210 protein-coding genes and 1 tRNA gene (1 of these 211 cut by a window edge) are annotated in these 230,686 nt (G+C 33.1%); 99 read left to right on the top strand and 112 right to left on the bottom strand.

Going from position 1 to position 230,686, the window contains the following annotated elements; translation table 11 throughout:
- The 10 genes in view from Q0876_RS07170 to Q0876_RS07125 are tightly spaced (at most 44 nt apart) and all read right to left on the bottom strand, a layout consistent with a single transcriptional unit that may run on beyond the window.
- Nucleotides 1-1,442: the 5' portion of a DUF885 family protein gene (locus Q0876_RS07170; protein ID WP_299225588.1), read on the bottom strand. 295 nt of this gene lie to the left of the window's left edge; only the first 1,442 of its 1,737 coding nucleotides appear in the window; it begins with the start codon at nt 1,440-1,442; its stop codon lies off the left edge, out of view.
- A gap of 3 nt (nt 1,443-1,445) precedes the next feature.
- Nucleotides 1,446-1,712 carry a DUF1272 domain-containing protein gene (locus Q0876_RS07165; protein WP_299225586.1) on the bottom strand — a complete coding sequence of 89 codons (267 nt, stop codon included), beginning with the start codon at nt 1,710-1,712 and terminating at the stop codon, nt 1,446-1,448.
- Between the two features lie 5 nt (nt 1,713-1,717).
- Nucleotides 1,718-2,296 carry an alkylphosphonate utilization protein gene (locus Q0876_RS07160; RefSeq protein ID WP_299225584.1) on the bottom strand — a complete coding sequence of 193 codons (579 nt, stop codon included), beginning with the start codon at nt 2,294-2,296 and terminating at the stop codon, nt 1,718-1,720.
- 44 nt (nt 2,297-2,340) lie between these two features.
- Complete coding sequence (locus Q0876_RS07155) at nt 2,341-2,703, bottom strand: MmcQ/YjbR family DNA-binding protein (protein WP_299225582.1); 363 nt, start codon at nt 2,701-2,703, stop codon at nt 2,341-2,343.
- Nucleotide 2,704: 1 nt separating this feature from the next.
- Nucleotides 2,705-3,406: a hypothetical protein gene (locus Q0876_RS07150; protein ID WP_299225580.1), complete on the bottom strand. Its 702-nt coding sequence runs from the start codon at nt 3,404-3,406 to the stop codon at nt 2,705-2,707.
- Between the two features lie 2 nt (nt 3,407-3,408).
- On the bottom strand, nt 3,409-4,017 hold the full coding sequence (locus tag Q0876_RS07145) for a DUF4230 domain-containing protein (protein ID WP_299225578.1): 609 nt from the start codon (nt 4,015-4,017) through the stop codon (nt 3,409-3,411).
- Nucleotides 4,018-4,043: 26 nt separating this feature from the next.
- On the bottom strand, nt 4,044-4,793 hold the full coding sequence (locus Q0876_RS07140; RefSeq protein WP_299225576.1) for a cyclase family protein: 750 nt from the start codon (nt 4,791-4,793) through the stop codon (nt 4,044-4,046).
- A complete protein-coding gene (hemW, locus tag Q0876_RS07135) occupies nt 4,793-5,923 on the bottom strand; it encodes a radical SAM family heme chaperone HemW (protein ID WP_299225574.1) in 1,131 nt (376 codons plus the stop codon). The genes Q0876_RS07140 and hemW overlap by 1 nt, the downstream gene beginning before the upstream one ends.
- Nucleotides 5,924-5,944: 21 nt before the next feature.
- The gene (gene ruvC / locus Q0876_RS07130) at nt 5,945-6,499 is read right to left on the bottom strand and encodes a crossover junction endodeoxyribonuclease RuvC (protein ID WP_299225572.1); all 555 of its coding nucleotides are present in this window, start codon (nt 6,497-6,499) and stop codon (nt 5,945-5,947) included.
- 3 nt (nt 6,500-6,502) lie between these two features.
- Nucleotides 6,503-7,135 (bottom strand): cell envelope biogenesis protein OmpA, encoded by a 633-nt coding sequence (locus Q0876_RS07125; protein ID WP_299225570.1) that lies wholly within the window; start codon nt 7,133-7,135, stop codon nt 6,503-6,505.
- Between Q0876_RS07125 and Q0876_RS07120 the strand changes: the two genes are divergently transcribed.
- Genes Q0876_RS07120 through Q0876_RS07105 form a run of 4 tightly spaced genes read left to right on the top strand, consistent with a single transcriptional unit; the run spans nt 7,126 to nt 10,926 of the window.
- Nucleotides 7,126-8,136: a lysylphosphatidylglycerol synthase domain-containing protein gene (locus Q0876_RS07120; protein WP_299225568.1), complete on the top strand. Its 1,011-nt coding sequence runs from the start codon at nt 7,126-7,128 to the stop codon at nt 8,134-8,136. The two genes, Q0876_RS07125 and Q0876_RS07120, sit on opposite strands and share 10 nt — an antisense overlap.
- On the top strand, nt 8,136-9,263 hold the full coding sequence (locus Q0876_RS07115) for a glycosyltransferase (protein WP_299225566.1): 1,128 nt from the start codon (nt 8,136-8,138) through the stop codon (nt 9,261-9,263). The genes Q0876_RS07120 and Q0876_RS07115 overlap by 1 nt, the downstream gene beginning before the upstream one ends.
- A 53-nt stretch (nt 9,264-9,316) precedes the next feature.
- Nucleotides 9,317-10,189 (top strand): hypothetical protein, encoded by an 873-nt coding sequence (locus tag Q0876_RS07110; protein ID WP_299225564.1) that lies wholly within the window; start codon nt 9,317-9,319, stop codon nt 10,187-10,189.
- Nucleotides 10,189-10,926, top strand: a complete 738-nt coding sequence (locus tag Q0876_RS07105) for a Bax inhibitor-1/YccA family protein (protein ID WP_299225562.1) — start codon at nt 10,189-10,191, stop codon at nt 10,924-10,926. The genes Q0876_RS07110 and Q0876_RS07105 overlap by 1 nt, the downstream gene beginning before the upstream one ends.
- A gap of 2 nt (nt 10,927-10,928) precedes the next feature.
- Here Q0876_RS07105 and Q0876_RS07100 read toward each other — a convergent pair whose 3' ends face one another.
- From Q0876_RS07100 to Q0876_RS07085, 4 genes are read right to left on the bottom strand one after another with little or no spacing between them, the layout of a single operon-like run.
- Nucleotides 10,929-11,408, bottom strand: coding sequence for a hypothetical protein (locus Q0876_RS07100; protein WP_299225560.1), 480 nt, complete (start codon nt 11,406-11,408; stop codon nt 10,929-10,931).
- A 50-nt stretch (nt 11,409-11,458) separates the two neighbouring features.
- On the bottom strand, nt 11,459-12,595 hold the full coding sequence (locus tag Q0876_RS07095; RefSeq protein WP_299225558.1) for a tetratricopeptide repeat protein: 1,137 nt from the start codon (nt 12,593-12,595) through the stop codon (nt 11,459-11,461).
- The gene (locus Q0876_RS07090) at nt 12,595-14,190 is read right to left on the bottom strand and encodes a M56 family metallopeptidase (protein ID WP_299225556.1); all 1,596 of its coding nucleotides are present in this window, start codon (nt 14,188-14,190) and stop codon (nt 12,595-12,597) included. Before Q0876_RS07090 ends, Q0876_RS07095 begins: the two co-directional genes overlap by 1 nt.
- Before the next feature lie 3 nt (nt 14,191-14,193).
- The gene (locus Q0876_RS07085) at nt 14,194-14,553 is read right to left on the bottom strand and encodes a BlaI/MecI/CopY family transcriptional regulator (RefSeq protein ID WP_299225554.1); all 360 of its coding nucleotides are present in this window, start codon (nt 14,551-14,553) and stop codon (nt 14,194-14,196) included.
- A gap of 118 nt (nt 14,554-14,671) precedes the next feature.
- On the opposite strand from Q0876_RS07085, the gene Q0876_RS07080 reads away from it, so the two are divergent.
- On the top strand, nt 14,672-15,169 hold the full coding sequence (locus tag Q0876_RS07080; protein WP_299225552.1) for a DUF456 domain-containing protein: 498 nt from the start codon (nt 14,672-14,674) through the stop codon (nt 15,167-15,169).
- A gap of 251 nt (nt 15,170-15,420) precedes the next feature.
- On the opposite strand, the gene Q0876_RS07075 is transcribed toward Q0876_RS07080, so the two are convergent.
- From Q0876_RS07075 to trxA, 7 genes are all read right to left on the bottom strand, one after another.
- Nucleotides 15,421-16,089: a response regulator gene (locus Q0876_RS07075; RefSeq protein ID WP_299225550.1), complete on the bottom strand. Its 669-nt coding sequence runs from the start codon at nt 16,087-16,089 to the stop codon at nt 15,421-15,423.
- Between the two features lie 2 nt (nt 16,090-16,091).
- On the bottom strand, nt 16,092-18,122 hold the full coding sequence (locus tag Q0876_RS07070) for a tetratricopeptide repeat-containing sensor histidine kinase (RefSeq protein WP_299225548.1): 2,031 nt from the start codon (nt 18,120-18,122) through the stop codon (nt 16,092-16,094).
- Between the two features lie 146 nt (nt 18,123-18,268).
- Entirely contained in the window at nt 18,269-18,448 is a 180-nt protein-coding gene (locus Q0876_RS07065; protein ID WP_299225546.1) for a hypothetical protein, read from the bottom strand.
- Between the two features lie 491 nt (nt 18,449-18,939).
- Nucleotides 18,940-19,013, bottom strand: a tRNA-Asp gene (locus Q0876_RS07060).
- Between the two features lie 76 nt (nt 19,014-19,089).
- Entirely contained in the window at nt 19,090-20,019 is a 930-nt protein-coding gene (locus Q0876_RS07055) for a DUF58 domain-containing protein (RefSeq protein WP_299225544.1), read from the bottom strand.
- 4 nt (nt 20,020-20,023) lie between these two features.
- On the bottom strand, nt 20,024-20,569 hold the full coding sequence (locus Q0876_RS07050; RefSeq protein WP_299225542.1) for a ClpP family protease: 546 nt from the start codon (nt 20,567-20,569) through the stop codon (nt 20,024-20,026).
- A gap of 77 nt (nt 20,570-20,646) precedes the next feature.
- Entirely contained in the window at nt 20,647-20,979 is a 333-nt protein-coding gene (gene trxA, locus Q0876_RS07045; protein WP_367276638.1) for a thioredoxin, read from the bottom strand.
- Nucleotides 20,980-21,204: 225 nt separating this feature from the next.
- Here trxA and Q0876_RS07040 point away from each other — a divergent pair, with 225 nt between their 5' ends.
- Genes Q0876_RS07040 through Q0876_RS07030 form a run of 3 tightly spaced genes read left to right on the top strand, consistent with a single transcriptional unit; the run spans nt 21,205 to nt 22,387 of the window.
- Nucleotides 21,205-21,636: an SRPBCC domain-containing protein gene (locus Q0876_RS07040; RefSeq protein WP_299225540.1), complete on the top strand. Its 432-nt coding sequence runs from the start codon at nt 21,205-21,207 to the stop codon at nt 21,634-21,636.
- A complete protein-coding gene (locus Q0876_RS07035) occupies nt 21,626-21,955 on the top strand; it encodes a helix-turn-helix transcriptional regulator (RefSeq protein WP_299225538.1) in 330 nt (109 codons plus the stop codon). The genes Q0876_RS07040 and Q0876_RS07035 overlap by 11 nt, the downstream gene beginning before the upstream one ends.
- Complete coding sequence (locus Q0876_RS07030; protein WP_299225536.1) at nt 21,956-22,387, top strand: SRPBCC domain-containing protein; 432 nt, start codon at nt 21,956-21,958, stop codon at nt 22,385-22,387. It abuts the gene before it with no gap.
- 11 nt (nt 22,388-22,398) lie between these two features.
- On the opposite strand, the gene Q0876_RS07025 is transcribed toward Q0876_RS07030, so the two are convergent.
- The 4 genes from Q0876_RS07025 to Q0876_RS07010 form a co-directional block, all read right to left on the bottom strand.
- Nucleotides 22,399-22,575, bottom strand: a complete 177-nt coding sequence (locus tag Q0876_RS07025) for a hypothetical protein (protein ID WP_299225534.1) — start codon at nt 22,573-22,575, stop codon at nt 22,399-22,401.
- Nucleotides 22,576-22,628: 53 nt separating this feature from the next.
- A complete protein-coding gene (gene dnaE, locus Q0876_RS07020) occupies nt 22,629-27,014 on the bottom strand; it encodes a DNA polymerase III subunit alpha (RefSeq protein WP_299225532.1) in 4,386 nt (1,461 codons plus the stop codon).
- A 157-nt stretch (nt 27,015-27,171) separates the two neighbouring features.
- Nucleotides 27,172-27,621, bottom strand: coding sequence for a PA2169 family four-helix-bundle protein (locus tag Q0876_RS07015; protein WP_299225530.1), 450 nt, complete (start codon nt 27,619-27,621; stop codon nt 27,172-27,174).
- A 140-nt stretch (nt 27,622-27,761) separates the two neighbouring features.
- Entirely contained in the window at nt 27,762-29,153 is a 1,392-nt protein-coding gene (locus Q0876_RS07010; protein ID WP_299225528.1) for a DUF6252 family protein, read from the bottom strand.
- 193 nt (nt 29,154-29,346) lie between these two features.
- On the opposite strand from Q0876_RS07010, the gene Q0876_RS07005 reads away from it, so the two are divergent.
- From Q0876_RS07005 to Q0876_RS06985, 5 genes are all read left to right on the top strand, one after another.
- Complete coding sequence (locus Q0876_RS07005) at nt 29,347-29,868, top strand: 30S ribosomal protein S16 (RefSeq protein ID WP_299225526.1); 522 nt, start codon at nt 29,347-29,349, stop codon at nt 29,866-29,868.
- 65 nt (nt 29,869-29,933) lie between these two features.
- Nucleotides 29,934-30,464 (top strand): ribosome maturation factor RimM, encoded by a 531-nt coding sequence (gene rimM, locus Q0876_RS07000; protein ID WP_299225524.1) that lies wholly within the window; start codon nt 29,934-29,936, stop codon nt 30,462-30,464.
- The gene (locus Q0876_RS06995; protein ID WP_299225522.1) at nt 30,457-31,170 is read left to right on the top strand and encodes a methyltransferase; all 714 of its coding nucleotides are present in this window, start codon (nt 30,457-30,459) and stop codon (nt 31,168-31,170) included. The genes rimM and Q0876_RS06995 overlap by 8 nt, the downstream gene beginning before the upstream one ends.
- 120 nt (nt 31,171-31,290) lie before the next feature.
- Nucleotides 31,291-32,469 carry an acyl-CoA dehydrogenase family protein gene (locus Q0876_RS06990; protein WP_299225520.1) on the top strand — a complete coding sequence of 393 codons (1,179 nt, stop codon included), beginning with the start codon at nt 31,291-31,293 and terminating at the stop codon, nt 32,467-32,469.
- A gap of 204 nt (nt 32,470-32,673) precedes the next feature.
- On the top strand, nt 32,674-33,570 hold the full coding sequence (locus Q0876_RS06985) for a metallophosphoesterase family protein (RefSeq protein ID WP_299225518.1): 897 nt from the start codon (nt 32,674-32,676) through the stop codon (nt 33,568-33,570).
- Here the strand turns inward: Q0876_RS06985 and Q0876_RS06980 are convergent.
- The 4 genes from Q0876_RS06980 to Q0876_RS06965 form a co-directional block, all read right to left on the bottom strand.
- Entirely contained in the window at nt 33,567-33,899 is a 333-nt protein-coding gene (locus tag Q0876_RS06980; protein WP_299225516.1) for a 2Fe-2S iron-sulfur cluster-binding protein, read from the bottom strand. The two genes, Q0876_RS06985 and Q0876_RS06980, sit on opposite strands and share 4 nt — an antisense overlap.
- The gene (locus Q0876_RS06975; protein ID WP_299225514.1) at nt 33,899-34,960 is read right to left on the bottom strand and encodes an NAD(P)/FAD-dependent oxidoreductase; all 1,062 of its coding nucleotides are present in this window, start codon (nt 34,958-34,960) and stop codon (nt 33,899-33,901) included. Before Q0876_RS06975 ends, Q0876_RS06980 begins: the two co-directional genes overlap by 1 nt.
- Nucleotides 34,961-35,026: 66 nt before the next feature.
- Nucleotides 35,027-35,269: a NifU family protein gene (locus Q0876_RS06970; protein ID WP_299225512.1), complete on the bottom strand. Its 243-nt coding sequence runs from the start codon at nt 35,267-35,269 to the stop codon at nt 35,027-35,029.
- 1 nt (nt 35,270) lies between these two features.
- Complete coding sequence (locus Q0876_RS06965) at nt 35,271-36,410, bottom strand: Mrp/NBP35 family ATP-binding protein (protein WP_299225510.1); 1,140 nt, start codon at nt 36,408-36,410, stop codon at nt 35,271-35,273.
- Nucleotides 36,411-36,735: 325 nt separating this feature from the next.
- Between Q0876_RS06965 and Q0876_RS06960 the strand changes: the two genes are divergently transcribed.
- Nucleotides 36,736-37,134: a hypothetical protein gene (locus tag Q0876_RS06960; protein ID WP_299225509.1), complete on the top strand. Its 399-nt coding sequence runs from the start codon at nt 36,736-36,738 to the stop codon at nt 37,132-37,134.
- A gap of 16 nt (nt 37,135-37,150) precedes the next feature.
- On the opposite strand, the gene Q0876_RS06955 is transcribed toward Q0876_RS06960, so the two are convergent.
- The 3 genes from Q0876_RS06955 to trmB are packed head-to-tail and all read right to left on the bottom strand — an operon-like array spanning nt 37,151 to nt 38,789.
- Nucleotides 37,151-37,480 (bottom strand): MGMT family protein, encoded by a 330-nt coding sequence (locus tag Q0876_RS06955; RefSeq protein WP_299225507.1) that lies wholly within the window; start codon nt 37,478-37,480, stop codon nt 37,151-37,153.
- Nucleotide 37,481: 1 nt separating this feature from the next.
- Entirely contained in the window at nt 37,482-38,111 is a 630-nt protein-coding gene (locus tag Q0876_RS06950) for a LysE family transporter (protein ID WP_299225505.1), read from the bottom strand.
- A gap of 3 nt (nt 38,112-38,114) precedes the next feature.
- On the bottom strand, nt 38,115-38,789 hold the full coding sequence (trmB, locus tag Q0876_RS06945; protein WP_299225503.1) for a tRNA (guanosine(46)-N7)-methyltransferase TrmB: 675 nt from the start codon (nt 38,787-38,789) through the stop codon (nt 38,115-38,117).
- Nucleotides 38,790-38,847: 58 nt separating this feature from the next.
- On the opposite strand from trmB, the gene Q0876_RS06940 reads away from it, so the two are divergent.
- Nucleotides 38,848-39,909: a glycosyltransferase gene (locus tag Q0876_RS06940; protein WP_299225501.1), complete on the top strand. Its 1,062-nt coding sequence runs from the start codon at nt 38,848-38,850 to the stop codon at nt 39,907-39,909.
- Here Q0876_RS06940 and Q0876_RS06935 read toward each other — a convergent pair.
- Both Q0876_RS06935 and Q0876_RS06930 read right to left on the bottom strand, forming a co-directional pair.
- Nucleotides 39,883-40,926, bottom strand: coding sequence for an ATP-binding protein (locus tag Q0876_RS06935; RefSeq protein ID WP_299225500.1), 1,044 nt, complete (start codon nt 40,924-40,926; stop codon nt 39,883-39,885). The genes Q0876_RS06940 and Q0876_RS06935 overlap by 27 nt on opposite strands.
- Nucleotides 40,926-41,609 carry a response regulator transcription factor gene (locus Q0876_RS06930; RefSeq protein ID WP_299225498.1) on the bottom strand — a complete coding sequence of 228 codons (684 nt, stop codon included), beginning with the start codon at nt 41,607-41,609 and terminating at the stop codon, nt 40,926-40,928. The genes Q0876_RS06935 and Q0876_RS06930 overlap by 1 nt, the downstream gene beginning before the upstream one ends.
- Nucleotides 41,610-41,835: 226 nt before the next feature.
- Here Q0876_RS06930 and Q0876_RS06925 point away from each other — a divergent pair, with 226 nt between their 5' ends.
- The 4 genes from Q0876_RS06925 (at nt 41,836) to Q0876_RS06910 (ending at nt 45,910) form a co-directional block, all read left to right on the top strand.
- Nucleotides 41,836-42,171 (top strand): T9SS type A sorting domain-containing protein, encoded by a 336-nt coding sequence (locus Q0876_RS06925; protein ID WP_299225497.1) that lies wholly within the window; start codon nt 41,836-41,838, stop codon nt 42,169-42,171.
- 121 nt (nt 42,172-42,292) lie between these two features.
- Nucleotides 42,293-44,374: a T9SS type A sorting domain-containing protein gene (locus tag Q0876_RS06920; protein ID WP_299225494.1), complete on the top strand. Its 2,082-nt coding sequence runs from the start codon at nt 42,293-42,295 to the stop codon at nt 44,372-44,374.
- Between the two features lie 75 nt (nt 44,375-44,449).
- A complete protein-coding gene (locus Q0876_RS06915; RefSeq protein WP_299225492.1) occupies nt 44,450-45,430 on the top strand; it encodes an acyl transferase in 981 nt (326 codons plus the stop codon).
- Nucleotides 45,431-45,460: 30 nt separating this feature from the next.
- Nucleotides 45,461-45,910, top strand: a complete 450-nt coding sequence (locus Q0876_RS06910) for a YHS domain-containing (seleno)protein (RefSeq protein ID WP_299225490.1) — start codon at nt 45,461-45,463, stop codon at nt 45,908-45,910.
- Nucleotides 45,911-46,001: 91 nt separating this feature from the next.
- Here the strand turns inward: Q0876_RS06910 and tyrS are convergent, their stop codons facing one another.
- Nucleotides 46,002-47,294, bottom strand: a complete 1,293-nt coding sequence (gene tyrS / locus Q0876_RS06905) for a tyrosine--tRNA ligase (protein ID WP_299225488.1) — start codon at nt 47,292-47,294, stop codon at nt 46,002-46,004.
- An 86-nt stretch (nt 47,295-47,380) separates the two neighbouring features.
- Here tyrS and Q0876_RS06900 point away from each other — a divergent pair, with 86 nt between their 5' ends.
- Complete coding sequence (locus Q0876_RS06900) at nt 47,381-48,400, top strand: NAD-dependent epimerase/dehydratase family protein (protein WP_299225486.1); 1,020 nt, start codon at nt 47,381-47,383, stop codon at nt 48,398-48,400.
- Between the two features lies 1 nt (nt 48,401).
- Here Q0876_RS06900 and Q0876_RS06895 read toward each other — a convergent pair whose 3' ends face one another.
- Genes Q0876_RS06895 through Q0876_RS06885 form a run of 3 tightly spaced genes read right to left on the bottom strand, consistent with a single transcriptional unit; the run spans nt 48,402 to nt 50,919 of the window.
- Nucleotides 48,402-48,857 carry a DUF4296 domain-containing protein gene (locus Q0876_RS06895; protein WP_299225484.1) on the bottom strand — a complete coding sequence of 152 codons (456 nt, stop codon included), beginning with the start codon at nt 48,855-48,857 and terminating at the stop codon, nt 48,402-48,404.
- Nucleotides 48,854-50,194 (bottom strand): dihydroorotase, encoded by a 1,341-nt coding sequence (locus Q0876_RS06890; protein WP_299225483.1) that lies wholly within the window; start codon nt 50,192-50,194, stop codon nt 48,854-48,856. Before Q0876_RS06890 ends, Q0876_RS06895 begins: the two co-directional genes overlap by 4 nt.
- A 2-nt stretch (nt 50,195-50,196) precedes the next feature.
- On the bottom strand, nt 50,197-50,919 hold the full coding sequence (locus Q0876_RS06885) for a polyprenol monophosphomannose synthase (RefSeq protein WP_299225481.1): 723 nt from the start codon (nt 50,917-50,919) through the stop codon (nt 50,197-50,199).
- 160 nt (nt 50,920-51,079) lie between these two features.
- On the opposite strand from Q0876_RS06885, the gene Q0876_RS06880 reads away from it, so the two are divergent.
- The gene (locus Q0876_RS06880; protein WP_299225479.1) at nt 51,080-51,733 is read left to right on the top strand and encodes a DUF4271 domain-containing protein; all 654 of its coding nucleotides are present in this window, start codon (nt 51,080-51,082) and stop codon (nt 51,731-51,733) included.
- A 9-nt stretch (nt 51,734-51,742) separates the two neighbouring features.
- Nucleotides 51,743-52,501, top strand: a complete 759-nt coding sequence (locus tag Q0876_RS06875; RefSeq protein ID WP_299225477.1) for a uroporphyrinogen-III synthase — start codon at nt 51,743-51,745, stop codon at nt 52,499-52,501.
- A gap of 76 nt (nt 52,502-52,577) precedes the next feature.
- On the opposite strand, the gene pckA is transcribed toward Q0876_RS06875, so the two are convergent.
- Both pckA and Q0876_RS06865 read right to left on the bottom strand, forming a co-directional pair.
- A complete protein-coding gene (gene pckA, locus Q0876_RS06870) occupies nt 52,578-54,194 on the bottom strand; it encodes a phosphoenolpyruvate carboxykinase (ATP) (RefSeq protein WP_299225475.1) in 1,617 nt (538 codons plus the stop codon).
- Nucleotides 54,195-54,255: 61 nt separating this feature from the next.
- Entirely contained in the window at nt 54,256-54,651 is a 396-nt protein-coding gene (locus tag Q0876_RS06865) for a DUF423 domain-containing protein (RefSeq protein WP_299225473.1), read from the bottom strand.
- A gap of 77 nt (nt 54,652-54,728) precedes the next feature.
- Here Q0876_RS06865 and Q0876_RS06860 point away from each other — a divergent pair, with 77 nt between their 5' ends.
- Both Q0876_RS06860 and Q0876_RS06855 read left to right on the top strand, forming a co-directional pair.
- Complete coding sequence (locus tag Q0876_RS06860; protein WP_299225471.1) at nt 54,729-56,093, top strand: saccharopine dehydrogenase C-terminal domain-containing protein; 1,365 nt, start codon at nt 54,729-54,731, stop codon at nt 56,091-56,093.
- Between the two features lie 4 nt (nt 56,094-56,097).
- On the top strand, nt 56,098-56,568 hold the full coding sequence (locus Q0876_RS06855; RefSeq protein ID WP_299225469.1) for an Lrp/AsnC ligand binding domain-containing protein: 471 nt from the start codon (nt 56,098-56,100) through the stop codon (nt 56,566-56,568).
- Nucleotides 56,569-56,616: 48 nt separating this feature from the next.
- Here Q0876_RS06855 and Q0876_RS06850 read toward each other — a convergent pair whose 3' ends face one another.
- The 4 genes from Q0876_RS06850 to Q0876_RS06835 form a co-directional block, all read right to left on the bottom strand.
- Complete coding sequence (locus Q0876_RS06850; protein WP_299225826.1) at nt 56,617-57,312, bottom strand: zinc metallopeptidase; 696 nt, start codon at nt 57,310-57,312, stop codon at nt 56,617-56,619.
- An 85-nt stretch (nt 57,313-57,397) separates the two neighbouring features.
- Entirely contained in the window at nt 57,398-57,739 is a 342-nt protein-coding gene (locus Q0876_RS06845; protein ID WP_299225467.1) for a hypothetical protein, read from the bottom strand.
- A gap of 8 nt (nt 57,740-57,747) precedes the next feature.
- Entirely contained in the window at nt 57,748-58,026 is a 279-nt protein-coding gene (locus tag Q0876_RS06840) for a SemiSWEET family sugar transporter (protein WP_299225466.1), read from the bottom strand.
- A 17-nt stretch (nt 58,027-58,043) separates the two neighbouring features.
- A complete protein-coding gene (locus Q0876_RS06835) occupies nt 58,044-61,004 on the bottom strand; it encodes a leucine--tRNA ligase (RefSeq protein ID WP_299225464.1) in 2,961 nt (986 codons plus the stop codon).
- Nucleotides 61,005-61,126: 122 nt separating this feature from the next.
- Between Q0876_RS06835 and Q0876_RS06830 the strand changes: the two genes are divergently transcribed.
- From Q0876_RS06830 to Q0876_RS06810, 5 genes are all read left to right on the top strand, one after another.
- A complete protein-coding gene (locus Q0876_RS06830) occupies nt 61,127-62,005 on the top strand; it encodes an ABC transporter permease (protein WP_299225462.1) in 879 nt (292 codons plus the stop codon).
- A 58-nt stretch (nt 62,006-62,063) separates the two neighbouring features.
- A complete protein-coding gene (locus tag Q0876_RS06825) occupies nt 62,064-62,333 on the top strand; it encodes a DUF3098 domain-containing protein (protein WP_299225460.1) in 270 nt (89 codons plus the stop codon).
- 53 nt (nt 62,334-62,386) lie between these two features.
- The gene (locus Q0876_RS06820; protein WP_299225458.1) at nt 62,387-63,184 is read left to right on the top strand and encodes an undecaprenyl-diphosphate phosphatase; all 798 of its coding nucleotides are present in this window, start codon (nt 62,387-62,389) and stop codon (nt 63,182-63,184) included.
- A gap of 1 nt (nt 63,185) precedes the next feature.
- Nucleotides 63,186-63,875, top strand: coding sequence for a tRNA pseudouridine(55) synthase TruB (gene truB, locus Q0876_RS06815; RefSeq protein WP_299225457.1), 690 nt, complete (start codon nt 63,186-63,188; stop codon nt 63,873-63,875).
- Between the two features lie 99 nt (nt 63,876-63,974).
- The gene (locus Q0876_RS06810) at nt 63,975-64,727 is read left to right on the top strand and encodes a hypothetical protein (RefSeq protein WP_299225455.1); all 753 of its coding nucleotides are present in this window, start codon (nt 63,975-63,977) and stop codon (nt 64,725-64,727) included.
- Here Q0876_RS06810 and Q0876_RS06805 read toward each other — a convergent pair.
- On the bottom strand, nt 64,724-65,296 hold the full coding sequence (locus tag Q0876_RS06805) for a thioredoxin family protein (RefSeq protein WP_299225453.1): 573 nt from the start codon (nt 65,294-65,296) through the stop codon (nt 64,724-64,726). The two genes, Q0876_RS06810 and Q0876_RS06805, sit on opposite strands and share 4 nt — an antisense overlap.
- A gap of 193 nt (nt 65,297-65,489) precedes the next feature.
- On the opposite strand from Q0876_RS06805, the gene Q0876_RS06800 reads away from it, so the two are divergent.
- The 3 genes from Q0876_RS06800 to Q0876_RS06790 are packed head-to-tail and all read left to right on the top strand — an operon-like array spanning nt 65,490 to nt 67,291.
- Complete coding sequence (locus Q0876_RS06800; protein ID WP_299225451.1) at nt 65,490-66,053, top strand: DNA-3-methyladenine glycosylase I; 564 nt, start codon at nt 65,490-65,492, stop codon at nt 66,051-66,053.
- On the top strand, nt 66,040-66,627 hold the full coding sequence (locus tag Q0876_RS06795) for a hypothetical protein (protein WP_299225449.1): 588 nt from the start codon (nt 66,040-66,042) through the stop codon (nt 66,625-66,627). The genes Q0876_RS06800 and Q0876_RS06795 overlap by 14 nt, the downstream gene beginning before the upstream one ends.
- Nucleotides 66,608-67,291 (top strand): DUF2490 domain-containing protein, encoded by a 684-nt coding sequence (locus tag Q0876_RS06790; protein WP_299225447.1) that lies wholly within the window; start codon nt 66,608-66,610, stop codon nt 67,289-67,291. The genes Q0876_RS06795 and Q0876_RS06790 overlap by 20 nt, the downstream gene beginning before the upstream one ends.
- Here Q0876_RS06790 and aat read toward each other — a convergent pair.
- The 3 genes from aat to Q0876_RS06775 form a co-directional block, all read right to left on the bottom strand.
- On the bottom strand, nt 67,288-67,914 hold the full coding sequence (gene aat / locus Q0876_RS06785; protein WP_299225445.1) for a leucyl/phenylalanyl-tRNA--protein transferase: 627 nt from the start codon (nt 67,912-67,914) through the stop codon (nt 67,288-67,290). The genes Q0876_RS06790 and aat overlap by 4 nt on opposite strands.
- A gap of 101 nt (nt 67,915-68,015) precedes the next feature.
- Nucleotides 68,016-68,387 (bottom strand): DUF3127 domain-containing protein, encoded by a 372-nt coding sequence (locus tag Q0876_RS06780; protein WP_299225443.1) that lies wholly within the window; start codon nt 68,385-68,387, stop codon nt 68,016-68,018.
- Nucleotides 68,388-68,429: 42 nt separating this feature from the next.
- Nucleotides 68,430-69,299: a flavin reductase family protein gene (locus Q0876_RS06775; protein ID WP_299225442.1), complete on the bottom strand. Its 870-nt coding sequence runs from the start codon at nt 69,297-69,299 to the stop codon at nt 68,430-68,432.
- Between the two features lie 154 nt (nt 69,300-69,453).
- Here Q0876_RS06775 and Q0876_RS06770 point away from each other — a divergent pair, with 154 nt between their 5' ends.
- Both Q0876_RS06770 and Q0876_RS06765 read left to right on the top strand, forming a co-directional pair.
- Nucleotides 69,454-70,617 (top strand): HAMP domain-containing sensor histidine kinase, encoded by a 1,164-nt coding sequence (locus Q0876_RS06770; protein ID WP_299225440.1) that lies wholly within the window; start codon nt 69,454-69,456, stop codon nt 70,615-70,617.
- A 10-nt stretch (nt 70,618-70,627) separates the two neighbouring features.
- The gene (locus tag Q0876_RS06765) at nt 70,628-70,984 is read left to right on the top strand and encodes a hypothetical protein (protein WP_299225438.1); all 357 of its coding nucleotides are present in this window, start codon (nt 70,628-70,630) and stop codon (nt 70,982-70,984) included.
- On the opposite strand, the gene Q0876_RS06760 is transcribed toward Q0876_RS06765, so the two are convergent.
- Together Q0876_RS06760 and greA are read right to left on the bottom strand one after the other, a co-directional pair.
- Nucleotides 70,985-71,374, bottom strand: a complete 390-nt coding sequence (locus Q0876_RS06760) for an HIT family protein (protein WP_299225436.1) — start codon at nt 71,372-71,374, stop codon at nt 70,985-70,987. It lies immediately after the preceding gene.
- A gap of 117 nt (nt 71,375-71,491) precedes the next feature.
- Nucleotides 71,492-71,965: a transcription elongation factor GreA gene (greA, locus tag Q0876_RS06755; protein WP_299225434.1), complete on the bottom strand. Its 474-nt coding sequence runs from the start codon at nt 71,963-71,965 to the stop codon at nt 71,492-71,494.
- 148 nt (nt 71,966-72,113) lie between these two features.
- Here greA and Q0876_RS06750 point away from each other — a divergent pair, with 148 nt between their 5' ends.
- Nucleotides 72,114-72,542: a hypothetical protein gene (locus Q0876_RS06750; RefSeq protein ID WP_299225432.1), complete on the top strand. Its 429-nt coding sequence runs from the start codon at nt 72,114-72,116 to the stop codon at nt 72,540-72,542.
- 74 nt (nt 72,543-72,616) lie between these two features.
- Here Q0876_RS06750 and Q0876_RS06745 read toward each other — a convergent pair whose 3' ends face one another.
- The 8 genes from Q0876_RS06745 to Q0876_RS06710 form a co-directional block, all read right to left on the bottom strand.
- The gene (locus tag Q0876_RS06745; protein WP_299225430.1) at nt 72,617-74,800 is read right to left on the bottom strand and encodes a TonB-dependent receptor; all 2,184 of its coding nucleotides are present in this window, start codon (nt 74,798-74,800) and stop codon (nt 72,617-72,619) included.
- Between the two features lie 260 nt (nt 74,801-75,060).
- Nucleotides 75,061-75,468, bottom strand: a complete 408-nt coding sequence (arfB, locus tag Q0876_RS06740; RefSeq protein WP_299225428.1) for an alternative ribosome rescue aminoacyl-tRNA hydrolase ArfB — start codon at nt 75,466-75,468, stop codon at nt 75,061-75,063.
- Nucleotides 75,465-77,021: a DUF4301 family protein gene (locus Q0876_RS06735; protein ID WP_299225426.1), complete on the bottom strand. Its 1,557-nt coding sequence runs from the start codon at nt 77,019-77,021 to the stop codon at nt 75,465-75,467. The genes arfB and Q0876_RS06735 overlap by 4 nt, the downstream gene beginning before the upstream one ends.
- A complete protein-coding gene (locus Q0876_RS06730) occupies nt 77,018-77,587 on the bottom strand; it encodes an ATP-binding protein (protein ID WP_299225424.1) in 570 nt (189 codons plus the stop codon). Before Q0876_RS06730 ends, Q0876_RS06735 begins: the two co-directional genes overlap by 4 nt.
- Nucleotides 77,539-78,180 carry a nicotinamide riboside transporter PnuC gene (gene pnuC / locus Q0876_RS06725; protein ID WP_299225421.1) on the bottom strand — a complete coding sequence of 214 codons (642 nt, stop codon included), beginning with the start codon at nt 78,178-78,180 and terminating at the stop codon, nt 77,539-77,541. The genes Q0876_RS06730 and pnuC overlap by 49 nt, the downstream gene beginning before the upstream one ends.
- Complete coding sequence (locus Q0876_RS06720; RefSeq protein ID WP_299225419.1) at nt 78,164-78,424, bottom strand: thiamine-binding protein; 261 nt, start codon at nt 78,422-78,424, stop codon at nt 78,164-78,166. The genes pnuC and Q0876_RS06720 overlap by 17 nt, the downstream gene beginning before the upstream one ends.
- Nucleotides 78,425-78,430: 6 nt before the next feature.
- The gene (locus Q0876_RS06715) at nt 78,431-79,156 is read right to left on the bottom strand and encodes a geranylgeranylglyceryl/heptaprenylglyceryl phosphate synthase (RefSeq protein WP_299225417.1); all 726 of its coding nucleotides are present in this window, start codon (nt 79,154-79,156) and stop codon (nt 78,431-78,433) included.
- Entirely contained in the window at nt 79,157-79,783 is a 627-nt protein-coding gene (locus Q0876_RS06710) for a 4'-phosphopantetheinyl transferase superfamily protein (RefSeq protein ID WP_299225415.1), read from the bottom strand.
- A 69-nt stretch (nt 79,784-79,852) separates the two neighbouring features.
- Here Q0876_RS06710 and ahcY point away from each other — a divergent pair, with 69 nt between their 5' ends.
- Nucleotides 79,853-81,169 carry an adenosylhomocysteinase gene (gene ahcY / locus Q0876_RS06705; RefSeq protein ID WP_299225413.1) on the top strand — a complete coding sequence of 439 codons (1,317 nt, stop codon included), beginning with the start codon at nt 79,853-79,855 and terminating at the stop codon, nt 81,167-81,169.
- 119 nt (nt 81,170-81,288) lie between these two features.
- Here the strand turns inward: ahcY and Q0876_RS06700 are convergent, their stop codons facing one another.
- Together Q0876_RS06700 and Q0876_RS06695 are read right to left on the bottom strand one after the other, a co-directional pair.
- Nucleotides 81,289-82,053, bottom strand: coding sequence for a hypothetical protein (locus Q0876_RS06700; protein WP_299225411.1), 765 nt, complete (start codon nt 82,051-82,053; stop codon nt 81,289-81,291).
- Between the two features lie 6 nt (nt 82,054-82,059).
- Nucleotides 82,060-82,800, bottom strand: coding sequence for a hypothetical protein (locus tag Q0876_RS06695; protein WP_299225409.1), 741 nt, complete (start codon nt 82,798-82,800; stop codon nt 82,060-82,062).
- 127 nt (nt 82,801-82,927) lie between these two features.
- Between Q0876_RS06695 and Q0876_RS06690 the strand changes: the two genes are divergently transcribed.
- The 3 genes from Q0876_RS06690 (at nt 82,928) to Q0876_RS06680 (ending at nt 85,413) form a co-directional block, all read left to right on the top strand.
- Entirely contained in the window at nt 82,928-84,070 is a 1,143-nt protein-coding gene (locus tag Q0876_RS06690) for a methionine aminotransferase (protein ID WP_299225407.1), read from the top strand.
- Nucleotides 84,071-84,136: 66 nt separating this feature from the next.
- Nucleotides 84,137-84,625 (top strand): hypothetical protein, encoded by a 489-nt coding sequence (locus Q0876_RS06685; protein ID WP_299225405.1) that lies wholly within the window; start codon nt 84,137-84,139, stop codon nt 84,623-84,625.
- An 8-nt stretch (nt 84,626-84,633) separates the two neighbouring features.
- On the top strand, nt 84,634-85,413 hold the full coding sequence (locus Q0876_RS06680) for an amidohydrolase (protein ID WP_299225403.1): 780 nt from the start codon (nt 84,634-84,636) through the stop codon (nt 85,411-85,413).
- Here the strand turns inward: Q0876_RS06680 and Q0876_RS06675 are convergent.
- Nucleotides 85,400-87,007, bottom strand: a complete 1,608-nt coding sequence (locus tag Q0876_RS06675) for an Ig-like domain-containing protein (RefSeq protein ID WP_299225401.1) — start codon at nt 87,005-87,007, stop codon at nt 85,400-85,402. The two genes, Q0876_RS06680 and Q0876_RS06675, sit on opposite strands and share 14 nt — an antisense overlap.
- Before the next feature lie 89 nt (nt 87,008-87,096).
- On the bottom strand, nt 87,097-87,777 hold the full coding sequence (locus Q0876_RS06670; protein ID WP_299225398.1) for a ComF family protein: 681 nt from the start codon (nt 87,775-87,777) through the stop codon (nt 87,097-87,099).
- 69 nt (nt 87,778-87,846) lie between these two features.
- Between Q0876_RS06670 and Q0876_RS06665 the strand changes: the two genes are divergently transcribed.
- Entirely contained in the window at nt 87,847-88,731 is an 885-nt protein-coding gene (locus Q0876_RS06665) for a hypothetical protein (RefSeq protein WP_299225396.1), read from the top strand.
- A 63-nt stretch (nt 88,732-88,794) separates the two neighbouring features.
- Complete coding sequence (locus Q0876_RS06660) at nt 88,795-90,336, top strand: glycine--tRNA ligase (protein WP_299225394.1); 1,542 nt, start codon at nt 88,795-88,797, stop codon at nt 90,334-90,336.
- 75 nt (nt 90,337-90,411) lie between these two features.
- On the opposite strand, the gene Q0876_RS06655 is transcribed toward Q0876_RS06660, so the two are convergent.
- Complete coding sequence (locus tag Q0876_RS06655; protein ID WP_299225392.1) at nt 90,412-93,822, bottom strand: hypothetical protein; 3,411 nt, start codon at nt 93,820-93,822, stop codon at nt 90,412-90,414.
- A gap of 111 nt (nt 93,823-93,933) precedes the next feature.
- On the opposite strand from Q0876_RS06655, the gene Q0876_RS06650 reads away from it, so the two are divergent.
- From Q0876_RS06650 to Q0876_RS06640, 3 genes are all read left to right on the top strand, one after another.
- A complete protein-coding gene (locus Q0876_RS06650; RefSeq protein ID WP_299225390.1) occupies nt 93,934-94,695 on the top strand; it encodes an exodeoxyribonuclease III in 762 nt (253 codons plus the stop codon).
- A gap of 20 nt (nt 94,696-94,715) precedes the next feature.
- Nucleotides 94,716-95,675, top strand: coding sequence for an OmpA family protein (locus Q0876_RS06645; protein WP_299225388.1), 960 nt, complete (start codon nt 94,716-94,718; stop codon nt 95,673-95,675).
- 98 nt (nt 95,676-95,773) lie between these two features.
- Entirely contained in the window at nt 95,774-96,811 is a 1,038-nt protein-coding gene (locus Q0876_RS06640) for an aldo/keto reductase (RefSeq protein ID WP_299225386.1), read from the top strand.
- Nucleotides 96,812-96,876: 65 nt separating this feature from the next.
- Here Q0876_RS06640 and Q0876_RS06635 read toward each other — a convergent pair whose 3' ends face one another.
- Nucleotides 96,877-98,421, bottom strand: a complete 1,545-nt coding sequence (locus tag Q0876_RS06635) for a ribonuclease E/G (protein WP_299225384.1) — start codon at nt 98,419-98,421, stop codon at nt 96,877-96,879.
- A gap of 314 nt (nt 98,422-98,735) precedes the next feature.
- Nucleotides 98,736-99,026 (bottom strand): HU family DNA-binding protein, encoded by a 291-nt coding sequence (locus Q0876_RS06630; protein ID WP_028870804.1) that lies wholly within the window; start codon nt 99,024-99,026, stop codon nt 98,736-98,738.
- A 133-nt stretch (nt 99,027-99,159) separates the two neighbouring features.
- On the opposite strand from Q0876_RS06630, the gene mutY reads away from it, so the two are divergent.
- From mutY to gldD, 4 genes are all read left to right on the top strand, one after another.
- A complete protein-coding gene (gene mutY / locus Q0876_RS06625) occupies nt 99,160-100,200 on the top strand; it encodes an A/G-specific adenine glycosylase (RefSeq protein ID WP_299225382.1) in 1,041 nt (346 codons plus the stop codon).
- 77 nt (nt 100,201-100,277) lie between these two features.
- Entirely contained in the window at nt 100,278-100,733 is a 456-nt protein-coding gene (locus tag Q0876_RS06620; RefSeq protein ID WP_299225380.1) for a single-stranded DNA-binding protein, read from the top strand.
- Between the two features lie 21 nt (nt 100,734-100,754).
- On the top strand, nt 100,755-102,062 hold the full coding sequence (locus Q0876_RS06615) for a gliding motility-associated protein GldE (RefSeq protein ID WP_299225378.1): 1,308 nt from the start codon (nt 100,755-100,757) through the stop codon (nt 102,060-102,062).
- 49 nt (nt 102,063-102,111) lie between these two features.
- A complete protein-coding gene (gene gldD, locus Q0876_RS06610; protein WP_299225376.1) occupies nt 102,112-102,684 on the top strand; it encodes a gliding motility lipoprotein GldD in 573 nt (190 codons plus the stop codon).
- Between the two features lie 47 nt (nt 102,685-102,731).
- Here gldD and Q0876_RS06605 read toward each other — a convergent pair whose 3' ends face one another.
- From Q0876_RS06605 to uvrC, 10 genes are all read right to left on the bottom strand, one after another.
- A complete protein-coding gene (locus Q0876_RS06605) occupies nt 102,732-105,338 on the bottom strand; it encodes a TonB-dependent receptor (RefSeq protein ID WP_299225374.1) in 2,607 nt (868 codons plus the stop codon).
- A 159-nt stretch (nt 105,339-105,497) separates the two neighbouring features.
- Nucleotides 105,498-107,147 (bottom strand): glucose-6-phosphate isomerase, encoded by a 1,650-nt coding sequence (pgi, locus tag Q0876_RS06600; RefSeq protein WP_299225372.1) that lies wholly within the window; start codon nt 107,145-107,147, stop codon nt 105,498-105,500.
- Nucleotides 107,147-108,433 (bottom strand): peptidoglycan DD-metalloendopeptidase family protein, encoded by a 1,287-nt coding sequence (locus Q0876_RS06595; protein WP_299225370.1) that lies wholly within the window; start codon nt 108,431-108,433, stop codon nt 107,147-107,149. Before Q0876_RS06595 ends, pgi begins: the two co-directional genes overlap by 1 nt.
- An 18-nt stretch (nt 108,434-108,451) precedes the next feature.
- Nucleotides 108,452-109,384, bottom strand: coding sequence for a tryptophan 2,3-dioxygenase family protein (locus Q0876_RS06590; protein WP_299225369.1), 933 nt, complete (start codon nt 109,382-109,384; stop codon nt 108,452-108,454).
- Between the two features lie 5 nt (nt 109,385-109,389).
- The gene (locus tag Q0876_RS06585) at nt 109,390-110,169 is read right to left on the bottom strand and encodes a DUF3108 domain-containing protein (protein WP_299225367.1); all 780 of its coding nucleotides are present in this window, start codon (nt 110,167-110,169) and stop codon (nt 109,390-109,392) included.
- Nucleotides 110,170-110,382: 213 nt separating this feature from the next.
- Nucleotides 110,383-111,543, bottom strand: coding sequence for a 4-hydroxyphenylpyruvate dioxygenase (gene hppD / locus Q0876_RS06580; protein WP_299225366.1), 1,161 nt, complete (start codon nt 111,541-111,543; stop codon nt 110,383-110,385).
- 46 nt (nt 111,544-111,589) lie between these two features.
- A complete protein-coding gene (locus Q0876_RS06575; RefSeq protein ID WP_299225364.1) occupies nt 111,590-112,057 on the bottom strand; it encodes a CCC motif membrane protein in 468 nt (155 codons plus the stop codon).
- A gap of 12 nt (nt 112,058-112,069) precedes the next feature.
- Nucleotides 112,070-113,230, bottom strand: coding sequence for a homogentisate 1,2-dioxygenase (locus Q0876_RS06570; RefSeq protein ID WP_299225362.1), 1,161 nt, complete (start codon nt 113,228-113,230; stop codon nt 112,070-112,072).
- A gap of 185 nt (nt 113,231-113,415) precedes the next feature.
- Nucleotides 113,416-115,653 carry a patatin-like phospholipase family protein gene (locus Q0876_RS06565; RefSeq protein WP_299225360.1) on the bottom strand — a complete coding sequence of 746 codons (2,238 nt, stop codon included), beginning with the start codon at nt 115,651-115,653 and terminating at the stop codon, nt 113,416-113,418.
- Nucleotides 115,650-117,443 (bottom strand): excinuclease ABC subunit UvrC, encoded by a 1,794-nt coding sequence (gene uvrC, locus Q0876_RS06560; protein WP_299225358.1) that lies wholly within the window; start codon nt 117,441-117,443, stop codon nt 115,650-115,652. The genes Q0876_RS06565 and uvrC overlap by 4 nt, the downstream gene beginning before the upstream one ends.
- A gap of 114 nt (nt 117,444-117,557) precedes the next feature.
- On the opposite strand from uvrC, the gene rimK reads away from it, so the two are divergent.
- The 3 genes from rimK to Q0876_RS06545 are packed head-to-tail and all read left to right on the top strand — an operon-like array spanning nt 117,558 to nt 119,967.
- A complete protein-coding gene (gene rimK, locus Q0876_RS06555) occupies nt 117,558-118,433 on the top strand; it encodes a 30S ribosomal protein S6--L-glutamate ligase (RefSeq protein WP_299225356.1) in 876 nt (291 codons plus the stop codon).
- A complete protein-coding gene (locus Q0876_RS06550; RefSeq protein WP_299225354.1) occupies nt 118,434-119,411 on the top strand; it encodes a succinylglutamate desuccinylase/aspartoacylase family protein in 978 nt (325 codons plus the stop codon).
- Nucleotides 119,398-119,967, top strand: a complete 570-nt coding sequence (locus Q0876_RS06545) for a 5-formyltetrahydrofolate cyclo-ligase (RefSeq protein WP_299225352.1) — start codon at nt 119,398-119,400, stop codon at nt 119,965-119,967. The genes Q0876_RS06550 and Q0876_RS06545 overlap by 14 nt, the downstream gene beginning before the upstream one ends.
- Before the next feature lie 133 nt (nt 119,968-120,100).
- On the opposite strand, the gene Q0876_RS06540 is transcribed toward Q0876_RS06545, so the two are convergent.
- The 9 genes from Q0876_RS06540 to panC form a co-directional block, all read right to left on the bottom strand.
- Nucleotides 120,101-120,721 carry a lipoprotein signal peptidase gene (locus Q0876_RS06540; RefSeq protein WP_299225350.1) on the bottom strand — a complete coding sequence of 207 codons (621 nt, stop codon included), beginning with the start codon at nt 120,719-120,721 and terminating at the stop codon, nt 120,101-120,103.
- Between the two features lie 118 nt (nt 120,722-120,839).
- Nucleotides 120,840-121,223, bottom strand: coding sequence for a TraR/DksA C4-type zinc finger protein (locus Q0876_RS06535; protein ID WP_299225347.1), 384 nt, complete (start codon nt 121,221-121,223; stop codon nt 120,840-120,842).
- A gap of 4 nt (nt 121,224-121,227) precedes the next feature.
- Nucleotides 121,228-124,626: an isoleucine--tRNA ligase gene (ileS, locus tag Q0876_RS06530; RefSeq protein WP_299225345.1), complete on the bottom strand. Its 3,399-nt coding sequence runs from the start codon at nt 124,624-124,626 to the stop codon at nt 121,228-121,230.
- Nucleotides 124,627-124,850: 224 nt separating this feature from the next.
- Complete coding sequence (gene radA / locus Q0876_RS06525; protein ID WP_299225343.1) at nt 124,851-126,209, bottom strand: DNA repair protein RadA; 1,359 nt, start codon at nt 126,207-126,209, stop codon at nt 124,851-124,853.
- 173 nt (nt 126,210-126,382) lie between these two features.
- A complete protein-coding gene (locus Q0876_RS06520) occupies nt 126,383-127,558 on the bottom strand; it encodes an alpha/beta hydrolase-fold protein (RefSeq protein WP_299225341.1) in 1,176 nt (391 codons plus the stop codon).
- Nucleotides 127,559-127,643: 85 nt separating this feature from the next.
- The gene (locus Q0876_RS06515; protein WP_299225339.1) at nt 127,644-128,780 is read right to left on the bottom strand and encodes an alpha/beta hydrolase-fold protein; all 1,137 of its coding nucleotides are present in this window, start codon (nt 128,778-128,780) and stop codon (nt 127,644-127,646) included.
- A 35-nt stretch (nt 128,781-128,815) separates the two neighbouring features.
- Nucleotides 128,816-129,769: a lysylphosphatidylglycerol synthase transmembrane domain-containing protein gene (locus Q0876_RS06510; RefSeq protein WP_299225337.1), complete on the bottom strand. Its 954-nt coding sequence runs from the start codon at nt 129,767-129,769 to the stop codon at nt 128,816-128,818.
- Nucleotides 129,770-129,773: 4 nt separating this feature from the next.
- Nucleotides 129,774-130,124: an aspartate 1-decarboxylase gene (gene panD, locus Q0876_RS06505; protein ID WP_008270229.1), complete on the bottom strand. Its 351-nt coding sequence runs from the start codon at nt 130,122-130,124 to the stop codon at nt 129,774-129,776.
- 13 nt (nt 130,125-130,137) lie between these two features.
- On the bottom strand, nt 130,138-130,989 hold the full coding sequence (panC, locus tag Q0876_RS06500) for a pantoate--beta-alanine ligase (protein WP_299225334.1): 852 nt from the start codon (nt 130,987-130,989) through the stop codon (nt 130,138-130,140).
- Between the two features lie 110 nt (nt 130,990-131,099).
- Here panC and Q0876_RS06495 point away from each other — a divergent pair, with 110 nt between their 5' ends.
- The 7 genes from Q0876_RS06495 to Q0876_RS06465 all read left to right on the top strand — a co-directional run bounded on the left by Q0876_RS06495 (nt 131,100) and on the right by Q0876_RS06465 (nt 142,123).
- Nucleotides 131,100-131,909, top strand: a complete 810-nt coding sequence (locus Q0876_RS06495) for a glycogen/starch synthase (protein WP_299225332.1) — start codon at nt 131,100-131,102, stop codon at nt 131,907-131,909.
- Between the two features lie 16 nt (nt 131,910-131,925).
- The gene (locus tag Q0876_RS06490) at nt 131,926-133,563 is read left to right on the top strand and encodes a DUF4270 domain-containing protein (RefSeq protein WP_299225330.1); all 1,638 of its coding nucleotides are present in this window, start codon (nt 131,926-131,928) and stop codon (nt 133,561-133,563) included.
- A gap of 6 nt (nt 133,564-133,569) precedes the next feature.
- A complete protein-coding gene (glmS, locus tag Q0876_RS06485; RefSeq protein ID WP_299225328.1) occupies nt 133,570-135,417 on the top strand; it encodes a glutamine--fructose-6-phosphate transaminase (isomerizing) in 1,848 nt (615 codons plus the stop codon).
- Between the two features lie 177 nt (nt 135,418-135,594).
- The gene (locus tag Q0876_RS06480; RefSeq protein WP_299225326.1) at nt 135,595-138,459 is read left to right on the top strand and encodes a TonB-dependent receptor; all 2,865 of its coding nucleotides are present in this window, start codon (nt 135,595-135,597) and stop codon (nt 138,457-138,459) included.
- Nucleotides 138,460-138,482: 23 nt separating this feature from the next.
- Nucleotides 138,483-140,129 carry a G-D-S-L family lipolytic protein gene (locus Q0876_RS06475; protein ID WP_299225324.1) on the top strand — a complete coding sequence of 549 codons (1,647 nt, stop codon included), beginning with the start codon at nt 138,483-138,485 and terminating at the stop codon, nt 140,127-140,129.
- 191 nt (nt 140,130-140,320) lie between these two features.
- Nucleotides 140,321-141,829, top strand: a complete 1,509-nt coding sequence (gene atpD, locus Q0876_RS06470) for a F0F1 ATP synthase subunit beta (RefSeq protein WP_299225322.1) — start codon at nt 140,321-140,323, stop codon at nt 141,827-141,829.
- Nucleotides 141,830-141,847: 18 nt separating this feature from the next.
- A complete protein-coding gene (locus tag Q0876_RS06465; RefSeq protein ID WP_299225320.1) occupies nt 141,848-142,123 on the top strand; it encodes a hypothetical protein in 276 nt (91 codons plus the stop codon).
- A 72-nt stretch (nt 142,124-142,195) separates the two neighbouring features.
- On the opposite strand, the gene Q0876_RS06460 is transcribed toward Q0876_RS06465, so the two are convergent.
- Both Q0876_RS06460 and Q0876_RS06455 read right to left on the bottom strand, forming a co-directional pair.
- Entirely contained in the window at nt 142,196-142,399 is a 204-nt protein-coding gene (locus Q0876_RS06460; RefSeq protein ID WP_299225318.1) for a helix-turn-helix transcriptional regulator, read from the bottom strand.
- A 2-nt stretch (nt 142,400-142,401) separates the two neighbouring features.
- The gene (locus tag Q0876_RS06455; protein ID WP_299225316.1) at nt 142,402-142,923 is read right to left on the bottom strand and encodes a DUF2975 domain-containing protein; all 522 of its coding nucleotides are present in this window, start codon (nt 142,921-142,923) and stop codon (nt 142,402-142,404) included.
- A 174-nt stretch (nt 142,924-143,097) separates the two neighbouring features.
- Here Q0876_RS06455 and Q0876_RS06450 point away from each other — a divergent pair, with 174 nt between their 5' ends.
- The 10 genes from Q0876_RS06450 (at nt 143,098) to Q0876_RS06405 (ending at nt 152,657) form a co-directional block, all read left to right on the top strand.
- The gene (locus tag Q0876_RS06450; protein ID WP_299225314.1) at nt 143,098-144,234 is read left to right on the top strand and encodes an aminotransferase class I/II-fold pyridoxal phosphate-dependent enzyme; all 1,137 of its coding nucleotides are present in this window, start codon (nt 143,098-143,100) and stop codon (nt 144,232-144,234) included.
- Nucleotides 144,235-144,252: 18 nt separating this feature from the next.
- A complete protein-coding gene (locus Q0876_RS06445; protein ID WP_299225312.1) occupies nt 144,253-144,666 on the top strand; it encodes a DUF2007 domain-containing protein in 414 nt (137 codons plus the stop codon).
- Nucleotides 144,663-145,271, top strand: coding sequence for a dethiobiotin synthase (gene bioD, locus Q0876_RS06440; RefSeq protein WP_299225311.1), 609 nt, complete (start codon nt 144,663-144,665; stop codon nt 145,269-145,271). The genes Q0876_RS06445 and bioD overlap by 4 nt, the downstream gene beginning before the upstream one ends.
- A complete protein-coding gene (gene bioA / locus Q0876_RS06435) occupies nt 145,268-146,533 on the top strand; it encodes an adenosylmethionine--8-amino-7-oxononanoate transaminase (protein ID WP_299225309.1) in 1,266 nt (421 codons plus the stop codon). The genes bioD and bioA overlap by 4 nt, the downstream gene beginning before the upstream one ends.
- A gap of 24 nt (nt 146,534-146,557) precedes the next feature.
- On the top strand, nt 146,558-147,706 hold the full coding sequence (locus Q0876_RS06430) for a beta-ketoacyl synthase N-terminal-like domain-containing protein (protein ID WP_299225307.1): 1,149 nt from the start codon (nt 146,558-146,560) through the stop codon (nt 147,704-147,706).
- Nucleotides 147,707-147,765: 59 nt separating this feature from the next.
- Nucleotides 147,766-148,398, top strand: coding sequence for a hypothetical protein (locus tag Q0876_RS06425; RefSeq protein ID WP_299225304.1), 633 nt, complete (start codon nt 147,766-147,768; stop codon nt 148,396-148,398).
- Nucleotides 148,367-149,797: a flotillin family protein gene (locus tag Q0876_RS06420; protein WP_299225302.1), complete on the top strand. Its 1,431-nt coding sequence runs from the start codon at nt 148,367-148,369 to the stop codon at nt 149,795-149,797. The genes Q0876_RS06425 and Q0876_RS06420 overlap by 32 nt, the downstream gene beginning before the upstream one ends.
- A gap of 125 nt (nt 149,798-149,922) precedes the next feature.
- Nucleotides 149,923-151,017, top strand: coding sequence for a biotin synthase BioB (gene bioB / locus Q0876_RS06415; protein WP_299225300.1), 1,095 nt, complete (start codon nt 149,923-149,925; stop codon nt 151,015-151,017).
- 219 nt (nt 151,018-151,236) lie between these two features.
- Complete coding sequence (locus Q0876_RS06410) at nt 151,237-152,103, top strand: cupin-like domain-containing protein (protein ID WP_299225298.1); 867 nt, start codon at nt 151,237-151,239, stop codon at nt 152,101-152,103.
- Between the two features lie 62 nt (nt 152,104-152,165).
- Nucleotides 152,166-152,657 carry a DUF6646 family protein gene (locus Q0876_RS06405; RefSeq protein WP_299225296.1) on the top strand — a complete coding sequence of 164 codons (492 nt, stop codon included), beginning with the start codon at nt 152,166-152,168 and terminating at the stop codon, nt 152,655-152,657.
- A 54-nt stretch (nt 152,658-152,711) separates the two neighbouring features.
- Here the strand turns inward: Q0876_RS06405 and Q0876_RS06400 are convergent, their stop codons facing one another.
- Complete coding sequence (locus Q0876_RS06400; RefSeq protein WP_299225295.1) at nt 152,712-153,185, bottom strand: regulatory protein RecX; 474 nt, start codon at nt 153,183-153,185, stop codon at nt 152,712-152,714.
- Nucleotides 153,186-153,298: 113 nt separating this feature from the next.
- On the opposite strand from Q0876_RS06400, the gene Q0876_RS06395 reads away from it, so the two are divergent.
- Nucleotides 153,299-158,155 (top strand): choice-of-anchor D domain-containing protein, encoded by a 4,857-nt coding sequence (locus tag Q0876_RS06395; protein ID WP_299225293.1) that lies wholly within the window; start codon nt 153,299-153,301, stop codon nt 158,153-158,155.
- 58 nt (nt 158,156-158,213) lie between these two features.
- On the opposite strand, the gene Q0876_RS06390 is transcribed toward Q0876_RS06395, so the two are convergent.
- From Q0876_RS06390 to gdhA, 4 genes are all read right to left on the bottom strand, one after another.
- On the bottom strand, nt 158,214-160,628 hold the full coding sequence (locus Q0876_RS06390; RefSeq protein WP_299225291.1) for a TonB-dependent receptor: 2,415 nt from the start codon (nt 160,626-160,628) through the stop codon (nt 158,214-158,216).
- An 18-nt stretch (nt 160,629-160,646) separates the two neighbouring features.
- Nucleotides 160,647-161,366, bottom strand: a complete 720-nt coding sequence (recO, locus tag Q0876_RS06385) for a DNA repair protein RecO (RefSeq protein ID WP_299225289.1) — start codon at nt 161,364-161,366, stop codon at nt 160,647-160,649.
- Between the two features lie 16 nt (nt 161,367-161,382).
- Nucleotides 161,383-163,773, bottom strand: coding sequence for a two-component regulator propeller domain-containing protein (locus tag Q0876_RS06380; protein WP_299225287.1), 2,391 nt, complete (start codon nt 163,771-163,773; stop codon nt 161,383-161,385).
- Between the two features lie 108 nt (nt 163,774-163,881).
- Nucleotides 163,882-165,225: an NADP-specific glutamate dehydrogenase gene (gdhA, locus tag Q0876_RS06375; RefSeq protein WP_299225285.1), complete on the bottom strand. Its 1,344-nt coding sequence runs from the start codon at nt 165,223-165,225 to the stop codon at nt 163,882-163,884.
- A gap of 214 nt (nt 165,226-165,439) precedes the next feature.
- Here gdhA and Q0876_RS06370 point away from each other — a divergent pair, with 214 nt between their 5' ends.
- Nucleotides 165,440-166,228 (top strand): glutamate dehydrogenase, encoded by a 789-nt coding sequence (locus tag Q0876_RS06370; RefSeq protein WP_299225283.1) that lies wholly within the window; start codon nt 165,440-165,442, stop codon nt 166,226-166,228.
- Between the two features lie 80 nt (nt 166,229-166,308).
- Here the strand turns inward: Q0876_RS06370 and Q0876_RS06365 are convergent, their stop codons facing one another.
- The gene (locus Q0876_RS06365; RefSeq protein WP_299225281.1) at nt 166,309-167,448 is read right to left on the bottom strand and encodes a cystathionine gamma-synthase; all 1,140 of its coding nucleotides are present in this window, start codon (nt 167,446-167,448) and stop codon (nt 166,309-166,311) included.
- Nucleotides 167,449-167,594: 146 nt separating this feature from the next.
- Between Q0876_RS06365 and Q0876_RS06360 the strand changes: the two genes are divergently transcribed.
- Entirely contained in the window at nt 167,595-168,317 is a 723-nt protein-coding gene (locus Q0876_RS06360) for a DUF3298 and DUF4163 domain-containing protein (RefSeq protein WP_299225279.1), read from the top strand.
- Here Q0876_RS06360 and Q0876_RS06355 read toward each other — a convergent pair.
- On the bottom strand, nt 168,314-169,561 hold the full coding sequence (locus tag Q0876_RS06355; RefSeq protein ID WP_299225277.1) for a sodium:proton antiporter: 1,248 nt from the start codon (nt 169,559-169,561) through the stop codon (nt 168,314-168,316). The two genes, Q0876_RS06360 and Q0876_RS06355, sit on opposite strands and share 4 nt — an antisense overlap.
- 74 nt (nt 169,562-169,635) lie before the next feature.
- Between Q0876_RS06355 and Q0876_RS06350 the strand changes: the two genes are divergently transcribed.
- Both Q0876_RS06350 and Q0876_RS06345 read left to right on the top strand, forming a co-directional pair.
- Nucleotides 169,636-169,995 (top strand): arsenate reductase family protein, encoded by a 360-nt coding sequence (locus Q0876_RS06350; protein ID WP_299225275.1) that lies wholly within the window; start codon nt 169,636-169,638, stop codon nt 169,993-169,995.
- Nucleotides 169,988-170,875: a DMT family transporter gene (locus Q0876_RS06345; RefSeq protein WP_299225273.1), complete on the top strand. Its 888-nt coding sequence runs from the start codon at nt 169,988-169,990 to the stop codon at nt 170,873-170,875. The genes Q0876_RS06350 and Q0876_RS06345 overlap by 8 nt, the downstream gene beginning before the upstream one ends.
- Here Q0876_RS06345 and Q0876_RS06340 read toward each other — a convergent pair.
- Complete coding sequence (locus Q0876_RS06340) at nt 170,872-171,348, bottom strand: thioesterase family protein (protein WP_299225271.1); 477 nt, start codon at nt 171,346-171,348, stop codon at nt 170,872-170,874. The two genes, Q0876_RS06345 and Q0876_RS06340, sit on opposite strands and share 4 nt — an antisense overlap.
- Before the next feature lie 98 nt (nt 171,349-171,446).
- Between Q0876_RS06340 and Q0876_RS06335 the strand changes: the two genes are divergently transcribed.
- Genes Q0876_RS06335 through nadD form a run of 3 tightly spaced genes read left to right on the top strand, consistent with a single transcriptional unit; the run spans nt 171,447 to nt 173,497 of the window.
- On the top strand, nt 171,447-172,304 hold the full coding sequence (locus Q0876_RS06335) for a YicC/YloC family endoribonuclease (RefSeq protein WP_299225269.1): 858 nt from the start codon (nt 171,447-171,449) through the stop codon (nt 172,302-172,304).
- A 21-nt stretch (nt 172,305-172,325) separates the two neighbouring features.
- A complete protein-coding gene (gene gmk / locus Q0876_RS06330) occupies nt 172,326-172,922 on the top strand; it encodes a guanylate kinase (RefSeq protein WP_299225267.1) in 597 nt (198 codons plus the stop codon).
- Entirely contained in the window at nt 172,919-173,497 is a 579-nt protein-coding gene (gene nadD, locus Q0876_RS06325; RefSeq protein ID WP_299225265.1) for a nicotinate (nicotinamide) nucleotide adenylyltransferase, read from the top strand. The genes gmk and nadD overlap by 4 nt, the downstream gene beginning before the upstream one ends.
- On the opposite strand, the gene Q0876_RS06320 is transcribed toward nadD, so the two are convergent.
- Nucleotides 173,498-173,857, bottom strand: a complete 360-nt coding sequence (locus Q0876_RS06320; protein ID WP_299225263.1) for a YraN family protein — start codon at nt 173,855-173,857, stop codon at nt 173,498-173,500.
- A gap of 40 nt (nt 173,858-173,897) precedes the next feature.
- Between Q0876_RS06320 and Q0876_RS06315 the strand changes: the two genes are divergently transcribed.
- Complete coding sequence (locus tag Q0876_RS06315) at nt 173,898-175,100, top strand: AraC family transcriptional regulator (protein WP_299225261.1); 1,203 nt, start codon at nt 173,898-173,900, stop codon at nt 175,098-175,100.
- Between the two features lie 74 nt (nt 175,101-175,174).
- Entirely contained in the window at nt 175,175-177,313 is a 2,139-nt protein-coding gene (locus Q0876_RS06310) for a serine hydrolase (protein ID WP_299225259.1), read from the top strand.
- On the opposite strand, the gene Q0876_RS06305 is transcribed toward Q0876_RS06310, so the two are convergent.
- Together Q0876_RS06305 and Q0876_RS06300 are read right to left on the bottom strand one after the other, a co-directional pair.
- Nucleotides 177,294-178,058, bottom strand: coding sequence for a HEAT repeat domain-containing protein (locus Q0876_RS06305; protein WP_299225257.1), 765 nt, complete (start codon nt 178,056-178,058; stop codon nt 177,294-177,296). The genes Q0876_RS06310 and Q0876_RS06305 overlap by 20 nt on opposite strands.
- Nucleotides 178,059-178,072: 14 nt before the next feature.
- Nucleotides 178,073-178,942, bottom strand: coding sequence for a winged helix-turn-helix domain-containing protein (locus Q0876_RS06300; RefSeq protein ID WP_299225255.1), 870 nt, complete (start codon nt 178,940-178,942; stop codon nt 178,073-178,075).
- A gap of 128 nt (nt 178,943-179,070) precedes the next feature.
- Between Q0876_RS06300 and Q0876_RS06295 the strand changes: the two genes are divergently transcribed.
- Nucleotides 179,071-179,667, top strand: a complete 597-nt coding sequence (locus tag Q0876_RS06295) for a YceI family protein (RefSeq protein ID WP_299225254.1) — start codon at nt 179,071-179,073, stop codon at nt 179,665-179,667.
- 73 nt (nt 179,668-179,740) lie between these two features.
- Here Q0876_RS06295 and Q0876_RS06290 read toward each other — a convergent pair whose 3' ends face one another.
- Nucleotides 179,741-180,751, bottom strand: a complete 1,011-nt coding sequence (locus tag Q0876_RS06290) for an LD-carboxypeptidase (RefSeq protein WP_299225251.1) — start codon at nt 180,749-180,751, stop codon at nt 179,741-179,743.
- A gap of 7 nt (nt 180,752-180,758) precedes the next feature.
- On the opposite strand from Q0876_RS06290, the gene metG reads away from it, so the two are divergent.
- Both metG and Q0876_RS06280 read left to right on the top strand, forming a co-directional pair.
- A complete protein-coding gene (gene metG, locus Q0876_RS06285) occupies nt 180,759-182,873 on the top strand; it encodes a methionine--tRNA ligase (protein WP_299225249.1) in 2,115 nt (704 codons plus the stop codon).
- Between the two features lie 65 nt (nt 182,874-182,938).
- Nucleotides 182,939-183,520 (top strand): hypothetical protein, encoded by a 582-nt coding sequence (locus Q0876_RS06280; RefSeq protein WP_299225247.1) that lies wholly within the window; start codon nt 182,939-182,941, stop codon nt 183,518-183,520.
- 7 nt (nt 183,521-183,527) lie between these two features.
- Here Q0876_RS06280 and Q0876_RS06275 read toward each other — a convergent pair whose 3' ends face one another.
- Nucleotides 183,528-185,594: a hypothetical protein gene (locus Q0876_RS06275; protein WP_299225246.1), complete on the bottom strand. Its 2,067-nt coding sequence runs from the start codon at nt 185,592-185,594 to the stop codon at nt 183,528-183,530.
- A gap of 245 nt (nt 185,595-185,839) precedes the next feature.
- Here Q0876_RS06275 and Q0876_RS06270 point away from each other — a divergent pair, with 245 nt between their 5' ends.
- The 3 genes from Q0876_RS06270 to Q0876_RS06260 all read left to right on the top strand — a co-directional run bounded on the left by Q0876_RS06270 (nt 185,840) and on the right by Q0876_RS06260 (nt 187,997).
- Nucleotides 185,840-186,313 carry a lipocalin family protein gene (locus Q0876_RS06270; RefSeq protein ID WP_299225244.1) on the top strand — a complete coding sequence of 158 codons (474 nt, stop codon included), beginning with the start codon at nt 185,840-185,842 and terminating at the stop codon, nt 186,311-186,313.
- A 2-nt stretch (nt 186,314-186,315) separates the two neighbouring features.
- Entirely contained in the window at nt 186,316-187,023 is a 708-nt protein-coding gene (locus tag Q0876_RS06265; RefSeq protein ID WP_299225242.1) for an OmpA family protein, read from the top strand.
- Nucleotides 187,024-187,094: 71 nt separating this feature from the next.
- Nucleotides 187,095-187,997: a histone deacetylase gene (locus Q0876_RS06260; protein ID WP_299225240.1), complete on the top strand. Its 903-nt coding sequence runs from the start codon at nt 187,095-187,097 to the stop codon at nt 187,995-187,997.
- Nucleotides 187,998-187,999: 2 nt separating this feature from the next.
- Here Q0876_RS06260 and Q0876_RS06255 read toward each other — a convergent pair whose 3' ends face one another.
- From Q0876_RS06255 to Q0876_RS06245, 3 genes are read right to left on the bottom strand one after another with little or no spacing between them, the layout of a single operon-like run.
- Nucleotides 188,000-190,276, bottom strand: a complete 2,277-nt coding sequence (locus Q0876_RS06255) for a TonB-dependent siderophore receptor (RefSeq protein ID WP_299225238.1) — start codon at nt 190,274-190,276, stop codon at nt 188,000-188,002.
- A complete protein-coding gene (locus Q0876_RS06250; protein ID WP_299225236.1) occupies nt 190,260-191,171 on the bottom strand; it encodes a FecR family protein in 912 nt (303 codons plus the stop codon). The genes Q0876_RS06255 and Q0876_RS06250 overlap by 17 nt, the downstream gene beginning before the upstream one ends.
- A 47-nt stretch (nt 191,172-191,218) precedes the next feature.
- Nucleotides 191,219-191,743 (bottom strand): sigma-70 family RNA polymerase sigma factor, encoded by a 525-nt coding sequence (locus Q0876_RS06245; RefSeq protein ID WP_299225234.1) that lies wholly within the window; start codon nt 191,741-191,743, stop codon nt 191,219-191,221.
- 109 nt (nt 191,744-191,852) lie between these two features.
- Between Q0876_RS06245 and Q0876_RS06240 the strand changes: the two genes are divergently transcribed.
- Genes Q0876_RS06240 through Q0876_RS06215 form a run of 6 tightly spaced genes read left to right on the top strand, consistent with a single transcriptional unit; the run spans nt 191,853 to nt 195,958 of the window.
- Complete coding sequence (locus Q0876_RS06240) at nt 191,853-192,923, top strand: hypothetical protein (protein ID WP_299225232.1); 1,071 nt, start codon at nt 191,853-191,855, stop codon at nt 192,921-192,923.
- Nucleotides 192,924-192,948: 25 nt separating this feature from the next.
- Nucleotides 192,949-193,332, top strand: a complete 384-nt coding sequence (locus Q0876_RS06235; RefSeq protein ID WP_299225231.1) for a hypothetical protein — start codon at nt 192,949-192,951, stop codon at nt 193,330-193,332.
- An 18-nt stretch (nt 193,333-193,350) separates the two neighbouring features.
- On the top strand, nt 193,351-194,121 hold the full coding sequence (locus tag Q0876_RS06230) for a T9SS type A sorting domain-containing protein (RefSeq protein WP_299225229.1): 771 nt from the start codon (nt 193,351-193,353) through the stop codon (nt 194,119-194,121).
- Nucleotides 194,122-194,176: 55 nt separating this feature from the next.
- Nucleotides 194,177-195,028 (top strand): DUF5777 family beta-barrel protein, encoded by an 852-nt coding sequence (locus Q0876_RS06225; protein WP_299225227.1) that lies wholly within the window; start codon nt 194,177-194,179, stop codon nt 195,026-195,028.
- 10 nt (nt 195,029-195,038) lie between these two features.
- Nucleotides 195,039-195,401 (top strand): hypothetical protein, encoded by a 363-nt coding sequence (locus Q0876_RS06220; protein WP_299225225.1) that lies wholly within the window; start codon nt 195,039-195,041, stop codon nt 195,399-195,401.
- A gap of 5 nt (nt 195,402-195,406) precedes the next feature.
- On the top strand, nt 195,407-195,958 hold the full coding sequence (locus Q0876_RS06215; RefSeq protein ID WP_299225223.1) for a YceI family protein: 552 nt from the start codon (nt 195,407-195,409) through the stop codon (nt 195,956-195,958).
- A gap of 5 nt (nt 195,959-195,963) precedes the next feature.
- Here the strand turns inward: Q0876_RS06215 and Q0876_RS06210 are convergent, their stop codons facing one another.
- Complete coding sequence (locus Q0876_RS06210; protein ID WP_299225221.1) at nt 195,964-198,543, bottom strand: phosphoenolpyruvate carboxylase; 2,580 nt, start codon at nt 198,541-198,543, stop codon at nt 195,964-195,966.
- Between the two features lie 231 nt (nt 198,544-198,774).
- Between Q0876_RS06210 and Q0876_RS06205 the strand changes: the two genes are divergently transcribed.
- Entirely contained in the window at nt 198,775-199,209 is a 435-nt protein-coding gene (locus Q0876_RS06205; protein WP_299225219.1) for a hypothetical protein, read from the top strand.
- Nucleotides 199,210-199,248: 39 nt separating this feature from the next.
- Here Q0876_RS06205 and Q0876_RS06200 read toward each other — a convergent pair whose 3' ends face one another.
- Nucleotides 199,249-200,277: an endonuclease/exonuclease/phosphatase family protein gene (locus Q0876_RS06200; protein WP_299225824.1), complete on the bottom strand. Its 1,029-nt coding sequence runs from the start codon at nt 200,275-200,277 to the stop codon at nt 199,249-199,251.
- Between the two features lie 177 nt (nt 200,278-200,454).
- Between Q0876_RS06200 and Q0876_RS06195 the strand changes: the two genes are divergently transcribed.
- The 3 genes from Q0876_RS06195 to Q0876_RS06185 all read left to right on the top strand — a co-directional run bounded on the left by Q0876_RS06195 (nt 200,455) and on the right by Q0876_RS06185 (nt 205,240).
- Complete coding sequence (locus Q0876_RS06195) at nt 200,455-203,307, top strand: carboxypeptidase regulatory-like domain-containing protein (RefSeq protein WP_299225217.1); 2,853 nt, start codon at nt 200,455-200,457, stop codon at nt 203,305-203,307.
- A gap of 71 nt (nt 203,308-203,378) precedes the next feature.
- A complete protein-coding gene (locus tag Q0876_RS06190; RefSeq protein ID WP_299225215.1) occupies nt 203,379-204,797 on the top strand; it encodes a DUF5689 domain-containing protein in 1,419 nt (472 codons plus the stop codon).
- Nucleotides 204,798-204,862: 65 nt separating this feature from the next.
- Nucleotides 204,863-205,240, top strand: coding sequence for a hypothetical protein (locus Q0876_RS06185; protein WP_299225213.1), 378 nt, complete (start codon nt 204,863-204,865; stop codon nt 205,238-205,240).
- Between the two features lie 53 nt (nt 205,241-205,293).
- Here the strand turns inward: Q0876_RS06185 and Q0876_RS06180 are convergent, their stop codons facing one another.
- The 5 genes from Q0876_RS06180 to Q0876_RS06160 all read right to left on the bottom strand — a co-directional run bounded on the left by Q0876_RS06180 (nt 205,294) and on the right by Q0876_RS06160 (nt 219,743).
- Nucleotides 205,294-209,910: a choice-of-anchor L domain-containing protein gene (locus Q0876_RS06180; protein WP_299225211.1), complete on the bottom strand. Its 4,617-nt coding sequence runs from the start codon at nt 209,908-209,910 to the stop codon at nt 205,294-205,296.
- 120 nt (nt 209,911-210,030) lie between these two features.
- Nucleotides 210,031-211,944, bottom strand: coding sequence for an OmpA family protein (locus Q0876_RS06175; protein WP_299225209.1), 1,914 nt, complete (start codon nt 211,942-211,944; stop codon nt 210,031-210,033).
- A gap of 18 nt (nt 211,945-211,962) precedes the next feature.
- Nucleotides 211,963-212,865: a type IX secretion system membrane protein PorP/SprF gene (locus Q0876_RS06170; protein ID WP_299225207.1), complete on the bottom strand. Its 903-nt coding sequence runs from the start codon at nt 212,863-212,865 to the stop codon at nt 211,963-211,965.
- Between the two features lie 110 nt (nt 212,866-212,975).
- Nucleotides 212,976-218,570, bottom strand: coding sequence for a gliding motility-associated C-terminal domain-containing protein (locus Q0876_RS06165; RefSeq protein WP_299225205.1), 5,595 nt, complete (start codon nt 218,568-218,570; stop codon nt 212,976-212,978).
- A 210-nt stretch (nt 218,571-218,780) separates the two neighbouring features.
- Entirely contained in the window at nt 218,781-219,743 is a 963-nt protein-coding gene (locus tag Q0876_RS06160) for an endonuclease (protein WP_299225203.1), read from the bottom strand.
- Between the two features lie 70 nt (nt 219,744-219,813).
- On the opposite strand from Q0876_RS06160, the gene hflX reads away from it, so the two are divergent.
- Nucleotides 219,814-221,028 carry a GTPase HflX gene (gene hflX, locus Q0876_RS06155; protein ID WP_299225200.1) on the top strand — a complete coding sequence of 405 codons (1,215 nt, stop codon included), beginning with the start codon at nt 219,814-219,816 and terminating at the stop codon, nt 221,026-221,028.
- A 54-nt stretch (nt 221,029-221,082) separates the two neighbouring features.
- Here the strand turns inward: hflX and Q0876_RS06150 are convergent, their stop codons facing one another.
- A complete protein-coding gene (locus Q0876_RS06150; RefSeq protein WP_299225198.1) occupies nt 221,083-223,173 on the bottom strand; it encodes a M13 family metallopeptidase in 2,091 nt (696 codons plus the stop codon).
- A 108-nt stretch (nt 223,174-223,281) separates the two neighbouring features.
- Nucleotides 223,282-223,743 carry a hypothetical protein gene (locus tag Q0876_RS06145; RefSeq protein ID WP_299225196.1) on the bottom strand — a complete coding sequence of 154 codons (462 nt, stop codon included), beginning with the start codon at nt 223,741-223,743 and terminating at the stop codon, nt 223,282-223,284.
- 234 nt (nt 223,744-223,977) lie between these two features.
- Between Q0876_RS06145 and Q0876_RS06140 the strand changes: the two genes are divergently transcribed.
- The 4 genes from Q0876_RS06140 to Q0876_RS06125 all read left to right on the top strand — a co-directional run bounded on the left by Q0876_RS06140 (nt 223,978) and on the right by Q0876_RS06125 (nt 229,819).
- On the top strand, nt 223,978-224,949 hold the full coding sequence (locus Q0876_RS06140; protein WP_299225821.1) for an NAD-dependent epimerase/dehydratase family protein: 972 nt from the start codon (nt 223,978-223,980) through the stop codon (nt 224,947-224,949).
- Between the two features lie 295 nt (nt 224,950-225,244).
- The gene (locus Q0876_RS06135) at nt 225,245-225,817 is read left to right on the top strand and encodes a sigma-70 family RNA polymerase sigma factor (RefSeq protein WP_299225193.1); all 573 of its coding nucleotides are present in this window, start codon (nt 225,245-225,247) and stop codon (nt 225,815-225,817) included.
- A 4-nt stretch (nt 225,818-225,821) separates the two neighbouring features.
- Nucleotides 225,822-226,553, top strand: coding sequence for a hypothetical protein (locus Q0876_RS06130; protein WP_299225191.1), 732 nt, complete (start codon nt 225,822-225,824; stop codon nt 226,551-226,553).
- A 20-nt stretch (nt 226,554-226,573) separates the two neighbouring features.
- Nucleotides 226,574-229,819, top strand: coding sequence for a CHAT domain-containing protein (locus Q0876_RS06125; protein WP_299225189.1), 3,246 nt, complete (start codon nt 226,574-226,576; stop codon nt 229,817-229,819).
- Nucleotides 229,820-230,006: 187 nt separating this feature from the next.
- Here Q0876_RS06125 and Q0876_RS06120 read toward each other — a convergent pair.
- Nucleotides 230,007-230,686, bottom strand: a 680-nt coding sequence (locus Q0876_RS06120; RefSeq protein ID WP_299225187.1) for a T9SS type A sorting domain-containing protein, incomplete at its 5' end; no start/stop codon positions are given.

Genomic DNA, 230,686 nt, shown 5'->3' with positions numbered 1-230,686 from the left:
TGAATCCCGGTATCTACAACTAGCCTACAAGCTCGCCACATTTCGTAAGTAAGTTTCCCAAACTGTTCATAAGGTGTCGTATACATTCCCATTTCTTCGGCTAAAAATTCGCAGTATAGTCCCCATCCTTCACCGTAAGCTGACAAATATAGATCCCTTCTAAATTTTGGAATACTATCGCCTAACTCATTGTTTAAACTCCCTTGTAAATGATGACCTGGAACAGCCTCATGAACTGTTAATGATGGCATCGTATACAATGTTCTACTAGACAAATCGTATGTATTAACCCAGTAATATCCTGGATCTGTACTTTCTTTTTCAGTACCAATGTAACGTCCAGTAGTATATTTTGGAGCTATAGCTTCAGGTACAGGTGCCACACCGTAAGGCTTGCGTGGTAACGTTTTAAAAAATCTTGGTAATTGTGCATCTGCTCGTTTTGCCATATCACGAGCAATCATTAAAAGTTCTTCTGGTGTTTCAGCATAAAATTGTTTGTCAGTTCTTAAAAAATGAAAAAAATCTGCAAAGCTTCCTTTAAAATTCAAATCTTTGATGATGGTTTTCATCTCTGATCTGATACGCGCCACTTCATTAAGTCCGATTTGATGTATATCATCTGCTGTATAGTGTGTGCTTGTTGTGTAAAAGTTAATTCTATTTTGATAATATGCTGCTCCATTAGGCGTTTCAGAAACTCCTATACTCGTTCTTGTTTTTGGTAAATACTCAGTCTCAAAAAATATTTTTATACGCTTAAACTGAGGGATAACATTGCTTTCTACTGCTAACCTAGCAGCATTTAACACAGAGTCTTTTTGAGTTTCATTTAAATCATTTGGTAAGTTTTTAAATGGCGAATAATAAAAACTATCTTCAACATTATCTACAATGTGCATATCGTAAGTAGACTCATAACCGTTAAAGATAACTAGTGGTTGTGATACTCCTTTTTTCAAACCTTCTCTTAAGTTAACCAGGTTTTGAGATACAAATTCTGGAATTGCATTTAATTTGTTCAAATAGATTTTTACTTGATCGTAGTTTGTTAGTGGTCTAACTTCATACGTCAAATTACTATGAAAACCTGAATCTGACAGCAACGGATTAAGATAACCTTCAAACTCATAATAATCTATGCGATCTTGTAATACAAATTTTAAAAGCGGTAATGAAATTTGTTCTGTTTCACTAAGTGTTTCTTTTTTAATTTTTGAAAGTTCTTCTAATGTAAACTTAGCAAACTCAGCTTCAGATTTATAATACGCCTCAGTAAAAATACCCAATGGATATTGTTGTTTATCGTAACCTTCATGAACTTCGTAACTGTCAATAATAAGTTGTAATTGTTTAGATGGTGAATTTACTTCTGCTTTTTCTTGACACGCAAACAGTAAGGTAACACCTAAACCTATAATCAATGCTCTAATGTATGACATGATCTATTTGTTTTTTAACCGTTCTTGATGTTTAATCACATCTACTGGTTTATGGATTATTAGTGTTGATGGTGGATATTTCTTTAGTAGAAGCTCTGGTCTAATTGGTCGATTTTCAAAACCGCCTCCACAATTAGGACACACATACTCTAAGACAGACACCACACAATCTTTACAATAAGTACACTCAAAGGTGCATATCATAGCCTCTTTAGAATCAAAAGGCAGAGGCTTATTACAATTTTCGCAACTTGGTCTTATTTCTAACATAATTCCTACAGTTTCTTTACATATTGTGTGATGATGACAATTTGTTGCCCATCGACTTTACCTTCAATATATTCAGCATTTTCTCGATCTAATCTAATGTTTCTAACTGCAGTACCTTGCTTAGCAACCATACTTGAGCCTTTTACTTTTAAATCTTTTACCAAAACCACTGCGTCACCAGATTCTAGAACAACACCATTAGAGTCACGATGAATGATCTTATTAACTTCATCTTCATGTTCTCCAGTTGCTCTGGCTAGACCCAATGCTTCATCATTGAGGTACATCATATCCAAAAGATCTTGAGGCCAACCTTCGCTACGAAGTCGTTGTAAAATTCGCCAAGCCATTATTTGCACTGCAACATGTTCGCTCCACATGCTATCATTTAAACATCTCCAATGGTTTGGATTCATCTCTTCGCGCTCTTCTATTTGATCTTTACACGTATTACAAACCAATAGATCATTAGCTACATTTTCATTTAATGATGGTGGAATGGTATATTGAGACAACCTATCAGTAGCTGAACATAGTTCACAACTGTTGTTGCTTCGTTCTTGAAGTGTTTGTAGTACACTCATATCGTTTGGTTTTTTGCAATGATAGGTAAATTTCTTTAGCTACTTTACAATAATGAATCTCTCATTTTTTTGGTCATTCCTTTTACTACCATTTCATAAGAATGGTCGATCAATTCAAAAATTAGTTTTGTGGCAAGCTCTCCTGTATGAATATAAACACTATTCCATTGCTTCTTATGCATATGATAACCTGGTTGAATACTACTATAGGCTTCTCTCAACTCTACAGCATAGTTGGGATCACATTTTAAGTTTATAAAACCTTCACCTTGTTCCCACTTATTCAAAGAAGCCAAAGCAAACATTTTTCCAAGCACTTTAAATACCAACGTATCTTGATCAAAAGGGAAATGCTCTGTCACTTCCTGTTTCTTCATACAGTAATTTCTGTAATCTTCAATATTCATCTTAGTAGCAATTAGACACCTCTTCAGAATTTATAGTGTACATGTTTAACAAAATATCATTCATGGTTAATAATTTTTCCCATAACCGCATAAACTCAACCATTTCATCATAGCCTTCAAAGAGGCTTCCATTAATAAATGCATTTACCCATTTTCTATTATCATCGTTATAACTATCTTGTAATTGATATAATTCTTCAAGCGCTGTAATACATTCAAAGTCTGTAAGATTCAAAAAATTGGTTTGTTTATAAGACTCCCAAATGATATTATTGAGATCTAGAATCACTAATTTAGAATCTACATTTAAAGTCATTTCGCCTTTTACTTTTACCTTGTTTTTGTCATTTGGAACCGCTTCAACAGTTATATCTGTGACGATGTCTTTAGATTTTTCTTTGAACTTGGAAACGGAGTCTTTTGAAATGTAAATCTCATAATCTTCATTCATTCTTGAAAACACATAACTCGCCTTTTTAAACATGATTCGACTTATTGAATCATAGGCTTTTAAAGCATTATCATTCTTTTTAAGCTCTTGTTTAACCATATCAAAAGCTATTTCTTGATCATCTTCTAATTTTTGTGATTCATTGTAATTTGTTAAATACAATCCAATGATAACACCAATCATCGTTGACGTAAGGGTTATTACCCAGTTACTTTTTAAAAACTTTGAAATTGATAATCGCTTTAGTTTCATTACTAGTTTAATTTTTTTGGTGCGCTCTCTTCTATTTTTAATGCAGAATAATCTAGCGTCCACCCAATGGTTTCTACAATAGCTTCAATAAGCAATACCGATTCTAAAGCCTCTTTTTTAGCTATTTCATATAACCCACTTTCTGGTACTTTATTCATGATATGAAGCTTAGCTTCATTATGCAATTCAGTTAAGTCTGAAGCTTCAAACTTATTGAACATACCGTCCTTTTTATCATAGTAATTCAAATCGGTTTCTATAGATAACACTTCGGGTTGCGGAAAATGAAATAATTTAACCGTTTTCGTTTTCACATTAGATTCAAGTTGAATCTTTGACAAATCAAATCCAACATGTGCTTTTGCATTTATGACTACTAATGCCTTTTTTCTACTAGTAACCAATTTTAAAAACCGTTCTTTAACATCCTCATAGTGATATATTTCGGCAAAATCACCTTCAACTGTTATAAATTTGCATACTTTTTTGATTTTATCTAGTAGAATGACTGATTGAGAATTGGTTCGCTTTTTTACTTTTAATTGTTTAACTAAGGTAACAATTGCTAAAGTGACCAATATGCTAATAATAATGATAAAAAATGTTTCCATAATTGTGTAATAGTATGGCTAAAAATTTAAGCTATAATCTTATATAAAATAGGTTTACTTGGAGATGCATCGTTTTCAAAAGGCGCTATTTGCAGGTTTAACATGTATGATCCATCCTTAATTTTATTTTGAACATAAATAAATTCAGTAATCGTACAGTCTTTACGAAGCTTATCTTTAAAACCCCAAAATGCTTTATGGGCTCGCAATTCACCACCATCATGTTCTCTATCTATACTTGGCAAGTCAACCAATAAATGTTTTATTCCTTTATTGACCAAAAACTCAATGGCTTCTTCTTTAAAATATGGCCAGTTCGTATTTGAATACTGTCTTGACAGTTTTTCTTTCATATTAGGGAGTGTTCTTACAACCAATGCTTGAGGGCGTTTTTTATCAATAGCAAATTGTAATTGCGCTTTAGAGAACACATAATCCTTAAGAAATTTTTCTGGTGCGAGAGAAATCACTTCAGCAGAAAAGAAGAAGGTCTTAAGTTGTTTATTTACTGAATAAAATTCTTTAGTTATATGACCAATACATTCTGTATGTGTGCCATGTGCATGCGGATTGAACTTTATGGTATTAAAATTAACATCGGCACCTTGAGCCACGCTCCCAATCCAATCATCTAATTGTACAGGTTCAATCTTTGGCTCGTCAATATACCAAGCATTTACATTAGATTTTGATGCTCGCATTGGTATAGAAATATCAAGCGGTTTTGATAAATCTATCTGTATCTTTTTAGAATTGTATTGTATCGTTGTTAGCATTATAAATTAAGCTTAAATAAATCTGAAGCAATACCATCGCTCAAAAATTTTCCTTTTTTAGTAACCATTAACTTTTCACCATCAATATACAATAAATGTTCATTTATAAAGGGCTGTGATTGTTGCAAAAGATATTTTTTATATGACATTCCAAAATCTATTCCAACTTTATCTAAAGATACGCCCCAAATGGTTCGTAAACCAGTCATGATATACTCATTATATCGATCTGTAGTTGTTAATGTTTCTATTTCAAGTGGAAGTGTTCTATTTTCTATGGCCTTTATGTATTTTGAATTATTGCGTACATTCCAGCTACGTTGAGAACCATTAAATGAATGCGCAGATGGGCCAATGCCTATGTACAATTTACCTTGCCAATATGCAGAATTGTTTCTACTGAAGAGCCCTTCTTTACCAAAATTTGACAATTCATAATGAATAAAATGATTTACTTCTAAAGTCTCTATAAGCATATGAAATTGCTCATGTGCCTTATCGTCATCGACATTATTGATGATTCCCTTTTTTATGAAACGCTCTAATGCTGTTTTAGGCTCTACAGTTAACGCATAGCTTGAAATATGTGGAACCTGATACGATAATGCAATCTCAATATTCTTTTGCCAACGTTCGTTACTTAATCCAGGAATGCCATAAATTAAATCAATAGAAATATTATCAAAGTATTGATTTGCTTGAGCTAAAACGGTTCTAGCTTCTTGGGCATTATGAGCCCTATTCATCAACTTTAGATCTGCTTCAAAAAAAGATTGGATGCCAATACTCAATCTATTTATAGGTGAAGTTGATAAACTATGGATTTGCTTTTCAGAAAGATCATCTGGATTTGCTTCAAGCGTAATCTCAGGATTAGTAGACACTTGGTAATTATAATAAATGGTATCAATTAAAAACTGAAGTTCCTTGGTGTTCAAAAGGCTTGGTGTACCTCCTCCAAAATAAATAGTCTCTACAGTAGTTGCTTTAAACTCCTCTTTACGTAATGTAATTTCATCGGCTAAAGCTTTTACCATAGCATCCCGTTTTTTCAAAGACGTGGAAAAATGAAAATCACAATAATGACAGGCTTGTTTGCAAAATGGTATATGTATGTAAATGCCTGACATTAAAGAAAAATAGTCGTAAAATTATTTCTTAACACGATTCTCATTTTTTTTTACAAAACTTGCCCAACCAGAATAACTTTTACCAACTTCTATTCGACCTTCGTTATAGAAGTGACAAACAGCTGCTGCTAAACCATCAGTAGCATCCAAGTTTTTGGGTAACTTCTTTAAATTCAATAAATTTTGAAGCATTTTAGCCACTTGCTCTTTACTGGCGTTTCCATTACCTGTGATGGCCATTTTAATCTTCTTAGGCGAATATTCAGTAATTGGAATTTCACGTGATAGTCCTGCTGCCATAGCGACACCTTGAGCACGACCTAATTTAAGCATACTCTGGACGTTTTTTCCGAAAAAAGGTGCTTCAATAGCTATTTCATCTGGATGGTAAGTGTCTATTAATTCAATGGTGCGCTCGAAGATAAGTTTCAGTTTCAAGTAATGATCTGAGTACTTCTTAAGATCAAGTTCATTGAGTTGGAGAAAAATCATCGTTTTACCTTCAACTCGAATAAGTCCGAATCCCATAATAGTAGTTCCAGGATCAATACCCAATATGATTTTTTCTTTATTCATGCATTAACAATATTGACACCCACTTATTGAAAACGTAATTCCAAAAGTTAGTGTTAAAAGGTTACCATTAAACGATCCAAGACCTTCGGTAATGGGATCAAAATCTTTACCTAAGCCAAGTACATAAGACACATCTGTATAAAGTGACATGCGTTCTGACAATCCGTAATGCACTTCAAAGCCAGCCATAACATTTAGAAAAGATATGTTATTATTTGCAAAGTCACCTAAAGGTTTAACAAACGTAAAACCTGGTCCAGCGTGAGTAACCAAACCTACACGTTGTGGTAAGAATGCTATTGACTCTGTTGGGTCGTACACGAATTGAGCATTTATTCTCGAATAATTAACTTTAAATTCTGGTGAATCATTTGCATTAGAAAAGCGATTAAACCCAAAATCTAATTTAGCGCCAAACTGTTGTTTAAACATGCGTTGAATACCAAGGTTAACAGTAGGAAAATTGATTGACTGTGCTTCAAATTCTTCAACAAAACCAGATTGTGACGGGCTGTTTACACCAACAGCTACTTGTGCTTTCCATTTATTGGTTTCTTTTTGTGCAAATGAAAACACACCTACCAACAGTAATATTATCAATACATTAGGCTTTTGTATTTTAAAAATTGAAATCATATCATTTTAATGGTTTATTTTGTACTATGCATTTTGGTGGCCTTCCTTACAAAACTAAACAATTCTTTCTTGTACTTATTAAATTAAGTATTGTAGTTGGTGCATTTTATTTTATTTATAAAAAACTTGTTGAAAATGATAATTTAGATTTTTCTACATTTCTTCAGTTTTTAACTGAAAACAATGTTTTTTCAATCAAAAACCTTATTTTTTTGTTGCTTTTAACCTTTTTAAACTGGTTTTTAGAAATATTAAAGTGGAAGGTGTTGGTAAATTCTATTAAAAACATTTCCATTAAAAATGCAATGGAGCAAAGTTTGGGAGCCTTGACTGCATCTTTATTTACACCAAACCGAATTGGTGAATATGGCGCCAAAGCTATATACTATTCTTTTGAAAAACGAAAACCCATACTGTTATTAAATTTAATAGGTAATACCATGCAAATGCTTGTCACAATTAGTTTCGGCATTATTGGGTTAAGCATACTTAACTCTAAATACGATTTGAATATTGATTATTTTAAAGCCTTTCGCTTTTTAATTATAGTCGTAATTATCATTTTATTTACCTTTCTTGGATTGAAACAAAGCAAACTAAAAATTAGAGGGTTTTCAATAGAAAAACTCAAAAATTTCTATAGAAGTATTTCAACAAAAACTAAGGCTTTAGGTATTTTATTATCAATGATGCGTTATCTGGTATTTTCTTTTCAATTTTACTGTTTTTTACGATTTTTTGGAATCTCTGTAAGCTATTTCAATGCGATGGTAGTTATTTCTTCTATGTACTTTTTAGCTTCAATTGTTCCATCGATTTTTATTTTTGATGTGGTTATTAAAAGTAGTGTTGCTGTTTATTTATTTTCAATTGTAGGTGTGAATGAATTCACTACATTGAGTATTGTAACTTTAATGTGGCTATTTAACTTTGTGCTACCAAGTTTATTTGGAAGCTATTATGTGCTCAATTTTAACCTCCCTAACAATCACAATCAATAATGCTTTCTGTAATAATAATTATTCTTATCATCTTATACCTTGGTTTAATTGGTGCTTTTATTTATGGTTTTGACAAAGTGAAAACAACAATTATTATTGATTATGAATCAACAACCTGCTTTAGTGTTATTATTCCGTTTAGAAATGAAGCAAAGCATCTCCCAAAGTTATTAGACTCCATCTTAAAAATAGACTACGCTTTTGATAAGTATGAACTTATTTTTGTTAACGATTCATCTATGGATCATTCTGTAAAATTAATCCAAACCAAGCTTGGCAAAACCAATATAGACTTTACTATAATTAATAACACAAGACTAACTAATGCACCTAAAAAAGACGCGATTACTAAAGCAATAAAACACTCAAAGTATAACTGGATTATAACTACCGATGCCGATTGTTTACTTCCAAAGTATTGGTTGTTTGCCTTTGATTCTTACATTCAAAACCATGATGTTAAATGTGTTGCTGCTCCAGTAACATATTATCAAACCAACACCTTCTTTAAAAAGTTTCAATTGCTTGATTTCTTGAGTCTACAAGGCGTAGGTATTGGTGGTTTTGGTATTGATAAACCGTTTTTATGTAATGGTGCTAATTTTGCATATGATAAATCGGTGTTTGTGGAGTTAAATGGGTTTGATGGCAATACACACATCTCTAGCGGAGATGATATTTTCTTATTACAAAAAGTAATAGCCAAGTATCCAAAAAGAGCTCATTATTTAAAAAATGATAAAGCAATAGTTCTTACTTCAGCTCAAGAAAATTTTAAGGAATTAATTTCACAGCGCGTTCGTTGGGCTTCCAAAACAACTAGTTATAAAAATTGGTTTGCGAAATTTATTGGTCTTAATGTTTTATTGATGAATGCTCTGGTAATAACTGTGCCTCTTTTAGTTGTTGGAGATCTTATTGCAATAAATATTTTTGCTTACTTATTAGTTATTAAGTTTAGTATTGATTTTTTATTGCTATTTAAAACGGCTCGTTTTTTTAAACAAGACATGCATCTGATGACATATTTTCTAAGTTGCTTCCTCTATCCTTTTTTTACTGTTTATATTGCTTTTATCTCTGTTTTTAGTGAGTACAAATGGAAAGGAAGAGCCTATTCAAAATAGTAGTATCTCATTTATTTTTGTTAGATTTACAAGAACAACAACCCAATATCCTAATGAAAAAAATAATCTGTACTTTATGTTTATTTATCTGTTTCTCTTTCTTACGAGCACAAGAGAATTATACAGTTAATGGCGAAACTTTAGCACTTAAAACTGAAGTTGAAGGCCAGTTAGATCTACTATGGAATATTATTGATGGTAACTATCGCTATTTTGTAAGAACTGAAGACGACACTATTACCGAGCTCAAAAACACGAAAGAAAACAAACGGTATCAAGAGGAGTACAAAACACTTCTAAATGAATTGACAAATGGCACCATGTCTACGAAACGATTGAATTTAACACTATTCAGTCTTAAAGAGTTTATTGACAAGTATAACTCTAGTGTTGATGATAATTATGAATCTACAGCAAAACGAAGTAGAATACAATTCAGAATTGGTGTTTTTGGCGGTCTTACAAATAGCCCATTTATCTCAAATCCTGACAATGAAAAGACACCACTATTTGGTGCTGAATTAGAAGTATTAGAGGCAGAACGCATTTCAAGACATGCGCTCTTTATACAATTGCGTCATGTTTTAGAACAAGATGATCTTATGTATTCTACTACAGAGCTATCTTTGGGTTATAGATTTAGAGTAATTAATAAAGAAAAGTTTAGTTTGTATGGCAATGTAAAAGTTGCTACAGTTAATTTTTCTAATGCAACTCTAGTTACTGAAACCAATGGCAACATAACTAGCGAAGATATAAATGAAACAGCTTTTGATGTTCCTCTTATTTTTGGTATTGGAGCCGATATAAATGTTACTAAGAATAGTTTTATCACATTAGCTTACAATGAACTGTTTGCAATTTTAATTGACAATCAAGGTAATTTTTCAACAGATTTCTCTATAGGTTATAAATTTAATTTATAATGCGGTTATCAAATTACAAAACCAATAACCCTGTTTTTTCGGGTTACTTCTGGGAAGGCAACAATCGGTCTTCTAAAAAAATGACGGTTACAGGTATTTTTGTAAAATCGTTGTTTTGCATTCTAATCATCGCTGCTATTACTGCTTACATATGGAAATTGAATGAAAATGGCTTGCCTGTAAAATGGTTTACTCTAGGTGGCATGTTAGCAGCAATCATAATAAGTGTAATTATATCTGTAAAACATAAATGGGCATCTACACTTGTCCCGCTTTACACGATAGCAAAAGGCTGTTTTCTTGGAGGTTTTTCAGCATATGCGCATAAGAATTTCCCAGACTTACCTTATCAAGCAATTGGTGTTACTATTGTTACCTTTTTTGTTATGCTCATCTTTTACCAAACCAGAATCATTATCATAACAAAAAAATTACGAAGTGTTATCATCACTGCTGCCGCTAGTATCATGGTCGTATATGTAATTGCTTTAATTTTAAGCTTCTTCGGTATTCAAAGCTATATTTGGAATACATCTTGGTTTGCTATTGTGTTTAACTGCATTGCAGCAATAGTGGTTTCGTTTACACTATTATTAGATTTTGACTATATAGAACGCTATAAAAATAAAGTACCAAAACATAAGGAATGGCTTGCTACTTGGGGACTTTTAGCAACGCTGATATGGTTATATGTAGAAGTTTTACGCTTGATGCAAAAACTAGCAATTAGGTTTTAGAATTATTCTTCAACTCTAATAATTACAGGTAAGTTAAACTGAGTTGTTACCTGTTGACTTCGCTTTATGGCTGGATAAATTTTTGGTAGTGAATCTAAACTCTGTTTCAATAAACTGTCTAGTTCTGGAATTTCTTCTTTTGTAAGTGAATCACTTTCTATAGCGTGTATTGAAAAATGACCTTGATTATCGATAATAACCTTAAGTATTACGGTATCTTCTATGGTTTGTGAGACAACGATTTGATGTTTTGATAGATTCGTATTCAAAATCGTTCTTAAGGTATTTTCAAAACAATGACGTTTATTTTCTTTGCCAAGAGTAGAATCGCAGGAAGCAAATGTTGGGTATTCATCTACATCGTTCCAGTTAAATGCTTGCAGCTCTTCTTTCAAAATATCTTCAGTATATACTTTTTTCTTATCGAAGTAATCGCAAGACCAAAAACTTAAAAGTAAAAAAATAAGTGATAGACGTTTCATTCAACTTAACTGAAACTGAAAAGTACAATTTTTTTAGTTATTGTAGAAGATTACTCTTTTGACTTGCTGAATTTTTCTTCTTTTAGTTCAGTCAATCGACTTTTTGCAAAACTCTCAAATGGTGAATTAGAATAGGTTTTTATAAACGTTTCATATACCTTAATCTTTGCATCTATATCTGAATAATACGAGTCTTTAGTTGCAACAATAAAAAAAGCAGCACTCGCATTTTCTGGATTCTCTTTTAGTGCTCTATTAAATGCTTCAATGGCTTGCTTGTGTTTTTTTTGTCTATTATAAATAATCCCTAGTTTTTGATATTCGTGGTCTAAAGCTACATCTGTTAGCTTTAAAAATTTAATCATATACTTTTCTGCATTTTCGTAATCTTTTAGCTGTTCATAATAAGTAGCAATAACAAACATGGCTTTGGCATTTTTTGGGTTGAATTTTAGCGCTAGTTTACGCTGATTGATTGCTTTTTCAAATTCATAATCTTCAGCATAAATAATACTCAGCTTTTCATGTATAAATTCTGATGACTCACCTAGATCTATCAATTTGTTGAACCAAATTTTGGCTTCTTTATAATAATCTTGGTAATAATAATTTTGTGCCTTTAAATTGATAAGTTTTACATTATTTTCATAAGTTTCCAAACCTTTATCAATATAATTATGTGATAACTGATGCTTTCGTTTTTTAAGAAAATACTTTGCAATTTTATATATAGTCTTTTGGTGTGTTTGATCTAAATCATAAGCCAATTTAAATCTATTAATAGCTGTTGAATCATTTATACGCTCTAATACCAAACCCATTTCATAATGGTAATTAGGGTTCTCATCATCGATAATAATCAAATCATTGAACATGTCTAATGCAAGCTGATACTTTTTAGTACTCGAAAGTAATTTGGCGTATTCATATTTTGTTAATGCATCTTTTGGATAAGCATCGACACTTAATTCGTAATACTTTAAAGCTTTAGAGTGGTTGCCAAGAGCTACATAAGACTTAGCAATCTTATGGTACACATTTGTAGGCTTATTATATGATTTATAAAGTGTAATCGCTTTACTATAATTCCCATGAGCAAACAGACTATCTGCAGTAATTAAAACTGAGTTTTGAGCATCTGTATTGCAAAATGATAAAAGTAATAGAACTATTAAAAATCTTTGCATTAATTACTATCTGAATTTACTTGAAAAAGTATGGGTAAAGAATAGTTTACAACTACCTTTTCTCCTCTTTGTTTACCTGGCACAAGTTTTGGCAACATTGAGATAACACGCTTAGCTTCTTCTTCTAATTTTGGATGTGGAGCACGTGCTTTTATGTGAGTTACTTTACCATTCGTATCTATCTTAAAAATAACACTAATGCGTTGCTTACCTTCTAGGTTAAGTGCTGTTGCTAAATTTGTATCAAAATTCTTATTGACAAATGATGCCAAGCTATTAGTCATGCATCTTTTACGCTCTTTGTTGGTGCTTAAATCCATACATTTTGTAAATGTTGGTGTTTCTTCAACAATTGAAAATGGCACTTCTTCTCCACCGGAATAGGCTTCGGTTTCTACTACTTCGGTATCAGTATCATTGACTTCGCTTGATTTAAAGTTTATAAATGATTTGTATCCTGTTCCATCTGGAAAACTGACTTCAATTTCAGAAAATCCACTAGGCACTTGCTCGCTAATTGAATGCACACTGTAGGATATGGTTTGCGTTGAATGGTTGATCTCGCTCCAACTCACATAATCAGGATTTGCCTTAAGAAATGCTTCATATTTGTTATGAATTTCTCTTATCTGTTCTGACATTTCTTCATCTTGGTTTAATGAATAACTAAACTGATCTAAATTCACAATTGTTTCTTCAATTTGCTCTGATACCTGCTTCTCACAAGACACATATATGAGCATACTAAAAATAAATGGTATTACTAAAATGTACTTTAATATATTGATTTGCTTTGATTTTGTTTTGTTTAACATAACGATTCGTTTTTTGATTATTGATTTTTTAAAAAATGGATTGACAAATGAAAAATTCTTGGTCTCAAAAACTTGAGCCATTAAGTTATTATAATAGGTGCTTTTATTTTGAGTCTTTACTGCTTTTGCGTCTGCTATGTATTCATGTAACATGGCGATTCTGTTTTGATATATATATACTAATGGATTAAACCAGAACACGATACGGAAGATCTCAAAAAGCAGTAGATCTAATGTGTGCTTCTCTTTTACATGTATCATTTCATGTTCTAAAATTGTTGCCTTGTCTTGTGAGGTTAATTTTTCACCTAAAAAAACATAATGAAAAAATGAAAATGCAGCTGTACTATTAATCAGATTAATGATTAATAACTTCCCTTTCCAACGTTTTGGATATTTATAGACCAATACTGTAAGCTTATAGATTTTAAATGCTAGTACAAGTAAAGCGATACACATACCAATAATCAGGACTATATTTAAAATAGGTGTCGGTTCGGATTGAGCAGTAATCCCAGCCAAATTGGCTACTTCAGGATCAATTGAGCTTTTTTTACCTGTATTACCTATAATAACTTCTGGTAATCGAACAATAAGTTCATCAGACATGATAGCTTTTATTTGCTTTATTTTTATGAATGGAATACTAACAGACAATAAAACTGTAACAATTAAATACGCCCTATTCCAGTTAAAAAAGGTTTCTTTACGCAGTAATAAATCATAAACTATCAAAAAGCCTAATTGAAAAAATATAACTTGTAGTATGTAGTGTAACATTTATTAGTTCTTTTTATTTATTTCTTTCAAAATAGACTCCACATCTTTTAAATCTATATCATTCTTCTTGACAAAGAATGACACCATACTCTTAAAAGATCCTTGAAAATAGTTATCAACTAAAGTTGTTATTGATTGATTACTATAATCTTGTTTTTTAATAATAGGAAAATACAGATGTCCTTTCCCTTGCTTTTCATAATCTACAAAACCTTTACTCTCTAAAATTCTAACAATTGTAGACACTGTATTATACGCCGGTTTTGGTTGAGGCAGTAAATTAATGATGTCTTTGACATTACCTTTTTGTAATTGCCAAAGAATTTGCATGATCTCCTCTTCTGCTTTAGTTAGCTGTTTCATAATTTGTATATTATATTTCAAATATAACTAAAAATTTAGTTTAAACTAAATTTTTAGTTATAAATGTAACAAATAGTGTAATTAAACGTCTAATTAGATAGAATTTTAAATTGTTTTAATGGATATATTTTTAACTGTACTAGCAGCTTTTTTCATGATATTAGGTATTGTTGGTAGTTTCTTACCTATTTTACCAGGCCCTTTAACAAGTTGGCTAGGGCTACTTATTTTTCATTTGACTGATGTAGTTCCAATGAATTGGTCTTTTATAATCATAACCTTTATTGTTGCCATAGTAATATGGATAATGGATTATATTATTCCTGCAATAGGAACTAAACGCTTTGGCGGAAGTAAAGCAGGTATGATTGGCACTTCTATTGGTTTGATTATTGGTTTATTGTTACCAATTCCTGGCGGAATAATCATTGGTCCTTTTCTAGGTGCATTAATTGGTGAGCTTATGAATAAAAGTGAGTTTGACAAGGCGCTGAAAGCTGCTTTTGGTTCTTTTTTAGGGTTTATCGCTTCAACATTTATAAAATTTACTGTTGCAGTTATATTTTTAGTCTTCTTTATTGTAAAGGTTTTCAAGTATGGAGAGGCTCTATTTTAAGCACCTAATGTATAAAAAGAGAAAACCTAACAACTAATAAAAATTGTTAGGCTTTTTCTTTGCTATTAATTCAACAAATTACTTAGAGGGATTAATTAATTCTGTTGACAATTCAAATATATTTAATGTGCTGCACTTTTTGCTGTGGAAAAACCGTAAACTTGATGTGGAAAAACCGTAGTTTTCAGATATAGCAATAGTTTCAGACGCTTGGTGAGGTACTAAAAAACCGTAACTTTAACAGTATTTGTTTATAGGAATCCTTTTTTTCTCGCTTCAGCAATTAGAGATTCATCTTTTCCGTCTGTTATTGAAAACAATAATTTTAGTTGTTTTTTTCGCTTTTCAATAGCACTCATCGACAAATTAATATGTTCAGGTAAGCTTCTAGTTTTCATACCTTGAGCTAATAAATGCAGAATTTTCCTGTTGATTTCGTCTACATAAATTTCATTAATCACAGATTTATTTAAAAAGTTAGTTACCGTACTACTGTAGTAAGGAGGATCTACAAGAATATGATGAAATGCTTCTGCAAGCTCACTAGAAGTTAGATCACTTTTAATTAAAAACCCGTCTGGATTTATTTCTTTAACTATACTATGTATTCGATAAGACTCATTGAACATAGTTAGTATAATGATCTTAGCGTTTGGCAACAGATTTCTAGCTATTTTAGCTAAATCTTCACCAGATGTTATTTTACCATCAGAAGATGGTGGTAAGCTAATATCAAAAAAGCAAACGTCATAAGGTCTTTCATTAGCAGACCGCTCCATCAATAAATTTGCTGCATCACATGTATTTGCAGTATCTATTACCAAAGTCTGATCTTCTTTTTTAGTAGCCATCAACGTATTTTGATACCCTTCAATAATAATTGGGTGATCATCAACCATTAAAATGTGAATGTGCTGCATGATTAGCTAATTTTATAAGGCATATATATACTAATGGTCGTACCCTTATTTAGTTGTGAAATAAAATCTACTGAACCCTCTAAGTCGTTAACTCTTGCATTAATATTTTTAATACCAATTCCTTTTTTACTCTTATTAACATCAAACCCTTCGCCATCATCGTTAACGGATAAGCAAATTACATTATTTTTTAATTCAAAACTAATTTTTATAGTTTCGGCTTTAGCATGTTTATATATATTTTGTAAGGATTCTTGAATAATTCTGTAGATATTAATCTTGTTCTTGTTAGATACATATTCCCAGTTGATGTCGTCTGTATAATCAAACTTATATTTTAATTGATACGCACCTGTTTGTTTTTCAATAAGTTCAGAAACAATATCCATAAATCCAGATCCTGATACAAAATCGGTATTTAAATCATGAGATATTTTCCTGATGTCGTCTTCAATGGTTTTAAGCTCATTGATATAATTTGATCGATTTTGAATGGCTTCTTTTCCTTCAGAAAAATTCAAACTATCTAGACTAAGTCTTGTCCCAAAAAGACGACCTAAAATACCATCATGCATTTCTTGAGAAATACGTTTTTTTTCATTTGCTCTAGCTTCATCAACTTTATCTTGTTGAGATAACATGAGGTTATAGATTTCTTCATTGGCTTTTTGTTGATCTTTTTCAAATTGAAGTTCTTTATTTTTTGCTCTTTGCGTAATAATGATGTATAGTAAGAACAAGGTGACTAATAATACTGCGGAGACTATTAAAAGCCACATTTTTTGCTGAGAAATTCGCTCATTTTCAAGTTCTAATTTGTCTGTATCAAATTCAATCCTAGCAAACCTTTCTCTAACATTGCGTTCAACATCTAAAAGGCTATCGCTTAATCTTATATGTTCGTTTAAATAGGCTTTACCTACTTCTCCTTTATTTAATTCAGATAAAATAATTAACGATTCTAACAGAATATCGTTAGACTCAATTTCTTTAGATACTTTATATGTTTCATTAGCATATTTTAAAGCATTGTCTTTTTTTTGAAGTGCTTTATAAAACTTAGCCATACTTATAGTTACTCCTACTTTAGTAATAGGGTCTTCGATACTATCACTAATCTTATAAGCTCTTTGAAACAGTGTTTCAATACTATTAAGTTCTTTATCTCCATTAATAAATCTTGTGTAAGCTATGTTTTCTAAAATTAGTGCATAAAAGGAAGGGTCTTCATCATATAAATTGTCTTTTTCTAAGATTCTTGAGTAAAAATCTATCGCTTTGTCTAAATCGCCTAATTTCCTATATACAAAAGCCTCATTATTGATTGAATATAACCTGTTATATTCACCAAACTCCATTTTGCTGCTTATTTTTAGAGCTTCATCATGATACTCAAGTGATTTTTGGTATAGTTTAAGATTTAAGGCATTAATTCCAAGTAAATTATATAGAATCCATAAATCGTCAAGAACATCTTCAGTTTTGGGGAGTTTTTGTAAGACTTCAATGGCCTTTATAGCATTCTCTTCAGAACCAATAAAGTCGTTTTCTACTTGTTGAATATTAGCTACATTTATTAGAACTGAAGATAAATTACGCTCTTGTTTTAATTGATCATATATTTCAATAGCTTCAGAATAGTAATAGTATGCGCTATCGTGTTGTTGATTAGCATGATGATAATATCCCAAATTATGATTAGCATTAGCTATTGAAGTAGAATCGTTTATTTTTTTAGCTAATTTTAAATTATTAATACTTAGTTTTCTATATGAACTAAGATTGTTCATCATTAAGTGATAAAAAGATAAATTTTTATTACTAATTAAAATAGTTGAATCTATCTTTGTATCGTAAGACAATTCACTTGCCCTTTTTGCATATAAGAAACGTTCTTCTATAGGAAATGATGTGTTTGCTGAAAGTTTTCTTAATTCTATTATACTATCAATATCTGTTTTTGATTCCTTTTTTTGCGGATAGATATATAAAATACAAAAAAAGATAAAGAAAATAAGAATTATGTTTCGCAAAATAAATTTGATTAGCTATAATACTACCAAATTTAGAATTTTTTATTTTATAGTTTATTAATCCCAAGAAATTATTTAAACACCAAAGCCCTAATTTATAAATTAGGGCTTTGGTGTTTTATAGTCGAGTATTTACTGTTTACTTATTATAGTCCACTTGTACCAGTTCCTGGCATTTTCAGTTTCCCCTTACAATGCGCCATAAGATTCACATTTGTAGAGTCAGATTTTTCTACTTCAACAATTTCAACAGAGTCACTACTCTGTCCAGAGATAGTCAATAGTACTACTGCCAATAATAAGAAAGTAATTTTTAGGGTCTTCATTTTGTTTTATTTTAAGGGTTATATGTTAATAACTAAATAGCATTAAAAATGCCAATCGAGGGAAGAATGGATTATTAACTTATAGGTATGTATTACCTTAAATATTTAAATTTTTGAGGGAAATGTATAGACACAAAAAATGTCTAAAAACAAAATGGATTAATAAAATTTCCTTGATAAGTGATTTAGGGGCTTATGAAGGACTGTAAACATACTACTATTTTATGCTTCAACAAAAAAATATACGATAAAAAGTATAAAATCATCGATAAAATACATTTTTAACATTAATAATTGTTCATTATATGTTAATAAGCATATGTGAAAACAAAAAAGCATCCCGATTTTCAGTTAAGAAAAAAGGAAAGCTTCTCATCGGTAAGAACTCAAAATTAATGAGTTTCTCACAACTCTAGGATTCCTCCTAGAACAACACAACTAATCTTTGTTGCTAAAAAAAGCCCTAATCTCTTAGAGCTTCTGCAATTTTGCGGTCTGGACGGGACTCGAACCCGCGACCTTCGCCGTGACAGGGCGACATTCTAACCAACTGAACTACCAGACCGTTGCTTTATTGCGAGGGCAAATATACATTCGATTTTTAATAACACAAATATTTTACAAAGATTTTTGTCAAAAAATTAAATAAATTTTTGTCGCTCAACCATGTAAGTCGTTAAGATCTTATTGAATGGTTTATTGATATCAGCCTCAACATATTTGATTTGGTATTGTCCGCATTTTAATTTAATCGTCTTAAAATAGTCTTTAACTGAAGTTTCATATCCTTCCTTAATAGTATCAGGGTATAAATTTATAAACTCATTTGTTTCTAAATCAATAAAACGTTTTGGTGCATTATCAAAATCAAACTTAAGTTCTTTATCTTTATCAATAACGTGGAATAAAACTACTTCATGTTTATTGTGCTTTAAGTGTCTCAAAGCTTCAAACAGTTTTACATCATCTGTAGCCGTTTGAAACATGTCTGTAAAAAAGAAAATTAACGACCTTCTATGTATATTCTCTGCTATTTGATGTAAGTAAGTATATGTTTCTGTTTGTTTATTAAGCTGTTTTGAGATTACCATATTTGCAAGCTCACTTAAAAGCATTTGATGATGTCGTTCACTACCCTTTTCAGGTGCATAATAATCATAAGTATCACTATAAATACTTAGTCCAACAGCATCTCTTTGCTTTTTCAAAATATGCATCAACGAAGCTGAGGCAAGAGCTGAAAATGCAATCTTATTCAAATTACCAATATTAAAATTAGTAATCTCAGGATAATGCATAGAGCTACTATTATCAATTATTAAATGGCACCGTAAATTGGTTTCGTCATCATAACGCTTCGTATATAATTTATCGGTTTTAGCATATAGCTTCCAATCAATATGCCTTGTACTTTCGCCTTGATTGTATATTTTATGTTCAGCAAACTCAGCAGAAAACCCATGAAACGGACTCTTATGCATACCAGCAATAAAACCTTCTACAACTTGTCTAGCAAGAAGTTCTAAGTTTTTAAAGCCTCCTGCTTTATTGAGTTCTGCCTGTAAATTCATTTACTTAATTTAAAATGTCATCAACAATACCATAGGCTTTTGACTCTTCTGCTCCCATCCAATGATCTCGATTAAAGTCTTTCATTACCTTATCAACGTCTTGTCCACAATTATCTGCTAAAATTTTTGCACTTAACTCTTTAGTCTTCAATATTTCTTGTGCTGTAATTTCTATATCACTAGCTTGACCTCGAGCTCCTCCACTTGGTTGATGAATCATAACTCTAGCATGAGGCTGAATAAAGCGTTTCCCTTTGGTTCCAACAGATAACAATATAGAACCCATTGAAGCTGCTAATCCTGTACATATAGTAGACACATCACTATTAAGCGATTTGATACAATCATATATTGCAAAACCAGAAGTTACATAACCTCCAGGGCTATTGATATATAGATGAATGTCTTTGGTTTCTATAGCATCTAAATATAACAAACGGTCAATAACGTGTTTAGCCGATTTATCATCCACCATTCCCCAAAGGAATACTTTACGTTCTTCTAAAAGTTTACCATCAATTAAGTCTTGTGCTTTTGCTTGCTTACTCATATATTTTAATTTTAGTTAAAAATAAAAAAAGGTTTACCATAATGGCAAACCTTTTATCATTTCTTTTAGATTATATCCTATAATAAAGAGTCGATTGCTTCAGTGTAAGCGTTTTTAGGCGCAACACCTACTTGACGACCTACAACTTCACCGTTTTGGAATACCAAAACTGTTGGAATATTACGCACACCATATTTAGCAGCAAACTCTTGGTTAGCATCTACATCTACTTTGCCAACAACAGCTTTACCATCATACTCTGTACTAATCTCATCAATAATTGGTCCAACCATTCTACATGGTCCACACCATGCAGCCCAAAAATCTACCATTACTGGTTTATCACTCTTTAATACTGTTTCTTCAAACGTTGCATCTGTTATTTCTAATGCCATAATTATATTATCTATGTGTTTAACTTCATTTTTGTTTAATACACAAAATTAGTCAAAAATTTCACCAAACCTTACAATGGTGGTATTTGTTTTGATTATGAAGTGATAGATAAGACACATACTAACTATTTGAACTAAAAAAAAAAAATTACAGATAAGCAACCATTAAGTTGCGTATTAAAATAATAATCTATAATTTAGCAACCAATAAGTTGCATACTAATCTAATACACATTCGTTATGAAAGATTCTATTACCAAAGAAAAACTGTTTAATCACCCAATTGAAACTGTGTGGAATGCCATTTCTAAAGGCGAAGAAATTTCTGCTTGGTTTATCAAAGCCGATTTCAAACCAATTGTAGGTTATCAATATACATTTATCTCTAAACCAAATGAAAAAGGATGTACAACCATAAGTGGAGAAGTAAAGAAATCTGATCCTTATACCCTTATTTATACATGGATTGTAGCAGACACAAAAGTTGAAACTATAGTTAAATGGGAACTTGAGTCTATTGAAGAAGGCACAAAATTACATCTTGAACATTCTGGTATTTCAAAATATGAAGGTGAAACCGCTATAGCTATGTTTGAAAGTTTCAATGATGGTTGGGAAGGTTGTATAAGCTTGCTAACAGATTACTTAAAAGAAGAGATTGATGCAGGATAAAATCACAAAACTATTTAAAGCTATTGCAGATCCAACAAGACGTGAAATATTTCATGCTTTGTTGATTACCTCTTCGGCATTATCTATAACAGAAATTACAAACCAATTTGAAATTAGTCGGCAAGGTATCACAAAACATATTAAAACTTTAGAAGATGCTGGGTTAGTCTATATAGAGAGTAAAGGCAGAGAGCGATTTTGTAATGCGAGTGCTAAACCACTAAAAGAGATAAATAAATGGTTGAAATTCTATGAACAATTCTGGAACAACTCATTAAACAATTTGGAAGACTACTTAAATACATCGAAAGATAGTTAAATGAGCGATCATAATTTAGACTACAAAAAAACTATAGAGGTTTCTGCAAATGCAAACCAGCTATTCAATGCTTTAACTGATGAAATGCACTTGTGGTGGGGAAAAATAAGCGACTCAAATTTTGATACTAATGGTCGGTTCACAGTTACTTTTGAAAATAACTACTGGTGGACATTTAAAATTGTTGAGTTTTTACCAAATCGAGAAATTATATGGAAATGTATAGCCGGAGAGCCTGAATTCAATAAAGAGTGGATTGGCCATGTATTACATTGGCAGATAACAGAAAAGAACTCAAAAACAACATTACAATTTCATCATGTAGGTTTAAACCCAGACATAAATTGTTACGATGTTTGCTCAACGACTTGGGATATGTTCATTATAGATCGTTTGAAAAATCATGTTAACAAACAGGTTGTTAAAAACTAATCGTCAACGTGTTAAAGTTTACAAGACGTGCTTGCTTTTTTTAATTGAAAATAACCGTATATCAAACTTGATCCACAAACTATGGTCATAAGATGGTCAGTAATCGCATCACCATTAACTATTCCAAAAAAGGCTGCAGAAAGACCTGCAGAACCAATAAATAATAAAAGATTTCTTGTCGTTTTCATACCTATAGCTTTTGTATATATAGATATGTAGTAGACTTAAGTAAAATGTTACACTAGTTCAATTTATAATACACTTCATGTGTTTCTAAATCATCCAATAAGTCTTGAGAAATCTTAACCTTTTGTTTACGGCTCGACATACTGAGTTTTATTTTTTCATCATTATCATAAACGATAAAGTTAAGAACATTATCACCTTGGTGTATTCGAAACAGCTCTTCTAAAACAGCAATTCGTTTTTCTTGTAGATCTTTGATGTTTAATTGAATAGATAGCTTTTTAGCATAGGTATCCATAACATCGTGTAGCAACTGAAAACTGTTAAACTGAATCCTAGGATCACTCTTTTTTCCTGTGTCTCTATTTACCCAACCTTCTCTAACAAAAACCTTAATGTATAGAAAACGATTCACGATTAAAAAATGCCTAAACTTTAAACATTCTTCTCCAAAAATTCTAAACTCATAGCTATCTGTATAATCTTCTAAAGTAAACATTGCCCAATCTTTTCCTTGTTTACTAACCCTATGTTGTACATCAGAGACTACACCTCCAAAGGTCAATTCTCTATTAACATACGGCGTTAAATCATGGAGCATACCTAAATTAGCATTGCAAAACGTTTTCATCTCAATTTTAAAATCATCTAAAGGATGCCCGGAAATGTATATCCCAACAACTTCTTTTTCTCTTTTCAATTTCTCTAAAGTTCCCCATTCTTCGCATGGAGGCACTTGAGGTTCTGCGATTTGAACTTCACTAGCATCTCCAAACAGACTCACTTGAGCTGAGTTTTCGTTTTCTTGGTGTTTAGCTCCATATTTAATGGCTTTTTCTAAAAATGTAATTCCGTCTCCATCATCATGAAAATATTGAGCACGATGGGTGTCACCAAAACCATCAAAACCTCCTGCTAAAGCTAAATTCTCAAAGGCTTTCTTATTTGCAGCGCGTAAATCTATTCGTTTGGCCAAATCAAAAATAGATTTATAATGACCATCTTGCTTTCTATTTTCTACAATGGTCATAACAGCTCCATGCCCCACACCTTTAATAGCTCCCATACCAAAACGAACAGCATTATCTTGATTTACAGAAAATTTATAATACGATTCATTAACATCTGGCCCTAATACATCTAAACGCATGCGCTTACATTCTTCCATAAAGAAAGTGACTTGCTTGATGTCATTCATATTATTAGACAGCACAGATGCCATATATTCTGCAGGATAATGTGCTTTTAAATAAGCGGTTTGATAAGCAATCCAGGCATAGCAGGTTGAGTGTGACTTATTAAAGGCATAACTCGCAAAAGCCTCCCAGTCTTTCCAAACTTTTTCTAAAATTTTTGCATCATGCCCATTAGCACTTGCTTGTTCTATAAATTTTGGTTTCATTTTATCTAAAACAGCAATTTGCTTCTTACCCATTGCTTTTCTCAACACGTCTGCTTCACCTTTAGTGAAATCTGCTAGTTTTTGAGATAGTAACATCACTTGCTCTTGATAGACTGTGATTCCATAAGTTTCTTTCAAGTACTCTTCCATAGCAGGAAGATCATAGTCAATTTCTTCGTCTCCATGCTTACGCCTTACAAAACTTGGAATATATTCCATTGGACCAGGCCTGTAGAGAGCGTTCATCGCAATCAAATCTTCAAAAACAGTAGGCTTTAAATCTCTTAAATGCTTTTGCATTCCTGGTGATTCATACTGGAATACTCCTACCGTTTCACCTCGTTGAAAAAGCTCATAGGTCTTTAGATCATCTAACGGAAAGTTCTCAGGATCTAACAAAATATTATGCTTTGCCTTTACGATTTTTACTGTGTCTTTAATTAAAGTTAAGGTCTTTAACCCTAAAAAATCCATTTTTAATAGTCCTGCATCTTCAACTACAGAGTTATCAAATTGAGTCACGTATAGGTCTGAGTCTTTTGCTGTTGCTACAGGAACAAACTTGGTAATATCGTCTGGTGTTATAATAACACCACAGGCATGAATTCCTGTATTTCTCACTGAGCCTTCTAGTGTTCTAGCTAGATTTACCGTTTCTGATTCCAAGTCACTTCCATCAGCAATGTTGAGAAGCTGATTAACCTTTTCTAGATCTTCTGCTCTAAACTTTTTACTCAACTCTTTTTCATCTAAGGCGAAAATCTTATTCAACTTAGACATGGTCGGAATTAGTTTAGCAATCCTATCTGCATCAAACAAAGGTAAATCTAGTACTCTAGCGGTATCTCTAATAGAAGATTTGGCAGCCATTGTACCGTAGGTAATAATCTGAGCTACTTGATTAGCACCATATTTTTCGATAACATAATCCATTACACGACTTCTACCTTCATCATCAAAATCGATATCGATGTCTGGCATGCTAATTCGATCTGGATTTAAAAAACGCTCAAAAAGTAAATCGTATTTCAAAGGGTCGATATTGGTTATCCAAAGACAATATGCAACTACAGAGCCCGCAGCAGAGCCTCTCCCTGGACCAACAGCTACGTTCATGTTTCGAGCTTCTCTGATAAAGTCTTCTACAATTAAGAAATAGCCTGGATACCCAGTGTTTTCAATAACACTCAACTCAAAGTCTAAACGTTCAGTAATTTCTGGTGTTAGCTCTTCATAACGTTTTTTAGCACCTTCATAGGTCAAATGTTTGAGATAGGCATTCTCTCCACGTTTTCCGCCGTCAACCAAGTCTGTTTCATCTTTAAACTCATCAGGAATATCAAATGCTGGCAATAAGACATCTCTGGCTAATTGAAATGCCTCAACCTTATTTACAATGTCTTGTATATTTACTATAGCCTGAGGAATATCTTTAAATAATGCCTTCATTTCATCTGATGACTTGAAATAATATTCTTGGTTTGGCAAACCGTAACGATATCCTCTTCCTCTACCAATTGGAGTTTCTTGCTTTTCACCATCTTTTACACACAGTAAAATATCATGTGCATTTGCGTCTTCTTGTTTACAATAATAGGTGTTATTCGTTGCAACCAATTTCACCTCATGTTTCTGTGCTAGCTTGATCAGTACTTGATTAACCCGATCTTCATCTTCTTGATGATGTCGCATGATCTCTATATAGAGATCGTTATCAAACTCTTCTTTCCACCACAGCAAAGCTTCCTCTGCTTGATTTTCTCCAACATTTAAAATCTTACTAGGCACTTCTCCATATAAATTTCCTGTAAGACATATTAAATCTTCTTTGTATTGTTGAATGAGTTTTTTATCTATTCTAGGCAGGTAATAAAATCCGTCAACAAATGCGTGTGATGACAATTTAGCAAGGTTATGATAACCGTTTTTATTTTTTGCAATTAAAACGATCTGATAACCATTGTCTTTCCTAGTTTTATCTGTATGATTTTCACACACAAAGAATTCACAACCAATTATGGGTTTTATTTCTTTTAATTTAGCAATTTCATCATTGTTTTCTGTGTCATTATTCTTCGCTTTAACAGATTTATTATGATTATTAATTGCCTTTACAAAATGGAATGCACCCATCATGTTTGCATGATCTGTTAGTGCTACTGCAGGCATATTATGCTCAGCTGCAGCGGCAACTAAATCTGAAATACTTATTGTAGATTGTAATACTGAAAATTGTGAATGATTGTGTAAATGCACAAAATCAACATCTACTAGATCAGAAACATTCTCTTTCAACTCAGCATCAGAAATACCATCGCTCTGTAATTTCTGTAACCGCTCATTAATTTTAGCACTCTCTCTTTTAAGGTTTATATGCTTTAATCCTATAAGCTGAATTGGCTGTGGGTTCTCTTTATTAAACCGTTTAAAATAGTCTGGCTGTACGTCTAGTTCTTCTTTAGTATATTCTTCTAAACGAATAAGTTCCAAAAAGCAACGCGTAGTGGCTTCAACATCGGCTGTAGCATTATGCGCTTCTGCAAAAGGTACATTAAACAAGAATTGATGTAATTCAGTTAGTGTAGGTAATTTAAATTTCCCTCCACGTCCTCCAGGGATCTTGCACAGTTCAGCAGTATGTTCTGTACAAGTATCTAAAACGGGAAGCTCTTGAAGTTGATTAGCGATTTCTAATCTTACAAACTCTGCTCCCATGATGTTCAGGTCAAATTTCACATTTTGTCCCACAACAAATTTAGTTTTAGATAATGCGTTGTTGAATTTTTCAAGAACTTCTTTCAGCGAAACGCCTTGTTCTTGGGCGAGTTCGGTAGAAATACCATGGATCTTTTCTGCATCATAAGGGATATTAAATCCATCGGGTTGTACTAAATAATCTTGATGATCCATACAGTTCCCCATGTCGTCATGTAATTGCCATGCGATCTGTATGCATCTAGGCCAATTATCAGTATCCGTAATTGGAGCGTCCCAACGCTTTGGCAGTCCTGTGGTTTCGGTATCAAAAATTAAATACATGCACTTTAAATATTTTATGAGTTCCCTTCAGAAAAATGATCAGAAGTAAGTCTATAAATTTACAAATAAACTCCTCTTTTTTAAAGCAAAAGTTATGAACAGTTGTAAACAAAAAAGGTCAGCTAAATAGCTGACCTTTTACTTTATTTATAAGATGTTATGACACCAGTTCTTCATGCACCTTTTCAGTGTTAATTGCAGACTGAATCGCATTTCTATGCTTTAATAATAAGGCATCAATACTTGGTGGTAAGTTAGGCTCTGTAATAAGCTCATTATATACTTCTAAGCTAGTCTCTTCTCCTCGTATCGCTTCCTCTAGTATCGCTTCTTCACTATTCGAATTAAAAGTTGATTTTAATGTCATCCAATTGCGATGCATTGTCCCCTTGAAACTGCCTGAATCCTCAGGAACTTGTCCGTATTGTAAGATTTCTGTTCTCAGCTCTTTAGCAAATTCACTTCGCTCTGATGCTCTCCGCTTAAAAAACATTTTTAACCTATCACTTTCTACATTGTCGATGGCATTTAAATAGCCTTTTTCAGCATCGTAATTCTTAATTAATAATTCATTTAATTTTTTTGAAATTTCTTCTGAATACTTCATTATATCTATTACATTTTAAAATTTCAATACTTTTTTTTATGATGCGTATTGTTTCACATCAAGTACTATAATCTAATATTTTTTGTAGGAAAAATCAAACAATTTAACATCTTTAACAAAGGTTTAATAGTTATTAACAATTACATGTCATCTAAATAATCTGGAATCGTATCTCCATCTGTATCTATAGCATCAGCTGGATCACCATCAGCGTTAGGGTCTGCATCCTCATCAATCGTTAACAACCCATCGCCATCATCATCGTTATCTAAATAATCTTCTGTTCCATCACCATCTGTATCTCCTGTTTCAAAAACCGTAAATACACCATCACCATCGTCATCATTATCTAAATAATTCATAATGCCATCGCCATCTGTATCACCCGTTTCATTTATTGTCAAGATACCATCGCCATCATCATCGTTGTCTAGATAATCTACATCTGTGTCACCATCGGTATCAATTGGGTTGCCATCAACATCCTTTGCTTCGTCTATAGTTAATATTCCATCACCATCATCGTCATCATCTAAATAATTAGCAATCCCATCAGCATCAGTATCATCATTATCTAAATTGCCATCACCATCAAAATCTTCAAAGAAATTTGGGATGCCGTCACTATCGTCATCTCCACAATCTAAATTGTCTATTCTAGCTTGTATACTACCGTCTGGATCTCCACAAAATTCAATTTGCTGTTCCAAGTATGTTTGGAAATTAGCACAAGCATCTAGATAATTTCCAATGGTAGCGTTTTCAATTGCTAACTGCGCAGTATTTCTATTTTGTTCGGCTAAACTACAAGGAAACACACAATCATTTAAACTATTAATTGTGCCTTGTATGATACCACTCAGGTCTCCGCAATACACTTTTTGTGTTTGTAAAGCTTCAGAATAAGCTGTACAGGTCGCAATGTAATTATCACTATCCACAAACTCAACATTATCAGCAAATGTGGCTTCATAAGCCGCTTGAGCAATAGCTGATTGATCTTCTCCATCTGTACATGTAAATACCATAGCAGGAATACTTCCTGAGGTCAATGGTACTCTATAAAAAACACCTCCTGTAACTGGATCTTCTTGTGTTCCGCTAAAATTAACGACACGTAAGCCGGTTTCATCAAAAGCATTAAATCTAAATGATCCAGTAAACGTATTATTAAATATCTCATCTAATTTGATTCGACCATATTCAGGATAAATTGTAAGACTCGGATCTGGTCTATTATTTGTAGAAAACACTGTCCCATCTGCCGCAATAAAACGTGCTTCCATTGAATTTACATCTCCTAAAACATAGGTTCCTACAGCAACCGAAGGTATTTTAAGCATTAATGTTTCTACATTATTACCACCAGTAATGGTTAAAAAACCATTAACATCAATAGCAGCATTGAAAAACTCTGCTCTCCAGAGCACATAATCTTTATTTCCTTGTATGGATGGTGAATTAAATTCAACTTCATCACCACAACTAACAAATAGCAATGCTGTTATAAAAAGTATAGCTAATCTTTTCATTGACTTAATTTTTCTTCCTCTAAACATAAATGAGGCTCAGTTAGGTTCAAATATAACGTTTTTGGACTCCCAAAAGTATAATAAAATTTCAATATTACTTAATTTCAAATAAAATGTTCTAAATTAAATAATTGTATTATCTTTGCGCCTCATTAATAATAGAGGTCGAGAACCTCACAAATTAATTAAATTTATGCCTGTAAAAATTAGATTACAAAGACACGGTAAAAAAGGGAAGCCTTACTACTGGATCGTAGCAGCTGATGCGCGAGCAAAAAGAGATGGTAAATACTTAGAAAAATTAGGTGCTTACAATCCAAATACTAACCCAGCAACAGTTGAATTAAATGTTGATGGTGCAGTACAATGGTTGCAAAATGGTGCACAACCAACAGATACAGCCAGAGCAATTTTATCTTACAAAGGCGCAATGCTAAAAAATCACTTAGCTGGTGGAGTTAGAAAAGGCGCTTTAACTGAAGAACAAGCTGAAGAAAAATTCAATGCTTGGTTAGAAGAAAAAGCGGCCAAAATTCAGTCTAAAGCTGAAGGTCTATCTGAAGCTCAACAAAAAGCTAAAGCTGAAGCATTAGCCGCTGAGAAAGCTGTAAATGAAGCTAGAATTGCAGCAGCAGCTCCTGTTGAAGAGGAAGCTGAGGTCACTGAAGAAGCACAAGCTGAAGGTGAAGTTGTTGCTTCAAGCGAAGAAGAATAGAAAATTATTTTTTATACTTTTAAACTCCGTCACAAATGTGTCGGAGTTTTTTATTTCTAAAAACAATGGATAAAAAAGAGTGTTTCTTTTTAGGTAAGATTGTAAAAAAATACAGTTTTAAGGGCGAATTATTGGTAAAATTAGATACTGATGAGCCCAAACTTTACGAAAATATGGAATCTGTTTTTGTAGAGCTTCGTAATCATCTTGTTCCTTTTTTTATTGAATCCTCTCAATTGCACAAGTCTGAATTACTTCGAGTGAAGTTTGAAGATGTAGACTCAGAAGAAGATGCAGATGCACTTATAAAAAGTGAACTATACTTACCTCTTGAATTTTTGCCTAAACTGGATGATGATAAATTTTATTTTCACGAGATCATTGGTTTTAAAGTTCAAGACAAAGCTTTTGGACACGTAGGTGTAATTACTTCTGTTAACGATTCTACTGCACAGTCGCTTTTTGAAATAGATAGAAATGGCATTGAGATCTTAATCCCAATGAATGACAAATTTATTTCTAAAATTGATAAAAAAAATAAAACCATCTACGTAGATACTCCAGAAGGGTTAATCGATCTGTATTTAGATGAATAAGCCATTTGTATTCAAACAATTCGCTGTAAGACAAGACCAATGCGCTATGAAGATAGGCACAGATGGTGTGCTTTTAGGCGCTTGGACTTCAATACAAAATCAACCATTTTCAATTTTAGACATTGGTGCTGGAACTGGTATTCTATCCCTAATGCTAGCTCAACGAAGCTCTGCTGAACTTATTGAGGCTATTGAAATTGACGACCTAACATTTGAGCAATGTGTAGATAACTTTGAGCAATCACCATGGTACGACCGCTTATTTTGCTATCATGCATCGCTTGAAGAATTTGTAGATGAAGCAGACGACACCTATGATTTAATTATTTGTAATCCACCTTTTTATCCTGAGAGCTATAAAACTAAAAATAACCAGCGAGATTTAGCACGATTTCAAGACGCCATGCCTTTTCAACAGTTGCTTGAAAGTGTGGCTAGTTTATTATCTGAATATGGCTTATTTTCAGTAGTCATACCTATTTCTGAAGAAGAAAAAATCAAAGGTATTGCATCAAAATTATCTCTTTACCCAAAACGGATTACTCACGTTAGAGGTAAGATCTCATCCGAAATAAAGCGCAGCCTTATTGAGTTTTCATTTATTAAAACCAACACCAAAATATCTGAACTTATAATCGAAACAGCTCGCCATCAATACACAGAAGACTACATCAATTTAACAAAGGATTTTTATTTGAAAATGTAGTTTTAAAATTGTGCACTGAAAACGTTTTCGTTACTTTTGTTACCCAAACAAATTTTAAGTCTAAATGACTAGAACTGCAACAGTAGTTTTTGACATTTAAAAACTAATAAAACAAAACAAATGAAACCAGATTTATTTGAAGCGCCAGATTATTATAATCTAGACGATTTACTTTCTGAAGAACATAAATTAGTACGTGACGCAGCTAGAGATTGGGTAAAGCGAGATGTATCGCCAATCATTGAGGAGTATGCCCAAAAAGCCGAATTTCCCAAACAGATTATAAATGGTTTAGCCGAAATTGGTGCTTTTGGGCCTTATATTCCAGCTGAATATGGAGGTGCTGGATTAGATCAAATTTCTTATGGTTTAATCATGCAAGAAATTGAACGTGGTGATTCTGGTGTAAGAAGTACTGCTTCTGTACAATCATCTCTAGTAATGTATCCTATTTGGAAATATGGTACTGAAGAACAACGTCAAAAGTTTTTGCCAAAATTAGCTACTGGTGAATGGATGGGTTCGTTTGGTTTAACCGAACCAGACCATGGAAGTAATCCTGGTGGAATGACTACCAATTTTAAAGATATGGGAGATCACTATCTTCTTAATGGAGCAAAATTATGGATCTCTAATTCACCTTTCTGTAATGTTGCTGTTGTATGGGCTAAAAATGAAGAAGGTAGAATTCATGGGCTTATCGTAGAACGTGGTATGGAAGGGTTTTCTACTCCAGAGACTCACAATAAATGGTCACTTCGTGCTAGTGCAACAGGTGAACTTATCTTCCAAGATGTAAAAGTCCCAAAAGAAAATCTTTTACCAAATAAATCAGGATTAGGTGCACCTTTAGGTTGTTTGGATTCTGCTCGTTATGGTATTGCTTGGGGAGCAATTGGAGCGGCTATGGATTGTTACGATACTGCGCTTCGTTATGCGAAAGAGCGTATTCAGTTTGGCAAACCAATTGGAGCTTTCCAATTACAACAAAAAAAATTAGCTGAAATGATCACTGAAATCACCAAAGCTCAACTGTTAGCATTTCGTTTAGGTCAATTAAAAAATGAAAATAGAGCAACATCTGCTCAAATTTCAATGGCAAAACGTAATAATGTTGATATGGCCATCAAAATAGCTCGTGAAGCAAGACAAATGCTTGGTGGAATGGGTATTACTGGAGAATATAGTATCATGAGACATATGATGAATCTTGAAAGCGTTATTACTTATGAAGGTACTCATGACATTCATTTGTTAATTACAGGATTGGATATCACAGGTCTTAATGCCTTTAAATAAGCACTAAGACTAATGAGTATAACAATTTTGCTTAGATATTTAATTGTAAAAAATGCTTCTTAGCTTTGAGAGGCATTTTTTATGCTTTAATCATATCTTTGAATTTATGAATTATATCAAATTTGTACTCTCGGCAATTGAAAAATCAAGTAAGGGATCATTCGCAATGATTAATTTCTGCTTATTTTAGTTAAAAGTTTAGCCATGTCATCAAAAACCAGATTGGATCGTGCATATAAAAATGCTAAAGTTGTTCCGTTTGACAACTCTAGTAAATTTATTTTGTTTAGTGATTGTCATAGAGGTGATAACAGTTTTGCTGATGATTTTGCAAATAACAGAAATATTTATTTTCACGCATTGAAGCATTATTATGCTGAAGGTTTTAGTTATTGCGAGCTCGGTGATGGTGATGAATTATGGGAAAACCTTTCTTTTGAATCTATTCTAAACGCACATAAAAATGTGTATATGCTCATGAAATTATTTCATGAACAAAATCGTTTACATATGATTTGGGGCAACCATGATATGGTTTATCGAGATCCTAAATATGTTGAAAAACAGCTCTCGAGTTTTTTCGACCCTAAAATTGGAGAGGATGTTGAATTGTTTTGTAATATCCAATATCATGAAGCTGTAGTTTTAAAACATTCTGAAACTGGACAAGAGTTATTTCTTGCACATGGACATCAAGCAGATTGGTGGAATTATTTATTTTGGAAATGGAGTCGATTTATGGTTAGAATTCTTTGGAAGCCATTAAACGTCATGGGAATAGCTGACCCAACAAGCCCTGCTAAAAATTATAAAGAACTTATTAAAGTTGAGCGCAGAACAAAAAAGTGGATTATTGAAAATAATAATCTAATTACAGTTGTTGGTCATACGCATCGACCTCGTTTTCCAGAACCAGGTGATATTGCCTTTTTTAATGATGGAAGCTGTGTTCACCCTAGAAGTATTACAGGTATTGAAATAGAAAATGGTGAAATTTCTCTTATCAAATGGCAAATAGCAACAACAGACGATGGTACTTTAAAAATAGTTAGAATCCTTCTAGAAGGACCAAAAAAATTGATGGATTATAAAACTGATTAACCCTCAGGCGCCAATTCAACCTCAAGACCTTCCATTTCAGGAGTAATGGGTAATTGACATCCTAAACGCGAATTATCTTTAACGTAGAATGCTTCACTTAACATGGCTTCTTCGTCATCTTGCATTTCAGGAAGTTCATGTTCAGATTTCACATAACACTGACAAGAAGCACACATTGCCATTCCACCACAAATACCAATAGTACCTTCTGGAGCTAATTCGTAAGAACGAACTACTTCCATTAAATTCATTGCCATATCTGTTGGCGCTAAAACCTCATGAATAACCCCATCTCTATCTGTAATTTTAATCGTTACGTCCTGCTCCACTATTCTATTGCTTTTACAACCGCTTTAGGCGCTTCCTTACGCGTACCATCAAATCCGTCAACACCACTAACAGTTGTGTATTTTAAAACATATCGCTTCCCAGGGTTAATGATTTGATATGCCGCTTGACACATTAAGGTGGCTTCATGAAAACCACAGAGAATTAACTTTAATTTGCCTGGATATGTATTCACATCTCCAATAGCGAAAACACCTGGAATATTGGTCTGATAATCTAAGGCATTATTAACTTTAATTGCATTTTTTTCTATCTCTAATCCCCAATTTCCGATTGGTCCTAATTTTGGTGACAGTCCAAAAAGTGGAACAAAATGATCACATTCTATCTCAAACTCCTTTTCAATATGTAATGCTTGTTTTACAACTATTGCTTTCACTTTTTCGTCACCAACAATTCCAATGACTTCGGCAGGTGTAATCAAATTTATCTTACCTTTATTTTTGAGTTCTTGAACTTTTTCAACAGAATCTAAATGACCTCTAAACTCATTCCTCCTGTGAATTAAAGTGATTTCACTCGCAACATCACTTAAAAAAATACTCCAATCTAATGCGGAGTCTCCACCTCCAGCGATAACCACTTTCTTATTTCTATAAATTTCAGGATTCTTTATGATATACTCTACACCTTTATCTTCAAAGTCTGCGATATTATGTATTAAAGGTTTACGTGGTTCAAAACTTCCTAGTCCGCCTGCAATAGCTACAACAGGCGCATGATGTTTTGTGCCTTTATTGGTAGTAACAATAAATGTACCATCCTCTTGTTTCTCAATTGTTTCTGCACGTTCACCTAATGTAAATCCAGGTTCAAATTGTTTACACTGCTCTAATAATTTTTCAGTTAAATCTCCAGCTAAAATTTCTGGATAAGCAGGAATGTCATAAATAGGTTTTTTAGGGTATATTTCAGAACATTGACCTCCAGGTTGTGGCAATGCGTCTATCAAATGACATTTCAATTTGAGCAGACCAGCTTCAAAAACAGTGAACAATCCTGTAGGACCAGCTCCAATAATCAGTATATCTGTTTTAATCATGAATTTAAATTTCGGAACGTAAAATTAATATAGAAAGACAATTAATTTTATGATAAAAATCACTTTTTAAGCCTCAATATTAATGACTTTTTCTATTTGAGGCGCATATTTCTTTATGGTCATTTCAACTCCAGATTTTAATGTCATTTGGTTAACACTACATCCTACACAAGCGCCTTGAAGTTGTACTTTCACCAGCTTATCACCTTCTATTGATAATAATGAGATATCTCCTCCATCACTTTGCAAAAAAGGTCGTATTTCATCTAATGCCTTTTCGACATTTAATCGTAATTCTTCTGTACTCATTTTATTTCTTCTTTACAGCCGAACATCCAGCCATAGTTGTTATTTTAATCGCTTCAGTAGGCGGTAAGCTATCGTTACGCTTTACCACTTCTTCAACTACATTTTGAGTTAGTTTTTCAAAAGCCTGTTCTAGAGGCGTAGCCGTTTGCATAGCAGCAGGCCTACCAATATCTCCTGCTTCTCTAATACTTTGTACTAAAGGTAGCTCACCTAAAAATGGAACGCTTAAATCTTCAGCAAGATTTTTCGCGCCTTGCTTTCCGAAGATATAATATTTATTTTCAGGAAGCTCATCTGGTGTAAAGTATGCCATATTCTCGATAATACCTAATACAGGAACATTTATACTGTCTTGTTGAAACATAGCAACTCCTTTTTTCGCATCAGCAAGTGCTACATTTTGAGGTGTACTAACCACAACAGCTCCTGTTATAGGCAACGACTGCATAATACTTAAGTGAATGTCTCCTGTGCCTGGAGGGAGATCAATAAGTAAAAAATCTAATGTTCCCCATGCAGCATCAAAAATCATTTGATTTAATGCCTTTGCAGCCATAGGTCCTCTCCATACAACAGCTTGATCTGGTTTTGTAAAGAAGCCAATAGATAATATTTTAACACCATAGTTTTCTACAGGTCTCATTTTTGATTTTCCATCAATATTTACAGCTAATGGTCGTTCTAGTTCAACATCGAACATAATTGGCATCGATGGGCCATAAATATCTGCATCTAAAACTCCTATTTTAAAACCCATCTTAGCTAAAGTTACTGCTAAATTTGCTGTAACAGTAGATTTACCAACGCCTCCTTTACCAGAAGCTACAGCTATTATATTCTGAATTCCAGGAATAGCTTTCCCTTTGATAACATTTGGTGCCGATTTTGTCGGTGCTTCTACTTTTACATTAACTGATATTTTAGCTTTTTCATATACAAGATTGTGAATGGTTTTCATTATCTCAACCTCGGTTTTCTTCTTAGCCTGAAGACTTGGATTCTTTATAGTAATATCTACAATAACCTCTTCTGCAAAGGTCACCACATTTGTAACTGCTCCACTTTCAATCATATTCTGCCCTTCTCCTGGCGCAGAAATAGACTCAAGTGCTTTAAGTATATCTTGCTTATTTAACTTCATCGTTGTGTTTAAACTAAGATTCTTCTATTCAGAATCATTCTAAAATGCAAAGATACTGCGAAATGTTTACAATTTGAAACGGTTTAATTGAAATGATTTATAACACAATAGGGAATACAAACGCGATTTGATATGCATACAAATAGTGTTTGAAGCGAGAAATCACATTATGTAAACTCGATAAGCGGAAGCTTTTCGGTAATGAAATACAGAAATATCCGTTTAACTGTCTGATAACTAATGTTTTGTGACTTTAGTATTTAAATTGTTTCTAAATACTAAACAACTATGGTGTTTATAATATCAATACTCAAAAAGTAACATTATGTTTAAATTAAAGAAAAAAGACCTCAAGGAAGACGCTAAGTATGTCAAGGCTATTATTACAACCTATTCTGAAAAGCAACATATTAAAAAATTAGTCTCGCCGATATCTAATACGTATTTCATTATAGATGACAAAAACCAAATCTATATATGTATTGAAGATGGAAAGGTAACTCTTTCAAACCATGTTTTTTTATATAAAAAACAATTCAATCTATCGTTTACTGATGCACTAAAAAAATTAGTTAAAGAACAAATGGAGAAAGAGATGCAATTGTTAAAGAAATCACTTTTTAAGAATGAGACAAATTTGCTTTCAAAAATTCATAATATTTCTATTTCACATAAAAAATCAAATGTTATAAGCCATAATTTTAAAAGGGTATCTAACCTGTAAAAACATTATATTTTCATTATAACTCTTCAGATGGATTCCAAAAAACTTTATCGAAATCTTGAATTTGATTATCAATTACAGTAACACCTTCACTTTCTAAAAGTTGTTGCATCAAATTAGTCCCATCAAAATGATGTTTTCCTGTTAATAAGCCTTTTCGGTTAACTACACGATGTGCTGGCACGTCTTTTCCTCCAGACCCATTCATGGCATAACCGACCATTCTTGCGCTTCGTTTGGCACCTAAATAATTCGCTATAGCACCATAACTTGTAACTTTACCATAAGGAATTAATTTAGCAACCTCGTAGACTTTATCAAAAAAATTTAACGTTTCTGGTTTCATATTAAATATCCATTATAATATTAATCAATGTAACTCCTGCAACAATTCCTGTGATGGCACCAATGATATAGTTCATGTTTTTCTGAGAGGTGAATTTTTTGTTCTTAATCTTATCAAAAAAAAAGATGTATATGTAAAGCATAACAAAAGTACCTGTTGCTGCTCCAAATACATATGATATTATACTTATCTTTTCAAAATTAAACCATCCAAAACCGGCTATTGTTATGGTCATATATGCTTGATATGGAATTGGAAACACATTAATTGCTGATAAAAACATACCTTGAAAAAAGCGGCTATGCTTACTTTTTGTATGTGGCTCAACGTTAGGTTTAGGTTTTGATTTGGCTAGTAATAAAAAATAAATAGTAATAAGAACGAAAATCACAAAAGCCACACGTTGAAGTATTTCAACAACATCTCTATGGTTATTTAAATAACGTGCAAACATTGAAGCAATGTATGTTTGCAAAAACACAATAATACATACGCCTATAGAAAATGCAATACCTCTATTATGCCCTTCTTTTAAACTAACTTTTGCAGCTGTCATATTTAATAATCCTGGAGGAATTACACCAATGAGCGCAATGAGTAATCCCAGAAAAAAAATGACAGTGATATTCAAAACCTATTTAATTTTAAACCTAATATACGTAATTGGTTTGTTTTGTTCTAAATATTGAGACTCGTAATAGGTTTGAATACTTGTAACTTCTTCTGGGCTACCTTCTTGCTTGTACACATCATGATTAGCATAAAGTATTTCATGTTTAGCACCATGAAGAAGTCCTAATGTATAACCATGCATAAACTCACTATCTGTTTTTAAGTTCACTATTCCATCTGGTTTTAGAATAGTTTTATAGCGTTGTAAAAACTTAGGATTGGTCATTCTATGCTTGGTTCGCTTGTACTTGATTTGTGGATCTGGAAAAGTAATCCAAATCTCATCAATCTCACCTTTATCAAATGCATGATCAATGAGTTCTATTTGAGTTCTTAAGAACCCAACGTTAGTAATCTCTTCTTCAAGAGCTGTTTTTGCTCCTCTCCAGAAACGCGCACCTTTAATATCTACACCTATGAAATTCTTATTTGGATACTTTTGTGCTAACGCAACAGAATATTCGCCTTTACCACAACCCAATTCTAAAACTATTGGATTATTATTCTTAAAGAATTTTGATTGCCATTGACCTTTCAATTGAAACTTTTCATTAACCAACTCATCACGTGTTGGTTGAACAACGTTAGCAAATGTTTCATTTTCTTTAAATCGTTTGAGTTTATTCTTACTTCCCACAATTAATTTAATGTTTTGGCAAAATTAAGGAAACATATTAGCATTATCTTTGTTTTTAATGATTTTGAAAAAACGAATACTTGTTGCTCCATTAAATTGGGGATTGGGACATGCTACAAGATGCATTCCGCTCATTAATGCTTTATTGATAAATGATTTTCAGCCTGTTATAGCGAGTGATGGTATTGCATTAGCATTACTACAAAAGGAATTTCCACATCTTGAATCTATTGAATTACCGTCATACCAAGTTAAATATGCAAAAAAAGGACAGTTTTTTAAACTTAAAATGCTTCAAAATTCGCCGAAATTCATAAAAGCTATAAATGCAGAAAAAAAAGCGACTTCAGCTATTATTAAGACCTATCATATCAATGGTATTATTTCAGATAACAGATTAGGCGTTTACAGTAAGCATATACCATCAGTTTTCATAACCCATCAGCTAAAAGTATTGAGTGGTAATACCACATGGTTAAGCACTAAAATGCATCAAAAAATTATCAAGCGTTTTGATGAGTGTTGGGTTCCAGACAACATTGGAGAAGATAATTTGAGTGGTGATTTAGGTCATATAGATGTTTTTGGTATTCAAATAAAATATATCGGTCCTCTGAGTCGGTTTGAGAAAAAAGAATGCGATTCTAAATATGACTTAATGATATTGTTATCTGGGCCTGAGCCTCAGCGAAGCATCTTAGAAAAACTATTATTCGAAGAATTGAAGTTATACGAGGGTAGGGTATTATTTGTAAGAGGTGTTATAGAAGATGTATCTAAAAAAATAAAAAAAGGCCCTATAGATGTCTATAATTTCATGGCTAGTGAAGCACTTGAAAAAGCATTAAATGAAAGTAAATTGGTTTTATCTAGATCTGGATATACCACAATAATGGATCTTGCCAAGTTACACAAGCGTGCTTTTTTTATTCCAACACCTGGTCAATTTGAGCAAGAGTATTTGGCTGAGCGCTTATCAAATATTGGATTTGCTCCTAGCTGCAAGCAAAGTGAATTCTCCATAGACCAACTTAATGCTGTTGAGACATACGAAGGTTTGAAAACAACAAATTATAAGACAAACTATAAGAAGCTATTTAGCCTTTTCCAAAGTGAATGAAAATTCGCTACCAACTCCAAGTTCGCTTTCTACATAAATTTTTTCATCGTGTGCCTCAATAATATGCTTTACGATTGAAAGTCCAAGTCCAGATCCACCCTCTTTTCTTGAACCACTTTTGTCTACTCTATAAAACCGCTCAAACAATCTTGGTAGATTCATTTCAGAAATACCTTCACCATTATCTGTAATGCGGACAATCACTTTATTTTTGATCAAATTTTCGATACTAACCTCTGTGGTTCCTTTTTCTCGACCATACTTTACAGAGTTGACTATTAGATTGGTTAGTACTTGTTGAATACGTTCTTTATCTGCGGTAACTAAAATTGGGTTACTGTAATCCATATCAAAAGTTAACGTGATCTTTTTTTTAGCTGCTTTCATTTCCAATAAATCAAAGACACTTTGTACCAATTCTACAATATCAAAAGTTTCAATAGTGAGTCGCAAATCTCCAACTTCTAACTTAGTAATCATGTCTAGGTCTTTAACGATATAGATAAGTCGCTCTAAGCCTTTATTTGCTCTATTAAGATATTTCTCACTAACTTTTTTATCATCAATAGCGCCATCTAAAAGTGTCAATAAATAACCTTGGACAGTAAATAAAGGTGTTTTAAGTTCATGAGATACATTTCCTAAAAACTCTTTACGATACTCTTCTCTAACTTTTAAGGTTTCAATCTCTAACTTTTTATCTCTAGCATACTTATCTATTTCTTGAGTAAGTGTTGCCATATCTGTGGTTATTGGATGTTTCCGAAGAGATGTAGATTCTAAAAGTGTTAGGTCATCGTATATTTTTTTAACACGTCTATAGATAAAACGCTCAACTCTGTATTGAATAACAATAAAAGATAAAATGTAGGTAAATATTGCAAAAGACAACAAATAAATAATATCAATCGAATGTAATACGTACAAAAAAACACTCGATAAGAGCGTCAAAAAAATAGTAATATACAAGGATGTTTTAAAAGCAAACTTGTACGTTTTTTTTATTTTATTTTGCATCAGTCTACAAACTTATACCCAACTCCTTTTACCGTTTTAAAACTTTTATCTCCAATTTTCTCACGAAGTTTTCTAATATGTACGTCTATAGTACGACCTCCTACTACAACTTCATTACCCCAAACTTTATCTAGGATTTCCTCACGTTTGAAGACTTTGCCAGGTTTTGTTGCTAACAAAGATAATAATTCGAATTCTTTTCGTGGTAAAATAATCTCATTGCCTTTATATGCAATTTTATATTCTTCTCTATTGATTATTAAATTGCCAATCTTTAAAATACTTTCTGAAGTATCTTCGTCTTTTAAACGTCGCAAAAGTGCTTTAACTTTACTTACCAATACCTTTGGTTTAATTGGTTTGGTGATATAATCATCTGCTCCAGCATCAAATCCTGCCATCTGAGAATAATCCTCTCCTCTAGCTGTTAGAAATGTAATAATCGTATCACTAAGCTCTGGGACTTTTCTAATTTGCTCGCAAGCCTCAATACCATCCATCTCTGGCATCATTACATCTAAGATAATAAGTTGTGGTTTTTCTTTTTTTGCTTTCTTAACGGCTTCTTGTCCATTTTCAGCAGTAATTACTTGATACCCTTCAGCAGAAAGGTTGTAGCCGACAATTTCTAAAATATCTGGTTCGTCATCAACAAGCAAAATTTTAATATCTCTTTTTTTCATGATTAAATAGTCTGTAATGATGAATAATTACAATGTAAATTATTTAAATAGTCAATGGTAAAGATAAAACTAATAACAAAAAAGTTGTAGAAACTCTTTCATTAATAACATTAAGTTAACCTTAAAGTATAACAATCAAAACATATACGACCCTAAGACCTTGTTTAACATTTCTTTGGTATGAAATTTGGTACTAATTCTATAACTTTAAAATAAATCTTTAGTGATGATGAAAAATTACTACTATCTATTCATGGTTTTTGTGTTTTTGTGCTTATCTAATACTGCTCAAGCTCAAATGCAAAATAGTGGTATTACGTCACCTCAGCATATTGATGGATTATCAATATTTCCAAATCCTGCAAGTAATGGAAAAGTCTTTATAATTAGTAAGAGTAACCTGCCCAAAACAATTGAAATATATAATGTTTTAGGCAAAAAAGTATTATCTGAAACTCTATTTGGCAAAGCACTTGATATCTCTAAATTAACTCCAAGTGTGTACATTCTTAAAATAAAAGAACAAAATGTTTCTGCAACTAGAAAACTGGTTGTAAAGTAGTTATCTCTTTTATATTATCTTATTGTAAAATAGCGCTTTATCGAAGCAATAATTAGTCTAAACACGTATTTCTTATTATATTTGTGCCGCAATTTTAATTTATCAATTTAAATAACAGATTATGAAAAAACTTTACTTTTTAATAGTAACGCTTGTAGTTACTTCTTTGTCTTTTGGACAAGATTTAATAATTACAGCAGCCTTTGACGGACCACTTACTGGTGGATTACCTAAAGGTGTTGAGCTTTACGTTGTGAATGATATTCCAGATTTAAGTATCTATGGCATTGGTAGTGCTAATAATGGTCAAGGTACAGATGGCGAAGAATTTACGTTTCCTGCTGATAATGTAACTGCTGGTACTTATCTATTAGTAGCTTCTGAAGCTACTCAATTTGCTAATTGGTTTGGATTTGCTCCAGATTATAATGCAGGTTCAGCAATGGGAATTAATGGAGATGATGCAGTTGAACTATTTGAAAATGGGAGTGTCATTGATACATTTGGAACTATTGATTGTGATCCAAATGCTGCTATGTCTCCATGCCCTGAATGGGAACATACTGATGGATGGGCTTATCGTGTAGATGGCACTGGTCCTGACGGCTCAACATTTGTGTTGGCGAACTGGACATTTAGTGGTCCAAATGCTTTAGATGGAGAGACTACAAATGCTTCCGCTGCAACACCAATTCCTGTTGGAACATACTCTCCAGTGGCTAGTACAGATCCAACAATTAACATTACAGGTTCGGTTGGAGATTTAGAATATTTTTTTGGTAATGGTCCTTCAAATGAAGGAAGCGTTAACGTTTCTGGATTAAACTTAACTACAGATATTACTATAGATGCACCAGCAAATTTTGAGGTATCGTTAAGCTCAGGAAGTGGTTTTGGTGCTCAAGTCACATTGGCTCAATCTGGAGGCACAGTTTCAGCAACTCAGGTTTTTGTACGTTTGGCTGCTGGATTAGGAGTTGATATATATACAGATGATTTAACACTAACTTCAGGAACTGCTTCCGATGCGGTTGCATTATTTGGTGAAGTATTACCTGCAGACCCTCAAGTTACAGTTCTTGGAAGCATCGATGATCAAAACTACTCTTTAGGAAATGGTCCTTCAGATGGTGATTCTTTTGGCGTTGAAGGTTTATTTTTAACTGGTGACATAACAGTTACTGCGCCAACAGATTTTGAAGTATCACTAACTATGGGAAGTGGTTACTCTAGTTCAGTTTCTATTACACCTTCTAGTGGAACAGTTGCTACTACAGATGTTTTTGTGCGTCTATCGGCTTCTTTAGCTGAAGGCCCTTATTCAGGAGATGTTACAATTAGCTCACCAGGTGTAACTGATCAAACATTACTTGTTTCTGGGAATGTATTTGGAGCTGCTACAAACGCAATGGTTCTTACTGCAGTTTATGATGGTCCTCTTCCAGGTGGAAACCCTAAAGGTGTTGAAGTTTACGTTATAGAAGACATTCCTAATTTAAGTTTATTTGGATTAGGTAGCGCTGGTAATGGTGGTGGAACTGATGGTCAAGAATTTACGTTCCCAGCAGTTTCGGCTACAGCAGGTGATTTTATTTATGTAGCAAATACTGATAGTAACACACCTTCAGGTTTTGAAAACTTCTTTGGTTTCGCTCCAGATTATACTACAGGTGCAATGGGCATTAATGGTGATGACGCTATAGAGTTATTTGAAAACGGTCAAGTTATAGATACATTTGGAACAATTGACTGTGATCCAAATGCAGCCATGTCTCCATGCCCTGAGTGGGAACATACTGATGGTTGGGCGTACAGAGTTGACAATACAGGTCCTGATGGTTCAACATTTGTGCTAGCTAACTGGACATTTAGTGGGCCAGATGCTTTGGATGGTGAAAGTGATAATGCTACTGCAGCAACTCCAGTACCAATTGGTACTTACATGAGGCCTTTATCAACAGAGCGATTTAGCACAAATTCTTTCTCAATATATCCTAATCCAACATCTACTGGATTTGTAAATATAATAAGTACAAATAACGAAAATATCAATGTTGCTGTATTTGATGTTTTAGGAAAGCAAGTATTGAACCAAGCTGTAAATAACAATCGTTTAAATGTTTCTACTTTAAATACTGGGGTTTACATCATGAAGATTACTCAAAACAATACATCAGTGACTAAAAAGTTAGTGATTAAATAATTGTTTACGATAAATTAGCTTAAAAGCGATGTCAATATTGATATCGCTTTTTTGTTTTTATATACTTTTGCAATAATGATAAATACGCAAGATATTTTTTCAATTACTTCAAACGATGAATTCAATGCATTGGCATTACGCATCTTTAATTTTCAGTTTGAAAACAATACTGTTTACCGTTCATTTTGCGATTTACTATACAAGCATCCAAGTGATGTAAAAACTATTGAAGACATTCCTTTTTTACCCATTCAGTTTTTTAAAAGCCATCGTATCTTAAGCAATAACAATTCTGTAGAGGCTACATTTTCAAGCAGTGGCACAACAGGAAGCATAACGAGTAAACATCACATCACAGATTTAAACCTATATGAGCAAAGTTTTAAAAATGGGTTTAAACAATTTTATGGAAATGTGGAAGATTATGTGATCTTGGCATTATTACCGAGCTATCTTGAACGTCAAGGATCATCACTTGTTTATATGGTTAATCATTTGATTGCAACATCAAAATATTCTGAAAGTGGGTTTTACTTAGATGATATTTCTGAATTGAAAGACCAATTAATCACTTTGGATACTGACGGAAAAAAAGTACTACTCATTGGTGTTTCATTTGCTTTACTAGATTTAGTTGAGCAACATCAATTTAATCTAAACAACACAATTGTTATGGAAACAGGTGGTATGAAAGGGAGAAGAAAAGAATTGGTTAGAAATGAACTACACCACATTTTAAAAGAGGGCTTTAGTATAGACACCATACATAGCGAATATGGAATGACCGAACTTTTAAGTCAAGCATATTCAAGCGGTAATGGTATTTTTAAATGTCCTAATTGGGTTCATATTCTAACTCGTGATCCTGAAGACCCGCTAACACTTCAACAACCTGGAAAGACTGGAGGTATAAATATCATAGATTTAGCAAATATCAATTCATGTGCATTTATAGCCACTAAAGACCTTGGTCGCGTATATGATGATGGAACGTTTGAAATCATCGGTAGGTTTGACAGTAGTGATATTAGAGGCTGTAACTTAATGGTGTTGTAAGGTCTTACTCATTTTATCGACTATCGTAAAATGAAAATAAAATTATTGGCTTTTTTAAGCTTTTTTTCAATTTTAAGTGCTGTATCTCAAACTGTAAATTTTAATATTCAAAAAGGATATGTTGCTGAAGGTTATGATGTAGTTTCCTATTTTGATAATCAAGCACTAAAAGGAAAAAGTGAATTTACAACTACTTATGATGGTGCTACATATAAGTTTTCTTCAGAAGACAATCTCAACAAATTTATAGGCAACCCTAAGAGTTTTGTCCCTCAGTATGGAGGTTATTGTGCCTATGCTATAGCGGAAAAAGCTAAAAAGGTGAAAATAGATCCAAAAACCTATGAAATAAGAGATGGTAAGTTATATCTTTTCTATAATGCTTGGGGCACAAACACCTTAAAATTATGGCTTGAAAAAGATGTGAAAGGTTTACAAGAAAAAGCCGACAAAAATTGGGAAGCTATGATTTTAGAATAGTTTTAGAGTTCTATGAAAAAGAGAGATTAGCTTCAAAATAGTTGGTTGGTTAATGTTAAACGCCTCATGTTTTTATGAGGCGTTTTTCTAATTATACAACTTTAATGATGTATGTATTCCTTTTCCCTTTATTAAGGATGATGTACGTATCATTGATTAGATCTTCAGTAGATAATTGGTAATCTTCTTTTACTTTCTCTTTGTTAACTGAAACAGCATTTTCTTTCAAAGCACGACGCGCTTCACTATTTGATCCTAAGAAGTTGGTTTTAGCTGCCAATGCACCTATCATATCTAATTGAGATAATTCATCTTTACGCACTTCTGCTTGAGGCACGCCTTCAAATACGTCTAAGAATGTTTTTTCATCTAAGGTTTTGATCTCTTCTTTAAAACTTTTACTAAATAAAATATTCGATGCTTTAATAGCATTATTTACATCTTCTTTACTATGAACTAATATAACTAACTCTTCAGCCAAACGCTTTTGTAATACTCTTAAATGAGGAGCTTCTTTGTGTTCAGCAACAACAGAATCTATCTCCTCTTTATTTAAAAACGTAAAAATCTTAATATACTTTTCAGCATCTTCGTCACTAGAGTTCAGCCAGTATTGATAAAACTTATAAGGAGATGTTCTGTTAGCATCTAACCAAACATTTCCACCTTCAGATTTCCCAAATTTAGACCCATCACTTTTTGTAATTAAAGGACACGTTATCGCGAAGCCTTTTCCATTAGCAATACGCCTGATCAACTCGGTTCCAGTAGTAATATTTCCCCATTGATCACTACCTCCCATTTGAATGGTGCAGTTATTAGCTTTATACAAATGCAAAAAATCATATCCTTGAACCAGCTGGTATGTAAACTCAGTAAAAGACATCCCGTCTCCAGATTCAGATGAGATTCTGTTTTTAACTGAATCTTTGGCCATCATGTAGTTAACTGTAATATGCTTTCCAACATCACGAATAAACTCTAAAAACGAAAAGTCTTTCATCCAATCGTAGTTATTTACTAAAACTGCTGAATTGGCTTCATCACTTTCAAAGTTTAAAAAATGAGCTAATTGTTTTTTGATAGCTTCTTGATTATGGCGTAGTGTTTTTTCATCTAAAAGATTACGTTCACTTGATTTACCAGAAGGATCACCAATCATTCCTGTTGCACCTCCAACCAAAGCAAAAGGTTTATGTCCACAACGTTGATAGTGTGCTAGAAGCATGATTGGAACTAGATTACCTATGTGTAATGAATCTGCAGTAGGATCAAAACCTACATAAGCTGATCGTATACTCTGCATTAAATGTTCTTCAGCACCAGGCATCGTTTGATGAACCATACCTCTCCATTCTAGTTCTTTAACAAAATTCTTTATCATAATTTACATTTTAGTAATCTTTGGCAAAGATAGATTTATACCTCTAATCACAAAAAGACAATCGAAAAAAAGCTTAATTTTAGGCTATGATTTTAGTTACTGGAGGTACAGGGTTAGTTGGTTCGCATTTGTTATACAAACTCGTAAGCAATAATAATAACAATGTTAAAGCTATATATAGAAGACAACATACGCTTGAACGTGTAAAACATGTATTTTCTTATTATTCAAACCAAGCAGAAAATTTGTTTAATTCTATTGAATGGATAGAGGCTAATATTAATGATGTTCCAAAACTAGAAGTTGTATTTAAAGACATTACCCATGTCTATCATTGTGCTGCTTTTGTAAGTTTTGAACCTAATAAATATTATGAATTACGAAAAATAAATATTGAAGGCACAGCTAACATTGTCAATCTTTGTATTACTAACCAAATTAAAAAACTATGCTATATTAGTTCGATAGCTGCAATTGGTCATCACTCAAATCCAGAACAATTAATTTCAGAAACAACGTCTTGGAATCCTGAAGACGACAATAGTGTGTATGCTATCACTAAGTATGGTGCAGAAATGGAAGTATGGCGAGGAACTCAAGAAGGTGTGAATGCTGTGGTTGTCAATCCTGGTATTATTTTGGGACCAGGGTTTTGGAAGTCTGGTGGTAGTGGCAGTTTATTTAAGAAAATATATAGTGGTTTAAAATATTATACCAATGGCGTTAGTGGCTATGTTGATGTTTGGAATGTCGTAGATGCAATGTGTGAATTGATGTCTAGTAAAATACAAAATGAACGTTTCATTTTGGTATCTGAAAACTTATCATTTAACGATTTTCAAAAAAGCGTTTCAAAAGCATTGAATGTAAAACCAGCTAAAAAGGAAGCTAGCTCATTACTTTTAGAACTTGCATGGCGCTTAGACTGGTTAAGTCATAAACTATTAGGTAAACGAAGACGGTTTTCAAAACAACTGGCAAAGTCTGTGAGGAGCAAAACCATTTACGATAATACTAAAATAAAAAAGGTTTTGGATTTTGAGTTTAACCCAATCGATAAGTCTATATCTAAAACAGCAGGTTTTTTTTTAAAAGACCAAAACTGATCTAGTTTTTTAATTTAGTCTTTTTGAAATCTTTATTCAATTTCTTTTTTAAACTATCAGGCAACTTGCTTATAGAGTCTTGTCTAGCTTTCTTCTTTAGGTCTTCAAGCTCAATTTCTTTTTTATATTTAGCCGTATTCACTTCAATTCTTGCATCAACTTTATTCAAGATCGATTCGTATATTTTTAAGTCGTATGAATAATAGTTATTACTCGCAGCAAATTGAGCACTATCAATTTGATGTTTTTTATATACATAATCATCTGGATGCACGCCGTTTCTTTCTAGGACCAATCTACTTGTACCTTTTGCAGCATTTATGATAAAAACATCATAGAGAATATCTACCATTTTAGCTTCAGATATTAGATCATCTGGTTTTTCAGGCTTTTCTATTTTATTGCAACTAGAACATAAGCTGAAAAGTAAAATCAATATATATATATGTTTTATCATCTATTAAAAGTTAAGCGTTTTGCAGCTTTTACATCTAAAACTTTAAAATTATTATAGACTAGAGTTCCATTTATAAAAGTATGTGTTATTCTAGACTTAAATGTTGTTCCTTCAAAAGGAGACCAACCACAGTGATACAAAATATTGCCCTTATTAACTGTCCAAGGATTATTTAGGTCTACTACAACCAAATCAGCAAAATAACCTTTTTTGATGTACCCTCTATCTTCAACCTCAAAAAGGATTGATGGATTATGACACATTTTTTGAACTATTTTCTCTAATGAAATTTTACCATTATGATACGCTTCAATCATAGCTACAAATGCATGTTGTACCAATGGGCCTCCAGAAGGTGCTTTTGTGTAAACATTACGTTTCTCGTCTAAAGTATGAGGTGCATGATCAGTGGCAATAACATCAATCCTATCATCTAACAAAGCTTTCCAAAGTTGTTCTCTATCTTTAGCAGATTTTACAGCTGGATTCCATTTAATCAAAGTTCCTTTCTCGTCATAGTCTTCGTCACTAAACCATAAGTGATGAATACATACTTCAGCAGTGATTTTTTTATCTTTTAAAGGAATTTTATTGGTAAATAGGTTTGTTTCTTTTCCTGTTGATAGATGAAAAACATGTAACCTTGCGCCTGTTTTTTTAGCCAGTTCTATGGCTTTAGATGAAGATAAGTAACATGCTTCCTCGCTTCTAATGACAGGATGCTTTCGTATTGGGATGTCTTCACCAAACTCTTTAATATGAGCCTCCAAATTTTTCTTTACTGTTGCTTCATCTTCACAATGTACTGAGATAACCATATTGGTACTTGAAAATATTTTTTCTAATACTTTAGGGTCGTCTACGAGCATGTTTCCTGTTGATGAACCTAGAAAAAGCTTTAGTCCAGCTACAGCTTTAGGATCTACTTTTAATATTTCCTCTAAATTATCATTTGTTCCACCAAACATAAAAGAGTAATTAGCATGAGATGTATTGGAAGCTATTTTAAATTTTTCTTCAAGCTTTTCTACAGTTGTGGTTTGTGGGTTAGTATTAGGCATTTCAATAAAAGATGTAATACCTCCAGCAATAGCTGCTTTAGACTCGCTAGCTATGGTTGCTTTGTGAGTAAGTCCAGGCTCTCTAAAATGTACTTGATCATCTATAGCACCAGGTAATACATAATTACCTTCCACATCAACTACAGTAACATCTGCAGATTTAGCGCTTATAGATTCTGACACTTCTTTAATTCGCTCTCCTTCAATTAAAATATCACCTTCAGTAATCTTGCCGTCATTTACAATTCTAGCATTTTTAATAAGTGTAGTCTTCATATTTATTTACTAAATAAACTTTTTAATTTCATATTTACAACACCAAAAATAGCTTCAGAAATAATACTGCCACTCATTTTGGATTTGCCTTTTGTTCTATCTGTAAAAATAACAGGAACTTCAACAATTTTAAACTGTTTTAAGTAAGCTTTGAATTTCATTTCAATTTGAAAAGCATAACCAACAAACTTGATTTTTTCTAGCTGGATTTTTTCTAAAACCTGTCGTTTGTAACAAACAAAACCAGCTGTAGTGTCGTGTACTTTCATCCTAGTAATCAACCGAACGTATTTTGAAGCAAAATAAGACAACAACACCCTACTCATAGGCCAATTAACAACATTTACACCATTTACATATCTTGAACCAATAGACACGTCAGCCCCATTAATAGCACATGCATTATAAAGTTTTATGAGGTCATCTGGGTTATGAGAAAAATCTGCATCCATCTCAAAGATATACTCGTAACTAAGATCTAAACACCATTTGAACCCATCAATATATGCAGTACCTAAACCTGTTTTGTTTTTGCGTTCCAGTAAAAAAAGTTGCTCTTTAAACTCCTCTTGCAATGCCTTTACCTTCAAACTCGTTAAATCTGGAGAGTTATCATCTACCACAAGAATATGAAAAACTTTTTCTTGAGAAAATACAGCTCTAATGATCGCTTCTATATTTTCTATCTCATTATATGTTGGTATGATGACTATAGCATCTTTCATTCATCAAAATTTAGTCTAACAATTAGATGGTATAGCAAAAGTAACTTTTTATACGATTATTTATACAGTAAAAATCATAAACAATGTTAATCTTATGATGTTGTCACAACTAATAAAAACAAAGTAAGATAAGATGAAAATTTCTTTATAATTTTGCCATATGCTTAGAGAAATAGTATCTAATGATTGGTTTACAGCTTTCTTGGTGATTGCCTTGGGTCTGGTCTCTTTATCAAAATTTTTGTTTGCTCACAGATTTAAAGATTTTATTAGTGTTATTGGTAACACGAAGTATTTGAAGATATACATGAGAGATCAAAAGTTTATAGATGGTTTTGATGCCTTGCTGTTTTTAAACCTCATTATATCACTATCTATATTTTCATTTATTGCTTACAGCACATTTACCGAGCCTTCTGAATTTGATCTGATTTTGTTTTTTAAGGTCGTGTTTGGTGTTGGTGTTTTAATTTTAATAAAGACACTATTAGAACGGTTAATAGGTAGTATTTTTGAAATTGACGCTCTTATTGATTCTTACATATTCCAAAAAACCACATATAAAAACTACGCAGGCTTTATTCTTTTACCAATAAACTGTTTATTAATATATACAATTGATGCTACAAAACCTATACTTTATGCAAGTATAAGCCTTATTGTTTTGATTAATTTTATAGGTTTTATAAGTTCTTTTAAAAATCATCAAAAGTTACTATTAAATAACATATTCTATTTTATTTTGTATCTTTGCGCACTTGAAATTGGACCCTATCTAATTTTATATAAGTTAATTAAAGATTTCAACGCTTAAAACACTTTAATGAATATGACGAAAGTGAAAACGATTTTAGTATCTCAACCAGAGCCTAAAATAGAGAATTCGCCATACTTTGAGCTACAGGAAAAGCAAAAAGTAAAAATAGATTTTAGACCTTTTATTCATGTTGAAGGAGTAGAGGCTAAGGAAATTAGACAACAAAAAGTTGATCTTTCTAGCTATACAGCAATTATACTTACGAGCAGAAATTCGGTTGATCATTTCTTTAGAGTTGCTGAAGAAATGCGCTTCAAAGTACCAGATACTATGAAGTACTTTTGCCAATCTGAAGCAGTTGCATATTACCTACAAAAATATGTAGTATATAGAAAACGTAAGATTTATGTAGGTAAACGTACGTTTGAAGATTTATCGCCTCTTATTAAGAAATACAAAGATGAAAGCTTCTTATTACCTACTACAGATAAATTAAAGCCTGAGGTTCCAAAAACTCTTGATGGATTAGGTGTAAAATGGAAACAAGCTATTTTTTACAAAACAGTTATTAGTGATCTTTCAGATCTGGCTAACGTGTACTATGATATCTTGGTTTTCTTTAGCCCTTCTGGAATTGAGTCGTTATTTCACAACTTCCCAGAATTTAAACAAAACGATACACGTATAGCTGTTTTTGGTAACACTACTATTAAAGCAGTTGAGTCACATGGATTAAGAGTAGACATTGCTGCTCCAACACCTGAGACACCGTCAATGACTATGGCGCTAGAAAAATATATAGACAAAGTAAATAAAGGAAAATGATTTTCTTTATTGAGATAAAAATAAAAAAGAGCAATTTTATTAGAATTGCTCTTTTTTTTAACACTTATATCAATTATTAAAACGAATAACGCTGAGGACCTCCTCTGCGTATTTCTTCACTAGCGTGCTCTTCAAATTTTTTGAAGTTTTCACGGAAGGCATTTGCCAATTTAAATGCGGTCTTGTAATAATATTCGTCGTTGTTCCATGTTGTTCTAGGACTCAGTACTTCTTTAGGAACACCAGGACATGATCTAGGTTGTGCTACACCAAAAACTGAATGGATATGATAATCATCATAGTTGTATAATCCTAACTCTCCATTGAGCACTGCATTTATCATCGCTCTGGTATACTTTAATTTCATTCGAGTACCAACACCATAAGGGCCTCCTGTCCAACCTGTATTAACTAACCATACATTAACTCCAGCTTCTTTCATTTTTTGACTTAACATGCTAGCATATTCAGTAGGATGCAATGGCATAAATGGCGCACCAAAACAAGCAGAGAAGCTTGGTACTGGCTCAACAACCCCAGCTTCTGTTCCGGCAACTTTAGCTGTATATCCTGAAATAAAATGATAAGCTGCTTGACTTGGGGTTAACTTTGAAATTGGAGGCAAAACACCAAAGGCATCGGCCGTTAAAAAGAATATATTTTTTGGATTTTTACCTATTGAAGGCACCTTTATATTATCTATGTGATAAATTGGATAGCTAACACGTGTATTTTGTGTTATTGTTGTATCAGTGAAGTCTACTTCTCCTTTATCATCCATGATGACATTTTCCAGTATAGCTCCTTTTTTTATGGCATCATAAATTTCAGGCTCTTGGTCTCTTGATAAGTTGATCACTTTTGCATAGCAACCACCTTCAAAATTAAATACTGTGTTTTCATTTGTCCAACCATGTTCATCATCACCAATTAAACTGCGTTCAGCATCTGTTGATAAAGTTGTCTTACCTGTACCAGATAAGCCAAAGAAAATAGCAGTATCTCCATCTTCACCAACATTTGCGCTACAGTGCATAGGTAATGTGTTTTTAAATACAGGTAAAACAAAATTTAAAGCAGAAAAAATTCCTTTTTTAATTTCTCCAGTATACCCAGTTCCGCCAACTAAAGCTATCTTTTTAGTAAAATTTAAAATAGCAAAGTTATGTTGTCTCGTTCCATCAACAGCTGCATCTGCCATAAAACCAGGGGCATTGACTACTGTCCACTCAGGCATAAAATCTTGAAGCTCCTCATCTGTTGGCCGTAAAAACATGTTATAAGCAAACATATTACTCCAAGGATACTCATTGATCACACGAATATTGAGCTTGTAATTCTCATCTGCACAGGCATAGCTATCTCTAACGAAGACTTCTTTTTCAGATAAGTAATCTGTTACTTTATCATATAACTTATCAAAAGCTTCAGGTTCAAATGGAATGTTGATATTTCCCCACCAAACTCGATCTTTGGTGATTTCATCTTTAACAATAAATCTGTCTTGAGGTGAACGACCAGTAAACTCTCCTGTATTGACTGCTAGAGCACCAAGTGATGATTCTACCCCTTGCCCTTTTTCTATTGTGGTCTCATGAAGTTGATCTGGTGTTAACTGATATTTGACTTTTGCATTTTTAATGCCGTATTGTTCTAACGAAATCGTTTTCGTTGTTTGTGTATGGTTTACCATAATTTGTTTGTGTTGTATTAGATTGCAAAATTAAACAATATTTTAAAGTACACACTTTTATTTACGATTTATCAAACTTCATTTTTAAAAAGTTTATCAACAATAACAACCATGCAATAATTAAAATTAAACCTCCAATTGGAGTTATAAAACCAATGCTTTTAAAATCAAAATTAGTGAGTGCATTTGTGGCTAATCCATAAATCGAACCTGAAAAAAATAGGACACCAATTAAGACTAAATAACATATAATGCGCTTACTTTTGTTGCTTAACATTTTAAGACTTCCCAAAAAGAAAAGGAAAAATGCATGATACATTTGATATTTAACTCCAGTCTCAAAAGTTTGTTGCATGTCAAAAGATAATTGTGGTTTTAATCCATGAGTAGCAAAGGCTCCAAGAATGATAGCCAATACACCTAATAGTGTCCCTGCAATAAAAATAATCTTGTTCATATAATTCAATTTTTGGTTTTAATAACCCTTACTATTTAGTAAATTCGTGCTTACAAAATTACTCAACAAAAGCCATTATGCGAAAGATTTTAGTAATTGGTGCTGGAAAATCAGCATCATTCCTCATAAAATATTTATTAGACAAATCAAATGAAGAAGATTTACACGTCATCGTTGGTGACATTAATATACAAAATGCTAGAAAGCTCATCAATGATCACGAAAATGCTCAAGCTATTACTCTTGATGTATTTAGTAAACACTCAAGACAAGATGCCATCGAAAATGCAGATATAGTTGTATCTATGCTTCCAGCGCGATATCACATCGAAGTTGCAAAAGACTGTATTACGTATAAAAAGCATATGGTAACTGCTTCCTATATAAGTAAAGAAATGGAAGACTTAGATAATGCTGCCAAGAATAAAGACCTTGTATTCATGAACGAAATTGGTGTTGATCCAGGAATCGATCATATGAGTGCTATGAAAGTTATTGATGAGATACGAAACAAAGGTGGGAAAATGATTTTGTTTGAATCGTTTACAGGCGGACTAGTAGCTCCAGAAAGTGATAATAACCTTTGGAATTATAAATTTACTTGGAACCCTAGAAATGTAGTTGTTGCTGGTCAAGGTGGCACCGCAAAATTTTTACAAGAAGGCACCTATAAATACATTCCCTATAACAGATTATTTAGGAGAACCGAATTTTTAGAAATTGACGATTATGGTCGCTTTGAAGCTTATGCCAATAGAGACTCATTAAAATATCAAAGTGTTTACGGTTTAGATGATATAAAAACATTGTATCGTGGCACTATGCGTCGTGTTGGCTTTAGTAGAGCGTGGAATATATTCGTTCAATTAGGATTAACAGACGACAATTATACCATTGACGATAGTGAAAATATGAGTTATCGCGATTTTATAAATGCATTTTTGCCTTATAGTCATACCGATTCTGTTGAACTTAAATTTAGACACGCTTTAAAGATAGATCAAGACGATATTGTTTGGGATAAACTTGAAGAATTAGACATTTTTAGCAAAACCAAAATGGTCGAACTCAAACAAGCCACGCCTGCACAGATTTTACAAAAGATATTGATGGACAGCTGGATGCTTAAAGATGGTGAAAAAGATATGATCGTAATGTATCATAAATTTGGCTATGAACTTGACAGCAAAATGCATCAAATAGATTCTACTATGGTTGCTAAAGGTGAAGATCGCACTTACACCGCCATGTCTAAAACTGTTGGCTTACCAGTAGCAATGGCTACTTTAGCCATCTTGAATGAAAAAATCACCACTCCAGGAGTCCAAATTCCGATTCGTAAAGAAGTTTATGATCCAATTCTTGAAGAGTTAGAAGGCTTCGGAATTAAATTTAAAGAAAAAGAAGTCCCTTACTTAGGTTATAATCCTTTGAACGTGTAACGTTATGAAAACAGTTAACCAAAATATTCAAATTGATGGTATCGATAAAAAGATTCTAAGAGCGTTAATGGCAGATGCTAGAACACCTATTTTAGAAATAGCTCGCCAAGTTGGTATTTCTGGAGCTGCAATACATCAGCGTTTACGAAAATTAGAAAAATCTAAACTCATTGCAGGTTCAAAGTTTGTGATTAACCCAAAAGTATTAGGTTATACAACTATGGCATATATAGGTGTGTTTTTAGATAAAGCTGTTAGCAATCCAGAAGCTGTTAGACAGCTTAAAAAAATCCCTGAAGTTCTAGAATGCCATTACACTACTGGAAATTGGAGTATTTTCATTAAAGTATTGTGTAAAGACAATGAGCATTTGATGCAAGTACTCAATAGAGACATTCAATCAATTACTGGTGTTTCACGTACTGAAACGTTTATCTCTTTAGATCAACAAATAGAACGACAGATCAAAATTTAAATAAAAAAGCATCCTTTAAAAGGATGCTTTTTTATTTTTTCTTGTGACTTAATCTCTACCACCGAACACTTGAAGTGCCCAATACAATAGAGATGCTAGTGCTCCAATTGCTGCAACTAGATAGGTTCTGGCTGCCCATTTAAGTGCATCCTCAGATCCTTTATATTCTTCTGGAGTAACCATGTTCTTATTCTTTAACCAAGCCAATGCTCTGTTACTCGCATCGTATTCTACTGGCAGTGTGATGAAACTAAACAATGTTGCAAATCCCATAAAGACTAATCCTGCTACAGCTACCCAATATCCTAAACCAACTCCAGCTGCAGCTCCGAGAATCAAGCCTCCAATAACCAACCATTGCGACATTCCTGAAGTCACACTTACAATTGGTACTAATGCAGATCGCATTCCTAAAGCGCTATAGGCTTGTGCATGTTGTACCGCATGACCAACTTCGTGAGCCGCTACTGCCGCAGCAGCTGCATTTCTTTGATGATATACAGCTTCACTAAGGTTAACCGTTTTATTCTTTGGGTTATAATGATCTGTCAACTGACCAGCAACAGAGATTACCTCAACATCGTAAATACCGTTATCAGCTAACATCTTTTCAGCAATCTCTCTTCCACTCATTCCATTTCTTAACTGAACCTTTGAGTACTTGGCAAACTTTCGTTTTAACTGATTACTCACTAACCAGCTCACTAAAGCAATAGCTCCAATTAACACATAATATCCTAACATTCCGTTCATAATTTTTTAATTAAAATTCTTACGATAAAGATAACAAAAAGTACGCCAAATCTTACTTGTGAAATTTTGTCAGTTCTTATTCATTTGAATGAATTACTTTACTAACCAAACTGTCTTTAAAAATGATGATTAGACGACGTTCATTAGTCTCAAAAAAACTAGGTGTTTCCCCTAAACTGTAAACTATGTGGTCTTTACCCTCTAGATTTGATATTGCTGGTGTTCCTAATAATACTAAAATGTCTTGCCTTGATTTACCAAGTAATAACTTACTCTCTATAATATCTTTAGACATTTTATAGCGTTCGGTTGGATTAGTTATCCATTCTGTTTGGTCGAATTTATCTTCGTTGAATGCGATTAGAATGGCACTAATAACGATAGCCAAAAACAATACAGCAACTATTTTCTTAAACATATAAGCGCTTATTTATATTTTCTTTTGCCATACTTTAGTTTAAAGAACAACAATAAAAATGATGACAATGCAGTAACAGTATTAGAAAATATTAATGCTGGACTGTTTAATAGAAAGCCATAAACTAACCAGATAACAATACCACTAAAATATATAGAAAACATTGGCAATGACAATCCCGATACATCTTTAGTTTTCCATGTTTGATACACTTGCGGCAAGAAAGAAACTGTTGTTAAAAAGGCAGCAACAAGTCCTAATATTTCTGTGTTATTTAAATTACTCATTTATTCTAAGCATTTAACTATCCTACAATATTTACTATTTTACCTGGCACTACAATTATTTTCTTTGGTGTACGTCCCTCCAGTTGTGCAATGGTCTTTTCATGTGCCATAACCGTTTTCTCAATATCATCCTTACTCATGTCTAATGGCAATTCTAAAGTAAATCGCATTTTACCATTAAATGAAATTGGATAATTCTTACTACTCTCAACCAAATGTTTCGCTTCAAAAATTGGAAAAGATGCCGTCGAGATCGACTCATTATTTCCTAAACAGGACCATAACTCTTCAGCAATATGTGGTGCGTATGGTGAAATTAAAATAAGTAAAGGCTCTAAAATAGATGTGCTCGTACACTTTTGCTGCGTCAATTCGTTGACAGCAATCATAAAGGTAGACACAGACGTATTAAATGAGAAATTCTCGATATCTTCTTCAACTTTCTTAATGGTTTTATGAAGTGTTTTTAAGTTGTCTTTTGATGCCTCTGCATCATTCACTCTTATACCATTATCGTCAACATACAATTTCCAAAGCTTCTTTAAAAACCCATGAACACCTGTAATACCTGCTGTATTCCAAGGTTTGGCTTGCTCTAATGGCCCTAAGAACATTTCGTATAATCGCAAACTATCAGCACCATATTGGTCGCAAATGGCATCAGGATTTACCACGTTGTATTTGGACTTGGACATTTTTTCGACTTCGCGCCCTACTTTATAAACACCATCTTCCAATATAAATTCTGCATCTTTAAATTCTGGTCTCCAATTTTTAAACGCCTCAATATCTAATTCGTCAGATGCATTTACATATTCTACAGGGATATATGTTGAACTCATTGGAGTCATTAAATGTAATTCCTCTTTTTCAATTTTACTTAATAAATTCTTATCTATATATGATTTTACAACATCAATTATTAACTCTTCATTTCCTGTAAGGGTTTGATTATAATCTTCCTTAGAGATAAATAAAGGCTTTTTATTTAAAATTACATTTTTAGTTGCTCTATCTATTATTGAATAAAACACAAAATACCCAAAAGCACTTGTACCCAAAATCATCCCTTGATTAATCAACTTTTTAAACGGTTCATCCACACCAACAAAACCTCTATCTTTTAAGAATTTTACCCAAAAGCGTGCGTATAACAAATGACCTGTAGCATGTTCGCTTCCACCTATATACAGGTCGACATTTTCCCAATACTTCAAAGCGTCTTCTGTAGCAAAAGCGTCATCACGATGGGCAGCTTCTTCCATATATCTAAAGAAATACCATGAGCTTCCTGCCCAACCTGGCATGGTGTTCAATTCTAACGGAAATACAGTCGTATGGTTTATCTTATCATTAGAAACAACAGAATTACTTTCGGTACACCAAGCCCAAACATCGGCACGTCCTAAAGGCGGCTCTCCTTCTTCAGTTGGTAAATACTTTTCGACCTCAGGTAGCACGATTGGTAAGTGTTGTTGGTCTATCATTTGAGGTTTACTATTAACGTAGTATACCGGAAACGGTTCGCCCCAATAACGCTGACGTGAAAACACAGCATCTCTTAATCTGTAATTGGTTTTGCCTTTGCCTTGTCCTAATCGTTCTAACTCGTAAATGACACGCTTAGTTGCTTTTTTATAGTTCATTCCGGTTAAGAAATCACTATTAGCAATTACAGTTTTATCTTTATCGGCAAATGCTTCTTCAGAAATATCAACACCATCGAAAATATTTGGAATTGGAATCTTAAAATGCTTTGCAAAATCGTAATCACGTTGATCACCACAAGGTACAGACATAACTGCTCCTGTTCCATAGCCAGCTAACACATAATCGCCAATCCAGATTGGAATAGGCTCTTTAGTAAATGGATGTTCGGCATAAGCACCTGTAAAGGCTCCTGAAATTGTTTTTACGTCTGCCATACGATCTCGTTCGCTACGTTTAGCTGTTGCTTCAACATAAGCTTGAACGGTTCCTCTTTGCGCTTCGGTTGTTATTTTTGTCACCAATTCGTGCTCTGGTGCTAAGGTCATGAACGATACGCCAAAAATAGTATCAGGTCGTGTGGTAAAAACTTCAATGACCTCATCATGATCATTGATATTAAATGTTACCGCAGCACCAACCGATTTTCCTATCCAGTTGCGTTGACTTTCTTTAAGCGAATCAGTCCAATCAATAGTATCTAATCCTTGAAGTAAACGTTCAGCATAGGCAGAGATACGCATACTCCATTGCGTCATTTTCTTCCTGACCACTGGATGTCCGCCACGTTCGGACACACCATTTACAATTTCATCATTCGCTAGAACCGTTCCTAAAGCAGGACACCAGTTCACTTCGGTTTCGGCCAAATAGGTCAACCTATATTTTAATAGAATGTCTTGTTGTTCTTCCGTAGAAAAGTCTTTCCAATCTTCAGATGAAAACAATACCACATCATCGTCACAGGCTGCATTAATGCTTGAATTACCCTCAATCTCAAATACAGATGTCAATTCTGAAATTGGCCTAGCTTCATTAGCGTCATTACAATAATACGATTCGAATAACTGAATAAAAATCCACTGTGTCCACTTATAATAGTCTGGATTACTGGTTCGTACTTCTCTACTCCAATCAAACGAAAATCCAATTTGATCTAACTGCCTACGATAGGTTTTTATATTCGTTTCTGTAGTAATTGCTGGATGCTGACCTGTTTGAATTGCATATTGTTCAGCTGGCAAACCAAAACTATCGTAACCTTGAGGATGTAAAACATTGAATCCTTTATGGCGTTTGTATCGCGCATAAATATCACTAGCGATATAACCTAACGGATGACCAACATGTAATCCTGCTCCACTAGGATAAGGAAACATATCTAATACGTAATATTTGGGTTTATGGCTGTTATTTTCAGCTTTAAAGGTTTGGTTATCTGCCCAGTATTTTTGCCATTTGGCTTCAATCTCGTTAAAATGGTAACTCATGGTTTTTCCGCTAATTAAAACGGCAAATTTAAAGGTATTACAACACATTTAAAAGTTAATCGTTGTAATACTCTAGATAAACAAATTGTTTTTTATTTTTACAGCATAAATCCAATACTTTTATGAGTTCCTCTTTTGACAGATATCAAAAACGAAAGCTAATTTCTTCATACTTTTCTGTAGTGATTAGTATTGCATTGGTATTATTTCTTTTGGGATGTTTAGGCTTATTGGTATTGAATGCAAAAAAAGTAGCAGATCATTTTAGAGAGCAAGTGGTGGTTACTATTTATTTGAATGATTCGGCAAAGCAAGTAGAAATCGATCAGCTGGAAAAGAGTTTGGCTATGGCAGATTATACTAAAACAACCGAATACGTATCAAAAGAACAGGCTGCTGAGCTTATGAAGGCTGAAACTGGTGAAGATTTTATGGATTTTGTAGGTTACAACCCATTACAAAACTCTATTGATGTTTACCTGAAAGCTGATTATGTAACCAATGAAACTTTAAATGGAATCACTGAAGAACTCGCCAATAAAAAGTTCATTGAAGATATTAGATATGACAACGATTTGGTTGAACTGATGAACAACAACGTTAAAAAAATAACGTTTTGGGTGTTACTCCTCAGTGCCGTATTTACATTAATTGCCGTGTTATTGATTAATAGTTCTATTCGATTAGCAGTCTATTCAAAGCGCTTTATTATCAAAACCATGCAAATGGTTGGTGCAACAAAACGCTTTATCAGAAAGCCTTTTGTGTTTAAGAGTATTCAACTTGGTGTCATTGGTGCTGTAGTTGCGTTGATAGGTATGACTGTCGTTTTATATTACCTTAATAGAACGTTCCCTGAGTTAGAACTTACGCAAAGACCTATTTTGATTGGTGCCTTATTTATTGGTATTTTCTTACTTGGCATTATCATTACTTGGATTAGCACCTTTATTGCCACTCAGCGATTCTTAAACTTGAAAACAGACCAATTATACTATTAATATTTTATTAAGAATTAGCTTAAAAAAATCTTTTATATTTACATCATCACTATATATCATGGGAGAACAAAAACGTAAAGAAACCTCTAAAAACGAATTTATCTTTGGTAAAAGAAACTACAAATTCATGCTTATTGGTCTAGGCTGTATTGCGCTAGGGTTTATATTAATGTCTGGTGGTGGAAGCGATGATCCAAATGTTTGGAATCCTGATGTATTTAATATGAGGCGTATAAGAATTGCACCAACTTTAGTATTACTTGGCTTTGGTATTCAAGTGTATGCCATCCTATTAAACCCGAATAAAGATTCAAAACCTAAATCCTAACAAATTTCGCCACATTTGATCTGTTGGTTGAACTATTTTGATATTTTTGCCACATGGATATTATCGATTCTATTGTATTAGGAATTATTCAAGGGCTTACTGAATTCCTTCCTGTTTCTTCTAGTGGTCATCTGGAGTTAGGCAAAGCTGTTCTTGGCGATAATTCGGTTCCTAAGGAGAGTCTTTTATTTACTGTTGTTTTGCATTTTGCAACGGCATTAAGTACTATCGTTGTTTTTAGAAAAGATATTATTGATATTCTCAAAGGCATTTTAAAACTTGAATGGAATGACGATTTACAATTCATTTCAAAAATTGCACTTTCTATGCTTCCTGCTGTTTTTGTTGGACTTTTCTTTGAAGAGCAATTAGAGCAATTATTTGGTGGTAATATTTTACTTGTAGGTTGTATGCTTATTGTAACAGCTGCCTTATTGTTTTTAGCTGATAGAGCAAAAGACACCAATAAAAAAGTGAGTTTTGGAAACGCATTGATCATAGGTGTCTCACAAGCTATCGCTATGCTTCCAGGAATTTCAAGATCTGGAGCTACAATATCTACTTCTGTTTTATTAGGAAACGACAAGACCAAAGCTGCACGCTTTTCATTTTTGATGGTAGTGCCTCTAATCTTTGGGAAAATTGTTAAAGATGTGTATAGTGGTGAAATAAGCTACGAAACCTCAAACTTCACGTCACTAAGTGTAGGTTTTATTGCTGCATTTATTTCTGGCTTATTCGCCTGCACGTGGATGATTGCTTTGGTAAAGAAAAGTAAACTCTCATATTTTGCTATTTACTGCGTTGCTGTTGGTGTTACAGCTATTATATTCTCTTTACTAAATATCTAATATGAAGACTGCTGAAGATTTTCAATCTGGTCAGGTGTTACTGATTGACAAACCCTTACATTGGACGTCGTTTCAAGCAGTTAATAAATTGCGATGGGAAATTAGACAAGCCTTCAACATCAAAAAAATTAAAGTTGGTCATGCTGGTACATTAGACCCATTAGCTACAGGATTGCTAATCATTTGTACAGGAAAAATGACGAAGCAAATCAACACGTTTCAAGGGCAAGATAAAGAATATACTGGTACATTTATTTTAGGAAGCACAACGCCTTCATACGATCTAGAGACTGAAATTGATAAAAATTATCCAACAATACATATTACAGAAAATCTAATTAGAACAACCACACATCAATTCATCGGACGTATCGAACAATTCCCTCCTGTGTTTTCTGCTATAAAAAAAGACGGAAAGCGCTTATACGAATTTGCTAGAGCTGGCGAGAAAGTAGAGGTCAAATCACGTTCGGTAAATATCTCTGAATTTGAAATTACGGCAATACACGATCTGAAGGTTAATTTTAGAGTTGTATGTAGTAAAGGCACATATATTAGATCTTTAGCTCATGATTTTGGGAAAGCTTTAAACTCTGGAGCACATCTTTCTGCTTTGCGGAGAACAAAAATTGGTAATTTTGACGTTAACGATGCCTTTTCTCCTGAAGATTTTATTGAGCAACTACCATAGTGTTTTCTGCTAATACTAATTAAAATTAAAGCCTTTTAATCTATTTTTTATATTTTAACGTATATAATTATACCAACTATAACTAAAAAATTAACCTATTTGAGCTTCATTCATAAACATAAAGCATTGCTTATAACGTTACTTATTTCTGGAACGATAGTTTTTACTATGTTTAGTTTTCATATTAAACAACACACTCAATTTGTTTCTGAAAATTATTATGAAATAGAGCCGCAAACCATTGAAGAATTAAAACAGCTTGAGGCTCTTGAGGCTATGGAGAAAGCTAAAGCCGAAACTAACCAAGCCTTCAATGAGGATGAAGAATTTAAAGAAATGATGAAAAACTTTAAATCTATGTCTGATGATGATCTTAATGAAACTACTCAAGAGCAAGAAGAATCTATTGAAGACGTTTCAGAGACTCCAAATAACATACTTACTTCAAACACTTCATATAATAACTCCAAAGCTTACGCTGTAAAAGAAAAAGAACGTCAATCGTTTAATAAGGCTAAAGATATTTTAGCTATGCATTCACCTAAAAAATCGGAAGAAAAAAGCAAAGGTAACCGAAATAGTAGCGTGTCGTTTTCACTGAGAAATAGAGATAAAATAAAACTTCCTCCTCCTGTTTACTTATGTGAAGTAACTGGGAAAATCATAGTAAACATAACTGTAAATTCAAATGGCGTAGTTACCGATACTTATATTAACTCTTCATCGTCATCAAACAACCAATGTTTAATAGACCACGCTTTAGAATACGCTAAAAATGCTGTTTTTTCTTCAGATGCAAACACCAAAAGTCAAATAGGCTCTATCACCTATTATTTTAAAGGGAAAAACTAAACTCCTAAAAGATTCATTAGGTCACTAATAATGTTCTGCCCTTTATCTTTATTATACCAAACTTGTAAATCTTCTTTAAATTCTGGCGTAAGACTACCATGCTTTGCCTTGTATTTGTTTACCATTTTGGTAGCTTCACTAGGTCTAGGTCCAAATGTATTAATCACTTCATGATTAGTATTGTCGATCATGATCAACTTAGCAATTGCTCGTCCGCCATTGGTTAGAAATTGAGACATAAGCTCATCATTTTCATCTCTAAAGACAAGCTTTAAGTCAATATAATCTGAAAGTGCTGCAACTTTATTAAGTACAGGAATAACATGTGCTGCATCACCACACCAACTTTCAGTAATAACCAACCAAGTAATGGGTTTATGATAACCAGAAACTTTTTCTTTAACGTCTTCAGTAAGCTTTACCGTTTTATCCCAACGCTTCATTCGCCTATCGTTGAGCATGGTATAATTGATTAGAGCTTCGGTTTTTTCATTACCTGAGGTAGACCCTTCTAACACTAATTGGTGTACTAAAATGCGATAGTCTTGATAAGAAATTGCCTTTTTCAAGCTATCATTTATAATGCTTTTTATCGATATGTTTTTCAACGTGATCCTATTATTTGAGTCTGCAATTTAGGGTAACAAAATTCAATGAGAAATGATTAAAATCATAAAATCATTATTAATTGTTCTTTAACCAATCACTAAGACGAATTATTAATCAAAAACTTACTATTTTTAAACTTCAATATACTTTATTATGGAAAAACATAGATGCGGATGGTGCGTAGGCGATACTCTTTACGAAACTTATCACGATAACGAATGGGGCGTTCCTGTAAAAGATGACCATACACTGTTTGAATTTTTGATTTTAGAAACCTTTCAAGCTGGTTTAAGTTGGATCACTGTTTTGAGAAAACGTGAAAATTTCAGGAAAGCATTTGACCATTTCGATTATAAAAAAATAGCCAAATACGATCAAAAAAAAATTGACGATTTACTTCAAGATGCAGGTATTATTAGAAATAAGCTCAAAGTAAATGCTACCGTCACTAATGCACAAGCATTCATGAAAGTTCAAGAAGAATTTGGTTCATTTTCAAAATATATTTGGAATTTTGTAAATGGTGTCCCTATTAAAAACACATTTAGAGATTACCGAAATGCTCCAGCCAATACTCCTTTGAGTGATACCATTAGCAAAGATTTGAAAAAACGTGGTTTTAAATTCGTAGGAACTACAGTAGTATATGCTCATATGCAAGCTACTGGAATGGTTAATGATCATGAAACAAATTGTTTTCGATATGATGAAGTTTAATTCGGTTTCCCTTTTAATAACATTCCTCTTTGTGGTAAATAGTTTTGCCCAAACCAAAAATGAAAAAGAATCGAGAATACAATTAACTGAATTTCCTGAAAAAGCTAAAGCTACATTAAGTAAAATACCTGAAAAAGCTAAGCGAATTAGACATTACAGAGAAACTGATGGTGATAAATTGAGTTTTGAAAGTAAATTTAAGTATCGAGGAAATTGGTTTAGTGTTGAATTTAATAATAAAGGCTCTATAGAAGACATTGAAATTTTAGTGAAAGAAAAAGAACTGAGCACTACTATAAAATCGCATATAAAATCATATCTAGATGGCAATTCAGACTCATATGAGATCATTAAAATCCAAGAACAATACAACTATTCTGAAACTGTTTTGGAAACTCAGTTTTTGAGTTCAATCTTGGAGCAAAGAGATGAACTTTCTTCAAATTATGAGGTTATTGTCGCTTTAAAGTCAGCCAAAATATGGGTTATTAAAGAAATGACTTTTAACTCCAACGGCAAGTTTTTAAACGCAAGAGTATTACAACAAGACAGTTATGAATACATTATGTACTAAAGTCATCAGCTTTGTTTTTTTGTTTGTATCTGTTGGTGTTAATGCTCAGAATGATACTGAAGTATTCAGTGAAAATGCGTTTGCTTTAAGGCGTAACTTCAATAACACTTACAGTACTAATTTTGAATTAAGCACACGTGCTTTCATTTATACAAATAATGAGCTTTTATATAAGACTAGGCAAATTCAAATTGCTCACTTCTCTACGTTAAAACTGAATTTAAAGAGTAGTGTAGCTCTTGGTTTGATGTATAGAAATCGAGGTGCTTTTGAAGACTCAAGCAACGAGATTAGACTCACCCAACAGTTCAATAAAAAATCTATTTTCAAAACTTTACGTTTTGGTCATCGTTTTAGAAGCGAACAGCGATTCTATGATTCTTTTACTGCATTTCGATTTAGATATAGACTGGCATTAGATGTTCCCTTACAAGGTTTAAAACTAGATGTAGGTGAAACTTATTTTATTGTTTCAAACGAAGGGTTATTTACGAGCGCGCATTCATTCAAACCTGAAATTGAATATCGTCTTTCTCCCTCTATTGGTATGCTTTTATCTGATGATTTGAATATAGAGCTAGGGTTAGAGCTCAGATTGGATAGGTTAAATATTACAACTGAAGAGACACTGTTCTTCAACACATCAATAGAGTTAAAGATTTAATTTAAAAACGTTAAAAATTCAGCTCTAGAAATGTCTTCAGCACCTAAACTCTCTAGGTGATTGGTATAGACTTGACAGTCTATTAATTTATAGTTTGCGTTTTGAACAAATGTAATAAACCCTACTTTGCTTGCATTACTTACTTTACTGAACATACTCTCACCACAAAACACACCATTATTGATATCTACACCATACAATCCACCAACCAGATCATCACCCAGCCAAACTTCAATTGACTTGGCAAAACCTTTCTTATGTAGTTTGATATAAGCTTCTTTTAGGTTATCAGTAATCCATGTGCCTTGCTGGCCATCTCTCTTAATTTTTGAACAGTTATTAATTACTGCTTCAAAAGCTTTATTAATAGTGACCTTAAAATCATTATTTCGTAGAACTTGCTTCATACTCTTTGAGATTTTTAATTTTTCTGGAAACAATACAAAACGTGGGTCAGGTGACCACCATAATATAGGTTCTTCAACATCAAACCATGGGAAAATTCCACTTTCGTAGGCTAGTATTAACCGTTTGAGTGACAAATCGCCTCCAACTGCAAGTAAGCCTTCTCTTGAAGCCTCAGAGACCTCAGGAAATATAATGTCTTTTGTTAAAAATCTCATAGCACTGTAGTATATTGTTTTTAAATTAAAAAACCTCAATAATTCTATTGAGGTTTTTAATGTCTTAATAAAGAAACTTTATTAGCAGCGCTTTTGCATTTCTAGAAAGGAAGATCATCATGATCCTCTTCATTTAGATTAGTTGCTGGTTCAAATGCTTCAGTTGGTGCTACTGGTGGCATATTATCTGCCGCAGCTTGAAGACCTTCTATTCTCCATCCTTGTACTGAGTTAAAGTATTTTGTTTCACCTTGTGGATTCACCCATTCTCTACCTCTAAGATTAATATTAACCTTTACATTTTGTCCAACTTGAAAGTTATTTAACAAATCTGTTTTGTCTTGAACAAATTCAACCAAAATATGTTGTGGATATTGTTCTTCTGTAGTTACTACCAATTCTCTCTTTCTAAACCCATTACTTCCAAACGTTTGAGTTTCGCCAATCATTTTGATTTTTCCTTGTACTTCCATTTTTATTCTTACTTATATTTAATTTTAGATTGTTCTTCTATATTACGATAATAATAATTTCCACGCACTATCAACGTCTCCATAACTTAAATAGTTTCTGGCAATTTTATGCTTTTCACGATGAGACATTTCTTTTATATTAGGATAGCGCTCACTTACTGTATTGATAAATTCGTTTATATCCTCTTTTGTTGGTAGGACTTCTACATTGCCCAACATTCCTAAATCATTCCCTGTTAGAATCATACTGTTCCTAACAGTTGAAGGCATTGCATCAACACCAATTCCTAAAGTAGAAATAGGCTTTGGAATTTCAAAAAATCCTTTTTTTGCTCTATTGTAATAACTCCCACCTGCTCTGGCTACCAAATCTAATTTTTCTTGAACTATAGTTTGCTTGTCGTCTAAAACAGAATCGTCGATATGCAACTTTAGCACCTCACAGATGATCAAATTTCCAGCACCTCCTTCATTTCCAAGTTTTATGATATCGTTTACTTTACACTCAAACTGAACAGGTGACTCCGCAACTCGATATGGTTTTACTGTATCAGACTCTAACATCGTTAGACCTGATTTTTTAAACTCATTCACGCCTTTTGGGTACTCAGTACTACTTAACGACATTTGTTGCACAATATCATAGTTCACCACATTAATTACGACCTCTTTTGTTGCTTCAGCATTTTCTAAGGTATGCTTCGTAGTATTATTTCTCACGCGTCTTGCTGGCGAGAATATTAGTATTGGTGGATTAGCACTAAATACATTGAAAAAACTAAAAGGTGATAAATTGGGGTTTCCTTCAAGGTCCAATGTACTAGCAAAAGCGATAGGTCTGGGAGCTACTGCACTTAGCAAGTATCCATGTAGTCGCCCTGTTGATATGTCTTTTGGATTAAAGGATGCCATTTCTGATCATGTTTCTTCTCTTAAATACAAACATTTCAAGATATTGAAATGCAAATGTAACCATATTGTAAATGTTATAAAAATGAATTCACCACATCAGAACACAATATTATTAACATAAATCCTTTATATTTAAGATTCAAAATTATAGTTAATGGCACTTACCATAAACCGAAATATGAAGCGTTGGAGCATTATAGCGACATCGTTTATAATCATTTCGTTAATTCTCTGGAATACCTATACGTTTTTTCAACATTTTAAAGCTGAAGAGCGAACCAAAATGGAAAATTGGACGTTTGCTTTCAGCGAATATTCTAAAAACTTTTTTGAAAGCGATGCAGAGATAAATCCCGTTGCTGAACATATTGTTATAGACTCAACTGTAACAACACCTATGCTTTTGGTTGATTCACTTCATAATGTGATTAGCTCAAGAAATCTAGATGAAGAAAAAATCAAAGATTCTACTTATCTTAAAAGCCTTATTTTAAAACTCGAAGCTGAAAACCAACCCATTCAAACCGATTATCTAGACCATCAAACTAGCATATTATATTATGGTAATTCTCCACTTTTGAATAAATTAAAATACTACCCTTTAGCCTTACTTTTAATTATATTTTTATTTGCAGCTGTAGCTTACTTCTTTTACAAAAGTGCAAAAACTGCCGACCAGAATAAACTCTGGACTGGTATGGCTAAAGAAACAGCCCATCAAATTGGCACGCCGTTATCATCACTTGTAGGTTGGACCGAAATTTTAAGAAATGAGAGGGTTAATCCCGAATACCTAATAGAAATTGAAAAAGATATTTCGAGATTACAAACCATAACAGATCGTTTTAGTAAAATTGGATCTGTGCCTACGTTAGGGAAAACAGATATTGTTAAAGAAACCATAGATTCTTTTGAGTACCTTAAAACTAGATCTTCAAAATTAATTGATTTTGAAATCACCTCTCCAAACCACAATCTGTACGTAAATCTCAATCAACAATTGTATAGCTGGACTATTGAAAATTTAGTAAAAAATGCCATTGATGCTATGAAAGGTAAAGGCACATTGAAGCTTGCCATTACCAATGATGATAAATATGTGAAAATTACTGTTCAAGACACTGGGAAAGGAATTTCAAAACAAAACTACAATGCTATTTTCCAACCAGGTTATACCACAAAAAAGCGTGGTTGGGGATTGGGTCTTTCTTTAGCTAAACGAATTATAGAAGATTATCACAACGGAAAAATTAAAGTTCTCCATTCTGAAATTGGAAAAGGAACTACAATGCAAATTTCATTAAAATTACTATCTTGATTTAATAATCATGAAAAAACAACAATATTTTACGTTAAAGGAAGTAAGGCTTAATAACAATTGTCCTGAGTGTTACTCTAATGAAGGTTTAGAACTAACTTTTAAGCAAAAATTTGTTGAAAATGCATTCTACAAAGCAATTACAGAAGAGACCAAAAACGAAATGTATTGCCACACATGCCATACCACTATTTTTCCTGTAAGATGGACTGATGATATTGAGCAAGTGGTAGCTTATCAAGAACGAGCCATAAATCCTAAACCCAAATCTTTAAAATTAAAACAACTGGCTTGGGTAGTTATACTACTTGATGCTATTCTGCTTGTTGTGATTTTACTTTTTATAACTGGAATACTTTCGTTCTAACTACAAAAACGATGCAATTCTAACTGCTATAGCGTCAAACTCTTCTTTTTCTAAACTTACTTTATTTAAGAAACGTGCATCCTCCATAGTATTAAGAGGAATCAAGTGCACATGTGCATGTGGAACTTCTAAACCGATAACAGTCATACCAACACGTTTGCATAGAACTGCTTTTTCTATAGCTATGGCTACTTGACGAGAAAATTCTAATAAGCCATGATAAGACGCTTCATCAAGATCAAATATTTTATCTACTTCTTTTTTAGGAATACATAGTGTGTGACCTTTAGCATTTGGATTAATATCTAAAAAAGCTAAGTAATCTTGGGTTTCGGCAACTTTGTAACAAGGAATTTCACCAGTGATGATTTTTGTGAATATTGATGCCATGGTATCTTTATTAGAGTCTCTATAAAGATAAAAAAGATTCCTTTAGATGAGGAATCTTTTATCTGAATATATAATTAAGTAGATGCTTTAAAGACAAATACGGTCTCAAATCAAAATCTATCTACTGATCTCTATAATATCAAATTTCATTATCCCATTAGGCACTTGCACCTCAGCAACTTCTCCAACAGATTTTCCTAATAACCCTTTTCCTATAGGTGAATTCACAGAAATCTTACCTGAAGCTAAATCTGCTTCACCATCAGCAACTAAAGTGTAGGTCACTTCCATTCCATTGGTTTGGTTTTTTATCTTCACTTTAGATAACACCAATACTTTAGAGTTATCTAATTGTGATTCATCAATTAAACGAGCTCCAGATAATGTTTCCTCAAGTTTTGAAATCTTCATCTCTAATAATCCTTGTGCCTCTTTAGCGGCATCATACTCTGCATTTTCACTTAAATCACCTTTATCTCTAGCTTCAGCTATGGCCTGAGATGCCTTTGGACGCTCGATATCTTTGAGTTGTCTTAACTCATCTCTTAACTTTTTTAATCCTTCAGCAGTATAATAAGATACTTTACTCATAGTTCAATCGTTTAATAGTAAAAAAGAATCCGAAATTTATTCAGAATAAAAAAAAATCTCGCCCACACGAGATTTAAAATACAAAGATACAAAATATTTATTTCAACCTTTAAAATATTGTAAATTGCGCTCAAAATTTAATGACACTATGAAAAATATTCTCATCATTTTAGCTCTTGTAATTTTAACCAGTTGCAAAAATGACGACGACAACGTAAATAATTGTAATTTTTTACTAAATGTTAATGTTAGTGCAACACTTAATCTTAATCTGCCAGAATACAGTCAGCTAATGTTTTCTACAAATTCTGTCTATGTACCTAATCAAGGAAACGCTGGTATTTATGTTACCAATATTGGCAATGATAACTTTAGAGCTTGGGATGCTTCAGATCCTAATCACGCGCCAAATGGCTGCTCACTACTTGCCTTAGATGGTATTAAAGTTATTTGTGGTTGCCCAGATGAAAATGAATACGATTTACTTACAGGCCAAGCCTTTGGAGAGGAATTACCGTGTGGACTTAGAGAATATCGCGTTACATTATCTGGATCTAATTTGATCGTTAGTAATTAAGACAAGCAGAAAACACTCAAACTATTCGTTTGAGTGTTTTCTTTAATGAGGCCTTTACCTCATAAAAAAACTTCTTAAAAATTCAAGCTTAGTCCTAATAAAAAGTTAGTCGTTGCTTGCGGATAGAATCCAGCAAAATACCCAGTTGAAATCCCTGTGGTACTTGATGAGTCTTCAAAATCAAATGATCCAAAATATCCATTGGACACATATTTTTCGTTTAATATATTATTTACCAATCCAGAAAATACAATTGACTTAAAGATTGATTTAGGCTTCCATTCATAAGTCACGTTAAAATCATTAATAAAATAGCTGTCTAACTTAGAATCTGGGTTTTCGGTATTCCCCATAAATTGCTCTCCAACATACTTACTCAATAACGACATTTGAAACCCTTCTCTTGGTTGAAATACCAAAGCATTAGCTGCAATGAATTCTGGAGAAAATGAAATGTCAGTTTCACCTAAATTAAATAATCGACCATTGACAGACTCAAAAGTTTCAGCATTTTTATTTGAGCTTAAGGTAAAATTGGGCTGTACAGAGAATTTTTCGGTAATAGCTATTGTTGCATCGACTTCTAAACCTAAACGGTAACTATCACCACTATTAGCTCTAATTGGGTTTCCAACGTTATCTATTTCGCCCGTTAAAACCAACTGTTCGTTGTATAGCATATAATAGCCATTAACATATATTCTGAATTTTTGAGCATTGTGTCTCCAGCCGAATTCAAAATCATTAAGTTGTTCTGGCTTAACTGTTTCATTATTTTCAAAATCATCTCTATTAGGTTCTCTATTTGCTCTTGCATAAGAAAAATATAAGCTGTTTTTATTGTTGAATTTATATGTAACTCCAGCTTTAGGATTGAAAAAACTATAACTTTCATCAACATTAAATGGGATTCTATCAGAAGTTAAACCTGAAGTTTCATAACCTACCAAACGCAATTGCAAGTCGCCATATAGACTTATTTTATTGTTAACACGATAGGTTGCTTTAGAAAACACACTAAAATCTGATTTTTGACCATTACCTTCATAATATCGATCTCTAATTTCACTATTACTAGCAAATTCAGACCAGATAATCTCCCCAAAATGATCGCCATCATAAAAACTGTAAGACGTTCCAAAGATCAAATTAATTTGATTGTCTTTATAGTTTGCACTAGTATTAATTACATAAAAATCATTGTCTAACCATCGCCTTCTAATCAAATCTGTAGTGCTTATAGTTTCACCGCCGATTTGTAACGGCGTCAAGTTATAATCTGAAAAGTCTTCATCTTCACGATATTGCTCAAAATAACCTCTTCCATAGGTGTAATTCAAACCAATATTTGTTGACCACCTATTATTATAACGCTGATTCCAATGCAATTGATAATGGTCTTGATTATAATTATCAACCTCATTATCATAAAAACGTGTGTTACCATTAACATCGGTATAAATACCAGAAGGATTAAAGGTTCTATTCGTAGCTAAAGTTTCAGCATCTATACCATTCCAAGCTTGATAAGTCACTTCTTGACCACCAAAAACCAAAGCTTTGATAAGGGTATTGTTGTCGATATAAGAAGCCTGAAGGAAATAAGATTTTAAATCTGTTTCAGCTCGATCTATATAGCCATCAGATCTAATATTTGATAAACGTCCAGCAATTTCAATATGATCATTTAATAATCCTGTACTGTATTTGATGGTATGCTTTCTAGTATTAAAACTTCCAAAAGAATTTGAAATTTCACCTTTAGCTTCATTTGAAACCGCATCTGTTAACACATTAATACTGGCACCAAAAGCTCCAGAGCCGTTGGTAGATGTTCCAACACCTCGTTGTAATTGTAAGCTTTCTACTGAAGAAGCAAAATCACCTAAATTAACCCAAAATGTACCTAACGATTCGGCATCATTGTAAGGAATTCCATTTATGGTCACATTAGTTGATTGTGCATTGATCCCACGCACTCTAATCCCTGTATACCCAACTCCAGCTCCAGCATCTGTAGTAGTTACAACTGATGGTAAAAAGTTTAAAAGCACCGGAATGTCTTGCCCTAAGTTACGCTTTGCCAATTCTTTTTTAGTGACATTAGTGTGCGTAATTGGTGAAGTAGCCTCTACTCTAACAGCTTTAACGAGAACTTCGTCTAATTTTTCTACCTTAGTAGAATCTTGTTTTTGCTCTTGTGAAAATGTATTATACGAAAGTATAAAAAGAAATAAAAAAGCGAATAAATTTTTCATACGACTATATGTAAATAATCGAATAAAAGAGGTCATTATTCTTGGTTAAAAATTAAAATTTGAACGTTGCCTTAGAATACAAATAAAGCATTTCTACCTGTAAAATATTCTATTTCATTGACGTTCGTTTTCCTAAACAGCATTACCTGTTCTAGGTTCAATGGGTATGATCTCAGCCGATAATAGGCACCCCTTTTTGAGAACGATGCAAAGATAAAATAGATTTATCATTTGAGCATCAATAACGACCAACTTTTTATTCAACTAATTTCTGGAGGTTTTCTATTGGCCTTCTTTTCAGCATTTTTGCGTTTATTAGTCAAGCGCTTTTTTATAACCGCCTTTGGTGTTTTGGTTAGAATTCGTTCTTTGTCTTCAATTAAATTTGTTTTAATAAATTCTAAAAACCGCTGAATTATTATAGCTTTATTACGGTGTTGGCTTCTACTCTCCTCGCATTGCATAATGAGCACACCTTCTTTTGTCAATCTAGTTTGAATGCGTTTATTAAGCTGTTCTTTTTGACTTATGGTTAAGGCTTCAGACTCTTGCACGTTAAAATTCAACTCAATCTTTGATGATGTTTTATTAACGTGTTGACCTCCTGCTCCCGAACTTCTTATAGCTTTAAAACTAAGTTCGTTCAATATGGCTTTTTCATCTATCATTTAATTTGATGCGGTGCTTTTAATAAATCATTTACCGTTTTAACCGGGTTGAATGTTATAAGAGGAACTTCTACAAAAATAGTATTCCAGTTAGCCATGCTACCATTCCAAAGCCCTGGAAGCTCTAATGCTTTAAGATCTTTTCCTGTTTTGGTTTTCATGGTTATAAAAGCTGCTTTAGCATCTACAAATTTCTTAAGATCAAACTTTTCTCCTTTTTGATTTTTGATTCCGCACACCAAATCAACTGGATTAAAATGTGTTGCGTTCTTTAATATATCCTTTTGATGCTTGCTCTTCTTATTGATTTGTGCAGATTCAACAATTTGAAGTGAAATATTGCCACTTTCGTCTTTAATCCAAAAAGGACCTCCTCCTGGTTCTCCTTCATTTTTCACCATTCCACAAACTCGAATGGGTCTATTCAATTTTTCAGCCAAATACTCAATTTGATATTTAAGTGAATATTTTTCAAATTCAGCGCTTATTTTAACGTTCATCTTATTAACTAAAAATTCGCCAATTTCAATAAGCTCTTCTTCTGAAAGTTGGCTGGTCTCTAATTTTTTTAAATATGAAAAAGCCCGTTCCTGCACCTCTAATAAGATACCTGCTAATACTTTTTTATACTTAGCAACTTCATCTTTATACTTGTAAGTTACGACGTTATCAATATTTTTTATAAAGATGATATCTGCATCTAAATCATTCAAGTTTTCTATCAAAGCGCCATGACCAGAAGGTCTAAAAAGCAAAGATCCGTCATCGTCTCTAAAAGGTTTATTCTTTGGCGTCACCGAAATGGTATCTGTAGATTCTTTTTGGTATGAGAACGAAATATCGAACTTAGATCCCGTTTTATCTTCAACTTTCTTTTCTATTCGTGTAAATTCTTCATCAAATTTATGATTGTATCTTTCAGATATTGTAAAGTGTAATTTTGTTGCTTCGTTACTTGACGAATACAATGCAGACTCATAAAGATGCTCTTCAAAAGCCGTAGAAATAATTTGGTTTTTATATTTATGGAATGGTAATAATCCTTTTGGATAATTACCATAATTCAACTTTGTAGTATCTAACATCATCTCTACAAATTTTAATCTTTGCTTATCGATAGATAGTGTATTAAAATCTGAATGTGATTCTTGAAGTTTTTCTTGTACGATGTGGTAAAATGGAAATTTATCTAAACCAATAAAAAATATAGATAAGTCTTTATTTTTACGCCTATTGATATAAGAATTTATACTTTCCTTATCAACATTGTACTCATCTAAGAATTGAAATAAAAATTTAAACATTCGTGTTGCTGCTCCAGAGGCAGGGACAAATTTCAAAATTGAAATTGCATTCTTTTTTTCTTCAAATTGTGAGATAAAATACTGTATTTCGTTAGCTGTTAACTGTGAAATTCCATCGCCAATTGTAGCTTCGGCAACTAAGTTTGTGTAAGGGAGACCGTTTTCAAAAAGTTTAATTTGTTGTTGAACCTTTTTTAAGGAAATACCTTTATGTTCAATTTGTTGTATGTCTTCAGTAGAAAAATTCAATGTAATGGTGTTAATAGTTTGTCAATTTGGGCTTTACAGATATTCAATCGCTCCTCAAAATTCCCTTTTATAGTAACATAAGGCTTATTGGCTTGAATTAGCGCTTGTTCAAAAGCTATAAACATCTGTGATCTTTGGTTTGGTAAATCTCGAATTCCATCTGCTTTCCAAACCGTGTCAATATAAGTCAAAAAATATAAATCGTATGTGTTTTTTTGAGCATATTTTTTTACCAATCGCGGACAGAAACCATCATAATAAAATTCTGAATAGACTTGTGTTTCAAGTAAATCTGTATCACAAATCAAAAGTTTATTGGCTTTTTCTAATTGTTCATTTTCTAGATTCATTTGGCCAATCGCAATTGGAATAACATCGGCTTTAGACAATACTTTATTTTGTCTAGCTTGAGCATATATTCGTGAAAACTCTTCAACAACTACCGTGTCATAGTGTTCAGCCAATGCTCTAGCCAAAGAGGTTTTACCTGTAGATTCCGGGCCATATAAAACAACTTTTATACAGTTTGGGTTAGCGCTTGCGATTTGTTTAAACTTTTCTTCCATACTAAATAGCCTTGTATTGCTAAAATGGTAAATATTAAGTATTGTAAAGATAACATTCCCCAACCTCTATATGCATAAAGTGGTACTGTGATAATATCAGCAAAAATCCAAAGTGTCCAATTTTCTAATTTTTTATTTGCCATAAACCACATAGCAGTAAAAAATACTCCAGATGTGAAAATATCAATATAATTAGATGTATTTATTTCTGTTCCGTAAACCTTGTAAATCAAATAAGTGACCATCATGGTTAATAGAAACATTCCGAATCCGATCATCTTTTCCCTTATATTTGTACGAGAGATAGGAATAATATATTTATTGTCTTTTTTTCTTGACCAATTCCACCAACCATAAAGACTCATTATTGAGTAATAAAAGTTCATCATCATGTCACCCATCAATTCATCATGCAAAAAAATATATACCGTAATGATTGTTGCGACAAGTCCAGTTGGATACACTAAAATATTCTCTTTTTTAGCATATACAACACTAGCAATACCAAAAAAGAAAGCAATAGCTTCAAGGGTAATTAGATGAATTGGCCTATTTTGATAGGTTACAAAAAAGAACTCAAAAATGTGGCTCATAGTTATATCTGTCTGATTTAACGATTTTCATATGAAGCAATCCATTTTCAATCATTTCAAATGTTTCTTTGATTTCAACAGTAAGTACTTGCATTACCTCATCATAATTACCATAAACTTGTGTGCTTAACGGGTTTTCGAGAACTTTTAAATTTGATGACCTTAGTTGCTTTATGAAGTGAATGATTGCAGGCTCGTAATTGTCGTGTAATGGTGTAAGCGTTAATTCTACAGAAATAGTCATAGTTAGTTATCGTTTTAAATCATCAAAAAAAGAGTCGTTTTCTTCAAAAGCGGTACCAATAACAACTACATCTGCTCCTGCTGCATAAGCTTGTTGTAATTGTACTTTACTTCTAATACCTCCACCTACTATTACAGGAATACTTAGTTCTTGCTTTACTAAATTAATCATTTCAGTTGGTACTGGATGTAAGGCTCCGCTTCCAGCTTCAAGATAGATAAGCTGCATTCCTAATAATTCGCCTGCCTTTGCTGTATCAATTACTTGACGTACATGTGTTCTTGATATAGGTCTTGTTTGGGTCACTCTTTCAACTGAAGTTGGTTTGCCATTTTCAATTAATATATATCCTGTTGGAATTACTTCTAAATTAGACCTTTTTATTTTTGAAACAGCTTGTATGTGCTTCCCAATAAGATAATCAGGATTATCACCTGATATTAAAGATAAAAACAACAAGGCGTCAGCTTCGTCTGTGATTTGTGTTACGTCACCAGGAAATAAAACAACAGGTAATTGAGTAAGCTGTTTTATATGCTTTACTAAAATCTCAGTACTATCATCATCAACGATACTTCCACCTACGAATATATGCGTAGTAATAGATTTATTGAGCTTTTGCATAAACATCTTTAACTGCTCAAGTTTCATTTTATCCGGATCAATTAAAACGGCTAATTGTCTTTTATCTCTTGAAACATTGTGCAATATGTTGTTGTAAATAGCTTTCATCTAAGTCGTCACAAATGCACAAGTAAACCCTTCAAACTCTAAAAAATGTGTATGGTATCTATATTTTTGCCCTTTATAATCTATCCATGCTATAGTCTCTCCGTCTTTTAGCTTAAATGGGATGACCAAAAAATGTGCTCTAAATAACATGCCAGGTGTGGCAAACAGTTTATAGAGTGATTCTTTAATTCCCCATATAACAGTTAACTTTTTAATATAAGTTTCATGCTTTTTATTAAGGTAATTAAATTCGTAGTCCACAAACTTTTTAGCTATAATCGCAATTTTTTGGCGTTGTTTTTCAATATCTATACCAACTTCAGTTTCACTAATAATCACCCCAGAGAATATAAATGAATGGGTAATAGAAATATGTTTACCATCTTTTAAATGTGGTTTACCATTATCATCATAATATAAATCCTGATCGGTATAACCAAAATCCCTCAACAAATGGCGCACACTTAAAAACCCACGTTGATGTAACTCACTTTTCATTCCAAGGACACGTTCTAAACTATTGGATTTTAAATTCAAAGGCTTCATTAAATCTTCATAAGACTCTGTAATCTTCCAGATTTTAACAGTAGTTTGTGAGTTTGGATGAATAGTTTTATAAAGTGGCATTTAATTATCTGAAACTTAATGGTTATCTTTGCATTCGCAAAACGCAAATATAGATACAAAGATATAATTATGAATACAAAAACATCGACTTACGTACCTTATAAAGTAAAAGACATGTCTCTTGCAACTTGGGGAAGAAAGGAAATTGAATTAGCAGAAGCTGAAATGCCAGGACTAATGAGTCTTCGTGAAGAATATAAAGACTCTCAACCGCTTAAAGGTGCTAGAATTGCAGGATGTTTACATATGACCATTCAAACTGCTGTTTTAATCGAAACTTTAATAGCATTAGGTGCAGAAGTTACTTGGAGTTCTTGTAATATATTCTCTACTCAAGATCAAGCTGCTGCTGCAGTTGCCGATGCTGGAATACCGGTTTATGCTTGGAAAGGAATGAATGAAGAAGAATTTGATTGGTGTATTGAACAAACGTTATTCTTTGGAGAAGACCGCAAACCATTAAATATGATCTTAGATGATGGTGGTGATCTAACCAATATGGTTTTAGATAAATATCCTGAATTAGCTGAAGGCATCAACGGATTATCTGAAGAAACTACTACTGGTGTTCACCGTTTGTATGAACGTGTAAAGAATGGAACACTTCCAATGCCAGCTATTAACGTGAACGACTCGGTTACGAAATCAAAATTTGATAATAAATATGGATGTAAAGAAAGTGCAGTTGATGCCATTCGTCGTGCAACCGACATTATGTTAGCAGGAAAACGTGTTACTGTATGTGGTTATGGTGATGTTGGTAAAGGCACTGCTGCGTCTTTTAAAGGTGCTGGAAGTATTGTAACAGTGACTGAAATTGACCCAATCTGTGCTTTACAAGCCGCTATGGATGGTTTTGAAGTCAAACGATTAGAAACCGTAATTGGAAATTCTGATATTGTAATTACCACCACAGGAAATAAAGACATCGTTCAATCGCAGCATTTTGAAGCTTTAAAAGACAAGGCCATTGTTTGTAATATTGGTCATTTTGACAATGAAATTGATATGGCTTGGCTGAATGACAACCATGGTAACACAAAAGTTGAGATCAAACCTCAAGTAGATAAGTATACGGTTAATGGGAAAGACATCATTATTTTAGCTGAAGGTCGTTTAGTGAATTTAGGCTGTGCAACTGGTCATCCTAGTTTTGTAATGAGTAACTCATTTACAAACCAGACCTTAGCTCAAATTGAATTATGGAATAATGCGGATGCTTATGGAAACGATGTATACATGTTACCAAAACATTTAGATGAAAAAGTGGCAAAATTACACCTAGAGAAAATTGGTGTTGAGCTCACTGAATTACGTGATGATCAAGCAGAATATATTGGTGTCACTAAAGACGGACCTTTTAAACCAGAACATTACAGATATTAAAAAGATAACTCTCAAAACATTAAAACCCTTACAGCAATGTGAGGGTTTTTTGTTTGGCATAATTTGAATTAATATAACGTCGCTTCGAATGAACAAGTATGAGGAATTGTATCGAGAAGTTAATACCCATTCACCAACAATTGTTTAGCCCCTTTTAACCCACATTTTTGATAATGATTATATGCTTTTGCTGCACGAAGACTAATTTCTTTATCTGTTTCATTTAGAATCCAACCATCAATAGCCCATTTTAAAGTATAGGCTTCAGGCGCCATTAAACCATTGGTCCAAACCAAAGGGTTTGCTTCGGTTTGTTCTAAATATGGCTTAAAATAATCCTTACTAATACATGCCAAAATAATAACATCTCGTTTATTGGTGTTAATGGGTTTAAAATTCCCTTCAACATCAAATTCCATGAGTCCATCATGACCAATATAAGATACCAATTGTGCATCGCCTCCAAAGGTGATTTTTTGACCATTATAGGTTAATTCTATTTTATTTCGTCCAGCGGATGCTTCTAGAAAATCTATTGTAGTTTGCTTAATATATTTTCCGTCATAGGCATCAGCTAAAAGATAAGTGTTGGTTGCCTTGTGTTTAAACAATACGCGTTCAAGAATATGATTAGTGATATCTTTTTCTGAAGAAAGTAATGACCAGTCTTTACTATTCTTAAAATAGGTCTTCACACCATAAAGCGCAGACCAATACAAATTGCTTTTAATGTCTTGACCATTCCCTAGTTTTGCTGGAACAGGAACGATGCCTTGATTAACATTATCACATAGCGCTACAAACACATGAATGGTTTTTGGTTGAGATTGTGAAAACCCAAAGTGTACGGCTGCAAAAAACAGTATGAATAGAAATCTTTTCATAGCCAATTAGTTATTTGGAACGATTAATCGTTCGTTCAAAATCCAACTTTTAATCAATGATTTATTGTTCGTTATTTCTGCAAACACATATATATTAGAAGAGAAACAAGGCGAATCTTCTGCTAACTCTATCATCACTCTATCATCATAATAGCTCGAATGTAAAAAATACAATTCTTTGTTTTTCAGTAACACATAACCCACATGGTTATCTAAACCAACAAAATAGATACCATCTGAATATACCGAATTTACTTTATGCTTTAGTGCTTCATAAGACAGATTAAAATATATCTTAAGCTCATGTTTAGGCTGTAACATTCTAGCCTCTACCATACCAGCTTGTTGTGCCATCTCATAGCGGTTAAGGTTAAATCCTAAATGTTTTAGAGTTGTCGACACAAAATAACCACAAGCAATTTCACCTTGATTTGGAATGCTTGTATGCCCATTAAAATCCCATTCTGTTCCATACCAATGTGGCACAATTTCGTTTAACAGCTTTGAATACAAGTAAAGAGATGCACTATCTATGGCTTTTGTTAGGTTTGTCTCAAATAAATTTTTAAAATAAGAGCGATCAGCATCAATCGTTTTGATCAAAACATCATAATCACGCATAGCCTTGAAATTAATACCAAGCATAACTGAATCAATGCTTGGTATTTCAATCTCTGCATGTGGTTGAGACATATTAGGATCTTTATGATGTACCTGTTTAGCAACGATCTTGTTTTCAGAGCTCAAGTTGCAAGATAGGCACAAAATTAGGGTAAGAAGTAAAAATATTTTGATGATATTACTATGTTTTATAGTATAACTCTTTGTTGCACAAATTATTTTATTGCAAAAATGATATTGGTATATTTACGTTATGCAATTTACACCTAAACTTACTAAAATAGAGACCTCAATTTTTTCAGTAATGAGCGCTTTGGCTCATAAGCACAATGCTATTAATCTTTCGCAAGGGTTTCCTAATTTTAAAAGTGATCAAAAGTTAATTGATGGTGTTTCAAAAGCTATGAATTCAGGTTATAACCAGTATGCCCCAATGCCTGGAAGCTTAGAATTACGAAAAGCCATTTCTAAAAAATTTAACCATCTCTATAACACAAGTTATCATCCTGAAGATGAAATCACAATTACTGCTGGTGCTACTCAAGCTATTTTTACCGTTATTTCAACGTTTATAAAACCAAATGACGAAGTCATTATCTTTAAACCTGCTTACGATTGTTACGAACCTGCCATTCAACTCAATGGAGGAAAACCAATTACTGTTGCTCTCGAAGCTCCAAAATACCAAATAAACTGGACTTATGTCAAGCAGTGTATAAATGGAAATACCAAACTCATTATTATCAATACACCTCACAACCCAAGTGGAGCTGTATTACATAAAAATGACATGTTCAAACTACAGGAACTTACTGATGGAACAGATATCATAGTTTTAAGTGATGAAGTATATGAACACATTATTTTTGATGATGAGCAACATCAAAGTGCTTGTAGATTTTCAGGGTTGAAGGAACGAACTTTTATTACAGCGTCTTTTGGCAAAACATTTCATAATACAGGTTGGAAAATAGGGTATTGCTGCGCTCCAAAAGCATTAATGCAAGCTTTTAGAAATGTACACCAGTTTAATGTTTTCTCTGTTCACCACCCTACGCAAAAAGCATTGGCAGATTATTTACAAGAGCCTAATCATTATATAGAGTTATCAGAGTTTTATCAAAAAAAAAGAGATTTCTTTTTAAATCTTATAAGAGGTTCTAAATTCAAATTTACACCATCAAAAGGCACTTATTTTCAGGTATTGGATTACTCAAATATTACTGACGAGTCTGACATTGATTTTGCAAAACGACTAACTACCGAAAATGGTATTGCATCGATTCCACTTTCTGTTTTTAATGAGCATCAAAGAGATGATAAGGTCTTACGATTTTGTTTTGCTAAAACTGATGATACACTAAAACAAGCCGCAGAAATTTTGAATATTATTTAACGTTTTTTGAGTGACTTTTTAAATATTTTTGTCTCTAACCTGTAGAACGCAAAAAATTTAATTTATATGAAATATGTCATATTCCTATTTATGATGACTTTTAGTTTTTCTACGAACGCTCAAAATGTAGAGAGAAATGGAAAAACCTATGAGGTAAAAAAAGAGAAAATCTTTTTAGAAGGGAAAGAAATTACGGAAACATTAACTATTGAAGATAAAGAAGCTATCTTTAAGCAAGCTAGTTCGATTTCTAACAAAATGAAGGTCAAAGCAAAGGAAATAAAAGCCCAAGAGAAACTAGAAAGAGAAAAGAAAAAAGCCGAAAGAGCTCAAAAAAAGGCTGAAAAGCAACAAAAGCGAACCGAAAAAGAGCTAAAAAAGCAACAAAAAATTCAGGCTAAATATGATAAAGCTGATAAAAAATTAAATGACGCTCAAAAAAAATATGAAAGACTAAAGCGTAAAGGCAAATTATCTCCTAATGATGAGACCAAGTGGCTAGAAAAAATTGAAAAATTAAATACAGCACTTAATAAGGCTAAAGAAAAACTATAATTAAAATTTTGAAAGACGACTTGACCATAGCACTTTTCCAAACAAATTTGATTTGGGAACATCCCGAACAAAACAGGATTAATCTTGGTAAAAAAATTAGCACACTTACTAAACCTGTTGATGTGATCGTGCTTCCAGAAATGTTCACATCTGGTTTTACCATGAATGCAAGTTCTGTCGCTGAATCTATGAATGGTACTACAGTGTCATGGATGCAAGATCTTGCCAAACAAACATATGCTGCTATTACAGGAAGTATTGTAATCAAAGAGGATGATAAGTATTATAATCGGTTACTTTTTGTACATCCAGATGGTCGTATTGATTGTTACAACAAAAAACACACGTTTACCTTAGCTGGTGAACATGAAATATATCAATCAGGAAATTCTATTAGCATCATAAATTATAAGGGTTGGAAAATAAAACCTTTAATTTGTTATGACCTACGATTCCCTGTATGGTCAAGAAACGTTGAAGGTTATGACCTTTTGTTATACGTTGCTAATTGGCCAAAAGTAAGAATTAATGCATGGAATGCTTTACTTAAAGCTCGAGCTATTGAAAACATGAGTTATTGTGTAGGTGTTAATCGTGTTGGATTGGATGCTAATAACCATGAATATTCAGGACATTCAGCTATTTACGACACTCTTGGTGAACGCCTAGATACAACTCCAAATGATAAAGAGGCTGTAGAGATTGTTACATTGCATAAGTCTCATATAGAAACTTACAGAAACAAACTTGGTTTCTTGAATGATAAAGATGCTTTTAGTCTAAAGTAAAAACTTCTTCAGGGTAATCCCATCCTGCTCTACCATCGATCAAACCTTTAGCATAACTAACACGTTCTGGTTGAAGTTGTAATAAATAATTTCCAGAATCCCATTTCTGATTTCCATTAGTATCATACACTACACGAATGTAGTACTTATTTGGATTTATGTTTTTAAAATCAAACAAACGTGGCTCAGTAGCAAATTGTTCATATTTTACCTCACCCTGCTCATCGGTAAGCTGAACTATAACTGGATATACAGCGTTTTCTAATTTTACTCTAATATTAGTATAATCGGCAAATGTTTTGGTTCTCAAAGAGAAGTTGAGTGTATCATTTACATTCCCAAAAAAATCTTCTAACGCATTTGGAAGTAGCTGAATAATGTACTTATTAGATTCCGTTTTATCAAACTTGAAGCTGTAACTATTTTTAAGGGTATCAAACGAAGTTGTATAAGGCACTCTTAATGAATCTTGATCTAAAATAGAAATATACTGCGTATTTATTTTAGTAAAAGGAATAGTACCTTCTAAAGTAAAATCATCTCTAAAATTTAGTGTACCAGATTGTTCTGCTCTAATTACAAGCGAATCTCTTTCAATCTCACGAAATTTATGATTTAATGTATCTGTAAATGTTTTATTAGTAATGACAAACTGCGCGGAGTCTAATTCAATTTTTGGTTTATACCAATAGTATAATGTATCCTTTGTTTTGTCTTTAGTAATACGCTTTTCAAAGCCTTCCGGTAGTTCGCCTAATTGTTCAATAGTCATATTTGTGGCATTCCCTTCATACCCAAATGCAATTTTTTGACCAGCAATTTGTTTCGATCTTTTAATATCGAAATCTAATTCTTCTTTAAATAACTTTAAGGTATAAGTTGTATCGCTAGGCACATTGATCACACCTTCAAAAAAGCCAATTTTATCACTTTTCTGCTGGTAGGTGAAATTTCCATTTTCATCTTTTAAAGCAATCAACTTATAATTGCCTGCTTTAATATTATCTATACTGAAAGTAGTAACACTATCTAAAGTATTAGTGATGTATTTTGGCTTTTGTTTATAAACTGTAGAGTCTGTATAAGTTGAGTCTAACTCATATAACATTACCGAAACAAAAGTATCAGGCTGTAGTTTTTCGGCATCAACAATAAGTCCTTTTACCGAAAGTGAGTCAATATAATCACCTGTAGAGAAAACATATTTATAATAATCGTACGGATTTTCTTCGTTGTTGTCAACTATACTTTGCCCAAAATTAAATGCATAAGTCGTATTATCTTCTAACGTATCATTGATAATGATCTTTATGTATTTACTAGCTGCACTTAGAGGTGTTATAGTAGGATCAACGTCCATAGGAGGTGATATAATTAACTGCTTTTGAAGATTATTGATCTTAATAAATTCATTAAAATATATTCTGATCTCTTTACCTTTAAAATTGGTTGTAAAATTTTCAGGTACCGTTTTAGTAATCAAAGGTGGTTCTTTATCTTCTTCACCTCCAGAAGGTGTGCCTCTATTAGCACATCCATGCATAGCAACAATAGATAGTATAAGAAAAATCACCTTTAAAAAGCGCAAGTACATTGTAGATTTTTAATTTTAAAGCAAATTAACAACTATTTGAAGCATACTCAAAACAATTAACGTGCTTTTGACAACATAGAAAATCATTTTTAATCTGTAATTGCCATCGTCGCAATACTTAATTTAAGACCGTCAATTGTGCTAAATGTATTAGCGCAAGCCTCTAAAGTAGCTCCGGTTGTAATAATATCATCAACAATAAGTATGTGTTTAGACGCGAGTGATTCACTTTTCGTTATTGCAAATTTAGGATGCGTATCTGAGCTCCTCATAAAACGATCTTTGAATACTTGAGTTTTTGTTGCACTAGTCTTGATTAATAGTTCAGGGTTATAATCTGCATTTAAAGCTTTGGCAATGGCCTTACCGAATTTTTCTACTTGATTATAGCCTCTTTTTTTTAGTTTAGATTTGTGCAATGGTACAGGTACAACGATATCAACTTTTAAATATTCACTGTATTGTTTTAGCTCCTCACCTAACCACTCACCTAAAAATTGACCAATCTCTTGATGACCTCTATATTTTAAGTTATGTATAAGTTGTTGAACTATTCCTTTTTTAGAAAAGTGCAATAAGGCAGTCGCTTGTTCTAGTTTCACTCGTCCATACATTACTTTGTGAACCGCATTAGATGGGTCAAGATGAAAATTAGTCAATGGCAACTGATGTCTACAAGACGTACAGATGTGACGCTCGTTGTCTGATAAATGATTATTACAAGACAAACAAACCTTTGGAAAAAATAAGTTTAACAAATTTATTACCATTTCATCGATTAAAATAAAATATAACTTCCATATTCTCTAGTTTCGCATGATAAAATAACAAAATTAATAATGATAGTTAACCCTCAATTATTTAACTACAGATTAATTATTGGTTCATTAATAGTTGCCGTTACAATTTTAAGCGTTTATAGTTTTACTAATTATCAATCCATTAAAGCGCACCAACAATTTTTAGAACAAGAAAAGAAGCTAGTAGAGAATGAGTTATCACAAATGATAACTAGATATGATGACGTTTCTGTTTCAAATGATTTGATCTCTTCACAGTTAGAAGAAGCCAAAAGAGATACAAGGCTAGCTTTAGATTCTCTTGCTATGTTGCGAAGCGACCTCTCTGTCGTTGCGAAGTTTAAAAATCAACTTTACAATATAAAATTAAAAAATAAATCCTTATTTAAAACCATTGACTCTCTAAATGAGGTTAATGAGAATCTCAAAAAGGAAAAACTACTAGCATACAATGAACTAAAAAAGCAACGCAAAACTAATACTTCGTTACTTAAAGAGAATGAAGACCTAAACAAGAGTATTGAAAAGGGTGCGCTGCTAACCGCTAATTCATTTGAAGCTAAATCTTATGCCCAACTTTTTGGAAGCAAACGTGCTACGAAGAGAGCTAAAAAAGTACAGCATATAGAAGTCTGTTTTACGCTAGCTGAAAATTCATTAACAGAGCAAGGTGAAAAAGAACTTTACATTCAAATTGTCAATCCTCAAAATAATGTATTAGCAGATAAAGGTGCAATAACTTTTGGAAGTTCATCTTTAATATACAGCTCTAAAAAAATTGTAAATTATAATAATGAAGTTTTAGATATATGTATCGATGTTGAAGCTGATAAAGATGAACGACCACTTACTAAAGGCACTTACTTTATTAATATTTTCAATAAGGACAGAAAATTAGGAAGCACAGAAGTAAAATTAAATTAACTAACTACATATAATTTATTAAAAACCGCTCTGTAAATTGGAGCGGTTTTTTATTTTTGCACCATGGCAAACGACGATCAATTTAAAAAAGTAATCTCTCATGCAAAAGAGTATGGTTACGTCTTCCAAAGTAGTGAAATCTATGATGGATTGAGTGCAGTATACGACTACGCACAAAATGGCGCTGAGCTAAAGAAAAATATTAGGGACTATTGGTGGAAAGCGATGGTACAAATGCATGAAAATATTGTAGGAATCGATGCTGCAATTTTTATGCATCCCACTACTTGGAAAGCCTCTGGTCATGTAGATGCCTTCAACGACCCTTTAATTGATAATAAAGACTCTAAAAAGCGTTATCGTGCAGATGTTCTAGTGGAAGACTATTGTGCTAAAATTGAAAACAAAATAGATAAGGAAGTCAAAAAAGCTCAAAAACGCTTTGGAGATGCTTTTAATAAAGAAGAATTTATAAGTACTAACGGACGTATTATTGGATACCAAGAAAAAATCGATTCAATTTTAAAACGATTAGGTCAATCATTAGAAAAAGAAGATCTCGCAGATGTTAAAGCCCTTATTGAAGAACTTGAAATTGCAGACCCAATGACAGGTTCAAAAAATTGGACAGATGTAAAGCAGTTCAATTTAATGTTTGGGACTAAATTGGGTGCTAGTGCAGATAGCGCTATGGATCTTTATTTACGCCCAGAAACAGCACAAGGTATTTTTGTAAATTTTTTAAATGTTCAAAAAACTGGACGTATGAAAATTCCATTTGGAATAGCTCAAACAGGAAAAGCATTCAGAAATGAGATTGTCGCTAGGCAATTTATTTTTAGAATGCGAGAGTTTGAACAAATGGAAATGCAATTCTTCATCAAACCTGGTACACAAAAAGAATGGTTTGATTATTGGAAAGACACACGTTTAAAATGGCATAAATCACTTGGCTTGGGAGACGATAATTACCGTTTCCATGATCATGAAAAATTAGCTCACTATGCTGATGCAGCCACAGATATAGAGTTTAAATTCCCTTTCGGATTCAAAGAACTTGAAGGGATTCATTCTCGTACAGATTTTGACCTGAAACAACACGAAGAATTCTCAGGAAAGAAGCTCCAATATTTTGATCACGAAGACAATGCCAGCTACACGCCTTATGTTTTAGAAACCTCAATTGGTCTAGATCGTATGTTCTTAGCTGTTTTTTCAAATGCCTTAGAAGATGAAACCTTAGAAGATGGTAGCGTTAGAACCGTTTTAAAATTACCAGCAGTTTTAGCACCAACAAAAGCAGCTGTTCTCCCATTGATTAAAAGAGATGGTCTTCCTGAAATTGCAAGACAAATTATTGAAGATCTAAAATGGGACTTCAATGTAGTTTATGACGAAAAAGATGCCGTAGGAAGACGATACAGGCGCCAAGATGCTGTTGGAACACCGTTTTGTGTTACAGTAGATCATGACACTTTAAAAGATAATTCGGTTACCATTCGTCATCGTGATACGATGGAACAACAACGTGTTAAGATTGATGAATTAAGGTCTATTATTAAAAAAGAAGTAGATGTAAAAAATTGGTTACAGAGGATGAAGTAACCATCTAAAATATAATAATGTAAAAAGCTCTCAATTTCACCAATTGAGAGCTTTTTACTTGTTTAGAATAATCAATTAAAAATAAGCTTTTAATTGAATGGTTCCTGTATGAATCGTCTTGCTAGTCTCGGTTTTTCTTCCAAAATAATTCAAATTTAGATCTAAAAATTTGGTTAGCTTCTTTTGCGCTATTAAACTCCATGTGAAATTATTTCCTGGTTGTAGGCCTTCTAAAATTTGATAAGCCACAGGTGTGTTAGGATTACCTTCATAATCATTTTTGAAATAATTAACCTCACCAGTTAAGGCTATTTTTTGAGCATTGTTATACGTAAATGACAATCCGAAGTTATTTTGCGACAACTGTTCCATATTTCCAATCGTATTGTCTTTTGTTGCATATTGGTAAAATACGTCAAAACGTGCATTTTCATTAAAGATATACGATAGCTTAGGCTGAAGCCGTATTTCGTCTAGCTTATAATTACGAGATACAAAATTTTCATTTAAACTTTCATTAATCTCCAAGCTGGATTCTAAATTTACAAGCCAACTTTTGGCAAACTTATGATTAAACTGTAATTGGTGACTTTGTAATTTGTTTTCTTGAAAACCAATAGATAACACAGCTCTATTCACATTATTTAAAAATGTATACGATGTGGTATACCTTTGTTTCCCTCTATTATAAAACAATACATTTCTTACACTTTTATTTAGTGCCAATTGATTGCCTTCATCTGTAGAAAACGGATTAAGATCGAATGTATTTCCTTGCCTCTGATCCTTTCTATCAATTAAATATGATGTCTGATTATAAAAATGCGACCAGAATTTTTTGATTTTATTTTCTGAAACAGACCATTGTTGTGGGTTAATTGTAAGCGTTTGGCTTAATCTGTTTTGATGTGTTTTAATAAACACTTGATTTGGCAGCAGTACTCGTATAAAACTACCCTCGTCAACAAATTGAGCCAATTCGAACTCATTGAGTTCTTGTATACCATTCTCATTATAATCTATCCACGTATACGCTCCTTGACCAGGTTCTACTTCAACATACGTAAAATCTTGCCTTGGTAATGTCCCTGAATTGGTCTCAAAAATAGTATTCCATATTAAAATATTTTTGAACAACTTTTGATTAAAGTTTAATCTAGAATTCAACGATTGATCGTCCTCTATAGTTACATCTTCTTGTTTGAGTTTTCTATAATTGGCAAAAATGGCAAGATCTGTATTTTTATTTTTGATGATACGTGATTTGAAATAATAAGTATTAGACGTATTAACGCGTTTTATTTCATTTGTTCTCAAGCTATCATTCACTCTATATTTATAACCTATTTCTACAAAAACACCAGTACTATCACCATAGCCTGTAAAAGCTTCATATGAGTTAAAACGCTGACTTAAATTGGTTAATAAATCTGTTTCTTTTTCTCGTTGCTTATTGTCTTCCATAGCAAACTTTGCACCAATCCATTGCTTCTTAAATGAATATGTAAGTCGATTAAAAGATCTTAAAAATGAAGACGTAGACAAACTACTATTATTATTCAACACGCTAGACAAGGTATAGATATGAAATCGGTTAAGCCTTAAGTTGGCTAAGAGGTTATGACGGTTTCCGTTAAAGTTCTCTGAATAATTAAGGTGTTCAAATTTATAATTTGCAGTTCCCTTTTCAGCATGTATAAACTCAAGTCCAGAGGCTAATAAGCTTTGATTACCAAGTGGGTTTTCTAAATTCCAATCACGATTGAATTCTGGTCGATATAAGCGCTCAATCGTTCTAAAGTTTTTCTGAATAATATCTGCATCTACATGTGCATTCAAATTCCATAAACTATCCTTCTTAATAAGTTGTTGCTCTACTTTGAGCTTCCCAGCAAAACCATCATTATCACTATCATCTATATCTGAAAATAAATTCAAATCATTTCTACTTCCTGCTAATTCAAAATAAATGTTTGTTTTTTCTGTAGGTTTATATATTCCATTCACTACTGCAACTTGTAATTTAACAGGTGCTATTAATTGAACAATGGGTTCATAATTTCCTTGAGGCACACCATTTAATGGTGGGACGTACTCAAAAATGTTATTAATGGCATTACTATTTACTATAATATAGTTTCCTTGATTAATGCCTACTTGCGTAAATCGAACACTAAATAATTCATCGTCTTCATTATTAGAAAACACGAAAATCTCAATACCATTAACAATTTCTTTTTTGTACAAAATCCTATTTTCGTTAAATGCTTCTTGAACTTCTGAAGGTGCAACCATCAACGATTTGTCATCTCCAGCATTAGCTAAAATTGCTACTTGTTCAGTAGATAAATTTTGCTGTAGTGGTTGGTTTTTAGAATCGTTTTCAGAATATATAGACACTCCTAATTTTAATTTTTCTGTCTCATAAGTTCCACCTCCAAAAACAGTAAATCTAGAAAAGTTACGTTCACTAAACTGATAATCAACCGTAACCCTCATCTCTGATGTAACAGGAAAGGTTGAGTTAAAAATAATTTCACCAGCATTGTAATCAATGATATAATCTTTATTTTCTCCTCGTTCAATTGCAATTCCATTAACATAAACCGTTTCACTACCAGATACGATTAGTACAAATAATTCACTATTTGGACCTCTTAGTTTATAAGGACCTTGATTACCTTCCTGCGCTGTAAATTGACTACTTGTAAACTGCCCTCTCACTAGAGCGCCTGCTGCAAATAAATTGGTCTTTGATTCTTCTTTATCAATATTTACATTAACCATCAGACCTTGAACACGCTTAGTAAAATTAGCATAGTAGCTACTATTATTTATCAAATCTATATCTCCTGCTCTAATATTCCATGCGTCACTAAATAGCTCAATAAAAACTTGATCAAATTCATCTAATCGTTGAGAATAGCCGCTTTCTTGCAAAGGAATATTAGCATCTTGTATAGAGGCTCTAAGTGATACTTTATCACTTAACTTACCTGAAATTTGTAGATCTAACTCACTGTTTAAAACAGAGTTTTGATTGTTTCCAATAGTGACACCTCTAGAGATACTACCAGAAGTGCTCAAACCATCAAATGGTAAAAACGAGCGAGACACATTAGATTGATTTAGCCTATACAATCGTTGTGTATTATTTGTGTTATCAACTATAACTCGTTCATCTAATTGAAAATATTTGCGTGTAATAAAATCAGGATATCTCAAATAGTCAATAACTATCGAATCTGTATCAATAGGCTTTTTAAACGTTAATAAAGCCTTAGAAAAATCAATGTCATAGTATGTAGAGTCAATAATGGTATTATCGTTTTTCCGAAGCACAAAACTATTGGTATTAATACTTACGGTATCTACTTTTATACTATCTCTAACTGCTACTTTTTTAGTCCTATAATTAGATGCTTGCCCATGCACAAAAGTAGAGCAACCCATAATAAAACAGACAAGAGAAATAGCAATTTTCATTCTATATATAAACTTCTAAACACAGAAATTATTTTATGGTTAAAAGCTCCTTAAAATAATAGTGTAAAAGTACAGTATTATTTAATTTAGCTGAAATCTTAAAAACTTAGAATGAAAATTATCTCATACAATGTTAACGGCATTCGAGCTGCGATGAATAAAGGCTTTATCGACTGGCTTACTAATGCAGATCCTGATGTGGTTTGTCTACAAGAAATAAAAGCGATGAAAGAGCAAGTAGATATTGAAGCCATTGAAAAAGCTGGATACAAGTACAACTATTGGTTTAGCGCTCAAAAAAAAGGCTACAGCGGTGTTGCTATTTTAAGTAAAACTGAACCCAATCATGTAGAATTTGGAACAGGAATAACTTCTATGGATTTTGAAGGTAGAAACCTTAGGGTTGATTTTGATGACATATCCGTAATGAGTATGTATTTGCCTTCTGGGACAAATGATGCTAGGTTAGCACACAAGTTTGAATACATGGATTTAATTCATAACTATTTAAATAACTTACGGCAAGAATTACCTAACTTGGTCGTATGTGGCGATTATAACATTTGCCATGAAGCCATAGATATACACAATCCAAAAATGAAAGGTGTATCTGGATTTTTGCCTGAAGAACGTAAATGGTTTGGAAACTTCATTAATAGTGGTTTTATTGATTCTTTCAGATTCTTACATCCTGAAAAACAAGAATATACTTGGTGGAGTTACAGAGCAAATGCAAGAGCTAACAATAAAGGTTGGCGCTTAGATTATGGCATGGTTACTCAACCTTTGCAAGAAAACATCAAACGAAGCGTTATCCTTTCGGAAGCAGTTCATAGTGATCATTGCCCTATTTTATTAGAAATAAAAAAATAAAAACAATTAATATTTTACATATGCTTAAAAGATTGACATTAATAGCCCTTGTATTTGTAGTTACTACATCTTGTGTTTCTAAAAAAATATACACCGATCTAGAAGACAAATACGCCTCACTTAAAAAAGAAAACAAAAAATTATCTGAAAGAAATCAAGACCTAGAAGCTGCTTTAAACAAATCCGAAAATGACTTGGTAAGACTTCAGAAAGAGTATAATGAAACTCTAGCACAGCGTAACAAACTTCAAACCGACTATAACGCTATAAAAACAAATCTTGACAACTTAAAAGCATCATATGATGCCTTAGAGAAAAATAGCTCGGCTTCTATTGCTGAAAATTCTAAAAAGAATAGAGAACTGTTAGCACAATTAGAAGCAAAAGAACAAGCATTAGCAACCGAAAGTGCTAGACTTGAAAAGCTAAAAAAAGAACTAGAAGCGCGTTCAAAACGCGTCGCTGAATTAGAAAATGTTATTGCATCAAAAGATGCCGCTATGACCAAACTCAAAAACGCCATTTCAAAAGCACTTACAAACTTTGAAGGAAAAGGTCTAACAGTCGAACAACGTAACGGGAAAGTTTATGTCTCAATGGAAAACAAGTTATTGTTTCAATCAGGTAGTTGGGCAGTTGGAACACAAGGAAAACAAGCGGTAATGCAACTCGGTCAAGTATTAGCTGAAAACCCAGACATCGCTATCTTAATAGAAGGCCATACCGATAATGTGCCTTACAAAGGTAATGCGCAACTAAGTGGAAACTGGGATCTATCTACTAAGCGTGCCACAGCTATTGTTAATATATTACGAGAAAATGCAGCTATTAACCCTGAAAATCTAACTGCAGCTGGACGTGGCGAATTTGCTCCAATTACTAGTAATGAAACCGCAGAAGGCAAAGCGAAAAATCGTCGTATTGAAGTTATTTTAACACCAAAACTAGATGAGATATCTAAACTTTTAAATGATATTTAATTTGGTATAAGAACCTTAACACAGATTTAGACCTTTCCGTTTTTAAAAAACTGAAAAGGTCTTCTTATCTTTACTATACCTTAATAGAAAACAATAAAATGAGATATACCACACTACCAAAAACAGATATAAAAGTTAGTAAAATTTGCCTTGGCACGATGACTTGGGGAAACCAAAATACGCAAGAAGAAGGCTTTGCTCAAATGGATTTGGCTCTTGATAAAGGCGTTAACTTTTTTGATTCCGCAGAGCTCTATCCAGTACCTGCTACCGCAGAACGATATGCAGATACCGAACGCATTATTGGCAATTGGTTTGAAAAAACCGGTAATAGAGATAAAGTTGTTTTAGCTACTAAAATTGCTGGCCCAGGAGACTACACAGCACATATAAGAACCAATGGTTTTAGTAAACAAGCACTTCATGAAGCGGTAAATAACAGTCTTAAACGCTTGAAAACCGATTATATAGATTTGTACCAATTACATTGGCCTGAAAGAAACACCAATACTTTTGGCGTGAGAGATTATAATCATAATCCAAATGACCAATGGAATGATAACTTTAATGAAATTCTTCATCATCTTGATGAGATAATAAAGTCTGGTAAAATTCGTCAAGTAGGCATTTCTAATGAAAAAGCTTGGGGAACGATGCGTTACATAGAGGAGTCTAATAAGCATAATCTCCCAAGAATGATTACCATACAAAATGCTTATTCGCTATTAAACAGAGTCTTTGAAGGTGACATGGCTGAAATTGCTATTCGAGAAGATATTGGATTACTTGCGTATTCGCCTATGGCTTTTGGTGTTTTATCTGGTAAATACATTGAAGGTACAGAAGCAGATAACGCAAGATTAAAACTCTTTCCTAGATTTTCAAGATATAGTGGTAAAAATGCTACCGAAGCGACTAAGCGTTACTTAAAAATAGCCAAAAACCATGACATGAGCTTAGCACAAATGTCTTTAGCCTTTGTAACTGACAGACCTTTTATGACCAGTAATATCATAGGTGCAACATCTTTAGAACAATTAGAAGAGAATATTGATAGTATAAATATTACATTGAGTGATGCCGTTCTTAAAGCAATAAACGAAGTGCATGCTGAGCTTCCTAATCCAGCGCCTTGATTTTAAAATTTATTGACAAAAAACAAAAACCCCTTTCTGAAATTTCAGAAAGGGGTTTTTAGATATTATTTGATTTCCTTACCATTTTTGTCAAAAAAATGATATTCAAGATATGTGTAAGCATCTCTAGGTAAAACTTTTACCCATTTTTTATGTTCTATAAACCACTTAGAACGTACTGATGGAAACCCTTTGGTTAGAAAGGCTGCTATAAAAGGATGTGCGTTTAATGTAATCTTCTTATAGTCTTTTTTAAATAATCGCTCAAGGTCTTGGGTAATTTTTTGAATCACTTTAATTGGTGCTTCAATCTCACTACCTGCAACGCCGTTAGGATTATCTTCTTTTGTTTTAATATTACGCTCTGGTCGAACGCGTTGTCTGGTGATCTGTACCAGACCAAATTTACTAGGAGGTAAAATCTTATGTTTTGCTTTATCATCTTTCATTTCTTCACGAAGATGATTGTACAATTGTTTTCGATTTTCTGCCTTACCCATGTCTATAAAATCTACAACAATAATGCCTCCCATATCACGCAAACGTAATTGTCGAGCAATTTCTGATGCAGAAATTAAATTGACTTCCAAAGCAGTGTCTTCTTGGTTTTTTTCTTTGTTAGATCTGTTACCACTATTAACATCAATAACATGCATCGCTTCGGTATGTTCTATAACCAAATAGGCTCCTTTTGCCATGGAGACTGTACGACCAAAAGATGTTTTTATTTGGCGCTCAATTCCAAATTTTTCAAAAACTGGCACGCCATTTTTATACATCTTAACTATTGATTCTTTATTGGGTGCAATTTGATGCACGTAATCTTTTATTTGGCTATAAAGTGCTTCATCATCTATAGTAATACTAGTAAATGAATCGTCAAAAATATCTCTTAAAATAGAAGAGGCTTTGTTCATTTCACTAAGTACTTTACTTGGATGATGTGCTTTATGTATTTTTTTACACATTGCTGTCCATCTATTCAGCAAATTTTGTAAATCTTTGTCGAGTTCGGCAACTTTCTTGTCTTCTGCGACAGTACGAATAATAACACCAAAACCTTTAGGCGTTATGCTCTTTACCAACCGTTTTAAACGGTCTTTTTCTTCTTTAGATTCAATTTTTTGTGAAATTGAAATACGATCAGAAAATGGCACTAGAACAATATAACGACCAGCAATAGACAACTCACTACTTATGCGAGGTCCTTTGGTTGATATTGGTTCTTTTACTATTTGTACTAATAGTGATTGATTTGACTTTAAAACGTTAGCTATGCTTCCGTTTTTATCAATATCTTTCTCAAACTGAAAATTTTTCAGTAAAAAATCGGTATGTCTACCTGTGCTTACACGCTTAACAAATTTCAAAAGAGAAGGCAATTGTGGTCCTAAATCATGATAATGCAAAAAAGCATCTTTTTCATAACCTACATTTACAAATGCAGCATTAAGACCAGGAACCGCTTTTCGTATTTTGGCAATAAATACATCGCCAACCGCAAAGTTGTTATCATCTTCATCTTTGTGTAATTCGATAAGTTTTCCATCTTTTAATAAGGCAAAATCAACAATATCGGAACGCGATCTTATAATCAATTCTTTTTCCATGTTGTTAATTTTAGTCCGTTTTGATGCATTTCAAAACAGATGGATATTACTTTATTTTGACACAGGATATTAAAATCCAGCAAACTCATGTCTTGCGAAGGTAAACGCAATGAAACTCATGAATTTTATATCAAAGAACGTTGTTTTAAAAATTGAAAAAGTAGTTAAAAAACTACTTTTTCTAATTTATTTCTTTTTGTGACGGTTAGCGCGTCTTCTTTTCTTGCGCTTGTGCGTCGCTACCTTGTGCCTTTTTCTTTTTTTACCACTTGGCATAAATAAGTCTTTTTTAAATTAATATTTGTTTTAATATTTTAGTTGACCTCAACATTGGTCTTAACACCTTCAACAAATACTTTTGCAGGTTTAAATGCAGGTATGTTGTGTGCTGGTATTTTTATTGTTGTATTTTTTGAAATATTTCTTCCTGTTTTTTCAGCTCTAGTCTTTACGATGAAACTTCCAAAACCTCTTAAATATACATTATCACCACCTTCTAATGAAGATTTTACTTCTTCCATGAATGTTTCAACTGTTGCTTGAACATCTCCTTTTTCAATTCCTAATTTATCAGAAATTTTAGCTACTATATCAGCTTTTGTCATTGTTATTAATTTTAGGGTTATCTATTAATTATAAGGGATGCAAATATAGGAATTTTAATTTCAATATTTCAAGCGTAATTAATTAAAATTTAACCTTATAAAGATTTATTTTTGCAACAATTATAAAATAAGCATGAATTTTACTAAAGTTTTAACTAATTGGTATTCAATAAATAAGAGAGATCTTCCGTGGCGAAACACAAAAAATCCATATCATATATGGCTTTCAGAAATTATTTTACAGCAAACTCAAATTAAACAAGGTTTACCATACTATGAAGCTTTCGTGAAAAATTTCCCTACTGTTTTTGATCTTGCTAGTGCAGATGAGCAAGATATTTTAAAGCTTTGGCAAGGTTTAGGTTATTACTCTAGAGCAAGAAACCTACATGTTTCAGCAAAACATATAGCTAATGACTTAAATGGTAAGTTTCCAAAAATCTATTCTGAAATACTAAAGCTCAAAGGTGTTGGTGATTACACCGCAAGTGCCATAGCTTCAATATGCTTTAATGAACCTACAGCTGTTGTTGATGGTAATGTGTACAGAGTACTTTCTAGATATTTTGGAATTCAAACGCCTATTAATAGTACGCAAGGCATAAAAGAGTTTAAATCTTTAGCTTCCTCTTTAATAGATATTAAAAATCCAGGTGATTACAACCAAGCAATTATGGAGTTTGGTGCCACACAATGTAAGCCTAAGAACCCATATTGTATTGTTTGTCCTTTGAGTGATAGTTGTGTAGCTCTTCAAAAATCAATAATTGAGGTATTACCAGTAAAACTCAAAAAAACTAAGCTTACAAAAAGACACTTTAATTTTCTAGTCTTCTTAACTCCAGATAAGAAGACTATTTTTGAAAAGCGAAGTTCTAAAGGAATCTGGCAAAATTTATATCAATTCCCATTAATTGAAACCAAAAAGCAGTTAACGCCTGAAGATTTTTATACACTTCGTGAAGTAACCTCTTATTTGAATGGCATGAATTTTAAATACAGATTATTTAACACTAAAGAGTTAGTTCATAAACTATCGCATCAACATTTACACACTAGGTTTTGGATTATAGAAATTGACAAATTACCAAAGGATGGTATTTTATATTCAAAAATAACAGACTATCCTATGCCAAAGTTGATTAGCAATTTTATAGAGGCATTTGAGTTTTAAAGAACTCATAAATTTTTCTTACTTTTAATACAGTGATAACAAAATGTTTAATTTTGTATTCTTAAACTATTAGTATTATGTCTGGAACATTGAATAAAGTAATGCTTATTGGGCATTTAGGTGATGAAGTAAAGCTGCATTATTTTGATGGTGGCAACTGTGTGGGTCGCTTTCCATTAGCTACAAATGAAACCTACACCAATAAACAAACAAATGAACGTGTTACAAATACGGAATGGCATAATATTGTTGTAAGGAATAAAGCTGCTGAAATTTGTGAAAAATATTTATCTAAAGGAGATAAAGTGTATATAGAAGGAAGGTTAAAAACAAGAAAATGGCAGGATGATAAAGGAACAGATAGGTATTCTACCGAAATACAATGTACAGATTTTACCTTTCTAACCACGAAAAATGAAAGTCAATCTGGAAATACACCTAGTAATCCTAATGAACAACAATCTGTTCAAAAACCTACAGACAATAATGTTTCACAAGCTATAAAAGAAGATAATGATGATCTTCCATTTTAGATAACTTAAACCTATTTACCCTTGGATCCTGAACCCTCGAGTTTAATATCACTTTTAGCATCTGGAAACACATCCCTAATTTCTGGACTTTTCCTATTGTTGGTCTTACTACTTTGCTCTGCTCTAATTTCTGGCGCTGAAGTAGCATTCTTTTCTTTGACAAAGTCTAATATAGATAACGGTCTAGAAGAACAACCAAAGGCTTTTATAATTATTTCTAAGCTTTTGGAACGTCCAAAAAAATTATTGGCAACGATACTAGTAGCAAATAACTTTATTAATATAGGGATTGTAATTTTATTTGCTTTTTTAGGAGAAACCCTGTTCTATAATATAGAGCTAACTTGGGTAAGATTTCTTCTTGAAGTCGTTGTAATTACATTTCTCATTTTGTTATTTGGTGAAATTATTCCGAAAATTTATGCCAGTAGAAATCATGTTAAATTTTCGGCTTTTATGGCTATTCCTTTAAAGATATTAGATTTCATCTTTTCTCCTTTGAGTTTACCCATGCGTTATCTTACGTTGACCATACATAATAAGTTAGGTAAACAAAAATCGAATATAAGTGTAGATCAACTATCACAAGCCTTAGAATTAACTAGTGATAGTGATACCACAACTGAAGAACATAAAATATTGCAAGGCATTGTTTCTTTTGGCAATACAGATACGAAACAAGTAATGCGGCCTCGCATGGATATCTTTGCGCTCAATGAGGAGCAAAAATACAATGAGATTATTCCAGAAATTATTAAAAATGGTTATTCTAGAATCCCCGTTTATAAAGATAGTATTGATACGGTAACAGGCATTTTGTATGTTAAAGATCTCCTTCCATATATAGACAGAATTGAATTTGATTGGGTAAGTTTACTAAGGGCGCCATTCTTTGTTCCAGAGAATAAAAAACTTGATGATCTCATGGTAGAATTTCAAGACAAAAAAGTGCATTTAGCTGTTGTAGTAGATGAATACGGTGGAACTTCTGGTCTTGTATCACTTGAAGATGTTATTGAAGAAATTGTTGGTGATATTAGTGATGAATTTGATGATGATGATGTCATCTATTCTAAAATAGATGATAACAATTATTCATTTGAAGGGAAGACAACACTTAAAGATTTTTATAGAATTATTGGTATTGAAGATCTTACTGTTTTTGAAGATTATAAAGGAGAGGCTGAAACCGTAGCTGGTTTTGTATTAGAAATATCGGGCATTTTCCCAAGGCTAAATAGTAAGATAAATTTCAAAAACTATGTTTTTACTATTGAAGCTATAGACAAGAAACGCATCAAACAAGTAAGATTTACAGTTTTAGACTAATAAAATTTACTATTATTACGTTTATAGTGAGTTGATGATAAAAATAAATATGAGAAAATTACTTTTAATTGGTGTTGCTTTATCTTGTTTAGCTTGTGCCGAAGATCCTGTCCCTAAACCAAAAGCGATGCTACGCTTAGAGTATCCTAAGCCAGAGTATAAGACTGTTGATGTTCCTCTGCCATTTACTTTTGAGAAGAACGATTTGGCAGATAAGATTTCTAACATAAAGCTTGATGGGATTAATAATGTTTATGGTATAGACATTAACTACCCTAAGTTAAAAGGAACCATTTATCTTACTTACAAAAAAGTTGAAAACGATAATCTTACAAATTTATTAAGAGATGCACAAAATCATACTCAAAAGCATACCATTAAAGCAGACGAAATAGAAGGTGATCTATATGAAAATCCGAAAAATAATGTCTTTGGAATGTTTTATGAAGTAGGTGGCAATGCAGCATCTCAGTCTCAATTCTATGTAACAGATAGTATCAATCATTTTTTAAGTGGGTCGTTATATTTTTATGCAAAGCCTAACTATGACTCCATCTATCCAGCAGCTATTTATTTAAGAAATGACATCAAACACATTATGGAAACCATCAAGTGGGAATAAAAAAAGCTGCCTAATTAGGCAGCTTTTTTTATTTAAATAGATTATAATTAGAAGTTATATCTCAAACTTGCATTGAATGTTCTTCCAACACCTAAGAAATAACCAAATGCATCTCTCTGGTTGATGTAAGATTCATTGAATAAGTTAAATACGTTAGCTCTAAATACAACATCATTCTCACCAATATTAAAGTTATAAGTAACACCTGCATCAGCCAATGTATAAGCTGGCAATCTAACAGCTTCATATCTTCCACCATCTAACTGAGCTTGAACTACGTCTTCTACATCAACAAACTCATAAAGATCAGTATATACATTATAATCCATATCAACAGATAATCCTTCGCATACATCTAAGACTAGACCTAAACCAAATGAGGTTTGTGGTGCACTTCCAACTTTTACATCAGAAAGTTCTAATGTCCCATCAGTTGTTACAAATTGTGCAGTATCATCATTTTGTAATGTAAATGGCGTTTCTCCTTCATACTTCCAGTTACCTAGAGACCCATAACCTTTCAATGTCCACATTGCAGATAAAGGTCTGAACTCAAAATCAAACTCGACACCTTGATGTATTTGTGTGATATTTGTAAAGCGGTAAGTTGCATTAAACTCGTCTCCAGTAGCAGGTATTCCATCAGGATCGATATCTCCACCAAATGCTAAGAAGCGATTAGCCCATTCTGTTCTGTAAACATCTAAGTTAAATCTAAATGTATTATTCTTAAAACGGTAACCACCTTCGTAACCAGTGATTTCTTCATTGTCAATCTCTGGACTAACAATATCATTAGAGTTTCTAATATCTGCAAATACGTTATCTAAAAATGGTTGACGAGAATAAAAACCAGTATTTACAAAAACTGAATGGTTGTCATTAATACTATAAGAACCACCAGCTTTAATGTTATACCCTGTTTTATTTAATTTTTCAGACTCTCCTAATCCATTACCTGTACCAACAAAGCGACCTGTTCTTTGGTAAGACTGAGTAGATACTGCAGCTTGTACGAAAATAGAGAACTTATCAGTTGCATATTCAGCTTGACCAAAACCTCCAATATAATTGATGTTTTCAGAGTAATCAAATTGTGTACGCTCAGACTCATCAGCAAAATCAAATAATGCAGACCATGGGTCAGCATCAAATTCAGATGTAAATACATAATCGTCTGGTCTATCAGTATTACGGTTATCAACAAAACCATTTAATCCCATAAGGTCATTAATTTGTCTCCAGTGATCTCCTTTGTATAAACGTCCATCAATACCAACATTGAACGACCAGTTTTCACCAGATTCAATATTTAAGTTTGAAAGTAATCCATACCAGTTGTGATTATTTACAGATGCTCGACGTACACGTGAATCATCAGAAAGTGCAAAACCGTTAGAATCAGATTCAGCAATGTTATTTGTTACGATTTGATCGAAATCAATTTGACCAACATTATTTCTTATTCTGCTTCCACGACCTAACATACCTGTTCCGCCGCCTCGTCCCCAAGATGCGTATAGTACTGTTGATAAATCTAAACTTTCATTGATATCAAAATCCCAGTTTAAGTTAGCAACAGGCTTGTGGTAGTAGTTACGTCTTTCAGTAAAACGCTCACCATCTTTAAAACCTGTGTTTCCGTTATATTTATCTCCAAATTGCTCATACTCTTCTAGATCGTTAGAAAAGTTTTGATCATGCCATTGAGGTGCGCCAGTAATCAAGAAATTAAATGTGTGCTTCTCATTTGGTTTATATCCAACAGAAAATAAATAGTTTTGACCTTGACCTGCAGTACCTATTGAATACTTTCTATGTGCTTGCCAGTGATCTACTAAAAATGAAAAAGCCCATCCTTTATCACTTAATCCTGTATTATAAGCAACTGTTCCTTTCATGAAACTATCGTTACCACCCATTGCTCTAACAAAACCACCTTCTCTTTGATCTGTAGTTTTAGATACAATGTTTACTGTACCACCAACAGAAGAAATAGCTAATTTTGATGAACCTAGACCTCTTTGTACTTGAACTGCATTAGCAACATCAGCCATACCAGCCCAGTTTGACCAGAATAAACGTCCATCTTCAGGACTGTTAATTGGTTGTCCGTTTAGTAAGAACGCAGTGTTTGTATCGTCAAAACCTCTTAAGAATATTTGACTGTCTCCAAAACCTCCAGCTTGATTAGCAACATAAACAGAAGGTGTGTTCTTCATAGACTCAGTAAATTCTGCATTACCAGATATCTTTAACTGAATGTCTTTCCCTTTAATTGTAGACACTGCTACTGGTGTTCTTCTGTCTTCAGCTAAATCAACAACTCCAGTACCAACAATAACAATCTCTTCTAGTGAGTTATCAGCTTTTAATGTAATAGTCCCTAAGTCTTGACTTCCATTAAAACTAATTGTCATTTTAGCATAACCTACGTAAGAAATTACTAATTCACCACTTGTTGCGTTTGCTTGGATCGTGAATTTACCATCGATGTCTGTACTTGCCCCATTAGTTGTTCCTTTTTCAACAACATTGGCTCCAGGCAGTGGAAGACCATCAGCAGTTACAGTACCTGTAACTGTGCTTTGTGCAATTGCAATTGATGAAATCAACAAAAAGCACATTAAAAAAAATTTAGTAGTTTTTTTCATTATTAATTAATTTAAAGAGTTTTTAATTTTCGGCAAAAATACGGTTGATTAAACGATACTATATTACCTTAACGTTAAGAAATATTAACAGTTTAAATTAATGAAAATAACTAAACAAATAAACTGACAAGTGTTTTATAATAAGATAGTTTTCAACAATTAATGACTTTGCTTCTTGTAAAAAGCAAGGAGATTTTTAGTAGAATCGTCATGATTGTTGATAACATTTGGATTCTTTAATTCATCTAGAATTGTATTAGCGAGTTGTTTCCCTAGTTCAACACCAAATTGGTCATAACTAAAAATATTCCAAATAATGCCTTGTACAAAGATTTTATGTTCATACATAGCTATCAATTTCCCTAAGCTTTCAGGATTGAGCTGGTTAATTAAAATTGTTGATGTTGGTTTATTTCCATCAAAGACTTTGAATGGAGTTACCATTCTTATTGTTTCTTCTGAAACGCCTTGTGCTTTTAATTCTTGAATGACTTCAGATTTAGATTTACCATTCATTAAAGCTTCTGTTTGCGCAAAAAAGTTAGACATCAATTTATCTTGATGATCTTGGTTGCCGTGTAATGATTTTGAAAACCCTATGAATTCTGCAGGAATTAACTTTGTACCTTGGTGGATATGTTGAAAAAATGCATGCTGAGAGTTAGTGCCTGGTTCTCCCCAAATAATCGTTCCGGTTTGGTAATTCACTTTATCTCCATTACGATCAATACTTTTTCCATTACTCTCCATTATGCCTTGTTGAAGATACGTAGCAAATTGGTTTAAATATTGTGAATAAGAAATTACTGCTTCACTTTCAGCCTTGAAGAAATTATTATACCAAACACTCAATAATGCTGTTACGACAGGAATATTACGATCAAAATCTGCGGTCTTAAAATGCTCGTCCATTTTATGAGCTCCATAGAGTAATTTATCAAAATTATCGAAGCCTACGGCAAGACTTATAGATAACCCTACAGCGCTCCACAAAGAAAATCTTCCACCTACCCAATTCCACATTGGGAAGATATTATTTTCATCTATTCCAAACTCTTTGACTTTTTCAATATTAGTAGATACCGCAACAAAATGTTTTGAGACAGCAGCATCTGGTGCATTTTTTAAGAACCAAGATCGAATAGTATTGGCGTTTGATAGTGTTTCTTGAGTAGTGAATGTTTTTGAAACAATGACAAAAAGTGTTGTTTCAGGGTTTAGCTTCTTGATGATCTCATTTACATGATCACCATCTACATTACTCACAAAATGAGTGTTTAGATGATTCTTGTAATACGTTAATGCATCGACTACCATTGCTGGTCCTAAATCTGAACCTCCAATACCAATATTTACAATATCTGTAAAAGGTTTATTGGTATAACTCTTTAGTTTGCCATCTATAATTTGATTTGAAAATATTTCAATCTTTCGTTTTACCTCAAAAATTTCTGGCATGACATCATTGCCATTAACTAAAACCTCAGCATCTTTTGGGTTTCTAAGCGCTGTGTGTAAAACTTCACGTCCTTCGGTTTGATTGATGACATCACCACTGAAATATTTTTCTATAGCGTCTTTTAAATCGACTTCGTTAGCTAATTCAATAAGTAACTCTAGTGTTTCGTTATTGATTCGATGTTTTGAATAATCTACATAGAAATCTTCCCATTTGATAGTCATTTCACTTGCTCTATTGCTGTTTTGAGCGAAGAACGTATTTATATGAGACGCTTTGATGGTTTCAAAATGTGCTTGCAGTTTACTCCAAGCTGATGTTGTTGTAGGATTGATCGTTTTTAAAGCCATTATTGTATTTTAGACGTTAGTGTTTCGTCTTCAGTTGGTAACTCTATCTTATTGTCTTCAAATTGAATGTTATCTAACTTCAATTTTAAAGGCTTAATAAATTCAGTATATTTTCCTTTAAGGGTATCTGGTATTGATTCGGCTGCTGGCAGTTTTTCCCTGAATGGATCTACTTGTTTGCCATTTTTCCAAAACCTGTAGCAAACGTGTGGGCCGCCAGTATTTCCTGTCATTCCAACCCAACCAATAACATCACCTTGTTTTACAAATTGTCCTTTTTTTACATTTTGTGCCTTCATATGCAAGTATTGTGTACTATAGGTAGCATTGTGCTTAATCTTTACATACTTACCATTACCACCTCGTCGCGTCGATTCTGTAACAGTACCATTGGCTGTTGCCAATATAGGTGTGCCTATTGGAGCTGCAAAATCGGTTCCTTTATGAGGTCGTAATTTATACCCATAATATGCTATACGACGGTTAAGGTTATAGCGTGAAGAGATACGACTAAATTGCACAGGTGCTTTCAAAAATGTACGTCTTAAACTTTTGGTATTTTCATCAAAATAATCTGATATGTTTTTTGTACTATCTACTTCAAAGTTAAAAGCATAAAATGACTCGTCTTTATGCTTGAAATACGCAGCGTCTATACTCTCAATACCAGCGTATATAGTATCTTCAATAAAACGCTGCTTATATACTATTTTAAATCGATCGCCTTTTTGAAGTCTGAAGAAATCGATGGTCCAAGCATAAATATCACTCATATCATTAATTAATTGATACGGTAAGCCTTGAGACTCCATGGTTTCAGAGAGGCTATTCATTACAATTCCCGAAGCTTCCTTTTCTACTATAGTGATAGGCTTTTTCTCTTTATAAGTAATTACAGAATCTGCAAACTTAATAACCACATAATCTATATTATTGGGTTGATAGATAAAACACTCTGGAGTTTGTAGTGAATCTTTTGAACACAGAAGTGTATAAGGTTTACCAACTTGAAGCTTTCTTATATCGAATGTATCTTTTGCTTTTTCAGCAATTTGAAATATTTTCGGGTAACCAATTTTATTACGTTCTAATATTTCACCAAAACTATCTCCTTTTCGAATGGTATCACGTTTTACTACATAATCTTCCAATACAAAACCAAATTCTTTATCTGGTTCTTCCTCTATTACAGTTTGAGGCTCTACTTCTATTTTTTTTTCATCACTTTTACATGAAAACAAAATAGAGGTTATAAAAAGTGCTATTAATAAATATTTTGGTTGCATTAAAGTTGGCTAATTTTTTTAAATGTTTTCTCCCCAGTTATTTAGTTCGTCTTCACTCCAAAGTTCAGGAAAAAATATACGTCTTTGATATTTAGGATGCATGTATTTTTTCCAATCACTTCCTCCTGTAGCTTCTCCATCTCCTGTACCACTTTCAATATAATGCTTTGCTGCATTATAATGTGCCATTACCCAAGTAACGTTGACTGTATAGTCGTAATGTCGCATCGCTTTTACCAAATCTTTATCTTGTTGGTCCTGCTTTGGTAATTCTTTGAAGCGTGTCCATAAATTTTTAGTGTTATAGGTTTGCATAAAGCGAATAAAGTCGCCTTTGTAACGTTTTTCGAAATTCACCAGAAGCGTTGACTTTTTTCCTGTATTGTAATCTTTCCCTGCTGCTTGCCAGTATAAGTGTTCAAAAGCATGCTCAAACGGCGTGTTTCTATCTATAGTCTTTCTAAATCTGAAGTCAATAAGGTTAATCAATTCGGTAGAAGCAAATTCTATCATCCTGTATTGGGCACTCTGAAAACCACTAGCTGGTGTTAAGGTGTATCTAAACTTCATGTATTGCTGAACTTCCATACCTTCTCTCATAATATTGAATGAGGTCGTCAGCATATCAAAATACCTACTGATACGCATGATCTTACTTTCAAAATATTCAGCATTTAAGTCATCTTTACTAGCGACCTGTTCAATTTCCCAAAGAATCATTTTAAAAATCAGCTCATTAATTTGATGATAGGCAATGAATACCATCTCATCGGGAAGTGTTGTTCTTTGTATTTGAAGGTTTAGAAGCGCATCCGTTTGTATATAGTCCCAATATGTAATAGGCTTACTATAGAGTAAGCCATAAAGGTGGTCGTCTGTATCTTGATCTATTTTTGTATACTTCTCTTGGAGTTGTTTAATGATATCGTCAAACAGTTGTGAATCTTGCATATTAGTTAGTCAAATTGTACTTGAAAAGAATGTTTTAATCCCTTAAAGGCTTCTAAATTAGCTTGTAATGAACCTACGGCTAAATCTGCTTTAATTTTTAATGGAATTTTATTGTTGTCTGCGCTTACCCATAAGGTTAAACTTTCTTGTTCTTTGAATACTCGACCAGCCATTACATAGGGTCTAAATTTTAAGGTTTTCACCTTGCCAAACTCTGTATCGATGGTTTCTCTACCTAAAAATTTCAATTTGAAATTATAATTTTCTTCATCAAAAAACATATTGAGCTGAACAATTTCACCAACCCTTATTTTATCTGTATCATAATTATTTCGCAAATAATAAAATGCCGAGACCATATCTTGAACATCTTTTTCGGTAGCAACCGTTCTCTTGGTCTTATGTTTTTTGTTTTCAACTAAGGCTTTTTGGTTATCATGATCGAAATCAATTTCGATATCTTTAGTATGACCACCTTCATTTATTTTTCTAATGAATTTATATGGCATCCCTGTTTCTCTATCAAAGTAGCTTTCGTATCTATCTTTTACTTTAAAAAACCATTTGATTGGACCTGTTGTCCAACCTTTTCCAACAACATGAAAAACTGGTCTTCCATTTATTGTCGATTCTTTTACTTCTAATGTTGCGTTTCCAGCTTTGAGAAATTTGCTATAGCTCATTTCAAATTTAAACCATTCTCCTCCCTGAAATGCACTTTCTTTTTGGGCAAAAGAAATTTGCATACAAAACACAACGCCAATTATAAGTAGTACATTTTTCATTATTGTAGTTATTGTAAATGAAACTTTATTACATTTCATTTTATTGTTCTAAAGGGAGAATTACAATTACTGTTCCAAAAATATAAAAAAACTCGTAATCATTAGTTAATATCGCTATTATAGTTATGCTAAACTCCTATATAATTGTACGAAAACAAAAAGACCTACACAATTTGATATTATGTAGGTCTTTTTCGATTTGTCACATTAAACTTATAGTGTTCCTCTTTTGGCTTGTTCACGTTCAATGGATTCAAATAAGGCCTTAAAATTGCCTGCACCAAAGCCTCTTGCTCCCATACGTTGTATAATTTCAAAAAACAGTGTTGGTCTGTCTTCTACTGGTTTAGTGAAAATTTGCAACAAATAACCTTCTTCATCTGCATCAACTAAAATTGAGAGCTCTTGTAACCTCTTAATATCTTCTTTCATCATATCACGATGTTCTCCTAAACGTTCTGGGATCATATCATAATAGGCTTGTGGTGGTGGTGGTAAAAACTCGACACCTCTAGCTTTTAGTTGTGCTACAGTTTTAATAATATCGTCGGTAGCAACTGCAATGTGTTGTACACCAGACCCTTCATAAAAATCTAAATATTCTTCTATTTGAGATTTTTTCGCTGCTTTTGCAGGTTCATTTATTGGAAATTTTATTCGCCCATTTCCATTACTCATCACTTTACTCATGAGTGCGGAGTATTCTGTATGAATTTGCTTGTCATCAAATGACAAGAAATTCACAAACCCCATAACATCTTCATACCATTTTACCCAAGTATTCATTTGTCCCCAACCTACATTTCCAACCATATGATCAATATATTTTAAACCAACTGGCTCTGGATTGTAGTCTGATTCCCATTTTTTAAATCCTGGTAAAAACGAACCACTATAATTTTTACGTTCAACAAACATGTGTACGGTTTCTCCATAAGTATATATCCCTGCTCTAACTACTTCTCCATATTTGTCTTTTTCAACTTTAGGTTCCATATAAGGTTTTGCGCCTCGATTTGTGGTTTCTTGAAATGATTTTCTAGCATCCTCTACCCAAAGGGCAATAACTTTAACACCATCACCGTGTTTAACTATATGATCATTGATTGGTGATTTGCTATTTAATGGAGTTGTAAGTACTAAACGGATCTTATCTTGCTTTAACACATAACTCACTTCATCTTTTGAGCCTGTTTCTAATCCTTTATAAGCGTAAGATTGAAAGCCGAAAGCTGTTTTATAAAAGTGTGCTGATTGCTTTGCGTTACCAACATAGAACTCTACATAATCTGTTCCTAAAAGTGGTAGAAAATCTTGAGCACCTTCAAATATTTTTTCTAAACCGTAGTTTACTGATTTTACGTCTTTACTCATTTTTTCAATTTTAATTGTTATGCTAGTTTGTTTAATTTTTATAATCCTATTCAAGGGATTCGTTTAAAGGTTCACTTATTATAGAATCTATTTGTAGTGTATCTTCTTCTATTTCAAAGTCATCATAGTCGTAGATACTATCGTTTTCCCATTCATAAAAGTCTTCATCAAAGGTATTACTATCATTGTAACCCTCCATAAATGCAGTAGATAAAAGCGCTCCGTATAACACGAAATAAGCTACGTAAATCACTGTGATTAATGCGCTTAACACCAAAGCTACAATATTTATAACTCTAGCTGTAGTTACATTACTTCTACTTTGAACGGCATATATGTCTTGGTTTTCATTAAATAGTCTCAAACTCTTATTTGACATGACCAAACCTATGATACTCAAAACCAAAGGAATGACAGCAAAAAGACCACAACAACAGCCTGCAAATGAAACAACTAGTGCGATAACACCCAATATCATTGCTGTTGGGTCAGCTGGTAATTTATTATATGACATCTATTTATTTCATTAATGTTCTAACCAAGATTTAAAATAATCTTCGTCTGCAATTTTAAGTGCTTCCTCGGTTATTTGTAATGGCTTGAATGTATCAACCATAACAGCTAATTCATCTGTTTTTACTTTACCTATGCTTCGTTCTGTAGCTCCAGGATGTGGTCCATGAGGAATACCTGCTGGATGTAAAGATATATGTCCTGCATCAATATCGTTTCTACTCATAAAATCGCCATCAACATAATACAATACCTCATCACTATCTATATTACTATGGTTGTATGGTGCTGGAATGCTCTCAGGATGATAATCGTAAAGGCGAGGTACAAAACTACACACTACAAATGCATCAGTTTCAAATGTTTGATGAACTGGAGGTGGTTGATGTATTCGTCCAGTAATAGGTTCAAAATCATGAATTGAAAAAGCATATGGATAGTTGTAACCGTCATATCCTACCACATCAAATGGATGCGAAGCATATATCATTTCAAATATATCATCTTGCTTCTTTACTTTTATCATAAAATCGCCATATTCATTATAAGTCTCTAACTCTTGTGGTTGACGAAGATCACGCTCACAGAATGGTGAATGTTCAAGCAATTGACCAAACCAATTTCTATAGCGTTTGGGCGTATAGATTGGTCGTTTAGACTCAACGATAAATAATCGATTATCTTCAGTGTCAAAATCTATTTTATAAATAATGCCTCTAGGTACTAATAGATAGTCACCATATTTAAAATCTAAGTTCCCTAAGTGTGTTCTTAATTTCCCCGTACCTTTATGAATAAAAATTAGCTCGTCGGCATCAGAGTTTTTATAAAAATAATCCTTAGTAGATTGCTTTGGAGCTGCCAAAATTATAGTACAATCACTATTGGTTAATATCGCTTTTCTACTATTTAAATAATCATTCTCAGGCGGCACTTGAAACCCTTTCAAACGATAAGATTGTATACTGTTGGCTTTTGCGATTTTAGGTGCTATATTGTATTGTTTTCTTATTTCTTTAACTTGAGTTGGTCTTTGTTCATGGTATGAATTAGTAGACATCCCATCAAATCCAATAGTCCCAAAGAGTTGCTCATAGTATAAGCTTCCGTCTTCTTTTCTGAATTGTATATGTCGTTTATATGGGATTTTTCCCAGTTTATGATAAAAAGGCATGCTATTGATATTAAATATTAGAACTTAAAAATTGGAATTGATCTTTTTAAACTTTTTCACTTGATATAAAGATACAATATTGCGTACTTATTCTGGATTTCTCTTGATGAGAAATTGAAGATGAGTTAATAAATCTTTAAATAATAGATTTAGCATGCATCAAATATCGTGAAATTCTAGATATTTTAAAACCAGAATCCAATATTAAAGTACCAAATACTTTTTCGTTGTTCTGGAGAGTAACTGAATTTTGCTTGTAATGGCCCTAAAAATGTTTCAACTCCATATCCTAATGCATATCCTCTGTAATCTGGAAGAGTAAACCACTCACCTGATTCAAATATATTGTCGTCAACATTTGCCCAATTTCCTTCTAAAGTGATGTGATGTTTCTTGAAGATTTCATAATCTGCCGAAGCAGTAGCTTTCACATAGCTATTCCCTGTTAATGAAATAAAATCATAACCATAAAATGGGATAAAATTATTGATGAAATCATTACCATAACCTCCAAGTGCAAAGTCTAAAGTATTGGTTGTACCTTCTCCGATTTTAAAACCTCCCTCAGTTTTTAAATTAAATGCTAACTTATCTGACACTGAAAAGGCATAACCCATATCTGCTTTAGCAATTGAAAATGGCTCAAAATCGTCATTAAATCCTGAAGCTAATAGGTACCAATGAAAATCACCACAGAAATATAAGCCTCTTTTAGGAAAATATTTATTATTGTATGTATCTAACTTCAAAGTTCCAAATAAGCTTCCATAGTCTGTATTTTCAAATATAAACTCATCGGTTTCAGAATTAAGAGTAATCGTTTCTGATTTTATTTTTAATCGTTTGTGTTCTGCACCAATACTGAATGCAAAATCTCGTCTAAACAAACTCTGTAAATAGAATTGATTGGTTTGATCTTGCAGTTCTACATCAATCTTATTTAGACCCGAGCCAATAACTGGCGAGTCATCAATTAACAATTGTACATTAATGCCTTTATGAAATTGATTGTATCTAGATTTAAAACCAATACTCCAATAGAAGCCTTTGTCAATTAGGTATTCAAAATTATATCTCACATTATCTCCCAAGATGATATCAAGCGACGCTACATCATTATCAAATAAGAGTCTCTTTTTTGTAAAATTCACCAATGCTGCACTTTTGTATAAATCATCATAATGCAAGCCTAATTTTAAAAATGTTGTAATCTCATTTTCTACAAGGTTAGCAAACAAATCATATCCATCTTTATCTTTTGACTTTTTAAATTGATACTGGAAGGTATCAAAATTGTTTGTTGCTATAAGGTTATTAATTCCTCTATTGAAATCGTCATAACTTACTTTAGAATCTCCTTTCAATTTCAATTTTCCTAAAACGTAAGATCTTGTGTATCGTTTATTACCCTCAATATCTATTTCATTTATTTGAATACTATCAGCTGTTACGATATTGACTTGTGTTTTTAAGTTTTCAGATTTAATGGTTTTTAATGGTAATAATTCATCAATTTTTGCTAACGCTGCCTGCACACCATTTTCAACGATTTTTTCACCTTCACTAAATGAAACTACAGTGAAATCTGTGATATCAGGACGAATATAGATGTCTGTCTTTAAAGATTTCTGTTTCATATCATTGATTGTCCTAAAATTATTAATCTGAAGCAGCACATCTGGTGCTGATTTAAGTTCAGATCTGTCTCTTAACCCATCTTGCACATCTACACCAATAATAATATCCATCCCTTTCGCTTTGAGTTCATCTATAGGGTAATTGTTAATGACGCCACCATCAATCAATAATTTATCATCAATTATGACTGGCTGAAATAACGATGGAAATGCACCACTAGCAGTGATAGCTTGAGCTAAATTACCAGAATCTAAAATAACTGCTTTCCCATTTTCTACATTTGTAGCAACACAAAAAAATGGAATAGGCAATTTTTCAAAATCATTGATTTCACTAACGTGCAATGTGAGTTTTGATAATAGATTAAAAACATTTTGGCCTCGAGATAAAGCCGATGGCAATTTTAACTTAAACTTATCAAAGGGCAGTGAAACTGCATATTTTTCAGTATTATCACGTTCATAGAATGTTTTAGCAGCTCTAGGTATATCGTCACTAATAACAGCGTCAAAATCTAAACTCTTAAAAATAGAATCTAATTGTTTTCCTGAATAACCTGAAGCATATAATGAGCCAACTATAGCTCCCATACTTGTGCCAGCAATATAATCTACTTTTATACCAAGACTATCAATCACTTTTAATACACCAATATGAGCAAACCCTTTAGCACCACCACCGCTTAGTACCAACCCTACCTTTTTAGAATTGCCTTCAAAATTATTTTGCGCTATTGTATTTAAGCACATAAAACACATTAGTGTAATGATAAGGAGCTTTTTCATGTTTTACTATAATAGGCTTTTATTTTTTTTGCTTTAGCACGTCCAACTACTTTTTCTAAATCTTCCACTGTTGCCTCAGCAATACGTTTAACTGATTTAAAATGCTTCATCAATGCAATAATTGTTTGTTCCCCAATGCCATTTATGGTCTCTAACTCTGTTGTTAATGCGTTTTTACTTCTGCGGTTTCTATGATGTTCAATACCAAAACGATGAGCTTCATTACGTAATTGTTGAATAACTTTAAGCGTTTCACTTTTCTTGTCTAAATATAGTGGAATTGGATCATCTGGATAAAATAATTCTTCCAAACGTTTCGCAATTCCGATAATAGCAATTTTTTGTCTTAGACGTAACATATCTAAACTTTTCAATGCTGATGAGAGTTGCCCTTTTCCTCCATCTATAATTATAAGCTGAGGCAATGGCTGCTCTTCCTCTAGCAATCGTTTATAGCGTCTGTAAACCACTTCCTCCATTGAAGCAAAATCATCTGGGCCTTCAACTGTTTTTATATTAAAATGACGATAATCTTTCTTACTAGGTTTACCGTCTTTAAATACTACACATGCTGCAACTGGATAAGTACCTTGAATATTAGAGTTATCAAAACATTCAATATGGCGAGGTTCTTCATTAAGACGTAGATCGGATTTCATCTGAGCCATTATTCTATTGGCATGACGATCTGGATCCACAATCTTAACTTGTTTGAAGCGCTCCATTCTGTAATATTTAGCATTTCTAAGAGATAATTCTAAAATCTTTTTTTTATCTCCTAATTTTGGAATGCTTACTTTAATCTCATCTCCTAAATCGACCTTAAAAGGGACATAGATCTCTTTAGAATTTGAACTAAAGCGTTGTCTAATTTCTGTAATCGCCAACTCTAACAATTCTTTATCTGTTTCGTCTAATTTTTTCTTAATCTCAAGTGTATGCGACCTAATAATACTACCATAAGACAGTTGCAAGAAATTGATATAGCCATAACTTTCATCACTTATAATACTGAAAACATCAACATTACTTATTTTAGGATTTACTACAGTAGATTTTACTTGATAATTTTCTAAAACTTCTATTTTTTCTTTGATGCGTTGTGCCTCTTCAAATTGCATATCTTGAGCTAATTGCTTCATTTGCATTTTGAATTGAGATAGCGAGTCTTTAAAATTTCCTTTTATAATTTCCCTTATGGCCTTAATATTTTTATTGTATGCTTCTTCGCTTTGTAAATCTTCACATGGACCTTTACAATTTCCCAAGTGGTATTCTAAACATACTTTATATTTTTGAGCTTCAATTTTTTCTTTTGAAAGATTATAATTACAAGTACGTAAATTATACAGGCCTTTAATAAGGTCGAGTAAGGTCCAAACGGTTTTCATACTTGTATAAGGACCAAAATATTCTGAGCCATCTTTAAATATACGTCTTGTCGGAAACACTCTAGGAAAACGCTCATTCTTTATACAGATCCAAGGGTACGATTTGTCGTCTTTGAGCATCACATTATAACGTGGTTGATGCTTTTTTATTAGGTTATTCTCAAGCAAAAGTGCATCTGTTTCGGTCTCAACAACAATATGCTTTATCTGCGCTATTTTCTTTACCAAAACTCTAGTCTTACCATTATCATGAGTTTTAGTAAAATAAGAGCTAACTCGCTTCTTAATATCTTTTGCTTTGCCTACATAAATCAATTTATTGTTTGCATCAAAATATTGATACACTCCTGGCTGATGTGGTAAGGTTTTAAGTTGAATATCTAGAGTAGGCTTTTGCATCACTCAAAGGTAAACGAAAAGCGATTACTGTAAAAATTAAATCCTGACGTATTTTAGTATATTGCAGTGTAGTTAACGATAGATCAAAATATCTCGTTGTATTAAATACGCTATATGAATATTGTAATTTTATCTAGAAATCCACATTTGTATTCCACACAACGGCTTGTAAAAGAAGGTGAAAGCAGAGGTCATGAAGTGGAAGTAATTGACCCTCTCAAATGTGATATTATCATTGAAAAAGAAAAACCAACCATTTATTACAAAGACCGTTATTTAAATTACGTTGATGCTATTATTCCAAGAATAGGTGCTTCGGTAACATTCTATGGCTGTGCAGTAGTAAGACAATTTGAAATGATGGGTGTATTTACTATTGTTACCTCTGATGCTATTTTAAGATCGAGAGATAAATTAAGAAGCCTGCAACGGTTAAGTAAAGCAGGAATAGGAATGCCTAAAACCGTATTTACTAATTATTCTCGAGATGTTGAGGAGGTTATTGAACATGTTGGAGGAACTCCAGTAATTATAAAGCTTCTTGAAGGTACACAAGGTCTTGGCGTTGTTTTAGCAGAAACTAAAAACGCAGCAGAATCTGTGCTTGAAGCTTTTAACGGTCTTCAAGCTAGAGTAATCGTACAAGAGTTCATCAAAGAGGCTAAAGGTGCAGACATAAGAGCATTAATAGTTGACGGGCAAGTGGTTGGTGCAATGAAGCGTCAAGGAAAAGAAGGTGAGTTTCGTTCAAATTTACATCGTGGTGGAAACGCAGATATTATAAAGCTAAATACTGACGAATTGCGTGTCGCTATGAAAGCTTCCAGAGCGTTAAAGTTACCTGTTTGCGGTGTAGATATGTTACAATCTGCAAGAGGGCCCTTACTACTAGAAGTCAATTCAACACCAGGATTAGAAGGCATAGAAACTGCTACAGGAAAAAACATTGCTAGGGCGATTATCACTTTTATAGAACGTAATAGAAAGTAAATGAGCAACAAAAACATATTAGAAATCTTAGGAGAAGACGTTCCCTTAGGAAAGAGTGCAACTGTAAGTTTTAATGTTGCAAAACTACACACCCAGAATACAATAGATGTTCCGGTGATCATTGAACGTTCAAAAAAACCTGGCCCAACAGTTTTAATTACTGCAGGTATTCATGGAGATGAAGTCAACGGTGTAGAAATTGTGAGGCAAATTATAGCAAAAGGGATTAACAAACCCAAAAAAGGCACCATAATCTGTGTACCTGTTATTAATGTATTTGGCTTTATACATATGGATCGAGAGTTTCCTGATGGTCGTGATTTAAACCGTGTTTTTCCTGGTATAAAAGGAGGATCACTAGCTAGCCGTGTGGCTTTTAAACTAGTTACTGAAATTTTACCTCATGCAGATTTGGTCATGGATTTCCATACAGGTGGAGCAGATCGATTTAATGCTGCTCAAATACGCATCATTAAAGGTGAGAAAAACCTAAATGAGCTTGCTAAGGTTTTTGGTGCTCCTTTTGTTCTATACTCAAAAAACCTAAATAAATCTTTTAGAAACACCTGTTACAAACTAGGAATTCCTATCCTCCTATTTGAAGGTGGTAAATCCTTTAATATTGATAACACAATCACCAATACAGGAGTAAATGGTGCCAAACGAGTGCTTCATCATTTAGAAATGCTTAATAGTAAGTTTAAAGTATCTCAACCCAAAAAGTCTTGTGTTTTTATATCAAATAGTAAATGGATAAGAGCAAACTATTCTGGTATGTTCAAGCCTTCTTTAAAAATTAATTCTAAAGTGAATAAAGGAGATGTTATTGGTCACATCACTGATCCTTACGGAGGCTTTAATCATACTGTAAAAGCACCTAATGATGGCTATTTATTTAACATCAATGAATCTCCAATCATTTATCAAGGTGATGCTATTTTTCATATTTCAACTAACGTAAAGGATGACAAAGACTGAACTGCGTAAAGCATACAAGTTACTTAGAAAAGCACTTTCTAAAACCCAAGTTGAAGACTTGAGCTTACAAATTGCAAATCAACTATTGAAACTCCCAATATGGAATTACGAATTTTATCATACTTTTTTATCTATTAAAGAGCAAAATGAGGTCAATACAGATTATGTTTTGAATATTCTATCTGGCAAAGACAAACACATTGTAATTTCAAAAAGCAACTTTTCTACTCTTGAGTTATCTCATTTTTTATTAACCGATAGCACAAAAATCAAAAAGAATATTTGGAATATCCCTGAGCCCATCTCAGGTATTCCTATAGACGCAAAGCAAATCGATGTGGTCTTTATCCCATTACTTGCTTTTGACAAAACTGGTAATCGAGTTGGCTACGGGAAAGGGTTTTATGATAGGTTTTTGATCAATTGCAAACCTGAAACCATAAAAATTGGCTTATCTTTTTTTCAAGGAGTTGAACAAATCATAGATGTTTTCGAGGATGATGTTAGTTTAAACTACTGTGTGACTCCAAAAAAAATATACACCTTTACAACATAGTTATTACAATTTTCAGAATACGTAATTCTTAAACAATCACCTTATAGTCATTAAAAATTAGACATTCTCTCCTTGAAGGATTAAATAAATAAAATTTAATTGCTATTATACAAAATGTTGTTTGAGTAAACGCTTAGGAGTTATTAAAAGCACGTTTATTAAAGAAAATTAAAATCCCTATACCAGTACTTATCGCCATATCAGCAACGTTAAAAACTGGCTCAAAAAATGTAGCATATCTACCTCCATAAAAAGGAATCCAATCTGGTATCACACCACTCCAAATAGGGAAATGTAGCATATCTACCACTTTACCGTGAAAAAGAGTATCGTATCCACCATCTTGAGGCAAGAATGAAGCCACTTGATTCATACTATCATTAAAAAGTACTCCATAGAACACTGAGTCTATAATATTTCCTAAAGCTCCAGCAAGTATCAATACTATGGCAAATATCAAGGTTCGTGCTCTTTGCTTTTTTATTGATACTGTTAACCAATAACCGATACCAATTACTGCAATGATTCTAAATAAGGTTAAGAAAAGTTTTGCTGTTCGATCTGAAATGAAAGTTATGAAATCGCTTAGTTTAGTTCCCCAAGCCATGCCGTCATTTTCTACAAATACAATTTGAAACCATTCAAAAACAACAACTTTATCATGCAAGGCAAAATGTGTTTTGATATAGATTTTTGAGATTTGATCCAAAAGTAGAATAACAAAAATAAATATAGTTGCTTTTCTTAAAGACATGATTTGGTATTACAGTTCATAAAAATACTTGTTTTATTCTATTCGCATTTAAAGAAAAAATAAAACGTCTTACGAATGCAAGACGTTTATGTGGGTTTAAATTCTTTATAGAATGGATTTATTTTTGCATGTTTTTTGCTTCAATACTCAATGTAGCATGAGGCACTAATTTTAAGCGTTCCTTATTAATTAGCTTCCCTGTAACACGGCATACACCATACGTTTTATTTTCTATTCTTATGATCGCATTTTTAAGATCACGAATAAATTTTTCTTGACGAATTGCCAATTGTGAGTTTGCCTCTTTACTCATCGTTGCACTTCCTTCTTCAAAAGCTTTAAATGTAGGCGAAGTGTCGTCAGTTCCGTTATTGTGATCGTTCATGTAAGCACTTTTTATGAGTTCTAGATCGTGCTCTGCCTTTTCAATCTTCTCAAGGAGTAAGGTTTTAAATTCTGCTAGGTCTTTGTCTGAGTATCTTACTTTACTATCTGTTGCCATAATTTTAGATTTTTTTAATAAACAATTTGGTATTTACATCATCGAAGGCAATTTCTATACCATTATTTAGATTGTCTAAAACTTCAAGTTCATCTGTTAATGTCTCTGTTTTTATGTACTCTAAATTTTTGTTTATTGCGTTAATAATTTGTTCATCTCTTTGAAACTGTACTGCAATTCTATCTGTTAGTTCAAAACCAGAATCTTTACGTAAATTTTGGATTCTATTTACCAATTCACGTGCAATACCTTCTTTCTTTAAGTCATCTGTTAAAGTTACATCTAAAGCAACTGTTAAACCAGCTGAACTTGCCACAAGCCATCCTTCGATATCTTGTGATGTAATTTCAACATCAGACCGTTCTAAAGTAATACTTTTTCCATTAATTTCAACGTCTAAATTTCCATTTTGCTCGATTTTTTTAATATCATCTGCCGTAAAATTGTTAACTGCTTGTGCTACAGCTTTCATGTCTTGTCCAAAACGAGGTCCTAAAACTTTAAAATTAGGTTTAATTTGCTTTACTAATATGCCTGAAGCGTCTTCTAATACCTCTACATGTTTAACATTAACTTCTGACTTAATCAGATCTGAAACTGCTAGAATTTCAGATTTTTGCGTTTCATTATCAATTGGAACCATTATTTTTTGCAATGGTTGACGTACTTTTATTTTTTCTTTAGCTCTTAACGATAATACTAAAGAAGAAATTGTTTGGGCACTTTCCATTTTACGCTCTAAACTCTTGTCTACATATGATTGCTCAAACATTGGAAAATCTGCTAAATGCACACTTTCAAACTTTTCTTTTTGAGTTACCGAATTTAAGTCTGTATAAAGTCTATCCATAAAGAAAGGTGCAATTGGTGCGCCTAATTTTGCTATGGTAATCATACAAGTATACAACGTTTGGTAAGCAGAAATTTTATCAGATTGATAATCTCCTTTCCAGAAACGTCTTCTACTTAAACGTACGTACCAATTGCTCAAATAGTCTTGAGTGAAATCTGAAATAACTCTTGCGGCTTTTGTTGGCTCATAATCTGCATAATATGCATCTACCTTTTGAATTAAAGTATGTAATTCTGATAAAATCCAACGGTCAATTTCTGGTCTATCTGCTAGCGAAATATCTGTTTCAGAATATGTGAATTCATCTAAATTGGTATACAAGGTAAAAAATGAATAGGTGTTGTATAACGTTCCAAAGAACTTACGTTTCACCTCTTCTATTCCTGCCGAATCAAACTTAAGATTATCCCAAGGATTCGCATTCATAATCATGTACCAACGTGTGGCATCTGCACCATGTTTTGATAAGGTATCGAAAGGATCTACTGCATTACCTAAACGTTTGGACATCTTTTGACCATTCTTATCTAATACCAACCCGTTTGATACTACATTTTTATACGCTACTGAGTCAAATACCATAGTTCCAATAGCATGAAGTGTATAAAACCACCCACGCGTTTGATCTACACCTTCAGCAATAAAATCAGCTGGGAAAGCTTGTCCTTTATCAATAAACATTTTGTTTTCAAAAGGATAATGCCATTGAGCATAAGGCATAGAACCTGAATCAAACCATACATCAATGAGATCGCTTTCGCGCTTCATAGGTTGCCCACTTTGAGAAACTAAAATAATTTCATCAACAATATTTTTATGAAGGTCAATTTTAGCATAGTTATCATCAGACATATTTCCAACTTCAAAACTCTGGAAGATATCAGCTTTCATAACGCCTACCTCAACTGCTCTCTGCATTTCGGTTTTTAATTCTTCAACTGAACCAATACAAATTTCTTCTTTACCATCTTCTGTGCGCCAGATAGGCAAAGGAATTCCCCAATATCGAGATCGTGATAAATTCCAATCGTTTGCGTTAGCTAACCAGTTACCAAAACGACCTGTTCCAGTAGATTTTGGTTTCCAGTTTATGGTTGTGTTTAGCTCATGCATTCGATCCTTAACATCGGTTACTTTAATAAACCAAGAATCTAATGGGTAATAAAGAATTGGTTTATCTGTACGCCAACAATTTGGATAACTGTGTTTGTATTTTTCAACCTTGAACGCTTTATTCTCTTCTTTTAATTTAATTGCTAGTTCGACATCTACTGAACGTTCGGGTGCCTCACCATCTGCATAGTATTCATTTTTCACATATTTGCCAGCATACGCTCCCATTTCTGGTCGAAAACGACCTTGTAAATCTACTAATGGCACTAAATTGCCATATTCATCTTTCACTAACATTGGAGGGACTTCGGGTTGTGCTTGTTTAGCAACTAAAGCATCGTCAGCTCCAAAAGTTGGTGCAGTATGCACAATTCCTGTTCCGTCTTCAGTAGTAACGAAATCTCCTGAGATGACTCTAAAGGCATTTTCAGGATTGTCATTTGGCAATACATATGGCAATAACTGTTCGTAAGTAATCCCAACTAGATCGTTCCCTTTAAACTCTTTAACTACGTAATACGGGATTTTTTTATCACCAGAATTATAAGCTAGTAGGTCTGATTTTTCTTCAACAAGATTGTACTTTCCTGAGAATTGATAGTTAACTAATTTCTTAGCTAAAATCACATTCATAGGTTGAAATGTATACTGATTGTAGGTTTCTACAAGAACATAGTCAATGTTTGGTCCAACGGTTAAAGCTGTATTGCTAGGTAAAGTCCAAGGTGTGGTTGTCCAAGCTAAAAAATGAATATCACCTTCATCTTTTAGAAAGTCAGGTAACGATTTGGCATTGGCTTTAAATTGTGCCACAACAGTAGTATCTGTTACATCTTGATATGTACCAGGTTGGTTGAGCTCATGAGAACTTAAACCTGTTCCTGCTTTAGGTGAGTAAGGTTGGATAGTGTAACCTTTGTAAAGCAAATTTTTACTGTAAATTTGTTTTAACAACCACCATACACTTTCCATATATTTTGGATCATAGGTAATGTAAGGATCATCCATATTTACCCAATATCCCATTTTTTGTGTCAAATCATTCCACACATCAGTATAACGCATAACCGCTTTACGACAAGCTGCATTATAATCTTCTACAGAAATGGTTTTCCCAATATCTTCTTTAGTAATTCCTAATTCTTTTTCTACACCAAGTTCTATGGGTAGACCATGTGTATCCCAACCTGCTTTTCGTTTTACTTGAAAACCTTTCATGGTTTTATATCGCGGAAAAATATCTTTAATAGCACGTGCTAAAACGTGGTGAACACCTGGTAATCCATTTGCAGATGGAGGTCCTTCAAAGAACACAAATGGTTCTTTCCCTTCGCGTGTAGAGATGCTTTTTTCGAAGATGTCGTTTTCTTGCCAATAATTGAGGATCTCCTCAGCTACTTTAGGTAAGTCAAGTCCTTTATATTCAGGAAATTTCATCTGATAGTTTCTATTTTATTTTCATGGACAGATGCAAACTTTAATAATGGATTCATTGTAATTTACAACTATCTATAAATCAAAGTTTTCGCACTCATGATATCATTAGTATAATCGAGTCGCGAAATTAAGGAATTTTGGGAAATTTCAATGCGTTAAAATAAAAAAGGAACCTAGAAAAGTGTCTACTCAAATTATTGTGGAGCCAATCACGTCTTTAATGATTAAGTAAGAAATTCAACTAGATCTTCAATTTTAGACATAAGTTGAACTTTTATGTTGGTGTTTTTCAGAGTGATTTTATTGTACTTAGATACAAATATGGTTGAGAATCCTAATTTTTCAGCCTCTAAAATGCGTTGTTCTACACGTTGTACAGGGCGAATTTCTCCAGACAATCCAACCTCAGCTGCAAAACAAACATCTTTTGGTAAAGACTCGTCTTCGTTTGATGATAGAATTGAAGCTACAACGGCCAGATCTATAGCAGGATCATCAACTGTTATACCTCCAGTGATATTTAGAAACACATCTTTAGCTCCTAATCTAAAACCTGCTCGTTTTTCTAAAACTGCTAAAAGCATGTTTAATCGTTTGGCATTAAAGCCTGTTGCGCTTCGTTGCGGTGTCCCATAAACAGCAGTGCTCACTAGTGCCTGAACCTCAATCATTAAAGGTCGCATTCCTTCTAAAGTGGCAGCTATTGCATTACCTGATAAGTCTTCGTCTTTTTGAGATATTAAGATTTCTGAAGGATTAGAAACTTCTCTCAACCCAGAGCCTTGCATTTCGTATATGCCTAACTCGTTAGTGGACCCAAATCGGTTTTTATTAGCTCTTAAAATTCTAAACACATGGTTGCGTTCGCCTTCAAATTGCAAAACAGTATCAACCATATGCTCTAAAATTTTTGGTCCTGCAATATGACCATCTTTAGTGATATGCCCAATTAAAACAACAGGTGTCGCCGTTTCTTTTGCAAATTTGATTAACTCAGTAGTACATTCCTTGATTTGTGAAATACTTCCTGAAGAGGATTCGATATAATCGCTATGTAATGTTTGAATTGAATCTATCACCACAATATCTGGTTGAAGCGCTTCAATTTGTTTAAAGATATGCTGTGTTTTAGTTTCTGTAAGTATGTAACAATTGTTGGTGTTTGGGTTAATACGTTCAGCTCGCATTTTAATTTGCTTCTGGCTTTCTTCACCTGAAACATATAAAGTCTTATATGGTAAACTCAAAGAGATTTGAAGCAAAAGTGTGCTTTTTCCAATTCCAGGTTCACCGCCTAATAATGTTAGAGAACCAGGCACCAAGCCTCCACCCAATACTCTATTAAATTCTTGATCTGAGGTGTCTAACCTCGCGTCTTCTGAAGTGTCAATTTCATTGATTTTTAATGGCTTTGAAACACGCTTAGATATACTAGAAGATGTTTTCCAATCACTCTTTTCAGGTTTTTGAATGACTTCTTCGGTAATGGTGTTCCATTCTTTACAAGATGTACATTGACCTTGCCATTTTGAATATTGTGATCCACAGTTTTGACAAAAAAAAGTGGTTTTTAATTTAGCCATGGCGCTTTTTTAGTGCAGCTAAATTAAGATATTTTTAGTTGATATCTTTAAACCAAGTGATCACAGCTAAAATTTTTAGTAATGCTAGTTTAGGTTGGTTACCTGAAAAAATAAAAGCTTTCATTTTTAAGTACAACCATTCAAAAAAATAATCGGTTGAGTATATGCTAAATCTAGTTTTCTTCATCGTCTTCATCTTCAATTTCTTCAACAGCCAATTTAAGGTCTTCGAGTTTAGATTTAATAAATTCTTTATCAATGAAAGAGGTTTCATCCAATAACAATGCAGACTCGTAATATTTAGTTGCTTTTTTGTTCTTCCCTATTTTTTCTGCATGTAATGCTAAGTAATACGTACCTAAAGACGAGTTTGGGTCTTGTTTATTGGCTAGCTTCCCTATTTTTTGAAGCGATTCCATATCATTACGCTCTTCAGCTATGGCTACAATCTTTGCAAATTCATCTTCAGTAATTGGTTTACTTATTCCAAAATAATCTTCAATACGTTTATACCTGTCAACTATATATTTATCCAAAGTTCCATCATAAGTTCTTACCTTTTCATTGATTTCTTTTTCATCTAAAGGTTTAAACATTTCAAAAATCTTATCTAATGCTTTAGAAATCGCTCCTGTAACTAAAGTATAATGAGTATCTCCTTTAAGTTCATCATAATAGAATGTAAGCTTTTGAGTATCTAATAGTTTCAGATCTTCGTTCATTTGCCTAATATTATTGCGCAAACCTTTAATATCTCTATCGCTTGTAGCCAAGTAATAAAACACTTCATTTTTTAAGTACCCTAAGCGAGTGGCTAGGTTAGTTGCCATCATTCCTTTATAGTCTGGACTTAAATTGATATACGCTTGAAATACTGGTTCATCTGTAAATAAATACGAATTAATAAAATTGCCCATTAAATTGTGCCCTACAGCTACTCTAAATAGACTTGTGTTGTAATTATTATCTATGTAAGGTAATAACTCATTTTGAACAAAATCATAGAAGCGCTTACCAGACTCAAAAGGCATCCCTGTTAATTCATCGTAATAGCTATCGTAGAATCGTTCTTCACCTTGAACAATACCAACAATTATAGACTGAGGCATCTCTTTAAAATAAGTTTGAAAATGGACTTGTCCAGATACGGGTTCAAAAAGATAATCGCCATCAAATACAATAATCACTGGATGCTTCAATGTAGATTCTGGATCGTAATTTTCAGGAAGCTGAATTTTTATATCTCGCGTTGTATTTAGAGCTCGTGATGGTAGTTCCTTATAAATGGTTTGTGAAAATAGTGATGTACAACAAAGTACTACACAAAGAAAAAGTAGGTTGATTTTCATTGTTAAAGGGATTTGGGACGTTAAATATAACAATAAGAACGATAAAACACTTATTTATTCGATGAAATACATGATTTTATTAAAATTACTCTTGTAACTCATAAATTTTATCGAGTAGCATGTCTTTATTAATGTTATCAGATTCGTTTAACATTAAGCCAGATTGATAGCTATGTAGCGCCTTTTTCAAATTGCCATCCATTTCATAATACATTCCTGAATAGTAAGCACTTATCATTGAATCTGGATATTCTTTTCTAGCTAATTTTGAAAGTTCTTTCAAAGATTCAATATCATTTTTTTTATTTGCAGCAGCAGCAATGGCTCTTATATCGTTCTCAACTACTTTTTTCTTGAAACCATAAAATAACTCTATATCTTCATATTTCTTCATAAGGTATTCGTAAGGGCTACCTTCATAAGTTAATATGTTTTCTTTGTATTCTTTCTTACTAATGGGCTTATAAAATGAAAATATATCGTTCAGTGCCTTGGGAATACCTAGTCCTACTAATGAGTAATGATTGGCATCATCGAAGTTATTAAACTTGTAATGAAATTTAGGATTTTCAACTGCTTGCAGCATTTTATCCAAAGCCAGAATATCGGTTTTTAAACGCTTTACATCATCATCTGCAGTAGCTAAATAATAGAAGATATCTGAATCTAATAATGGAACTCTCTGCTCTAACAATCTAGTCATTTCTGGTGCTAATTCTGGACTTAACAATACATAAGCTCTGAATAATGGTTTATCTTTAAACAAGTAATAATTGATAAAATTAGCGCTTATATCATGACCAATGACAATTCTAAAATCTGAGACCATATAATTACTTTCAATGTAAGGAATAAGTTCCATACCAATGAATTCAAAGAAATTAGCACTTTCATCTACTGGAAAATTAGTGTCATCTCCATAGTAAAAATCGTCTTCTCTTGTTGTACTTTGGTTGATCCCAACCACAATACAATTTGGAATATCTTCCCAATAAGACTGATAATCTGTATTACCCACTACAGGCTCAAAAAGATAATCTCCATCTAATACTATAACTAAAGGATATAAGGCTTCCTCTTCTGCATCATAGTTTCTAGGCAATTGAATTTTAATCTCTCTGGAAACTCCCAGTTTTTCAGATTCAAAAGGTTCATAAATGACTTGTGCTACTACAGAAAATGGTAATGTTACAAGAATCAAGAATAGTGTAATGTTCTTCATTAGTTAGAGAATTTATATAAATGCAAGGTAAAAAATTATTCTTTCCTATTATAAATAGGTAAATAAATAAGAGATAGTCCACCTAGTACAATAATCATGAATGTTTGAGAAGACCACATGATCCAACCAAATGCGATACTCGGTTCTTTAGCAACGGCAAATATTGAAAAGGCTGCATAAACTGCAACAGGATATGAACCTATACCTCCATTTGTTGCCGCTATACTAAAACTAGCTGATATAAAACCAATCAAGATTGCAGCTAGAGGTAAGTTGGATGTTTCTGGTACAGCTAGTGAAGTGATATAAAACATTAAAACATACATTATCCAAATAAAAATCGTGTGAAATATAAAGGCCCATTTATGCTTCATTTTAAAAATACTCATAATCCCTTCTATAAGTCCATTAATAAACGTCCTTATTTTAATGGCTAATTTAGATGTACTTCGCTTAATGAATACAAAAAACAAAGCTATGAGTATGATCATAAGTAATGTGCCAAAAATAATCTTCTTAGGCTCAAACCGTTCAGCAAAAAATTGATATATAAAATCAAACTCTAAAAACAATGTGATGATTATAATACAGAGCATTACCAGCATATCTGCAATACGTTCAGCTACAATAGTACCAAAACCCTTTTCGAATGGGACACCTTCATAATTAGTTAAGATCGTTGCTCTTGTAATCTCTCCAGCTCTAGGAATGGTATAGTTTACTAAATACGTAGCAAATACAGCCATAATACTATTAGGAAGCCTTAGAGTATAACCCATTGGCTCAATCATGAATTTCCATCGATAGGCTCTTGATAAATGACTTAATAAACCAAAAAACAAACCTAAACTTATATAAAAATAGTTAGCGTTTTTGAAATAGGTAATTAACTCAGAGATTGAAATTTTAGACAGTGAATACCAAACCAATGCCACTCCTAATAATAGTGGCAATGTTATTTTTAGGATTTTAGCAGTCTTTTTGTCCAAAAGTCTATTTTAATAAATTAGTTGCTTCATCAGGAAATACCAATGAAGGTTTAAAAACTTTAGCGTCTTCTATATCCATAAACGCATAAGTGATTAAAATAAGTGTATCGCCAACAGCTACTTTACGAGCGGCTGCACCATTTAACGTTATTTCTCCACTATTTCGAGGTCCAGGAATACAATAGGTTTCTAATCGTTCTCCATTGTCATTATTAACAATTTGAACTTTTTCACCTTGTATGATGTTGGCTGCTTCCATTAAGTCTTCATCAATAGTGATACTACCAATGTAATTAAGGTCTGCGCCAGTAACTTTTACTCTGTGAATTTTAGATTTTACTACTTGAATTTGCATGAGGCAAAGATAATTAATTTAGAGCGATATTATCTATAAGTCTAATATCATCTGCGTATACAGCTATAAAAGCTCTGTATTTATTTTTATTAGATTTTCTTTTTACAGCTTTAAGGGTTTTAACATCTGCTATGATAAAATATTCTAAGGTTAATAAATCATGCTTAGCAAATTGGGTTTCAACCCATTCTGTAACTTTCTTAGCACTTTTTGTGCCAAACTTTTCCTTGGCAGTATTCAAAGTTTTATAAACGAAAGGAGCTGCTAATCTGTATTTAGGTTTTAATCTCACATTTCTAGAACTCATGGCCAAGCCATCTTTTTCTCTATGAATTGCACAGCCAATTATGTCTACTGGTATACGATGTTTTTCTATCAATTTCTTAACGATCATTAATTGCTGAAAATCCTTTTCTCCAAAGTATGCTTTATCAGGTCTAATAATTTCAAACAAACGTTTTACTATAGTACCTACACCGTCAAAATGTCCAACCCTAAACCTACCTTCCATTTCATGTTCTAAACCATCATATGTAAAATGAGTAGAAGCAATATTAGACCCGTAAATATCATCTACAGTTGGTGCGTAAATAACAATTCTATCTTTAGAGATTTCTTCCAATAAAGCGGCATCAGTATCTAAAGTTCTAGGATATTTTTCAAGATCATCTTGATTGTCAAACTGTGTAGGGTTTACAAAAATACTAACCACAACAAAGTCATTGTCTTGTAAACCTTTAGCAACCAGCGAAACATGTCCTTGATGCAATGCGCCCATTGTTGGTACAAAGCCAATTGTTTTCTTCTCAGATTTCAATGAATCCATATGAGCAATTAAGTCGGTTTTGTTTTTAAAAATATTCATACCATAACAAAAGTTTAACAGCGTGCAAACTTAATATTTTACTAGCAATCTGCATAAATTTTTGTAATTTTGCATGTTTTTTATTTTTAATTTCAAAAACGAACAGATTTATGAAAGATAAGAGGATATTGTATGTGTCATCTGAAGTTGTGCCATATTTGCCTGAAACAGAAATTTCTTCAATGTCATTTGAAGCTCCTAAAATGGTAAACAAACAAGGAGGACAGATACGAATATTTATGCCTCGTTATGGGAATATAAATGAGCGAAGACATCAACTGCATGAAGTAATTAGACTTTCAGGTATTAATTTGGTTATCAACGATCTAGATATGCCTTTGATTATAAAAGTGGCATCGATCCCAAAGGAAAGAATTCAAGTATATTTCATTGATAATGAAGAGTATTTTAAGAGAAAAGCTACGCTTACAGATGAAGATGGAAAACTCTTTAGTGATAATGACGAACGCGCTATATTTTTTGCTAAAGGTGTCATAGAAACAGTAAAAAAATTAAACTGGTCTCCAGATATTATACATATAAATGGATGGCTTGCAGCATTATTACCTTTATACCTTAAAGAGTTCTATAAGAACGAACCTTTATTTACTGAAAGTAAAATAGTTACTTCTGTATACAATCAAAGCTTCGAAGGCACGTTAGATAAAAACATGATCAATAAAGTAAAATTTGATAATGTTGACGAGGAAAGTATCAAACTTTTAGAAACACCTAATTATAACAACTTAATGAAAGTTGCTATTAACCATTCTGATGCTCTAATCAAAGGCTCTAGTGAATTACCTAAAGAGCTTGAAGATCATTTAGATTCATGTGAAAAACCGGTGTTGGATTATTTCCCAATAGAAGAATTTGCCGATCCTTACACTGAGTTTTACAACACTAAAGTACTTAACTAGTAGATATATCTATTAAATGAAAAAATATAATATTGCCCTAAACAAAGTAGCTATATTAGCATTAATTGTAAGTCTTTTTATAGCTTGTGATAAAGATTTTGCAACTATTGAATCTGATATTGTAAACAGTGATAACGCAACACATTTTGATGCCTTGTCTAGAGATTATGATGTAATTGCTTACAGTAAAGCATTGCCTCCAGTACAAACAAATGGTCTTCCTGTAAATTTATTAGGCATCTACAATGATCCTGTTTATGGTAAAACAACAGCCAATCTAGTGACTCAATTACGTCCATTGACGTTTGATCCTATTTTTGGAAGCGGATCAGGCGTTGTGCTAGACTCAGTTGTGATTACAGTTCCTTATTTTAGTAGAGCTACTGAAGTTCAAGGTAATGGTGTGACCATATTTGAATTAGACTCTGTTTTTGGAGCTACTGATATAAAATTATCCTTATTCGAGAGTAATTACTTTTTAAGAGACTTTGATCCAAATTCTGAAATTGATGATCCTCAAGTCTATTATTCAAATCAATCAAATGGTCCATCAAGCATTAGTGATGCATTACTAGAAGGCACTTTACTATATGAAGATGAGACGTTTTTTCCAGATGCAAGACAAATCAGATTAAAAAATGCTGATGATCAATTTACTGGAAGTCAAACTCCAGGATTGAGAATCGTACTTGGTGATGATCCTGACGAAACTGATGAATTAGCCTATTGGACTTCAAAGATTTTAGATAAAGAAGGGGAGCCCGAATTAAGTAATCAAAATAATTTTAACGATTACTTCAGAGGGATTTATTTCAAAGCAGAAAGTATGACTGATGATGGTAATTTGACCATATTCAATATTCTAAACACAAATGCTAACATCACATTATTTTACACTTCAGATCCAGTTAATGAAGGTGATGATCGATTAGAATCATCTTATGTTATAAATTTTGCTGGCAACAGAGTTAACTTCCTTGACAATGATTTCATATATACTAATGGAGATGAAAACTTAGGCGATGAAAAATTATTTTTAAAAGGAGGTGAAGGCTCAATGGCTGTTATTAAATTATTTGAAGGAGATGATGTTGACAATGATCAAACTACAGACAATTCGTTTGAACTCTTCAAGAAAGAATTTGTAGAAACAGATGATGAAGGCAATTTTGTAAAAAGCAAAAAACTCATCAATGAAGCTAATCTAGTGTTTTTTGTAGACCAAACAATGGTCAATGGAGAAGAACCTGAACGTATTATCATTTACGATATGAAAAACGATAGACCTATTGTTGATTTCTTTGTTGATTTAGCAAATAATAACACTCCTGTTAACTCAAGAATAGGTCATTTAGGAAGATTGCAAAGAGATGACAACAACAATGGTGTGAGATACAAAATCAGACTTACTGAACATGTGAGTAATTTACTTATTAGAGACTCTACTAATGTTGAGTTAGGGCTAGCAGTAACAGGAAATGTAAACCTTGAAGACAATACATTGCAGTATGATGTATTTTCTAGTGATGATGATGAAAAAGTTCCAGTTAGTTCAATAATCACACCAAGAGGAACAGTTCTTTACGGAAATAATGTCTTAGACGAAGAAAAAAAATTATATTTAGAAATCTTTTTTACAGAACCAGATAATTAAACTCATATGTGCGGAATTGTAGGATACATTGGTCATCGCGAAGCTTATCCAATTATTTTAAAAGGCCTTAAGCGCCTAGAATATAGAGGCTATGACAGTGCTGGTATAGCTTTATTTGACGGTAGTGATATCAAACTATCTAAGACCAAAGGAAAAGTAGACGATCTACAAACCCGTCTTGAAAAAGAGATTTCAACCAATGGGAATTTAGGTATTGGGCATACGCGATGGGCTACACATGGTGTACCAAATGATATCAATTCTCACCCACATTATTCAAACTCAGGAAATCTTGTTATTATACATAATGGTATCATTGAAAATTATGAGTCCTTAAAAAAAGAGCTTATAAAAAGAGGATATACATTTAAATCTGATACAGATACAGAGGTTCTTGTCAACCTTATTGAGGATGTTAAGAAAAATGAGAACATAAAGCTTGGAAAAGCAGTTCAAATAGCATTAAATCAAGTTGTAGGGGCATACGCCATAGCTGTATTTGATAAGAACAAACCTAATGAGATTGTCGTTGCAAGATTAGGAAGCCCTTTAGCTATTGGAATAGGTGAAGACGAGTTCTTTATAGCAAGTGACGCTTCTCCTTTTATAGAATACACTAAAAATGCCATTTATCTGGAAGATGAAGAAATGGCTATAGTTAGAAGAGATAAAGGTGTTAAAATTCGAAAAATAAAAGATGACTCTTTAGTAGATCCTTACGTACAAGAACTTCAACTTAACCTAGAACAAATTGAAAAGGGAGGTTATGATCACTTTATGCTCAAAGAAATTTATGAGCAACCTAGTGCTATACTTGACACTTTCAGAGGTCGTATGCTGCCTAAAGAGGCTATTATCAAAATGGCAGGCATTGAAGACAATATGAAAACTTTCCTTAATGCCAACAGAATTGTGATTGTTGCTTGTGGTACTTCTTGGCATGCTGGCTTAGTTTCTGAGTATATTTTTGAAGACCTTGCAAGAATACCAGTAGAAGTAGAATATGCCTCTGAATTCAGATACAGAAACCCTGTAATTACAGATAAAGACGTTGTTATAGCTATTTCACAGTCTGGTGAAACGGCTGATACGTTAGCTGCTATAAAATTAGCCAAATCTAAAGGTGCTTTTGTGTTTGGTGTTTGTAACGTTGTTGGCTCCTCTATAGCCAGAGAAACGCATGCTGGTGCCTACACACATGCAGGCCCAGAAATTGGTGTTGCCTCAACAAAAGCCTTCACGACGCAAATCACTGTTTTAACTTTAATTGCCTTACGCTTGGCTAGAGCTAAAGGAACCATTTCAAGCTCAGAGTTTAGACACCACATGATTGAATTAGAGCTGATTCCTGAAAAAGTAAAAAAAGCCTTAGAGTCTGATGAATATGTAAGATCAATTGCAGAAATATATAAAGATGTTAGTAACTTTCTATATTTAGGACGAGGTTATAATTTCCCTGTTGCTTTAGAGGGTGCTTTAAAACTTAAAGAAATATCATACATCCATGCCGAAGGATATCCTGCAGCAGAAATGAAACACGGCCCGATTGCCTTAATTGATGAGAATATGCCAATCGTTGTCATTGCAACTAAAAAAGGGCATTATGACAAGGTAGTTAGTAATATTCAGGAAATTAAATCACGTAAAGGTAAAATTATTGGTATTGTTACTGAAGGCGACAAGACTGTCAAAGAATTAGCAGACCATGTTATTGAAGTTCCTGAAACTATAGAATCATTAACACCTTTATTAACAACCATTCCACTTCAACTTTTGTCGTACCATATTGCATTAATGTTAGGTAAAAACGTTGACCAACCTCGTAATCTTGCCAAAGCAGTAACTGTAGAATAGTTTTCACTTTCATAAAAGGATTCAATTCATTTTTCGCACTTATTTTATGAATATCATAAAATACTCCAGTCTTTTTTGTTAAAAACTATTATGCACGCATACTTTTTTTGAAAATTTTCATTAGGTTATCATATAATTATTTATATTGCTGTACTAAATTTAACTAATTCCCCTAAGATGAAGACAATTCTAAAAATTATTATGCTGTTTTGTTGTGCCTTTACTTTTGCACAAACTACAGTAAAAGGTAAAGTTACCGATAATAATGGGCAGCCATTGCCTGGCGCTAACATTATTGTAGTAGGTACAACCTCAGGGACCATCTCAGATTTTGATGGCAACTACACATTAACTATTGATCAAGCTCCTCCATTCACAATTCAATTTAGTAGCGTTGGGTTTGATACTGTTACTGTAGAAGTAACTACTAATCCTCAAACTGTTGATGTCACTTTAACCGAAGGTACAGAGTTGGATGAAGTTGTTATTTCAGCATCTAGAACACCAGAACGTATTTTTGAGTCTCCTGTTACAGTTGAGCGTTTTGGTTTGAAAGAGATTAAAAATACAGCATCAGCAGATTTCTACGATGGATTAGAAAATCTTAAAGGCGTAGATATTAACACCAATAGTTTAACTTTTAAATCTATCAATACTAGAGGTTTCGCAACTTTTGCCAATACACGTTTTATGCAGTTGGTAGACGGGATGGACAACTCTGCTCCTGTACTTAACTTCCCATTAGGAAACTTATTAGGAATGACAGAAACAGATATTCTTAGTGTAGAATTACTTCCTGGAGCTGCTTCAGCGTTATATGGTGCAAATGCCTTTAATGGTATCTTATTTATGCGAAGTAAAAATCCTTTTGATCACCCAGGTGTTAGTGGTTATATTAAAAGAGGAATTACCTCTCAAGAAGCTGCTGGCGATAATCCATATACTGATGTAGGCGTACGTGCTGCTTATAAATTTAGCGATAAATTTGCTGCTAAGGTAAACTTTGGATACTTAACAGGAACAGACTGGTTTGCAACAAATATACAAGGTAAAGATGAGAATAATTTTGTAGTCAATGGTCGTACAAGAGCTAATGACTTAAATTATAATGGTGTTAATGTCTATGGCGATGAGGTAAGCCAAAATATAAAAGGTGTCGCAGTTTTATTAGAACAAGCTGGAGTATTACCATCTGGCGCCAATGCATTAGTCCCTTCTGTCGATGTGAGTAGAACAGGTTATGATGAACGTGATCTAACAGATTATGAGGCAGAAAGTATCAAAGCAGATTGGGGACTTTATTTCCGTCCTTGGGCTAACGACTTCGAAATTCAATATGTTGGTAAGATAGGTTCAGGATCAACCATATACCAAGGTGGTAACAGGTACTCTATTAGAAACTTCTTCTTACAACAACATAAAATAGAAATAAAAAATGATAATTTCTTCTTAAGAGGTTATGTAACTGAAGATAAAGCAGGTGATAGTTACGATATGTTCTTTACTGGTATAAATATCAATAGAGCTTGGAAAGACGATATAACTTGGTTTGGTGAGTACACAGGAACTTATGTACAAGCTACCCTTGCAGGCGCCAATAACGAACAAGCTCATGCTGCTGCTCGTGCACAAGCTGAATCAGGTCGTTTTGAACCTGGTACCGAAGAATTTAGAAATGCATTCAATGCCACAATTAGTAACCCAGATTTGAATCAAGGTTCTAAATTTCAAGATAATTCAAAAATTTACCATGCAGATGCTAACTATAATTTCTCACACTTATGGGATGAAGTGGAAATACAAGTTGGTGGCTCGTATAGACAATACAGCTTAAATTCTTCAGGAACTATTTTTACAGATTTTGACGGTCCAATTGATTATTCTGAAGTAGGTGTTTATACACAATTACAAAAATCATTAGAACTTTCAGAAGACATTGATTTAAAATTAACTGGGTCTATTCGCTATGACAAATCTGAACTTTTTGATGGTTTTGTATCTCCAAGACTATCAGCTGGATTTACGATAAACGACAATCATAATATTAGAGCGTCATTCCAAACGGGTTTTAGAAACCCTGACACTCAATCACTTTATATCGGTTTAAACCTTGGTGTAATTAATCTTGTTGGTGGTGCTGAGGATAATCCTGAACGTTTTGTTAGAAACTATAACCTAAGTGCTTTTGGCGCTAGTGTTCTTGGTCAAAGCTCAATAGCATTTTCTGGTCAAGGTGCATACACAAATTCGCTATTTGCCTCTGTAGGTGATGCACTTACAACTCATAACCCAGCAGATAATGGTCGTGATCTAATCGCAAATTCTAACTTTGCAAAACCAGAACAAGTATCATCATTTGAAGTAGGTTACCGTGGAAAACTTAACAAAATTATAGTTGACGCTTCTGCTTATTATAACTCATACAAAGATTTCCTATCTAACGAAACAGTAGTAGCTCCTTACTATGGAGATGTTTCTAATTTCGATTTAACAGGTTATGATCCAAATAACCCAGCATCTATAGCAGGTTTAAATCAAGATACACAACTTATTCTTGGTGCGTTGCAAAATGATGACCGTCAAGTGTATAGAACTTATACTAATTCTGAAGCTGATGTAAGCTCCTATGGAGCTTCTATAGGTGTATCAGCTAAAGTCTTTGGTGGTTTTGATTTAGGTATGAATTATACCTATGCTAAATTAGAATTTGATCAAGAAGAGAATCCTGATTTTCAAACAAACTTTAATACACCAGAGCATAAAGTAAAAGCCTCTTTTGGAAATACCGATTTATTCAAGAATTTTGGATTTAATGTGGCTTGGAGATGGAGTGATAACTATATATGGGAACAAGGCTTCGGTGATGGCGAAATCCCAGCATTTCATGTTGTAGATGCACAAATAAATTATAGAGTTCCTAGTCTAAAATCTTCATTTAAGATTGGTGCTTCTAACTTATTACAAGATGAGTATGTAACCGCAATAGGTACTGGTAATGTAGGCTCTATCTACTATGCATCATGGGTAATTAATAACTTATAAAAGAAGAATAAAAATTCAAAAAGATGAAACATATAAAATATATACTACTATCTGCTGTTCTAATCGCGTTTACAGCTTGTAGTGACGATGATGACTTTAGTCGTACGGCTGAAGAAGAACCATTACCAGCCTTAACAGTAGGTAGTGCAGATTTTTCAAATTACGTTGCAATAGGCGCTTCTTTTACAGCTGGATTTTCCGATGGAGGTTTATTTAGAGCTAGCCAAGAACGTTCTTTTCCTCAACTATTATCTGAACAATTTGCTGTGGGTGGTGGCGGAAGTTTTACTCAACCTCTAATGGATGACAATACAGGTGGAATTCTTGTTGGCGGAACACCTGCATCGGGATACAGATTAGTCTTTGGAGGTGCTGGACCAGTTCCTTTAAATACATTTTTAGTAAGTCAAGGCGCACCTGTGCCTCCTATTACAACTGAAGCTGGGAATAACATTGGAAGTAACTTTAATAATTTTGGAATTCCAGGTGCTAAGAGTTTTCATTTAGTAACACCAGGTTACGCTGCTTTCAATCCTTTTTATACGCGTATAGCCTCAGGTACAACATCAACAGTATTAGCTGATGCACTTGCACAAAACCCGACTTTTTTCACATTAAGTGAAGTAGGTGGTAACGATGTATTGTCTTATGCCACCTCTGGAGGTACTGGCGTAGATCAAACTGGTAATTTTGATCCTTTAACATATGGGAACAATGATATTACAGATCCAAATGTATTTGCACAATCATTTACTGCTTTAGTCACTGCACTATCACAAGATGCTAAAGGTGTTGTCACTACAGTACCAGACATAACTAGTTTGTCACACTTTACAACTGTACCATTCAACCCATTAGATCCAAATGATGAAGAAACTGGACCAGATCTAGTTGCTCAAATACCATTATTGAATCAATTATATGGTGCATTAAATCAAGTATTTGCTGTAGTAGACCCTTCACGAGTTATCACATTTTCTACTACAGAAACTAACCCCGTAGTGGTTAAAGATGAAGACTTAGCCGATTTATCTGCTGTAATAGCTGGAGCTTTAGGTCCAGATCCTGCTTTTGCTGCATTTATTGGTCAATTTGGATTACCTGCTTCACAAGCACCAATAGTAGCAGGCCTTTTAGGAGCAACTTATGGACAAGCTAGACAAGCAAATGCAAATGATTTGTTTGTTTTACCAAGTTCTTCAGTTATTGGAACTGTAAATGACGATGTGGCAACCGCTTTAGGTGCATTATTACCACCTCCAGTTGCTGAACAATTTTCTGTTGAAGGAGTTACACTTCCATTAGAAGACAAATGGGTATTAACGCCTCAAGAGCAAATGGCTATCGCTACTGCAACACAGGCATATAACGCTACAATTATTGCTATTGCTGATACAAATCCTAATGTAGCAGTGGCCGATTTAAGAGCTGTATTGGAACAGGCGTCTATTTCAGGTTATCCTTACGATGATTTTACAATGACAACAGACTTGGTGTTTGGTGGATTAGTTAGTTTGGATGGTATTCATTTAACCTCTAGAGGTTATGGTTTAATGGCAAGAGAATTTTTAGTAGCTATTGATGAAGCCTTCGGATCAAATTTTATAGCCTCAGGGAATACTCCTGTTGCTAATGATTTACCAACAAACTTCTCACCTACCTTACAATAGGCAGCATTAAAAAAATGAATGAAAAACACCTTCAAATTGAAGGTGTTTTTTTATACTTAAAAAAGGAGAAAAATGACTTTATTTTTAAATTAAAAGATATATCTTTGCAGCGCGAAAAAGTAGTGCTTATACAGATTAATAAAAGACTATCTTTTTATCATTTAAATATCTAAACATTAAACACATAAGTAATGTCAAAAGTTACAGGTAAAGTTGCACAAATAGTTGGACCAGTAATCGATGTAGAATTCGGAGCTGGTGCTGAACTTCCAAAAATTTATGATTCGTTAGAAATTAAAAGGCCTGATGGTTCTATTTTAGTATTAGAAGTACAATCTCACATTGGTGAGGATACCGTACGTACTATTGCTATGGATTCTTCAGATGGTCTTAGTAGAGGAACAGAAGTTACTGCAACTGGTGCTCCTATTCAAATGCCAATTGGCGAAGATGTTTACGGACGTCTATTTAATGTGATTGGAGATGCTATTGATGGTATTGGAGACTTACCAAAAGCTGGTGATGCTGGTTTACCTATTCACAGACAAGCACCTAAATTTGAAGATTTATCAACATCTACAGAAGTTTTATTTACTGGTATTAAAGTAATAGACTTAATTGAACCTTATGCTAAAGGTGGTAAAATTGGTCTATTCGGTGGTGCAGGTGTAGGTAAAACGGTACTAATTCAGGAATTGATTAATAATATTGCAAAAGGTCATGGTGGACTTTCGGTATTTGCAGGTGTTGGTGAACGTACTCGTGAAGGAAATGATTTACTTCGTGAAATGTTAGAGTCAGGTATTATTAAATATGGTGATGACTTCATGCACTCAATGGAAGAAGGTGGATGGGATTTATCAAAAGTTGATAAGTCTGTAATGAAAGAATCAAAAGCAACTTTCGTATTCGGACAAATGAATGAGCCTCCTGGAGCACGTGCACGTGTGGCACTTTCAGGATTAACCATAGCAGAATATTTCCGTGATGGAGCTGGTGATGGTCAAGGAAAAGACGTACTATTCTTCGTAGATAATATTTTCCGTTTTACTCAAGCCGGTTCTGAAGTATCAGCATTATTAGGACGTATGCCTTCTGCAGTGGGTTACCAACCTACTCTAGCTACCGAAATGGGTGCAATGCAAGAACGTATTACTTCAACAAAAAGAGGATCTATTACATCTGTACAAGCGGTTTACGTACCTGCAGATGATTTAACAGATCCTGCACCAGCAACAACCTTTGCTCACTTAGATGCAACAACAGTATTATCCCGTAAGATTGCAGAGTTAGGTATTTATCCTGCAGTAGACCCATTAGATTCTACCTCTCGTATATTAACAGCAGATATTTTAGGCTCAGAGCACTACGATTGTGCACAACGCGTAAAAGAGTTATTACAACGTTATAAAGAATTACAAGATATTATCGCCATCTTAGGTATGGAAGAGTTATCTGAAGAAGACAAAATGGCTGTAGGTAGAGCAAGACGTGTACAACGTTTCCTTTCTCAACCTTTCCATGTAGCAGAACAATTTACAGGTATTCCAGGTGTGCTAGTTGACATTAAAGAGACCATCAAAGGGTTCAACATGATTATGGATGGAGAATTAGACCATTTACCTGAAGCAGCATTCAACCTTAAAGGAACTATCGAAGAAGCTATAGAAGCTGGAGAAAAAATGCTTGCTGAAGCTTAATATAAAACAACCTAAATTATGTATTTAGAAATTGTATCACCTGAAGCTACTTTATTTAGCGGAGAAGTAACTAGTGTTGCTGTACCTGGCGTTATTGGTGAATTTGAAATATTAAATAATCACGCACCTATTGTGTCGCTTTTAAAAGAAGGTAACGTTAAAATTAATGGAAACATTTCTTTGGAAGAAGACGTTGAAGCTAAATTTAAAAAGACAGATAAAGGTTTTTGGCTACCTATAAGCTCAGGTACAATAGAAATGAAAGACAATAAAGTTATCGTACTAGCAGATTAATCTTTCAAGGCAAAATAAAAAAAACGCGTGTTTATAACACGCGTTTTTTTTATTTACATTTTAGATCCTCTCTTACAGCTCATATTCTAGTATGTCTGCTGGCTGACAATCAAGCGTTTTACATATGGCTTCCAAAGTTGAAAATCGAATAGCTTTAGCCTTCCCAGTTTTTAAGATTGATAAATTGGCTGTGGTGATTCCGACTGCATGAGCTAACTCATTACTTTTCATCTTTCGTTTAGCAAGCATAATATCAAGGTTTACTATTATTGGCATAATTAAATGGTTAAATCGTTTTCAGTTTGTATTTGTATTGCACGCTTAAATAACTCTGCCAGAACGAAGATCACGCCTGCCATGAATAAAAACTCTGAAGCTCCCCAATTTACTTTTATAAAGAAAATTTTATTAGTTAACCAAATGCTATATGCGCTAGCCACAAAAGCAATTAGGGCAGTAAATAAAGACACGTAACTAATTCTAGAAACCAAATTAGACACTCCAATCTTAAAAGGCTTATTATAATCTATAATTTTAAAAATCTTAATTACAAGATAAAACATATATGCCTTTAAACTAGTTATTAAAATAATCAAAAGAATAACAACTACATAATGTGATATGTTAAAATCATAAAGGCCAGATAAATCTAGTCCTAAATATAAATCCTTTGTTGCTTCATGACTTTTAAAAAGACTTACAAAAAATGATAGTATCAAAGCACCAACTTTTACGCACAATCCAATAAAAATAACCCAAGAAATGACTTGCATCGAATTAAAAATTTGTTTTGTTTTCATTTTATTATTGTTTAACGATAACAAATATACATAAATTATTGATAAACAATAAATTTTTATTAAAAAAGAATAAAAAAAGTTTGTCTAATAAGAGTGATTTTCAATCTTTCATTAGCTATATTTGTGGTGTAGCCAACGGAACTATAGCTAATTGAAACAGAAAAATGAAGTCAAATGATTTCTGAAAAATTAAAAAAAAAACTAGAACAAAGAGCAGCTGAAAATGCCTTTCGTAAACTTGGAAGACGTTCAGATTTAGTAGATTTTTCTTCAAATGATTATTTAGGCTTTGCAAAATCCGATACTATTTACCACAAGACTCATCAAGAGTTAATAAATAATTATCAAATACAAAATGGAGCTACTGGTTCTAGACTGCTTACTGGCAACTATGATTTATATCATGAAATTGAACATCAATTAAGCAACTCACATTGTTCAGAACGCACGCTTATTTTTAACTCAGGATACGATGCTAACTTAGGGTTTTTCTCAAGCGTACCTCAACGTAATGATGCTATTTTGTTCGATGAGTACTGTCATGCCTCAATACGAGATGGCATTAGCATGAGTCATGCAAAAAGCTATAAGTTCAAACATAACGATTTGAATGACCTAACCAAATTACTACTAAAGCATTCAAATGCACACGATGATCTATATGTAGTCACAGAATCTGTATTCTCAATGGATGGTGATTCTCCAGAATTGAAAATACTTTCAGAGTTATGTAAATCTCAAAATGCTTATCTTATTATAGATGAAGCACATGCCATTGGTGTTTTTGGTAATAATGGAACAGGCCTGATTCCGCAACTATCACTTGAAAACTCGATTTTTGCTAGAATTATAACATTTGGAAAAGCCTTGGGCACTCATGGCGCAGCCATTTTAGGACAAGAAGATTTAATAAACTATCTCATCAACTTTTCAAGACCTTTTATTTACACAACCGCACTTCCTCCTCACACATTAGCTACCATAAAAGTAGCTATTGAAGAACTCAACAAAACGCATAAAAGACATCAATTACAACAAAACATTGTTTTTTTTAATGCAGAAGTTAAACGTTTACATCTCGAAGATTTATTTATAACAAGTTATTCTGCAATACATAGCTGCATTATTTCTGGAAATGAAAACGTAAAATCTATAGCACAAAAACTCCAAAGCCATGGATTTGATATAAAACCCATTCTATCACCAACCGTACCAAAACAAAAAGAACGATTACGGTTTTGTTTGCACGCCTTCAATACTAAAAAAGAAATATCACAAGTCTTAGAGTTACTTACTACCTTTGCTATATAAAATTGTGAGGAATAAAAAATGGATGAAACTTTTAAAACTATTGCCAGATTTCAATATACTACTGAAGCACAAATTTTTAAAGGTCGTTTAGAGGCTGAAGGTATTGAAGTATTTCTTCAAGACCATCTTACTATAGATACCGATCCTTTGGTAAGTAATGCTATTGGTGGTGTTAAACTAAAAGTGTTAACGAAAGACGTACTGAAAGCAAATCATATTTTAAATTCAATTCAAAAGTACTCGATTGATGATGAAGGAAATACAATCAACTGCCCTAATTGCAATAGTGAAAAAATAGAGCTCTTTTCTACTATAAAAAGCTTTAAATCATTTTTTGCTTTTTTAATAGGATTGTTATTTGGGACATTACCGTTTCATACACGCTATAAATACAAATGCGAAATCTGCAAAAAAGAATTTAATACAAAATGAATATATATTTTATTACAGGTATAGGAACTGACGTAGGAAAAACTATAGCTTCAGCTATAGTTACTGAAGCTTTAGAAGCTGATTACTGGAAACCAATACAAGCTGGAGAATTAGATAATTGTGACACCAAAAAGGTTAGCAACCTAATCTCAAATACAACATCAAAATTTCATGAAAACAGTTTTGCATTACATACACCAATGAGTCCTCATGCTGCAGCTGAAATTGATGGTGTTTCAATTAAGATCGAAGAAATAAAACCTCCACAAACCTCTAACAACTTAGTAATAGAAGGCGCTGGTGGGTTACTAGTTCCAATCAATGATAAATGTACTATTTTAGATCTGATAAAACCAAACTACAAAGTTATTGTCGTTTCAAGACATTATCTAGGTAGTATAAACCACTCGCTCTTAACGATCAATACTCTTCAAGCTAAAGGATTTGATATTTCTATTATTTTCAGTGGTAATGAGCACAAGACTACAGAAAGTATTATCAAAAAAATGACTAAAGTTAAAATTATAGGTCGCATTGGAGAAGAACCATACTTTGATCGAAATATCGTAAAAGAATATGCAGAAGCATTCAAAACACAATTATGAGCTTAAAAGAACGTGATAAAAAACACATTTGGCACCCACTTACGCAGCATAAAACACATCCTGAAACCATCGCCATTACTAAAGCTAATGGCTGTATAATAACCGATGAAGATGGAAACAACTATATCGATGGTATTGCGTCTTGGTATACCTGCATGTATGGACACTGTAACAAGTATATTACCAATAGAGTTACCGAACAAATGAACACCTTAGATCAAGTAGTGTTTTCTGGTTTTACTCATGAACCTGCTATTAAACTATCCGAAGCCTTGATAGATATACTTCCAGAAAATCAAAACAAAATATTTTTTAGCGATAATGGATCAACTAGTATAGAAGTTGGAATTAAAATGGCGCTGCAATACCATTTCAATAACGGTGAAAAACGTAATGTTCTCATTGCTTTTGAAGATGGGTTTCACGGTGATACTTTTGGAGCCATGAGTGTTTCAGGGTTATCAGTTTACAATGGTCCGTTTGAAGATTTCTTCTTAGAAGTCAAACGTATTCCTACACCTAATGGACTAAATCATTATTCCATTTTACAAGAATTAGAAATTATTGTCTCACAACATCAAGTTGCTGGTTTTGTGTACGAACCCTTGGTACAAGGTGCAGCAGCAATGAAAATGCACGATGCTGAAGGCTTAAATGACATATTAAGATTTTGCAAAATACACAATATCATAACCGTTGCAGATGAAGTGATGACTGGTTTTGGAAAAACTGGGCGTTACTTTGCATCAGATTATATAGACATCAAACCAGATATTATGTGCTTAAGTAAAGCACTTACTGCAGGTCTATTGCCTATGGCTATTACGAGTTGCTCTCAGGATATTTATGATGCGTTTTATAGTGATAACATGAGTAAAGGTTTATTTCACGGACACACCTATTCGGCCAATCCACTAGCTTGTACAGCAGCTTTAGCAGGTATAGAGTTGTTGAAATCTGATGAGATTCAAAACCATATAAAACGTGTCATACATTCGCATGATATATTTGGTAAACATATTAAAACCCATCCTAAAGTAGCGTCTATCCGCCAAACTGGAATTATTTTTGCTTTAGACCTGGATATCGAGATCGAACGCTATGGGAATTTACGTGACAAACTGTTTCAATTTTTTATGGAAAATGGTGTCTCTTTAAGACCATTAGGAAACACGATTTATATTCAAGCGCCTTACATAATTTCAGACAAACAGTTGCAAAAAGTGTATCATGTTATTGAGGAAGCATTAGAAATAGTTTAGCTTTGTAATTATAAAACCAAACCTTTGTTAAAGCCCATTTCTATAACAGCTATTTCTTCTATTTCTCCACTAGGGTATACTACTGAAGACATTTGGGGCAACTATAAAAGTGATCAACATTTTTTTACAAAAAAAGACGATCACCTCATAGCTGAATTACCTTCTGAATTAAAATTAGAAGTAGAGAGTTTAAGACAATCCAATTCAAAATATAAAACTCTAGATGACACCGTTTTGTATGCCATTTTAACTTCAAGACAAGCTATAAAAAATGCAAATTGGACATCTTCAGATAATTTTGGCATCAATATAGGGTCTTCAAGAGGTGCTACTGCTCTCTTTGAGAATTTTCACAAACAATTTCTTGAACAACACAATGCTGCAACGCTCAGCTCTCCAACGACCACTCTAGGCAACATTTCGTCTTGGGTAGCTCATGACTTAAAAACCAAAGGCCCTGAAATTTCGCATTCTATAACATGCTCTACAGCTTTACATGCGTTACTTAATGGTATCGCTTGGATTAATTCAGGAATGAGCGATAAATTTTTGGTTGGAGGCAGTGAGGCTCCTTTGACTCCTTTTACTATTGCACAAATGAAAGCTTTAAAGATCTATGCTAAAACACATAGAATTCAAGATACTTTTCCATGTCAAGCACTAAATCTCAACAAACGTGAAAATTCAATGATATTAGCTGAAGGTGCTGCAATGGCTTGTTTAGAAAAAGACACTTCCGAAAATACTTTAGCTCAAATTATAGGTTTTGGCTATGCTACCGAAATTTTAGAGCACAATGCATCACTATCTAAAAACGCCATTTGTTTTCAACGCTCAATGGAAATGGCCATTAGTAATTTAAATCCAAATGATATCGATGTCATTGTAACGCATACACCAGGTACAATAAAAGGTGACCAAGCAGAAATAAATGCAATTAATGCCATTTTTTGTAACAAAATACCTACTTTAACTACTAATAAATGGAAAGCAGGTCACAGTCTAGGCGCTTCCGGACTTTTAAGTATTGAAATGGCAATTATGATGCTCAAAAATCAAGAATTCATTTCAATTCCTTATTTAAATAATGAAATTCCAAAACATCTCAAAAATATCTTAGTCAATGCCGTTGGCTTTGGTGGAAATGCAGTATCCGTTTTGCTTTCAAAATAAAATTGTAAGACCATATTAAAGGTCTTATATTTCAATATTAATTTTAATTTTTACCAACTATGGAATGGTTTTCAGCTTTAGATGGATTTTCTCAATTTTTCTGGGCAATAGCTCTCGTAGGCTCTATCATTTTTGTTTTAGTAATCATCACTACTTTTATTGGTGTTGATGGCGGAGAAGACTTAGGTGATATTGATTCAGATATAGATGGCGACGCAGGAATTGGATTTCAATTTATCACCTTTAAAAATCTCGTCGGATTTTTTACCATTTTTGGATGGACTGGCATCGCATGTCTTAACGCAGGATTGTCAAAACCTATGAGTGTTGTTATTGCATTTGTTTGTGGATTGATAATGATGACCATTATGGCAGCCATGTTTTTCTTTATGCAAAAATTAACAGATAGTGGAACACTTGATTATAAAAATGCTATTAATGCCATTGGAGAAGTTTATCTTACTATTGGTGCTAACCGATCTAAAATGGGAAAAGTAAGTGTAAAAATTCAAGGCACTTTAAGAGAACTTGAAGCACTTTCAGATTCTCTCACAGAACTCAAATCTGGTACTATTATTCAAGTAGTAGATGTTACCAGTAATAATGTATTAATCGTAGAACAAACAAAAAAACCTATAGAACCAATTAAAACAAAAACATATGAACTACCTTCTGACACAACAAAACTTTGATTTAGGCTTCCCTATTGCAGTTATTTTTGCAATACTCTTTGTCTTTGTCTTTCTAATCATCTTAATTAAACGTTATAAGCGCTGTCCTTCAGATCGCATTTTAGTGGTCTACGGAAAAGTTGGTGGCGGACAATCGGCTAAGTGTATACATGGTGGAGCTGCATTTATTTTTCCAGTTATTCAAGATTATGAATTTCTAGACCTAACACCTATTTCTATTGAGGTTAATCTAATTAACGCATTATCTAAACAAAACATTCGTGTTAATGTGCCTTCACGATTTACTATTGGTATCTCTACGGAACCAGGTGTGATGCAAAATGCTGCTGAACGTTTATTAGGTTTGGGTCAAAATGAAATTCAAGAACTAGCGCAAGAAATTATTTTCGGACAATTACGTTTGGTTGTCGCTTCAATGGATATTGAAGAAATTAATAACGATCGTGATAAATTCCTAACTAACATTTCTGCAAGTGTAGAATCTGAATTAAAGAAAGTTGGTTTAAAATTAATCAACGTAAATATTACAGATATTGTTGACGAATCTGGATACATTGAAGCTTTAGGTAAAGAAGCTGCCGCACATGCAATTAACGCAGCACGTAAATCAGTTGCTGAAAAAACTAGAGATGGATCTATTGGTGAAGCAAATGCTGTACAAGATGAAAGATCACAGGTTGCCGCAGCAAATGCTCAAGCTGTAGAAGGAGAAAATACTGCTAAGATCGCTGTAGCTAATTCAGACTCATTACGTCGCCAACGTGAAGCAGAAGCTGAACGTGTGGCAATCGCTGCTGAAAAAGTTCAAAGTGCAAAAGCTTTAGAAGAGTCTTATGCAGCTGAACAATTAGCTGAAGTTGCTAGAGCTGAACGTGAGCGTTCATCTCAAATGGCAGATGTCATTGTTCCTGCAGAAATTGACAAACGTAAAGTTGAAATTGATGCTGAAGCTGAAGCTGAACGTATTAGAAGAAAAGCAAAAGGTGAAGCTGATGCTATCTTATTTAAAGCTCAAGCTGAAGCACAAGGTCAATTTGAAATCTTAACCAAACAAGCTGCTGGTATGGAACAAATTGTGAAAGCTGCTGGCGACAGTAGTAGAGATGCTGTATTATTATTGATAGCTGATAAATTACCTGAACTTGTCAAAACTCAAGCCGAAGCTATCAAGAATATTAAAATTGATAAGGTAACCGTTTGGGATAATGGAGCAAATGGCAAAGATGGAAAATCATCTACAGCTAATTTCCTCTCAGGCATGTATAAATCGGTTCCACCACTTCAAGAGATGTTCAATATGGCTGGTATGGATTTACCTGAATATTTGAAAGGTAAAGACAAAAAGGAATCAGAAGAACATAGATCACATCCTAAGTTATCTGAAGATGATGAGAATTGAAAAAATGAAAATCCGCTTAAAGCGGATTTTTTTATGAACGAAATTTAAATACCATTGTTAAAAAACAATTCATATTTAAAGCCTAGTTACTATAATTTATTTATTTAATATTTTATTTTTGAATCATGAGCGAAACAAGACACAATTGGACTAAAGAAGAGATTTTAGAAATTTACAATAAGCCATTAATGGAACTGTTATACGATGCTGCTACATTACATCGTAAGTATCACGACCCTAATACCGTTCAAGTATCAACGTTGCTCTCTATTAAAACAGGCGGATGTCCTGAAGATTGTGGATATTGCCCACAAGCTGCTAGATATCATACTGATATAGAAGGCAATGACCTTATGACCGTTCAACAGGTCAAAGCGCAAGCACTAAGGGCAAAATCATCTGGAAGTTCTCGAGTTTGTATGGGTGCAGCTTGGCGTAATGTAAAAGATGGTGAAGAATTTGATCAAGTCTTAGAAATGGTTCGTACCATTAATAAACTTGACATGGAGGTGTGTTGCACGCTAGGTATGATTACCGAAAATCAAGCTCAAAGACTAGCTGAAGCAGGTTTGTACGCCTACAATCACAACTTAGATTCTTCAGAAGAATACTACAAGGAAGTTATTTCTACTCGTGGTTATGAAGACCGTCTAGAAACTATTGATAATGTACGCAAAACTAATGTTACGGTTTGCTCTGGAGGAATAATTGGTATGGGTGAAAAAACTGAAGACAGAGCAGGTATGCTTGTGGCATTATCAACGCTAAATCCTCAGCCTGAATCTGTTCCAATTAACGCACTCGTAGCAGTTGAGGGTACACCTTTAGAAGATCAAAAACCAGTATCAATTTGGGATATGGTTCGTATGGTAGCTACTACTAGAATTGTAATGCCAGAAACACAAGTTCGTCTAAGTGCAGGTAGGACAGAAATGAGTCGTGAGGGTCAAGCAATGTGTTTCTTTGCTGGAGCTAATTCAATATTTGCAGGGGATAAATTATTAACAACTCCCAATCCTGATGTTAATGAAGATATGGAAATGTTTAAATTGTTAGGATTGAATCCTCAAAAGCCATTTATCAAAAAAATGCAACCACAATCTATTGAGGCCAAAGACTCACAATTCAAAGCATTAGGAGAAAAGCCAAAATGGTCAAGACCAGATCATACTATTGAGCGTAACGAAGAAGCAAAAGCAAAAGCAAAAGTTCTAAAATAAGCTAGACTTGCTCTAGTTTTAATGATTTTTTGATTACATACTGCTATTAAAAAAAGTTTCAGTAGTATTACACCTATATTTTGAACTACAATAGTTACCTTAACAATACAGAAATTAAAAACAATAAGAAATATTTGGTCTCTACTTTTTTTTAAATTTTAACAGACAATTAATCGGTTTTCGTAACGTTTTCTTAACTTTGAGCACTAATTTTTTCTGATGTCCACATTGAATCTTCAAGACATTCCCCGTGTGAAAAACATCACTAAGGCGGAATTTATCAGTAACTACTTCAAACCACAAAAACCTGTGGTTATTGAATCTTTTATAGAAGATTGGCCTGCATATACTAAGTGGAGTTTGGATTATATGAAGGAGATTGCTGGAGACAAAACAGTACCTCTTTATGATGATCGACCTGTAGATTATAAAGATGGGTTTAATGAACCTCATGCAAAAATGAAAATGAGCGTTTATGTTGATTTACTAAAAACAAAACCAACTAAATATCGTATTTTTCTTTGGAATATTTTGAAGGAAATACCTCAACTGCAAAACGATTTCTCATATCCAAATTTTGGTTTGAAATTAATGAAAAGTCTTCCAATGTTGTTTTTTGGAGGAAGAGACTCTCATACATTTATGCATTATGACATAGATCTAGCGAATATTTTCCATTTTCATTTTGAAGGAAAAAAACTTTGTATTCTCTTTGATCAAAACCAAAATAACTATTTATATAAAATACCTCATTCTTTAATTACACGAGAAGATATTGATTTTTCTAATCCTAATTTAAAAAAATGGCCAGCATTAAAGCATGCAAAAGGGTGGCAATGTTATTTAAATCATGGCGAAATTTTATACATGCCTGAAGGTTATTGGCATTATATGAAATATCTAACTCCAGGGTTTTCTATGAGTTTACGCGCTATTGCTAGGCGTCCAAAAAATTTAGGTAAAGCTTTATATAATGTATTAATAATGCGACATTTTGATAATTTTATGAGACGTATCAAAGGCCAAGAGTGGATTGATTGGAAAAATGCGCAAGCTATTTCTCGTACAAATAAGACTTTTAGTTAGAAAGTCGTTCTGTAATAAAAAGTTATGATATATTTGCCGTCTCAAATTTTTAGATTCATATTATGAAAAATTTATTTTTAATTGTCACTTTAATCTCTGTTTCATTTGTTAATGCTCAAGCATTTAAAGGTAAAGGAGATCAAAAATTTCAAGTTGGTGCTAACATACAAGACGAAGCCACAGGTATTAATGTTAGTTATGATTACGGTTTAGGTGAAAACATCTCAGTTGGTGTTTCATCGACCTATGCGCTAGGAGTTGATGATCGATTGGATGCTGATTTTGGTGATCGTTTTGATCTTGAAGCACGCTTTAATGCCAATCTCGGTAACGTGATAAATATTGATGAAAATTTTGATGTATATCCTGGCTTAAATCTAAGTTTGAAAAACTTTGGTGGTCATGTAGGCGCACGCTATTTTTTCTCTGATGGATTCGGAATATTTACCGAAGCAAGTTTCCCTTTAGCAAAATATAGTGACGACAAGTCTGATGTTGGTTATTACATACACAATCAATTTGCATTAAATATAGGAGCTACTTTTAATTTATAGAAAACTTCTATTTAAAAACATAAAAAAATCTTAGGATTATAGTCTAAGATTTTTTTATGGAATCAAGTCTTTAACCTTCTCATAAACTAAAGAGCTTTCCCATCCGCGATACAAAAGGAAATCTGCTAACTTCTTTCTTTTTTTTTGGCGATTACTTTCTTTAATAACTATTAATCGTTTCTCAGCAATCGCATCTAAGGTTTTATGATACTCCTCATCCCTAATCTCCTTGAGTGCTGTGGCAATATTTATCTTACTTATATCTTTTCGTTTCAATTCTAATTTTAAGCGTTGTCTTCCCCACTTTTTTATTCTGAACTTACCATTTACAAAAGCTTTTGCATAACGTTCTTCATTCAGAAAGTTATGCTTTATCAAATGAACCACTATTTGATCTCGAGCTTCAGGAATCATTCGCATTTCATATAATTTTTGATGCACTTCTTTATGGCAACGTTCCTGATAGACACAATAACGTTCCATACGTTTTCGTGCTTCATCGACAGTATATGTTTTTCGTGGAATCATAGCGCTAAATTATAACATTTTGTTAATAAATCTGAGTTCGTAAAACGTTCATTTCTACGTATTTTTGATTAAATTTGCACGTTTGCCATTAAGGCAATAAATTAATTTTCCCTATGAAAAAGAATTACGCCCTTATCGTAATAGCACTTTTATGTGTTATATCTTCAAGTTTTGGACAAACCCCTTGGATAAACGAAATTCATTATGACAATGCTGGTGGTGATGTAAATGAAGGAGTAGAAATTGCTGTCCCAACTGGCTCTGCTTGTATTAATGATTTACAAGTTATAGCATACAATGGTGCTAATGGTCAATCTTATGCTTCTGCCAATGTTCCTACAACAGGAGGAACAACCACTAATGGAGTAACATTTTATTGGATTTCAATTGCAGGCTTACAGAATGGTGCTCCCGATGGATTGGCATTGGTATGTACAAACCCGAATAGCGTTATTCAATTTTTGAGCTATGAAGGAAGTTTTAATGCTACTAATGATGTTGCCAATGGTTCTACTTCTACAGATATAGGTGCAACTGAAGGAAACGGAACAGCTACTACAGAAAGTTTACAACTACAAGGATCTGGTTGTGATTATTCAGATTTTTCTTGGGTTGCAAACATCACAAGTACTAATGGCACCGTAAATACTGCACAAACCATAAATTGTTCATCATGTATAGCGCCAACAGATCCTACTGGAACTATCACTGGTACAACACCTGAATGCTCAAGTACTACGTTAACTTATAACTATGGTACTGGCGAGCCTCTTGCTGGCGTTACTTATTATTGGCAAACAGCCTCCAACGGCACCTCAACAGCTAATCCAGTAACTACCGATTTGAACGTTACTACTACTGGAGATTATTATGTCAGAGCTTATGATGGTGTCTCTTGCTGGTCTGTTGCTAATGTATCTATACCTATCACAATTTTTGAGCCTGTAAATATTTCTACTCAACCAGCAGATGACACTGCTACTGTTGGTAGTAATGCAACATTTACAGTAGCAGCAACTAATAACACTTTATTTCAATGGCAGGTTTCTACTGATGGAGGTGGTATCTGGACAAACGTAGGTGGTGATTCTGATACTTATGTTACAGCACCAGTAACTTTAGCAAATACTGGTGATCGCTATCGTGTATTAGTTTCTGGTAATTCACCTTGTCCAATCGTAACCTCTACAGAAGCTGAATTAACTGTGGTTAACGGCGCATGTATTGATGAGAGCTTTGACTCTTTTACTGGCGCTTCTTTTGGTGGATGGACAGCTACAGGAACAGGAAATTATACTTCAAATGCAAGTTCAGGTTTGAATCCAAACTCAGTCCAATTTAATACTACAGGTGATGTATTGGTTTCTCCAACGTTTACTAATGCTTCTAGTTTGACTTTTTGGATCAAAGGCAATGGCACAAATGCAGCTTCAGAATTATTGATCGAAGGCTTTAATGGCGCAAGTTGGGTTATCGTAGACAATATTACTAATATTCCTACTACCGATACAACTGTTACTTATGACGGCTCTTCAATACCAGCACTACCAAATAATATTGAACAGTTTAGATTTACTTATAACAAAAGTGCTGGCAACTTGGCATTTGACGATGTAGTTGTCGTATGTGGGACACCTGTAGCTGGCCCTGAAATTGATGTTTCTAGCAATGGCATTAGCATTTCTGATGATAGTACATCTCCAATAGAAGCAAACAATACAAACTTTGGCTCAGCATTAATTAATACTGATATTGTAAAAACCTATACGATTAGAAATATAGGAACTACAAATCTAACTCTAACACTTCCAATAACATTAACAGATACTTCTGCACCGCAAGAGTTTACAATAACACAACCAACTGATACGGATTTAGATGTTAACGAATCAACGACTTTTACAGTTACATTTAATAGCGCTGTTACGGGGTTATTTACAAATGAAATTAATATTAGCAATTCTGATGCTAATGAAGGTAATTACAATTTTGATATTCTAGCTAATGCCAATGATGGAAGTATAGTTGGAACTGCATTTGGACCTGGAGACTTGATTTTTGTCGGTTATGATGGGCAAGTAATAGGTAGTGGCTCTGAAGATGAATATCTCATTGCTAACATGGTAGATATAACTACAGGAACAAGTTTCTCAATTGTGAATTCTCGTTATGAAGCTGGTGCAGCAGCTAATGTGAGAACTGAAAAATGGGGAGGAGGAAGTGATAATGCAGCTGACCAACCATTCCAAGCAAGAATAACTTACACAGGAACTGCATCAATTCCTGCTGGATCGGTAATTCAAATAAGAACAAACAATTCTGCTAATTGGTTTAGTTTTATTACCGTTACTGAAGGTACCACCACCACCACAAGAACTAGTGACTTTACAGGTACTGTAATTAGTGCAGGCACACCAAATATCTCTACTAGTAGTTCTGATCAAATGTTTTTGATTCAAGGCGACTTTGTTTTTGATGGCACAGCAGATGTAAACGAAGCAAACTATTTCTTAAATGGTAGTTTATTACACGGTTTAACCAATAGAGCCTCTTGGGTATTGCTTTCACAAGCATGTAATGGTGATAGTTCTGGTGGGAACTCTAGAGAATCTCGCCTACCATCATTGTTAACTTGTTTTAATGTCGAAAGCGCAAGTACAAGTGCTGTAAGTGGTTATTATGAAAATGATAAGGAGCATGGTCTAGCGACAGTAAGAGAAATAATCAATGAGGTTTCGGATGTTACAAATAATTGGACATTAGGAAGCGGAAGATATACATTTGATCCTAGCGATAACTCAAATTCTGCCGCAGGCAAAACTTTTGATATTGGTGCTGGTGAAGCAGCAGGACAATGGATTGGAGATGTTGACAGTAACTGGTTTAATTGTGCCAATTGGGGCAATCTTTCTGTTCCTGATGCTAGCACAGATGTTATTATAAGTAGTACATCTGTAAATAATGCAGTTGTAGATGCAAACGCTGCTTTTTCTAATGAATTTAATGATCTAGCAAATTGTAATAATATTTCTATTTCTGATCTTAGTTTAGTTGTATCTGGAAGTATTAACAATAAAATTGAAATCTTTGGAAATGTACAATTATCATCTACTGGAATTTTAAATATGGATGATGGTGATAATACTACTTCTGACGGTGAATTGTACCTACATGGTGATTGGATAAACCCAAATAATGATGCGTTCCAAGAAGGTAATAGTACTGTAATATTTACTGGAAATACAGCGCAAACTATAACCTATGGAGGAACTCCTCTACCTCCATTAATTAGTACTGAACAGTATTACAATTTGATCTTAAATAACGATTTTGATACTAGTGTATCAAACGATTTATACTTAAATGGTAACTTGACTATCAATGCTGGAAATACATTAACCATTACAAGTGGGAGATATGCTCATGTTGATAATATAGTAACTAATAATGGAACTTTTGACATAGAAAATAATGGTTCTTTAATTCAAGTAAAAGATGTAGACAACATTGGCAACATTAGCATGAGACGTAACGTATCTATAAGACGTTTAGATTATGTATATTGGTCATCTCCTGTATCAGGGTTTAATGTAAATAACATCTCTTCTGGAACACCTTTAGATAGAATTTTCACTTGGAATACTTTGGCTGCAAATGGTGTTCCTAATGGTCAAGGTAATTGGGTTCCTGCTGCAGGTTCATCGATGCAAGAAGGACAAGGTTATATTGTTAGAGGAGCCACAACTTTAGATGAAACAACACCTTCTAATGAAGAAGCGACATTCAACAATGGCACACCAAATAATGGTGATGTAACAGTAAGTATATTAAGAGGAAATAATTATAACACAGCAGACATTACCCAAGAAGATGACGATTGGAATCTTTTAGGAAATCCTTATCCATCATCAATTTCAGCACTTACTTTTCTTACAGACAATACAAACTTAGATGGTTTTGTGAATATTTGGACTCATGGAGTACTTCCTAGTAGTGCAATACCAGATCCTTTCTATGAACAAAATAATGGATTCAATTATGACGAAAATGACTATATAACCTATAATGGAACAGGTACAACAAGTGGACCTCTAGGGTTTAATGGGTTTATTGCTGCTGGACAAAGCTTTATGGTGAATATGGTCAATGGTGTTGCAGACAATACGCAAACTGCAACTTTCACAAACAGTATGAGAAGTAGAACTTATGACAATTCACAGTTTTACAGATCAAGTAGTACAAGTAATAACCAGAACAATACTATTGTTAATCAAGAAAAGCATAGAATATGGTTAGACTTTGCTTCAGAATCTGATAATAGTAGTACAGATAGAATCTTATTAGGTTATGTGCCTAACGCAACATATGAAAGAGATAGACTTTATGATGCATTTGATTCATTCTATGAAGATGAGCAAAGCTTCTATTCATTAATAGAAAATGATTACTTCGTAATTCAAGGTAGAGCACTTCCTTTTAATGATAATGATGTAATCCCGTTAGGTTACCATAGTACCACTTCAGGTAATTATACAATTGCAATTCATGCTGTTGATGGTTTATTCTATACTGAAGACCAAGAAATTTTCCTTAAAGATAAGCTAATAGGCTTCACTCATAATTTGATTGAATCACCTTATACATTTACATCTGACGATGGAGAGTTTAACGATCGTTTTGAAATTGTTTTCCAACGTGAAACACTTTCAACAGCTGAAAATCAATTAACCAACAACGATTTGAAGATTATTGAACTAAACAATGGTAGTGTAGAGTTTTCAGTTGGTAATACTATTAGCATTAAGCATGTTGAAATTATTGACCTTCTAGGTAGAACTATTTATAATCTTGATGGAGATGGCACTACTGAAGTGTATGATCTTAGTAGTTTGAGTCAAAGTGCTTATATTGCAAAAGTGACCTTATCTAATGGTCAAATAATTACTAAAAGAGCAATTAAAAAACATTAAAAAATATGACACTATTTAAAAAGCTCCAGATCATAAAAAGATCTGGAGCTTTTTAATTTTATAAACTATACTTAAGAGATACTATTAGGTTTCTCCCTGGAGCGGCAATACCAGAAGAATATGTTTGATAGCGTTGATCTGTGATATTCTCTAAGGCTGCAATAATTGTAGTAGCTTCAGAAATTTGGTATTGTGTTCTTAAATTTAAAGTGTACCATGATGGTGAGAAAGGGTTTCCATTTTGGTCAAGTGCATAGATAAAATCTTTAGATTGCTCTGAAGGCGCCAACTGATTGAATGACAACTCATTATTATATTCTGCAAAAGCATCAACTTGAAGCTTTTCATTATGCCAAACTAAATGTGTATTCCCAAAACTTGGAGCAATATGCCTCACTGGTACTTCGATACCATTATCTTCTTCTGTTCCGCCAATAACATTATACTGAGACGTAAGTTTTAGTGCGTTAGAAATATTGTATTGGATTCCAGCTTCAAAACCATAAATCCATTCTTTAGAAGCATTCTGTATTGCTTGAACATTACTTAATTCACCATCATATTCAATTTGAGATTCTCCATTTAATGTATAATCACTACGTATCAATGCATTGTCTAAAAACGTATAATACGTTGCCATATCAACGATAAACACGTCATTAAAGTTAAGCCTTAAAGCTAATTCACCTCCATAAGCATATTCTGGGCTTAAATCCTGATTCGGTACCACTACCGATCCAGGTTCAGAATCAAACACCTTACCAATATCATCAATATTTGGCGCCCTAAATGCTGTTGAAGCGTTTAGTTTCCATTGTATCATTTTACTTGGTATCCAGCTAATACCAGCTGTACCTGTAAACGCACCAGAATTAACTTTAGAGTTATTAAATGGCAAGTTTAGGAACTCATTATTCGCACTGAAATCTGCATTAGCAATTATGTGATTGTATCTAATGCCAGATTGAAATACAAATTTTGAATTGGGCTTATACTTATAGCTCGCATAAGCCGCTATGGACTGCCAGTCTGAACCATTAGGATATCTAGACACCGCTGGAATTGTTTCGTCAGTATTTATATTGGTTTCTTCACCTCTAGAAGTAACCTTGTTAAATATATATTCTAATCCATAAAAAATGGAACTATTTGTATTTAATTCTTTTTCAAAATCTACATTTAGAGAATACGCATCAACAGCTTCTTCTCTTATATTTCTCATATTGGACTGAAAATCTCGATCAAATCTACTTTCTTGAAAATTTTGATAGGCAAACGTTGCCTGAATCTTGTCATAAAGATTAGAACTACTGCTTAACTTAGTGACTTGTAAATTACCCATAAACCATCGTTGTGGCCCATAACTCCATTCAGCTGAGCGCAAGGTATCATTTGTATAACGTATTAATCTATCATACCTAGAATATTTAGATGTTGTAGTGTAGTATAAACCCAAGTCAAAACTCAAATTATCTTTTGGTTCATATCTTATTTTTTGCAAAAAATTTATTTGATCGTATCCCGTAGGTATTTGAACTTTTGGATTGTCATTAGCAACAATAATGTCTTCGCCATTTATAGTGTCAACATATTCTGGTCGCAAATAATCATCAGGACCATGCGTACCCATTCGTAAATCGTCAAAATCTGTATAGCTAATACTACTTAAGAATGCCCATTTTTTTAATCCAAAATTAAAATCTAAATGCCCTGTCTTCTCTTCATTTGCCGTAGCATATCTTGTAACGGCATTAGCATTAAAATATAATGTGTCTTTATAAGATAATTGAGGCTTTTGTGTATAAAAACTCATTACACCTCCAATAGCATCACTTCCATAAACTACAGAACCTGCACCTAAAGTAATTTCAGTATTTTGAATGCTAAACGGATCAATAGAAATTACATTTTGTAGATTTCCTCCTCTAAAAGTGGCATTATTCATTCTAACGCCATCAACAGTAATCAGTAATCTGTTTGTTGAAAACCCTCTTATCATTGGACTCCCTCCTCCTAATTGACTCTTCTGTATAAAAATATTTCCTGTACCTTCTAATAGATCGGCACTGGTTTGTGGATTTGCAAATGCTATATCATCTGCACTAATGTTAACTATTGTTTGAGGAATATCACGTTTGCTTTGTTGAAATTTTGAAGCAGAAACGATAACTTGATCTAAATCTTCAATATTTGGTTGTAGGCTAACAATATAATTAGTATTAGCAATTTTAGATTTTTTTGCAGAAAATTTTAAATATAGTATATTTTGAAAATAGATGGTTTCGTTAGAATCAAACCGATCTAATGAAGCCTTTCCATCTAAATTAGTGATAGCAGATTTATTCTTTTTAAGATTAAAGATTGACACGCCTGCAACAGGCTTTTGAGTATCAGCATCAATAACCTGAACTTCTTGAGCATTTGCACCAATAGTAACACAAAAACAAAAAAATAATACTTTAATAAACTTCATAAAATGTTTTAGGCCTCTCTAGTTAAATACCTGATTAAATACTTGAAGGGATTTGGGTTTTTTAAAATTCCCCAAATGTAATTCAAAATATAACAATAACATGGTTAAAAATGATTGCCTTTGTTTTGAGCTAATCTTAATGGTATGTAGTGTATCAAATTTTATGCCTAACATAGCTTTTAGGAGTGTTAAGTTATCATCTGAAATAGAATACATATCTAGTTTTTTAGGCTCAAACAAACCATTAGAAAGGTTAAAGTGAGAATAATCACTATTTTTAGTATCAGGGTAAAACCCCAAGTAACGTGTTAGATTAAGTAAAAATAATAAGTGAAAATTAGCAAATTCATCTTTGTAGTCTAACCACTTAAGCGTTGTCTGCAAGTAATGGTACAATTGATTGTTTTGTTCTTCTTCTTTTAAAACATCAGACAATACTTCAGCAATGAACATAACAATAGCTCCTTTGTATACATTACTATGTAAAGTTTTATATACATAGTCAAGTTTTACTTCTTTAATATAACAAAGTGATTGATTTGCTTTGTATTGCTCTTCTATTTGTAATTGAGATAATAATTGAAAATAAACTGCTTTAGAATTTCCTTTAGTGGTTTTCAATACACCTCTTAACATATAAGAAACTATCCCTCTAGTATTAGAAAAACATTTAACGATGAGATCGTTATCTCTATACTTAATCTTAGATAGTACAATAACTTGCGTTTTGTTTAGCATTTAATTTAGCATTAAATTATCTTACGATAAGTAACTTTAATACTTTGGTTTCTAGCGAATCTAAATCTGTAATTAGTATAAGGTATACTCCAGTAGCAACTACATTATTTGCTAAATTTTTACCATTCCAGATTGCAAGACCACCATCTATAGCGAAATTATAATTTGCTCTTGATGTTCTTTGATTAACACGAGATTGTGCTTCTGCAACAAGATTGCCTTCAATATCAGTAATTTTGATATTCACATTTTCAGTAATGCCAGAAATTTTTACTCCATTATTAATATCATTTAAATTGTCAAAGCCTAAAATATTGTACTCAGGTCTAACTGGGTTAGGATATACGAATACGTCATCTAAAGTGTCTTTTGGCTTTGACCCTCCTGAGGAAAAAGAGACTAGACCATCTGTAGTAGCTATAAAAACAACGCCTGAGTCGGGATCAATTGAAACATCATTGATTGTATTTGACGGTAAGGGAGAGTTATCAGTAGTGAACTGAAATATGGTTTCTTGACCATCTGGGGTAAAGTAAAAAACTCCTGCATCTGCTGTGGCTACCCATTTATTATTTGAGCCATCTACCTCGATATCTGTAATAACCTGATTTGATAATAACTCTTTAGGAATGCCTTCTTCTAAAATTACAATATTATTGACAGCTTTATTAGTAAAAAAGTTAGACGGATTAAATAAAACTCTTAAGCCTCTATCGGTTCCAATCCATAACTGCCCATTATTATCAATTGCTAGAGATGTCACATAAAGAGTTGGGAAGTTATTTTCCTCACCTGCAGAAAAATCTAAATCAAGCCCGTTATTTCCTTCATTAAACCCTAACAAACCAAAAGAAAAACTTCCTATGAATTTTGTTTGTCTACTGTCTATTACTAAAGATGAAAACCCAAGATTAGAATTTGCAGGTGGTATGGGTATAATAGAGGTAAAGTCAAAAGATGACCATTGTCCGTTTTCAAATTTATTCAAAGGCCTTTCCGTACGAGAATTCATGACCCATAACGCCCCATTCCTATCAAAAGTACTAACCGAGACAAAAGCTACAGAGCCATTAAATCGAGTCAATGTGCTGTTATCTTCAGTATACATTATTGTAGGAACTTCATTATTCAATTCCAATAATCCAGAAAAATGCGATGTAATAAAAACTTGATTTGTATTAAAAGGATTAATCGATATATCTGATAAGAAATCAGGAGAATCAACAGCGCTGGCAATACTATCGTACACTATATTTCTCCACTCCTCATCTATGTAGCGACTTATTCCAGACCGCCTGACACCTCCGCTTGGGCTAAATGTCCTAGAATAACCTCCAAATACTGCCCATAAATCATTAGCTGATGATTCTAAAGAAAAAACATTGTTTTTTAACGGTCCGTTTGGATGAATCTCTTCAAAAGATGTTACGTCACTAAATGTAGTATTCAATATTCCTCTTCCAGGTTTTCCTTGACCAACTTTTCCTCTAGATCCAATGAATATTTCCGCTTCACTGTTAATCGTAGCTGCTGTAAATGTTATTCCTAACGCATTATTATTATCTACTGTAACAAGAAGATTAAATTCACTATCATAAACAAAGACATTATTAATAGTTGTAATAATTAAATTTGAACCAAAACTTCTTGTGTCTACTGGCAACAATGGAAGAGTAGCTATAGGTGAGAGTGGGTTGTCTAATATTTCAAAAACTTGTCTATTAAAAGCTACTGCATAAATATTGTCGTCAACATTTTCAACTGATATAATATTACCTCCTCTAACTAATGCCCATTGATTAAAATCAATAAGATTCGGATTTGCTAGTTCTGCCCTTCTTATTCCATTTCCTTGGCTACAAGCTGCATAAATGAACCCATTATAAACTGTAGTTTGATTTACGTTAATTTGAGAGCCTCCGGTTCCTATAAAATAAGTATCACCAAACTCTAACCGCTCTATATCGTAAACAGATATCCCGTAATCTGTTGAAATGTACAATAACCCATTATGTTCATTAAAATGATTAATATTCTTTTCATTAGGCGGAATTGTAACTTTATTCAATATGTCTATAACTGTTAACACTTCATTATCACTCAACACAACATCAATTAAACCAGTATCATAACCAATAATTAAGGTGTCAAAAGTATCGCTATAATGTATACTTGATATAGTTCCTCCAGATAAACCCTCAATTGTGCTTATCTTTGTAATTTCATTAGTATTATAGTCAAAAGTAAATACAGCATTTTCTGAGGCTGCATATAATATATCTTCACCACTAGAAAAATCTACGATATTAAGATAAGAGAAATGACCTTGCCACAAATCAGAAAAGTCTTGAGCGCAAAGGTTTAAAGACAGAATTAAAAAAAATAATACTGTAAGTATTTGTTTCATAAAATCAAATATATTTATTACTAACGACTTAATTTAAATAATCATACATAATGTCATAAAAAAAGCTCCCAAAAACAATTTTGGGAGCTTTTTTTTATTCTACTTTGTTTAAACTACACCTTGTGCCATCATAGCATCTGCAACTTTTACAAAACCTGCAACATTAGCACCTTTTACATAATCTACATAACCATCATCTCGTGTTCCATAAGTAACACATGATTGGTGAATGTCGTCCATAATTTTATGAAGTTTAGCATCTACTTCTTCACGTGTCCAATTCAATCTTAAAGAGTTTTGGCTCATTTCTAATCCTGAAGTTGCTACACCACCTGCATTAGATGCTTTTCCTGGTGAGAATAATACTTTCGCATTTTGAAAAGCCTCAATAGCCTCTGGAGTAGTTGGCATATTTGCACCTTCTGCTACTGCTATTACATCATTATTAACAAGCGTCTTAGCTTCATCACCATTTAACTCATTTTGAGTAGCGCAAGGAAGTGCAATATCACAATTCACAGACCAAGGTCTTTCACCTGAATGATAAGTAGCAGAGGTGTATGTATTTACATATTCGCTTATTCTTCCTCGTTTAACATTTTTCAAGTCCATAATAAATGCTAATTTTTCAGCGTCTATTCCGTCTGCATCATGTATGTAACCACCAGAATCAGACATTGTTACTACTTTAGCACCTAACTGAGTTGCTTTTTCACAAGCATATTGAGCCACGTTTCCAGATCCTGAGATTACAACTGTTTTACCTTCTATCGTGTCTCCTTTTGTATTCAACATATTTTGAGCAAAGTATACACAACCATAACCTGTAGCTTCTGGTCTAATCAATGAACCTCCATAAGACATCCCTTTACCAGTTAAAACGCCAGTAAATTCATTCTGAAGCCTTTTGTATTGCCCAAACATATATCCTATTTCACGACCTCCTACACCAATATCTCCAGCAGGAACATCTGTGTTAGCGCCAATATGTCTAAATAACTCTGTCATAAACGATTGGCAAAAACGCATCACTTCGTTATCACTTTTTCCTTTAGGATTGAAGTCTGAGCCTCCTTTTCCTCCACCCATTGGTAATGTTGTTAAAGAGTTTTTGAAAACTTGCTCGAATCCTAAAAATTTAAGAATACTTAAATTCACCGAAGGATGAAAACGCAAGCCACCTTTATATGGCCCAATTGCTGAGTTAAACTCTACTCTAAAACCTCTGTTTACCTGAGTATTACCTTGATCATCAATCCAAGGCACTCTAAAAATGATTGTACGCTCAGGTTCAACCATACGCTCTAATAGCATTTTCCCTTGATATTTAGGGTTTTTTTCAATAAAAGGAATTACTGTTTCTGCTACTTCGTGCACTGCTTGTAAGAATTCAGTCTCATGACTGTTTTTTTCCTTAACAAGATTCAAAAAAGCTTCTATTTTATCTTTCATGTATTAAATTATTAATAATCAATGTTGATTTTCGCACCACAAAGATACATTATCTTTAAAATTTACGGATATTTTTTTTGATATTCTCAATATTAGACTCATGAAATAATGATAATTTAATATGAAAATGAAGTAGGTCTTTTACTTTTGTTTGGTAGTTAGGTCAGTTTTTATATATTTGTTAACAAACTATGCCCTCAGTAAATTTAAACCTATGACGCTTAATTTTAAACAATTAACATTTATATTCGTTTTTGTAATGGGTATGAATTGTAGTTTTGCTCAACTTGGTTTTTCTCACGAAATAGGTATTATTACTGGACCTGTTGCTTTTCAATCAGATTTTGGAGTTCGTAACGATTTTGAGACTAATGCTGGGAACACTGGTATTGGTATTGGTATTGTACATTATATTAATTTTGCATATCGAGCAGACTGTAATTGCTATTCTACTGACACCTATTTTAATGATCACTTTAAGATTAGAAACGAAATCTCGTGGAATAGAACTAGATTAGACCATTTTGGTAAATGGGTAGATGACTCCAGAGGTAGTGAAAATGCTGAACGTTTAAGAAGACATTCTGGTATTGCTAAAAACTTTGATATTGGTACTCAAATAGAGTACTTCCCTAAAAGCATTCGTTCTTTTCAGGCCTTTAGTTATTCTTTTGCACCATATATAAGCTTAGGCGCACATTTTACGTCTTTTAACCCAGAAGCATCAACAACTTATGGTGATGGGAATATTAATAATGCAAGTAATTTTTATTCTTATTGGGAACCTGGTTCTATTAATCCAGAAGGCGGAACAACTTGGTCTGTCGTGGCTAGTATAGGAACTAGATACAAGCTAACACCTTTATCTGATTTAATGATTGATTTGAGATGGCAGCACTTCTTTGATAACTTAGTCGATGGCTTAGATCACCAATTAGATTCAAACAAAGCTAATGATTGGCTTGTGTGGTTAAACTTTGGCTACATTTATTATTTAGATTAGTTTTTAATTTTTCAAACATAAAAAAAGACCAAATGGAAAACTTGGTCTTTTTTTTGTTTATATATGATTGATAAGATTAATTAACCTATCGCCTGCTTTAAATCTGCTATTAAATCTGCTTCATCCTCAATACCAACGCTCAGTCTTATTAAAGAATCTACAACTCCTGTTTTTTCTCTTTCTTCTTTTGGAATGCTTGCGTGGGTCATACTAGCTGGATGACCAGCTAAAGACTCAACACCTCCTAATGATTCAGCCAAAGTGAATATTTTTAAATTCTCTACTATTCTTATTGCTTCTTCATAATCATTCCCTTTTGTTGTAAAAGACACCATTCCTCCAAAATCTTTCATTTGTGCTTTAGCAATAGTATGATTCGGGTGACTCTCGAAACCTGGCCAATACACTTTTTCAATTTTTGGATGGTTTGCAAGGTATTCGGCAATCGCTTTCCCATTTTCACAATGACGTTGCATTCTAATATGTAGTGTTTTAATTCCTCTTAGTGCTAAAAAACTGTCTTGAGGCCCACAAACTGCACCACTTGCATTTTGAATAAAATATAATCGCTCTGCTAGATCTTTATCTTTAACGACTAATGCTCCCATGACCAGATCACTGTGTCCGCCTAAATACTTTGTTGCCGAGTGCATCACAATATCTGCTCCTAGATTTAGCGGTTGCTGTAAATAAGGTGTTGCAAATGTATTATCAACTGCAAGTAATAGATTATGCTTTTTAGCAATCTCAGCAGTAGCTTTTATATCAACGATATTCATCATTGGATTAGTCGGTGTCTCAACCCATATTAGTTTAGTATTCTCATTAACATAATTTTCAATTTTAGAAGCATTCTCCATACCGATAAAATGAAAGTTTATACCAAATTTCTTGAATACACTAGTAAAAAGCCTATACGTACCTCCATACAAATCATTGGTAGAGATCACCTCATCGCCTGGTTCTAATAACTTTATTACAGCATCTATTGCTGCTAGCCCTGAACCAAATGCCAAACCGTGATTTCCATTTTCAATGCTAGCAAAAGCATTTTCTAATGCATTTCGTGTTGGGTTATGTGTTCTAGAGTATTCATAGCCCTTATGACCTCCAGGTGTAGATTGCGCATAAGTAGATGTTTGATATATTGGTGGCATTACAGAACCATATGCTGGATCATGCTCTTGACCACCATGTATTGTTTTTGTATTGAACTTCATATTTTAATTTTTATAGAAATACTAAGTCGTACATAGACTCAAATCATTTCGTTTTTTTTGTAATAGACAACAAATTTAAGCTTTAATTCGTTCTATTCAAATGTATGTAATACCTTTATTGTATGTTTAACAGAAACTCTTAAATTTTGAAAAAACTCATCTTTATGCTTGCTCTTGCAATCGTAACATTTTCGTGTAAAAAAGACATAAAAGTTGATTTTACTGAATTCAATATTGAAGCATCAGAAGACACAGAAATATCAATAAATTATCCAAAAGCAATAGGCGACGACACTGTTGCTAAACTTATTAACAAAACACTGGAAAGCTATATCATAAATCAAACTAATTTAGAAGAAAAAGAGCTTTCAAATATCTCAGTTGGTGATGCTATAAAACGATTTAATGAAGAATTCAATGCCTTCAAAAAAAATTTTCCAGATTCTTCTCAGAAGTGGGAGTTATTAATTGATGGAGAGGTTACTTATCGCTCTCTAGAGGTGATTTGCATCGCTTTAAATTCTTATGTCGATACAGGAGGTGCTCATGGTAACACTAATGTTAGGTTTTTCAATTTTAACCCTACAACAGGACAGTTGATATCAAAAGAAGGACTAATTGATGATATTGATGCACTTTCAAAAATTATTGCAAATAGTTTAAAAGCTAATGTACTAGCTAAAGATTATAATCAACCCATGGAAGATTTTTTCTTTGGAAAAGGATTTCAATTACCAGAAACCATAGGCTTTAGCGATGAAGGACTAATCATACTTTATAACCCATACGAAATTGCTTCTTATGCTCAAGGCATTATAGAATTCACTATTCCATACGAAGAGGTAAGTTCTTTTTTAAAGGTCTATTAATTAGCATCTTTTGTAAGCCTTTTTATTATAGGCTCTACAGTTAACCCTTGACCTATTATAGATACTACTACAATAATATAAGTAATCACAAGAAACAACTCTCTGTGCATTTCTTGAGTTAATGTTAAGGCTAAAGCTATAGAAATTCCGCCTCTGAGCCCTCCCCAAGTCATAATTAAATTTGTCTTTGGGATAAATTGTAATTTCTTAGCATAAAACTTTATAGGCAACCATAAAGATATATATCTACACAACAGTACTAAAGGGACAGCTAATAATCCAGCAATGATATAGTTTAACTCGAATGTTAAAACCAACATTTCCATGCCTATCATAATAAACAATACTGCATTTAAAAGCACGTCTATCATTTCCCAGAACTTATCTACATAAGCTTCGGTAACTTCAGACATAGCAGAACTTCTAACCGTATCATGACCAACGATCAATCCAGCTGTTACCATTGCCAAAGGCGCAGACATGTGTAATTTATGAGCCAATAAACTTCCTCCCATTACAGTGGCAAGTGTAATGATAACTTCTACTTCATAATTATCTATAGATTTCATCAACTTATAGGTGATATAGCCTAATATAATTCCTAAGCCAACACCTCCTAAAACTTCAATACCAAACAACTCTAGAATCTCTGAAACTTCTATAGCTGCATTTGGGGAATTTGCAATAGAGAAAATAGTTAAAAACACAACTACGCCTACGCCATCATTAAATAATGACTCGCCAACAATTTTAGCTTCAAGGTTTTTGGGCGCCCCTACTTTTTTAAGAATACCTAAGACTGCAATTGGATCTGTAGGTGAAATTAGTGCGCCAAATAATAAACAATAGATAAAGTTGATATGGTATCCAAAAGCTTCAAACATGAAGTACATCAAAATCCCAACTAAAAAGGTGCTCACTAAAACACCAATTGTAGCAAAAGCCAATACAGGACCTCGTTGAATTTTGAGCTGATTGAAATTGGTGTGTAATGCTCCAGCAAATAGCAGAAAACTTAACATTACATCAAGAAGTACTGTTTCAAAGTCAATTTGTGTGATTAACTCTTTTTCGGTTACTAATAACGTGTCATCAAATTGACCAATTGCAACAACTACAATTGTAAATATGATTGTAATAAGCATTAATCCAATGGTAATTGGAAGTTTTAAAAATTTAACGTTGATGTAACTAAAAAGTGCAGATAATACAATCAATATTGACGCAATTGTGAAATAATCCATGTCCCTTAATTTTTTTCTAAAAGTAACTATTTTTCCTTTTAAATCTGTTTACTTTGTATTTCAAAACACCACTGATGAATATATTTTACTATCTGAAATCTTGTAGTACTTGCATAAGAATTATTAAAACTCTCAACTTGCCTGAAGACGTTGCTCTACGAGAAATAAAGTCTAATCCAATTACAGAATCAGAATTAGAAAAATTAAAAGATCTAGCTGGTTCTTTTGAAGCACTATTTAGTAAACGTGCACAACTTTATAAATCTCAAGGCTTAAAAGACAAAAAATTAACTGAAGTCGATTTTAAAACCTATATTTTAAAACATTACACGTTTTTAAAACGCCCTGTTCTTGTATACAATGGTAACATATTCATTGGGAATACTTCCAAAACTGTAGATGCCGCTAAAGTCTATATTCATTTAAATGAATAGCAGAAAGTTTGCAATAATAGCGCTTTTTCTAGTTCAACTTTTGTATGGATTAAACTACTCATATGCTAAAATCATCATTAACCAAGATTTTGTTAAACCGTTTGCATTGGTGCTATTAAGAGTTGGTGGTGCCACAATTTTGTTTTGGATTTTAGGTCTCTTTTTAAAGCAAGAAAAAATAGATACCAAAGATTATTTTACCTTTTTCTTAGGCGCTGTATTTGGAGTCGCAATAAATATGCTACTATTCTTAAAAGGCTTAGAACTTACCTCTCCTATTCATGCATCTGTAATTGTAACTATTACACCAATTCTCATTTTAATCCTATCGTCGTTTTTCTTATCAGAAAAAATAACCAAATTAAAAATTATAGGTGTTGTATTAGGGTTTTGTGGTGGTATTTTACTAACACTTTTAGGTGAATCTACTCGAATTGGAGATAATGTTCCGCTTGGAAATACCTTTATCTTCGTAAATGCAATATCCTATAGTATTTACATAATTATCATAAAGAAACTAACTGCTAAATACCATCCATTTACTTTTATAAAATGGCTTTTCTTATTTGGTTTAGTGTTAGTCATCCCTTTTGGGTATTCTGAAACCACACAAATTCAATGGCACACATTTACACCTAATGTTTGGTTTTCTGTATTATTTGTAGTTATTGGTGCCACCTTTGGCACTTACATTTTAAACCCTTTAGCATTAAAATCGCTTAAGGCTTCAACCGTAGGTATATTCATCTATTTACAGCCCGTAATAGCTGGCGTTTTTGCTATAATGAAAGGGATAGATGCTGTAAGTCCAGTTAAACTTATCGCAATGTTTCTAATTTTTTCTGGTGTTTATTTGGTGACTAAAAAACCTAAAGTCTAACTTAAATTTTTGGGGCGTTTCCCACCATTACGCATGTCTTCTTTAGTAAGTGTTTTGAAGTCTTCAGATTTTGGAAGCTTATATAATATGAGTTTTAAATCTTTAGGAAGTATGGTTAGTTTTCGTGTTTTCAAATCAATCCAAGAACCTAAAACATCACATGATGCTAAATGCTTTCCATCTTTATCATAGAAGTTATGCTCAAACTTAAAAAACATGCCATCTTCACTTAATCCAGAAACGCTTAAACTTACTGAAATGGTCTCGCTTAAAAAGGATTCTTTAAAATAATAAATCTGCTCAGAAAACATAATTGGTCCAATACCATTTTTAAACAATTCTTCTATAGATAAGCCCTTATCTTTAAAGAAATCAACACGTGTATGACTCATATAGTTCACATATGCTGAATTTGCTAAATGACCATTTGCATCAACATCACTCCATCTAATTTCAAAATCTTTTTTATACATCTAATATTATTTAGACTTGCAAAGTTATTGTTTTTTGTAATGAACTTATCCTGACTTTACGATTTTCCTTACCTTTGCTCAACTTTTAAAATTTGTACATGATACAATCTATGACAGGTTATGGAAAATCTGTAATACAGCTTCCGACCAAAAAAATATCAATTGAAATAAAATCTCTTAATAGCAAAAATCTTGATCTTAATACGCGTATGCCTTCTATGTATCGTGAAAAAGAATTAAGCATTAGAAAGTTGATTGCTTCAAAATTAGTAAGAGGTAAGGTTGATTTTTCATTGTACATGGAAATTACAGGAGAAGAAACCTCAACTCAAATTAATACTACGGTTGTTAAACAATATATGAAACAATTAAAAGCGGTTGTTGATGGCGATGAAACCGAGCTTTTAAAAATGGCCATTAGGCTGCCAGATGCAGTTACCACTGAGCGTGATGAAATTGATGAAAATGAATGGAATCAAATTGCTGAAGTCATTGATAACAGTCTTGAAAAAATTCATAAGTACAGGTTAGATGAAGGAAAAACCTTAGAAGCAGATTTTATAAATCGCACTCAAAACATATCGCAATTATTAGAACAGGTGATAGCAATGGATCCTGAACGTATTCAAGGTGTAAGAGAACGTCTTACTAAAGGTATTGCCGAGATAAAGGAAAAGGTAGATGAAAATCGTTTTGAGCAGGAGCTGGTATACTACATTGAAAAATTTGATATCACGGAAGAGAAAGTTCGTTTAAAAAATCATTTAGATTACTTTTTAAAAGCATTAAGATCTGAGGACTCAAATGGCAAAAAATTAGGTTTTATCTCTCAAGAAATGGGAAGAGAGATCAATACTATAGGTTCTAAGTCAAACTATGCGCCAATGCAAAAATTGGTTGTTCAGATGAAAGATGAACTCGAAAAAATCAAGGAACAATTATTGAATGTACTATAACACCCTCAACAGATTGTATTAGTGAAGAACGACAACAACATAAAAAAAGGCAAACTAATTGTATTTTCTGCACCTTCAGGTTCAGGAAAGACAACTATTGTTAGACATTTACTCAAACAAAAAGAGCTTAATTTAGAATTTTCTATTTCAGCAACATCAAGAGAAAAGCGTGGCAAAGAGATTCATGCAAACGATTATTATTTTTTGAGCCTTAAAGAGTTTAAAAATAAAATCAAGAACGATGAGTTTTTAGAATGGGAAGAGGTTTACAGAGATAATTTCTATGGTACACTTAAAAGTGAAGTTGAGCGTATTTGGGCTAAAGGAAAACATGTTATTTTTGATATAGATGTGTCTGGCGGATTACGTATAAAAAAGAAATTTCCAAAAGAGACCTTAGCTATTTTCGTCAAACCTCCCGATCTTAATGAACTTATTATAAGATTAAAGGAACGTGGAGAGGAAAGCGAAGAGAAAATTAGTATGCGCGTTGCAAAAGCACCTGCAGAATTGGCTACTGCACCTCTTTTTGATGAGATTATTTTGAATAAAGACTTAGATACTGCCTTAGAAAAAGCGTATCATCTTGTTTCAAATTTTATTAATGACAAGTCATGAAAATAGGCTTATACTTTGGCACTTTCAATCCAATCCACATTGGTCATTTAACAATTGCTAATCACTTGGCTGAGCATAGTGACTTAGACAAAGTTTGGTTTGTGGTTACACCTCATAGCCCATTCAAGAAAAAAAGTTCGCTATTAGACAACAGGCAACGTTATGAAATGGTTTATCGTGCTACCAAAGATTATATAAAGCTAGAACCTAGTGATATAGAGTTTAATTTACCTCAGCCAAACTATACCATAAATACTTTAACCTATCTTCAAGAAAAATATCCAAAATATGAGTTTGCCCTCATTATGGGTGAAGACAACCTTAAAAGTTTTCATAAGTGGAAAAACTATGAACTCATTTTAAAAAATCATCATATTTATGTATATCCTAGAATCTCTGAAGGTAAGGTAGAAACACAATTTGATGATCATCAAAAAATTCATCACGTTGACGCTCCAATTATGGAATTATCATCTACCTTTATTAGAAATTCTATAAAAGAAGGCAAAAACGTAAGACCAATGCTGCCTGAACATGTTTGGGAATACGTTGATGAGATGAGTTTTTACAAGTGATTAAAAATGATAAAATGCATTTTCTAAATGCTCAATATCTAATTGATCACCATTTTTAATAATCGCAATAATATCAAAACGAACCTCTACATCTAATTGATTTGATATTACAAATGTATCCACAGCTTTAATGATTCGCTGAATTTGTTTTGACTTCAAAAAGTCTTGAGGGTTTCCAAAATCTTTAGTCGAGCGTGTTTTAACTTCTACAGCGACGAGTATATCTTTTTTTTTAGCAATAATGTCTACCTCTGCTTTTTGGTATATGTAGTTTCTAGCTATAATTTTATAACCGCTTTTTAAAAGAAAATCGATTGCAAGTTGTTCGCCTTTTTTTCCTAACTCATTGTGGTTTGCCATTTTACTAAAATAGAAAAATAGTATTACATTTAACTCGTAAATGCATACACTCAATTTTATCAACTTGTTAATCGATTTCCCATTTAGTTTTGGACAAAAAAGTTCATTGCTACTTATTTTCTTTTTTCATGGTATTATATTTTCTGTATTAAGCCTTAGGATAGGAATACTAAATCACAATAAATCTAGCAAGTGGCTTAGCCTCTTGTTGTTTTTATATACCATGTATATTACACCTTACATGCTAGGCTATGCAAATTGGTATGATGGTGAAACAACAAAAGAAATTTTATTTTTTATCCCATTTATGCAAGTTCTTTTAATAGGCCCAGTAGTATACTTTTATACGCAGAGCCTATTAAACAGATCATTTGTACTTTCAAAAAAAGATTGGTTTCATTTTATACCAACACTACTCTATTTAATATATAGTTTAATCATTTTTATTACTGATAAACTTATACTTGACAAGTATTATTTTTATGCAGACGGCAGAGATAAAGACCTTGCTAATTGGTATCAAGCAGCAGGTTTAATCTCTATGGGTTTTTATCTAATTTTGAGTCTGCGATATTATGCTAATTATAAAAAGTTAATTTTTGATACTGTTAGTTATGCTGAAACTATACTATTCAACTGGATCAGGAATTTTATGATTGCATTTTTATGTATTCTAATTCTTCGTATTTTATTTTTTATTCTGAACCCTGATTGGGGCGAATTTGGAAGTCAGTTTTGGCATTATATTTCTTTCTCTTTCGTGTTTTATTACATTTCTATAAATGGCTATACCAATGCTGTAAAATCATCTGTTTTTTATATTACTAATTCTAAAAATGAAGCAATTTTCACTAAAACAGATGAGCAAAAAACAGTATTACAAGATATAGGAGTTGATAAAGATATTGAGCTTTGGAAAGCTAAGATTCTTGTTTTAATTACAGAAGGTAAAATTCACGAAAATCCAACATTAACGTTAGCAGATGTCGCTGAAAAGCTAAATACACATACTAAAACCATTTCTTCAGTTATAAATAATGGCTTTGAAATGAATTTCAATGATTTTATCAATCATTATCGCGTAGAAGCCGTAATTGAAAAACTGAAGAATGGTGAACAAAACACCAAAACACTTTTAGGAATTGCATTAGAATGTGGCTTCAATTCAAAAGCGACATTCAATAGAGCTTTTAAAAAGAATACCTCGCTTTCTCCAAAAGAATACCTTGTTAAATTATCGTAAAAAAAGGTCTCAAATCTAGATTTGCAGCGTTCTATATTGTAATTATCATGACTTTTGATGCAAATTAAAATTTTATGATGAAAAAAATAACCATTCTATTAGTTCTTCTTCTTCCAACTTTAACTTTTGCTCAAGAACAAGTAAAAAAAATTGATTCAATTGTTAATTCAAAAATTGAAGAAAATGATCCTGGACTAATGGTTGGTATTGTAAAAGATGGCAACATCATTTATGAAAAATACCGTGGTCTAGCAAATCTTGAGCATCAAGTAAAAGTTAGTGAAAAAACACGTTCCAACATTGCTTCTACCGCTAAACAATTTACAGCATTGATGATCTTACAACTATCACTAAATAATAAACTAAGCTTAGAAAGCGATATCAGAACATATATACCCTCATTGTATCCTAAGGTGAAAGACACAATAAAGATTCGACATTTATTGAATCACACCAGTGGAATTAGAGATTATGTTGACTTGATGAGTATAAAGAATAAAATTTGGTGGAAACAAGTAGGCTTAGATAATGACGATGTAATTGAATTGATAGAAAAACAAGAGGAACTGGCTTTTAAACCTGGATCAAAATATACGTACAGCAATTCTGGTTATAATATCCTTGCAAAAATCATTGAAAAAGTTTCAGAAAAAAGCTTCAATGATTACTCAAAACAATTCTTCGAAGATTTAGGAATGAATGAAACTTCATTTGTTAAACGTTACATGAGTGTTATTCCTAATAGAGCTAATCCTTATTCTGATTGGGGATATGGTGAATGGTTTCATACTCCAACAATAACTAAAACTAATGGTGAAGGGTTTCTGTATACAACACTTAAAGATCAATTAATCTACGAGCAGGCTTTACAAAATGCGAATCTCAACAATAATATTTTATTGATTAAAAGTCAGCTGCCTATTCCTAATAGCGAAATAACAACTTATGGGTTTGGACTTAAACTCAAAAATCGTTTAAATAGATCAGCTATACACCACGATGGTGTTACGCATTCATATCATTCACAAACGATTCGATTCCCTGAAGAAAAACTAACTGTTTTTATAATGAGTAATCATGGTAATATAAGGAGTGACCTTATTGCTGATGAAATTGCATCTGTTTTACTTCCTAAGAAAGAAATAATACGGAAAGAAACATATGATAATCAGTTCTACAAAGTTTCAAATGATAAAGAACAACAAATTCTAGGAAAATATATTTCTCCTAGTGGATCGTTGATTCGAATTGAAGATGATAAAGGAAAGACGTATTACAGAGATGCAGAAAGCGGTTACGATTTTGAGATCACCAAAGACAGTAAAAATATGTATTCATTTGTTTATAATCCCAAAATGAAAACAGTTTTTTACAAAAATGAAATGATTTTATTTTCCCCAGAAGGTTGGACTAAAACAAATAAAAGAAGTCCTGACTTATCAGCTTCTTTTGAAGATTTAAACGGTATTGTAGGCACTTATTACAGTAGTGAATTAGAAATGAGTTTTGAGCTTAAACTAACCAAAAAGAACACGCTCAAAATAGTAATTTCAAATCGTGATAACGAATTAGACGTTCAAATTCTCAATAGAAATGAGTTATTAGCTGACAATTACATTATTATGAAAGTTGAAAGAGATGTGTTTGATAGGGCTACTGATATATTAGTAACTGTTAGTAATAGAGCTAAGAATAACAGATTCAGAAAGAAAACAAATTTAAAGTTTCAACCAAAAATAACTACAGAAAATGGAACTATTCAAGTAACAACGATTGGGTCAATAGATGGAGAAACTTCAGATATTCTATTGACCAAAAACCATCCAAATGGAAACGAGATTTGGAATAAGAAATTTGGTGGTAAAAGCTACGACAAAGCCAGTTCGATACTGGCTACCAACAATGGATATCTTATTATAGGGTCAACAAGTTCATATGGCAACGGAAACTATGATATGTTTGTCATTAAAACAGATAAACAAGGAAATAAAATTTGGCAAAACTCTTATGGTGATTTTTACAATGAATATGGCTATTCAGCTGAAAAAACAGACAATGGGTATTTGATAAAAGGAACTAAACAATATTGCACTTCAAACAGTGACATATTTAATAGAAAGTGTACTAATAATGTTTGGGTTGTAGCCATCGATAAAAATGGGAACGAAATTTCAAATACAGTTTTAGAAGAAATCAAAAAGGATTATAATTAACATCTATATAGTTAATAGCTTCCTGCTGACTTAACACGGCAAATTTTTTATAACGATTATGAACGTCCACAATTTCATCTAAAGCCTTTTCAACCAATGGTTTATTTTTCCATGTATTGAGGTGTGCAACTACTGTTTTTAAACAGCCATTTTTATATGCTATTTGCCCAAGCACATGTACCAATGTATCTGAAACACGCTTGGTATTATCAAACTCTAGCACTTTGAGTAATGGCAAAATATCTTGAGGATGTGTTCGACCACGAAGCTCAATCCCATGACATATTTCACGCCTAATCTCTTTGTTGGGATGTTTTAAATATGGCTTTGCCCAAGCGAGAACTGGAACAGGATTTTTCTCTCCCATTTTTTTAATAGACCCAATCACAGCATTCCTAACACGGTGATGATGATCAAATAACCCAACATCCATGATACGTTGTATCTTATCAAAATGAAATTTACCAATCTCTCCAGCAGCATTAATTACAGTTTGACGAATGAGTTCATCTTTAAACTCTAAGAGCTCATTTAAGGTAGAAATAATTTGGTATTGTAACTGTGGTTGAACATAGAAGATTTTGCCTGTTGCCAAGTAAGCGGTCTTTCGAATGTAAGTATCCTCATCTGAAAAATAACTCACTATATTTTGTGTTCTCTGTTTAGCTAAGTCTTTTACAATAAGCTCCTTTATTTTTTCAACAAGAGCATCGCGTTCAGGTTTTGACAAATCGTAAAAAGCCATACTATCTCAACTATTTATTCTTTAATTACTTCCAATTTATAACCCACACCATGAACATTAGTTATTTTTATACTTGGATCATCATTGAATTTCTTTCTCAACTTAGAAATATAAGTGTCTAAGCTTCTACCAACAAAAACACCATTATCTTCCCAAACTCTTCGTTCTAATTCTTCACGTTTTACAACGTCATTCAAATGCTCATAGAAAATCTCTAATAATTCGCATTCTTTCTTTGAAAGACTGATCTCTTGTGCTGATTTTACCAGCTTGTGTTTCTCCGGATAAAAACGAAAACTTCCAATAGCAGCATAATTTTTATTAGGTTTACGGTTTGATGTACTTGATCTCTTATGGTAATACATCATGAAGATCATTAGTAATGTAATACCTAATAAACCAATCCAAATAACATTACTTTTATAAAATGGCACTGTTATATCTGTAAAATATACTTCAATAAAATAACAATTATTAGGCAATAGCCTTCCTGCACATGGAATTATAGTCTGTTCTTCGGAAGCACTCATTTTATAACTATAAGCAACTTCTTCATCTGAACATTGAATGACTTCAACACGGTAATTTTCTGTAAGTGAAGCTTTATTGAAACTTTGTTGTATAACTTCTACTAAATTACTTGGATCAAATGACAAGTCATTATCAAGAGAAAGTCTATACTTTGAAACCTCAAGAACTACAACAGGTAAAATCAAAGAGGTTGAGTCTTTATTAGATAGCAGTAGTTGATTACCTGCGTCACGTAATGCAATTTTAACACGCTCAGTAGGGACTTCATTCTTTTTGTCTAAACAAGAAGTAATAAAGGACAGCCATAATATTACACTAAGTGTAACTAATAAAGGGTTGCATATTCTATTCATAATGACTGTAAATAACAGACAATTTTATGACTTTTTACAATGGTTGACACTTCTTTTACACTTTTTTGACACTCTTTTGATGAGCTCAAGATAGTTTTATCAAAAAAACAAAAAATCATTTAAACATCATGAAAAAACAAACAGTATTACTCGTATTTACAATTTGTACAATGGCATTGTCTTTTGCTCAAACCTCATCTAAGACTCAAGAAAAATTAACTATCAATACGTCAAAGAGTGAAATCAAATGGTCTGCTGATTATGCATTCTATTTTGGAGGGCATTATGGAACCATAATGTTCAAAGAAGGCTTTTTCATAAAGTCTAATGATGTTATTTCAGGAGGAGAGTTTGTTATTGATATGCACTCTATCAAAAATACCGATATCGAAAAAGAAGACGCTAACTTAAGTCTTGTAGACCATCTGAAAGATGGAGATTTCTTTGATGTAAAAAAGTTTCCCACTGCTAAGCTTATCATAACTAACGTCATCTATCATGATCCTACACACATGAAAATAATAGCCGATCTTACTATAAAAGGAAAAACCATGCCCATAGATTTTCAAGCTGAAGTTGATTTTAAAACAAAACAAATGCTAACAAAGTTTAAAATTGATCGTACCCGTTGGGAAATTAATTATGGCTCAAAAAGCTTAAAAGAAAACTTACAGAATAGTGTGATCTCAGATGCCATAGGATTTGAAGTAAAGCTTAGTTTATAATTTTTAACAACACAAAATGCCTCTCAATTATTCTTAATGATTTAGAGGCAAACAAATTTATATACTTAGTGATCTATTGATATACAATTGTTGATTGCCTTTTTTCAACGCTTAACGCTATCGTATTTCCAAATACCAAGGCGCGATTATCTTTTTCATGACCAGCAGGCATGTTAAACGCTATTGGAAAATCATAATCTGCCAAAGCATCTAAAATTAATTGTTCAATAGAGGTTCCCCAAAGTGTGGTGTTCTTTCTTAGTTTACTCATATCTCCAACTACAACTCCTTTACAATTATCAAAATAACCAGCACGTTTCAAACTTTGTAACATACGGTCAATATGATATTTGTACTCACCAATTTCTTCGATGAACAATATTTTTCCAGAAACATCAATACTGGTTTTAGAACCTAGCATGGTATGTAACATGGTTAGATTTCCACCAACTAATTGACCTTGAGAATCACCTACTCTGTTATAATTTGAACCTTCAAGCGTATAGTTAATTGGACTCCCAAATATGGCAGATTTAAAAGTATCGATCGATGTTTTAACCTCTTCGAGATCTTTGGTCAAACTCACACACATTAGAGCATGAATACTTTGATACCCTTCATTGTGGACTTGATTATGCAAGGCTGTAATATCACTATAACCAATAATCCATTTAGGATTAATTTTGAACTTAGTATAATCTAACTTATCTAAAATACGAACAGTACCATAACCGCCTCTAGCACACCAAATAGCACTAATTTTTGGGTTATCTAATGCATTTTGAAAATCTTCACAACGTTCGGCATCAGTACCTGCAAAATGATCTGCTTTACTAAATACATGTTTACCTACTACTGCGTGTAAACCCCAACTTTTCAATAAAGCCACTGCTTGTTCAACTTCATCATTTCTGTTTTTCAATATGCCCGAAGGTGCAACAATAGCTACAGTATCTCCAGTTTTCAAATAAGGTGGTTGTATCAAAGCCGTTTGATTTTGTTTTACAGATTTATTTTGAGCTGTTCCTTTTCCAAAGAAAAAACTAAAACAACATATCAGGAAAAAATAATGCATTTTCGACATGTTGTAAATGTACATTTTTTTTCAATATGGCTTGCAAAATGTGTACTTTTGTAGCTTGTTAAAAAACGAATTCAGAATGCCTAAAAGATATACAATTACTGCTGCTTTACCCTATACAAATGGTCCAATACATATTGGGCACTTAGCAGGTGTCTATGTTCCTGCAGATATATATGCGCGCTACAAACGGTTAACCGGAAATGATGTCGCTTTTATTTGTGGTAGTGACGAACATGGTGTACCTATAACAATTAAAGCTAAAAAGGAAGGGGTTAGCCCTCAAGATATTGTAGATAAATATCATGCAATCATTAAAAAATCATTTGAGGATTTTGGTATTACTTTCGACAATTATTCACGTACTTCAGCAAAAATTCATCACGACACAGCTTCTGAGTTCTTTAAAACCTTATACGATAAGCATGAGTTTTTAGAAGAAGTTACAGCTCAATTATACGATGAGGAGGCGAATCAGTTTTTAGCCGATCGTTTCGTAACTGGAACCTGTCCAAAATGCGGCAATGAAGAAGCATATGGTGATCAATGCGAAAATTGTGGGTCTAGTTTAAATGCTACAGACCTTATCAATCCTAAATCAGCAATTACTGGTAATGTTCCAACTTTAAAAGAAACAAAACACTGGTTTTTACCACTCAATAAATATGAAGACTTTTTAAAAGACTGGATTTTGAAAGGTCACAAAAACGACTGGAAGCCTAATGTCTATGGTCAAGTAAAATCATGGATCGACGATGGCTTAAGGCCGCGAGCTGTTACACGGGATTTAGATTGGGGAATTCCAGTACCAGTTTCTGGTGGTGAAGGTAAAGTACTCTATGTATGGTTTGATGCACCTATTGGCTACATCTCTGCTACCAAAGAATGGGCTGCAAAAGAGGGTAAAGATTGGGAACCATATTGGAAAGATGGAAACACTAAATTAGTACACTTTATTGGTAAAGACAATATTGTGTTTCACTGTATAATTTTTCCGTCAATGTTAAAAGCAGAAGGCTCTTATATTTTACCTGATAATGTTCCTGCGAATGAGTTCTTGAATTTAGAAGGTAATAAGCTATCAACCTCTAAAAACTGGGCAGTTTGGCTACCTGATTATTTAGAAGACTTTCCAAATCAGCAAGATGTATTACGTTACGCATTGACTGCTAATGCACCTGAAAGTAAGGATAATGATTTTACGTGGAAAGATTTTCAAGCAAGGAATAACAATGAGTTGGTTGCCATTTTTGGAAACTTCATTAATCGTGTTGTTGTTCTTACCAATAAGTATTATGATGGTGTTACACCTGAAGCTTCTGAATTATCACAAGTAGACGAAGAAACGCTAGCGGCTGTTAAAGCTTATCCTTCGGTAATTGAAAGTTCAATTGAACGTTACCGTTTTAGAGAAGCTAGTCAAGAATTAATCAACCTGGCTCGCTTAGGAAATAAATATTTGGCAGATGAAGAACCTTGGAAATTGATTAAAACAGATGAAGCTAGAACTAAGACGATCATGTTTGTAGCACTTCAAATTGCAAGTGCTCTAGCTACATTAAGTGAACCCTTTTTACCATTTACTTCAGATAAATTAAAAAAGATTTTAAATGCAACTGACAACTCGTGGCATGATGTATCTTCAAAAATCACATTACTCGCTTCAGGACATCAAATTGGAAAAGGTGAATTGTTATTTTCAAAAATTGAAGATCAAACCATCCAAGAACAGCTCGATAAGTTAGAAGCAAGTAAAAAAGCCAACGAAGCTGCTAATAAAACACTTGAGCCTCAGAAAGATATTATTACATTTGAAGACTTTACTAAACTAGATATGAGAGTTGGCACTATCTTAGAAGCAGAAAAAATGCCAAAAACTAAGAAGTTGCTTATTTTAAAAGTAGATACAGGAATCGATACAAGAACTATTGTTTCTGGTATTGCTGAAAGCTTTACGCCTGAAGAAGTGATTGGAAAGCAAGTGACAGTTTTAGTCAATTTGGCACCAAGAAAACTTCGTGGTGTTGAAAGTGAAGGGATGATCTTAATGACCGAAACTTCAGAAGGGGAACTGGTATTTGTAAATCCAGATACTACAGTTAATAGTGGTTTGCAAATTAGCTAACTATCGTGTCTATAGCGCCAAATACGAAACAAACTTCAATATCAGAATATCTGTCTTTGTTTACAATGACAGTACTTACTTGTATTGCTGTATATAATAAAAGTGTTAGTGTATTTTATTTATTGTATTTGTTTTGGTGGGACGAACTTTTAAAAACTAGTTTTGATTTGCTGAAATACGTGAGTAAAAAACAAGAATTAAACTTACCTAAAAGTAGTTTAATTAATATTAGAACTCGTTTTTTCTTCTTAATGATCTACATTGTATTCATTGTTGTCATTTTTGGTTTCGTAATAGACTGGAAAAATAATGATTTAGTTATAAACAACGTTGCGGTCCTGCTATTTAAGAATACGCTTTTTAATTTTAGTTTGGTAACATTTCTATGTCGAGAAGTATACCTATACTTTCGTGAAGAGAATTTATTTATAGGACATCATATTTTGTCTCAAGGAATAATCACACTTCACCTATCCTTAATTTTTGGTATTTTGTTATGGTTTTTTTTAACTCAAAAAATACAATTATTTGAAGCCTATGCTAGTATTATTGCTCTTATACCATTTTTATTGATAAAGCTCTATTTTGAAGTTAGAGAAATTCAGCATAATCAAAAAAAGCGTTTAAGTTTATTAAAGGCAAAATAACCTATGCTTAGTTATTTTTATAATCTTTGATCAATTTACCGCGACTAAATTCTCCGTAAATTTGATTTTCAGTATCTCTGTAAGTCACTACGGCTTTTCCTGTTAATTCTCCTCCTGTGATCACACCAAAATAAATAGACTTCTGATCAACATACATTCCTGTTCCTTCCCTATTACCATTATTCCCGTATTGCCCAATGTAAAACGTATTTATTTTTACCCATTGATATTGTCCAACTTTATAACGCTTTCCTGAATTAAAAAATCCTGAGTAAATATCTCCATTATCATATTTAATACTTCCATAGCCATTAGTACAATTCCCTAAACAATTACTACCAGAAATAACACCATTTTTATAATCATTTAACATGTCTTTTATCAGTTTTCCATCACTATAAATGCCAGCTTGAGTTGTTTTATCATTAGTAACAACATAACCGTATCCATTCATTGTATTATTATACCATTCACCATAGTATTGTGATCCTGAAGCTTGCCAATAATATATGCCAAATCCAGACTTATTTCCAAAAGCATAATTTCCAGTATATCTATCACCATTAGCAAAAATTTGTATGGCGTAGCCATGTGATTTTCCAGAACTAAAAAACCCTTTAATTGTAGTGCCATTTTCAAATTTATAAGTTCCATAGCCATCACTACAGTTGCCTGAAATACAACCTGAAGTTAATACATTTTTAGAGGCATTGTTATTTATAGAATTAGATACTTGTTTTGAATCGTTAAGCTTGTATGTATCTGTTTGCGAATTATATTTACGTCCAGGATAAATAGTTGAAGGTCTTGCCTCTTTATAATCTGGCAAATAATAAGTAGGTTCTTTTGCTTTAAACAAAACTCCATCTGTATTATTAAATGCAATTGTGTAATCTGAATTATTTAAAACCTTACCTTGGTGTATAGTCATCACTTTGCCATCTTCTTTTATGAAAAGGATATTGTCTTTAGAATTTAATTCTTGAAGCGGATAAAATGTAAAACTCTTAGTTGGGTCAAATTTATTGAATAGTGTTTTATTTAGATTTGCATCATAACAAATGTAATAGTTTGATTGTGTAATTACCTTGTATGTATTTGGCAAATAAATTGAATTTGTAATACTAGCACCTTCATAATTCAAAAATTTACTTCCGCTAGAAATTTCAAGGTAAGCATTGCTATTCATGTAAACTTTGCTAAAATTTTGAGTGGTGTTATTTTTGGTTTCATTAAAAATATCTTCAAGGATTAAGTATTGCGATTTAAAAACATCATAGATCATCATGTGTTTATTATTGATAATTCTGGCATAAATAATATCGATTCGTTTACCATTTAAAAAAAACTTACAATCTAAAATCTTATTAAAACTTGAAATAGAGGGTTTGTTATAAACTACAGAAAACTGATTTGATTGCTTTTTAATGTCTCTAAAATAAATAGCTGAACTTTTATAACTGCTTATTGGGTTTCCGTTGTCATCAAAAGTCATTTTTAAGTCATAGTTTCCTTGGCTAATAAGGTGTCCATCTTTGTAAACAAAAGATGTCTTTAACTCAGGTGTTTTACTCATATCTGTTTCGTAAACTGTAAGCAAACCTCCATTCTTTTGGTAACTGTAGGTTTTTATTTTACCATATTCATTACTTTTTATAAGACGTCCTTTATTATCGTATTCATAGACTTTATCAGATCCATGAGTTGATTTAACTCTAATTAACAACCCTTTTTGATCATACTCGTAGGTCTCAGTTTGAAACCCGTTAAAAGGATATGTCTTTCTTTCAATATGCCCATTAGCATTAAAATAAAATGATTGTCCACTTGTAGTTGCAAACGGAAGGCCATTTTTATATAAGTACTTACCAATATCAAAGGTTTTTTCTTGAATTAAGAATCCGTTTTTGTCAAACATAAATTCTTCAAAAGTGAATACATCTCCTTTTAAGTTGAAATGTTCTTTTTTATACTTCAACACAATTGGATTTTTTGGCGCATTTATTAGATCTATATTTTGAGCACATATAGATGAATAAAATGCCAACATGAAACCTACAAACAATAACCTCATACGACTAGATTTTAATGAAGATAAATGTAGTATCTACTAGCAAATGAATCCATACGACGAATGACGTATATTAAGAATAATAAATCATCATCCTAGAAATCCAATTACTTGTTTACTTTTGAGAGTCTTAAACTAAAGATTAGATTTAGTATTTTTAATGGATATATCATTTGAATTAATATTCAAACGATATGCATCACTTTCAAGAATCTTAAGTTGTTAATTTTGAATTAAAATAAAAAAATATGAAACGAATACTATTACTATTAACCATATTTTGCTTGCTATCTTGCGGAGCATCTAAAACCGTTAGGAACTCAAAAAAGGTCATCAAAGGGAACTGGACGCTAAACGCTATTACTTATAGTAAATCAGGAACATACAATGTAACCTTATTAAATGATGCTAGCAAAACGTGCTTTGAAGGAAGCAGCTGGCAGTTTATACCAAACAACAATACTGGTGTTTACACAATAAACAGTCTGAGTTGTCCTGAAGGCGATCGAAACTTTATATTTACCATTGATGAAGTTGACGAAACTACAGGTCTCTATGATTTCTTGTTAAAACCAACGAATGAAAAAGGCAAGTCAGAAACAAACTCTGGTTTTAGATTGAATCTTACCGCTCTTACAAACACGACTATGCAATGGCAACAAAGCTTAACTGTAGAAGGAAGTCCTTTTATAATATCTATGAACTTTATAAAAACACAATAATTATGAAATTATATTCAAATAAAATTATAGTAGGCTTTATGGCTATAATCATAACGATTAGCTTAACCAACTGCAAAGCTGTACAAAATTCGAATAATAAGCAAAAGGGAGCTGTAATTGGTGCTGCTGGTGGTGCAATATTAGGAGCCATAATTGGTAATAATGTTGGTAAAGGTGGAAATGGTGAACTTGGTGCTGTGATTGGTGGTGTTGTTGGTGGTGCTGCAGGGATCATCATTGGAAATAAGATGGATAAACAAGCACAAGAAATAGAGAATGAAATTCCTGGAGCTGTTGTAGAGCGTGTTGATGATGGTATTGTTGTTACTTTTGATGAAAATAGCGGTGTATATTTCAACACAGATAAGTATAACATTAATAGTGCTTCACAGAATACGTTGAATAAGTTAGCTGGTGTATTCAAAGAATATCCAGACACCAACATATTAGTCGTAGGGCATACAGACTCTGTAGGTTCTGAAGATTATAACATGACACTATCTAAGAATAGAGCCTATGCAGTATCTGATTATTTAACTAGTGTAGGTATAAACAATGGTAGACTCACCACAAATTGGTTTGGTGAATCACAACCAATGCATGATAATTCTACTGCAGAGGGTCGCGCAAAAAACAGACGTGTAAATGTAGCCATCCTTCCAAATCAACAAATGATTGAAGAAGCTAAGCAGGAAGCTCAAAAAAATTAAGCATTCAAATTAATATATCATAAAACAAGTTCATTCTGAGCTTGTTTTTTTATTATTATTTTTGAAATTCTATGCTAAAAATTGCCTTTCACCCCATTTATAAACATCCACTACCTGAAGGTCATCGGTTTCCAATGTTAAAGTATGAACTGTTGCCTGAGCAACTTCTTTATGAAGGCACGTGTACTAGCGAAAACTTCTTTCTGCCTGAAATCCCTAATGATCAGCATATTATTAATGTTCATACTGAAGCCTATTATCAAGACTTAAAACAACTAACTTTAGATAAAAGGGCTGCTCGTAAAATTGGATTTCCGCTAAGTAGAGCTCTAGTAGAACGTGAAGTCATAATTGCTGATGGTACCATTAAAGCAAGTAAATTTGCTCTGCAATATGGCATTGCTATGAACATTGCTGGTGGGACACACCATGCCTATACCAATCGTGGTGAGGCGTTTTGTTTATTGAATGACCAAGCTATAGGTGCACGATATCTCCAAAAACAAAATTTAGTACAACGAATTTTAATTGTTGACCTTGATGTGCATCAAGGTAATGGAACAGCAGAAATCTTCCAAAATGATACTTCTGTATTTACGTTTTCAATGCACGGAAAAAGTAATTATCCCTTTAAAAAAGAACATAGTGATCTCGATATAGCACTAGAGAACGACACCGACGATACAACATATTTATCTATTCTTTATGAAGTACTTCCAAAATTAATCACACAAGAGCAGCCTGATTTTATCTATTACCTCTCTGGTGTTGATGTTATTGTATCAGATAAATTAGGGAAATTAGGAATGACTTTAGCGGGTTGTAAAGCAAGAGACCGATTTGTTCTTGAAACTTGTAAGTTAAATCAGATTCCTGTAATGTGTAGTATGGGAGGTGGTTATTCTCCAGATATTAAGATTATCGTTGAAGCACATGCTAACACCTACAGATTGGCTCAGGAAATTTTCTTTTAATGCTAAAAATACACTTTAAAGGTCACATTAGGTGTGAAATCAAGTGATTGCTGCTCGGTTTCATTTATAGTAGTCCCATTAAATCTATAAAAATTATTAATAGCGTTTTTTTGGTCAAACACATTCCATACAGATACCCCAATATTAGCTTTAGTATTTGAACCTAATTTAAAATTATACAATGCAGATATATCTACTCTGAAATAGTCTTGTAATTGTGATGTATTGGTGGCTTCGTAGTTAATATCATTATCAACGATTTCATTGCCTGTGACCGGATTTGTATTTGGCTTTCCAGAATTCCAATTCAAACCTACAGAAACCTTCAACCGATCAAAGGTATAATTTGTTCCAAAAGTTAAAGCATGTGTAATGTCTAAATTACTAGGAAAAGTGTATTCTGGTAGTGACTTGAAAATATAGTTACTATTCATGTAGGAGTAGCTTAACCAAGAACTCAAACGTTCAATTTGTTTTCTTACAATAAAATCTATACCTCTAACGTCATATTCACCATTGGTTTTAATGAACTCATATTGATTTTGAAATCCTTGACTTTGAGTCGTTATTCCACTTACCTTTTTATAATAGGCTTCTGTACTCACGAGCCATCCTCTTTGATTAAATGTAATCCCCATTGAAACTTGACGACTTCTAATGACTGGAATTTCGCTATCATTAGACAGCTGCCATCTACGTTTTTCAATACCTAGAAAATCGTTTTGAAAATTGATGACTTGTGATGTGTTTTGATGTTTATATGCTCCTAAGATCTCAAAAGAAAAATAATCTAAGAATTTATGAGAAAAACTTAGTCTAGGTTCAAGAATATGCTTACTAAATTTATCGATATAGTTATATCTTAATCCTATATTTAAACTGGTATGCTTGTTTTTTGACTTATAGAACAACTGAGAGAAGACACCATGAGTTCTGACAACTTCAGAAACTAACGATCTAAAAATAGGGTTGTCTACATCGTCTAGATTAGTAATCCCTGTTTCGACAAAATGGTAGCCACTTAGAAGAGATAATCTGTTAGTTATTTTATAATTAGCTTTTAGCTTCAAACTTGTTTCAGACACTTTATTCTCTTGAAGAAATCGTTGCGAATCTAAAATATTGGAGTTAATCGATTTGAGTTGATAATCGGTTTCATATGCTTCAAAAATAGTTTGCCATTTAGCATTCCATGATCTTGAATATTGTATTGCACCTGCAATGCTATTTTGCTTTAAACTACTTTCTCTAGAGTTGGTCATTGTATTTTCATTAAAAATCAATTGGTTAGCAACATTTATAAAGTTTATTCTCAATTCATCATTATCGCTAATATTATATATCCAACGCAATGACATGTCATAAAAATCAAATTGTTTATCTGAATTTATAATACTATTTGTATTGCTCTCTAATTCTGTATCTTGAGCTATACGCTCAAAAAAATTGTCGTACGTAGGTGTTTGTGTTAAATCGCTTATAGATTTTCGAGCAGCTATTTGAAGCGATGATTTACCTAGTGGTACATCTACAAACCCGTTAGCATCAGTAAAATTAACTCCCAAATTACCGTTGAATTCTTTACTGGTCTCTTTTTCAGTTTCCATGACAATTGTTCCAGATACGCCATCGGTTCGATCTACTGTAGCGCCATTTTTAATAAGCGATACTTGCTGTGTGATTTGTGGATTGAACATGGATATGAGTCCGAAAAAATGCCCAGATTGATACATCTTAATATCATCCCATAAAATTAAATTTTGATCATGTGTTCCAGCTCTTATATTAATATTAGAAACTGTTTCATTAATACTTTGTATCCCAGGAAACGCCTGAATTGACTGCAATACATCTGCATCAACTAGACCAGGAAGAATATCAAAATCGGAAATGTCTATTTCAAAAGAACCATCATTTAGTTTATTGATTCCTTTTACAATATAACTAGATACTAAAATTTCTGATAGCTCTTGGATTGGTTGGTTTTTGTTAGCAATAATCAATACTGTACCTGTGTTGGTCAAGCTAAAAATTAAATTGGTACTATCTTCTAAATAACTTAGTACATCTTCTAATTTCAACTGTTTCTTAGGTGGCAACAATACGATTTCGGTAATAATATCTTCAGCATAATTAAACTGAATACGATATTGAGATTCTAATGCATTTAAAATTTCAATCAAGGGTAATACATTTGTGTTCTCTTGAGCACTAGACTTAAAAGAATAAACAAAACTTAATATCACTATAAAAAAATACCGCTTAATTTTTATGGTCATGAATTAGAACTTGGTTGGGTGAACTAATTTCAAATTTAAGATCCATAGGCAAGGTTATTGCCGCTAGAGCTTCTTCAATATTGTTGTGAGTGAAACCGCCTGTAAATGTTCGTGCTACATTAACCTCTTTAAGCATTACTGTAATGTTATACTGTCGCTCTAACTCTGCAACCACATCTTTGAATGGAACAGCTTTAAAGCTACTCTTATCATTGATCCAATTAGGCTCAGTATCTAATGTATTATCTTGAGTAAATTTTTCATTTAAAATACGATAGGTGTCTCCTGCTAATAATTGTCTGGTTGTGGTATCTGAAGTAACTTTCACAATACCTTCATAGCATATAACTTCAAAAAAATTAGATCGTTGTTTTACATTAAATTCTGTTCCCACAACTGTAACGGTTCCACTTGATGTAACAACTGCAAATGTTTTCCCTTTTGCAACTTTAAAATAGGCTTCTCCTTTTAAAGTCAAGCTTCGTTCAGAGTCCCAAGTGCCAATATCATAACTTATTTGAGAATCAGCATTCAATGTTATCTTAGACTGATCTGGCAAATTAATACTCATTTTTTCTCCAGCTAAGGTGTGCTCTTCTGTAAACTCTTGATTATTGAAAAAAGTAAAATATAACCCAAGTGCAATTACAATTACACTCGCTATACGAAGTGTTTGGTTAAACCAATTCAATCGTTTTACAAGTGGTTGCTCTTGATAGGCACTTCTAAATGTGTCAAAATCTTCAATAGTAGAAAATTTTGAGGCTTTAAAATGCTTAGCCATATCAATAATTTTTTGATTTGATTGATAGTCTTCGCGCTTACTAAATGCATGCATTTCAACATCTGTAAGTGCATTATTTAACCATTTTTCTAACAGCTCATCTTTATCCATAAAATCACTTCCTATTAATATAACAACATAAAGTTCTTTTTTCCTTATTATTTTATTTTAAATCCTTCCAGTTCTTTTTTCAAAACTTTAAATGCACTATAAATTCTATACTCAACTACTTTATGAGTCACTCCTAAATAAGCAGCGATCTCACTGTGTTTTTTACCTTCAATTTTATTCAATAAAAAAGCAACACGTTGGTCTTCTGTTAGCTTCGAGAGCACTTTCTCGTACTTTTCTAGATATTGCTCTTGCTCTAAAATGAACTCAGGAGTTTCATTAGTATAATGCTTGGGTTTTATTTTTTGATACTTTAAAACTACTTTATGATGTTTAATATCGTTGAGCACCATATTATTAGCTACAGTAAAAAGATACGATTTTGCTTTAGTAAAGCTTATGGTTTTGCAGTTATCCCAAAGCTTGATGAACGCTTCTTGTACTTTGTCTTTAGGATTGAACTGTGCACCATATTTATAGTAGAGAAAATCGTGTACATCCTTCGCATATTTATTATAAATACGTTCAAAGGTTTGCGTTTCACAGATGTTATCAGTTACGTTTTTTGACAAGTTTTCTAGTGTTTGGATAAAGGTATTGAAATATTTTTTTAAAAAGTTCAGTAGTTTTTAAATCTCAGTTGTTATATATTAAATGACACGAATTAAATCAACTAAACACATGAAGTTACAAGTTTTTATTGTATTGCTTTTTTCAATTAGCGTCATTTTTATATCATGTAGAAAAGAGGAGACTGAATTAATAACTGCACCAGAAGATGAGATTTTAACTCCAGAATCTAGTGTGGTATTACTCATGCAACGTACTGCATCAAATGATGGATCAATAGATAATATCATTGATAATGCAAATTGCTTTGATATTGCTTTTCCATATACTGTTAATGTAAACGGACAAACAATCGCAATTAATTCTGATTTTGATTACAACCTTGTTGAATGCGTTTTTGAAGAAGAAGATGACGATAATGATACTATAGATCTCATGTTCCCAATTACCATTATATTAAATGATTATTCTGAAGTCACTATCGATACTCTTACAGCTCTTAATACATATGCTGCAAATTGTAGTGGTGAAAATGTGACTGATGATGATATTGAATGCTTAGATTTTCAATATCCAATTGTTGCTTCATTATTCAATTCAAACAGTGAATTAATCGATATTATCAGTTTAACTAATGATAACGAATTATACCTATTCATTGAAAATATAGATGCTAATGATTTTATAACCATTGAATTTCCTATTACCACCATTCTTGCAGACAACACTCAAATCGTCATTAATAATCTTGATGAATTAGAATTAGCCATTGAAAATGCCATCGATATCTGTGATGAAGATGACGATTATGATTATAATGACGATGACTGCAATAATTGTACACAAGCTCAAGTTGAAACCTTTTTAACAGGTTGTTCTGATTGGATGGTGAATAGACTTTTGCGTAATGACACAAATTATGACAGTGCCTATGAAGGTTATGCTTTCAATTTCTTTGAAGATGGTACGCTTTCTGTTTTTTGGAATACCACCACTGTTTTTGGTACTTGGACCACTAGTGGCGCAGCTAATAATATTGAAATTTTAATAGACATCCCAAGTCTACCTTTATGTAATAATAACTGGATATTATACGAAATCAAACAATGTTCTTCTGAAACAGAAATTGATTTAAGGGTTGGTACAATAGACCGGTTAAAATATGAGAACAATTGCAATTAATTATTTGCATTTAAAATTAGAAATTATGCGTAAGAGGATTATCGTTTTATTGGTTTTATTACTCACTGTAATAGTTGGATATAATTACATCTATCAAGATCATAGAGATATTAAAAATGAAGTGGCTGAATATAGTATTTCATCAAATGAAATTGCACTCATGTTCTTTGAAAATGCAACTCGTTCAGAACAAAAGCTATTAAACAAGACCATTGAAGTGTCTGGTGCTATATCTGAAATCAATGTTGGTGAGGTTACAATAGACGATAAAATATTTTGCCAGCTATCAAATAAAACATTAACACTAACAAAAGGCGATGAGCATATAAAAATAAAAGGACGTGTTATAGGCTACGACGACTTACTCGAACAAGTAAAATTAGATCAATGCATCATACTAAATCAATAATCATTAAATACAAATATCATGAAGAAAAATTACATTTTTAAAGGACTTTTAGTTCTCGTACTTACACTGTTTTTAAACAGTCAAATAAACGCACAAGCTCAATTTAGAATTGTTGAAGTTGATCCTGCAACTGAAACGGTAAAAATTCAAAATTTTGGAAATGCAACAGATAATATTGGAGCATATAGATTGTGCTCTTTAATTAGTTATCGAACCTTAAGCTCCCAAACAACAATACAAAGCGGATCTTTTAACTTAGCACCAGGAGAAAGTGTTACTGTAACTGTTAACGATGCGTATTTAAACGATGGAGGTGCAGATTTAGGGTTATACTTACCATCTGGGAGTTTTGGTTTGGCTGCTAATATGGTAGACTTCATGCAATGGGGAAGCGGTGGAAATGGAAGAGAAAATGTTGCTGTTAATAAAGGCATCTGGACTTTAGGTACTTTTATTGATGTTACACCTCCATATCAATATACAGGAAATGGAAGTCAAAATGGCGCACAATTTTGGGATTCGCTTTTAAGTGTAGAAGACTTTGAAAATTTATCTGGATTTAAGTTATATCCTAATCCAGCAAATACTACATTAAATGTAGAATTTAATACTAGTATTGCAAACGGTTCTTTGCAAGTTTTTGATATCCTTGGAAAGGAAGTATTAAGCCACTCATTAGGCTTAGATCTTACAGCACAAGTTGATATTTCTGGTTGGAATGATGGCTTGTATTTAATCAAGATTACATCAGAAAATAGTGAAGCCACAAAGCGTTTTATTAAAAATTAAAACTCAAAATTATACCGTAATTACATTTTAATCTTATTACAAATTATATTAATAAATGAAACTTCTAATTTTATTTATACTGCTATCTATTACCCAATTTTCAGGAGCACAAGATGATTTATTAAACGAAATTGATACAGATTCTATCGGTGACCAATATGCTTCTGCAGCCTTTAAAGGGCTAAAAATTGTAAATTTTGAATCTACCAAACTTGTTGCAAAAAAAGAGTTGACACTTATCGTTTCTCATAGATTTGGTAGCATTGAAAATGGTTTTGATAGTTTTTTCGGTCTTGACGATGCAGTTACAAGGCTTAACTTTGTATACGGTATTACTGATGCCGTAAATATAGGTGTCTCAAGAAGTTCGTTTCAAAAAATATATGAAGCTTCTGCAAAATATAGACTTACGAGACAAAAAGAAAATGGGTTTCCATTTACTATTGTCGGCTTTAATTCAATACTAGTAAATACAGCATTAGAAAAAGAAAACTTACCATTATTAGAATTTAAAGATCGTCTAGGTTATACAGCACAGCTGTTAATTTCCAAAAAAGTAAATACAAAATTGTCATTAGAATTGGCACCTACGTTTTTTCATGACAATTTTGTTGCTTTTGACGAGCAACACAATTCACAATATGCTATTGGTATTGGCGGAAGGCACAAATTAGGTAAGCGATGGTCTATAAATGCAGATTATGGTTGGCATCTAAATAGAGCTGGTAATTCTCCTTTTAAAAACCCATTGTCTATTGGTTTTGACTTAGAAACTGGAGGTCACGTTTTCCAAATGCATTTTTCAAATGCTCAAGCAATGAATACCAATGGTTTTCTTGGTCAAGCAACTGGTAATTGGAGTGATGGTAACATTTACTTTGGATTTAACTTAAGCCGTGTATTTTAAAAACTGTGTTATGAAAAGAATATATATATCATGCCTTTTATTTATTTCATTGTTCTTCAACTGTTCTTATGTGAGTGAAGATGATGTTGTTGAAGAAATTATAATTGAAGGCGACCTTACATATGATAATACAATTAAAACCATCATAGATAATAATTGTATTACATGCCATAATAATCCACCCGTTAATGATGCACCAATGTCTTTATTGACTTATTCTGATGTAAGTGATGCTGTAGAAAATAGAGGGTTAATTGAGCGTATCTCTTCTGATGATTTAGGGTTTGTGATGCCTTTTGGCGGACCCAAATTACCTCAAAACTTAATAGATCTAATCATACAATGGGAAGCGGAAGGTTTAATTGAAAACTAAAACACATGAAACATTTTTTTTTAATGCTATACATGCTTAGTAGTATGCTAGTAATTGGTCAAAGCAAATACTTAACGAAAATAGGATCGCTTTCATTTGAAGCTTCAGTGCCTTCTTTTGAAGAGGTTGCGGCTCAGAACAAATCTGTTACTGCAATTCTAAATACCGAAAACGGCGAGTTTGCAGCTTTAGCTTTAGTTAAAGCATTTCGTTTTAAAAATGCCTTAATGGAAGAGCACTTTAATGAAAATTATGCTGAATCAGACCTACATCCAAAAACTACTTTTAAAGGACTAATTTCTGACTTTGAACTTGAAAAAATATCAGCATTAGAGACATCTTCGCTACTAATGGAAGGCCAACTTACGTTTCATGGCGTTACAAAAAATATTGATCAAATACCAATAACAATGAAAGTTGTAAATGATAGTGTTTTCTTATCTGGTAATTTTTCTGTTTTGGCTTCAGATTATAATATTGAAATTCCAAAAATTGTGAAGAACAAATTATCAAATGAAGTTTTGATCACGTTCAATTTTCAACTTATTAAAAAATAATTGTCTTAAGCTGAATTTCGACTTGCATTTATATTTCCAAAGAGTGAACGAGTAACAATTTTTTCGTAAATGGCAATCTCTTCTTCATTTTTGACCTCAGCTTTTTCTAACTCTTGGATTTTCTTCAATGCGTATTGTTGAATCGTTAGTAGTGGCAATACGATAGATTCTCTAACGCTTATAGAAGCCTTACCTATAGGCTCGTTTTCCATCAACTCACTAGACGATGTTAGCTTTAAAAGCAATCGTTTAGAGGTTTGATATTCGGCATGAATAATCTTCCAGAATTCACCAAATTCATTATCATTAGCCATGTACTTGGTTAAATCAAAAAAAGATTTTGATAAGGACATCATGCTATTTTCTACTAAAGTTTTGAAAAATCTTGAGTTGTTGTATAAGGTCTTTAGCTTATCAAATTCACCTTTAGATTCATAATGTAAGAGTGCAGTTCCTACACCATAAAACCCAGGTACGTTTTGTTTAAGTTGACTCCAACTTCCAACAAAGGGAATTGCTCGTAAATCTTGAAATATAAGTTTATCAGATTTTCCGCGTTTTGAAGGCCTGCTTCCAATATTGGTTTTTGCATAATATTTTAATGTACTCATCCGCTCTAAATATGGCAAAAACTTTGAATGATTCTTAAAATCTACATACGTTTGATAACTGAGATTTGCAAGATGATCCATAACTTCTTTATCTTCAGTAAGCATTGCTCGGTTTTTATCATTGAAATGGTTAGAAATCCCTGAGCTAATCAATTGTTCCATATTATACTGCGAAGAATCTAAAGTTCCGAAATTTGAACTAATGGTTTGTCCTTGAATAGTGAGTTGTATTTCTTTATCTTCTATGGTTGGCCCTAAAGAAGCATAGAACTGATGTGTTTTACCTCCTCCTCTGGCTGGAGGACCTCCTCTACCATCAAAGAAAATAACATCAACATTATATGCTCTTGAAAGTTCTGTTAGTGCTTCTTTCGCCTTGAATATAGCCCAATTTGCCATCAAATAACCACCATCTTTAGTACCATCACTAAACCCTAACATTATCGTTTGTTTATTGCCTCTTTGCTCAAGATGAGCCCTGTAACTTTTGTTGGTATACAATGCCTCCATCACATTTGGAGAAGCCTGAAGATCAGTTACTGTTTCAAATAATGGGACGATATCTGCGGTGAGTTGATCATGAAACGCTACTACTTTAAGCATTGCATAAAGCTGAAGTACATTTAATGTCGTTTGGTTATTACTAATAATGTAACGGTTACAAGCTACTTCTCCATTCTGCTCTTGAATGAACTTCATCGCTTTGATTGTTTCCGTAATATTAATGGCTAATTCATCTTCAAATTCAATATCACCAATAGTTCCTTCAATTTCTGAAAGACAATTTAACTGGGCTTCCAAGGACAAATTGAAATAATCCTTAGGAAACACATCGCTTCCTTTAGCATTCAGTTCTTTAACCAGAGATGTAAACATTTGATCATGTACTCGACTATCTTGACGTATATCTAAACTAGCAAAATGATAACCAAAAAGTGTCGTTCTATTTATTAAAGTGGTTACCTTATCTACAAATAATGACTGATGGTTTTCAATAAGCAATTGTCTAATGGTAAATAATTCTAATCTGAATTCTTTAAGCGAAATCTGATCCTCTCTATCAAGTAAAGTGTTATGAAGTTTATGATTCAATTCAATTATACGCTCTCTAATACCTCTGAAGGTCAATCGTCGTCTTAAATACTTGATATCTTTGATATAATTTTTAACAATAGACTCTCTAAGTTTTTTAGCCACATTTCTAGTTATTTGTGGTGTTACAAATGGATTTCCATCTCTATCACCTCCTGGCCAAAACCCTATATTAATAATTGGGTTTTCTATTTCTCGATCATCAAAAATATTTTGTTGAACGTAATCATATATAGAACCAAACGAATGGTAAAACACATTTTTTAAATACCAGATGAGATTAACAGCTTCGTCATATGGTGTTGGTTTTTTCTCTTTAAAAAATGGTGTTTTTCCCAATTGAGCAAGCAAGCTATTAATTTCTATTAAATTATCTTCTTTAATAGCTTTTGCTAGGTCTGTAATAATTCCTAAAACTGTTCCTGGATAAAATTGTGTTGGATGTGCTGTTAATACAATACGTACTTTAAATGCCTCAAGATATTCTTGTAATAACTGCTTTTTGTGTTCTGCCTCTGCTTTTTCTTTCAAACTACGCAATGTTCCGATACCATCCATATTATGCACTGTAGAAAATGCTGCATCTTCCACAGCATCAAAGAGAACAACTTGGCGTTCAATATATTGTATAAAGCGAAACAATAAATTAATTTGACTTTGCTTATTGCGTCTTGCTTGATATTTTTTGAAAAAAGTCTCTACAATTGTTGTTGGGTCATCTCCTGCTTCGAAACCATCTTTACAAGTTTCATGAAATAATGGTAGTAAGGCTACAGTTTTTGAAATAGTATCAAAAGGTAAGGTCATAAATATACTATTGTATATTTGATATTTTGACATTACATTTTGATTAAATCTTACAAGTTTTGGTTGTGTCGCCATGATCTCTAATACTTTACATAAAGATACTAAAGGATTAGTGTTTTTATTAATACCAAATGTGTTTTTATATAAAACTCAAAACAACATAATTTCACTAATAATATTTCAGTAATAAGAAGTGTTTTATAAGAATAATATAAGGGTTACCTATCTTAAATATAAAATACACTCTTAAAAAAGCGTATACTTTAAATTATTACATTTGTGTTATTAATCTTTCAAATAACAATTATGTATAGTACACTTCAAATGATTCATTCCTATTGGGCTTATCTAGTTCTACTAATGGTAATAATTGGTAGTTTAAATGCTCTTATAAAATTTTTTGGAAATAAAGAGTTTCATGCTATAGATTTTAGAATCTCACTTTTCACTTTAATTGTGTCACATATCCAGCTACTTATAGGCTTAATCTTATATTTTGTATCTCCTTTTGGTTTTAAAAATATTAGTGCTAATGGTATGGGAGGACTTGATTCTTTTTCTAGATTATTAGCAGTAGAGCATCCTTTTGTAGGCATATTGGCTGTAGCAGCAATAACAATAGGTTACTCAAAACATAAAAAGAAATTGACTTCGAAACCTAAATTTAAAGTATTAGCTGTTTTTTACACTGCAGGTCTATTACTTATATTATCGAGAATACCATGGTCAAACTGGTTATAAATGAATAAAAAAAAGCGCAAATTTAATTTGCGCTTTTTTTTACCCTTTAGGTTCTCTAATAACGTAGACATATACTGGAAAATGATCACTAAATCCGTTTGTGAATCCACCATCTGAAAAACTTCTTAATGGGTAACCCTTCCATCGTCCTCTTTTATTGGTGAGGTATACTTTATTATAAATACCTGCTTTATAAAATCTAAATGATGAATAATCTTCTTTTTCTAATAGTGGCTGTGTAAACATGATCTGATCAAATAAACTCCACGCATCCCTCCATGCAGTCGTACCAAAACCACTCTTTTTAAACATGTTTTCGTACGGATTATAAATTCCTTTTAATCCAACTTTATTTTTATTACGCTCAGCCTTTAAAATTTTTTTTACGCTATCGTTAGTTGGGTCATCATTTAAATCTCCCATGATAAATATCTTAGCATAAGGGTTTATAGACTGTAATGAATCTACAACACGTTTACTTACTTTGGCAGCAGCTACACGCTTTGGCCTACTTCTAGCCTCACCACCACTTCTTGATGGCCAGTGATTTACGATTACATGTATGAGGTCGCCGTCTAATTCGCCAGAAACCAACAATTGATCTCGAGTTTGTTTACGCTTTCTAGTTCTATCGTCAAATATTTTTACTTCATGAGAGCTATGACTTATAGGCTTAAATAGTTTCTTCTGATATAATAAAGCAACATCAATTCCTCTAGCATCAGGTGAATGGTAATGGATGATGCCGTAATCTCTTCCAACCAATAAAGGATCATTAACAACATCTACTAAAACTTCACGATTTTCAACTTCGCATACACCAATTATAGCTGGAGAATTTCCTGTAACATCTGAGCCAATATCAGCAATTACTCTAGCCATATTATGCACTTTCTTAGCATAAACACCTTCTCTGTCTGCTTTCATTTCCATAATAGGACTTCGTTCATCAAACTTGGTGGTGTCATTGACTGTATCAAATAAATTCTCTAAATTGTAAAATGCAATAGTGTGAATTTCAAACTGCTTATCTTTTTTTTCCTCTTGAGTAAACCCGTTTAGGCACATGAAAAAACATATGATTGCCAAAGGAAAATGTAATAATTTCATAGTGTTAATATTATGTTATCGTTATATCTAATCAAATCTCGCGCCAAAAGTATGTATTTATTATAAATAATGTAAATTTGCACGCCTTAAATAACTATTATTTAATGCAAAACAATTATTAACTAAAGATTAGGCATGAAAAAAAGTTTATTGATTTTTTTATTCGGAATTTTTTCTGCGTTCACAACCTTTGCTCAAGAAACAATTGTAAAGGGTAGCGTGTTAGATGGCACGACAGGAGAACCAATTCCAGATGTAACCATTACTATTGAAGGAACGTCGATTAAGACTTCTACAGATGCTAATGGTGAGTTTCAATTTGAAACACTAGTTCCTTTGGGAGAACAAGTATTGAAAATTGAAAAAACAGATTACGTGACAAAACGTTATCCTATTGTAGTAAATGAAGGACAAACCGTAGACATAAGCGGTATGACTTTAGATTACGATTCTAGTGATAAGAAAGACCTCTTCATCATATCCATTTCTGAGGATAACTTAAATAGTGAAGATGATGGTTTAACAGATAATGTATCTGGTTTACTTCAGTCATCTAGAGACGTGTTTTTAAATGCAGCTGCATTTGATTTCAGTGCAACCTTCTTCAGACCAAGAGGTTTAGACAATGCTAATGGTAAAGTACTTATCAATGGTATTGAAATGAACAAACAATTTACGGGTAGACCACAATGGGGAAATTGGGGTGGACTCAATGATGTACAACGTAATCAAGAATTTACAATGGGTATGTCTGCAAATGATTATACCTTTGGTGATCTTGCAGGTACTAATAACATTGTAATGCGCGCTTCAAAATATAGAAAAGGGGGTCGTGTATCTTATGCTAGTGCCAATAGAAGTTATACAGGTCGTGTTATGGCTAGCTATAATTCTGGTTTATTAGAAGGTGGTTGGTCATTTTCTGTTCTGGCATCACGTCGATTTGGTGATGAAGGCTTTATAGACGGGACGCTTTATGATTCAAACTCATTCTTTGCTGCGATTGAAAAAAAGATCAGTGATAAACATAGTATCAACTTTACTTCTATATATGCTCAAAATAGACGTGGTCGCTCAACAGCAATCACTGAAGAAATCTACCAATTGAAAGGGAGAGAATACAACCCATTTTGGGGCGAATTAGATGGTGAGATTAGAAATTCAAGAGTTAGAGAAATTGAAGAACCAATCTTAATGTTGAATCATTTTTGGGATATTTCTACTAAAACCAAACTAAATACCAACGTTGCTTACCAATTTGGAAAAATTGGAAACACTAGAATCGATAATGGTGGTACTCGTCAAGTTGATTTTAATGGTCAAACCGTATTTATTGGAGGGGCAAGAAATCCTGATCCAGCTTATTATCAAAACCTACCGAGTTATCAACTAAGGTTTGATAATCCTACCGCATACAATTTTGAACAGGCTTACTTAGCTCAACAAGAATTTGTAAATGATGGTCAGTTAGATTGGAATCAATTATATCAAGGTAACGCTACATTAAGAGCTCAAGGCGGAAATTCTATTTATGCAATACAAGAAGACAGAAACGATGATAAACAGTTCACGATCAATACTATCTTTGATACTGAATTATCAGAACGAGTTCGTTTGAACGCATCTATAAGCTACAGAAATCTAAAAAGCGAAAACTTTGCAGAACTTAAAGATTTACTTGGAGGAACTGGGTTTTTAGATGTTGATTTCTTTGCAGAAGAAACAGATCCTAACTCAACTTTAGGTTTAGAAAGTATCGCACAAAGTGATAGAAATAATCCTAACAGAATTGTTCAAGAAGGTGACCGTTATAAGTATAATTACGAGATTGATGCCAATGTAATCTCAGGTTTTGCTCAAGCACAATTTAAATACAACAAAGTAGACTTCTATCTTGGAGGGAGCATCTCTCAAACCACATACCAACGTAATGGCTTGTATGACAATGGAAACTTCCCAGGCGCAGAATCTTTTGGGAAAAGCGAAAAATTAGACTTTTCTAACTATGGTGTAAAAGCTGGAGCAACTTATAAAATCACAGGTCGTCATCTAATTGATGTTAATGGTAGTTACTTTACAAAAGCACCAACTATTAGAAACTCATTCAGCAACGCAAGACAAAATAACAATGTGGTAACAGGTCTCGAAAGTGAAAAAATTCAATCTGTTGATGTAAGTTATATCTTTAGATCTCCAATAGTAAAAGCGAGAATAACAGGTTTCTACTCAGGATTTGAAGACGGCACTGATATTGGGTTCTATTTTACTGAAGATCTTGCTGGTCTTGGATTTGATACTGGAGATGCTTTTGTACAAGAAATCATAACAAACATTGAAAGACGTCATATTGGTGCTGAATTAGGTATAGAAGCACAAGTAACACCAACAATAAAACTGAAGGCTGCAGCTTCTGTAGGTCAGTATACTTTTAGTAATAATCCTAACCTATATTTAACAAGTGACGATTTTGATAACGAAGTTAGGTTTGGTGATGGCACTACTAACCTAAAAGATTTACACGTTGCTGGAGGACCTGAACGAGCATATCAAATAGGATTTGAATATCGTGATCCAGATTTTTGGAACATTGGTGTAACATCAAACTTCTTTTCAAATGCTTATGTAGATGCTAGCGCTTTAAGACGTTCTGCTAACTTTGCAACAGATTTTGATGGAAACGACATCGCAAATTATGATCCAGATGTTGCAAGAGACCTTTTAAAACAAGAACAATTTGATGATTACATGTTAGTTAATATAATAGGTGGTAAATCATGGAGGGTAGATGATTATTTTATCGGTTTCTTTGCTACTATTAACAACGTGTTCAATCAAGATTACCGAACTGGTGGTTTCGAGCAATCTAGACTTGCCACATACGACCGTGTTTTAGAAGACAAATCAAGAGATACTGGAGAAATTTTTGGTTCTCGTTATTTCTTTGGTTTTGGAACTACCTACTACCTTAACGTTTATGTTAGATTCTAAAAGCCATGAAAACACAAAATAAATTTCAAAACAATAGCCTTTTAAAAGGAAACGATAAAAAAAAGAATACAATGAAAACAATTAATTTAAACAAAATCTTATTACTATCATTAATTATGGTAGTATTTAGCGCCTGTGTTCAAGATGATGATTTTGATACACCAAGTAGTCAACTAACTACTCCATCTATTGATCAAGATGACATCGTTAGTATTGATGACGTTATTGGTAACTTTTTACAATCTGGAGAGAACAGTATTACTATTGAAGATACTAACACTTTCATGGAAGGTTACGTAATTTCAAGTGATGAAGGCGGTAATTTCTTTGAAGAATTAGTATTACAAGATAGACCAGAAAATCCTACAGCTGGTATTGTTGTACAAATTGATGTAAACCCATTATTTACCATCTATGATTTTGGTAGAAAAGTATATGTGAAGTTAGACGGACTAACCGTAGCTGTTGATAATGGAGTTATTCAAATAGGAAAGCAAGATGGCGAAGATTTGGCAAAAATCTCTGCTTCTCAAATGTCTGAACGTATCATTCGTACTCCTGAAGTAGCTACTATAGTTCCTTTAGAAATAAGCACTAACGATTTTTCTGATGCTGTTGAAAACCTATATATCAGATTGAATAATGTACAATTTGGTCCTGAAGAAGTTTTAGGAGATACACCATTATCTTTCGCTTCAGAACCAGATGATGAATTTGATGGTGAGCGAACATTAGTTAGTTGTGAAACTGGTGGTTCAGTTGTTTTTAGTACGAGTACATTTGCTGATTTTAAATCGTTACGATTACCTGTAAATAATGGAACAGTTGATGGTGTGTTATCAAGAGATTTTTTCGATGAATTTTACACACTTTCTGTAAACTCTCCTGAAGATATTAATTTTGACAATGGTAATAGATGTGGTTGTGGTTTAGCTGAAACGATGGGTATGACAAATTTATTTGAAGATGATTTTGAAACACAATCGACGAACTCACTGATTTCTGGTAACGGATGGACAAACTATATTGAAGCTGGTACAGAAGGTTGGGAAGCATACTCTTCAGGAGGCGCAAATGCATCTTTAGGTATTTCAGCTAGAGTAGGTAGTTTTGGATCTGATGATGTTAGCACAATCGCTTGGTTAATTACACCAGCTATCGATTTAGATGCTCAAACAGGTGAAACGTTCAAGTTTAGAACTTCTAACAGTTTTGCAGATAATGCAACGATGAATGTCTTATTTTCTACTGATTGGGATGGTACTGAAGCTAATATTACTACTGCTACATGGACAGCAGTTGTTGATGCTAGAGTTACTACTGCAGAAGATGATTTTCCTCTTTGGATTGATTCAGGAATTGTTGATTTAGATTGCTTCAGTGGTTCAACTGTATATTTCGCTTTCAGATATGAAGGAAATGATGTAGATCCTGACAACAACTTCAATGGTACATATGAGTTGGATGAAATCAGTATAGATGCACAATAATATTTAAAATCATAATTTTAAAACCACATCTATAAAGGTGTGGTTTTTTTATTTATTCATTGATTATGTCAACATTTGATTCTATTTTCTATAGTGTTTTTAAGCATTATAAGGGCAATCAAAAGCAAAAAGCGAATACTATTGCCTTATTATATATATCCTGCTTACAGATAGCTTTAATTTTAGTTTTAGGTGTTTTCATTTCTCTGTTTTTAAAAGAAATGTATGTCAATACAATAACGTCAACTAAAGCTTGGACACTCTTTATTATGGCAAGTATATTTGTATATTTTAGAAATTGGATATTGTATACAGGACGAAAACGAAAACTGTTAAATGCAAAAACCCATAAGAACAAAGTAATTGTTTACAATATTTGGCTTTTGTGGTTGCTCTTATTAGGTTGTATTTTTCTTGCCTTGATTTTACTTAACGCATGGTAATAAAAAACCTCTACAAATAAAGTAGAGGTTTTTTGTTATACAAAGTAGCAATATTAATTAGCCCTTTGGATATAAATCCAAGCACTTCGTCTTTTACCATCTTGGTATTCCATAGTATAGAAATAGGTTCCTACGGGTAGTTCATCACCATCATTGCTTTGTCCAAACCATTCATTGGTATAATTCGTTTTAGAATAAACTAATGTTCCATTTCTGTTAAATATTTCTAATTTACTAACGTCATAGCTACTTAGATCAAAGGTATCATTCTGACCATCATTATTAGGAGAAATCCCTTGAGGAATAACGCAGGTCTCAAGTTCTATAATAGTTCTAATTGTACTATTTGAACATCCAGTATCATTGAAAATTACTTCAATTTCATAGTCTCCAGCTAATAATACTGGTAATACTAAACCATTTTCACCTTCAATAAGTACACCATCAAAATACCAATTTATGGTTACCTCATTTGAAGTATAATTTTCAGGTGTAGCAGTAATTGTGATTGGAACAGTTGCATTAGGACAAACTTCATAGTCAAAGTTGTCTGTAAATGTGGTCTGAGGCTCAGTTCCAATGACTAAATTGAAGCTATTTATTACATAACAATCTGCAAAATCGACGGTCTCTACTCTTACATATACTGTTTCTCCAGAACTATCATATGGACTAGTTAACGCTCCAGTAGCAGCCATTGCATCTACTTCAGTAGCGTGATACGTGACATTAAATTGAGAAGCATCTTGACCATTTAATACATTAACATTATGAGCCAGTAAATCAAAACTAGCAACACCATCATCATCATTATCACATCCAATAATATCTACGCTTTCTGCTATATGCGATGGGCTAGAAATTGTGATTCCAAAACTAGTAGTATCGAAACAACCTGAGGTATTGTTTTCAATTCTTACATATATAGTTTCTGGATTAGACACATTGGTATATGGAGATGTTAACGGGTTAGTATTATCCATTGCATCTTGCTCTGAAGGATGATAAGTTACCGTAAAATCTGCTGGATCTTGGCCTCCTAAAATAACATCTTCATTTTCTGTTAAATCAAATATTGCTTGATTTGTTGTTGAACATGCTGTTAGATCTATAGGTGTATTAGCAATTGCTGGATTTGGTAAAAATTCTATAAGTACTTCATCAGAAATAATACAAGTTGCAGTAAAAATAATTTGTGTTGTATACAAACCTGGCTCAGTAACAACTAAAGTAGAAGCCGTTTCGCCTTCAATAACAAAACCATCTTTAAACCAAACATGGTCAACTGAAGGCGCAGAAGTATCTAAAATAATTGACTGGCTTTCACATACAGCATTTCCAGCTTCAATAGTAATATCTCCACCAAGATCAACTTCACCAATATCAAAACTTCCGGCTTTTAAGAATACACCTGAATCTAATGCGGTATCAAAACCTCCATTAGAATCATCACCTATTACCAATTTAATATGATAGGTTTCTCCTATATTAACTGGAGAAAATGCAGTAAAGACTTCCGTACGACCATCAAAAGACATCGGTGGCAAATTAGCTGGAACATAGCCTCCAAAGAATTCTTCATTAATCGCAGCACAACCAGGATTCTCTGGATGAATATTGGTTACCAGAATTGGTGTGGTAGTTCCTGGAATTACTGCCAAATTGGTGGTCACATTATTTTCATCGGTTAATAAAAATGCAAAAGCATCAGAAAACGTACACTCAAATGTTCCTCCTGTACTGCCATTGTATTCTTCAGAAGCCATTAAGAAATCAAAACTAATTTCGTCATTTAATGGTACAAAATCGAACTCGATCACAGTAGCATTATTAGATACAATTCCTACAGCTGCATCTAAATCACTATCACCAAACCAAGCTGTAGAACCTTCACTCATTGCATTTGTATTTGGACCTGCAGCTAAGCTTGCATCACCAGTAGTTAACAACAATCCTTCATCAAACGGGAAACTTCCTTCATCAGAAGAAAAATAACCTATACCATTTTCTTCACCGTAAGTAGTTCCTGTAGAGAAAGTAATATTAGATACTTGTGCACAAGGGCTATCAATTAAAACATCTATGACTAGCTCTTCTACTGTGTATGTGGTTTGATCTACAGATACATTACCAATTCCTGGTCTTATACAAAGGTCAAATGTAAAATTTTCGTCATCTCCTCCAGCTGAAAATACTCTTATATAATAAGTATTTCCTATGGTTAACGTCGGAGTAACACTTGCATCAGCATCAGAACAATATAATTCAATAGGTGCATCACATGTACCTTCATATACTGCATGATCAATATCAAAAAAGAAACCGTCACCTGCTATATTTAGAATTGAAATAATTTGAAATTCACTTGTCGCTATAAATTCGTACCAAACATCATCATCAGCATTTCCAGTACAAGTTCCGTTGGCTATACCAGAGTCTGTTGCTTCTAATAGTGTCCCTGGAGTTAACAGTGTACAACTATCATCAGTATTGACTTGAGCAATTGTTGCATTACAAGGATTGTCATTCTCAGGAGGACATGCTAAAAGTTGGAATGCACTACTTAGAATAGAACAATTAAAATCTTGATCATTACTTACTGTAACAAATACATCAACCCCGAAACCAAATGGTCCTATTTGATAAGTTCCTGTAGACGTTACTGGTACTGTAATGGCATCAATATTATTTGATATGGTCAAAGAAGTTGCGTCTCCTAGATCTGTAATGTTCACATCAATCAAAAACTGATCTCCATTATCACAATCATCAACAATTTGGTATGTTGCTGATGGATTAATACAAGTAGCACAAGATACCGTAATATCTAAGGGACTTATGGCGGTAGAAGAATTACAGTTTACCGTAAAATCTGATGCAACATAAAATGATATGGTATCTCCTGTTGATTGAAAACTAAATCCGGCCAAGTCACCTACATTTCCACCACCATTATATAATTCGGTAACACCATCACTATCAAAGACGATTATAGGATCATATGGTTCGTTAGCAAATCCATTCCATTCAACATTTCCTGAGTTAATAGTTAAGTTTAATGGTGTACCATCTGTACTAGTGAATGTAAAAATAACTGGTGTATCTGCGCCATTATCTTCATAACAGTATACGAGGCTTTCGGGTCCGACAGCACAATCTACAACAAACTCTTGACAGAACTCTTGGGTTAGTGCTTCGCTATTAATAGTACAATTAGAGTCATCATCATTTACAACACTCATAATTACTGGTGTAGCGTTGGTATATGGTCCAAATGTGAATGTTCCTGCTATACTAGTTGATTGTGCAGCACTCCCTTGATCGTCAGATATAGTAAGAGATGTTGCAGATCCTAGATCTGTAACATCTACTTCAATAAAAAACTGTTGCCCATTGAGACAGTCTCCAACAACTGCATATGAAGCAACAGGGTCTATACAAGTATTCTCCGATATGGTTAAGGTATATCCAACCGATTGAGGAGCAGCCCAAGTTGATATTACAATATAATATGTTTGACCTCCTGTAACTGAAAAGTTATCAATCAATAAATCATCAGTAGCAAAACCATTTATTGCACCTGTTTCACATTGAATACCAATATTTGCACAATCGCTATAAACAAAAACTCCAGCATAATTATCAGTTAGATTAGAGAGTTCAATATCAATAGATGTATCACTCGTAGGGGTATATTCGTAAATGACATCATCTCCATTAAGGTAATTAAACCCAGAACCACAATCTGTTCCTGGAGCACCACTGTAATCATCAGTATAATTTGAAGTATCATCTGTAGTTACATAAGGTAATGGATTGCTAACCGTTATTGCTGCTTCACAAACTTCTCCTGGACCACTAATTCTGTAGTTAAAAGGACCAATCCAAATACTAGCACCATCAACACCACAATCGGATCTAACATAGAACTCATAATTGGTTCCTTCAACTAAACCTGTAACTTGAAATGGAATGTTAACCGTTATCGTTCCTGAATCGGCATCTGTAGGTGCTGGACCTCCAGCAACTTGATTAATTACCTCCCATGATGTTTCTGTACCTCCAGGAATCCAGCTTAAGTCAGCTGTTGAAGATGTTAAATTTATTGCATCAAGTCCTGACGGAAAATTACAAGTAGAATTATAAACTTGTACATTATCTACCAACCAATACCATGCCCAATCATTTCCATCATTATATATGAAACGAATTTGCATTGCAGCATTAGAATAGGCTGTGATATCTATATGTTGTTCATCTGGTGCATTAAATGCACCTATTGTTGCGGTTTGGTTTAATACTTCTACCCAATTTGCACCATCAAAAACTTCAACTACGGCAAAATCTGCACCTATATTTTGATAAAACTGTTCGAAATCTAAAAAAAGTGCCGTTGCTCCTGTAGTGTCAAAAGCTGGTGAAGTGAGTGTTTCTATTAATTCTGTACCATTTCCGTTAGAATCACTATCAACAATAGCAACATTTGTACCATTAAGACTATTTCCACCGCCTTGTTGACCAGAAATCCATGAATCTCCTGTAGCGCCTCCCTGGTCTGTTATAGTCCAAGTTGCAGGTATTTCTGTATCAAAGTTTTCTTGAAGATAGGTTTGAGCATTAAAGCTTATTGTTAAGAACAAAAAAGCACTCAATAAAGTAATTTTTTTCATCTTGTATAGTTGGATTAAACTTTTTAAAGTTTTGAACCTGTTACATTCAAAACAAAGAAAGCTCTGCTATAAAACAGAGCTTTAAAGTTGGTTAGTTAGTCATTTATTATGTATTCAATATTATTGTGCTTGTGGTCCTCCACTAACAATAATAAACTCAGACCTTCTGTTTAACTGATGCTCTTCTTCAGTACAATTTGAGCCACAATCAACTTTAGGCTCGTTTTCTCCTTTACCCATTCCAGAAATTCTAGATTTATCTATCCCTTTTGAAACTACATATTGTACTGTAGTTTTAGCCCTTCTATCAGACAACCTCTCATTATATGAGGCACTTCCTCTACTATCGGTATGTGAAGTTGCATTAATCACCATATCAGGATATTTGTTCATAATTTGAACTAACTTGTCTAATTCAAATGCGGCTTGAGCTGTAACATTAGATTTATCGAATTCAAAATATATAGGGTTAAGATTTATCTGTTCTGGACCAACAATAACTTCAATTGGATCCAGCATTATTGTAACTTCTTCTTCTTCATCTTCAGATGCACCTACTGTAAGTTTTTGGCTTTCATATCCATCCATTACGACTTCTAATTCGGATTCTTTACCACACTCAACAATAAACTCAACTGTTCCATCAGAATTTGTTACTTTACTCAACACTTTATTTCCTTGGTCATCGTACATGGTTACATCAGCAGCATTAATGGGTGTTCTTGTTTTAGAATCCATAACTGTAGCTGTAATTAAAACATCACATAAAGGTTGTAGTTTTTTAATTGCGTAGATATCATCTCCTCCTAATCCGCCATCTCTATTTGAAGACACAAAACCTTCTTCTGTTTCTTCATCTAAACGAAAAGCAAAATCATCAGCATTACTGTTAATAGGAATTCCTATATTTCGTATTGGAGCCATTTTCCCATCTATTTCCTTGGTATAAAACACATCAAGATTACCAAGTCCTAGATGTCCATTTGAAGAGAAGTATAAGGTGTTATTACTACTAATATATGGGAACATTTCCTGCCCTTGTGTATTTACTTTTTGACCTAAATTCATAGGTTCACCTAACGAACCATCAACATTGATTTCTGCCTTATAAATATCAAAAAGACCATAACCACCTGGCATATCAGAAGCAAAATATAGTGTTTTACCATCTGCACTTACCGATGGGTTTTTAACTGAATAATTTTCACTATTGATAGCAAAACCTTCAACATTACTCCACGTGCTTCCACTTTTAGTTGCTTTAAACAGGTGTAGTAAACTATACTTAACTTTAGTTATAGAATCTTTTTCGTACTCTTTTTCGAAGAAACTCTCTCTAGAAAAGTACATGGTTTTACCATCTGGTGAAAATGAGACTAAGCCTTCATGGTATTTGGTATTAACTTTATCTTCAACCAAAACACCTGCTTGATACGTTCCATCTTCATTTTTTGAAAGTTCATAAATATCTAAAAAGGGTTCTTCATTCCAACCGTAAGTTCTACGTGATGTATTTCTTGCTGATGTGATATATAATTTCCCATCTTGGAGTGTCCCTCCAAAATCAGAGTATTGGGTATTAAACCCTAAGTTTTGAATGTTGAACTTTTTTCCTTTTTCTAAAATTTTAGGTAAATAATCAGGGTTTTTGTTATAGGCTATAGCTCTATCATCACTTGGGCGCATTTTTGCAAATTTAGCCATTTGAGCATTAGACTCTTCATATTTTCCGTTAGCTTTAAGCATCTGAGAATACTTAAAAATCATTTCTGGATCGTCTGAACTTTCTAGTGCTTTTGCATACCACTTTTCAGCTTCTTGAGTATTAAATACATTATAGTATGATTCAGCAAGTTGGCTATAAATGTAAGCATCTCCTTTACCGTCCTCGATTAATTTTGCATAGTCTTCAGCAGCTTCAACGAATTCGAATCTAGCGAAATGTTTATCTGCTTTTTTTGTATCCTTATTTTGAGCAATCAAGCTAAAACTACTTAATGCTGCTATTGTAAAAAGTGTCAATAATTTTTTCATAATGTTTAGCTTAACTGTTTAGAAATATCTTGGTGAACGTGAAACTTTTCTAGGAAAGTTTAAATCAAATAGTAATAAAAATTCATGTGATGCAGGTGCATATCTTCTAATATCAGACGTAACACTATCATAAGCATATCCAATTCTAACTGTTGGTGTTATAGCAAAATTAACTAAACCTGAAAAAGAGTCGTCTAACCTATATGATGCACCTATTTCAAATTTTTCATAAAAAAGAGCATTAAGGTTGACATCAAATGAGGTTGGTGCACTAAATGCAGATTTAACTAAAAATGAAGGTTTTAATTTTGTGTTAGGTGATAATTGGAATACATAACCTCCTGTTAAAAAATAGTGTGCTTCTTCTGAACCTAATTTATTACCATTAGCATCTAAGTGCACAGAATTTAAAATATTTGGCACTGAAAAGGCTAAATAATAATTATCTGTATAATAGAATGCGCCAGCTCCAATATTTGGTGTGGTAGTATTAATGTTTTGAAAAAAAGGATCATTTGGGTCAATAAGATCAATTCCAGCCAAACCTATGTCATGAAAGGTAGCTCCTGCTTTAACGCCAAAAGCTAATCGGTGAGCTCCACCTAATTGCAGTGTGTAAGAGAAGTCTGCATATGCATTTGTTTCTTTAATTGGACCCACTTGATCAGCAATAACTGACAATCCAAGACCGACTTTTTCTCCTACAGGTAGGTGCCCAAAGAATGTTCCAGTTTGAGGCGCACCATCTATTCCTGTCCATTGCGTACGGTACAGTAATCCAAACGAAAGGTTTTCTCTAGACCCTGCGTAAGCTGGATTAATCACATTCATGTTATACATGTATTGTGTGTATTGTGGATCTTGTTGTCCATACAATTGTGTTGCAATAAGCAATACAACAATAATATAAAGTTTTTTCATCTGTTAGTTTTTAGTTGTTTTTAGTTGTTGGATTGAATTTGCACAGTATTGATTTCGTTAAAAGAAATCAATACTGTATAAACTCATATTAATTGGTTGAATAGTTGATTTTAGTTTAAACGCTGAATATAAATCCAAGCACTTCTTCGTTTACCATTTTCATATTCCATAGTATAGAAATACGTGCCTACTGGTAACTCTTCGCCATCACTTGTTTGTCCATGCCATTCGTTAGTATAATCGTTTTTAGAATATACCAAAGTACCATTCCTATTGAATATTTCAAGCTTACTAACGTCATAACTACTTAAATCGAAGGTATCATTCATACCATCTCCATTAGGTGATATTCCTTGAGGAATGACACAGCTTTCTAATTCAATGATTGTTTGACCTGCTATACTAGAGCACATAGTCCCATCATTAAAAGTAACTTCTATTTCATAGAATCCAGCCTCAAGTACTGGCAATGTTAAGCTATTCTCACCAGCTATAATTCCACCATCTTGATACCACACAATGTTAACTTCTGATTCAGAATAGTTGTTTGCAGTAGCCGTAATTAAAACTGGCACTGTTGCATTTGGACATACTTCATAATCAAAATCTGTAGTAAATGATGTGTCAGGTAATGGTTTTACCACTAACGCCATAGTAGTAGTTGAGAAACAATCAAAAGCAACATTACTTTCTACTCTTACAAAGACTGTTCGTGTATCACTATTGTATAGTAAAGAAGTATCAATTGCTCCCGTTCCAGCATCTGCATCTGCTTGAGTTTCATAATAGGTCACAGTAAAGTCAGTAGCACTTTGACCATTAAGAACATTCGCATCTTGCGAAGCCAAATCAAAATCAGTAAAGCCATCAAAGTCGTCATCACATTCTTCATAAGTGACAGTAGTTGCTGTAGGAGTTGGTCCAGAGATAATTAAATCAAAGGTGGATGTAGTGGCAGTACAAAACGTTGCGCCAACATTTTCAACTCTAACATAAATTGTTTCTGGATTACTACCATTAGTATGAGGTGAAGTAAGTGCGCCTGTGCCTAATTGCGCATCACTTAAACTTAAGTGATATGTTACATTAAATTCAGCTGGATCTTGCCCTCCTAATATAGTAGCTGTTTGCGACTCTAAATCAAAATCTTCAATTTCATCTCCTGACGCATCATCACATGTTACCATATCGGCAACTGGGTTAGCAGTTGGTTCTATTCCAAAAGTTATGGTAACTGAGTCTTGAGCTTGAGCATTACATTGATCGTCATAAACAATTACAGTGTATGTACAAGATTCTGTAACTACTAAACTAAGGTCTGTTTCACCATCAATAATAAACCCATCACAATACCATTCTGCACGATCTGCAAAAGGTGAATCTGCAATAATTTCATAAGAAGGGAAACCACAAAGTTCTTGATCTGGTCCTAAATCAACCGTAATATCTGCAGTAACATTACCATTACCTGCACCACCAGTATCGTTAGTTTGACTAATCGATATTGTACCTGGATCATCAGAGAAGTTGGTCACAAGTAATAAATAGATTTCGCCTTCAAGTGCATTATCAATTGTCAAATTTTCTACAGCTGCTGCAGAATAACTGCAATCTACTATGTTACCAAAAGGGTAAAAGTCTGGATTAGTTGTATTATTAGGACAACTAGGACAGTCTTCAAATACAATTTCAGTACATGCTTGTGCAACTGAGTCGAATGGTCCCCATAGCACAAAATCAACATCTAATCCATTTCCAGCATCATCTTCTTGATTGATTTCTATTTCGATTAAACCAGGATCTCCAATTTGAATGATATTCCAGGTTGGGTTTGGTGCTGTCCCTAAACACGCTAAATCATTATTGTCTGGGATTCCTATAATGTTAGGGTTTGACAATCCTCCTCCAGCATCAGGGCAGAAGTTTTCTGCATTTTCGCATATAATGTTTGTTGGTGCATCTCTAATACAGAGATCAAAAGTACTTGTTTCATCATCACTCCCTCCAGAGAACACTCTAATGTAATATGTATTCCCAATTACTAATTGAGGAGTTACACTAGCATCTCCGTCAGAACAATCTAACTCAACTAGGTTATTACAATCTGTTCCTTCATATAATGCGTGATCAATATTGAATGTTCCTCCTGCTATATTGATTAAAGATAGTAAGTGAACTTCGTTTGTAGCTACAAACTGAAACCAAACATCGTCATCTGGATTTCCTGTACACGAACCACTAGGAACGCCAGATGGAGTCGCTTGTAAAATCGTTCCAAATGTAGTAAGATCACATGTATCATCAGTATTTACCACAGCCGTAATTGCTGAGCAAGGATCATTATTTACTGGTGCAGTGAAGAAAGGAATTGGTCCTGACCACAAACTAAACGTACCACCTCCACAATCGGCTCTAACCCATATCTCATATTCTGTTCCTCCATCTAAGCCAGTTTCTGTTATTGATGTAGATGTTACGGGGTTACCTGATCCTGTTGGTTCACCTGTACCTGCAGGTACAACAACATATTCCCAAGCTGTCTCACCACTATTCGCTGTCCAATCAATATCAGCAGTCGTTTGTGTTACATTAGATGTAAATATGCTACTAGGAGCAATACAGAAAGACCCACATGTTTCTACTCTAACTAAATCTATAGACATGTCTCCTTCGAAATCTCCAGTACCTGTATGGCTAAATTCTATGTAGATAACTTGACCAAGATAGGTGTCTAAATTGACTCCTATTGGTATCCATGGTTGATCTCCTCCTGTTTGGAATTCTCCATCCCAAGTAAATACAGTCGTGAATGGTCCTGTTGGATCATTACCTACTCCTACATTCATAATTCCCATATCTTCGCCATAGGCATGCATATAGAACGATAATTCAGCGCCATCTACTGCAGGAGTTAAATCTATCGCAGGAGTCACTGCAGAAGCAGTATCTGTCGTGCCTCCAGAAGCTTCATAGTTCATATAATTTGCACCACTAAATGCTACATCTGGTCCTGTGCCTCCAGAACCCGAATCGCCAGGAATTTCCCAAGAACCATCCTCATTTGTATTTGTTAAATCTCCTGTCCATCCATCAAATGCATCAAATTCTGCTGTAAAAATAAAAGAAGAACTTCCAGACGTACATGTAACTCCAACTGGTGGTGGTGGTGGTGTACTGAATGTAGTGAACGGAACTGGTCCAACCCAACTACTTAAGCCACTAGCGCCACAATCTGCTCTTACCCAAACCTCATAGTCTGTACTAGCTGTTAAACCTGATGCTGAATAAGGGTTATTTGTTGTAGGGTCTCCAGCACCAGTAGGAAGTCCTGTTCCTGCTGGTTGAATAACTACTTCCCAACTCGTTTCTGCACCTCCTGGAGTCCAACTAATATCAGCAGTGGTATCAGAGAAACCATCAATAGATAACCCATTAGGTTCTGGGCATGTTGGTATGTTTCTTACTCTAAAATTATCAACGAATACATCGTTATCTTCAGGATCGTCTACAGTTCCTTCAGATCCTAATATACCAAACCTAACCGTTTGACCGCTATATGGTGTTAAATCAAATACCACTTGAGTACCTGTTGCAGGTACCACAGATGTGTTATCAAATGTTATTAAAGTTATCCATGAACCACCATTATCTGTTGTCATTAATAATTGTACGGTATCATCAGATCCAAGTGTTCCTGCTGTAGTAGAACTTGCAAATTGCATGATTCCAAAATCAAAATCTACTTGAAAAGGTCCTCCTGTTAAGTCAAAATATGGAGATAAAATCCAATCACTTCTTACCCCTCCTTGATATAAGTTTATCTTGTAGGCTCCAGTAAAACCATCATTTAAAAATCCATCATTGCCCCATAGACCTCCTCCAAGATTTAAAGGTCCAGTTGTTGCATCTCCATCATCTGCTTCATCCCAACAATCAGGTATAATGGTTCCAAAAGTTTCAAGATATTCAGGCACAAACACACTACAAGCAGTAGTAAAGTTTACAGGCCCAATCCAACTACTTAAACCATTTGTGCCACAGTCTGCTCTTACCCAAACTTCATAGTCTGTTATCGCAGTTAAACCTGATGCTGAATATGGATTGTTTGTTGTTGGGTCTCCTGCGCCTGCAGGAACTCCTGTACCTACTGGTTGAACTGCAACTTCCCAACTCGTTTCTGCTCCTCCTGGAGTCCAACTAATATTTGCAGTAGTATCTGTGAAACCATCAATTGTAATACCAGAAGGCTCTTGACATGTTGGTATGTTTCTTACTCTAAAATTATCAACGAATACATCGTTATCTTCAGGATCGTCTACAGTTCCTTCAGATCCTAATATACCAAACCTAACTGTTTGACCGCTGTATGGTGTTAAATCGAATACCACTTGAGTACCTGTTGCAGGTACCACAGATGTGTTATCAAAGGTTATTAAAGTTATCCATGAACCACCATTATCTGTTGTCATTAATAATTGTACGGTATCATCAGATCCAAGTGTTCCTGCATTAGTAGAACTTGCAAATTGCATGATCCCAAAATCAAAGTCTACTTGAAAAGGCCCTCCTGTTAAATCAAATTGAGGAGATAAAATCCAATCATTTCTTACGCCTCCTTGATATAAGTTTATTTTGTAAGCTCCTGTAAATCCATTATTTAAAAATCCATCATTGCCCCATAGACCTCCTCCAAGATTCAAAGGTCCAGTTGTTGCATCTCCATCATCTGCTTCATCCCAACAGTTAGGAATAATTGTATCAAATTGTTCCAAATAGTCTGGCACAAAAACACCACAAGCACTTTGAAAATTAATTGGTCCAACCCAACTACTAAATTCTGAGCCACAGTCTGCTCTTAAATAGACTTCATAATCAGTTACAGCAGATAAGCCCATTGCTGTATATGGGTTATTCATTGTTGCTGTACCTGATCCAGTAGGGACTCCAGTCCCTGCAGTTTGCACAACAATTTCCCAATTAGTTTCAGAACCTGAAGCGGTCCAATTAATATCTGCGGTGGTATCTGTTATATTGTCAACAATTACATCAAATGGTTCTGGACAAGACACATCAAAAATATTTACTGAATCAAATCCAATACCTTCATCTTGAACACTACCATCTGAACCAAAAGCGAATCTCAATATAACGTTAGATTCTCCACCAAGACCTTCCAAAGCATGGCGAGCAACTACCCATCCATTAGAGCCATTATTTGTTACGGCTTCTCTACCAGTCCATCCTATTTCTTGTCCTCCTGGATCACCTCCAATTGACCCATCATTGAACCAATTATTAGGGTCTCCTAAGTCACCTACATTTTGCCAAGAACCTCCACCATCTATCGACGATTGAAGCACCATTCCGTCCCAACTAAACTCTGCATTCCACCATATGCTAAATTCAATAGACGGTGCGCTTATACCTGTAAAATCAAAAACAGGACTTACTACAGCTGCAGATTCATTAGTATTGTAATTTCCTGTTAGGTTTGTAACCCAAGCGTTAGTGCCAGAGTCTGCACTATTGATAATGGTATTTGCTGGAACTCCAAGTTCCCAAGACCCATTTGCTGGATTATCGACTATCCATCCTCCATCTCCTGATTCAAAGTCTTCAAAATAAGGATAGGATGTAATCTGTGCATTGGCATGCCAAATTGAAAATACAAAAAGCAATGCTAGTGATAACGTAATCTTTTTCATTTGTGATATACTATTAATTGATATATAATTTATTGATGTTAAACACTTTAGGCTTAATCTAAAACCAAGCCTAAGTCATCAAGGTTGTTCAATAATATATGAATAGGGGCAATTCAAGTATCCGAAGATAAAAAAAATGCCAGTTAACAAAGCCTTAACAATGTTATAATAGATAAAATGCAGTTTTTATCGACAAAAAGATTTTGCCTATTATTTTGACTTACTTAATAACATATAAACAGGAAAATGATCACTAAAACCTCCTTTATATTTTCTACCAACAAATGTTCTAAAAGGCTGACCTTTAAATTTCCCTTTGTATTGTGTTAAAAACTTTTCATCAAAAATATTAGCGCTTTCGAATTTTAGTCTTTTAGGTCGAGTTTCAAAAAAATTAGTTGTAAATAAAATTTGATCAAATAAATTCCACCTGAAATTATGATTTTGACTTCCCCTAGAATAAGAGAATAATGTTTCCATTGGATTAAAAAGTGATGTGCTTTGTGAAAGATATTTAACACTCTTATTATTAGGATTATCATTAAAATCTCCTAATACAATTATTTTTGGTTGAGACTCAGTTTTTTTTAAGTCTTCTATAATAGAGATTACTTTTTTTGCTGCTGCTATTCGTTTAACAGAAGAGATTTCTACACCTTCACGACGTGATGGCCAATGATTAACAATACAATGTACGCGCTCATTATCAAGTAGTCCAGATATTAATAAAATATCTCTGGTATAGTCCTGAATACCTGGTTCCTTTTCAATATATACCGAAAATGTCTCTGATGTTTCTAATTTGAATTCATCTTTATCATATAAAAAACCAACATCAATACCTCTTTCATCTTTAGAATCATAATGCACTATGCCATAGTTATATGTGCTTAAATATTTTGTAGCAATTAAGTCTTTTAAAACTCTTTTGTTTTCAGCTTCAGCAACACCGATGAGCGTAGGTGGTTTTTTGGTTTTATTACGCCCAATTTTTGAAATAACTTCACTTAATTTGTAACATTTTCTTTCGTAACGTTTTTTGGTCCAACGTTTTTCAGAATACGGTAAAAAATCATTATCATGTGTTCTCTTATTATCTGAAACATCAAAAAGATTTTCGAGATTATAAAAAGCTACTGTATAAAGATCTTCTTTTTTCTCTTGTTTTTCCACCTCACAAATTTAAGTTTTAAAATACAATCGACATAAGTTCAATTATGTAACTTTGTAGATATTTTAATTTATGATAGAAAAAAAAGATAGTGCACTTGAAAAAGCAGTTCTTATTGGTGTAATAACCAAAGAACAAAATGAAGAACGCTCTAAAGAATATTTAGATGAGTTAGCGTTTTTGACTTATACTGCTGGAGGAGACGTCTTAAAACGTTTTACTCAAAAAATGGATATGCCAAACCCTAAAACCTTTATAGGTTCGGGTAAAATGGAAGAGGTTCAACAATTTATTAAAGAACATGATGTAGGTACTGCTATTTTTGATGATGAACTCTCTGCAGCTCAAGAACGTAATATTAGCAAAATCTTAGATTGTAAAGTTTTAGATCGCACGAATTTAATACTTGATATTTTTGCACAACGTGCACAAACCAGTTATGCTAGAACTCAAGTAGAATTAGCACAATGTGAATATTTGCTACCTAGACTTAAAGGAATGTGGACTCACTTAGAACGGCAAAAAGGAGGTATTGGCATGCGTGGTCCTGGTGAAACTGAAATAGAAACTGACAGGCGTATTGTACGTGATAAAATAGCATTGCTTAAATCTAAAATTAAAGCTATTGACAAGCAAATGGCTGTTCAGCGAGGCAATCGTGGTAAAATGGTTCGTGTAGCTTTAGTTGGCTATACTAATGTTGGAAAATCTACATTAATGAATGTGATTAGTAAAAGCGATGTTTTTGCTGAAGACAAATTATTTGCGACATTAGATACCACAGTACGAAAAGTGGTTATTCAAAATTTACCTTTTTTACTAACAGACACTGTTGGTTTTATTCGTAAACTTCCTACACAATTAGTAGAATCTTTCAAAAGTACTCTTGATGAAGTCAGAGAAGCCGATCTACTACTACATGTGGTGGATATTTCTCATCCAAATTTTGAAGAGCATATTGATTCTGTTAACAAAATTTTAGGTGAAATTGATAGTTCAGACAAACCCACTATTATGGTTTTCAATAAAATTGACGTCTATAAAGCGGAGCCCTTAGATGAGGATGATCTGGTTACTGAAAAAACCTCGGCACATTACAGCTTAGATGAATGGAAAAATACTTGGATGCATCGTGTTGGTAACAATGCATTATTTATTTCTGCACTGAACAAGAAAAATATAGATACATTTAAAAAACGTGTTTATGATGAGGTTAGAGAAATTCATGTTACGCGTTTTCCTTACAATCATTTCTTGTATCCCGATTACGAGGAAGAAGATTTTTAGAATAAAAAAAGCTGTTCTTTATCAAGAACAGCTTTTTTTATTGTAGTATTGATACTACCAAATTTTAACACGCTCTTCTGGAGCTAACCACATATTATCCCCTTCATTAATATTAAACGCTTCGTAAAAAGCATCAACATTTTGTAGTGGCATAACTGCACGATACATTCCAGGTGAATGTGTATTGGTTTTTATTTGGTTTCTTAGAGCATCTTCGGTGTATTTGATTCTCCAAATTGTAGCCCATGACATGAATAAACGTTGTTCAGGTGTATATCCATCAATATTTTCTGGTCTTCCATTTTTTTCAAAATGTAATTGAAGTCCATCATATGCGGCATTTATTCCTCCTAAATCTCCTATGTTTTCTCCTAAAGTGAAATCACCATTTAGCTTAGTCTCGGGCAAAGCTTCAACAGCACTATATTGGTCAGAAAGTTTTTTCCCTAAAGCTTGAAACTTAGTCAAATCTTCATCTGTCCACCAGTTGTTTAAGTTTCCGTCAGCATCATATCTAGATCCAGAATCGTCAAAACAATGAGATATCTCGTGACCTATCACTGCGCCTATACCACCATAATTAACAGCATCATCAGCTTCATGGTTATAGAAAGGCGGTTGTAGGATTGCTGCAGGAAATACAATTTCGTTATATGGTGGCATAAAATAAGCATTAACAACTTGAGGTGCCATAAGCCACTCACTCTTGTCTACTTCTTTTCCTAATTTATTTAGGCCATCATCAAAATTCCATTTTGATACATTTCTCATATTTGAATAATATGAACCTCCATCTTCGACACCATTGATCTCAAGTGCTGAATAATCTCTCCACTGATCTGGATAAGCAATTTTAACATTCATCTTTTTGAGTTTCTCAATAGCCTTATCTTTAGTTTCTGGTGTCATCCAGTCTAACTCTTTTATTCTATTTTCGAAAGCCAACATGATATTGTCAATCATTTGCTTAGCTTTTTCTTTTGCTTCAGGTGGAAATTTTTCGTCGACATAAAGTTTTCCCAAAGCTTCGCCAATAGTTCCGTTAATGGTACTTAAAGCACGTTCTTCTCTATCTCTTTGCTTTTTTGAACCCACTAATTCTTTGCCGTAAAATTCCCAATTTACCTTATCTATTTCTGTACTTAATTGACCAGCTGTACGATCTAACAAGCTCCACTTAAGGTAATTTTTCCATGCTTCAACATTGTTCTCTTCTAATATGGTGTTTAGGGCTTTGAAATAACCTGGATCACTTACAATAATTGTATCTATAGATTTAACGCCTAATCCTTTAATGTAATTTTCCCAATTAATAACAGGCGTCATTTCATTTAAATCTGCTATTGATTTTGGATTATAGCGTTTACGAGCATCTCTTGAGTCTTCTTTAGTCATTCTAGGCTTAGCCATTCTTGTCTCGAATGCTAAAATTTCATCTGCAGTTCTTTCGGCGTCGGCTTCAGAATAGTCTATGTATTTTAGCATTTTTGCAATATGAGCTCTATACTTTTCTCGTTTTTCTTTAGTATTCTCATCTTGATCAACATAATAATCTCTACTTAATCCCAGTTGACCATTAACTAAATATCCAGCATTTATATCACTGTTTTTAGGGTGTGAGCCAACACCTACAGCAAAGAAGCTTCTTCCACCGTAAGGTGTTGCCTCTGTTAAGTAATTTTGTAAATCATCAATATTCTTTATGGCATCTATTTTTGCAAGAGATGGTCTCAATGGATCTACACCCAACTTATCTCTAGAGATAGTATCCATTATCGTTTTAAATAATTCTACTGCTTTTTCTTGATCTGAACCAGGAAGTATTTCAATGGTATTCAAATCTTTATTGTCAGACATAGCAGATTTTAAGATGGCTAGTGCATCTTCATTGGTTTTCTTCCCTAACTCGTCAAAGCTTCCCCAACGAGTTCTATCACTTGGAATTTCATTATTATCTAGCCATGAACCATTAACATGTCTAAAAAAATCATCGCCTGGAGCCACGTTCTTATCCATGTAATCTAGATTAATTCCAGGTGTTTTTTCAATCATTGCAGTTTCTTCTTTTGGCTCATCTTTACATCCAATAAGAGTAAATAATCCAAATATAGAAACCACCAAAATGCGTTTGATATTGGTTTTCATAATGTACTTAAGGTTTAATTTGATTTAAAATTAGTTATTAATTAGAAGCTTTAGATCTCTATTTGTTACAGATTAACAAAACATTAAGAATTATCACTTTAATATAAGCTACTGATCTATAGTAGATTTTGAGATGTTATTGGCATCAAACTCAAATTTTTTATTAATTTGAAGGTTAAGATTAGACATGGCTATCAGCACTTCATTAATACCCTTTAGTTGATCTGATTTTTTGATGTTATCTAATGTAAGTAAACTATTAAGCTTTAATACTTTTGTCTCCAAAACGAGTATTCTAGCTGATATTTCATTGGTAGCAATTGTTCTTGGTATTTCAGTTTTGAAATCATTTAAGAATGTTTGTAACTCGGTTTTTTCACTTTTAAAAAATGAAAGATCTGCTGTTTTCAAATAGTCTATTTGATTGGATAACTCTTGATATTTTTGCCAATTATTAAGCGCTTCTTTTGAGTCTTTACTCAGGCCAAAATCTTGATACTCTATGTTTTGTATTTCTTTTTGAGTAATACTTTTTGACTTCACTTCTACTACAGCATCCTTGTTATTCAAAACCTTTGATTCATCTTCACAATTAAAGGATATAAAAAAAAGCAAACAATAGATTAGCAGGTAATTACGCATAGAACACTTCTTAAATATTGTTGTAAATATACTCAAAGCGAATGTATTTAGCAGCTGACATTTGAGCAATTAACAAAAATTAAAGAGTTCTTAATTTTATCATATAAAATTTTATCTCCTCTTTATTCTTATTACTTTTGGTAAACAAAAATTAGCTAATAAATTATGTCTAAAGTATTAATCATAGGTGCTTGTGGTCAAATTGGTTCAGAATTAACTTTCAAACTTCGTGAAATACATGGTGCCGAAAATGTCATCGCTAGTGATATTAGTCATTCAAATTTAGACATTGTCAATTCAGGTATTTTTGAAATAGTTGATGCTCAAGATTATTCATCAGTAAAAACATGTGTAGAAAAGCATAAGATAGATACTGTGTATCTAATGGCTGCAATGTTAAGTGCTACTGGAGAAAAATATCCGATGAAAGCTTGGGATTTGAATATGAATTCACTTTTTCATATTTTAAATTTAGCTAAAGAAACGTTAATAAAAAAAATATTTTGGCCATCAAGTATTGCTGTGTTCGGTCCAACAACTCCAAGAGACAATACACCACAGCATACTGTAATGGAACCTACAACTGTATATGGTATTACAAAGCAAGTAGGTGAAAGGTGGTGCGAATATTATTATAAAAAATACAATGTAGATGTGCGAAGTATTCGATATCCTGGAATTATTAGCTGGAAAACCTTACCAGGAGGAGGTACTACAGATTACGCTGTTGAAATATATCATAAAGCTATTTTAGAGAAACAATACCAATGTTTTTTATCTGAAAACACTAAACTTCCAATGATGTTTATGGATGATGCTATTAACGCTACAATTAATATCATGCAAGCACCTTCAGATACGATCACCATACGATCGTCTTACAATTTGGCTGCTATTAGCTTTACACCGCGGCAAATTGCTGAAGCAATAAAAGCTCATATTACAGAATTTGCTATCAGTTATGCTCCAGATTTCAGACAAGAGATTGCCAATAGTTGGCCTAGGTCTATAAATGATTCATCTGCAAGAACTGATTGGAAATGGCGTCATACATACGATCTTCAATCCATGACTAAAGAAATGATCTCCCAACTAAAACAAAAATACGCAACTTCTTCTGAAGAACTATCCTAAAGAATACTACGATTAAACAAAGCATCTTAGAAATATATTGATGACAATCTTTAAAATTTTCGATGTCTCAGAAACAAACCATTTAATTATAAAAAGTTAAATTGATTTACTTAAAAAGCATACTAATTGCGTAACGTAATCAACTAATGGTTTAAGATAATTTTGTTTAATAGTAGTAAGACGGTATAGATATCTATTGCATGTGGTGTAGATAGTCGTGAAAAAATTGATTTAATAGTTTAGTATTTGTTGAAAATTGAAATAATTGTATCTTAACTCATGATTAGCTATTAACATGAGGGAAACCTACGAAAAAGAACGTCAATTACAACTTGTAGATGCTATTAAAGCCAATGATCCTATTGCTTTAAAAGAGTTCTATATGAGTAATTATTCTAAAATTGAAGCTTTAGTTTTAAAGAACAGTGGTTCTGTAGATCATGCAAAAGACCTTTATCAAGAAAGTTTTATTGCTGTATGGAAAAATCTAAAAACCAAAACTTTTCAGCCAAAAAACAATACAGCCTTAGAAGGTTATTTATATCAAATTGCGAAAAATAAATGGATGGATGTTTTAAGGTCAAACGCTTTTAAAAAAACAAACCCCTTAACAAATGATAAATTAATCTTCTTAAAACAAAATGATGATGAATTAAATGATGTAAAAGAAGAACAACTTAAAACCATCCTTAAAGCTTTTAAAAATCTAGGACAACCCTGTAAACAATTACTAACCGATTTTTACTATAGTAAAAAACCTTTACGAGTGATTGCTTCAGAATTAGATTTAGAAGAAGCTTCAGTGAGAAATAAAAAATACAGATGTATGGAAAAACTTCGAAGCATCGTTTTTTCCTCAAAGCCTTAAAAAATTGGAAACTAATAGCAATAACATATCACAAGAACAATTAGAAGCCATTGAGCGTTATATTAATAACACGATGGCTGCTGAAGAGCAATATGCCTTCGAAGCAAGGTTAAGTAGTGACGCTGATTTTAAGATTCAGTTTGAAGATGCCAAAACACTACTATTAGGAATTGAAACACAATCTCTAAAAGAACAGCTAGATAAGTTTCATGATGACATTCCTACTCGAAAAACACCTTATACTAAATCACCAAAAATTAGATATTTACAATTAAGAAGGTTTGTTGCTGCTGCAATGATTATTATAGTGGCTGGCAGTTTTTGGTTTTTCAATCAAGACACGAATGAGAAACTCTATACTAAATATTTCGTTCCAGATCCTGGTTTACCAACCACAATGAGTAGCTCTACTAACTTTGAGTTTTATGATGCTATGGTAAACTATAAGCAAGGTGATTATACCAAAGCTATTCAAAAATGGAATGCATTGCCTGCAAAAAATGATACTATAAATTATTTCATAGGTGTAGCTCATTTAGCAAACAATAATGAGCATCTTGCTATTTCATATCTTGAAAAAGTGAGTTCAGAACCCGAAAGTTACTTTAAAAATGATGCCAATTATTATTTAGGTTTAGCCAATTTAAAGGAAGGCGATATAGAAAAAGCTAAATTGAATTTTGCGCTTTCTGACAATGAAAATAGTAAAGCCCTATTATCTGTTTTGAACAAATAATCACTTACAATTTTTTACACATGAAATTTCTTTGTAATAATAAAGTGTATATCCTGTTGTTTTTTATTGTTACAACTCTAAGCAGTACACTACAGTCTCAAGAGAAAAACTGGAGTGATGCTAAGCGCTTAGATTCTCTTATTTCTCTCAAAGAATATAAAGAGGCAGAGACATTACTCTCAGAAAACATATCTCAATTACAACAAAATAAATCTTATTTAGAGCTAACCAAGCGCATCTATTATTTAGGAAAAATCACCTTAAATGTAGAAGATAAATCGGCCGCTATTAAAAAGGTAAATGACTTTGCTAATTCTATAACAGCGGCTACCGATTCACTATCAGTTTCAAGACAAAAACATTTAGTGTTAGCTAGGTTTTATGCTTTCATAAGAGATTATGAAAATGCAGCAGCTCAAAATTTATTAGCCCTTGATGTTACGCAAAAAATACCAGATGCCACAGGAGACCTTTTCGGATTAATTCATCATAACCTTAGTATAGATAATAGACGTCAAGGCAATATTAAACAAGCCATTTGGCACAGTAAAAAATCATTAGACTATTACTTATCTTATTCTAAATCTGACAAGTCAAAAGTTTTAGATGCATACAACTCATTAGGTGCCAGAATGTGGGATGTTTTTAAAATAGACAGCGCATTGTATTATTTTAAGAAAGGAGAAAAAATAATCAATGAACTAGAACCCACAGCGATGAATAGGTTTTATCACAAAGCAAAATCACAATCAAATATTGGCTCTGTTTACGCTCAACTAGGTAATATTCTTGAAGCTTCTGCATACAACGAAAAAGCCATTAATAATTATAATAATTTTATAAATTCTGATGCAGATGGAAAAGATTTCTTCAAAGAAGAAGCACGATTATTCCTCTTCTTAACTATTGAGAATTATGCAGACAACTTTATAGCTCAAGGCAACTATACCAAAGCACGTGACCTAAACGAATATGTCTATAATCAACTATTAGAACATATGCCTGAAAACTATTCTGAAATTGGATATTCGGTATTGAATCTAGGTAACATTTATTTAAGATTAAAAGATTTTGAGCTTGCTGATACATTCTTTAGCAAAGGACTTGAAATCTATACACAAAAAGAACAAAACAACAAACTGGGCCTTGCAGATGCATATTATTACAAAGGAATCATCAATGATTACTATGGTAATGTAGATCAAGCTAAGAATTATTATGAGCTAAGTAAGAAACTTTATGAGTCTATCTTTGATGGAAGCTATGACAACTTCTATTTAGAAGCCATGCAAACCTATTCGAAATTTTATTCAGAAAATGGATACGATAAGAATGCTATAGAAATGGCACAAAAAGCCTATGATTATGTTATTCAAAATCAAGGTGAAACCACCACTGTAGAAAGCTCTCAGCTTATTAACCTTGCAAGCCTCTATTTTAAATCGAAAGATTATGATAAAGCACTAAAACATATTAATCAAGCTTTGGTCATATTTGATGCTTCAGATAGCAGGTTTAACGATCAATTTGATGGATTTAGTTCTAGTCTTAAAAAACCAATGGCACTACTACTTAAATCAAAAATTATTATAGAACAACAAGGTAAAGGTAATCCAGAAATACTTATGGCGCAATATGAAAACCTCATGCAGGCTATTTCGATTCTTGAGCGTCAAAAAACATTAATTACAGAAGACCAAAATCTCTCAATAATTCTTGATGACAATGATGATGTATTTGAATTCTCAAAACAAATTGCATTTTGGTTATATAAGTCCACATCTAAAAAAGAATATATTGAAGCCATTTTAAGTCTTCACGAATCTAAACTTTATAATAAAATAAGGCAGCAGCTTAATGTAAAAGGAAGTTTTTCTTCAAATGAAATCCCAGATGTTATATTAAAAAAAGAGACTGTGCTTTTAGCTGAAATCAATCAAGCCCTTGATGAAAAAAACAGTATCGATAGATTTATTGAAGTCAACAAAAATTGGCAAGATTTTCTACTTACTCTAAAAAGAGATTATCCAAAGTATTATGATCTGAAATATGCTTCAATTACTAAATCTTTTGAGTTCAATAATAGTATAAAGAATGGTCAATCGGTTATTAGGTATGTTTATATATATGATGAATTATATGCCATTCTTATTGAAAAAGACACTGTTAATCTGTTTGAATTGAATACTAAAAAATTGAATAAAACCTTAGACAATTTCAATAACGAAAATGAAATATTTGTGCAGAATGTAAATGCTTACTACGATCTATATGCATTTTTATGGCAGCCTTTAGAACAATCAATTTCAAATAAGAACATTATCATAGTACCAGATGGAAATCTGTTTAACTTAAGTTTTGAAGTACTTAGCACTAAAAATATCAATTCTTATGAGGATCTTCATCAGGTAAGTTTATTGAGTCGTTATTGCATCTCATACAATTACAGTCTGTTACTTATTAATAAAAACAAAAAGCCTAAATTTTTTGAAAAAAACTTTGTAGCCTTTTCACCAGAATTCACAGATGAAATGAAAAGCAACTACAAGACAGTTATTACTGATTCTGTTTTTTTAGACAAAAGTTATCTTACTCTTTTACCTCAGCCATTTGCAACTAACTTAGCAAAAGAATATTCAAAAATATTTGATGGCATCTCATTTATAAATGAAAATGCTTCAAAACAAATCTTTACTAGTAGAGCAAACGAACATAAGATTATTCATATAGGTACACATGCCGAATCGAATAACGTATCTCCAGAATTATCGCGCTTGATCTTTGCTAAAAATGTCAACGATTCTATAGCTACAGATGATAATTCATTATATACCTTTGAAATCTACAATCAAAATTTATCGTCTAATTTAGCAATTTTAACTGCTTGTGAAACCGGAAAACCTAGCTATCAAGCAGGTGAAGGAATGATCTCTTTGGCTCACGCTTTTAATTATGCAGGAAGCGAAAGTATGCTAACTAGTCTTTGGGAAATAGATGAAAAATCCAGCACAGAAATCCTTCATTTCTTTTACGATAACATTTCAAAAGGAATGACTAAAGATCTAGCTCTTAAACATGCAAAATTAGAATACATAAAGGGTGCTAAGGGAAGAACTTTACATCCAGACTATTGGGCTGGTTTGGTGCTAATAGGCGACACGTCTCCTATTGATTTGAAAACCTCATCATTCAATATTTCCTATTGGTTAATTAGCATTGTACTACTAATTATTATTGTTCTATTTATAAGAAGAAACAAAAAATAGAAGAGGGTTTTTTTATCAAAAACCCTCTTCATTGAAACGATAAACAATTTAACTTTTAATATAATTCCCTACAAATTAATAGCATTCTAAAAGCTTATCGTTTAATCATCGCTACAAATGAAAATTGTGAGCATAAAAAAAGCTACCAACTCACATCGATAGCTTTTCTCTTAGCTAAATAAACTAACTATTGTTTAATAACTCTTTTAGTTATAGAACTATTATTAAGAGCATTAACCTTTACAAAGTACATTCCACTTGCAAACCCATCTAAAGACACCTTTACATTTTGAGTGCTCTTCTTCAAGTTTACTCTATTAACCGTTTTACCAGTTACATCAATAATTTCTACATCAACCAACTCCAAACTACTTGAGTTTTTTATTGTTAGTATGTTCACAACTGGATTAGGGAATAGACTAATATCACGATCTAACAACTTATAACCTGCTGTACTTAGTGTTGTATCTTCTACTTTAAGATCAAAAGAGCATTCGGCTGTATTACCAAAATCATCTGTTACAACAAAGCTTATTATATAATCACCATCAGGTAAGATGGTTCCTGGAACTGGAGTTTGTACAACGCTAAAATCACAATTATCTGAAACGACAACGGTATTATCAGATATGTAATCAGGAAGTATAAAATCTCCAACATTTTCTATTACTGTTCCACTTGGGCAATTAATTATTGGATCTATTACGTCTTCAACTGTTACTGTAGCTGATGCTGATGCACTGTTTCCACTCTGATCTGTAACAGTTAAGTTAACTGTATTGTCTCCCAGTTCTGAACATGTAAAATCGGTTACATCTAAACTCAAACTTGATACACTACAGTTGTCATCTGAACCATTATCAATCT

It is taken from the genome of uncultured Psychroserpens sp., from assembly GCF_947503375.1.
Taxonomy (GTDB): Bacteria; Bacteroidota; Bacteroidia; order Flavobacteriales; family Flavobacteriaceae; genus Psychroserpens.
The sequence above is the reverse complement of the archived record's forward strand: the minus strand, read 5'-3'. Positions and strand labels throughout refer to the sequence as shown.

Bases quoted from the DNA above. Each gene is read 5' to 3' on its own strand.
- Q0876_RS06305 (WP_299225257.1), bottom strand. From the start codon at position 178,058: ATGGCTTTTTACGATTTGTCAAAACCTGAACGCGATGCTCTTGTTGAA.
- Q0876_RS06230 (WP_299225229.1), top strand. From the start codon at position 193,351: ATGAAGAAAAATTACATTTTTAAAGGACTTTTAGTTCTCGTACTTACA.
- Q0876_RS06800 (WP_299225451.1), top strand. From the start codon at position 65,490: ATGGAAAAACATAGATGCGGATGGTGCGTAGGCGATACTCTTTACGAA.
- bioA (WP_299225309.1), top strand. From the start codon at position 145,268: ATGAGCTTAAAAGAACGTGATAAAAAACACATTTGGCACCCACTTACG.
- Q0876_RS07110 (WP_299225564.1), top strand. From the start codon at position 9,317: ATGAAAAAAATAATCTGTACTTTATGTTTATTTATCTGTTTCTCTTTC.
- Q0876_RS07090 (WP_299225556.1), bottom strand. From the start codon at position 14,190: ATGTTACACTACATACTACAAGTTATATTTTTTCAATTAGGCTTTTTG.
- Q0876_RS06880 (WP_299225479.1), top strand. From the start codon at position 51,080: ATGCTTAGAGAAATAGTATCTAATGATTGGTTTACAGCTTTCTTGGTG.
- Q0876_RS06840 (WP_299225466.1), bottom strand. From the start codon at position 58,026: ATGAGTAATTTAAATAACACAGAAATATTAGGACTTGTTGCTGCCTTT.
- Q0876_RS06650 (WP_299225390.1), top strand. From the start codon at position 93,934: ATGAAAATTATCTCATACAATGTTAACGGCATTCGAGCTGCGATGAAT.
- Q0876_RS06730 (WP_299225424.1), bottom strand. From the start codon at position 77,587: ATGGAAGAAAAGTTTAAACAAATCGCAAGCGCTAACCCAAACTGTATA.
- Q0876_RS06630 (WP_028870804.1), bottom strand. From the start codon at position 99,026: ATGACAAAAGCTGATATAGTAGCTAAAATTTCTGATAAATTAGGAATT.
- Q0876_RS06185 (WP_299225213.1), top strand. From the start codon at position 204,863: ATGTCAACATTTGATTCTATTTTCTATAGTGTTTTTAAGCATTATAAG.
- Q0876_RS06655 (WP_299225392.1), bottom strand. From the start codon at position 93,822: ATGAAAATTGCTATTTCTCTTGTCTGTTTTATTATGGGTTGCTCTACT.
- pnuC (WP_299225421.1), bottom strand. From the start codon at position 78,180: ATGAGCCACATTTTTGAGTTCTTTTTTGTAACCTATCAAAATAGGCCA.
- Q0876_RS06260 (WP_299225240.1), top strand. From the start codon at position 187,095: ATGCTAAAAATTGCCTTTCACCCCATTTATAAACATCCACTACCTGAA.
- hflX (WP_299225200.1), top strand. From the start codon at position 219,814: ATGATAGAAAAAAAAGATAGTGCACTTGAAAAAGCAGTTCTTATTGGT.
- atpD (WP_299225322.1), top strand. From the start codon at position 140,321: ATGTCAAAAGTTACAGGTAAAGTTGCACAAATAGTTGGACCAGTAATC.
- Q0876_RS06205 (WP_299225219.1), top strand. From the start codon at position 198,775: ATGTATAGTACACTTCAAATGATTCATTCCTATTGGGCTTATCTAGTT.
- Q0876_RS06275 (WP_299225246.1), bottom strand. From the start codon at position 185,594: ATGAGGTTATTGTTTGTAGGTTTCATGTTGGCATTTTATTCATCTATA.
- Q0876_RS07075 (WP_299225550.1), bottom strand. From the start codon at position 16,089: ATGCAGCACATTCACATTTTAATGGTTGATGATCACCCAATTATTATT.
- Q0876_RS06125 (WP_299225189.1), top strand. From the start codon at position 226,574: ATGAAATTTCTTTGTAATAATAAAGTGTATATCCTGTTGTTTTTTATT.
- Q0876_RS06565 (WP_299225360.1), bottom strand. From the start codon at position 115,653: ATGAAAAAGCTCCTTATCATTACACTAATGTGTTTTATGTGCTTAAAT.
- Q0876_RS06970 (WP_299225512.1), bottom strand. From the start codon at position 35,269: ATGAGTACAGAAGAATTACGATTAAATGTCGAAAAGGCATTAGATGAA.
- Q0876_RS07145 (WP_299225578.1), bottom strand. From the start codon at position 4,017: ATGGAAACATTTTTTATCATTATTATTAGCATATTGGTCACTTTAGCA.
- Q0876_RS07155 (WP_299225582.1), bottom strand. From the start codon at position 2,703: ATGAATATTGAAGATTACAGAAATTACTGTATGAAGAAACAGGAAGTG.
- Q0876_RS06645 (WP_299225388.1), top strand. From the start codon at position 94,716: ATGCTTAAAAGATTGACATTAATAGCCCTTGTATTTGTAGTTACTACA.
- greA (WP_299225434.1), bottom strand. From the start codon at position 71,965: ATGAGTAAAGTATCTTATTATACTGCTGAAGGATTAAAAAAGTTAAGA.
- Q0876_RS06985 (WP_299225518.1), top strand. From the start codon at position 32,674: ATGTCATCAAAAACCAGATTGGATCGTGCATATAAAAATGCTAAAGTT.
- aat (WP_299225445.1), bottom strand. From the start codon at position 67,914: ATGAGATTTTTAACAAAAGACATTATATTTCCTGAGGTCTCTGAGGCT.
- Q0876_RS07115 (WP_299225566.1), top strand. From the start codon at position 8,136: ATGCTTTCTGTAATAATAATTATTCTTATCATCTTATACCTTGGTTTA.
- Q0876_RS06270 (WP_299225244.1), top strand. From the start codon at position 185,840: ATGAAACGAATACTATTACTATTAACCATATTTTGCTTGCTATCTTGC.
- Q0876_RS06940 (WP_299225501.1), top strand. From the start codon at position 38,848: ATGATTTTGAAAAAACGAATACTTGTTGCTCCATTAAATTGGGGATTG.
- Q0876_RS07030 (WP_299225536.1), top strand. From the start codon at position 21,956: ATGAGCGATCATAATTTAGACTACAAAAAAACTATAGAGGTTTCTGCA.
- Q0876_RS06210 (WP_299225221.1), bottom strand. From the start codon at position 198,543: ATGGCGACACAACCAAAACTTGTAAGATTTAATCAAAATGTAATGTCA.
- ruvC (WP_299225572.1), bottom strand. From the start codon at position 6,499: ATGAATAAAGAAAAAATCATATTGGGTATTGATCCTGGAACTACTATT.
- Q0876_RS06450 (WP_299225314.1), top strand. From the start codon at position 143,098: ATGATTTCTGAAAAATTAAAAAAAAAACTAGAACAAAGAGCAGCTGAA.
- Q0876_RS06605 (WP_299225374.1), bottom strand. From the start codon at position 105,338: ATGAAAAAAACTACTAAATTTTTTTTAATGTGCTTTTTGTTGATTTCA.
- pgi (WP_299225372.1), bottom strand. From the start codon at position 107,147: ATGGCTTTAAAAACGATCAATCCTACAACAACATCAGCTTGGAGTAAA.
- Q0876_RS06515 (WP_299225339.1), bottom strand. From the start codon at position 128,780: ATGAAGAACATTACACTATTCTTGATTCTTGTAACATTACCATTTTCT.
- dnaE (WP_299225532.1), bottom strand. From the start codon at position 27,014: ATGTATTTAATTTTTGATACCGAAACCACAGGACTGCCAAAGCGTTGG.
- Q0876_RS06150 (WP_299225198.1), bottom strand. From the start codon at position 223,173: ATGAAAACCAATATCAAACGCATTTTGGTGGTTTCTATATTTGGATTA.
- Q0876_RS06535 (WP_299225347.1), bottom strand. From the start codon at position 121,223: ATGGCAACAGATAGTAAAGTAAGATACTCAGACAAAGACCTAGCAGAA.
- Q0876_RS06700 (WP_299225411.1), bottom strand. From the start codon at position 82,053: ATGAAAAGATTTCTATTCATACTGTTTTTTGCAGCCGTACACTTTGGG.
- gldD (WP_299225376.1), top strand. From the start codon at position 102,112: ATGAGAAAATTACTTTTAATTGGTGTTGCTTTATCTTGTTTAGCTTGT.
- bioD (WP_299225311.1), top strand. From the start codon at position 144,663: ATGAATATATATTTTATTACAGGTATAGGAACTGACGTAGGAAAAACT.
- Q0876_RS06200 (WP_299225824.1), bottom strand. From the start codon at position 200,277: ATGTGCCTAAACGGGTTTACTCAAGAGGAAAAAAAAGATAAGCAGTTT.
- Q0876_RS06165 (WP_299225205.1), bottom strand. From the start codon at position 218,570: ATGAAAAAGATTACGTTATCACTAGCATTGCTTTTTGTATTTTCAATT.
- Q0876_RS06320 (WP_299225263.1), bottom strand. From the start codon at position 173,857: ATGGCAAACCACAATGAGTTAGGAAAAAAAGGCGAACAACTTGCAATC.
- Q0876_RS06575 (WP_299225364.1), bottom strand. From the start codon at position 112,057: ATGTCATATAATAAATTACCAGCTGACCCAACAGCAATGATATTGGGT.
- Q0876_RS06640 (WP_299225386.1), top strand. From the start codon at position 95,774: ATGAGATATACCACACTACCAAAAACAGATATAAAAGTTAGTAAAATT.
- ileS (WP_299225345.1), bottom strand. From the start codon at position 124,626: ATGAAATTTCCTGAATATAAAGGACTTGACTTACCTAAAGTAGCTGAG.
- Q0876_RS06995 (WP_299225522.1), top strand. From the start codon at position 30,457: ATGAATAAGCCATTTGTATTCAAACAATTCGCTGTAAGACAAGACCAA.
- Q0876_RS07035 (WP_299225538.1), top strand. From the start codon at position 21,626: ATGCAGGATAAAATCACAAAACTATTTAAAGCTATTGCAGATCCAACA.
- Q0876_RS06915 (WP_299225492.1), top strand. From the start codon at position 44,450: ATGATAAATACGCAAGATATTTTTTCAATTACTTCAAACGATGAATTC.
- Q0876_RS06550 (WP_299225354.1), top strand. From the start codon at position 118,434: ATGAGCAACAAAAACATATTAGAAATCTTAGGAGAAGACGTTCCCTTA.
- Q0876_RS06690 (WP_299225407.1), top strand. From the start codon at position 82,928: ATGCAATTTACACCTAAACTTACTAAAATAGAGACCTCAATTTTTTCA.
- Q0876_RS06685 (WP_299225405.1), top strand. From the start codon at position 84,137: ATGAAATATGTCATATTCCTATTTATGATGACTTTTAGTTTTTCTACG.
- metG (WP_299225249.1), top strand. From the start codon at position 180,759: ATGTACATTTTTTTTCAATATGGCTTGCAAAATGTGTACTTTTGTAGC.
- Q0876_RS06250 (WP_299225236.1), bottom strand. From the start codon at position 191,171: ATGGATAAAGATGAGCTGTTAGAAAAATGGTTAAATAATGCACTTACA.
- Q0876_RS07050 (WP_299225542.1), bottom strand. From the start codon at position 20,569: ATGAGTAAGCAAGCAAAAGCACAAGACTTAATTGATGGTAAACTTTTA.
- pckA (WP_299225475.1), bottom strand. From the start codon at position 54,194: ATGGTAAACCATACACAAACAACGAAAACGATTTCGTTAGAACAATAC.
- Q0876_RS07080 (WP_299225552.1), top strand. From the start codon at position 14,672: ATGGATATATTTTTAACTGTACTAGCAGCTTTTTTCATGATATTAGGT.
- Q0876_RS06400 (WP_299225295.1), bottom strand. From the start codon at position 153,185: ATGATTCCACGAAAAACATATACTGTCGATGAAGCACGAAAACGTATG.
- Q0876_RS07105 (WP_299225562.1), top strand. From the start codon at position 10,189: ATGCGGTTATCAAATTACAAAACCAATAACCCTGTTTTTTCGGGTTAC.
- ahcY (WP_299225413.1), top strand. From the start codon at position 79,853: ATGAATACAAAAACATCGACTTACGTACCTTATAAAGTAAAAGACATG.
- Q0876_RS06490 (WP_299225330.1), top strand. From the start codon at position 131,926: ATGAAAAAATATAATATTGCCCTAAACAAAGTAGCTATATTAGCATTA.
- Q0876_RS06355 (WP_299225277.1), bottom strand. From the start codon at position 169,561: ATGGATTATTTCACAATTGCGTCAATATTGATTGTATTATCTGCACTT.
- Q0876_RS06495 (WP_299225332.1), top strand. From the start codon at position 131,100: ATGAAAGATAAGAGGATATTGTATGTGTCATCTGAAGTTGTGCCATAT.
- rimK (WP_299225356.1), top strand. From the start codon at position 117,558: ATGAATATTGTAATTTTATCTAGAAATCCACATTTGTATTCCACACAA.
- Q0876_RS07150 (WP_299225580.1), bottom strand. From the start codon at position 3,406: ATGAAACTAAAGCGATTATCAATTTCAAAGTTTTTAAAAAGTAACTGG.
- Q0876_RS06255 (WP_299225238.1), bottom strand. From the start codon at position 190,276: ATGACCATAAAAATTAAGCGGTATTTTTTTATAGTGATATTAAGTTTT.
- Q0876_RS06585 (WP_299225367.1), bottom strand. From the start codon at position 110,169: ATGAAAAATGTACTACTTATAATTGGCGTTGTGTTTTGTATGCAAATT.
- Q0876_RS06960 (WP_299225509.1), top strand. From the start codon at position 36,736: ATGTTTAAATTAAAGAAAAAAGACCTCAAGGAAGACGCTAAGTATGTC.
- Q0876_RS06405 (WP_299225296.1), top strand. From the start codon at position 152,166: ATGAAAAATTTATTTTTAATTGTCACTTTAATCTCTGTTTCATTTGTT.
- arfB (WP_299225428.1), bottom strand. From the start codon at position 75,468: ATGATAGATGAAAAAGCCATATTGAACGAACTTAGTTTTAAAGCTATA.
- Q0876_RS06545 (WP_299225352.1), top strand. From the start codon at position 119,398: ATGACAAAGACTGAACTGCGTAAAGCATACAAGTTACTTAGAAAAGCA.
- Q0876_RS06395 (WP_299225293.1), top strand. From the start codon at position 153,299: ATGAAAAAGAATTACGCCCTTATCGTAATAGCACTTTTATGTGTTATA.
- Q0876_RS06850 (WP_299225826.1), bottom strand. From the start codon at position 57,312: ATGTTAGGATATTATGTGTTAATTGGAGCTATTGCTTTAGTGAGCTGG.
- Q0876_RS06620 (WP_299225380.1), top strand. From the start codon at position 100,278: ATGTCTGGAACATTGAATAAAGTAATGCTTATTGGGCATTTAGGTGAT.
- Q0876_RS06775 (WP_299225442.1), bottom strand. From the start codon at position 69,299: ATGGCATCCTTTAATCCAAAAGACATATCAACAGGGCGACTACATGGA.
- Q0876_RS07055 (WP_299225544.1), bottom strand. From the start codon at position 20,019: ATGAATTTACAGGCAGAACTCAATAAAGCAGGAGGCTTTAAAAACTTA.
- Q0876_RS06290 (WP_299225251.1), bottom strand. From the start codon at position 180,751: ATGTCGAAAATGCATTATTTTTTCCTGATATGTTGTTTTAGTTTTTTC.
- Q0876_RS06790 (WP_299225447.1), top strand. From the start codon at position 66,608: ATGAATACATTATGTACTAAAGTCATCAGCTTTGTTTTTTTGTTTGTA.
- Q0876_RS06750 (WP_299225432.1), top strand. From the start codon at position 72,114: ATGAAAAATATTCTCATCATTTTAGCTCTTGTAATTTTAACCAGTTGC.
- Q0876_RS06795 (WP_299225449.1), top strand. From the start codon at position 66,040: ATGATGAAGTTTAATTCGGTTTCCCTTTTAATAACATTCCTCTTTGTG.
- Q0876_RS06460 (WP_299225318.1), bottom strand. From the start codon at position 142,399: ATGCCAATAATAGTAAACCTTGATATTATGCTTGCTAAACGAAAGATG.
- Q0876_RS06295 (WP_299225254.1), top strand. From the start codon at position 179,071: ATGAAAAAACAAACAGTATTACTCGTATTTACAATTTGTACAATGGCA.
- Q0876_RS06665 (WP_299225396.1), top strand. From the start codon at position 87,847: ATGATAGTTAACCCTCAATTATTTAACTACAGATTAATTATTGGTTCA.
- Q0876_RS06340 (WP_299225271.1), bottom strand. From the start codon at position 171,348: ATGTATAAAAAAGATTTTGAAATTAGATGGAGTGATGTTGATGCAAAT.
- Q0876_RS06465 (WP_299225320.1), top strand. From the start codon at position 141,848: ATGTATTTAGAAATTGTATCACCTGAAGCTACTTTATTTAGCGGAGAA.
- Q0876_RS06910 (WP_299225490.1), top strand. From the start codon at position 45,461: ATGAAAATAAAATTATTGGCTTTTTTAAGCTTTTTTTCAATTTTAAGT.
- Q0876_RS06220 (WP_299225225.1), top strand. From the start codon at position 195,039: ATGAAAAGAATATATATATCATGCCTTTTATTTATTTCATTGTTCTTC.
- Q0876_RS06660 (WP_299225394.1), top strand. From the start codon at position 88,795: ATGGCAAACGACGATCAATTTAAAAAAGTAATCTCTCATGCAAAAGAG.
- Q0876_RS06760 (WP_299225436.1), bottom strand. From the start codon at position 71,374: ATGGCATCAATATTCACAAAAATCATCACTGGTGAAATTCCTTGTTAC.
- Q0876_RS07025 (WP_299225534.1), bottom strand. From the start codon at position 22,575: ATGAAAACGACAAGAAATCTTTTATTATTTATTGGTTCTGCAGGTCTT.
- bioB (WP_299225300.1), top strand. From the start codon at position 149,923: ATGAGCGAAACAAGACACAATTGGACTAAAGAAGAGATTTTAGAAATT.
- Q0876_RS06975 (WP_299225514.1), bottom strand. From the start codon at position 34,960: ATGATTAAAACAGATATACTGATTATTGGAGCTGGTCCTACAGGATTG.
- Q0876_RS06195 (WP_299225217.1), top strand. From the start codon at position 200,455: ATGAAAAAAAGTTTATTGATTTTTTTATTCGGAATTTTTTCTGCGTTC.
- Q0876_RS06215 (WP_299225223.1), top strand. From the start codon at position 195,407: ATGAAACATTTTTTTTTAATGCTATACATGCTTAGTAGTATGCTAGTA.
- Q0876_RS06715 (WP_299225417.1), bottom strand. From the start codon at position 79,156: ATGAAAGCTATTTACAACAACATATTGCACAATGTTTCAAGAGATAAA.
- Q0876_RS06745 (WP_299225430.1), bottom strand. From the start codon at position 74,800: ATGAAAAATTTATTCGCTTTTTTATTTCTTTTTATACTTTCGTATAAT.
- Q0876_RS06480 (WP_299225326.1), top strand. From the start codon at position 135,595: ATGAAGACAATTCTAAAAATTATTATGCTGTTTTGTTGTGCCTTTACT.
- Q0876_RS06885 (WP_299225481.1), bottom strand. From the start codon at position 50,919: ATGAAAGATGCTATAGTCATCATACCAACATATAATGAGATAGAAAAT.
- Q0876_RS06265 (WP_299225242.1), top strand. From the start codon at position 186,316: ATGAAATTATATTCAAATAAAATTATAGTAGGCTTTATGGCTATAATC.
- Q0876_RS07005 (WP_299225526.1), top strand. From the start codon at position 29,347: ATGCCTGTAAAAATTAGATTACAAAGACACGGTAAAAAAGGGAAGCCT.
- Q0876_RS06890 (WP_299225483.1), bottom strand. From the start codon at position 50,194: ATGAAGACTACACTTATTAAAAATGCTAGAATTGTAAATGACGGCAAG.
- Q0876_RS06390 (WP_299225291.1), bottom strand. From the start codon at position 160,628: ATGAAGTTTATTAAAGTATTATTTTTTTGTTTTTGTGTTACTATTGGT.
- mutY (WP_299225382.1), top strand. From the start codon at position 99,160: ATGAATTTTACTAAAGTTTTAACTAATTGGTATTCAATAAATAAGAGA.
- Q0876_RS06900 (WP_299225486.1), top strand. From the start codon at position 47,381: ATGATTTTAGTTACTGGAGGTACAGGGTTAGTTGGTTCGCATTTGTTA.
- Q0876_RS06925 (WP_299225497.1), top strand. From the start codon at position 41,836: ATGATGAAAAATTACTACTATCTATTCATGGTTTTTGTGTTTTTGTGC.
- Q0876_RS07015 (WP_299225530.1), bottom strand. From the start codon at position 27,621: ATGAAGTATTCAGAAGAAATTTCAAAAAAATTAAATGAATTATTAATT.
- Q0876_RS06845 (WP_299225467.1), bottom strand. From the start codon at position 57,739: ATGTTTAAGAAAATAGTTGCTGTATTGTTTTTGGCTATCGTTATTAGT.
- Q0876_RS06965 (WP_299225510.1), bottom strand. From the start codon at position 36,410: ATGAAGTTAAATAAGCAAGATATACTTAAAGCACTTGAGTCTATTTCT.
- Q0876_RS06345 (WP_299225273.1), top strand. From the start codon at position 169,988: ATGAATAGCAGAAAGTTTGCAATAATAGCGCTTTTTCTAGTTCAACTT.
- Q0876_RS06595 (WP_299225370.1), bottom strand. From the start codon at position 108,433: ATGCAACCAAAATATTTATTAATAGCACTTTTTATAACCTCTATTTTG.
- recO (WP_299225289.1), bottom strand. From the start codon at position 161,366: ATGCTAAACAAAACGCAAGTTATTGTACTATCTAAGATTAAGTATAGA.
- Q0876_RS06350 (WP_299225275.1), top strand. From the start codon at position 169,636: ATGAATATATTTTACTATCTGAAATCTTGTAGTACTTGCATAAGAATT.
- Q0876_RS07010 (WP_299225528.1), bottom strand. From the start codon at position 29,153: ATGAAAAGATTAGCTATACTTTTTATAACAGCATTGCTATTTGTTAGT.
- Q0876_RS06875 (WP_299225477.1), top strand. From the start codon at position 51,743: ATGAATATGACGAAAGTGAAAACGATTTTAGTATCTCAACCAGAGCCT.
- Q0876_RS06520 (WP_299225341.1), bottom strand. From the start codon at position 127,558: ATGAAAATCAACCTACTTTTTCTTTGTGTAGTACTTTGTTGTACATCA.
- Q0876_RS06765 (WP_299225438.1), top strand. From the start codon at position 70,628: ATGAAAAAACAACAATATTTTACGTTAAAGGAAGTAAGGCTTAATAAC.
- hemW (WP_299225574.1), bottom strand. From the start codon at position 5,923: ATGTCAGGCATTTACATACATATACCATTTTGCAAACAAGCCTGTCAT.
- uvrC (WP_299225358.1), bottom strand. From the start codon at position 117,443: ATGCAAAAGCCTACTCTAGATATTCAACTTAAAACCTTACCACATCAG.
- Q0876_RS06935 (WP_299225500.1), bottom strand. From the start codon at position 40,926: ATGCAAAATAAAATAAAAAAAACGTACAAGTTTGCTTTTAAAACATCC.
- Q0876_RS06830 (WP_299225462.1), top strand. From the start codon at position 61,127: ATGAGTTCCTCTTTTGACAGATATCAAAAACGAAAGCTAATTTCTTCA.
- Q0876_RS06770 (WP_299225440.1), top strand. From the start codon at position 69,454: ATGGCACTTACCATAAACCGAAATATGAAGCGTTGGAGCATTATAGCG.
- Q0876_RS07040 (WP_299225540.1), top strand. From the start codon at position 21,205: ATGAAAGATTCTATTACCAAAGAAAAACTGTTTAATCACCCAATTGAA.
- Q0876_RS07095 (WP_299225558.1), bottom strand. From the start codon at position 12,595: ATGCAAAGATTTTTAATAGTTCTATTACTTTTATCATTTTGCAATACA.
- rimM (WP_299225524.1), top strand. From the start codon at position 29,934: ATGGATAAAAAAGAGTGTTTCTTTTTAGGTAAGATTGTAAAAAAATAC.
- Q0876_RS06175 (WP_299225209.1), bottom strand. From the start codon at position 211,944: ATGAAAAAATTATTGACACTTTTTACAATAGCAGCATTAAGTAGTTTT.
- Q0876_RS06365 (WP_299225281.1), bottom strand. From the start codon at position 167,448: ATGAAGTTCAATACAAAAACAATACATGGTGGTCAAGAGCATGATCCA.
- Q0876_RS06570 (WP_299225362.1), bottom strand. From the start codon at position 113,230: ATGCCTTTTTATCATAAACTGGGAAAAATCCCATATAAACGACATATA.
- Q0876_RS06590 (WP_299225369.1), bottom strand. From the start codon at position 109,384: ATGCAAGATTCACAACTGTTTGACGATATCATTAAACAACTCCAAGAG.
- nadD (WP_299225265.1), top strand. From the start codon at position 172,919: ATGAAAATAGGCTTATACTTTGGCACTTTCAATCCAATCCACATTGGT.
- Q0876_RS06300 (WP_299225255.1), bottom strand. From the start codon at position 178,942: ATGAATAGAATATGCAACCCTTTATTAGTTACACTTAGTGTAATATTA.
- Q0876_RS06675 (WP_299225401.1), bottom strand. From the start codon at position 87,007: ATGTACTTGCGCTTTTTAAAGGTGATTTTTCTTATACTATCTATTGTT.
- Q0876_RS06180 (WP_299225211.1), bottom strand. From the start codon at position 209,910: ATGAAAAAAATTACTTTATTGAGTGCTTTTTTGTTCTTAACAATAAGC.
- Q0876_RS06370 (WP_299225283.1), top strand. From the start codon at position 165,440: ATGACGCTTAATTTTAAACAATTAACATTTATATTCGTTTTTGTAATG.
- Q0876_RS06190 (WP_299225215.1), top strand. From the start codon at position 203,379: ATGAAAACAATTAATTTAAACAAAATCTTATTACTATCATTAATTATG.
- Q0876_RS06635 (WP_299225384.1), bottom strand. From the start codon at position 98,421: ATGGAAAAAGAATTGATTATAAGATCGCGTTCCGATATTGTTGATTTT.
- Q0876_RS06310 (WP_299225259.1), top strand. From the start codon at position 175,175: ATGATGAAAAAAATAACCATTCTATTAGTTCTTCTTCTTCCAACTTTA.
- truB (WP_299225457.1), top strand. From the start codon at position 63,186: ATGAAGACTGCTGAAGATTTTCAATCTGGTCAGGTGTTACTGATTGAC.
- Q0876_RS06825 (WP_299225460.1), top strand. From the start codon at position 62,064: ATGGGAGAACAAAAACGTAAAGAAACCTCTAAAAACGAATTTATCTTT.
- Q0876_RS06380 (WP_299225287.1), bottom strand. From the start codon at position 163,773: ATGAAACAAATACTTACAGTATTATTTTTTTTAATTCTGTCTTTAAAC.
- Q0876_RS06955 (WP_299225507.1), bottom strand. From the start codon at position 37,480: ATGAAACCAGAAACGTTAAATTTTTTTGATAAAGTCTACGAGGTTGCT.
- hppD (WP_299225366.1), bottom strand. From the start codon at position 111,543: ATGAGTAAAGACGTAAAATCAGTAAACTACGGTTTAGAAAAAATATTT.
- Q0876_RS06855 (WP_299225469.1), top strand. From the start codon at position 56,098: ATGAAAACAGTTAACCAAAATATTCAAATTGATGGTATCGATAAAAAG.
- Q0876_RS06475 (WP_299225324.1), top strand. From the start codon at position 138,483: ATGAAACATATAAAATATATACTACTATCTGCTGTTCTAATCGCGTTT.
- Q0876_RS06135 (WP_299225193.1), top strand. From the start codon at position 225,245: ATGAGGGAAACCTACGAAAAAGAACGTCAATTACAACTTGTAGATGCT.
- Q0876_RS06410 (WP_299225298.1), top strand. From the start codon at position 151,237: ATGTCCACATTGAATCTTCAAGACATTCCCCGTGTGAAAAACATCACT.
- Q0876_RS06820 (WP_299225458.1), top strand. From the start codon at position 62,387: ATGGATATTATCGATTCTATTGTATTAGGAATTATTCAAGGGCTTACT.
- glmS (WP_299225328.1), top strand. From the start codon at position 133,570: ATGTGCGGAATTGTAGGATACATTGGTCATCGCGAAGCTTATCCAATT.
- Q0876_RS06720 (WP_299225419.1), bottom strand. From the start codon at position 78,424: ATGACTATTTCTGTAGAATTAACGCTTACACCATTACACGACAATTAC.
- Q0876_RS06235 (WP_299225231.1), top strand. From the start codon at position 192,949: ATGCGTAAGAGGATTATCGTTTTATTGGTTTTATTACTCACTGTAATA.
- Q0876_RS07140 (WP_299225576.1), bottom strand. From the start codon at position 4,793: ATGCTAACAACGATACAATACAATTCTAAAAAGATACAGATAGATTTA.
- Q0876_RS06895 (WP_299225484.1), bottom strand. From the start codon at position 48,857: ATGATAAAACATATATATATATTGATTTTACTTTTCAGCTTATGTTCT.
- Q0876_RS06315 (WP_299225261.1), top strand. From the start codon at position 173,898: ATGCATACACTCAATTTTATCAACTTGTTAATCGATTTCCCATTTAGT.
- Q0876_RS06445 (WP_299225312.1), top strand. From the start codon at position 144,253: ATGGATGAAACTTTTAAAACTATTGCCAGATTTCAATATACTACTGAA.
- Q0876_RS07065 (WP_299225546.1), bottom strand. From the start codon at position 18,448: ATGAAGACCCTAAAAATTACTTTCTTATTATTGGCAGTAGTACTATTG.
- panC (WP_299225334.1), bottom strand. From the start codon at position 130,989: ATGAATATTTTTAAAAACAAAACCGACTTAATTGCTCATATGGATTCA.
- Q0876_RS07125 (WP_299225570.1), bottom strand. From the start codon at position 7,135: ATGATTTCAATTTTTAAAATACAAAAGCCTAATGTATTGATAATATTA.
- Q0876_RS06240 (WP_299225232.1), top strand. From the start codon at position 191,853: ATGAAGTTACAAGTTTTTATTGTATTGCTTTTTTCAATTAGCGTCATT.
- Q0876_RS06540 (WP_299225350.1), bottom strand. From the start codon at position 120,721: ATGTCTTTAAGAAAAGCAACTATATTTATTTTTGTTATTCTACTTTTG.
- Q0876_RS06780 (WP_299225443.1), bottom strand. From the start codon at position 68,387: ATGGAAGTACAAGGAAAAATCAAAATGATTGGCGAAACTCAAACGTTT.
- Q0876_RS06170 (WP_299225207.1), bottom strand. From the start codon at position 212,865: ATGAAAAAACTTTATATTATTGTTGTATTGCTTATTGCAACACAATTG.
- tyrS (WP_299225488.1), bottom strand. From the start codon at position 47,294: ATGATAAAGAATTTTGTTAAAGAACTAGAATGGAGAGGTATGGTTCAT.
- Q0876_RS07085 (WP_299225554.1), bottom strand. From the start codon at position 14,553: ATGAAACAGCTAACTAAAGCAGAAGAGGAGATCATGCAAATTCTTTGG.
- gdhA (WP_299225285.1), bottom strand. From the start codon at position 165,225: ATGAAAGATAAAATAGAAGCTTTTTTGAATCTTGTTAAGGAAAAAAAC.
- Q0876_RS06455 (WP_299225316.1), bottom strand. From the start codon at position 142,923: ATGAAAACAAAACAAATTTTTAATTCGATGCAAGTCATTTCTTGGGTT.
- Q0876_RS06835 (WP_299225464.1), bottom strand. From the start codon at position 61,004: ATGAGTTACCATTTTAACGAGATTGAAGCCAAATGGCAAAAATACTGG.
- Q0876_RS07100 (WP_299225560.1), bottom strand. From the start codon at position 11,408: ATGAAACGTCTATCACTTATTTTTTTACTTTTAAGTTTTTGGTCTTGC.
- Q0876_RS06420 (WP_299225302.1), top strand. From the start codon at position 148,367: ATGAACTACCTTCTGACACAACAAAACTTTGATTTAGGCTTCCCTATT.
- Q0876_RS07165 (WP_299225586.1), bottom strand. From the start codon at position 1,712: ATGTTAGAAATAAGACCAAGTTGCGAAAATTGTAATAAGCCTCTGCCT.
- panD (WP_008270229.1), bottom strand. From the start codon at position 130,124: ATGCAAATTCAAGTAGTAAAATCTAAAATTCACAGAGTAAAAGTTACT.
- Q0876_RS06865 (WP_299225473.1), bottom strand. From the start codon at position 54,651: ATGAACAAGATTATTTTTATTGCAGGGACACTATTAGGTGTATTGGCT.
- Q0876_RS06990 (WP_299225520.1), top strand. From the start codon at position 31,291: ATGAAACCAGATTTATTTGAAGCGCCAGATTATTATAATCTAGACGAT.
- radA (WP_299225343.1), bottom strand. From the start codon at position 126,209: ATGGCTAAATTAAAAACCACTTTTTTTTGTCAAAACTGTGGATCACAA.
- Q0876_RS06670 (WP_299225398.1), bottom strand. From the start codon at position 87,777: ATGGTAATAAATTTGTTAAACTTATTTTTTCCAAAGGTTTGTTTGTCT.
- Q0876_RS06710 (WP_299225415.1), bottom strand. From the start codon at position 79,783: ATGCCACTTTATAAAACTATTCATCCAAACTCACAAACTACTGTTAAA.
- Q0876_RS06335 (WP_299225269.1), top strand. From the start codon at position 171,447: ATGATACAATCTATGACAGGTTATGGAAAATCTGTAATACAGCTTCCG.
- Q0876_RS06920 (WP_299225494.1), top strand. From the start codon at position 42,293: ATGAAAAAACTTTACTTTTTAATAGTAACGCTTGTAGTTACTTCTTTG.
- Q0876_RS07160 (WP_299225584.1), bottom strand. From the start codon at position 2,296: ATGAGTGTACTACAAACACTTCAAGAACGAAGCAACAACAGTTGTGAA.
- Q0876_RS06860 (WP_299225471.1), top strand. From the start codon at position 54,729: ATGCGAAAGATTTTAGTAATTGGTGCTGGAAAATCAGCATCATTCCTC.
- Q0876_RS06280 (WP_299225247.1), top strand. From the start codon at position 182,939: ATGACAGTACTTACTTGTATTGCTGTATATAATAAAAGTGTTAGTGTA.
- Q0876_RS06225 (WP_299225227.1), top strand. From the start codon at position 194,177: ATGAAACTTCTAATTTTATTTATACTGCTATCTATTACCCAATTTTCA.
- Q0876_RS06425 (WP_299225304.1), top strand. From the start codon at position 147,766: ATGGAATGGTTTTCAGCTTTAGATGGATTTTCTCAATTTTTCTGGGCA.
- Q0876_RS06930 (WP_299225498.1), bottom strand. From the start codon at position 41,609: ATGAAAAAAAGAGATATTAAAATTTTGCTTGTTGATGACGAACCAGAT.